The sequence below is a fragment of the Bradyrhizobium sp. NBAIM03 genome, from assembly GCF_020194055.1.
In the GTDB taxonomy this organism is placed as follows: Bacteria; Pseudomonadota; Alphaproteobacteria; order Rhizobiales; family Xanthobacteraceae; genus Bradyrhizobium; species Bradyrhizobium yuanmingense.
Window position 1 is genome coordinate 1 of sequence record NZ_JADYVS010000015.1, and the last position, 194,669, is coordinate 194,669.

At 64.8% G+C, this 194,669-nt stretch carries 194 protein-coding genes, 3 tRNA genes and 1 other RNA gene; 118 read left to right on the plus strand and 80 right to left on the minus strand.

Annotated elements, in window-relative coordinates:
• Positions 1-68: 68 nt before the first annotated feature.
• The 4 genes from I6F21_RS22070 to I6F21_RS22085 form a co-directional block, all read right to left on the minus strand.
• Positions 69-1,004 (minus strand): transporter substrate-binding domain-containing protein, encoded by a 936-nt coding sequence (locus I6F21_RS22070; RefSeq protein WP_225183416.1) that lies wholly within the window; start codon positions 1,002-1,004, stop codon positions 69-71.
• An 89-nt stretch (positions 1,005-1,093) separates the two neighbouring features.
• Positions 1,094-1,684 (minus strand): SCO family protein, encoded by a 591-nt coding sequence (locus tag I6F21_RS22075; RefSeq protein ID WP_225134023.1) that lies wholly within the window; start codon positions 1,682-1,684, stop codon positions 1,094-1,096.
• Between the two features lie 24 nt (positions 1,685-1,708).
• Complete coding sequence (locus tag I6F21_RS22080; protein WP_036014155.1) at positions 1,709-1,903, minus strand: hypothetical protein; 195 nt, start codon at positions 1,901-1,903, stop codon at positions 1,709-1,711.
• Between the two features lie 127 nt (positions 1,904-2,030).
• A complete protein-coding gene (locus tag I6F21_RS22085) occupies positions 2,031-2,552 on the minus strand; it encodes a hypothetical protein (protein WP_036014153.1) in 522 nt (173 codons plus the stop codon).
• Positions 2,553-2,833: 281 nt separating this feature from the next.
• Here I6F21_RS22085 and I6F21_RS22090 point away from each other — a divergent pair, with 281 nt between their 5' ends.
• From I6F21_RS22090 to I6F21_RS22120, 7 genes are all read left to right on the plus strand, one after another.
• Positions 2,834-4,492, plus strand: coding sequence for an FAD-binding dehydrogenase (locus tag I6F21_RS22090; protein ID WP_225183417.1), 1,659 nt, complete (start codon positions 2,834-2,836; stop codon positions 4,490-4,492).
• 3 nt (positions 4,493-4,495) lie between these two features.
• Positions 4,496-5,413, plus strand: coding sequence for a PHB depolymerase family esterase (locus I6F21_RS22095; protein ID WP_225183418.1), 918 nt, complete (start codon positions 4,496-4,498; stop codon positions 5,411-5,413).
• A 128-nt stretch (positions 5,414-5,541) separates the two neighbouring features.
• Positions 5,542-5,892, plus strand: a complete 351-nt coding sequence (locus I6F21_RS22100) for a RidA family protein (protein WP_025032572.1) — start codon at positions 5,542-5,544, stop codon at positions 5,890-5,892.
• A gap of 113 nt (positions 5,893-6,005) precedes the next feature.
• The gene (locus I6F21_RS22105; RefSeq protein WP_036014140.1) at positions 6,006-6,371 is read left to right on the plus strand and encodes a nuclear transport factor 2 family protein; all 366 of its coding nucleotides are present in this window, start codon (positions 6,006-6,008) and stop codon (positions 6,369-6,371) included.
• Between the two features lie 250 nt (positions 6,372-6,621).
• Positions 6,622-9,207, plus strand: a complete 2,586-nt coding sequence (locus I6F21_RS22110) for a ligase-associated DNA damage response DEXH box helicase (RefSeq protein ID WP_225183419.1) — start codon at positions 6,622-6,624, stop codon at positions 9,205-9,207.
• Positions 9,208-9,249: 42 nt separating this feature from the next.
• Positions 9,250-9,921 carry a ligase-associated DNA damage response endonuclease PdeM gene (pdeM, locus tag I6F21_RS22115; RefSeq protein WP_050995974.1) on the plus strand — a complete coding sequence of 224 codons (672 nt, stop codon included), beginning with the start codon at positions 9,250-9,252 and terminating at the stop codon, positions 9,919-9,921.
• Between the two features lie 270 nt (positions 9,922-10,191).
• Positions 10,192-10,623 (plus strand): hypothetical protein, encoded by a 432-nt coding sequence (locus tag I6F21_RS22120; RefSeq protein WP_036041807.1) that lies wholly within the window; start codon positions 10,192-10,194, stop codon positions 10,621-10,623.
• Between the two features lie 61 nt (positions 10,624-10,684).
• Here I6F21_RS22120 and I6F21_RS22125 read toward each other — a convergent pair whose 3' ends face one another.
• Positions 10,685-11,461, minus strand: a complete 777-nt coding sequence (locus I6F21_RS22125; protein WP_225183420.1) for a DUF2865 domain-containing protein — start codon at positions 11,459-11,461, stop codon at positions 10,685-10,687.
• A 246-nt stretch (positions 11,462-11,707) separates the two neighbouring features.
• Complete coding sequence (gene pyrE / locus I6F21_RS22130; protein WP_036014130.1) at positions 11,708-12,271, minus strand: orotate phosphoribosyltransferase; 564 nt, start codon at positions 12,269-12,271, stop codon at positions 11,708-11,710.
• Between the two features lie 184 nt (positions 12,272-12,455).
• Between pyrE and I6F21_RS22135 the strand changes: the two genes are divergently transcribed.
• Complete coding sequence (locus I6F21_RS22135) at positions 12,456-13,082, plus strand: glutathione S-transferase N-terminal domain-containing protein (RefSeq protein ID WP_225183421.1); 627 nt, start codon at positions 12,456-12,458, stop codon at positions 13,080-13,082.
• A 6-nt stretch (positions 13,083-13,088) separates the two neighbouring features.
• Here I6F21_RS22135 and I6F21_RS22140 read toward each other — a convergent pair whose 3' ends face one another.
• The 3 genes from I6F21_RS22140 to I6F21_RS22150 form a co-directional block, all read right to left on the minus strand.
• A complete protein-coding gene (locus I6F21_RS22140; RefSeq protein ID WP_225183422.1) occupies positions 13,089-13,724 on the minus strand; it encodes a LysE family translocator in 636 nt (211 codons plus the stop codon).
• A gap of 142 nt (positions 13,725-13,866) precedes the next feature.
• Positions 13,867-16,947, minus strand: a complete 3,081-nt coding sequence (polA, locus tag I6F21_RS22145; RefSeq protein WP_225183423.1) for a DNA polymerase I — start codon at positions 16,945-16,947, stop codon at positions 13,867-13,869.
• A gap of 195 nt (positions 16,948-17,142) precedes the next feature.
• A complete protein-coding gene (locus I6F21_RS22150; RefSeq protein WP_225157259.1) occupies positions 17,143-18,210 on the minus strand; it encodes an acyltransferase family protein in 1,068 nt (355 codons plus the stop codon).
• Between the two features lie 203 nt (positions 18,211-18,413).
• Here I6F21_RS22150 and I6F21_RS22155 point away from each other — a divergent pair, with 203 nt between their 5' ends.
• From I6F21_RS22155 to I6F21_RS22170, 4 genes are all read left to right on the plus strand, one after another.
• The gene (locus I6F21_RS22155; RefSeq protein ID WP_225157260.1) at positions 18,414-19,730 is read left to right on the plus strand and encodes a UDP-glucose/GDP-mannose dehydrogenase family protein; all 1,317 of its coding nucleotides are present in this window, start codon (positions 18,414-18,416) and stop codon (positions 19,728-19,730) included.
• Positions 19,731-19,848: 118 nt separating this feature from the next.
• Positions 19,849-22,323 carry an ATP-dependent helicase HrpB gene (gene hrpB / locus I6F21_RS22160; RefSeq protein WP_225183424.1) on the plus strand — a complete coding sequence of 825 codons (2,475 nt, stop codon included), beginning with the start codon at positions 19,849-19,851 and terminating at the stop codon, positions 22,321-22,323.
• 127 nt (positions 22,324-22,450) lie between these two features.
• The gene (locus I6F21_RS22165; protein ID WP_192893366.1) at positions 22,451-22,963 is read left to right on the plus strand and encodes a TIGR02281 family clan AA aspartic protease; all 513 of its coding nucleotides are present in this window, start codon (positions 22,451-22,453) and stop codon (positions 22,961-22,963) included.
• 194 nt (positions 22,964-23,157) lie between these two features.
• Positions 23,158-24,657 carry a phosphomannomutase/phosphoglucomutase gene (locus tag I6F21_RS22170; RefSeq protein ID WP_109145461.1) on the plus strand — a complete coding sequence of 500 codons (1,500 nt, stop codon included), beginning with the start codon at positions 23,158-23,160 and terminating at the stop codon, positions 24,655-24,657.
• Positions 24,658-24,819: 162 nt separating this feature from the next.
• Here the strand turns inward: I6F21_RS22170 and I6F21_RS22175 are convergent, their stop codons facing one another.
• The 4 genes from I6F21_RS22175 to I6F21_RS22190 form a co-directional block, all read right to left on the minus strand.
• Positions 24,820-25,329 (minus strand): Lrp/AsnC family transcriptional regulator, encoded by a 510-nt coding sequence (locus tag I6F21_RS22175; RefSeq protein ID WP_025032510.1) that lies wholly within the window; start codon positions 25,327-25,329, stop codon positions 24,820-24,822.
• 97 nt (positions 25,330-25,426) lie between these two features.
• The gene (locus tag I6F21_RS22180) at positions 25,427-26,344 is read right to left on the minus strand and encodes a sugar kinase (protein ID WP_225183425.1); all 918 of its coding nucleotides are present in this window, start codon (positions 26,342-26,344) and stop codon (positions 25,427-25,429) included.
• A gap of 11 nt (positions 26,345-26,355) precedes the next feature.
• Positions 26,356-27,297 carry an NAD(+) diphosphatase gene (gene nudC / locus I6F21_RS22185; protein ID WP_225150836.1) on the minus strand — a complete coding sequence of 314 codons (942 nt, stop codon included), beginning with the start codon at positions 27,295-27,297 and terminating at the stop codon, positions 26,356-26,358.
• Between the two features lie 10 nt (positions 27,298-27,307).
• Entirely contained in the window at positions 27,308-27,727 is a 420-nt protein-coding gene (locus I6F21_RS22190) for an HIT family protein (protein WP_036041788.1), read from the minus strand.
• Positions 27,728-27,927: 200 nt separating this feature from the next.
• On the opposite strand from I6F21_RS22190, the gene ffs reads away from it, so the two are divergent.
• The 5 genes from ffs to I6F21_RS22215 all read left to right on the plus strand — a co-directional run bounded on the left by ffs (position 27,928) and on the right by I6F21_RS22215 (position 31,429).
• Positions 27,928-28,024, plus strand: an RNA gene (gene ffs / locus I6F21_RS22195) — signal recognition particle sRNA small type.
• A gap of 95 nt (positions 28,025-28,119) precedes the next feature.
• Complete coding sequence (locus I6F21_RS22200; protein WP_225127007.1) at positions 28,120-29,955, plus strand: DNA polymerase III subunit gamma/tau; 1,836 nt, start codon at positions 28,120-28,122, stop codon at positions 29,953-29,955.
• Positions 29,956-29,981: 26 nt separating this feature from the next.
• Positions 29,982-30,302, plus strand: coding sequence for a YbaB/EbfC family nucleoid-associated protein (locus I6F21_RS22205; protein WP_157283374.1), 321 nt, complete (start codon positions 29,982-29,984; stop codon positions 30,300-30,302).
• A gap of 1 nt (position 30,303) precedes the next feature.
• The gene (gene recR / locus I6F21_RS22210; RefSeq protein WP_036026497.1) at positions 30,304-30,906 is read left to right on the plus strand and encodes a recombination mediator RecR; all 603 of its coding nucleotides are present in this window, start codon (positions 30,304-30,306) and stop codon (positions 30,904-30,906) included.
• Positions 30,907-30,994: 88 nt separating this feature from the next.
• The gene (locus tag I6F21_RS22215) at positions 30,995-31,429 is read left to right on the plus strand and encodes a hypothetical protein (protein ID WP_036041781.1); all 435 of its coding nucleotides are present in this window, start codon (positions 30,995-30,997) and stop codon (positions 31,427-31,429) included.
• Between the two features lie 133 nt (positions 31,430-31,562).
• Here I6F21_RS22215 and I6F21_RS22220 read toward each other — a convergent pair whose 3' ends face one another.
• Both I6F21_RS22220 and rmuC read right to left on the minus strand, forming a co-directional pair.
• The gene (locus I6F21_RS22220; protein WP_225183426.1) at positions 31,563-32,924 is read right to left on the minus strand and encodes an MFS transporter; all 1,362 of its coding nucleotides are present in this window, start codon (positions 32,922-32,924) and stop codon (positions 31,563-31,565) included.
• Between the two features lie 193 nt (positions 32,925-33,117).
• Positions 33,118-34,317, minus strand: coding sequence for a DNA recombination protein RmuC (gene rmuC, locus I6F21_RS22225; protein WP_225183427.1), 1,200 nt, complete (start codon positions 34,315-34,317; stop codon positions 33,118-33,120).
• Between the two features lie 169 nt (positions 34,318-34,486).
• Here rmuC and def point away from each other — a divergent pair, with 169 nt between their 5' ends.
• The 3 genes from def (at position 34,487) to truA (ending at position 36,950) form a co-directional block, all read left to right on the plus strand.
• Positions 34,487-35,014 (plus strand): peptide deformylase, encoded by a 528-nt coding sequence (gene def / locus I6F21_RS22230; protein ID WP_036041776.1) that lies wholly within the window; start codon positions 34,487-34,489, stop codon positions 35,012-35,014.
• 136 nt (positions 35,015-35,150) lie between these two features.
• Positions 35,151-36,074, plus strand: coding sequence for a methionyl-tRNA formyltransferase (gene fmt / locus I6F21_RS22235; RefSeq protein ID WP_225183428.1), 924 nt, complete (start codon positions 35,151-35,153; stop codon positions 36,072-36,074).
• A 138-nt stretch (positions 36,075-36,212) separates the two neighbouring features.
• Entirely contained in the window at positions 36,213-36,950 is a 738-nt protein-coding gene (truA, locus tag I6F21_RS22240; RefSeq protein WP_225183455.1) for a tRNA pseudouridine(38-40) synthase TruA, read from the plus strand.
• 173 nt (positions 36,951-37,123) lie between these two features.
• Here the strand turns inward: truA and dapE are convergent, their stop codons facing one another.
• The 11 genes from dapE to rpmH form a co-directional block, all read right to left on the minus strand.
• Positions 37,124-38,290, minus strand: a complete 1,167-nt coding sequence (gene dapE / locus I6F21_RS22245; RefSeq protein ID WP_225183429.1) for a succinyl-diaminopimelate desuccinylase — start codon at positions 38,288-38,290, stop codon at positions 37,124-37,126.
• Positions 38,287-38,880, minus strand: a complete 594-nt coding sequence (locus tag I6F21_RS22250) for a DUF805 domain-containing protein (protein WP_225114335.1) — start codon at positions 38,878-38,880, stop codon at positions 38,287-38,289. The genes dapE and I6F21_RS22250 overlap by 4 nt, the downstream gene beginning before the upstream one ends.
• 234 nt (positions 38,881-39,114) lie before the next feature.
• Positions 39,115-39,960 (minus strand): 2,3,4,5-tetrahydropyridine-2,6-dicarboxylate N-succinyltransferase, encoded by an 846-nt coding sequence (dapD, locus tag I6F21_RS22255; protein ID WP_225150856.1) that lies wholly within the window; start codon positions 39,958-39,960, stop codon positions 39,115-39,117.
• Positions 39,961-40,159: 199 nt separating this feature from the next.
• Positions 40,160-40,849, minus strand: coding sequence for a pyrimidine 5'-nucleotidase (locus tag I6F21_RS22260; protein ID WP_225183430.1), 690 nt, complete (start codon positions 40,847-40,849; stop codon positions 40,160-40,162).
• Between the two features lie 194 nt (positions 40,850-41,043).
• Positions 41,044-42,030 carry a DUF1036 domain-containing protein gene (locus I6F21_RS22265; protein WP_036026517.1) on the minus strand — a complete coding sequence of 329 codons (987 nt, stop codon included), beginning with the start codon at positions 42,028-42,030 and terminating at the stop codon, positions 41,044-41,046.
• Positions 42,031-42,191: 161 nt separating this feature from the next.
• A complete protein-coding gene (gene argB, locus I6F21_RS22270) occupies positions 42,192-43,079 on the minus strand; it encodes an acetylglutamate kinase (protein ID WP_225183431.1) in 888 nt (295 codons plus the stop codon).
• Between the two features lie 165 nt (positions 43,080-43,244).
• Positions 43,245-43,610, minus strand: coding sequence for a DUF423 domain-containing protein (locus tag I6F21_RS22275; protein WP_036014061.1), 366 nt, complete (start codon positions 43,608-43,610; stop codon positions 43,245-43,247).
• The gene (gene yihA, locus I6F21_RS22280; protein WP_225183432.1) at positions 43,610-44,263 is read right to left on the minus strand and encodes a ribosome biogenesis GTP-binding protein YihA/YsxC; all 654 of its coding nucleotides are present in this window, start codon (positions 44,261-44,263) and stop codon (positions 43,610-43,612) included. The genes I6F21_RS22275 and yihA overlap by 1 nt, the downstream gene beginning before the upstream one ends.
• Positions 44,264-44,377: 114 nt before the next feature.
• Positions 44,378-46,228, minus strand: coding sequence for a membrane protein insertase YidC (yidC, locus tag I6F21_RS22285; protein WP_036014059.1), 1,851 nt, complete (start codon positions 46,226-46,228; stop codon positions 44,378-44,380).
• A gap of 16 nt (positions 46,229-46,244) precedes the next feature.
• Complete coding sequence (gene rnpA / locus I6F21_RS22290; protein ID WP_225183433.1) at positions 46,245-46,631, minus strand: ribonuclease P protein component; 387 nt, start codon at positions 46,629-46,631, stop codon at positions 46,245-46,247.
• Positions 46,632-46,658: 27 nt separating this feature from the next.
• The gene (gene rpmH / locus I6F21_RS22295; protein ID WP_008542748.1) at positions 46,659-46,793 is read right to left on the minus strand and encodes a 50S ribosomal protein L34; all 135 of its coding nucleotides are present in this window, start codon (positions 46,791-46,793) and stop codon (positions 46,659-46,661) included.
• A 350-nt stretch (positions 46,794-47,143) separates the two neighbouring features.
• Here rpmH and I6F21_RS22300 point away from each other — a divergent pair, with 350 nt between their 5' ends.
• The 6 genes from I6F21_RS22300 (at position 47,144) to I6F21_RS22325 (ending at position 53,265) form a co-directional block, all read left to right on the plus strand.
• Positions 47,144-48,643, plus strand: a complete 1,500-nt coding sequence (locus I6F21_RS22300) for a HAMP domain-containing sensor histidine kinase (RefSeq protein ID WP_036014057.1) — start codon at positions 47,144-47,146, stop codon at positions 48,641-48,643.
• 296 nt (positions 48,644-48,939) lie between these two features.
• Positions 48,940-49,016, plus strand: a tRNA-Arg gene (locus I6F21_RS22305).
• 84 nt (positions 49,017-49,100) lie between these two features.
• Positions 49,101-49,457, plus strand: a complete 357-nt coding sequence (queD, locus tag I6F21_RS22310) for a 6-carboxytetrahydropterin synthase QueD (RefSeq protein WP_225183434.1) — start codon at positions 49,101-49,103, stop codon at positions 49,455-49,457.
• Between the two features lie 237 nt (positions 49,458-49,694).
• Complete coding sequence (locus tag I6F21_RS22315; protein ID WP_225183435.1) at positions 49,695-51,560, plus strand: tetratricopeptide repeat protein; 1,866 nt, start codon at positions 49,695-49,697, stop codon at positions 51,558-51,560.
• Positions 51,561-51,619: 59 nt separating this feature from the next.
• The gene (locus tag I6F21_RS22320; RefSeq protein WP_057027534.1) at positions 51,620-52,522 is read left to right on the plus strand and encodes a hypothetical protein; all 903 of its coding nucleotides are present in this window, start codon (positions 51,620-51,622) and stop codon (positions 52,520-52,522) included.
• Positions 52,523-52,623: 101 nt separating this feature from the next.
• Positions 52,624-53,265 carry a hypothetical protein gene (locus I6F21_RS22325; protein WP_146207778.1) on the plus strand — a complete coding sequence of 214 codons (642 nt, stop codon included), beginning with the start codon at positions 52,624-52,626 and terminating at the stop codon, positions 53,263-53,265.
• A 90-nt stretch (positions 53,266-53,355) separates the two neighbouring features.
• On the opposite strand, the gene I6F21_RS22330 is transcribed toward I6F21_RS22325, so the two are convergent.
• Together I6F21_RS22330 and I6F21_RS22335 are read right to left on the minus strand one after the other, a co-directional pair.
• Entirely contained in the window at positions 53,356-54,147 is a 792-nt protein-coding gene (locus I6F21_RS22330) for a phytanoyl-CoA dioxygenase family protein (protein WP_225140596.1), read from the minus strand.
• Between the two features lie 184 nt (positions 54,148-54,331).
• On the minus strand, positions 54,332-54,658 hold the full coding sequence (locus tag I6F21_RS22335) for a hypothetical protein (RefSeq protein WP_036014049.1): 327 nt from the start codon (positions 54,656-54,658) through the stop codon (positions 54,332-54,334).
• On the opposite strand from I6F21_RS22335, the gene I6F21_RS22340 reads away from it, so the two are divergent.
• The 3 genes from I6F21_RS22340 to I6F21_RS22350 all read left to right on the plus strand — a co-directional run bounded on the left by I6F21_RS22340 (position 54,657) and on the right by I6F21_RS22350 (position 56,657).
• Entirely contained in the window at positions 54,657-54,821 is a 165-nt protein-coding gene (locus tag I6F21_RS22340) for a hypothetical protein (protein ID WP_225174141.1), read from the plus strand. The genes I6F21_RS22335 and I6F21_RS22340 overlap by 2 nt on opposite strands.
• 112 nt (positions 54,822-54,933) lie before the next feature.
• Positions 54,934-55,599 (plus strand): class I SAM-dependent methyltransferase, encoded by a 666-nt coding sequence (locus I6F21_RS22345; RefSeq protein WP_036014038.1) that lies wholly within the window; start codon positions 54,934-54,936, stop codon positions 55,597-55,599.
• Positions 55,600-55,712: 113 nt separating this feature from the next.
• Positions 55,713-56,657: a zinc-binding dehydrogenase gene (locus I6F21_RS22350; RefSeq protein ID WP_346656827.1), complete on the plus strand. Its 945-nt coding sequence runs from the start codon at positions 55,713-55,715 to the stop codon at positions 56,655-56,657.
• 30 nt (positions 56,658-56,687) lie between these two features.
• Here the strand turns inward: I6F21_RS22350 and I6F21_RS22355 are convergent, their stop codons facing one another.
• Positions 56,688-57,551, minus strand: coding sequence for a LysR family transcriptional regulator (locus I6F21_RS22355; RefSeq protein ID WP_225183437.1), 864 nt, complete (start codon positions 57,549-57,551; stop codon positions 56,688-56,690).
• Between the two features lie 101 nt (positions 57,552-57,652).
• Between I6F21_RS22355 and I6F21_RS22360 the strand changes: the two genes are divergently transcribed.
• From I6F21_RS22360 to I6F21_RS22390, 7 genes are all read left to right on the plus strand, one after another.
• Positions 57,653-58,963, plus strand: a complete 1,311-nt coding sequence (locus tag I6F21_RS22360; protein ID WP_225126990.1) for an aspartate aminotransferase family protein — start codon at positions 57,653-57,655, stop codon at positions 58,961-58,963.
• 20 nt (positions 58,964-58,983) lie between these two features.
• Positions 58,984-60,594 carry a gamma-glutamyltransferase gene (locus I6F21_RS22365; protein ID WP_225183438.1) on the plus strand — a complete coding sequence of 537 codons (1,611 nt, stop codon included), beginning with the start codon at positions 58,984-58,986 and terminating at the stop codon, positions 60,592-60,594.
• A 201-nt stretch (positions 60,595-60,795) separates the two neighbouring features.
• Entirely contained in the window at positions 60,796-62,940 is a 2,145-nt protein-coding gene (locus tag I6F21_RS22370; protein WP_225183439.1) for a GumC family protein, read from the plus strand.
• 2 nt (positions 62,941-62,942) lie between these two features.
• Positions 62,943-64,106: a cellulase family glycosylhydrolase gene (locus I6F21_RS22375; protein ID WP_225183440.1), complete on the plus strand. Its 1,164-nt coding sequence runs from the start codon at positions 62,943-62,945 to the stop codon at positions 64,104-64,106.
• Positions 64,107-64,162: 56 nt separating this feature from the next.
• Complete coding sequence (locus tag I6F21_RS22380) at positions 64,163-65,722, plus strand: hypothetical protein (protein WP_225183441.1); 1,560 nt, start codon at positions 64,163-64,165, stop codon at positions 65,720-65,722.
• 104 nt (positions 65,723-65,826) lie between these two features.
• Positions 65,827-66,045: a hypothetical protein gene (locus I6F21_RS22385; protein ID WP_036026528.1), complete on the plus strand. Its 219-nt coding sequence runs from the start codon at positions 65,827-65,829 to the stop codon at positions 66,043-66,045.
• A 10-nt stretch (positions 66,046-66,055) separates the two neighbouring features.
• The gene (locus I6F21_RS22390) at positions 66,056-66,514 is read left to right on the plus strand and encodes a hypothetical protein (RefSeq protein WP_225114321.1); all 459 of its coding nucleotides are present in this window, start codon (positions 66,056-66,058) and stop codon (positions 66,512-66,514) included.
• An 87-nt stretch (positions 66,515-66,601) separates the two neighbouring features.
• Here I6F21_RS22390 and I6F21_RS22395 read toward each other — a convergent pair whose 3' ends face one another.
• The 5 genes from I6F21_RS22395 to I6F21_RS22415 form a co-directional block, all read right to left on the minus strand.
• Complete coding sequence (locus I6F21_RS22395) at positions 66,602-67,030, minus strand: hypothetical protein (RefSeq protein WP_036014014.1); 429 nt, start codon at positions 67,028-67,030, stop codon at positions 66,602-66,604.
• 20 nt (positions 67,031-67,050) lie between these two features.
• Positions 67,051-67,404 carry a hypothetical protein gene (locus I6F21_RS22400; protein WP_074448055.1) on the minus strand — a complete coding sequence of 118 codons (354 nt, stop codon included), beginning with the start codon at positions 67,402-67,404 and terminating at the stop codon, positions 67,051-67,053.
• A gap of 59 nt (positions 67,405-67,463) precedes the next feature.
• Positions 67,464-67,964, minus strand: coding sequence for a hypothetical protein (locus tag I6F21_RS22405; protein ID WP_036041710.1), 501 nt, complete (start codon positions 67,962-67,964; stop codon positions 67,464-67,466).
• A 239-nt stretch (positions 67,965-68,203) separates the two neighbouring features.
• Complete coding sequence (locus I6F21_RS22410) at positions 68,204-68,581, minus strand: hypothetical protein (RefSeq protein WP_225183442.1); 378 nt, start codon at positions 68,579-68,581, stop codon at positions 68,204-68,206.
• Between the two features lie 72 nt (positions 68,582-68,653).
• Positions 68,654-68,998 carry a DUF1236 domain-containing protein gene (locus I6F21_RS22415; protein WP_225183443.1) on the minus strand — a complete coding sequence of 115 codons (345 nt, stop codon included), beginning with the start codon at positions 68,996-68,998 and terminating at the stop codon, positions 68,654-68,656.
• 491 nt (positions 68,999-69,489) lie between these two features.
• On the opposite strand from I6F21_RS22415, the gene I6F21_RS22420 reads away from it, so the two are divergent.
• The gene (locus I6F21_RS22420) at positions 69,490-70,809 is read left to right on the plus strand and encodes an aminotransferase class V-fold PLP-dependent enzyme (RefSeq protein ID WP_225183444.1); all 1,320 of its coding nucleotides are present in this window, start codon (positions 69,490-69,492) and stop codon (positions 70,807-70,809) included.
• A gap of 27 nt (positions 70,810-70,836) precedes the next feature.
• Here the strand turns inward: I6F21_RS22420 and I6F21_RS22425 are convergent, their stop codons facing one another.
• From I6F21_RS22425 to I6F21_RS22455, 7 genes are all read right to left on the minus strand, one after another.
• Positions 70,837-71,235: a VOC family protein gene (locus I6F21_RS22425; protein ID WP_225183445.1), complete on the minus strand. Its 399-nt coding sequence runs from the start codon at positions 71,233-71,235 to the stop codon at positions 70,837-70,839.
• Between the two features lie 153 nt (positions 71,236-71,388).
• A complete protein-coding gene (locus I6F21_RS22430; RefSeq protein WP_225183446.1) occupies positions 71,389-72,462 on the minus strand; it encodes a M48 family metallopeptidase in 1,074 nt (357 codons plus the stop codon).
• A 28-nt stretch (positions 72,463-72,490) separates the two neighbouring features.
• Complete coding sequence (locus I6F21_RS22435) at positions 72,491-72,889, minus strand: DUF2846 domain-containing protein (protein ID WP_225114314.1); 399 nt, start codon at positions 72,887-72,889, stop codon at positions 72,491-72,493.
• Between the two features lie 159 nt (positions 72,890-73,048).
• Positions 73,049-74,071 (minus strand): LLM class flavin-dependent oxidoreductase, encoded by a 1,023-nt coding sequence (locus tag I6F21_RS22440; protein WP_225183447.1) that lies wholly within the window; start codon positions 74,069-74,071, stop codon positions 73,049-73,051.
• A 54-nt stretch (positions 74,072-74,125) separates the two neighbouring features.
• Positions 74,126-74,590 carry a hypothetical protein gene (locus I6F21_RS22445; protein ID WP_109145435.1) on the minus strand — a complete coding sequence of 155 codons (465 nt, stop codon included), beginning with the start codon at positions 74,588-74,590 and terminating at the stop codon, positions 74,126-74,128.
• 238 nt (positions 74,591-74,828) lie between these two features.
• Positions 74,829-75,692, minus strand: a complete 864-nt coding sequence (locus I6F21_RS22450) for a L,D-transpeptidase (RefSeq protein WP_225183448.1) — start codon at positions 75,690-75,692, stop codon at positions 74,829-74,831.
• Positions 75,693-75,880: 188 nt separating this feature from the next.
• A complete protein-coding gene (locus I6F21_RS22455) occupies positions 75,881-77,974 on the minus strand; it encodes a LuxR C-terminal-related transcriptional regulator (RefSeq protein ID WP_225140576.1) in 2,094 nt (697 codons plus the stop codon).
• A gap of 239 nt (positions 77,975-78,213) precedes the next feature.
• Here I6F21_RS22455 and I6F21_RS22460 point away from each other — a divergent pair, with 239 nt between their 5' ends.
• Complete coding sequence (locus tag I6F21_RS22460; RefSeq protein WP_225150875.1) at positions 78,214-78,507, plus strand: antibiotic biosynthesis monooxygenase; 294 nt, start codon at positions 78,214-78,216, stop codon at positions 78,505-78,507.
• Positions 78,508-78,678: 171 nt separating this feature from the next.
• On the opposite strand, the gene I6F21_RS22465 is transcribed toward I6F21_RS22460, so the two are convergent.
• Positions 78,679-79,554 carry an AraC family transcriptional regulator gene (locus I6F21_RS22465; protein ID WP_225140575.1) on the minus strand — a complete coding sequence of 292 codons (876 nt, stop codon included), beginning with the start codon at positions 79,552-79,554 and terminating at the stop codon, positions 78,679-78,681.
• A 194-nt stretch (positions 79,555-79,748) separates the two neighbouring features.
• Between I6F21_RS22465 and I6F21_RS22470 the strand changes: the two genes are divergently transcribed.
• Positions 79,749-80,867 (plus strand): aldo/keto reductase, encoded by a 1,119-nt coding sequence (locus I6F21_RS22470; protein ID WP_036041701.1) that lies wholly within the window; start codon positions 79,749-79,751, stop codon positions 80,865-80,867.
• 72 nt (positions 80,868-80,939) lie between these two features.
• Entirely contained in the window at positions 80,940-81,641 is a 702-nt protein-coding gene (locus I6F21_RS22475; protein WP_036014475.1) for a formylglycine-generating enzyme family protein, read from the plus strand.
• 100 nt (positions 81,642-81,741) lie between these two features.
• Here I6F21_RS22475 and I6F21_RS22480 read toward each other — a convergent pair whose 3' ends face one another.
• From I6F21_RS22480 to I6F21_RS22490, 3 genes are all read right to left on the minus strand, one after another.
• Positions 81,742-82,788, minus strand: coding sequence for a lytic transglycosylase domain-containing protein (locus I6F21_RS22480; protein WP_225140574.1), 1,047 nt, complete (start codon positions 82,786-82,788; stop codon positions 81,742-81,744).
• A gap of 353 nt (positions 82,789-83,141) precedes the next feature.
• Positions 83,142-84,140, minus strand: coding sequence for a glycosyltransferase (locus I6F21_RS22485; protein WP_225140573.1), 999 nt, complete (start codon positions 84,138-84,140; stop codon positions 83,142-83,144).
• A gap of 320 nt (positions 84,141-84,460) precedes the next feature.
• Positions 84,461-85,456, minus strand: a complete 996-nt coding sequence (locus I6F21_RS22490; protein WP_057028272.1) for a methyltransferase — start codon at positions 85,454-85,456, stop codon at positions 84,461-84,463.
• 1,532 nt (positions 85,457-86,988) lie between these two features.
• On the opposite strand from I6F21_RS22490, the gene I6F21_RS22495 reads away from it, so the two are divergent.
• Entirely contained in the window at positions 86,989-87,318 is a 330-nt protein-coding gene (locus I6F21_RS22495; RefSeq protein ID WP_162130854.1) for a hypothetical protein, read from the plus strand.
• A gap of 1,039 nt (positions 87,319-88,357) precedes the next feature.
• On the opposite strand, the gene I6F21_RS22500 is transcribed toward I6F21_RS22495, so the two are convergent.
• The 5 genes from I6F21_RS22500 to I6F21_RS22520 form a co-directional block, all read right to left on the minus strand.
• Positions 88,358-89,311, minus strand: coding sequence for a tetratricopeptide repeat protein (locus I6F21_RS22500; RefSeq protein ID WP_225140572.1), 954 nt, complete (start codon positions 89,309-89,311; stop codon positions 88,358-88,360).
• Positions 89,312-89,615: 304 nt separating this feature from the next.
• Positions 89,616-90,158, minus strand: a complete 543-nt coding sequence (locus I6F21_RS22505) for a DUF3325 family protein (RefSeq protein WP_225140571.1) — start codon at positions 90,156-90,158, stop codon at positions 89,616-89,618.
• A gap of 355 nt (positions 90,159-90,513) precedes the next feature.
• Complete coding sequence (locus I6F21_RS22510) at positions 90,514-92,535, minus strand: YgiQ family radical SAM protein (RefSeq protein WP_225140570.1); 2,022 nt, start codon at positions 92,533-92,535, stop codon at positions 90,514-90,516.
• Between the two features lie 84 nt (positions 92,536-92,619).
• Entirely contained in the window at positions 92,620-94,032 is a 1,413-nt protein-coding gene (locus I6F21_RS22515; protein WP_225140569.1) for an amidase family protein, read from the minus strand.
• 2 nt (positions 94,033-94,034) lie between these two features.
• Positions 94,035-95,069 (minus strand): LacI family DNA-binding transcriptional regulator, encoded by a 1,035-nt coding sequence (locus I6F21_RS22520; RefSeq protein WP_225140568.1) that lies wholly within the window; start codon positions 95,067-95,069, stop codon positions 94,035-94,037.
• A 202-nt stretch (positions 95,070-95,271) separates the two neighbouring features.
• Here I6F21_RS22520 and I6F21_RS22525 point away from each other — a divergent pair, with 202 nt between their 5' ends.
• The 6 genes from I6F21_RS22525 (at position 95,272) to I6F21_RS22550 (ending at position 101,021) form a co-directional block, all read left to right on the plus strand.
• Positions 95,272-96,213, plus strand: a complete 942-nt coding sequence (locus tag I6F21_RS22525) for an ABC transporter permease (protein WP_036014490.1) — start codon at positions 95,272-95,274, stop codon at positions 96,211-96,213.
• The gene (locus I6F21_RS22530; RefSeq protein WP_225183449.1) at positions 96,213-97,121 is read left to right on the plus strand and encodes an ABC transporter permease; all 909 of its coding nucleotides are present in this window, start codon (positions 96,213-96,215) and stop codon (positions 97,119-97,121) included. Before I6F21_RS22525 ends, I6F21_RS22530 begins: the two co-directional genes overlap by 1 nt.
• A complete protein-coding gene (locus I6F21_RS22535) occupies positions 97,118-98,107 on the plus strand; it encodes an ABC transporter ATP-binding protein (protein WP_225140566.1) in 990 nt (329 codons plus the stop codon). The genes I6F21_RS22530 and I6F21_RS22535 overlap by 4 nt, the downstream gene beginning before the upstream one ends.
• Positions 98,104-99,132, plus strand: a complete 1,029-nt coding sequence (locus I6F21_RS22540; protein WP_225140565.1) for an oligopeptide/dipeptide ABC transporter ATP-binding protein — start codon at positions 98,104-98,106, stop codon at positions 99,130-99,132. The genes I6F21_RS22535 and I6F21_RS22540 overlap by 4 nt, the downstream gene beginning before the upstream one ends.
• A 25-nt stretch (positions 99,133-99,157) precedes the next feature.
• Positions 99,158-100,723 carry an ABC transporter substrate-binding protein gene (locus I6F21_RS22545; RefSeq protein WP_225140564.1) on the plus strand — a complete coding sequence of 522 codons (1,566 nt, stop codon included), beginning with the start codon at positions 99,158-99,160 and terminating at the stop codon, positions 100,721-100,723.
• Between the two features lie 160 nt (positions 100,724-100,883).
• Positions 100,884-101,021, plus strand: coding sequence for a hypothetical protein (locus I6F21_RS22550; protein WP_162130853.1), 138 nt, complete (start codon positions 100,884-100,886; stop codon positions 101,019-101,021).
• A 6-nt stretch (positions 101,022-101,027) separates the two neighbouring features.
• On the opposite strand, the gene I6F21_RS22555 is transcribed toward I6F21_RS22550, so the two are convergent.
• Both I6F21_RS22555 and I6F21_RS22560 read right to left on the minus strand, forming a co-directional pair.
• The gene (locus tag I6F21_RS22555; RefSeq protein ID WP_225183450.1) at positions 101,028-101,693 is read right to left on the minus strand and encodes a GntR family transcriptional regulator; all 666 of its coding nucleotides are present in this window, start codon (positions 101,691-101,693) and stop codon (positions 101,028-101,030) included.
• A gap of 7 nt (positions 101,694-101,700) precedes the next feature.
• On the minus strand, positions 101,701-103,113 hold the full coding sequence (locus I6F21_RS22560) for an FAD-binding oxidoreductase (protein WP_225140563.1): 1,413 nt from the start codon (positions 103,111-103,113) through the stop codon (positions 101,701-101,703).
• A gap of 165 nt (positions 103,114-103,278) precedes the next feature.
• Here I6F21_RS22560 and I6F21_RS22565 point away from each other — a divergent pair, with 165 nt between their 5' ends.
• From I6F21_RS22565 to I6F21_RS22630, 14 genes are all read left to right on the plus strand, one after another.
• On the plus strand, positions 103,279-104,163 hold the full coding sequence (locus I6F21_RS22565; protein ID WP_225140562.1) for a dihydrodipicolinate synthase family protein: 885 nt from the start codon (positions 103,279-103,281) through the stop codon (positions 104,161-104,163).
• A 192-nt stretch (positions 104,164-104,355) separates the two neighbouring features.
• Positions 104,356-106,689 carry a TonB-dependent siderophore receptor gene (locus tag I6F21_RS22570; RefSeq protein WP_225140561.1) on the plus strand — a complete coding sequence of 778 codons (2,334 nt, stop codon included), beginning with the start codon at positions 104,356-104,358 and terminating at the stop codon, positions 106,687-106,689.
• A gap of 2 nt (positions 106,690-106,691) precedes the next feature.
• Positions 106,692-107,888 (plus strand): PepSY-associated TM helix domain-containing protein, encoded by a 1,197-nt coding sequence (locus tag I6F21_RS22575; protein ID WP_225140560.1) that lies wholly within the window; start codon positions 106,692-106,694, stop codon positions 107,886-107,888.
• A gap of 76 nt (positions 107,889-107,964) precedes the next feature.
• Positions 107,965-109,197, plus strand: a complete 1,233-nt coding sequence (locus I6F21_RS22580; protein WP_225140559.1) for a rhodanese-like domain-containing protein — start codon at positions 107,965-107,967, stop codon at positions 109,195-109,197.
• A gap of 125 nt (positions 109,198-109,322) precedes the next feature.
• The gene (serA, locus tag I6F21_RS22585; protein WP_036026910.1) at positions 109,323-110,567 is read left to right on the plus strand and encodes a phosphoglycerate dehydrogenase; all 1,245 of its coding nucleotides are present in this window, start codon (positions 109,323-109,325) and stop codon (positions 110,565-110,567) included.
• A gap of 108 nt (positions 110,568-110,675) precedes the next feature.
• On the plus strand, positions 110,676-111,695 hold the full coding sequence (locus tag I6F21_RS22590) for a patatin-like phospholipase family protein (protein ID WP_225140558.1): 1,020 nt from the start codon (positions 110,676-110,678) through the stop codon (positions 111,693-111,695).
• A 3-nt stretch (positions 111,696-111,698) separates the two neighbouring features.
• Positions 111,699-113,153: an SLC13 family permease gene (locus tag I6F21_RS22595; protein ID WP_225140557.1), complete on the plus strand. Its 1,455-nt coding sequence runs from the start codon at positions 111,699-111,701 to the stop codon at positions 113,151-113,153.
• A gap of 92 nt (positions 113,154-113,245) precedes the next feature.
• A complete protein-coding gene (locus I6F21_RS22600) occupies positions 113,246-114,907 on the plus strand; it encodes a tannase/feruloyl esterase family alpha/beta hydrolase (RefSeq protein ID WP_225140556.1) in 1,662 nt (553 codons plus the stop codon).
• 49 nt (positions 114,908-114,956) lie between these two features.
• The gene (locus I6F21_RS22605) at positions 114,957-115,406 is read left to right on the plus strand and encodes a MarR family winged helix-turn-helix transcriptional regulator (RefSeq protein WP_036026867.1); all 450 of its coding nucleotides are present in this window, start codon (positions 114,957-114,959) and stop codon (positions 115,404-115,406) included.
• A gap of 14 nt (positions 115,407-115,420) precedes the next feature.
• Positions 115,421-116,191, plus strand: a complete 771-nt coding sequence (locus tag I6F21_RS22610; RefSeq protein ID WP_036026870.1) for an enoyl-CoA hydratase — start codon at positions 115,421-115,423, stop codon at positions 116,189-116,191.
• Positions 116,192-116,302: 111 nt separating this feature from the next.
• Positions 116,303-118,384 carry a methyl-accepting chemotaxis protein gene (locus I6F21_RS22615; RefSeq protein WP_225140555.1) on the plus strand — a complete coding sequence of 694 codons (2,082 nt, stop codon included), beginning with the start codon at positions 116,303-116,305 and terminating at the stop codon, positions 118,382-118,384.
• 125 nt (positions 118,385-118,509) lie between these two features.
• Positions 118,510-119,448, plus strand: a complete 939-nt coding sequence (locus tag I6F21_RS22620; RefSeq protein WP_036026912.1) for a dihydrodipicolinate synthase family protein — start codon at positions 118,510-118,512, stop codon at positions 119,446-119,448.
• A gap of 356 nt (positions 119,449-119,804) precedes the next feature.
• Positions 119,805-121,205 carry a selenium-binding family protein gene (locus tag I6F21_RS22625; RefSeq protein WP_225133966.1) on the plus strand — a complete coding sequence of 467 codons (1,401 nt, stop codon included), beginning with the start codon at positions 119,805-119,807 and terminating at the stop codon, positions 121,203-121,205.
• A gap of 83 nt (positions 121,206-121,288) precedes the next feature.
• Entirely contained in the window at positions 121,289-121,882 is a 594-nt protein-coding gene (locus I6F21_RS22630; RefSeq protein WP_225140654.1) for a hypothetical protein, read from the plus strand.
• Between the two features lie 3 nt (positions 121,883-121,885).
• On the opposite strand, the gene I6F21_RS22635 is transcribed toward I6F21_RS22630, so the two are convergent.
• From I6F21_RS22635 to I6F21_RS22645, 3 genes are read right to left on the minus strand one after another with little or no spacing between them, the layout of a single operon-like run.
• Positions 121,886-122,584 (minus strand): DUF1045 domain-containing protein, encoded by a 699-nt coding sequence (locus tag I6F21_RS22635; protein WP_225140554.1) that lies wholly within the window; start codon positions 122,582-122,584, stop codon positions 121,886-121,888.
• Between the two features lie 18 nt (positions 122,585-122,602).
• Positions 122,603-123,796, minus strand: coding sequence for an alpha-D-ribose 1-methylphosphonate 5-triphosphate diphosphatase (locus I6F21_RS22640; protein ID WP_225140553.1), 1,194 nt, complete (start codon positions 123,794-123,796; stop codon positions 122,603-122,605).
• Positions 123,793-124,461: a chloramphenicol acetyltransferase gene (locus I6F21_RS22645; protein WP_036026920.1), complete on the minus strand. Its 669-nt coding sequence runs from the start codon at positions 124,459-124,461 to the stop codon at positions 123,793-123,795. The genes I6F21_RS22640 and I6F21_RS22645 overlap by 4 nt, the downstream gene beginning before the upstream one ends.
• A 174-nt stretch (positions 124,462-124,635) precedes the next feature.
• Between I6F21_RS22645 and phnC the strand changes: the two genes are divergently transcribed.
• The 4 genes from phnC (at position 124,636) to phnE (I6F21_RS22665) (ending at position 128,241) form a co-directional block, all read left to right on the plus strand.
• Complete coding sequence (gene phnC / locus I6F21_RS22650) at positions 124,636-125,451, plus strand: phosphonate ABC transporter ATP-binding protein (RefSeq protein WP_225140552.1); 816 nt, start codon at positions 124,636-124,638, stop codon at positions 125,449-125,451.
• Between the two features lie 75 nt (positions 125,452-125,526).
• Positions 125,527-126,435, plus strand: a complete 909-nt coding sequence (gene phnD, locus I6F21_RS22655) for a phosphonate ABC transporter substrate-binding protein (protein ID WP_109145405.1) — start codon at positions 125,527-125,529, stop codon at positions 126,433-126,435.
• 67 nt (positions 126,436-126,502) lie between these two features.
• The gene (gene phnE, locus I6F21_RS22660; RefSeq protein ID WP_225127160.1) at positions 126,503-127,390 is read left to right on the plus strand and encodes a phosphonate ABC transporter, permease protein PhnE; all 888 of its coding nucleotides are present in this window, start codon (positions 126,503-126,505) and stop codon (positions 127,388-127,390) included.
• Positions 127,387-128,241, plus strand: coding sequence for a phosphonate ABC transporter, permease protein PhnE (phnE, locus tag I6F21_RS22665; protein ID WP_225140551.1), 855 nt, complete (start codon positions 127,387-127,389; stop codon positions 128,239-128,241). Before phnE (I6F21_RS22660) ends, phnE (I6F21_RS22665) begins: the two co-directional genes overlap by 4 nt.
• A gap of 136 nt (positions 128,242-128,377) precedes the next feature.
• On the opposite strand, the gene phnF is transcribed toward phnE (I6F21_RS22665), so the two are convergent.
• The gene (gene phnF / locus I6F21_RS22670; RefSeq protein WP_109145402.1) at positions 128,378-129,109 is read right to left on the minus strand and encodes a phosphonate metabolism transcriptional regulator PhnF; all 732 of its coding nucleotides are present in this window, start codon (positions 129,107-129,109) and stop codon (positions 128,378-128,380) included.
• A gap of 119 nt (positions 129,110-129,228) precedes the next feature.
• On the opposite strand from phnF, the gene phnG reads away from it, so the two are divergent.
• The 9 genes from phnG to I6F21_RS22715 are packed head-to-tail and all read left to right on the plus strand — an operon-like array spanning position 129,229 to position 136,212.
• Entirely contained in the window at positions 129,229-129,693 is a 465-nt protein-coding gene (gene phnG / locus I6F21_RS22675; RefSeq protein WP_225113388.1) for a phosphonate C-P lyase system protein PhnG, read from the plus strand.
• 4 nt (positions 129,694-129,697) lie between these two features.
• Positions 129,698-130,306 carry a phosphonate C-P lyase system protein PhnH gene (gene phnH / locus I6F21_RS22680; RefSeq protein WP_225140550.1) on the plus strand — a complete coding sequence of 203 codons (609 nt, stop codon included), beginning with the start codon at positions 129,698-129,700 and terminating at the stop codon, positions 130,304-130,306.
• Between the two features lie 4 nt (positions 130,307-130,310).
• Positions 130,311-131,414: a carbon-phosphorus lyase complex subunit PhnI gene (locus I6F21_RS22685; RefSeq protein WP_225140549.1), complete on the plus strand. Its 1,104-nt coding sequence runs from the start codon at positions 130,311-130,313 to the stop codon at positions 131,412-131,414.
• Positions 131,411-132,307, plus strand: a complete 897-nt coding sequence (locus I6F21_RS22690; RefSeq protein ID WP_225140548.1) for an alpha-D-ribose 1-methylphosphonate 5-phosphate C-P-lyase PhnJ — start codon at positions 131,411-131,413, stop codon at positions 132,305-132,307. The genes I6F21_RS22685 and I6F21_RS22690 overlap by 4 nt, the downstream gene beginning before the upstream one ends.
• Positions 132,300-133,097 carry a phosphonate C-P lyase system protein PhnK gene (gene phnK, locus I6F21_RS22695; protein ID WP_036014398.1) on the plus strand — a complete coding sequence of 266 codons (798 nt, stop codon included), beginning with the start codon at positions 132,300-132,302 and terminating at the stop codon, positions 133,095-133,097. The genes I6F21_RS22690 and phnK overlap by 8 nt, the downstream gene beginning before the upstream one ends.
• A 22-nt stretch (positions 133,098-133,119) precedes the next feature.
• On the plus strand, positions 133,120-133,818 hold the full coding sequence (phnL, locus tag I6F21_RS22700) for a phosphonate C-P lyase system protein PhnL (protein WP_193760573.1): 699 nt from the start codon (positions 133,120-133,122) through the stop codon (positions 133,816-133,818).
• Between the two features lie 12 nt (positions 133,819-133,830).
• Positions 133,831-134,979, plus strand: coding sequence for an alpha-D-ribose 1-methylphosphonate 5-triphosphate diphosphatase (locus I6F21_RS22705; protein WP_057027588.1), 1,149 nt, complete (start codon positions 133,831-133,833; stop codon positions 134,977-134,979).
• Positions 134,976-135,572, plus strand: coding sequence for a phosphonate metabolism protein/1,5-bisphosphokinase (PRPP-forming) PhnN (gene phnN / locus I6F21_RS22710; RefSeq protein WP_225183451.1), 597 nt, complete (start codon positions 134,976-134,978; stop codon positions 135,570-135,572). The genes I6F21_RS22705 and phnN overlap by 4 nt, the downstream gene beginning before the upstream one ends.
• A gap of 28 nt (positions 135,573-135,600) precedes the next feature.
• Entirely contained in the window at positions 135,601-136,212 is a 612-nt protein-coding gene (locus I6F21_RS22715) for a pyridoxamine 5'-phosphate oxidase family protein (protein WP_225140545.1), read from the plus strand.
• A 184-nt stretch (positions 136,213-136,396) separates the two neighbouring features.
• Here I6F21_RS22715 and I6F21_RS22720 read toward each other — a convergent pair whose 3' ends face one another.
• The gene (locus tag I6F21_RS22720) at positions 136,397-137,128 is read right to left on the minus strand and encodes a 3-oxoacyl-ACP reductase family protein (RefSeq protein ID WP_109145989.1); all 732 of its coding nucleotides are present in this window, start codon (positions 137,126-137,128) and stop codon (positions 136,397-136,399) included.
• Between the two features lie 392 nt (positions 137,129-137,520).
• Here I6F21_RS22720 and I6F21_RS22725 point away from each other — a divergent pair, with 392 nt between their 5' ends.
• The gene (locus I6F21_RS22725; protein ID WP_109145393.1) at positions 137,521-137,742 is read left to right on the plus strand and encodes a hypothetical protein; all 222 of its coding nucleotides are present in this window, start codon (positions 137,521-137,523) and stop codon (positions 137,740-137,742) included.
• A gap of 22 nt (positions 137,743-137,764) precedes the next feature.
• Positions 137,765-138,718: an aliphatic sulfonate ABC transporter substrate-binding protein gene (locus I6F21_RS22730; protein ID WP_225140544.1), complete on the plus strand. Its 954-nt coding sequence runs from the start codon at positions 137,765-137,767 to the stop codon at positions 138,716-138,718.
• A 14-nt stretch (positions 138,719-138,732) separates the two neighbouring features.
• Here the strand turns inward: I6F21_RS22730 and I6F21_RS22735 are convergent, their stop codons facing one another.
• From I6F21_RS22735 to I6F21_RS22750, 4 genes are all read right to left on the minus strand, one after another.
• Complete coding sequence (locus tag I6F21_RS22735; RefSeq protein ID WP_225140543.1) at positions 138,733-139,236, minus strand: DUF6496 domain-containing protein; 504 nt, start codon at positions 139,234-139,236, stop codon at positions 138,733-138,735.
• A gap of 127 nt (positions 139,237-139,363) precedes the next feature.
• Positions 139,364-140,146, minus strand: a complete 783-nt coding sequence (locus I6F21_RS22740) for an alpha/beta hydrolase (protein ID WP_225140542.1) — start codon at positions 140,144-140,146, stop codon at positions 139,364-139,366.
• Between the two features lie 4 nt (positions 140,147-140,150).
• Positions 140,151-141,446 carry an O-acetylhomoserine aminocarboxypropyltransferase gene (locus I6F21_RS22745; RefSeq protein ID WP_036014390.1) on the minus strand — a complete coding sequence of 432 codons (1,296 nt, stop codon included), beginning with the start codon at positions 141,444-141,446 and terminating at the stop codon, positions 140,151-140,153.
• Between the two features lie 278 nt (positions 141,447-141,724).
• Positions 141,725-142,525 carry an IclR family transcriptional regulator gene (locus tag I6F21_RS22750; protein ID WP_036026964.1) on the minus strand — a complete coding sequence of 267 codons (801 nt, stop codon included), beginning with the start codon at positions 142,523-142,525 and terminating at the stop codon, positions 141,725-141,727.
• Positions 142,526-142,654: 129 nt separating this feature from the next.
• On the opposite strand from I6F21_RS22750, the gene I6F21_RS22755 reads away from it, so the two are divergent.
• The 6 genes from I6F21_RS22755 to I6F21_RS22780 are packed head-to-tail and all read left to right on the plus strand — an operon-like array spanning position 142,655 to position 147,270.
• Positions 142,655-143,620, plus strand: coding sequence for a tripartite tricarboxylate transporter substrate binding protein (locus tag I6F21_RS22755; RefSeq protein ID WP_225183452.1), 966 nt, complete (start codon positions 142,655-142,657; stop codon positions 143,618-143,620).
• A 3-nt stretch (positions 143,621-143,623) separates the two neighbouring features.
• Positions 143,624-144,241, plus strand: coding sequence for a flavin reductase family protein (locus tag I6F21_RS22760; RefSeq protein WP_225183453.1), 618 nt, complete (start codon positions 143,624-143,626; stop codon positions 144,239-144,241).
• Positions 144,242-144,293: 52 nt separating this feature from the next.
• Positions 144,294-145,154 (plus strand): fumarylacetoacetate hydrolase family protein, encoded by an 861-nt coding sequence (locus tag I6F21_RS22765; protein ID WP_036026966.1) that lies wholly within the window; start codon positions 144,294-144,296, stop codon positions 145,152-145,154.
• 3 nt (positions 145,155-145,157) lie between these two features.
• Positions 145,158-145,961, plus strand: coding sequence for a 2-oxo-hept-4-ene-1,7-dioate hydratase (hpaH, locus tag I6F21_RS22770; RefSeq protein WP_225140541.1), 804 nt, complete (start codon positions 145,158-145,160; stop codon positions 145,959-145,961).
• 25 nt (positions 145,962-145,986) lie between these two features.
• Positions 145,987-146,382 carry a RidA family protein gene (locus I6F21_RS22775; RefSeq protein WP_225140540.1) on the plus strand — a complete coding sequence of 132 codons (396 nt, stop codon included), beginning with the start codon at positions 145,987-145,989 and terminating at the stop codon, positions 146,380-146,382.
• Positions 146,383-146,394: 12 nt separating this feature from the next.
• Complete coding sequence (locus tag I6F21_RS22780; protein WP_225140539.1) at positions 146,395-147,270, plus strand: amidohydrolase family protein; 876 nt, start codon at positions 146,395-146,397, stop codon at positions 147,268-147,270.
• Positions 147,271-147,318: 48 nt separating this feature from the next.
• Here I6F21_RS22780 and I6F21_RS22785 read toward each other — a convergent pair whose 3' ends face one another.
• The gene (locus I6F21_RS22785) at positions 147,319-148,326 is read right to left on the minus strand and encodes an LLM class flavin-dependent oxidoreductase (RefSeq protein ID WP_225140538.1); all 1,008 of its coding nucleotides are present in this window, start codon (positions 148,324-148,326) and stop codon (positions 147,319-147,321) included.
• Between the two features lie 252 nt (positions 148,327-148,578).
• On the opposite strand from I6F21_RS22785, the gene I6F21_RS22790 reads away from it, so the two are divergent.
• The 4 genes from I6F21_RS22790 to I6F21_RS22805 all read left to right on the plus strand — a co-directional run bounded on the left by I6F21_RS22790 (position 148,579) and on the right by I6F21_RS22805 (position 151,369).
• On the plus strand, positions 148,579-149,082 hold the full coding sequence (locus tag I6F21_RS22790; RefSeq protein WP_225140537.1) for a Twin-arginine translocation pathway signal: 504 nt from the start codon (positions 148,579-148,581) through the stop codon (positions 149,080-149,082).
• 13 nt (positions 149,083-149,095) lie between these two features.
• Positions 149,096-149,734, plus strand: a complete 639-nt coding sequence (locus I6F21_RS22795; RefSeq protein WP_036026976.1) for a ferric reductase-like transmembrane domain-containing protein — start codon at positions 149,096-149,098, stop codon at positions 149,732-149,734.
• A 99-nt stretch (positions 149,735-149,833) separates the two neighbouring features.
• A complete protein-coding gene (locus I6F21_RS22800; RefSeq protein ID WP_036026978.1) occupies positions 149,834-150,622 on the plus strand; it encodes a class I SAM-dependent methyltransferase in 789 nt (262 codons plus the stop codon).
• Between the two features lie 270 nt (positions 150,623-150,892).
• The gene (locus tag I6F21_RS22805; protein ID WP_036014373.1) at positions 150,893-151,369 is read left to right on the plus strand and encodes a cyclic nucleotide-binding domain-containing protein; all 477 of its coding nucleotides are present in this window, start codon (positions 150,893-150,895) and stop codon (positions 151,367-151,369) included.
• A 125-nt stretch (positions 151,370-151,494) separates the two neighbouring features.
• On the opposite strand, the gene I6F21_RS22810 is transcribed toward I6F21_RS22805, so the two are convergent.
• The 3 genes from I6F21_RS22810 to I6F21_RS22820 form a co-directional block, all read right to left on the minus strand.
• Positions 151,495-151,698: a hypothetical protein gene (locus I6F21_RS22810; RefSeq protein WP_036026980.1), complete on the minus strand. Its 204-nt coding sequence runs from the start codon at positions 151,696-151,698 to the stop codon at positions 151,495-151,497.
• Positions 151,699-152,504: 806 nt separating this feature from the next.
• Positions 152,505-152,855 carry a RidA family protein gene (locus I6F21_RS22815; RefSeq protein WP_225140522.1) on the minus strand — a complete coding sequence of 117 codons (351 nt, stop codon included), beginning with the start codon at positions 152,853-152,855 and terminating at the stop codon, positions 152,505-152,507.
• A 63-nt stretch (positions 152,856-152,918) separates the two neighbouring features.
• Positions 152,919-152,993: transfer RNA gene (locus tag I6F21_RS22820), tRNA-Thr, on the minus strand.
• 317 nt (positions 152,994-153,310) lie between these two features.
• On the opposite strand from I6F21_RS22820, the gene I6F21_RS22825 reads away from it, so the two are divergent.
• The 13 genes from I6F21_RS22825 (at position 153,311) to I6F21_RS22885 (ending at position 162,718) form a co-directional block, all read left to right on the plus strand.
• Complete coding sequence (locus I6F21_RS22825) at positions 153,311-153,499, plus strand: hypothetical protein (RefSeq protein ID WP_225140521.1); 189 nt, start codon at positions 153,311-153,313, stop codon at positions 153,497-153,499.
• A 39-nt stretch (positions 153,500-153,538) separates the two neighbouring features.
• Positions 153,539-155,245, plus strand: a complete 1,707-nt coding sequence (locus I6F21_RS22830) for an FAD-dependent oxidoreductase (RefSeq protein WP_225140652.1) — start codon at positions 153,539-153,541, stop codon at positions 155,243-155,245.
• Between the two features lie 126 nt (positions 155,246-155,371).
• Complete coding sequence (locus I6F21_RS22835; RefSeq protein ID WP_225140520.1) at positions 155,372-155,680, plus strand: EthD family reductase; 309 nt, start codon at positions 155,372-155,374, stop codon at positions 155,678-155,680.
• Positions 155,681-155,871: 191 nt separating this feature from the next.
• Positions 155,872-156,381, plus strand: a complete 510-nt coding sequence (locus I6F21_RS22840; RefSeq protein WP_225140519.1) for a hypothetical protein — start codon at positions 155,872-155,874, stop codon at positions 156,379-156,381.
• A gap of 171 nt (positions 156,382-156,552) precedes the next feature.
• Complete coding sequence (locus I6F21_RS22845) at positions 156,553-157,377, plus strand: alpha/beta hydrolase (protein ID WP_225140518.1); 825 nt, start codon at positions 156,553-156,555, stop codon at positions 157,375-157,377.
• Positions 157,378-157,517: 140 nt separating this feature from the next.
• Positions 157,518-157,961, plus strand: a complete 444-nt coding sequence (locus I6F21_RS22850; protein WP_036014359.1) for a DUF2948 family protein — start codon at positions 157,518-157,520, stop codon at positions 157,959-157,961.
• 139 nt (positions 157,962-158,100) lie between these two features.
• Complete coding sequence (gene hisD / locus I6F21_RS22855; protein WP_225113372.1) at positions 158,101-159,396, plus strand: histidinol dehydrogenase; 1,296 nt, start codon at positions 158,101-158,103, stop codon at positions 159,394-159,396.
• Positions 159,393-159,890 (plus strand): UPF0262 family protein, encoded by a 498-nt coding sequence (locus tag I6F21_RS22860; RefSeq protein ID WP_025032375.1) that lies wholly within the window; start codon positions 159,393-159,395, stop codon positions 159,888-159,890. The genes hisD and I6F21_RS22860 overlap by 4 nt, the downstream gene beginning before the upstream one ends.
• 6 nt (positions 159,891-159,896) lie before the next feature.
• On the plus strand, positions 159,897-160,364 hold the full coding sequence (locus I6F21_RS22865; protein ID WP_225140517.1) for an arsenate reductase ArsC: 468 nt from the start codon (positions 159,897-159,899) through the stop codon (positions 160,362-160,364).
• Positions 160,365-160,518: 154 nt separating this feature from the next.
• On the plus strand, positions 160,519-161,148 hold the full coding sequence (locus I6F21_RS22870) for a Maf-like protein (protein ID WP_057027605.1): 630 nt from the start codon (positions 160,519-160,521) through the stop codon (positions 161,146-161,148).
• Between the two features lie 166 nt (positions 161,149-161,314).
• Entirely contained in the window at positions 161,315-161,497 is a 183-nt protein-coding gene (yacG, locus tag I6F21_RS22875; protein ID WP_036027000.1) for a DNA gyrase inhibitor YacG, read from the plus strand.
• A 186-nt stretch (positions 161,498-161,683) separates the two neighbouring features.
• Positions 161,684-161,759: transfer RNA gene (locus I6F21_RS22880), tRNA-Phe, on the plus strand.
• A gap of 239 nt (positions 161,760-161,998) precedes the next feature.
• The gene (locus tag I6F21_RS22885) at positions 161,999-162,718 is read left to right on the plus strand and encodes a hypothetical protein (RefSeq protein WP_036027003.1); all 720 of its coding nucleotides are present in this window, start codon (positions 161,999-162,001) and stop codon (positions 162,716-162,718) included.
• Between the two features lie 109 nt (positions 162,719-162,827).
• On the opposite strand, the gene I6F21_RS22890 is transcribed toward I6F21_RS22885, so the two are convergent.
• Positions 162,828-163,769 carry a GlxA family transcriptional regulator gene (locus I6F21_RS22890; RefSeq protein ID WP_225140516.1) on the minus strand — a complete coding sequence of 314 codons (942 nt, stop codon included), beginning with the start codon at positions 163,767-163,769 and terminating at the stop codon, positions 162,828-162,830.
• Positions 163,770-163,916: 147 nt separating this feature from the next.
• Here I6F21_RS22890 and I6F21_RS22895 point away from each other — a divergent pair, with 147 nt between their 5' ends.
• From I6F21_RS22895 to I6F21_RS38865, 5 genes are all read left to right on the plus strand, one after another.
• Entirely contained in the window at positions 163,917-164,936 is a 1,020-nt protein-coding gene (locus I6F21_RS22895) for an alcohol dehydrogenase catalytic domain-containing protein (RefSeq protein WP_225140515.1), read from the plus strand.
• A gap of 63 nt (positions 164,937-164,999) precedes the next feature.
• Positions 165,000-165,824 (plus strand): alpha/beta hydrolase, encoded by an 825-nt coding sequence (locus I6F21_RS22900; RefSeq protein WP_225113367.1) that lies wholly within the window; start codon positions 165,000-165,002, stop codon positions 165,822-165,824.
• 487 nt (positions 165,825-166,311) lie between these two features.
• A complete protein-coding gene (locus tag I6F21_RS22905) occupies positions 166,312-166,944 on the plus strand; it encodes a DUF1326 domain-containing protein (protein ID WP_057027610.1) in 633 nt (210 codons plus the stop codon).
• Between the two features lie 174 nt (positions 166,945-167,118).
• Entirely contained in the window at positions 167,119-167,784 is a 666-nt protein-coding gene (locus I6F21_RS22910) for a DUF2182 domain-containing protein (protein ID WP_346656741.1), read from the plus strand.
• A 339-nt stretch (positions 167,785-168,123) separates the two neighbouring features.
• Positions 168,124-170,691, plus strand: a complete 2,568-nt coding sequence (locus I6F21_RS38865; RefSeq protein WP_276573432.1) for an EAL domain-containing protein — start codon at positions 168,124-168,126, stop codon at positions 170,689-170,691.
• 6 nt (positions 170,692-170,697) lie between these two features.
• Here the strand turns inward: I6F21_RS38865 and I6F21_RS22930 are convergent, their stop codons facing one another.
• Genes I6F21_RS22930 through I6F21_RS22940 form a run of 3 tightly spaced genes read right to left on the minus strand, consistent with a single transcriptional unit; the run spans position 170,698 to position 174,026 of the window.
• Positions 170,698-171,915, minus strand: a complete 1,218-nt coding sequence (locus tag I6F21_RS22930) for a cyclopropane-fatty-acyl-phospholipid synthase family protein (RefSeq protein ID WP_225140513.1) — start codon at positions 171,913-171,915, stop codon at positions 170,698-170,700.
• A gap of 3 nt (positions 171,916-171,918) precedes the next feature.
• Positions 171,919-172,707 carry a DUF1365 domain-containing protein gene (locus I6F21_RS22935; RefSeq protein WP_109145372.1) on the minus strand — a complete coding sequence of 263 codons (789 nt, stop codon included), beginning with the start codon at positions 172,705-172,707 and terminating at the stop codon, positions 171,919-171,921.
• A gap of 5 nt (positions 172,708-172,712) precedes the next feature.
• Positions 172,713-174,026 (minus strand): FAD-dependent oxidoreductase, encoded by a 1,314-nt coding sequence (locus tag I6F21_RS22940; RefSeq protein ID WP_109145371.1) that lies wholly within the window; start codon positions 174,024-174,026, stop codon positions 172,713-172,715.
• A 170-nt stretch (positions 174,027-174,196) separates the two neighbouring features.
• Here I6F21_RS22940 and I6F21_RS22945 point away from each other — a divergent pair, with 170 nt between their 5' ends.
• The gene (locus I6F21_RS22945; RefSeq protein ID WP_225140648.1) at positions 174,197-175,000 is read left to right on the plus strand and encodes a DUF1295 domain-containing protein; all 804 of its coding nucleotides are present in this window, start codon (positions 174,197-174,199) and stop codon (positions 174,998-175,000) included.
• A gap of 123 nt (positions 175,001-175,123) precedes the next feature.
• Positions 175,124-175,525 carry a DUF2177 family protein gene (locus I6F21_RS22950; protein WP_036039858.1) on the plus strand — a complete coding sequence of 134 codons (402 nt, stop codon included), beginning with the start codon at positions 175,124-175,126 and terminating at the stop codon, positions 175,523-175,525.
• Between the two features lie 59 nt (positions 175,526-175,584).
• On the opposite strand, the gene I6F21_RS22955 is transcribed toward I6F21_RS22950, so the two are convergent.
• The 4 genes from I6F21_RS22955 to I6F21_RS22970 form a co-directional block, all read right to left on the minus strand.
• Positions 175,585-175,887, minus strand: a complete 303-nt coding sequence (locus I6F21_RS22955) for a hypothetical protein (protein WP_109145369.1) — start codon at positions 175,885-175,887, stop codon at positions 175,585-175,587.
• A gap of 18 nt (positions 175,888-175,905) precedes the next feature.
• Positions 175,906-176,463: a sigma-70 family RNA polymerase sigma factor gene (locus tag I6F21_RS22960; protein WP_036039874.1), complete on the minus strand. Its 558-nt coding sequence runs from the start codon at positions 176,461-176,463 to the stop codon at positions 175,906-175,908.
• Between the two features lie 106 nt (positions 176,464-176,569).
• Positions 176,570-177,211 (minus strand): ChrR family anti-sigma-E factor, encoded by a 642-nt coding sequence (locus I6F21_RS22965; protein WP_225140512.1) that lies wholly within the window; start codon positions 177,209-177,211, stop codon positions 176,570-176,572.
• A complete protein-coding gene (locus I6F21_RS22970) occupies positions 177,208-177,753 on the minus strand; it encodes a sigma-70 family RNA polymerase sigma factor (protein WP_225140646.1) in 546 nt (181 codons plus the stop codon). The genes I6F21_RS22965 and I6F21_RS22970 overlap by 4 nt, the downstream gene beginning before the upstream one ends.
• Positions 177,754-178,048: 295 nt before the next feature.
• Here I6F21_RS22970 and I6F21_RS22975 point away from each other — a divergent pair, with 295 nt between their 5' ends.
• The 4 genes from I6F21_RS22975 to I6F21_RS22990 all read left to right on the plus strand — a co-directional run bounded on the left by I6F21_RS22975 (position 178,049) and on the right by I6F21_RS22990 (position 181,159).
• Complete coding sequence (locus tag I6F21_RS22975) at positions 178,049-178,297, plus strand: hypothetical protein (RefSeq protein WP_025032359.1); 249 nt, start codon at positions 178,049-178,051, stop codon at positions 178,295-178,297.
• A gap of 188 nt (positions 178,298-178,485) precedes the next feature.
• On the plus strand, positions 178,486-179,148 hold the full coding sequence (locus I6F21_RS22980; protein ID WP_225140511.1) for a heme-binding beta-barrel domain-containing protein: 663 nt from the start codon (positions 178,486-178,488) through the stop codon (positions 179,146-179,148).
• A 19-nt stretch (positions 179,149-179,167) separates the two neighbouring features.
• Entirely contained in the window at positions 179,168-179,875 is a 708-nt protein-coding gene (locus I6F21_RS22985) for a dihydrofolate reductase family protein (protein ID WP_225140510.1), read from the plus strand.
• 9 nt (positions 179,876-179,884) lie between these two features.
• Positions 179,885-181,159, plus strand: a complete 1,275-nt coding sequence (locus I6F21_RS22990; protein ID WP_225126894.1) for an NAD(P)/FAD-dependent oxidoreductase — start codon at positions 179,885-179,887, stop codon at positions 181,157-181,159.
• A gap of 50 nt (positions 181,160-181,209) precedes the next feature.
• Here the strand turns inward: I6F21_RS22990 and I6F21_RS22995 are convergent, their stop codons facing one another.
• The 5 genes from I6F21_RS22995 to I6F21_RS23015 all read right to left on the minus strand — a co-directional run bounded on the left by I6F21_RS22995 (position 181,210) and on the right by I6F21_RS23015 (position 185,821).
• Positions 181,210-181,512, minus strand: a complete 303-nt coding sequence (locus tag I6F21_RS22995; protein WP_036027019.1) for a hypothetical protein — start codon at positions 181,510-181,512, stop codon at positions 181,210-181,212.
• Between the two features lie 414 nt (positions 181,513-181,926).
• Positions 181,927-182,532: a hypothetical protein gene (locus I6F21_RS23000; RefSeq protein ID WP_225140509.1), complete on the minus strand. Its 606-nt coding sequence runs from the start codon at positions 182,530-182,532 to the stop codon at positions 181,927-181,929.
• A 229-nt stretch (positions 182,533-182,761) separates the two neighbouring features.
• Positions 182,762-184,075, minus strand: a complete 1,314-nt coding sequence (locus I6F21_RS23005; protein ID WP_225140508.1) for a tetratricopeptide repeat protein — start codon at positions 184,073-184,075, stop codon at positions 182,762-182,764.
• Positions 184,076-184,087: 12 nt separating this feature from the next.
• Complete coding sequence (locus tag I6F21_RS23010; protein WP_225140507.1) at positions 184,088-185,098, minus strand: aldo/keto reductase; 1,011 nt, start codon at positions 185,096-185,098, stop codon at positions 184,088-184,090.
• A 297-nt stretch (positions 185,099-185,395) separates the two neighbouring features.
• Positions 185,396-185,821, minus strand: a complete 426-nt coding sequence (locus I6F21_RS23015) for a PaaI family thioesterase (protein WP_036014328.1) — start codon at positions 185,819-185,821, stop codon at positions 185,396-185,398.
• 70 nt (positions 185,822-185,891) lie between these two features.
• Between I6F21_RS23015 and I6F21_RS23020 the strand changes: the two genes are divergently transcribed.
• Together I6F21_RS23020 and I6F21_RS23025 are read left to right on the plus strand one after the other, a co-directional pair.
• Positions 185,892-186,518 carry a CoA pyrophosphatase gene (locus I6F21_RS23020; RefSeq protein WP_225113358.1) on the plus strand — a complete coding sequence of 209 codons (627 nt, stop codon included), beginning with the start codon at positions 185,892-185,894 and terminating at the stop codon, positions 186,516-186,518.
• 56 nt (positions 186,519-186,574) lie between these two features.
• Positions 186,575-187,792, plus strand: coding sequence for a hypothetical protein (locus I6F21_RS23025; protein ID WP_225140506.1), 1,218 nt, complete (start codon positions 186,575-186,577; stop codon positions 187,790-187,792).
• A 126-nt stretch (positions 187,793-187,918) separates the two neighbouring features.
• On the opposite strand, the gene I6F21_RS23030 is transcribed toward I6F21_RS23025, so the two are convergent.
• Positions 187,919-188,224, minus strand: a complete 306-nt coding sequence (locus tag I6F21_RS23030; protein ID WP_036014324.1) for a hypothetical protein — start codon at positions 188,222-188,224, stop codon at positions 187,919-187,921.
• A gap of 193 nt (positions 188,225-188,417) precedes the next feature.
• Here I6F21_RS23030 and I6F21_RS23035 point away from each other — a divergent pair, with 193 nt between their 5' ends.
• From I6F21_RS23035 to I6F21_RS23055, 5 genes are all read left to right on the plus strand, one after another.
• Positions 188,418-188,897, plus strand: a complete 480-nt coding sequence (locus tag I6F21_RS23035) for a hypothetical protein (protein WP_036014322.1) — start codon at positions 188,418-188,420, stop codon at positions 188,895-188,897.
• A gap of 344 nt (positions 188,898-189,241) precedes the next feature.
• Positions 189,242-190,189: a TAXI family TRAP transporter solute-binding subunit gene (locus tag I6F21_RS23040; protein ID WP_225140505.1), complete on the plus strand. Its 948-nt coding sequence runs from the start codon at positions 189,242-189,244 to the stop codon at positions 190,187-190,189.
• Between the two features lie 162 nt (positions 190,190-190,351).
• Positions 190,352-192,472, plus strand: a complete 2,121-nt coding sequence (locus tag I6F21_RS23045; RefSeq protein ID WP_036039900.1) for a TRAP transporter permease — start codon at positions 190,352-190,354, stop codon at positions 192,470-192,472.
• Positions 192,433-192,846 carry a DUF1850 domain-containing protein gene (locus I6F21_RS23050; protein WP_036039902.1) on the plus strand — a complete coding sequence of 138 codons (414 nt, stop codon included), beginning with the start codon at positions 192,433-192,435 and terminating at the stop codon, positions 192,844-192,846. Before I6F21_RS23045 ends, I6F21_RS23050 begins: the two co-directional genes overlap by 40 nt.
• Before the next feature lie 96 nt (positions 192,847-192,942).
• Positions 192,943-193,749: a glucose 1-dehydrogenase gene (locus I6F21_RS23055; RefSeq protein ID WP_225140504.1), complete on the plus strand. Its 807-nt coding sequence runs from the start codon at positions 192,943-192,945 to the stop codon at positions 193,747-193,749.
• A gap of 78 nt (positions 193,750-193,827) precedes the next feature.
• Here the strand turns inward: I6F21_RS23055 and I6F21_RS23060 are convergent, their stop codons facing one another.
• Entirely contained in the window at positions 193,828-194,328 is a 501-nt protein-coding gene (locus I6F21_RS23060) for an antibiotic biosynthesis monooxygenase family protein (protein WP_225140503.1), read from the minus strand.
• Here I6F21_RS23060 and I6F21_RS23065 point away from each other — a divergent pair.
• Positions 194,315-194,669, plus strand: a 355-nt coding sequence (locus tag I6F21_RS23065; protein WP_225183454.1) for an FAD-binding protein, incomplete at its 3' end; no start/stop codon positions are given. The genes I6F21_RS23060 and I6F21_RS23065 overlap by 14 nt on opposite strands.

Below are 194,669 nucleotides of genomic sequence, written 5' to 3' on the forward strand. Positions count from 1 at the left end.
GTGGTGAATGGGTATGACGCGCGCGTGATGATCTCTGCGATCGTCCGCACTCCCGCTGCAGGCGGAGGTCAGAACGGACTGACCGAGAAATACCGTAGCCAGAGATCGGTGTAGCGGCCTTTTTCCCAGATCCGGAACATCGCCCAGTTCAGGGCCTGGCGCAGCACGTCGTTGCCCTTGCGCACGGCGATGCCGATGCCCTCGCCGAAGAAACGGCTCTCGACGAACGGACCGCCGGAGAAGGCGCAGCAATCGGCCGAATCCGTGCCGTTGATCCAGAACGCCAGCGAGATGGCGTCGCCGAAGATGAAGTCGACCTCGCCCCTGCGCAGAGCTGCGCGCATCGCATCGTCATTGGGGTAGGCGTGCAGCTCGGCGTCGGTGAACATCGCCCTGAGATACGCCTCGTGCGCCGAGCCGGCGATGGCGCCGACCTTCTTGCCCTCGAGATATTCGGGGCGGATCTCCGGCATCACCGCATCCTTGCGCGAGACGAAGCGCGCCGGCACGCGGTAATAGGGATCGGTGAAGTCGACGCGGGCGCGCAGCTGCGGGCTCACCGCCATGGAGGCGATGATTGCATCGCCCCGGTTGGAGGTGAGCGCATCGACCAGCGTCTCGAAACGCCGCATCTGCACCGTGCAGGTGACCTTGATCTCCTCGCACAGGGCGCGGGCGAAATCGACGTTGAAGCCGGCCGGATTGCCGTCCGCACCGGTGTAGTTGAACGGCGGATAGTCGGTCTCGGTCAGGAAGCGGATCACGGTCAGTCGGGACAGGTCCGGCCGTTCGGGGCGCCGGCGCGGGTCCCAGAACCCGGGCACCGCCTGCGGGGCGGCCTGGGGCGCCGCCTGAGGGGTGGTCTGTGGCGCAGCCGGAGGCCGCTTGGCGGGAGCTTGCGCGTTCGCCTCGGTGAGGCCGCCGAGCAGGCAAAGGCCAGCAGCCAGCCCTGCCAGCAAGCCACGGACAGATTTGAGCGATTTCGCCTGTTGCGATGGAGCCATCGGCCGAAGGAATGAATTTCGTCGGGATCGGAGGGCCTTATAGACCATCCCGCCGGGAACGCGAGCGCCGATTGTGGCCAGCGTGAAGCTCAGAGATACCGCTTCAAATCAACCGCTGCCTCTTCCGGCGTCCGCTTCAAATTGAACGGCGAGACGAACCTGCCCTCGCGGTCCATCAGGTAGATCAGCGCGGTGTGGTCCATCGTGTAATCGCCGTCCTTGGTCGGGACCTTTTTGGCATAGACCCGGTAGGAGGAGATCACCTTGGCGGTCTCGGCGGGGTCGCCGGACAGGCCCTGGAGGTGCGGATCGAAGCTCGACAGGTAATCCTTCATCGCGGCCTGCGTGTCGCGCTCGGGATCGACCGAAATGAAGATGGCATTGACCTTGTCGGCGTCCTTGCCCAGCGCGCGCAGCACTTCCGAGATCTCGAACAGCGAGGTCGGGCAGACGTCGGGGCAATGGGTGTAGCCGAAGAAGATCAGGGTCGGCTTGCCCTTCAGGCTCTTGTCGGTGACGGCCTTGCCGTTCTGGTCGGTCAGCTGGAACGGGCCGCCGATCGCGGCCGGCTGTGCCACCTTGCCGACCCCGCCCATGGCCCAGAACATGATCAGGAGCCCGACGACGAGGCTTGTAGCGAAGGCGGTCGCGATCACCAGCGGACGGGTGGCGGAGCTCATGGGCGGAAAACTTCCTGTCGCAGGTCAGAAGCAGGCGGCAAAGCCGGTCCTGATCATTTCGAAGAACACCTGGCTGCCATAGTGGAACCAGAGCGCCAGCGCGCCGATCACGGCGAGACCGCCGATTGCAGCGCCCGCCCACAGCAGCACGGATGGCATCCGCCCGGCAGTGGGCGAATTGTCCGATAGCCGATGTGCCGGGTGCAGCGGTTGAGCCATGACAACGATCGGGACGAAGGCCCCGGTTCCCTGGCTTTCAGATAGGCTTTGCGCCGGCTGCGGGCAAGGCGCCGCCCGCAGGCAAGACGCCGCGGCGGCGCCAGAGGACGCCGCCAGCCTGTGGATGTCAGTGGAGGAGCTGGCCCCGGGCGGATTCGAGCGGCTCCGCTTGCGGGAGCGACCGGCGCGACGGCCTGGTCGTCGAGGCCTGCGCGTCCAGGTAGCACGGCTTGTACATGGCCTGGAGCTGCTTGCCCCTCAGGAAGAGCATCCGCGGGGTGAGGCCGCCCCGCTGGCCGATCCAGCGCCTGATCTGCGAGGGATACATCGCATAGAGCATCTGGGTCGCTTCGGGATTGGTGATGGCGCGGCCGTTGGCGCCGAAATCCCAGGCGGCATGGAAGCCCAGCGTCGCATGCGAGGTCACGCAGATCCGGTCGTGCGGGATAGCACCGAGAACGATGGTACAGGCCGAGGCGCAGAGGCCATCGATGATGACCGTCTCGCCCGATTGCCTGAGGTCCTGGTACTTGTCGACGTAGGTTCCGATCCGGCCGCCGCGGTCATCCGCGATTCGAACCACCGCGTGAGAAGCCCCCATGCCTGCGATCAAGAGAACCGCCGCAAGCAACCCCGTCAGAAAATTCATTTTCCCCCGCCCCAGTCGAATTCGAATCTGTGTGTCAGGTGATGATGCACGGCTAGCGTCGGTCGTAACCGAGGCTTTGTCTAGGCAGGCCTGCTGGCTCAAAACAAATTAAATCCAGTGTTGCGTCCGCGCTGCACCCGGCCGGTCTCCATCCCAAAGTGGAACAAGTTAACGAGGTCTTGCGCGCCATACCCTTGATCTCAGTTGCAACCGCTGGCTTCAATCCGGGCAACTACAGGGGGGAACCCTTGAGGAGGAGAAGAACTTGGAGGGGGAAGCGCATGGTTCAAGAAACGGATGTCATCGTCGTCGGCGCGGGACTGTCGGGCCTCGTTGCCGCCACCGAGATTGCCGATGCGGGCAAGCGCGTGATGGTAATCGACCAGGAAGGCGAGCAGTCGCTCGGCGGCCAGGCGTTCTGGTCGTTCGGCGGATTGTTCCTGGTCGATTCGCCGGAGCAGCGCCGGCTCGGCATCAAGGACTCCTACGAGCTTGCCATGCAGGACTGGCTCGGCACCGCCGGCTTCGACCGCGACGAGGATTTCTGGCCGCGCCAATGGGCCGAAGCCTATGTGGCCTTCGCGGCCGGCGAGAAGCGCGGCTGGCTGCGCGCGATGGGCCATCGCTTCTTTCCCGTGGTCGGCTGGGCCGAGCGCGGCGGATATGATGCGATGGGCCACGGCAATTCGGTGCCGCGCTTCCACGTCACCTGGGGCACCGGCCCGGGCATCGTCGAGCCGTTCGAGCGCCGCGCGCGCGAGGCGATGAAGACCGGCCGATTGATCTTCCGATTTCGCCATCGCGTCGATGCGCTCTCGGTCACCAATGGCACGGTGGATGGCGTCAGCGGCGTCGTTCTTGCGCCCGATGATGCAGAGCGCGGCAAGAGCTCCTCGCGCAACGTGGTCGGCGACTTCGCACTGAAGGCGCAGGCCGTGATCGTCGCCTCCGGCGGCATCGGCGGCAACCACGAGCTGGTGCGGCAGAACTGGCCGAAGCGGCTCGGTGAGCCCCCGAAGTTCATGATCTCCGGCGTGCCCGAGCATGTCGATGGGCGCATGATCGGCATCACGGAAAAGACCGGCGCGCGGCTGATCAACCGCGACCGCATGTGGCACTACGTCGAGGGCATCCAGAACTGGAACCCGATCTGGCCGCGCCACGGCATCCGCATCCTGCCGGGTCCTTCCTCGATGTGGTTCGACGCGACAGGCACGCGGCTGCCGGCGCCGCTATTCCCGGGCTCGGACACGCTCGGCCAGCTCAAATACATCACGTCGACCGGCTACGACTATTCCTGGTTCATCCTGACCCAGAGCATCATCAAGAAAGAGTTTGCGCTGTCGGGCTCGGAGCAGAACCCGGACCTGACCGGCAAGAGCTGGCGCATGACGCTTCGCCGCGCCACCAACAAGGGCGCGCCGGCGCCGGTGGAGGCGTTCAAGAGCCATGGTGTCGACTTCATTGTCCGCGACAAGCTCGATGAGCTCGTTGCGGCCATGAACAAGCTCGCCGGCAGCGATCTCCTCAAGCTCGAGCACATCAGGATGCAGATCGAGGCGCGCGACCGCGAGATCGCCAATCCCTACGTCAAGGATGCGCAGGTCATGAACATCCACAATGCGCGCCGCTATATCGGCGACAAGTTGATCCGCACCGCTTCTCCGCACCGCATCCTCGATCCCGCGCATGGGCCGCTGATCGCCGTGAAGCTCAACATTCTCACCCGCAAGACGCTGGGCGGCTTCGAGACCGATCTCGACTCCCGCGTGTTCGGGGAGGAGGGCCGCGTCATTCCCGGCCTTTACGCCGTCGGCGAGGCCGCCGGCTTCGGTGGCGGCGGCGTGCATGGCTATCGCTCGCTGGAAGGCACCTTTCTGGGCGGCTGCCTGTTCTCGGGCCGCAATGCGGGCCGTGCCGCCGCCAAGGCAGTGGGCTAGACCATGCGGCGGCGGATGCGCATCGCCACGCTGATCGCTGCTTTGACGGCAGCTTCGGCTGCGTCCGCCGATACGGTCGATGTCAACGGGGTGAAGCGCTCCTACACCGCGCAACTGCCGGCCAAGCGGCCCGCACCGCTCGTCATCGTGCTGCATGGCAAGACCCAGCGCGGCGCCGACATGGTCACGCGGACGGCCTGGCCGCAGGTTGCCAAGCGCGAGGGCCTCGCCGTGGTGTTTCCGGACGGGCTCAACAACGCATGGGCGGACGCGCGCACCAAGGCGGGGCCGGCCCTGCGCGGACCACCGGTCGGCACCGATGACGTCGCCTTCATCGCAAGGCTGGTCGAGAAGCTGGTGGCCGACGGCACGGCCGATGCGAAGCGCGTCTACGTCGCCGGCGTCTCCAATGGCGGTGCCATGGCGATGACCATGGCCTGCGCGCGGGCCGATCTGTTTGCGGCGGCTGCGAGTGTGATCATGAACCTCAACGATGAAGCCGCCGTCACCTGTCATCCGTCGCGGCCGCTGCCGATGCTGCTCATGAACGGGACGGAAGATCCGCTGGTCCCTTATGAGGGCGGGCGCGGATCGAGCTATTTTGCCGCAGAGGGATTCTGGTCGACGGACGAGACGCTGGCGTTCTGGCGCAGGCTCAATGGCTGCGAGACCGACGACGCCGGGATCACCGACATGCCCGACGCGACGCCGGCGGACCAGTCCACGGTGACGCGGATCAGCTCGCGCTGTCCGGCTGGGCACGACGTCGTGCTCTATCGCATCAACCACGGCGGCCACCGCATGCCAGGCTTTGCTCCGGATGCCCGATTCCCGAAGGTCGCCAGAAACCTGCTCGGAGCGCAGAACGGCGACATCGACGGCGCCGAAACGATCTGGACGTTCTTCAGTCGGTTTCCGTGAACGGCGTTGCTGGCCCACGCATGCGTGCCGGGCAACGCATGCGTGGCAGGCAACGCACGCGTGCCAAGGGGTGGCACAGTGCAAACCGCTGGGCTAGACAGGGCCGCCATTCCAGCCAGGAGATCCAGATGAGCATTCAGCGTTTTGAAACCGGCCCGCGCATGAGCCAGGTCGTCGTGCACGGCAACACCGTCTATCTCGCCGGTGTCGTCGCCAACAAGGCGGCCGGCGAAAGCGTGACGAAGCAGACCCAGGACATCCTGGCGACCATCGACGGTCACCTCGCCAAGGCCGGCACCGACAAGTCGAAGCTGCTCTCGGCCACGATCTACATCACCGACATGAAGACCTTCGCAGAGATGAACGCTGTGTGGGACGCCTGGGTCTCGCCCGGCAATACGCCTGCGCGCGCCACCGTCGAAGCCAAGCTGGCCGCCCCGCAATACACCGTCGAGATCATGGTGACGGCGGCGAAGTAATTTTTGCGAAAACCTCACGCGCGTTGATGACCTCCGAGGTAATCGATCAACGCGCGTGAACCTTCGATAGTCACAGTCAGCCGGACAACACGGCGCCATCGAAGGAGAGAACCATGACCGACCCCGTCACCATCGCCCGCCGCTACATCGAGCTCTGGAACGAGCGCAGTGCCGGCCGCCGCCGCGAGCTGCTGAGCGAAAGCTGGACAACGGATGCGAGCTACGTCGACCCCGTGATGAAGGGCGACGGCCAGGACGGCATCGAGGCGCTGATCGCAGGTGTGCAGCAGCGCTTTCCCGATTTCACATTCAAGCTGATCGGCGAGCCCAACGGCTACGGCGATCACATCCGCTTCTCGTGGGGACTTGGCCCTGACGGCGCCGACAGCCCGATCAAGGGCACCGATTTCGCCGTGCTGAAGGACGGCCGGATCAGAAGCGTGACCGGATTTCTCGATCAGGTCCCGGCCGGGGCGTGAGAGCGCTGGCCCTCGTCGCGCAGGCGAGGAGAGGACCGAAATTTGGACCTCACAAGCGGTCGTCATGCCCGGGCTTGTCCCGGGCATCCACGTTCTTCGTGCCGCGGGTAAGACGTGGATGGCCGGGACAAGCCCGGCCATGACGATGTCGAGTCTATCGTGCCTCAAATGGACAGCGCGTGTGCGATCGCCCTGTCGCAGGCCATAGCCCCCCTCGACGAAGCCATCCCTACGGCTTACCTGTCATGCCGTGCCGCCCCGTATCCTCCAAACATCGACCGAGCCGGCCGCGCTGCTGCCGGATCGCTTCCAGGCCTGGTTCGCAGCCCGCGGCTGGTCGCCGCGCGCGCATCAATTGGCGCTGCTGGAGAAGGCGCGCGAGGACCGGTCGGCGCTGCTGATTGCGCCGACCGGCGCCGGCAAGACGCTGGCCGGATTTCTGCCGACGCTGGTCGAGCTGTCGGCGCAGCCGCTGACGCGCAACGCGGGCGCGAAGAAGAACCTCGTCTCCACCGGCCGCAGCGTGCAGCGCAGCGGCGGCCTGCACACCCTCTATATCTCGCCGCTCAAGGCGCTCGCCGTCGACATCGCGCGCAATCTCGAGCGTCCGATCGCCGAGATGGACTTGCCCATCAAGGTCGAGACCCGCACCGGCGATACGCCGGTGTCGCGCCGTCAGCGGCAGCGGCGCTATCCGCCCGACGTGTTGCTGACGACGCCCGAGCAGCTCGCGCTGCTGCTCTCCTCCGACGACGCACCGTTCCTGTTTTCCTCTCTCAAGCGCATCGTGCTCGACGAGCTGCACGCGCTGGTCACGTCCAAGCGGGGCGATCTGCTCTCCCTCGGGCTGGCGCGATTGTGGCGCCTCGCGCCGCAGATGCGCGCGATCGGCTTGTCCGCGACCGTAGCCGAGCCAGAGCAGCTCGCGCGCTTCCTGGTGCCGCAGCCCGACGGCAAGGAGCGGGCAGCCGACATCGTCGTCGCCGGCGGCGCCGCGCCGCCCGTGGTCGAGATGCTCGATACGTGCGAGCGGCTGCCCTGGGCCGGTCACAGCGCGCGTCACGCGCTCCCTGAAATCTACGAGCTGATCAAGGCCAACAAGACCACGCTGGTCTTCGTCAACACCCGCAGCCAGGCCGAGATGCTGTTTCAGAATCTCTGGAGCATGAACGACGATGGCCTTGCCATCGCGCTGCATCACGGCTCGCTCGACGTCGCCCAGCGCCGCAAGGTCGAAGACGCCATGTCGGCGGGCCGGCTGCGCGGCGTGGTCTGCACCTCGTCGCTCGACCTCGGCGTCGACTGGGGTGACGTCGATCTCGTCGTCAATATCGGCGCGCCAAAAGGCTCCTCGCGTCTGATGCAGCGCATCGGCCGCGCCAATCACCGCCTCGACGAGGCTTCCCGCGCGGTGCTGGTGCCCGCCAACCGTTTTGAAGTGCTGGAGTGCCGCGTCGCCATCGACGCCATCGCCGAGAATGCGCAGGATACGCCGCCCTTGCGCACTGGCGCGCTCGACGTGCTGGCTCAGCATGTTCTGGGCTGTGCCTGTGGCGAGCCGTTCTTCAGCGACGAGCTCTATGGCGAGGTTCGCACCGCCGCGCCCTACGCAAGCCTGTCGCGGCAGGATTTCGACGACGTCGTCGATTTCGTCGCCTCCGGCGGCTATGCGCTGAAGACCTATGAGCGCTTTGCTCGCATCAAGCAGGACAAGGAGGGACGCTGGCGCGTCGCCAATCCCAAGGTGCGGCAGAGCTACCGCATGAATGTCGGCACCATCGTCGAGGACGACATGCTGAAGGTGCGGCTGGTGCGTTCGCGCGGCAGCGGTGCAGGATCCACAGGCGTGATCGCACGCGGCGGCCGACTGCTCGGCGAGATCGAGGAAGCCTTCATCGAGGGCCTCTCCCCCGGCGACACATTCGTGTTCTCGGGCGAAGTGGTGCGCTACGAGACCCTGGTCGAGGACCAGGTCTATGTCTCGCGCGCGCATGACAAGGACCCGAAGGTGCCGTCCTACATGGGCGGCAAGTTTCCGCTTTCGACCTATCTCGCCGAGCGCGTGCGCCGCCTGCTCGATGATGGCCGCGCCTGGGGCGGCTTGCCGGAGCAGGTGCGCGACTGGCTGTCGCTGCAGAAGGATGTCAGCAGAGTGCCGGCGGTCCGCGAGCTGCTGGTCGAGAGCTTTCCGCGGGCCAACAAGCATTATCTCGTTTGCTACCCCTTCGAGGGCCGTCTCGCGCATCAGACCTTGGGCATGCTGCTGACGCGCCGGCTGGAGCGCGCTCGCGCGCGTCCGCTCGGCTTCGTCGCCAATGAATATGCCGTGGCGATCTGGGGGCTCGGTGATCTCTCCTTCATGATCCGCGATGGGCGGATCGACCTCAACGCGCTGTTCGATCCTGACATGCTCGGCGATGATCTCGAAGCCTGGCTCGCCGAATCCGCGCTGATGAAGCGCACCTTCCGCAACTGCGCCATCATCTCCGGCCTGATCGCGCGCCGCCACACCGGGGAGGAGAAGAGCCGCCGTCAGGTGCTGTTCTCGACCGATCTCGTCTACGACGTGTTGCGCAAGCACCAGGCCGATCACGTCCTGCTCCGCGCTGCGCGCGCCGATGCCGCCACCGGCCTGCTCGATTTGCGCCGGCTCGGCGACATGCTGATGCGCATCCACGGCCGCATCACGCACCGGGAACTCGACCGCGTCTCCCCGCTCGCCGTGCCCGTGATGCTGGAAATCGGCCGCGAGTCAGTTTATGGCGAAGCTGCAGACGAGCTTTTGGCGGAAGCCGCCGACGAGCTCGTCAAAGAGGCGATGGATAGAAGCGGGTAAGACGTGACGGCAGGCGCGCTGATTTCGGGAGATGTCGAGGACATGCGCGTTTCCAGAGTCACGATCAGCGATGTGACCTTTGCGGCCGATCTCTCCGGCGCGCTGTTCTGGGACGAGCAGCGCCTGCTCGTCGTCTCCGACCTGCATCTCGAGAAAGGCTCGAGCTTCGCCACGCGCGGCGTCCTGCTGCCGCCTTACGATACCATTGCGACGCTCGGCCGGCTCGCTGCTGTCATCTCCCGCCATGATCCGCGAGTGGTCATCGCGCTCGGCGACAGTTTTCACGACCGCAGCGCGCATGAGCGCCTGTCCGCCGAGGACCGCGACGCCTTGGCCGCACTCCAGACCGGCCGCGACTGGATCTGGATTTCCGGCAATCACGACCCCATGCTGCCGCGCGATCTTGGCGGCACCATCGCGGACGAAGTCGCAATCGGCCCGATCACCTTCCGCCACGAGCCGACCGGCGCCCACGGCGAGATCGCCGGCCATCTGCATCCGAAGGCGCGTGTCTCGGCGCGTGGCCGCTCGATGGAGCGCCGCTGCTTCGCCAGCGACGGGATGCGGGCGGTGATGCCAGCATTCGGTGCTTACGCGGGGGGCCTCAGCGTCCGCGATCCAGCCTTCGCAAAGATCTTTCCGGCGAATGGCTTTGTCGCCCATCTCCTCGGCGACCGCCGCGTCCACGCCATTGCGGCCTCGCGCTGCCATTGAGGCGCCGGCTGCATTAGGACAGCGCTACGATCGGTATTTTTCCGGAATCGCGCAAAGCCCGCTGACGGTATTAACGTCCGCGCTTGCCGGGGCTGGATTTTCATCCCGAACAAGATTGCAACCGGCAGGGGTCGCCCCAGGGCGGCCCCTTTCGATTCCACACACGCCTAGAACAAATTAAGAACACTTTAGCAAGTCTTTGATATATCATTGTGATTCGGCGCCTCGCCGATACAATATCTAGCGTCTGTCCGACTTTGCGAGGACTACATGTCCACCATTGCCTTCGACCAGTTTGCCCTCACCCGGATCGCCGATTTCGCGCGCTCGCTGTCGCGGCTGCACCAGGCCGCGCGGCGCCAGAGGGTCGACGACGACCAGTTCGATCGCGAGTTCAACGCGGTGTGCCAGTCGATCTGGGGCTACACCATCGACGACGTCAGCGACGATCTGTTCTCGCCCGAGGACCATCTGTTTCTCGACACGCTGGACGAGGCGCATGCGCGCATCTTCGCCGCCGAGCAGGGCTATGACCTCGTCGGCGACCAAGGCATGCTGACGGATTGGTGGGGTTTCTGCTGGATGATCCTGGCCGAGAAGCGCGGCCTCCTGACGCCGGAGAACCGCGCCGCCGCGCGCGCCGCAATCGAGGAGAAATATCTGGCCGCGCCGAATGTGATCGGGGTGATCATCGGGAGGTAGTGCCGCAAATTCCGTCATTGCTTCGCTACGCTCGCAATGACGGTTTGGTTACAGGTGAGGCTTAATCCAACCCCGCCCGCTTCGCCGGCTTCGCGGCGGTCTTCGGCACCGTCACGTCCGGCAGCGGTTCACGCACGATCTCGTTTGACGCCGGCGCATCTGCCGACACTGTCTCGGCCCGCACCGGCGCCACCTTCATCTCGCCAAGCCGGGCGCGAACCTGCGCGGTGAGACCGGGATAGGACGCAACCGGGGTGAAATCCGCAGCCTGGTCGTTGCCGACGCGGACGCCGGTATAGGCGACGAGGCCGTCGGTGGTGGCGATCACGTCGCCGGCCTTCAGCGAGGAATCCAGCGCAAGGTCGACCGGGGCAAGACCGACGGGTTCACGGCCGTTGCAGGTGCAGTCGGCGCGCAGCGCCTTGCGGTAGGCGAACGCGTTCTCGCTGTCGGCGTAGCGTTCGCCAGTCTGGGAGTAGGCCCCGTCGATCGACGAGCCGAAATAGACCTTGGTCGCGCTGGCAGGGCAGAATGCCTGACACATCTGCGCGGGCGAGACGAGGCCGCGCATCAGCGGAAAGTATTTGCCGTCGCAACTGCGTACGCAGAAGGCCGGGCCCGAGCCGCCGGCCGCGGCCGAGCGAGTCGGCGGCACATATTGCGGCGTGGCGCCATTCTGCTGGCTGCTGAAGGGATCGACGTAGGAGTTCGCCGGCGGCACCTCGCGCTGCGGCCGCTGCTGCTGCATTCCGCCGAAGAGGAAATCTAACAGACCTTCTGCCGAGACCGGCGCAGGAGCTGTGAGCAGCGGAGCCGCCAGCATGGCGGCCACAAGCATCGCGCGACGCCGCCGGCGCGCATGGGACATGATTGTACGCAATGCTTACTCCACCCGACGCTACTGAACCGGCTGGGACCGAGAGATCTCAGCACACGATTCACCATAAAGCGGGATGGTAAATGAGCAGTTGAGCAGAGGCGGTTTCAAGACGAGGCGGTGGCCTCTTTAAGGCCGGGCGCAGCTTTGGACCGATGGTTGCCACCGGGACACATTGAGGCATGACGGCGGAAAATTTCCGCCACTTCACCCCTTCAAGAATTCCGACGCCTTGTACAGCGAGCGGAACGGCAGGCCGGCCGCACCGAACGTGTCGGTGGCGCCTTCCTCGCGATCGACCATCGTCAGCACCAGCACGACATTGGCGCCGGCCTCGCGCACCGATTCCACCGCCTTCATCGCCGAGCCGCCGGTGGTGGTGACGTCCTCGACGATGACGACGCGCTTGCCCGCCAGCGTCTCGCCCTTGGGCAGGCCCTCGATCGCGAGCTTGGCTCCGTGCTCCTTCGGCTTCTTGCGCACGAAGAAGGCCGCGATCGGATGCCCCTTGATCCAGGAGATCTGCGCCAGCGCGCCGGCGAGCGGCACCGCGCCCATCTCGAGCCCGCCGATGAAATCGAGCTGGTCGTCCTTGAGCGCCTCGTAAGTCAGCTCGGCGAGCAGCGTTGCGCCCTCGGGGTCGAGCATGGTCGGCTTGAGGTTGAAGTAGAAATCGCTCTTGCGGCCCGACGCGAGCGTCACCTCGCCGCGGCCGAATGAGCGCCGGCGGATGATCTCGAACAGGCGGGCGCGGGAGGCGGATTTCGACACGGCGGTCCCTCGAACAGCGTTTTTGGAGGAGGCGGAATTTATCCGCGACCGACGCGACATTCCAGAGGGGGCGTCTCCCGTCAACAGGGATCGGCCATCCCGGTCCGCCGGTTGTGAGGGCGCAACCTTCTGGAGTAGGTGAGGGGGCAGGCCTTCGGGCAAGCCTCTTGGGGAAGGACACGGAATGACCATCGAGCTCTATACCTGGAACACGCCGAACGGCCGCAAGATCTCGATCGCGCTGGAGGAGATGGGGCTGCCCTACAAGGTGATCCCGGTGAACATCACCAAGGGCGATCAGATGGCGCCCGAGTTCCTCAAGCTCTCGCCGAACAACAAGATCCCCGCGATCGTCGACCCCGAGGGGCCTGAGGGCAAGCCAGTCAGCATCTTCGAATCCGGCGCGATCCTGCTCTATCTCGGCGAAAAGACCGGCAAATTCCTGCCGAAATCGCTTATCCAGCGCATCCCGGTCTACGAATGGCTGATGTGGCAGATGGGCGGCTTCGGCCCGATGCCCGGCCAGGTGCACCATTTCATCGCACTCGAAAACGAGCAGGACCGAGCCTACGGCTTGAAGCGCTTCATGGCCGAGACGCGCCGGCTCTATGGTGTGCTCGACCGCCGCCTGGAGGGGCACGACTTCGTCGCCGGCGAGCTCTCGGTTGCCGATTTTGCCATCCTGGGCTGGGCTTGGCGCCATCCTCGCCACAAGGTTGATCTGGCCGACTTCCCCAACGTCAAGCGCTGGTACGACGCCCTGATGGCGCGCCCGGCCGTGAAGCGCGGCATGGACGCGAAGCTGGATTGAGCTTCTTCACACCCTCTTCGCTTCCACCGCCATCCGCAACGCGAGCCCGGCCAGCACGGTGCCCATCAGCCAGCGTTGCACCAGCATCCAGCTCGGCCGGTTCGCCAGGAACAGCGCGATCGATCCGGCGGCGAGCGCGATCATCGCGTTGACGCTGACGCTGATCGCGATCTGGATCGCGCCCAGCACCACAGACTGCGTCAGCACGCTGCCCGCCGCGGGATCGATGAATTGCGGCAGCAGCGCCAGATACAGCATCGCGATCTTCGGGTTGAGCAGGTTGGTGATGAAGCCCATCGCGAACAATTTGCGCGGGCTGTCGATGGCGAGCTTCCTCACCTGGAACGGCGAACGCCCGCCCGGCTTCACCGCCTGCCAGGCAAGCCAGAGCAGATAGGCGGCACCGGCAAAGCGCAGCGCGTCATAGGCGAAAGGAATGGCGAGCAAGAGCGCCGTGATGCCGAACGCCGCGCACAGCATGTAGAACACGAAGCCGAGCGCCACGCCGCCGAGCGAGACGATGCCGGCCGCGCCGCCTTGCGTGATCGAGCGCGAGATCAGGTAGATCATGTTCGGTCCCGGCGTGAGCACGAGGCCGAGGCTGACGAGGGCGAAGCCGAGCAAGGCGGAGGTGTGGGGCATGGTTGAACCGGTGCGGGAGATGGCACGGTTCTAGTATGCGCGGGATCGCGGAGCCATCGCGCAATTGCTCGGAGGACAATCGAGGTCTTGCGCCGGTGTGCTCCCTCGCCCCGCACGTGCGGGGAGAGGTGAAGAGAGAGCGCTAATGCGCCTCGTCCCAATTGTTGGCGGCGCGGGCGTCGACATGCAGCGGCACCGAGAGCAGCACGGCCGGGAACGGCGCGTCCTGCATCACCTTCTGCACGACGGGGAGCGTTGCCTCGACCTCGTCGTGCGGCACCTCGAAGATCAACTCGTCGTGCACCTGGAGCAGCATCTGCGCCGAGAGCTTCTTCGCGGTCAGCGCGTCCTCCACGCGCGTCATGGCGCGGCGGATGATGTCGGCGGCGGTGCCCTGAAGCCGCGCGTTGATCGCGGCGCGCTCGTTGAAGGCGCGCACCGAGGCATTCGAGGCCTTGATGTCGGGGTAATGGCACTTGCGGCCGAACAGAGTGGTGACGTAGCCGTGGTTGCGGCAGAAATCGCGCGTCTCGTCCATATAGGCGCGGATGCCGGGGAAGCGCTCGAAATACTTCTTGATGTAGGCGGAGGCTTCCTCGCGCGCGATGCCGAGCTGGTTGGCGAGGCCGAAGGCGGAGATGCCGTAGATGATGCCGAAATTGATCGCTTTCGCGCGGCGGCGGATCTCGCTCGGCATGCCCTTGATCGGCACACCGAACATTTCCGACGCGGTCATGGCGTGAATGTCGAGCCCATCGCGGAACGCCTGCTTCAGCACGGGAATGTCGGCGATCTCGGCCAGCAGCCGCAGCTCGATCTGCGAATAGTCGGCGGAGACGAGCTTGTGCCCGGGCGTGGCGATGAAGGCGCGGCGGATCTTGCGGCCGTCCTCGGTGCGCACCGGGATGTTCTGCAGGTTCGGCTCGTTCGACGACAAGCGCCCCGTCGTGGTCGCAGCCAGCGCGTAGGTGGTGTGCACGCGGTGGGTCTGCGGATTGACATAGGTCGGCAGCGCGTCGGTGTAGGTCGATTTCAGCTTGGAGACCTGGCGCCACTCCAGAATCTTCTTCGGGAAGTCGTGGCCCTGCTCGGCGAGCTCGTCGAGCACCTGTGCGGTGGTCGACCACGCGCCGGTCTTGGTCTTGGTGCCGCCAGGCAATCCCATCTTGCCGAACAGGATGTCGCCGATCTGCTTGGGGCTGCCGACATTGACCGGCTCGCCCGCGATCTCCTGGATCTCGGCTTCGACGCGCGCCGCGGTTTGGGCGAAGTCGCCGGACAGACGCGACAGCACCTGGCGGTCGATCGAGATGCCGCGCCGCTCCATGCGCGCGAGCACCGACACCAGCGGCCGCTCCAGCGTCTCGTAGACCGCACTCATGTGCTCGGAAACGAGGCGCGGCTTCAGCACGCGCCAGACCCGCAACGCAATGTCGACGCCTTCGGCTGACAGCGGTGCGGCCTTGTCGATCGGCACCTGGTCGAAGGTGATCTTGCCCTTGCCGCTGCCGAGCAGCTCGCTTTCCTTCAGCATGGCATGGCCGAACCAGCGCTCCGACAACGATTCCAGCGCATGCGAGCCGCGGCCGGCATCGAGCACGTAGGAGATCAGCAGCGCATCGTCGATGTTGCGCAGGGTGATGCCGTGCTGTGCCAGCATCACGGCCGTGAACTTGACGTCGAAGCCGATCTTGAGGATGCCCGCCGATTCCAGCACCGGCCGCAGCGCTTGCAGCGCGTCGTCATGCTTGACCTGGTCCGGCGCAAGGCCGGCATCGAACAGGCCGGCGCCGCCGCCGGATTGCTTGTGCGCCAGCGGCACGTAGCAGGCCTCGTTCGGCGCCAGCGCAAGCGCGATGCCGCAGAGATCGGCCTGCATCGGATCGATCGAGCTCGCTCTTGTCTCGATCGCGACATGGCCGGCGTCATGGATGCGCGCGATGAAGGCGTCGAGCTCCTTCAGCGTCTTGATGGTCTGGTATTTGCCGCGATCGACAGGAAGCTTGCGCAGCGCCTCTTCGCGTGCGGCGGCGAGCGAGATCGGGGCACCCTTCGGGCTCGCAGCCTTATCCTCCTTGCCTGCCGACTTGTTGGGCTGGTTCGGCCGGGCCGGCGCCAGAGTTCCCGTGCCTGGTGTGGGCACCACGTCCGAGGGCGGCAGCGTCGTGAACACGCTGGCGCCGCTGGCATAGCCGGGATCGGCGTCGACATTGGCGGGATCGATCTGCGCATATTCGGCGACGCGCCGCGTCAGCGTCGTGAACTCCATCGCCTTGAGAAAGGCGATCAGCTTGCGCGCGTCGGGCTCGTGGACGGCGAGGTCGTCCAGCGGCACCTCCAGCTCGACCTTGTCGTCGAGCAGCACGAGCTGCCGCGAGATGCGCGCCTTCTCCGCGTTCTCGAGCAGCGCCTCGCGCCGCTTGGGCTGCTTGATCTCGCCGGCGCGGAACAGCAATTGGTCGAGATCGCCATATTCGGTGATCAGCTGCGCCGCGGTCTTGATGCCGATGCCGGGTACGCCCGGCACGTTGTCGGTGGAATCGCCCGCGAGCGCCTGCACCTCGACCACCTTGTTCGGCGGCACGCCGAACTTCTCGATCACCTCTGATATGCCGATGCGGCGGTCCTTCATGGTGTCGTACATCGTGACGCAATCGGTGACGAGCTGCATCAGGTCCTTGTCGGACGACACGATGGTGGCGCTGGCGCCGCGCTCGCAGGCTTGGCGCACATAGGTCGCGATGAGATCGTCGGCCTCGAAGCCGATCTGTTCCAGGCAGGGCAGGTCGAAGGCGCGCACGGCTTCGCGGATCAGCGCGAATTGCGGAATGAGATCGTCGGGGGCCGGCGGCCGGTGCGCCTTGTAGTCCGGATAGATCTTGTTGCGGAAGGTGATCTCCGACTTATCGAAGATGATGGCCAGATGCGTCGGCCGATTGTCCTCGGGCATCTCGCGGAGCAGCTTCCACAGCATGTTGCAGAAGCCGAGCACGGCGTTGACCTGGAGCCCGTCGGATTTGCGGTTCAGCGGCGGCAGCGCGTGATAGGCGCGGAAGATGTAGGAGGAACCATCGACCAGGAAGACGTGGTCGCCCTTTCCGGCCGCCTTTGCCGCGACCGGTTTGGCAGCAGCCTTGGCAACAGCGGGCTTGGTCTCTGCGGCAGCTTTCGGCGCGGCCTTGGTGTCAGCTTTGGCGGTGGTCTTCGGAGATGTCTTGGGCATGGCCGCAATGTATGAATTTTTGCGGACTTTGACAGCCTTGGGAGGCGGATTTTTGGGCCGGTAGCGCGACTATCCCCCGCTGTCATTCCCCGCGAAAGCGGGGAATCCAGTACGCTGCGGCTTCTCGGTTCAATCGCTGGCGCCTCCGCGTACTGGGTCGCCCGGTCAAGCCGGGCGACGACACCGAGAGGGCAGCTACTCCGCTGCCTGTAACCGCACGCCCGCCTTCCTCGGCGCGATCCAGAACGCATCGGGCCGCTCGAACAGGAAGCGCGCATTGAGGCGGAGCGCGACCTGCCAGATCGCCAGCGCACCAAGCACGCCGGCGATAGTGACGAGCAGCGACACCGTGCCGATATCAGGAATGATGCCCGTGCGCAGCAGCAGCGTCCGCGTCGCCGCCATCGGCAAGAAGAAGGCGAGATAGATCACGATCGAATGCTCGCCGCAGAAGCGGAGGAAGTTGAGCCAGTGCGCCCGCGCGAGCAGCGTGCCCGCGGCGATGATGGCGCAGGCGCCGGCGAAGCCGAGCGCGAGCGAGACGATCGCCCACTCGCTGGCGCCCGCTGCGACGAGGCCGGCATTGATCAGCGCCCAGGCAGCGAGCGCTGCAAGCGCCAGCGCCGGATGCTTCCGCGCCCGGTCCGACAGGGCGAACACGTAGGGCGCGAACAAATAGCCCGAATAGAAATAGATGAAGCGTGCGCAGAACTCGTCGATGGCGGTCCAGCCGGTCGTGATGTGCGCGGTCTCCAGCGCGGCGGCGACGAGCCAGACCGCGAGCGATGGGACCTTGCGTGTCAGTTTCGTGACGACGAAGAAGACCGGCAACAGATAGATGAACCACAGCGTGCCGAACGGCTCGATGAAGGATTCGAGATACAGCAGGCCAACATGCTGCCAGCTGGTCTCGGCCGCAAAGGCCGGGGCCTTGAAGCCAAATTGGATTGTCACCCAGACGACATAAAAATAGGCGAAATGCACCACCTTGCGGTCGAGATAGGTTCGCCAGTCCCGATCGATCACCAGAGACAGGAACAAGCCCGAAATCAGAAAGAAATCCGGCATCCGGAACGGCTTTGCGAAGGCTACGAGCACGTGCATGAACCCGGTCTGCCCGGCGGCAAGCTCCACCCCCAGCACCGAATGCATCATCACCACCATGACGATGCAGATGCCCTTGGCGTAGTCGACCCAGTCGATACGCGCGCCCGAAGCGGCCGTGGAGGGGCTGGCCGCCGCGATTGTGCCTGATCGTGCCATGGTGTCCCTTTTCGAGGCGCGTTCCGCCCGTGCCTGTGCGGGCCTGGGGCAGTTTGGAGCCCAGTAGTTTCCGACTTCTTTACCGGTTCAAATCGCGGGCCGGTTTTTGCATGCGGACTGTTCCATGGCCTCGGGAAAATGCTAAACCGCCCCGGATTGGGCTGAGTTGGACGTCCGTTAACCAAGCTGGAACAGGATTTTTCATGCGAATTGCGATGATCGGCACGGGCTATGTGGGATTGGTGTCCGGCGCCTGCTTTGCGGATTTCGGCCACGACGTCACCTGCGTCGACAAGGACGAGAGGAAGATCGCGGCACTCCATCGCGGCGAGATCCCGATCTACGAGCCTGGCCTCGACGAGCTGGTCGCGAACAATGTGAAAGCCAAGCGGCTGGACTTCACCACCGACCTGAAGCAGCCGGTCGCCGATGCCGATGCCGTGTTCATCGCGGTCGGCACGCCCTCGCGCCGCGGCGACGGACACGCCGACCTGTCTTACGTCTACGCCGCCGCGAAAGAGATCGCGCAGTCGCTTTCCGGCTTCACCGTGGTGGTGACGAAATCGACCGTGCCGGTCGGCACCGGCGACGAGGTCGAGCGCATCATCCGCGAGGCCAATCCCAAGGCCGACGTGGTTGTCGCCTCGAACCCTGAGTTCCTGCGCGAGGGCGCGGCGATCCGCGATTTCAAATTCCCGGACCGCATCGTGGTCGGCACCTCCGACGAGCGCGGCCGCAAGGTGATGGGCGACATCTACCGTCCGCTGTCGCTGAACCAGGCGCCGCTGATGTTCACCGCGCGCCGCACCGCCGAGATGATCAAATACGCCGCCAACGCGTTCCTGGCGACCAAGATCACCTTCATCAACGAGATCGCCGATCTGTCCGAGAAGGCCGGCGCCAACGTTCAGGAGGTCGCGCGCGGCATCGGGCTCGACAACCGCATCGGCACGAAATTCCTGCATGCCGGTCCCGGCTTCGGCGGCTCGTGCTTCCCGAAGGACACGAAGGCTCTGATCAAGATCGCGCAGGACTACGACGTCTCCTTGCGCATCGTCGAATCGGTGCTGGCGGTCAACGAGAACCGCAAGCGCGCGATGGCGCGCAAGGTGAGCCAGGCGCTCGGCGGCAATCTGCGCGGCAAGACCGTTGCGGTGCTCGGCCTCACCTTCAAGCCCGACACCGACGACATGCGCGATGCGCCGTCGATCCCGCTGGTAACGGGCCTGATCGACATGGGCGCGAAGGTGAAGGCGTTCGATCCCGTCGGCATGGAGCAGGCCAAGGGCGAATTGCCCGATATCACCTATTGCGAGGACGCCTATGCCTGCGCGCAAGGCGCCGACGCTCTCGTCATCGTCACCGAATGGGTCCAGTTCCGCGCGCTCGATCTCGACCGGTTGAAGGCGACCATGGCGCAGCCGGTCGTCGTCGACCTCCGCAACATCTACCGCCCCGAAGACATGGAAGCCGCCGGCTTCGTCTACGAGAGCGTCGGTCGGCCGGCGGTGCAGGGCTGATCGTTCCCAGCTCCACATAAATTCGTCATGGCCGGGCTTGTCCCGGCCATCCACGTCTGTTTTCTGGTCGAGGACGTGGATGCCCGGGACAAGCCTGGGCATGACGAGTGGATAGATCTTGCCCCGCAGTTTCGACACGCCCCTCCCGATCGATGCCGTGCTCGACGATTTGTCGCGTACGCTGGAGGCCAGCAACGCCGCAGTGCTGGTGGCCCCTCCCGGCGCCGGCAAGACCACGCGCGTGCCGCTGGCCTTGCTCGATGCGCCCTGGGCCAAGGACAAGAAGATCGTCGTGCTGGAGCCGCGCCGCATCGCCGCGCGCGCCAGTGCCGACCGCATGGCCAAATCGCTCGGCGAGCGCGCCGGCGAAACCGTCGGCTATCGTGTCCGCTTCGGCTCGAAGATCTCGCGCGCGACGCGCATCGAGGTGGTGACCGAGGGCATCTTCACCCGCCAGATCCTCGACGATCCCGAACTCTCCGGCGTTGCCGCGATCCTGTTCGACGAATTCCACGAGCGCTCGCTCGACGCCGACATGGGCCTCGCGCTGGCGCGTGATGCGCAAACCGGCTTGCGCGAGGATTTGCGCATCCTGGTGATGTCGGCGACGCTCGACGGTGCGCGGGTGGCAAGGCTGCTCGGCGATGCCCCCGTCGTCGAGAGCGAGGGCCGTGCGTTTCCGGTCGAGACACGCTATCTCGGCCGCAAGGCGGACGCGCCGATCGAGCGGCAGATGGCGGATGCGATCGCATCTGCGCTGCGCGCCGATAGCGGCTCGGTGCTGGCCTTCCTGCCAGGCGCCGCCGAGATCCGCCGCACGCAGAATTTCCTCTCCGAGCGCGTGCAGGACGCCTCCGTCGAGATCGTGCCGCTGTTCGGCGCGCTCGATGCCGCCGTGCAGGATCGCGCCATCGCGCCGGCACCCAAGGGCACGCGCAAGGTGGTGCTGGCAACCTCGATCGCGGAGACCTCGCTCACCATCGAGGGCGTGCGTATCGTCGTCGATAGCGGTCTTGCCCGCGTGCCGCGCTATGAGCCCGATATCGGCCTGACCCGGCTCGAGACCGTGCGCGCCTCGCGCGCGGCGGTGGACCAGCGCCGCGGCCGTGCCGGCCGCACCGAGCCCGGCGTCTGCTACCGTCTCTGGGACGAGCCGCAGACCGCATCGCTCGCGCCGTACACCCAGCCGGAAATCCTCAGCGCCGATTTGTCGTCGCTGGTGCTCGATCTCGCGCAATGGGGCGTCAGCGATCCCGCGGCTCTATCGTTCCTCGATCCGCCGCCGCAGCCGGCCTGGAAGGAAGCCAAGAGCCTGCTGAGCGAGCTCAACGCGCTCGACGGCGACGGTCGCATCACCGCCGAAGGCAAGAGCCTGCGTGCGCTGGCGCTGCCGCCGCGGCTGGCGCGCATGATCGTGGATTCGCATCGCGCCGGCGAGGGCCAGGCCGCCGCCGAGATCGCGGCCATCATCACCGAGCGCGGCCTTGGCGGCGACAGCGTCGATGTCGAGCACCGCCGCGACCAGTTCCGCCGCGACCGCTCACCACGCGCGGCAAGCGCGCGCGATCTCGCGCACCGGTGGGCTTCGCAGGTCGCGGCGTCGGAGAAGGTGGCGCAGCAGGAGGATCTGTCGACCGGCCTGATGCTCGCCTATGCGTTCCCGGACCGCGTCGCGCGCAATCGCGGCAATGGCAGCTTCGTGCTGGCCAACGGTCGCGGCGCCTCTGTCGAGCAGACCTCCTCGCTGGCCCGTGCGCCCTACATCGCGATCGGTGAGATGACGGGGACGGCGGCGAGCGGTCGCATCTTGCTCGCCGCGCAAATCACCGAGGACGAGATCGAGCGGCATTTCGCCGAGCATATCGAGACCGCCGACGAGATCTCGTTCGATCGCGGCGCGATGGCGCTGCGGGCGCGGCGCAAGCGCGTGCTGCACGCGATCACGCTGTCCGAGGCGACGCTTTCAGTATCGCCCTCGGAGGACACCGCGCGCATCTTCGCAGATGGCCTGATCGCCGCGGGCCTCGACCGGCTGCCCTGGTCGAAAGCCGCCAAGCAATGGCGTGATCGCGTGAAGTTCCTGCGCAAGGCCGAGGGCGACAGCTGGCCCGATTTGTCCGACGACGGTCTGATCGCGCGGCGCGACGACTGGCTGGTGCCGGCGCTCTCCGACAAGATCGCGCTCAAGGACATCTCCGCGGGCGATCTCTCCGACGCCCTGATGGCGCTCTTGCCCTGGGAGATGCGCACGCGGCTCGACCGCGAGGCGCCGACGCATTTCGAGGCGCCGACCGGCACTATGCTCGCGATCGACTACGAGGCCGAGCAGGGACCGACCATCGCGGTGCGGCTGCAGGAATTGTTCGGCCTCAACACCCATCCCTCGATCGCCGCCGGCAAGGTGCCGCTGGTGCTGGAATTGCTGTCGCCGGCCCAGCGTCCGGTGCAGGTGACGCGCGATCTGCCCGGCTTCTGGCGCGGCAGCTACGCCGCCGTCCGCTCCGACCTGCGCGGCCGCTACCCGCGTCACCCCTGGCCCGACGATCCCGCGAGCGCCGTGCCGACAAGGCGGGCGAAGCCGCGCGGGACGTGAGAACTCGCAACCGGCATTAACCCTCCGCTCATCCTTTTCGTCAAAATGACAGGAGCCCCGGCGTGCCTTCGCTCGCCGCCGGCCTCGTCGCGTGATGAAATCGAGCTTTCGGCTCGGAAGTGGTGTGATGCGTAACATTATGATCATCGCGGCCGTCATGATCGGCCTCGGCACCTTCATGGCGCAGATGGCGGACAAGATGAGCTCGGCTTCCGCCACGTCAGTGCCGCGCACGACGGTCGCAGTCGCGGCCACAGCGCCGGCCGGCGGCCGCAGCCTGGCCATTGGCCGTGACGCCCGCGGTCATTTCCAGACCGAGGGCCGGATTGACGGCCAGCGCATCGGCTTCATGATCGATACCGGCGCCTCCGTCGTTGCGCTGAACGAGACCTCGGCCGCCCGGTTTGGTCTCCGTCCCTCGCGCGGCGAGTACAACGCCACCGTCTCCACCGCCAACGGCACCATCAAGGCCGCGCGCACCCGCATCGCCATGCTCGACGTCGGCGGTCTCATCGTGCGCGACGTCGATGCAATGGTCCTGCCGGATGAGGCGCTGTCGGAAAACCTGCTCGGCCTCTCCTTCCTGTCCCGCCTGAAGCGTTTTGAGTACGCCAACGGGCAGATGGTGCTGGAGCAGTAGAGGCGCTGCCCGCGCGACCGCGCAGTCGTCAATTTCAAGAAGTTATTCTTGCTCCGGCCGCCCTTCCGGTAACGTTTCTTCGTTACCAAACTGCCGCAATTATCGGCCATAAGCCTTCATTCCCGCCTTTCGCTGCGGTTTGGCATTCGCTAAGCCTGCAGCAACTCCCGCCCCCCTTTCACGAGACCGACTCAATGTTCCCGAAGCCGAAATCCGTATTATTGCCCAACACCTACGCCTTCGAATCCGAGCCGATGGTGAAGCCGACAGGCTTTCGCGAATACGACGCGCGCTGGTTGTTCCAGAAGGAAATCAACCTGATGGGTGTGCAGGCGCTCGGCATGGGGCTCGGCGCGCTGATCGCCGAGCTCGGCGTCAAACAGGAGATCGTCACCGGCCACGATTTCCGCGGCTACTCGGCCTCGATCAAATACGCGCTGATCTCCGGCCTGATGGCGGCGGGCTGCAAGGTGCACGACATCGGCCTTGCGGTGACGCCGATGGCCTATTTCGCACAGTTCGATCTCGACGTGCCCGCTGTTGCGATGGTCACGGCCTCGCACAACGACAATGGCTGGACCGGCGTGAAGATGGGCGCCAACCGCCCCCTGACCTTCGGCCCCGACGAGATGACGCGGCTGAAGGAAATCGTGCTCAACGCCGAGTTCAAGAACAAGGCCGGCGGCTCCTATCAGTTCCACGAGAATTATCCGGCGCGCTACATCGCCGACCTCACCTCTCGTCCGAAGCTTAAGCGCAAGCTCAAGGTGGTCGCGGCCTGCGGCAACGGCACCGCCGGTGCGTTCGCGCCGCAGGTGCTGGAAGCGATCGGCTGCGAGGTGATCCCGCTCGACACCGAGCTCGACCACACCTTCCCGAAATACAATCCGAATCCGGAAGACATGGAGATGCTGCACGCGATCCGCGACGCGGTGTTGCAGCACAAGGCTGATGTCGGCCTTGGTTTCGACGGTGACGGCGACCGCTGCGGCGTGGTCGACAACACCGGTGAGGAGATCTTTGCCGACAAGGTCGGCGTGATGCTGGCGCGCGACATGTCGGCGATCCACAAGGACGCGCAGTTCATTGTGGACGTGAAATCGACTGGCCTGTTCATCACCGATCCCGTGCTGCAGAAGCAGGGCGCAAAGACCGCCTATTGGAAGACCGGTCATTCCTACATGAAGCGCCGTACCAACGAGACCGGTGCGCTCGCGGGCTTCGAGAAGTCCGGCCACTTCTTCTTCAACAAGCCCTATGGCCGCGGCTATGACGACGGCCTGGTCTCGGCGCTCGCGATCTGCGACATGCTCGACCGCGCGCCCGGCAAGTCGATGGCCGATCTGAAGAACGCGCTGCCGAAGACCTGGTCGTCGCCGACCATGTCGCCGCATTGCGCCGACGAGACCAAATACGGCGTCATCGACAAGGTGGTGAAGCACTTCGAGGACCTGCAAGCAAAGGGTGCGAAGATCGGGGGGCAGGCGATCCGCGATCTCGTCACCGTCAACGGCGTGCGCGTCACGGTCGAGGACGGCAGCTGGGGCCTGGTGCGCGCCTCGTCCAACAAGCCCGAGCTCGTCGTCGTGGTCGAGAGCCCGGTCTCCGAGCAGCGCATGCACGACATGTTCGAGATGGTGAACAGCGTGCTGCGCACGCATCCCGAAGTCGGCGAGTACAATCAGAAGATTTGAGGAGCACCTGAGAGAGGCGCGATCCGTCCCTCTCGCTCCGCTGTCATGCCCCGGCTTGACCGGGGCATCCAGTACCCCGCGGCTTCTCGATTCTATCACCGGCGTCTGGAATACTGGATCGCCCGATTAAATCGGGCGATGACACTTTCCGCGTGGCGTGAATTAAGCCGCCACCACCGCCGGGATCGGCAGCGCCGTCACCGACTTGATCTTTTCCATCGCGAAGCGCGAGGTGACGTTCTTCAGCGGCACGGCGCTGATCAGCTTCTTGTAGAACACGTCATAGGCCTGCATGTCGGCGACCACGACGCGCAGCATGTAATCGACGTCGCCAGCCATGCGATAGAACTCCATCACCTCCGGCATGGCGCTGACGGCCTCGGCGAACCGTTTCAGCCAGGCATCCGAATGGTCGGAGCTCTCGACCGACACGAACACGGAGATGCCGAGCCCGATCTTGTTCTGGTCGACGAGCGCGACGCGCTTGATGATCACGCCGTCGGCCTCCAGGCGCTGGATGCGCTTCCAGCAGGGGGTCGAGGACAGGCCGACCCGGTCGCCGATCTCGGCGACGGAAAGGGAGGCGTCTTCCTGGAGCACCATCAGGATCTTGCGGTCGATGGCGTCGAGGCGGCGGCTGGTCTCGGGAATTTGGACGGCGACATCAGTCATTTGAAGAACTTTGTTTCATTTCAGGGGCAGATTTCCCTGATATAGAGAAAATCTTTCCACAGCAAGCCCATAATCTCAGCGCTTCCATGGAATCGCTCTACGGACGATCGCGCAAAAACCTTTCAACTTCAACGCGTTGTGGGGCGGCCAGGCCGCCGCCATGGCGGGTGCATTTCAACGCTGCGGCGGCCGTGGCGAATCGCATCGCTTCCCGCAACCCCTTACCCTCAGCGAGGCCGAGCGCGAACGCGCCATGGAAGACGTCGCCAGCGCCGAGCGTATCGACCGCCTGGACCGGGAAGGCTGGTGTTTCCTCCAGCGCGCCCGCCTGGTTCAGCCAGATCGTGCCGCGCGGGCCGCGGGTGGCCGCGAGGAAGGCGGGCGTCAGCTCCGCCAGGCGCTTCAAGGCCGCACCGTCGTCAGCGATGCCGGCCGTCTCCTGCAGCTGGGCGCTGGCGAACAGCAGATGCGAGGCGGCCGTGAGCAGGCCGTCCTGCAGCGCCATCGCGCGGTCGACGCCGACGATGACGGGAATGCCGCGCCGGCGTGCCTCGGCGCAAAGCGAGGTCGCGAACGCCGCGCAGCGGCTTTCGACGAGCACCGCCTGACAATCGGCCAGCAAGGCGTCGGCCTCGGGTAGCCTCACGGTCCACAGCGCGGGATCGCGATAGATGGTGAGCGTCCGCTCGCCGGAGGGCTCGATCATGATCGCCGAGACCGGCGTGCTCAGGCCCGGCATGCGCACGATGTGAGTGTTATCGACGCCCTCCTGCGCCATCTGCGCGAGGATGAAGGCGCTCGACGTCTCCTGCGCATCGCCCATGGGACCTGCGAACGCGACGCGGCCGCCGAGCCGCGCCATCGCGATGGCAGCGTTGAGCGCGTTGCCCCCGCACACTTCGGCGAGATGGCTGGCGTTCGCCTTGCCGCCGCATTCGGGCAAGGCCTCGACGCGCAGGATGAGGTCGCGCACCGGCATGCCGATGCAGAGGATGCGCGGCGCGGTCCCGGCCATCGTCGTTCGGCTCAGCTGCTCTTGTCGTGTACCCAGCGGCCGAGCAGATGATGGGCGATCGCGAACGGATGCGGGCCGGCGAGCCCGTCAGGATGCGTCCGCGTCAGCATCTTCGCCGCCTCCTCGCGCGTGAACCAGCGCGCGTCTTCCAGCTCCATCCGATCGACGACGATGTCCTCGTTCAACGCCCGCGCGCTGCAGCCGATCATCAGCGACGACGGATAGGGCCAGGGCTGGGTCATGTAATATTGCACGTCGGTGCAGCGGATCCCGGACTCCTCAAAGATCTCGCGGCGCACCGCGTCCTCGATGGTCTCGGCCGCCTCGACGAAGCCGGCGAGGCAGGAATACATCCCTGCCGGAAACTGCTTCTGGCGTCCGAGCAGGCACTTGTCGCCGGACGCCACCAGCATGATCACGACCGGATCGGTGCGCGGAAAATGCTCGGCCTTGCAACTCGGGCAGTCGCGCTTCCAGCCGCCTTCCTTCATGCTGGTGCGTACGCCGCAATTGGCGCAATAGCCGTGGCGCTGATGCCATCCCACCATCGACTTTGCCATCGCGACGGCCGAGAGCTCCTCGGGCGGGATCGCGCCCTGCATCGCCATGCCGCGCAGCTCGGTCACGGTATAATCCTCGCGGCCGACCAGCTTCTCGGCGGCGGCCTGCGACAGGCCCATGCCGAACACGGCCGCACCGTCGCGAAGCCCGAGGAACACCGTGCCGGGATTGGCGCCGCATTTCAGCGCCTCGTCGATTCCGAGCAGCGCCCGCACCTTGTCGCCCTCGCGCTTTACCAGCAGCGAGTCGCGATAGACCACGTAGGCGCGCGAGGACGGCTTCTGCTCCAGCGCGAACAGCTTTTCGTCGTCGCGGCGCAGATGCGCGGCGCGGTCGAGGACGTTGGTGACGAAGGCCGGCTGCCCGAGCGGAAACGCGTTGAATGCTGACATTATCGTTCTTTCAACCCAACCAGATCTTGCGGCGAAGCGCGCTGATGAAATTCTGAACCTCCGCGGCGTCATGCGCCAGCGGCGGCATCACGCCCCACACCGGCCGCGGCCAGGCCGCGTCACTGGTGCGGCGCGCGATGATGTGGACGTGCAGCTGCGGCACGAGGTTGCCGAGCGCGGCGATGTTGAGCTTGTCGCATTTGGTGATCTCCTTCAGCGCGCGCGAGACGCGGGAGATCTCCGTCATCAGCTGCGCCTGCTGCACCTCGTCGAGATCGATGATCTCGACCGTGTCGGCGCGCCGCGGCACCAGCAGCAGCCAGGGATAATGCGCGTCCTTGATGACCAGCACCTTCGACAGCGGCAGGTCGCCGATATCGATGGTGTCCTCTTTCAGGCGGGAGTGCAGCGACCAGGCGGGTTCGGGCATGAAGGCTTCTCTGGATTGATTCTTACCGTCGCAGAGACCACGCCCCCAGACAACATGCGTGTGCGCCGTGGTCCTTATGCGCCGGACCCGGTTGGACAGGCCGAATGAGGGCGAATTCGGCGCCGGAAGTCCTCAAGCGCTGTCGGATCAGCCCCAGACCCCGCTTGCTTTCCGCTCCCTTTGGCCCCAAATAGGGACCGGGAGATTGGCGGTGGACGAGCCACTCGCCAACCGGGTCAGGTCCGGAAGGAAGCAGCCCTAACGAGGTCCGGATCGGGTCGCTCGTCAGTCTCCTACCTGTTTTTCGAGCGAACCAGCGCCGGCGGCACCAGCCGCCAGCGCGCTCCTTTCCGCAAAAGCCGGCCAAGAGACATTTCATTGCGGATCGACCGATGACCGACGCTGGCGCCCCTCCCGATCCCGACAGCGCCGGCCAGGCCGGCAATGCGCCCTACCGGGTGCTGGCGCGCAAATACCGCCCATCCTCGTTCGACGACCTGATCGGCCAGGAGGCCGTGGTCCGTACCGTCTCCAATGCGTTCGAGACCGGCCGCATTCCGCAGGCCTGGATTCTCACCGGCGTCCGCGGGGTCGGTAAGACCACCACCGCGCGCATTCTCGCCCGCGCACTCAACTACGAGATGCCGGATGGATCGGTGAAGGGGCCGACCATCCACATGCCGACGTTGGGAGTTCATTGCCAGGCGATCATGGAAAGCCGGCACATGGACGTGCTGGAGATGGACGCGGCCTCGCATACCGGCGTCGACGACGTCCGCCAGATCAATGACAGCGTGCGCTATGCCCCGGCCAGCGCCCGCTATAAGGTCTACATCATCGACGAAGTCCACATGCTGTCGACGGCGGCGTTCAACGCCTTCCTGAAGACGCTGGAGGAACCGCCCGAGCACGCCAAGTTCGTGTTCGCGACGACGGAGATCCGCAAGGTTCCGGTCACTGTGCTGTCGCGTTGCCAGCGCTTCGACCTGCGCCGCGTCGAGGCCGACGTGCTGATGAAGCACCTCGCCAGCATTGCGGCGAAGGAAAACGTCGAGATCGAGCCGGAAGCGCTCGGCATCATTGCGCGCGCCGCGGAGGGCTCGGTGCGCGATTCGCTGTCGCTGCTCGACCAGGCGATCGCGCATGCGGCGGGGCAGGTGAAGGCCGATGCCGTCAGGCAGATGCTGGGCCTTGCCGACCGCACCCGGGTCATCGACCTGTTCGAGTCGCTGGCGCGCGGCGACATCGCGTCCGCCTTCAAGGAGTTCCGCGACCAATACGATGTCGGCGCCGATCCCATCGTCGTGCTCTCGGACCTCGCCGAGTTCGTCAATTTCGTCACCCGTGTGAAGGTCATCCCGGCGACCGCCGACAACGTCGCCTATGGCGAGACCGAGCGGGTGCGCGCCAAGGAGTTCGCCTCCAAGATCTCGATGCGCGTGCTGTCGCGGATGTGGCAGATGCTGCTTAAGGGCATCGCCGAGGTGCAGGCCGCAACGCGTCCCGCAGCCGCGGCCGAAATGGTTCTGGTGCGCATCGCCTATGTCGCCGACCTGCCGACACCCGACGAAGCGATCAGAATGCTCGAGCAGAACGGCGGCGGCTCGCCGGTCGTGAACGGCGGAAGTAGCGCGCGCAACGGCGCGCCGGCCGCGCCGGTTGCCTCCGCAGCGCCGATGTCAGCTGCGCCCGTGCGCATGCCGACAGCCTCGGCTCCAGCGTTTGGCGGTGGCGCCCGGCCGCAGATGGCGGCCCCCGCGCCGGATACGCAAGGGGCGGCGCCCCAGCTGCGCATCGCGAGCTTCACCCAGCTGGTTGCGCTCGCAGGGCAGAAGCGCGACATCATGACCAAGAGCGCGCTCGAAGGCGACATGCGCCTCGTCCGTTTCGAGGAGGGGCGGCTGGAAGTCGCGCTCGAGCCCAACGCTTCCAAGACCATGATCTCGGAACTTGCGAAGAAGTTCGAGCTGTGGACCGGCCGCCGCTGGACCGTGATCGTCTCCAACGAGCAGGGCCAGCCGACTTTGCGCTCGGTGAACCAGGCGGCCAAGCAGGAGCATGCCCGTACCGCGGAAGCCGATCCGCGCGTGCAGGAGGTGCTGTCGCGTTTCCCCGGCGCCAAGGTCGTCGAGGTCCGCAGGCTTGCTCCCGAGACGCCGGAAACCGATATTAACGCCGACTATGGCAGCGACGATCCGCCCGACGGTTCCGACGGCGACGATCTCTGAACCATTCTTTCCAAGGACACGCACCCATGGCTGATTTTCTCGGCATGATGAAACAGGCGGCGCAGCTGCAATCCAAGATGCAGGAGATGCAGGACCAGCTCGCCAACGTCGAGGTCGAAGGCATTTCCGGCGGCGGTCTCGTCGCCGTGCGCATGACCGCGAAGATGGACGTCAAGGGCATCAAGATCGATCCTTCGCTGATGAAGGCCGAGGAGCGCGAGGTGCTGGAAGACCTGCTCGTCACCGCCCTCGCTGATGCGCGCCGCAAGGCCGAGACCGCCATGCAGGAGAAGATGCAGGCCCTCACCGGCGGGCTCGGCCTGCCGCCGGGGCTGTTCGGCCAATAAGATGGGCGCTGTTGCAGGTCCCGAGATCGAGCGGCTGGTCCAGCTGCTCGCGCGGCTGCCGGGCCTCGGTCCGCGCTCGGCGCGGCGCGCGGCGCTGCATCTGATCAAGAAGCGCGAAGCGCTGATGATGCCGTTGTCGAGCGCCTTGCAGGTGGCGCTGGACAAGGTCCAGGTCTGCAAGACCTGCGGCAACATCGACACGCAAAACCCCTGCACCGTCTGCACCGATCCGAAGCGCGATCCTGCCATCATCGTCGTCGTCGCCGATGTCGCCGACCTCTGGGCGCTGGAGCGGGCCAATGCGACCCAGGGTCGCTATCATGTACTCGGCGCGACATTGTCGCCGCTCGACGGCGTCGGCCCGCAGGACCTCACCATCGACGCGCTGGTGGCGCGCGCGCATGATTCGCAAGTGCATGAAATCATCCTAGCGCTGAATGCGACGGTGGACGGCCAGACCACGGCGCATTACATCACCGACCTGCTTCAGGACGCCAATGTGAAGGTGACGCGGCTCGCCCACGGGGTTCCCGTCGGCGGCGAGCTTGATTATCTCGATGAAGGTACGCTATCGGCTGCGATGCGGCAGCGCACCCTGTTCTAGAGCGTTTTCGAGCGAAGTGGATACCGGTTCGCGTGAAGAAAACGCGTCAAAACAGGAATCTCCATCCAGACTTTACGGAACGGACGACATGACGAAACTTTTCGCCACGCGATGGGCTTTGGTCGCGACGATGCTGATGCTGGTGACCCCGGCCATCTCCGCGCAGCAGGGCGACGCGGCGCTGCCGCCGTCCAAGCCCGGGAAGCCGATCAACACTGGCGATGTGCTCTCCGGCGAGCTCAACGCGATGAAGGTGCGCGACGTCAAGAACGGCAAGCGCGTCGCGACCTACCAGATCACGTCGGAACCGCGCCGCCTGCCGCCGCCGAACGGGCTGTGCAATCTCGAAACCGGCCCTGAGACGTTCCAGCTCGTCACCTCCAGCGAGGCGCAGGCCGCCCAGCTGAAATCCTTCGTCGGCAAGGAGATCTCCGTGAAGGTGGACGAGGTCGCCTGCGCCAGCGATCCCGGCCAGATGAGCGAGGCCGTGATCACGAAGTGGAGCCTGATCAAGAAGCAGTAGGGGTGGAGTCGTCTCCCCGATTCCGGTGTCATCGCCCGCGAAGGCGGCGATCCAGTACGCCGCAGCTTCTCGGTCGATCACGACTGTCTCGGAGTACTGGATGCCCCGCCTTCGCGGGGCATGACAGGGGTGCCTACACCCGCACCGGCCCCAGCGCCTCGAAATGCCCGCGCTTCTGCAAGTACGCAAGCAGCATCAGGCTCGGGATGGCGACGAGGACGGAGATCGCGAAGAACATCGGCCAGCCCGTCGCTTTCGCCAGATAGCCTGCGCCCGACGACAAATAGGTCCGTCCCACCGCGGCGAGCGCCGTCAGCAGTGCATATTGGGTCGCCGTGTGCAGCGGGTTCTGGCACAGCGCCGAGAGATAGGCGACGAAGATCACGGTGCCGATGGCGTTGCAGAAATTGTCGGAGGTGATCGCGAGGGTCAGCGCCCATTCGTTGACGCCGACCAGCGCTAGCCACGAGAACGACAAATTGGACATCGCCTGCACGATGCCGCCGATCCACAGGCTGGTCGCGAGCGAATAGCGCCGGGCCACGAAGCCGCCGGCAAAGCCGCCGGCGAGGGTCGCGACGATGCCGACGCCCTTGACGATCACGGCATAATCGTTCCGCGTGAAGCCGATGTCGATGACGAACGGCACGGTCATGTTGCCGGAGAACGCGTCGGTGAACTTGAACAGCACGACGAAGGCGAGCACGACCCATGCTTCCTTGCGTCGCAGGAATTCCGAGAACGCGCCCAGCGCCGCATGGAACACCCGCGTGAGCGCGCCCTCGTCCTGCGTGGCGGCCTCGGCGCGCGCGGATTGTGCGGGCTCGGTGGCGGCGAGCGCAGTCGCCGTGCCGATCAGCACCAGAGCCGCCATCACCACATAGCCCCACATCCAGGCGGCGCCACGCGGGACGATCGCCTCGAAGCCGGTGACGATGAACAGGGCGCCTGCAGTCGAGACCAACATGCCGATGCGATAGGCCGCGACATAGGCGGCCATGCCGGCGGCCTGCTCGCTTTCGGGCAGGCTCTCGACGCGGAACGCGTCGACCACGATGTCCTGCGTCGAGGACATCGTCGCGACCAGCAGCGCGCCGAGCGCGACAAGCAGTGGCGAACGTGCCGGATCGGTCAGCGCCAACAGCAGGATCGCGCCGATCAGCAGCAGCTGCGCAAACACCAGCCACCCACGGCGACGTCCGAAGGCATGCGTGAAGAACGGCACATGCAGCGCATCGACCAGCGGCGCCCACAGGAATTTGAGCGTGTATGGCGTTCCAACCAGCGCAAACAGCCCGATCGTTCCAAGATCAACCCCGGCCTCGGCCATCCACACCAGCAGCGTCGATCCCGACAGCGCCAGCGGCAGCCCCGAGGAGAAGCCGAGAAACAGCACGATCAGCACGCGCGGCTGCAGGTAAACAGCAAGGCTGTCGCGCCAGGAGGACGAGGCGGCAGAAGCCGCGGCAGGGGAGGTCGCGTCGGGTGCGGTCATGGGGGGCGTGTTAGCAGATTCTGGGGGAAAAGACTCTCGCGGTAGCTGGTGAGACGGGAGAGCTTCCAACACGCTCGGTGTCATCGTCCGCGAAGGCGGACGATCCAGTACTCCGCGGCGTCTCGGTTCAACCACTCGGGCTGCGGAATACTGGATGCCCCGCCTTCGCGGGGCACGACAGTGTGCCCTAGTCTCACTCCCCCGCCTGGAGCTTGCGCGGAAACAGCTCTGCCGCTCCCGTCGCCATCAGGCGCGGCGCCTCCGGCGCATCGCTCTTGCTGAAATCGAGCTCCTCGATTCGCCCTGCGCGCTTTTCGATCTTGTCGGCGGAGATCAGCACCTGGCGGACGTCCTCGTTCACGTCGGCAAAATGCTTTTGCAGCTTGAGCACGCGGTCGCGCAGGCGCCCCAAATCGTCGCCGAGCTTGATCACCTCGGTGCGGATCTGGTCTGCGGCGTCGCGCATGCGCGCGTCTTTCATGATCTGCTGCATCACCTGGATCGCGAGCATCAGCAGCGACGGCGACACCAGCACGACGCGGGCGCGATAGGCCTTCTGGATCACGTCGTCGAAGCCGTCATGGATCTCGGCATAGACCGATTCCGACGGCACGAACATCAGCGCCATCTCCTGGGTCTCGCCGGTGACGAGGTATTTTTCCGCGATGTCGCTGACATGCTTCATCACGTCGCCGCGCAGCCGCTGCGTAGCAACGCGCCGCTCCTCGTCGGTGCGGGCGTCGTGCAGCGCCGTCATCGCCTCCAGCGGAAACTTCGCGTCGATGCAGAGCGGGCGCTGGTCGGGCAGGAACACGACGCAGTCCGGCCGCTTGCCGGTCGAGAGCGTGAACTGGAACTCGTAGGAGCCCTTGGGCAGACCGTCCTGGACGATCGCCTCCATCCGCGCCTGGCCGAACGCGCCGCGCGACTGCTTGTTGGCGAGCACGTCGCGCAGAGTGGTCACCTGCGTGGTGAGGTCGGTGAGGTTCTTGTGCGCGTTGTCGATGATGCCGAGCCGTTCATGCAGCGCGCGCAGGCTCTCCATGGTGTTGCGGGTCGAATGTTCCATGGACTGGCCGACCCGATGCGTCACCGAATCAAGCCGCTCGTTGACCGCGCGCGCCATCTCGGCCTGGCGTCCCGCCAGCGCCTGGGTCATGGCGTCGACCCGCCCCGAGGCCTCGCTCTGGGCGTGCAGCACCTGGGCGAGCCGCTCCTCGAGCTCGTCGGCCCGGATCGCGTTCGCCATGGCGAGTTCCGCGCCACGCCGCCCCGAGCGCGCGATCACGACCGCAATCACAACCAGCAGGATGAGGACGAGCGCACCGAAGCCGATCAGCGCATCGACGATGCGCACCGGCCAGTCGCCCAGCATGACAATGATCTCGTTCATGCCGCCTTGTAGCCGATTCGCTGCGCTCTCGCGAACGAAGAGGGAACATTCTGGGTTAACCGGCCCCTAATTTTCATGGTTAATGAAAGGTGAAGTTTTATGGTTAGCGAGGGGTTAACGGGTTCCGGGCCGCATTGACCGCATCCGGCGCGCGGCTTAAATCGCGGCCATGGCCCTCAGAGAAATCATCATCCTGCCCGACAAGCAGCTGCGCCTGGTCTCCAAGCCGATCGAGAAGGTCACGGCGGAGATCCGCAAGCTTGCCGACGACATGTTCGAGACCATGTACGACGCGCCCGGCATCGGGCTGGCGGCAATCCAGGTCGCGCAGCCGCTGCGCCTGATCACCATGGACCTCGCCAAGCGCGACGAGAACGGCGAGACTAAGCCGCTGCCGCGCGTCTTCATCAATCCAGAGATCATCGCCTCGTCCGAGGAACTGTCGGTCTACGAGGAGGGCTGCCTCTCGATCCCCGAATATTACGAGGAGGTCGAGCGTCCCGCGAAAGTGCGCGTGCGCTTCACCGATCTCGACGGTAAGGTGCACGAGGAGGATGCCGAAGGCCTCTACGCCACCTGCATCCAGCACGAGATCGACCATCTCAACGGCGTGCTGTTCGTCGACTATCTGTCGAAGCTCAAGCGCGACCGCGTCATGAAGAAGTTCGAGAAAGCCGCCAAGCGCGCGGCGGAGTGATAATTCCTCCGCCGTCATGCCCGGGCTTGTCCCGGGCATCCACGTTCTTTGCCGCCGCGAGCAGGACGAACGTGGATGGCCGGGACAAGCCCGGCCATGACGAGTACCTTGCTCGTTTCAAGGATTGTCTCGTCACATGCCCCTCCGCCTCATCTTCATGGGCACGCCCGATTTCTCCGTGCCGACGCTGCTCGAGCTGGTCGCGCATGGCCACGAGATCGCGGCCGCCTACACCCGCGCGCCGAAGCCGGGCGGCCGGCGCGGCCTGCAATTGCAGCCGACGCCGGTCGAGGAGGCCGCGCGAAAGCTGGGCATTCCCGTGCTGACGCCGAAGACGCTGAAGACCGAGCAGGCGCTGGCGGAGTTCCGCGCCTTCGATGCGGACGCGGCCGTCGTCGTCGCCTATGGCATGATCCTGCCGCAGGCGATCCTCGATGCGCCAAAACTCGGCTGCTACAATCTGCATGCCTCGCTGTTGCCGCGCTGGCGCGGCGCTGCGCCGATCAACCGCGCCATCATGGCAGGTGACGCCGAGAGCGGCGTGATGGTGATGAAGATGGATGTCGGCCTCGATACCGGCGACGTCGCCATGGCCGAGCGCATCACGATCACCGACAACATGACCGCGCTCGACCTGCACGATCGTCTGTCCCGCCTTGGCGCCGACCTGATGGTGCGCGCGATGGCCGCGCTCGAACGCGGCGGGCTCCAGCTCAAGGCGCAGAGCGAGGACGGCGCCACCTATGCCGCCAAGATCGAGAAGGCGGAGGCGCGGATCGACTGGACAAAGCCGGCGCGCGCAGTGCTGCGCCACGTCCATGGCCTCTCGCCGTTCCCCGGCGCCTGGAGCGAGCTTGACGATGCCCGCGTCAAAATCCTGCGCTGCGAATTGGCGCAAGGCGCCGGCGCGCCTGGCGACGTGCTCGACGATCAGCTTACCGTCGCCTGCGGCGACGGTGCCATCCGCATCATCGAGCTGCAGCGCGAGGGCAAGGCCCGCATGCAGGCCGCGGACTTCCTGCGCGGCGTGCCGTTAAAGGCGGGATCCAAATTCACCTGACACTGTCATACCCCGCGAAGGCGGGGTATCCAGTACGCCGAGGCTTCTCGGTCAATCGGATAAGCTGCGGAGTACTGGGTTGCCCGCCCCAGTGCGCAACAGCGCACAAGGCGGGCAATGACGACGAAACTGGACACGATGCCCCGCTACAAGCTCACCATCGAATATGACGGCGCGCCGTTCTTCGGCTGGCAGGTGCAGGACACGCTGCCGTCGGTGCAGGGCGCGCTCGAGGCGGCCGTGAAGGCGATGACCGGGGCGGATCTGCGCGTGCACGGTGCCGGCCGCACCGACGCCGGCGTGCATGCACGCGGCCAAGTCGCCCATGTCGACGTCGACAAGCAGTTTCCGCCGGGCCGTTTTCGCGACGGGCTCAACGCGCATCTGCGCCCGCATCCGATCGCGGTGCTCGAGGCCGAGATCGTGCCCGACGATTTCGAGGCGCGCTTCTCGGCGGTCAAGCGCCACTACCGCTATCGCATCGTCAACACTCGCGCCAATCTCGCGCTCGATGTCGGCCACGCCTGGCGCGTGCCGCGCAAGCTCGATGCCGACGCAATGCACGCGGCGGCGCAGCGCCTGCTCGGCAAGCACGATTTCACCACCTTTCGCGACACCGAGTGCCAGGCCAAATCGCCGGAGAAGACGCTCGACCAGCTGGACGTGATCCGCGATGGCCGCGAGATCAACGTCATCACCTCGGCGCGCTCGTTCCTGCACAGCCAGGTGCGCTCGATGGTGGGATCCCTGGTCTGGGTCGGCGAGGGCCGCTGGACCGCCGACGATCTCTCCGCCGCACTCAAAGCCCGCAACCGCGCCGCCTGCGGCATCGTCGCCCCGCCCGAGGGGCTGTATTTGATGAAGGTGGATTATTAGGCGAGCGGCGCAGAGAGCGGGCACGCTCTCGCCAAACCTCGGTGTCATGCCCCGGCTTGACCGGGGCATCCAGTACGCCGCGGCCTCTCGGCTCAATCACTGCCGTCTCTGGAATACTGGATCGCCCGGTCAAGCCGGGCGATGACGGTCGTGTTTGTGGAGGCAACACTGCCTCAAGCAAAATACCGCGCCAAAATCCCGCGATACACCTTCGTCAGCCTCTCCAGATCCGCCACCGGCACGCGCTCGTCGACCTGGTGCATGGTCTGCCCGACCAGGCCGAACTCGATCACGGGGCAATAGCTTGAAATAAACCGCGCATCCGACGTGCCGCCTGACGTCGACAGCTCGGGCTTGCGTCCCGTCACCTCCTCGATCGCGGAGACCGCGAGATCGGTGAACGGACCCGGCTTGGTCACGAACACGTTCGAGTTGGAGGGCTCCCACACGATGCGGGCCTTGATGCGGTTGCCGCAGGCTTTGGCGAGACGCGTCTCCACCAATTCACGCAAGCTCGCCTGGGTGTGGTTGTCGTTGTAGCGGATGTTGAATCTTGCGCGGGCCTCGCCGGGGATGACGTTGAAGGCCTTGTTGCCGACGTCGACCGAGACGAATTCGAGATTGGACGCCTGGAATTGCGCGCTGCCATGGTCGAGCGGCTCGTCGGAGATCGCGACGATCAGCCGCGAGATATCAGGCACCGGATTGGAGGCGCGGTGCGGATAGGCGACGTGGCCCTGCACGCCGTCGACGACGAGCGTGCCGGATTGCGAGCCGCGCCGGCCGATCTTGATGGTGTCGCCGAGCGCCTCGACGTTGGAGGGCTCGCCGAGCACGCAATGGTCGAATTTCTCGCCGCGCTCGGCGACCCATTTCAGCAGCTTGATGGTGCCGTTGATCGAGACGTCTTCCTCGTCGCCGGTGATCAGGAACGAGATCGAGCCCTTTCCGTCGCTGCGCGGCTTGCCGCCGTTGGCGGCGAGATGCTCCAGCACCGCGGCGACCGAGCAGGCGATGCCGCCTTTCATGTCGACCGCGCCGCGGCCATGCAGCACGCCGTCCTTCACCTCTCCGGAGAACGCGCCGACGCTCCAGGCGCTCTCGTCGCCGGGCGGCACCACATCGGTGTGGCCTGCGAAGGTGATGTGCGGACCGTCGGTGCCGATCCGAGCGTAGAGATTGTCGACGTCGGCGGTGCCTTCCTCGCTGAAGGTCACGCGGTGACAGGTGAAACCGGCAGCGCCCAGGATTTTTTCGAGCACCCCGAGCGCGCCGGCATCGGCCGGAGTGACTGAAGGGCAACGGATCAGGTCGCGGGCAATGGAGAGAGCATCGGTCATGCGCCCCGCTTAACATGCCATTGCGGCGGTGGGCCAGCCTTCTGCGCCGGCATTTCGAGCTCACGCTGCTGATCCCAACCCGGCCTTCCCGTGGGCGGGACGTGGAGCGGATCGGCGCCGAAACGATTGGTCCTCTTCGCGCCGCGGAAGAACAGCAGCTCGATGCCGCCCCAGGTCGCGAGGATGAACGAGATCAGCCCGAGCGTGAAGCCGATATAATCGTTGCTGATCCGGTCCAGGAACTGGTTGATGAGGCCGGGCAGGACAAAGAAGGGCAACCCCCACCAGGCGCTCTTGTCGCGGTCATGGAGCCGTTTGACGGAGGTCGCGGCGAACACCCATGTGAACAGCGGCGTGCCGATCAGCTTGACCAGGATCAGCGGGAGGTCGGCGCGCGATACATCTCGATAGGTTTCGGGATCGACGACCTTGAAGATGTCGTCGACCGAAAAGCGGAAGGGGCGGGGGTCGAACGCCGCCACGATCGCGGCCATCAAGATCATCCAGCAGAGGATGATCAGCCCGGCCAGCCAATATTTGGCGCGGTTGATACGGCCGTCGAAGCGGAAGAGAAACCGGGTCCAGTCCATGCGAGCGGCTCCGGGCGGAACGGGCCGCCCGGACATTGGTCGCGATGGAGGGAAGTTGGGTTCGACGGGTGCTGCGAGGGGCTCTTTCACCTCTCCCCGCCTGCGGGGAGAGGTCGGATCGCTCTTGCGATCCGGGTGAGGGGGTACAGGTCTCGCGGCTATCTCATCCGCGGAGAGAGGCCCCTCAGCCCAACCCTCTCCCCGTAAGAACGGGGAGAGGGGGAGGAGATAGCATCAATCCCGCAGCAGCTCGTTGATGCTGGTCTTCGACCGCGTGCGCTCGTCGACGCGCTTGACGATCACGGCGCAAGCGGTGCTCGGGCCGATCTGGCCGTTCTTCATCGGCTTGCCGGGCAGCGCGCCGGGCACCACGACGGAATATTCGGGCACTTCGCCCATGAAGACCTCGCCGGTCTCACGGTCGACAATTTTGGTCGAGGCTCCCAGGAACACGCCCATCGCCAGCACCGCGCCCTTGCGCACGATCACGCCTTCGGCGACTTCCGAGCGCGCGCCGATGAAGCAATCGTCCTCGATGATGACAGGCTCGGCCTGCAGCGGCTCGAGCACGCCGCCGATGCCGGCGCCGCCGGAAATGTGCACGCGCTTGCCGATCTGCGCGCAGGAGCCGACGGTGGCCCAGGTGTCGACCATCGTGCTCTCATCGACATAGGCGCCGAGATTGACGAAGGACGGCATCAAGACGACGTTCTTGGCGATGAAGGCCGAGCGGCGCACCACCGCACCCGGCACCGCGCGAAAACCGGCATCGCGAAAGCGGTTTGGGCCCCAGCCTTCGAACTTCGAGGGCACCTTGTCCCACCAGCTTGCCTTGCCGGGGCCGCCGCCAATGACGTCCATGTCGTTGAGGCGGAACGACAGCAGCACGGCCTTCTTCAGCCATTGATTGACCTTCCACTTGCCGTCGCTGCCGCGCTCGGCAACGCGCGCCTCGCCCTTGTCAAGGATCTCCAGCGACTGGTCGACGGCCTCGCGCACCTCGCCCTTGGTCGTGGTCGAGATGCCTTCACGCGCCTCGAAGGCGCTGTTGATGGTGGATTCGAGGGCTGCAAGGGACATCGTGATTTCCTCTGGGAAGCGCGTGGTTTCGCGAGAATTGGAGCGCTTTTTCGGGATTTGGCGGAGCGGAGTCAAGGCTGCGTTCTGGATCACCACCCGGGAAGACCCGTAGCCCGGATGGAGCGAAGCGCAATCCGGGACAGTCTCTCCGCAGCTACGCCAGCCCCGGATTACGCTGCGCTCCATCCAGGCTACGAAATCACCCCGACAACTTTGCCAAAAACCCCGCCAGATCATCCGTGACGTGGTCGACATGGGCGGCGCCGCGGCCTTCCAGCTCCCAGTCCTCGCGCACCACCTCCTTGGTGCCGTCGGGCACCACCAGCACGGTGGTCATGCCGAGCCGGTAGGGGACGGTGAGGTTGCGGGCGAGGTCCTCGAACATGGCGGCGCGGGTCGGATCGACCGCATGCTGGCCGAGGAACTTGCGGTAGGTCTGCTCCGCCGGCTTCGGTTCGAACTCGGCGGCGATGATGTCGAACACGCCGTCGAAATGGCCGGCGAAGCCGAGCCGCGCCAGCACGGCATCGACATGGTCGACCGAGCCGTTGGTGAGGATCAGCTTGCGGCCCGGCAGCTTTGCGATGGCCGCGCCAAGCGCCGGATTCGGCTCCAGCGGAGAGTGGTCGATCTTGTGGACATAGGCGAGGTAGTCGTCGGCGGAGACGCCGTGCAGGGTCATCATGCCGCGCATCGTGGTGCCGAAGCGGCGATAATAGTCTTTCTGGATCGCCCGCGCTTCCTCCGGGCCGACATTCAGCCAGTTGCAGACGAACTCCCCGATCCGCGCATCGACCTGCTGCCACAGATTGACGTGATGCGGATAGAGCGTGTTGTCGAGGTCGAACACCCAGGTGTCGACATGGTTGAAGCTGCGGGGGAAGGTCATATCGGCATTCTCAACTTGTCGTCCCGGGGCGCGCGAAGCGCGAGCCCGGGACCCATAACCCCAGGGAGGAGTTTTGCGAAGACTCGGGGTGACCAGCTTCCCTCCGCAACCACTCCCTGGGGTTATGGGTCCCCGCTTTCGCGGGGACGACGGCGGAGCTTGTGGATGCTTGCGTGCTGATCATTGCGCCAATCTCACGGCACGGCAAAGCGCAGCGTCTTGCCGCCGCTCGACATGTCTACCGCGCCGAAGCCCGTTGGCGCAAAGCCGCGCGCGCCGCAATCGGTCTGCTCGCTGGTCTCGAACTTGGTCTCGCGTGTGCAGAGCTGCCGGTCGCCGCCCCAGTTCAGCGGCTTGTCCTTCAGCTTGACGATTCGGTTGTCGGCGTCGACCGCTTCCGCGAAGCTGAAGATCTGCTTCGGCTGGCCTGATACATCGGGGTGCAGGCAGGTCTTGGGATCGATGCGATACCAGCCGCGGCTGGTCACCGCCTTGCCGTCGTCGGTCGCGATCGCCGCCATCACCTTGTGCGGCGTGTCGTTGCACCAGGTGAGGCCGGTCGCGGACGGCGTCTGCACGGCATCGACCATGGTCTTGAAGAAGTTCTGCGAGCCCACGATGTCGGACGACAAGCCCCGGCTCTTCAGGAATGCGGCCAGCGCGCTCTGCGTCTTTGGCCCGTCGACGCCATCGATCGGCGCGGCGTCGTAGCCTGCGATCACGAGGAGCCGCTGGATGCCGGCGAGGCGCGCCTGCTCGTCGTCATATTCGGAATCCTCGGCGAGATAAGCGACGAGGTTGCCGTCCGGGCTTTGCGTCGGCGTCACCTGTGTGAAGGGAACCTGCGTCTGGCCGCTGCGGCACTGCCTGGCCGCCGCGATGACGAAATTGTCCTGCGCGACGCACAGCATGTCGTTGCCGCTTTGCGGGATCGGGGACGCGCCGTAGACGCCGAGCGCGCGCGCGTTGAGCAGGATGCGGTCGGCGGTCAGCGTGCCCTGCACCACCACGCGGCAGGCGGCGGGATCGATCCTGAACCAGCCGCGCGTCGCGGTGGCTGCCTTGTCGTCGATGCCGATCGCGGCCTCGACCACATAGGACATGCGGTTGCAGATCTTGAGGTCGGCGATCGCCGGCGCCGAGGAGAAGAAGAAGGAGACAGTTGCGGCAGGCAGCGTCATCAGGAAGCGGGTGAGGGGGGAGCGGCGTGGATGACGCTCTCTCAAATCGTCATGGCCGGGCTTGACCCGGCCATCCACGTCTTTGCCGCGAGAAGAAAGGTCGTGGATGCCCGGGACAAGCCCGGGCATGACGACCTTCTTCCGCTGCTCGCGTTCCCGCATCACTTGTGGATCAGCGTGCCCGTGCCCTGGTTGGTGAAGAGCTCGAGCAGCACCGCGTGCTGCATCTTGCCGTCGATGATGACGACGCCCTCGACGCCCTGCTCCAGCGCGTAGATGCAGGTCTCGACCTTCGGGATCATGCCGCCGGAGATGGTTCCGTCGGCGATCAGTTTTCGCGCGTCCTTCACCGACAATTGCGGGATCAGCTTCTTCGACTTGTCGAGCACGCCGGGCACGTCGGTGAGCAGCAGCAGGCGCTTGGCTCTCAGCGCGCCGGCGACGGCCCCTGCAAAGGTGTCGGCGTTGATGTTCAGCGTCTGGCCCTCTTTCGAGGTTGCGAGCGGCGCCAGCACCGGGATCAGCTCGTAGCCGATCAGCTGGTTGAGCAAAGTGAGGTCGACCTTCTCGGGGTCGCCGACGAAGCCGAGATCGATCGCCTTCTCGATGTTCGAGTCGGGATCGACGATGGTGCGCGTCGTCTTGGTCGCCTTCACCATGTTGCCGTCCTTGCCCGACAGGCCCACCGCCTTGCCGCCGGCCTCGTTGATGTAGCCGACGATCTGCTTGTTGACGGAGCCGGCGAGCACCATCTCGACGATCTCGATGGTCGCGGCATCGGTGATGCGCAGGCCCGCGGCGAATTCCGAGACGATCCCAAGACGCTTGAGCATGGTCGCGATCTGCGGCCCGCCGCCATGCACCACCACCGGATTGATCGCGGTCTGCTCCAAGAGCACGATGTCGCGGGCAAAGTTCTTCGCGGTCTCCTCGTCGCCCATGGCATGGCCGCCATATTTGATGACGATGGTTTCCTCGTCATATTGCTGCATGTGCGGCAGCGCTTCGGACAGGATGCGGGCCTGGTCGAGCGGAGAGATGTCGGTCATGTCGCGGTCTCGCTGGCGGGTCGAATGGTGCGCGTTCTATCCGATTGGCGGGGACAGCGCAAAGGTGTGGCAGCTATGTAGCCCGGATGGAGCGCAGCGTAATCCGGGATTCGTCGCCGCAGACACCGGCCCCGGATTGCGCTTCGCTCCATCCGGGCTACGGATTCAGCGCTTCGCCGCCACCGCCGCCACGCTTACCGCCAGCCAGCTCGCAATCATCACCATCCCGCCCGTCGGCGCCGCCATCGGAAACAGAGCGTGCCCGGCATACTGCCGCAAGGTGAGGTCGCCTGCGAACAGCGCGGCACCGATCGCGAAGCCGAACGTCGCCACGATTCCAATTCCGCCGTGCAGAAGGCCGCGCGTGAGCAAGGCGATGGTCGCAAGTATGGCACTTGCATGAAACAGCAGCATGGCGCTGGCGGAGGCAAGACGGCTCGCGTCGGCACCATGGGCGGACGCGGCGGCCAGCGCGACGCCGGCCGCGCCCATAACGCCCGCAAGCCCGATCAGCAGACGGTGCGCTGGCATCACGAGGCCCGCTCTTCCAACAGCTTCGCCATCGCGGCGCGTAGGCCCTCCATGCCGGTCGCGCTGCGCGACGAGGTCGCGAGCACGGTCGGGAACGCGGCCGGATGCTTGGCGAGCACGGCCTCGGTCTCGGCGATGCGTGCTTGCAGCTCGGCGACTTTCACCTGGTCGGCCTTGGTCAGCACGATCTGGTAGCTGACGGCGGAGCGGTCGAGCGTCTTCAGCACCTCGAGATCGACATCCTTGATCCCGTGCCGCGCATCGATCAGCACGTAGACGCGCGCGAGACTGGCGCGTCCCAGCAGGAATTTGTGGATCAGCTCGGTCCAGGACGCGACCTGGCTCTTCGGCGCCTTGGCATAGCCGTAGCCGGGCATGTCGACGAGGCGCAGGTCGTTCTTGCCGGGGACCTCGAAGAAGATCAGCTCCTGGGTGCGGCCCGGCGTATGCGAGGTGCGCGCCAGCGCGTTGCGCCCCGTGAGCGCGTTGATCAGGCTCGACTTGCCGACATTGGAGCGCCCGGCAAAGGCGATCTCCAGCCCCGCCATCGGCGGCAGCGTTTCGATCGAAGGCGAGGCCCAGATGAACTGCCAGTCACGAGCGAACAGTTTTCGCCCGGCCTCGATCAGCTTCGCATCTTTGTCGTCGGTCATGCGAAGCCTCGCTGTTTCCTTGCGTCATTGCGAGCGAAGCGAAGCAATCCAGAAATGTATCCGCCGAGGGACTCTGGATCGCTTCGTCGCAAGGGCTCCTCGCAATGACGACGCTTACGTCGCCTTCCTCGCGAACGTTGCCTTGAGATTGTCGAGTAATTCCACCTTCACGCCGTTGCGGCGCATGATGTAGCCCTGCTGGACCACCGAGAGCAGGTTGTTCCAGGCCCAGTAGATCACGAGGCCCGCCGGGAATCCCGCCAGCATGAAGGTGAAGATCAGCGGCATCCAATTGAAGATGATCTGCTGGGTCGGATCCGGCGGCGTCGGATTCAGCTTCATCTGGATCCACATCGTGATGCCCATGATGATCGGCCAGATGCCGAGCGCGAGGTAATAGCCGAACACCGGAATCGTGGTCGGATCGAACGGGAGCAGCCCGAACAGGTTGAAGAGGTTGGTCGGGTCAGGCGCGGAGAGGTCCTTGATCCAGCCGAAGAACGGCGCGTGCCGCATCTCGATGGTGACGAACAGCACCTTGTAGAGCGCGAAGAACACCGGAATCTGGATCAGCACGGGCAGACAGCCGGCGACCGGATTGATCTTCTCCTTGCGGTAGATCTCCATCATCTCCTGCTGCTGCTTCACCTTGTCGTCGGGATAGCGCTCCTTCAGTGCCAGCAGCTGCGGCTGGATCGACTTCATCTTCGCCATCGAGGCGTAGGACTTGTTCGCCAGCGGGAAGAACAACAGCTTCACGATCACCGTGACGAGCAAGATCGAGACGCCGAAATTGCCGAAGAAGCGGAAGAAGAAGTCGAGGCCGAGGAACATCGGCTTGGTGAGGAAATAGAACCAGCCCCAGTCGATCAGCAGGTCGAACTGGTTGAGGCCGAGCGCCTTGTTGTAGCCGCCGAGGCCCGCGAGCGGGAAGTTGATGCCGACCACGCCGGCTTCCTTGGCGCCTGCGAACAGCCGCGCGTTGGCCGTCGCGGTGCCGCCGATCGCGACGGTGACGGGGTCGAGCAGATAGTCGGTCTGGTAGGTATGGACCTTGCCGACCGGGTTGGACGAGAAGCGCGCCTGGAGCTGGGCGTTGGTATCCGGCAGCAGCGCGGAGGCCCAGTATTTGTCGGTGATGCCGAGCCAGCCATTGGTGGCCTTGAAGTTCACCTGCTTGGCTTCGTCGATCTTGCTGTAGGCATATTCCTGCAGCCTGTGTTCGCCGAGATAGCCGATCAGGCCCTCATGCAGGATATAGTAGCCGGAGACATGCGGCGCGCCGTGGCGCGAGATCAGCGCGAACGGATAGAGCGTGACGGGCGCGTTGCCGACATTGCTCACCTCGTCCTTGATGGTGAAGAGATAATGGTCGTCGACGGCGATGGTGCGGCGGAAAGTCAGGCCGTCGCCATTGTCCCATTTCAGCACCACGGGCGTCGACGGCGTCAGGCTGCCGCTGCCCTCCTGCTGCCAGACGGTCTGGGCATCCGGCATCTTTGCCGTCACGCCCGTCGCTGCAACCCAGCCGAACTCGGCGTAATAGGGCTCCGCCGTGCCCGACGGCGAATAGAGGACGATCGGCGGCGATTTCGGATCGACCGTCTCGCGATATTGCACCAGCGCGATGTCGTCGATGCGGCCGCCCTTCAGCGAGATGCTGCCGGCGATCCGCGGCGTCTCGATCTTGACGCGCGGGCTCGCTGCAATGGCAGTCTCGCGCGAAACGACCGCTTGGGGCGGGCTCGCGGCCGGCGTCGACGGCTGGGCCGCGCCGGGCTGCGGCGCGCTGCCCGGCGTCGGGGACGCGCCCGGCTGCGGCGTGCTGCCCTTCTGGAGCTCGGACTGCGCCTGCTGCTGGGCGCGCTGCTTCTCCATCTGCGGCACATTGTAGAAGTACTGCCAGGCGATCAGCACCAGGCCGGACAGAATGACGGCGAGGATGGTATTGCGATTGTCGGTCATCTCGATTGTCTCGTCATCATTCCGGTTTGCGGCTGGTCGCTGCGGCGTGACCCGGCCTGTGGCCGCGCGCTTTGGCCGTATGCCCCGCGGGCTTCGTGAACGCTATGCGCAGATCGTCGAGCATGGTGGCGAAGTCGCGCGAGAGCGCGTCCTTTCGTCCGACCAGGACATAATCATAGTGGGGCTGCATCGATGTCGGATCGAGCCGCTTCACCAGTTCGCGCAACCGGCGCCGGATGCGATTGCGCTCGGGGGCGTTGCCGTTCTTCTTGGTGACGGTGAAGCCGATCCTGACAGGGCCGGAATCATCGCGGCGGCGGCTTTGCAGGACGAACGCGGGACTATTCACCCGCGCGCCATTGGCAACGGCGAGGAAATCCGCCCGCTGCCTCAGCCGATCCATGATGAAATCCCAAAAAGGGGGTCCGGCTCAGGCGCTCAGACGCTTGCGGCCGCGGGCGCGGCGGGCGGCGAGAACCTTGCGGCCGCCGGCAGTGGCGAGACGGGCGCGGAAGCCGTGACGGCGCTTGCGCACCAGTTTGCTGGGTTGATAAGTCCGCTTCACGGGTTTTTCTCCGCTGACCGGGCAATTTGCCTGTAGAATTGATGGTAAAGTCCGGAAGATACGGCCCAAAACGGGCCCTTTTTCGGCCCCAAGAGAGCCGCTCCCGGTGTCGCACCGGGTCATCGCGGACAATTCGCGCGGCTTATAAGGGAGCGCCTTGTCTTCGTCAACGCCGCACAAGCGCGCGATTGTGGTGAATATCGCTGTTTGCGCGGCGTTTTTAACCCTTGAGGTGGCGACTCGCGCTATCAGCGCTTACATCACACCTCGGCAGATTAGCGATCCGTAATTTGACCGGACATCGGTCGGGTCGCATCCTCCATCAGCCAAGGCCAACAGGGGCGAGTTTCGTGCCAGCCACAGATCGCCAGCCGATCCAGGATCTGGATCAGCCAGACCAGCCGGCGACGCGGCCCCGCGGCTCCCGCGGGCTCGGGTTGTCCGGCAAGCTGCTGCTGCTCACCATTCCCTTGGTGATGATCGCCGCGGTGCTGCTCTACGTGCCAGCCATCGCGAATTTCTGGGTCAACCGGCTGAATGATCGCGTCGCGGCGGCCAACACCGCGGCGCTGGTGCTGGATGCGGCGCCGCTCGGCATGGTCCCCGATTCGCTGTCGCGGCAGATCCTGAAGAGCATCAATGCCCGCGCCGTCGCAATCAAGATGGGCCAGCAGCGCCGGCTGCTCGCCAGCGACAACATTCCCGCCGCCATCGAGCACGACATCGACCTGCGCGACATGACGGCTTGGGAGGCGATCACCGGCTCGTTCCGGATGATGCTGGAGACCGGCAACCAGGCCATCCGCATCGTCGGCCCCGGGGTCGGCAATGCCCAGTTCATCGAGATCGTCACCGACGAGCTGCCGCTGCGGAAGCAGATGTACCGCTTCTCCCGCAACCTCGTCGTGGTCGCGCTGATCATCGCGGTACTGACCGCGGGCCTCGTCTATCTCGCGCTCCATTATCTGTTCGTGCGGCCGATGCGGCGGCTGACCGCGAGCCTGGTCGGCTTCCACGAGAATCCCGAGAGCTCGGCCGGCATCATCGTGCCGAGCCAGCGCAGCGACGAGATCGGGGTCGCCGAGCGCGAATTGTCCGACATGCAGCGCGACCTGATGTCGATGCTGAATCAGAAGAGCCGGCTCGCTGCCCTCGGCCTCGCCGTCTCCAAGATCAACCACGATCTGCGCAATCTGCTCGCCTCGGCCCAGCTGCTGTCGGATCAGCTCGCCAGCGTGCCGGATCCGCGCGTGCAGCGCTTTGCGCCCAAGCTCGTGCGCTCGCTCGAGCGCGCCATCGCCTTCTGCCAGTCGACATTGTCCTACGGCCGCGCCCAGGAGGCCGCACCCGACCGCCGCATGATCCTGATCGAGCCTGTTGTGATGGAGGTGCGGGAGACCGCGGGGCTCGCCAACGACGCCTCGATCGCCTGGGTCGCCGCGATCGAGCGCGGGCTCGCGGTCGACGCCGATCCCGACCAGCTGTTCCGGGTCTTGCTCAACCTCGTCCGCAACGCCGCCCAGGCGCTCGAAAGCCATGCGGCCGGTGAGGGGCGCGTGCAGCAGATCCGGATCACCGGAAAGCGCGAAGGCGCCGTCGCCATTCTCGAGGTCTCCGACACCGGCCCCGGCGTTCCCCCGAAGACCCGGGAGCGCCTGTTCGAGGCCTTCCAGACCTCGGGCCGCCCCGGCGGCAGCGGCCTTGGCCTCGCCATCGCCGCCGAGCTGGTCCGCGCCCATGGCGGCGAGATCCACCTGGTCGAGGGCACCATCGGCGCCACGTTCCGCATCGTCATCCCCGACCGTCCCGTGGAACTGCTCTCCATCCGCAACGAGCGCCAGAGGGCTTAAGGCTAGGCCAGCGGCCGACTGAAACGAGCTGGGCCATCGCCATTCCTTCCGTCATTCCGGGACGACCCGAAGGGTCGGGCCCGGAATCCATAACCCCGGCTGGTGGTTATGGATTCCGGGCTCGCGACTTCGTCGCGCCCCGGAATGACGAAGAGAAGTGCGGAAATGCCCCAAAATACCGGCGAGCCGGACCTTGCCAATCGCGACAAGAGCGGTTAGTCAGAGCGCTCTTTCGCACCCCCTCCGGCTCCGCCGGGGGCTGCTTGCGGGCCCTGCCCGCGCTGTTTGCGAAACACGCGCCCGTAGCTCAGCTGGATAGAGCATCAGACTACGAATCTGAGGGTCGGACGTTCGAATCGTTCCGGGCGCGCCATTCTTTGCCGAAAGGTCAGGACAGGACAGCATCTGGTCGCCAGACCGGCCCGAGACCGGATGGCCATGCCGTGTGGGGAGCTGGATGAGGATATCGCAGGCGTTCAAGTTCGAGGCGGCGCATCGGCTGCCAAACGTGCCCGAGACTCACAGGTGCAGCCGGCTGCATGGTCATTCCTATCGGGTCAAGGTCCAGCTGGATGGGCCGGTTGACCCGCACACCGGCTTCGTCGCTGATTTCTTCGATATCGAAAAAAGCTTCGCCGGCATCATGGCGACGCTGGACCACCAGTGCCTGAACGAGGTCGACGGCCTCGCGAATCCGACCGCCGAGAATATCGCGGTCTGGATCTGGGACCGCTTGAAGCCCAGCCTGCCGCAGCTGTGGGCGGTCCGCGTTTATGAAACGACGGATTGCTGGGCCGAATATCAGGGGCGGTGACGACGGCCCGCTGACCCAGCGCCGGTCTCACCGACGCCATATGGGAACCCGCAGGGAAACTCTGGATCAGCCGTATGAGCGGAGTGGTGCTGCTTGCGCGCCGCCGGACGGGTCTCATTGCTCACGAATATATGAGCTGTGTTGATAACCGCATGCGGGTTGGAAGGTTTAATTTCAAGCTGGCGTAGAATGTCCGCAATGCCAGTTGTGCTTGGCCCCTGTACAGGGAAACCGTTGATGGAACGCAAGCTCGCCGCGATCATGGCCGCCGACATCGTCAGCTACAGCCTGATGATGGCCGAAAACGAGGCCTCCACCTATAAAGAGCTGCGCACGGTCTTCGACAATCTGATCGAGCCCACAGTCGCGCAGCATGGTGGACGCATCTTCAAGAAGACCGGCGACGGGTTTCTGGCGATGTTTCCCAGCGTCAACGAAGCCGTTGATGCGGGCTCTGCCATCCAGCAAGGGTTCGACAACGCCCCGTTTGAGCTGCGCATAGGCATCAACCTCGGTGATGTCATCGAGGATAATGGCGATATGTACGGCGACGGCGTTAATGTCGCCACACGGCTCGAGACGATGGCCGATCCCGGCAGCATCTTTGTTAGCGGCGCTGTCGTCATGGCCGCAGACCGCAATCGCGGCGATGTGTTCGCGCGTGTGGGCCGCAGGCGCGCCAAAAACATTCCCGACCGTCTTAACGTCTACCGGGTCCGACGCGCGCAATCCTCGTGGTCTCGCTGGCGAAAAGTCCCGCGCGTTCTACGCGGTACCGCTGCGCGCTGGTCGTATGGCGTCGCCGCCGTAGCCCTTGTCCTCATCGGCACCCAAATCCAACCGCTTTCCCTGGCGGCGATGGTCAGCCGGCTCCCGGCCGCGCTATCTTTCGACCAGACCCGCGCCGACCCGCGCCCGTCAGTTGCGGTCATGCCCTTTGCGACCATGGGCGGCGACCAGCCGTACTTTGCAGACGGGCTGACCGAGGATGTGACCACGGCGCTCGCAAGGAATTCCGAGCTTCAGATCATCGCGCGCGACTCCACCTATGCCGTGCGCGGGCAAGACAGCGATATGCGCAAGCTCGGGGCAAAGCTGGGCGTTTCCTACGTGGTGGAAGGCAGCGCGCGCCGCGAGGGAGACCGGCTTCGCGTCTCGGCGCAGCTGATCGACGTGAAATCGGGCGCGCACCTTTGGTCGCGCAGCTTCGACAGGCAGGTTGCCGACGTCTTCACCGTACAAAGCGAGCTGACCACGGAAATCGTCGCCCAGCTCGCGCCGTATATCGGCCGAAGTGAAGCCATCGCTGCCGCGCAACGTCCGACCGACAACCTCCAGGCTTACGATCTTCTGCTGCGGGCCCGTCATCGATACCGGCATGGCGTCCAGGATGCGGAAGCACTTATGGAGGCACGCGGCCTATATCAGCGCGCGCTGGAAATGGACCCGGCCTATGCCGCCGCCCGTGCGGGCTTGGCCCTCACTTACATCGCGGATGTGGCCAAGAGGTCGAGTGGTCGGGCGACAGCGCATGAGCTGGAACTAGGTCTTAGCGAAGCGCGCCAGGCTGTGCGCCTCGATCCCAATCTCTCGCTCGGCTATCAGGTGATCAGCTTCGGGCTGGCGGTGCAGGGCGATTATGCGGGCGGCTTGCAGGCCGCCAAGCGCGCCGTCGAACTGAATCCCAATGACCCGGATAGCATGATGGCATTGGCAAAAGCACAAGTCCGTTTCGGGGACTACGCGGACGCTGTTGCCAATGCCGAGCGGGCGCGTCGCCTTCATCCCATGGCACCGGAATATTACGCCTATGTGCATGGCCAGGCTCTTTACGCCGCTGATCGTCGCGATGAGTCGGCTACCGTGATCTCCGAATGCCTTGTAAGGGCGCCGCGCGATGCCAACTGCCTGCTCATCCAGGCTGCGCTGCAAGGGCGGCGCGGTGATATAGAAGCGGCGCAGCTGACGATGGCAAGCTTGGTAGGGGCCCAACCGACATTTTCGTTGGAGGCAGAGCGCTCTTATCGCCGGTTTGGCAACAAGCCGCTCATGGAGCAGTTCCTGAAGGACCTGACGGTGGCGAAGGCACCGGGGGCTGCGTAATAGGATTTTTGTTCAGTTTCATCTCGTCGGGCGCACCGTTTCGATAGTAAGTTCGTCCGATGCGCACGATCGATCATCTATTCTCCCGCTTCGTTTTATTCCTTGCCATCGCAGCCGCCCCGGTGCTTCCCGCGCGCGCGGCCGAAACCTGCCCGTTCATCAGCGCCCAGGAGCTCGCCCGGGCGATGCCGGCGCTGAAATGGTCGCTGATTTCGAACCAGGACGGCCGCGGCTGCATCTACCAGGCCGGGCGCGGCGACACGATGATGCTCTCCGTGTTCCGCAATCCCGACAAGGACCGCGCCAGGGAATTGTACGCGACCTTCGTCAAGACGCTTGGCGAACGCATGCCGCTGAGCGCAGTGTCCGGAATCGGCGACGAGGGCCAGGGTGGAACGAGCGCGGCGGGCGCGGAACGCCAGGAGGCCTCGGTCGTCGCCCTGTCCGGCGATTACATCCTGCAGATCAGCGTCTATCCGATCGGCCGGCGCGCCGATGATGCGCTGCTCGCGCCGATCACTGAGGCCGCGCGCGTTGCCGTCGGCAATGTGAGCAGGAGCAGCGAGCGGTTCGGCAATTGCGAGTGGCTCACGGCCGCCGATGCCGACGGCTTTCTCGACAACGGCACGCTGACGGTGCAGCGGACCGGGGCAGGCAGCTGCATGATGTTCGATCGTGAGGCCAACACCATGACCGTCGCGGTGATCACGACCTCGCGCGATACCGCCATCGGCATGATGAAGCGTGCAGGGCCATGCACGCACGTGGCGATCCCCGAGCTCGGCCGCGAAGCCTTCGGCGAGCATTCCTGCACCAAGGGCAACGGCAACGCCGTCCACATCCATGTCTGGAAGAACGGCCGCCAGGCTTCGATCCTGTTCGCCCCGGTCAAGCCGCATCCGCAGTCCGGCTCGGTCGAGCGCCTGAAGGCGGTTGCCGCGCGGGTGTATGGGAAACTGTGACGACGGTGGTCGGAGTCACACTTGCGTCGCGCAATTCTGGATTGCGTTTGCCGCGGGCGCAGCTATCGTCCCACACCGCACGGTCTGCTGGAAAGCCCTTGATGTCTAAGCGTCGCACATGCTCCGCAGCCAGTGACTTGATCTGTGTCGCTGCCGCGCTGCTGCTATCAGCCCTCACCGCCGATGCCCAGGAGGCACAGTGGTCTCCGTTGTGGGATGCCTTGACGAAGCGGTCTGACGCAAAGGTGGTTGATGGCGTCAATGACAAGGGCAAGGCGACGCGACGTATAGATCTCTCCTCGGGGGTGTCCTTCTTTTTGGAGCGCGATGGCGACCGGATCATGAGTACCGGGTTCGACAATAGCGGACGCGGAGCCGTGCAATGCAGTTGGGAGATTTATGTCGGGGTTCGAGCCTACACCGAAGTTTGCCAGCCGAGCGAAGATCAAGCCTTTGAAGCCGATCTGGACGATGCGATAGCTCGCATGAACGAGTTCATCGTTGAGAACAGCATCGTTCCCGTGACCAAATCGGAGCTTCAGGATGCCATTCGGCAACGTAAGCAGCACGTCGGGGACGTCGTGCGCGGGCAATCCGACGACGATCGCCGCAAGCTGTGCGAAGCCAACCCTATTCGTCCCATGAGCATTGCATTGCGGTCCGCTTCGCACGACTTGCGAGTTTCAACTTTGAACACGCTCTTGTCCGTCAAGCGACCACCGGTGAAAAATCCGTGCCTTTGAGCGTGCCGCTGCCGGCGTGATGCGGTTTCGCAAACGACACAAGGCGACAGCAACATCCGGGACCGCCCAGCGGCCCCGGATGCCATCCGCCTACACCGTCAGCCCGCAAGCCCGCCGGATCGCGATCTGAATCGGCGAAGGTGGCAGCGCCGGATCGAATTCGCGCTTCGGCAGCAGCGGAGGCTGTGCCATGAAGCGCGGCTCTTTCCCGCGGTGGGGTTGCGCGGCATGAACCAGGAACGGGTGGCACAGATAGACGGTGCCTGGCTTGCCGGTCGCAAGTTCAACCTCGCGATCCCTTGTCGACGCCCAGTCGCCGGCAGCAAGTTGCCGGAGCGTTGCGCCCGCCTCGCCATGGGGCAGTAGCTCCCGCGCGATGGCCGCATGCGAGCCTTTCCGGATTCGCGTGGGCGCATCATCGTTTCCGACGTCCGAGAACAGGAAGAGCATCAGCAGCGCACGGCCGCTGCTCTTCACATTGGCACGCCATTCCATGAAGTCGGCATGGGCTGTGCCAAAGCTCATGTCCACATGCCAGCCATCGTCGCCTGGCGATTGCGATGACGGGAAGCGGATCGGAAAGGTTCCGAGGCCCCTGGGCGCAAGCCAGCGTCCTTCGCCGGCGAGCTGATCATAGGCCTTGTGCAGACGCGGCGTGTTCGCGGCTTCAATGAAGGGGGGCGTCGCTTTGGCGCCGACTCGGACAACGGGCTGGGTCCAATGTTCGGGCTCGTCCGGCGACAGGCCGATATCCGCCCACAGCTCGTCCCTGCATTGCTTGGCAAGGTCGGTGCTGAAGGCATTCTCGAGTTTGACGAAACCGTCGTCGATGAAGGTCTGGACCTGACGGGGCGTCAGGCCAACCTGTTCGGTCTTGGGCATTGCACATCTCTCCGTTCGGCTACCGCAGCGCGCGTAGCCGTTTGATCTGAGTGGCGCAGGAGCGCCGGAACGACGTTCTGCCGTTCAGATCAGCGGGAAGAATGTGGAGATGAACTTCATGGCGGGAACGTATAGCGCGGCGGAGCGCGGAATCAAGACACGGACAAGCGGATGAGCGAGGCCTTCACCGCAGGCCCTGCTCGTCGATCAGGATGCGGTGGATCTCGATGCGCTCCGGCAGCTCGATCAGAAACTCCGCGTCGCGCGCGAGATGATGGACCTTGGTCGGCTCGCCCTTGGTGAAAGCCGTCATGGCTGCGATGTCCGCCCAATAGGAAATGGTGGTGAACCACGTCTCCTCGTCGCGGTCCTCGCGCAGTTGCTGCACACCGAGCGCGGTCTTTCGCAGCGGCGGGATGCCCTCGGCTTGCAGATAGGCCTGGTAGGCGTCGGCGAGGTCGCGGCGGGTACGGCCGCGCCAGACGCGGGCGATGGTCGGCTTGGTCGGCATGGCAGGATTCTCCTCGCTGCCGAACGCCGTGCGGCGCATCTCGTTCCAGCGTCGCCATGTCACGGCCGCCGGCAGCCGCGGCTGGAACCTGGCGCTTGGTCGGCACTGGCGATTCATCGGCCGGATCTTGACCGGCGCCGCGGCAGCATTTCCACATCATTGATCTGAAACAATGATGGTCTTCGCGACAAATGCTAGGGCCAGTCGCAGGTCACGTGCGAGGCTCCCCAGGCCGGTCAAGACAATCTCCGCGCGTGATGAAATCCGAGGGCTCAATGGGACGACTGCTGAATATCGTAACGCCGCTGCACACTGCGACCAAGCGCGACTACATGGGCCGCATGAACGACGACAAGATCGGCTGCTCGCTGAAGGCGCGGGAGTACGAGGCCGATTACTGGGACGGCGATCGCCGTTTCGGTTATGGCGGCTACCGCTTCATCGAGGGGCGCTGGGCCCCCGTCGCCAAGGCGCTGATCGAGACCTATGGCCTGAAGGACGGGTCGAGCGTGCTCGACGTCGGCTGCGGCAAGGGTTTTCTGCTGTACGAGATGCAGAAGATCCTGCCGGGTCTGAAGGTCACCGGCTTCGACATTTCCAAGCATGGTCTTGCCAATGCACACGAGCAGGTGAAGCCGTATCTGTTCAACTATCGCGCCCAGGACGTCTATCCCTATGGCGACGACAGCTTCGACCTCGTCATCTCGCTGGGCACCCTGCACAATCTCAGGCTCTACGAGCTCGAGGCCGCGCTCAAGGAGATCGAGCGGGTCGGCAAGAACAAATACGTCATGGTCGAGGGCTACCGGAACGTCACCGAGCTGCACAACCTCGAATGCTGGGCGCTGACGGCAGAATCCATCCTGCACACCTCGGAATGGATCTGGCTCTACGGCAAGCTTGGCTACACCGGCGATTACGAATTCATCTATTTCGAGTGACCGGGCGCGCGACCCATGGACATCAAGACTGCAAAGGCCGCGATCCTCGTCGAATCCGGCAAGCCGCTGATCGTCGACGAGTTCAATCTGCCCGACAGGCTCGAGCACGTCAGGTGCTCGCCCATGTGCACACGTCGAGCATTTGCGGCGCGCAGATCAACGAGATCGACGCCGTCAAGGGCGTCGACAAGTTCCTGCCGCACCTGTTGGGGCACGAGGCGCTGGCGACCATCGTCGAAACCGGACCCGGCGTCGTCTCCTGCAAGCAGGGCGACACCGTCGTCATGCATTGGCGGCCGGGCAAGGGCATCCAGTCCAACACGCCGGTCTATTCCTGGCGCGGCAAGCGCCTCAATGCGGGCTGGGTCACCACCTTCAACGAATATGCCGTGGTGTCGGAAAATCGCGTCACGCCCGTTCCTGATACGATCGACCGCACCAGTGCGCCGCTGCTCGGCTGCGCGGTGACGACCGCGCTCGGCGTCGTCAACAACGATGCGCAGATCGCCATCGGCGAAGCGGTCGTCGTATTCGGTGTCGGCGGCGTCGGATTGAACATCGTGCAATTCGCCGCGATGGTCGGCGCCTGGCCGGTCATTGCGATCGACCGCCTCGACAACAAGCTGGCCATGGCGAAGGATTTCGGTGCCACCCACATCATCAATTCCGAGACTGTGAAGGATGTGGCCGCCGAGGTCCGGTCCATCACGGGGGCCGACGGCCCCGACAAGGTCGTCGAGACCACCGGCGTCAAGAACCTGATCGAGCTCGCCTACGAGATCACCGCCAAGAAAGGCCGCTGCATCCTCGTCGGCGTGCCCCGCGAGAAGGCCGAGATCTATACCCTGCCGTTGCACTTCGAGAAGGTGCTGAAGGGCTCGGAAGGCGGGCAATGCCAGCCCGCGCGCGATATCCCGCGCCTGGTGCGACTCAGCGACGCCGGCAAGGTGAGCTACCGCGGCATCGTCACCCACGAGTTCGCGCTCGACGACATCAACGACGCCCTGGATCTGATGCGCAGCGGCACATCGGGACGGATCCTCCTGAACATCAGCTGAGCGCTGCGCTCGCCGCGCACGCGCCGGTCACTAATCGATCTCCGCCTTGGTCTTCAGTCCGGGCAACACGGTGCGTACGTGCTCGGCCAGCGTCGTCGCCAGCAGCGAGGGCTTCGCCTCCGAGAATTCGAGCGCGATGCCGATGGTCGGAAGCAGGGGCAGTCCGGCCGAGACGACGTGAAGATCGAACGGAACGGCGGTTCGTGTCAGGACGCTGATCGCATGACCGGACCGCGCTATCGCGATCAGGCCGGCGAGGCTGTTGCTCGCGTAGGCGACCCTGTAGCGCCGATTGACCGCGTCCATCGCGGCGCAGGCGGCGCGGTAGTCCAGGCTCATCGGCGCCGCCAGCGCCAGCGGCAGCACATCCTGCGTCAGTATTTTCGGTTCGGCCTCGTTCGCGACCCAGACGAAGCGCTCCTCCCGGATCACCTCGCGCGCTCCGGCATCGGACAGCGAGACCAGCGCCATGTCGATCTGGCGCCGCGCCAGCATCGGGCGCAGCTCGGAGGTCGGTGCGCAGACCATGCGCAGCTCGACATTGGGATGCAGCGCGCAGAACCCCTTCAGCAGCGCCGGCAGGAAAGCGATCGAATAGTCCTCCGGGCAGCCCAGGCTCAGCGTCCCTTTGAGACTCTCGCCGCTCATGTCGGCGAGAATCTCGTCGTGCTGCGCCAGCAGCATCTCGGCGTGGGCGAGCAGTTTCTCGCCGGCCGCGGTCAGTCTCATGCCGGATCCGCTGCGGTGAAACAGCGGCTGCGTGATCGTCTGTTCCAGCCGTTGCATCTGCATGCTGAGCGCGGACTGTGTCCGGCCAATCTGCAAGGCCGCCAGGCTGATCGAGCCGGTGCGGGCCACGACGACGAAATTCCTCAGAAGGGTGAGATCCAGCATCGACATCAGGAAGATTGATATCCAGATTGAATTATATCAATTAGCCTGAAGTCAAATTCTTGACTAGAGGTCGGACGTCCCCCAAGCGAGAGGTGGCTGTCATGACCTTGAACGCTGATTCCGATTTCTGGGCGTCCGCCAACACGCATCTGACCCGCTATGGGCCGAGTTTCGAACCCGTCATCATCGAGCGTGCGGCCGGCAGTTTCGTCTACGACGCCGACGGACGCGCCATCCTCGACTTCACCTCGGGTCAGATGAGCGCCGTGCTGGGGCACACGCATCCCGACATCGTTGCTACGGTCGCACGGCAAATGGATGCGGTCGCTCATCTCTTCAGCGGCATGCTCTCGCGTCCGGTGGTGACGTTGGCCGAGCGTCTCGCTGCGCTTGCGCCCGGTCTCGACCGCGTGCAGCTGCTGACGACAGGCGCGGAAGCCAATGAAGCGGCGATCCGGATGGCCAAGCTCGTCACCGGCCGGCACGAAATCGTCGCCTTCGCGCAAAGCTGGCACGGCATGACCGGCGCGGCGGCGTCGGCGACCTACAGCGCGGGCCGGCGCGGTTATGGGCCGGCCGCGGTCGGATCGTTCGTCATTCCCGCGCCGAACGCCTATCGGCCGCGCTTCAGGAACGTCGACGGCAGCAACGACTGGCAGACCGAGCTCGACGATGCGTTCGCACTGATCGACAGCCAGTCGACCGGTAGTCTGGCGGCCTTCATCGCCGAGCCGATCCTCTCCAGCGGCGGCATTCTGGAACTGCCGCTCGGCTATCTCGCGGCCTTGAAGCAAAAATGCGAGCAGCGCGGCATGCTGCTGATCCTCGACGAAGCTCAGACCGGAATCGGCCGCACCGGGCACATGTTTGCCTTCGAGCGTGACGGCGTGGTGCCTGATATTCTCACGCTGTCGAAGACGCTCGGCGCCGGTCTGCCGCTCGCCGCGGTCATGACGACAAAGGCCATCGAGCAGACCGCGTTCGAGCGCGGCTTCCTGTTCTACACCACGCATGTCTCCGATCCCTTGCCCGCCGCGATCGGCGTCACGGTGCTCGACGTTGTCGCGCGCGACGGGTTGGTGGCGCAGGCAACCGCCAGGGGCAACAGGCTCCGGGATGGATTGCTGTCGCTGCAGCAAAAGTTCGAATGCGTCGGTGACGTCAGGGGCCGCGGGCTTCTGCTTGGTCTTGAAATCGTCGTCGACCGGCAGTCCAAGACGCCGGGGTTTGAACTCGGCGCGCGGATCATGGAGGAGACCATGCGTCGCGGTCTCAGCATGAACATCGTCAAGTTGCCCAGCATGGGCGGCGTATTCCGCATCGCGCCGCCGCTCACGGTGTCCGAGGCCGAAATCGATCGCGGTCTCGAGATCATGTCGGAGGCGATCCAGGCTGCTGCGACGACGCACTGATCGGGGAAGGCCTTTTCCGGATGCAACTCGCCAGGACATATGGGCGTCCGACGCTGTTCTCGCGGCACGGCATGGTCGCCGCCGCGCATCCTCTCGCGGCACAGGCCGGTGCACGAATCCTGATGCAGGGCGGCAATGCGTTCGATGCGGCCGTCGCCACGGCGGCCGCCCTCAACGTGGTCGAGCCGTTCATGTCGGGGCTTGCCGGGTTTGGACTGGCCACGATCTGGGTGGCGATCGAGCAGCGCATTCGCGTGCTCGACTTCGCGCCGCCGATGCCCGCAAGCTTCCCGGTCGGCAGATACACCAGCAGATTCGAGCTCGAGCGCGGTCCGCAGGCGGCCTCGACGCCCGGCAATCTCGCGGGCTGGTGCGAGCTGCTCTCGCGCTATGGACGCAAATCGCTTCCAGACGTCTTTGCGCCGGCGATCACGCTGGCGCAGGGCGGCTTTGCGCTCTCGGACTTCGGTGTTGATGAGATCAACGAGCAGGTGCCGCTGCTCGAACCCTGGCCGGACCTGCACGCCGCACTGGTCAGGAACTATCTCCCGGATGGAATGCCGGTGAAGCTCGGCAGCATCGTCGCGCAGCCTGATCTTGCGCAGACTCTTGCCGAGATCTCCGACTTGGGGCCCGAGCATCTGTATGGCGGCAAGCTCGGCCGGCGGATCGTGGACTATCTCGCCACGCTCGGCGGCAGCCTGACGCTGGACGATGTCATCGCCGTCAAGCCGCATTGGTTCGATCCCCTGACCGTGTCCTATCGGGGGCTCGAGCTTCACGTCCCGGCGCAGCAATGCGGCGGCTTCCAGTTCGCCCTGACCCTCAAGATCCTTGAAGGCTTTGACCTCGGGCGTCTGCCGAAGGACGGCGCCGATCATCTCGACACGGTCTATCGCGCGATCCGTCTCGCCGCCGGCGAGCGCATCGCCCATGGCAATCTGGGACCGGATCAAGCCGCTGGAGCAATGTCCGAGGCGACGATCGCGCGGCTTCGCCAGCGTGTGAGCGACGGCCGCCCGATCACGGGCCCGACAGAGCAATGGATGCCGCAGGATCGTGCCGATCCCGGCCACACCACCTCGTTCTCAATCGCCGACACCGAAGGCAATCTGGTCTGCATGACGCAAAGTCTCGGCAGCCCGTTCGGCAGCGGCGTCGTGGTGCCGGGGACTGGCGTTTGCCTCAACAATCATCTGCATTGGGCCGACGTGCAGCCGGGAAGCCCGAACCTCGCCAAGCCGGGCGATGCGTTGCCGGTGACACTGGCACCGTCGATTGCGACGCGCGGTAGCCGCCCGGTGCTCGCGCTGGGGACGCCCGGCAGCTACGGCATCCCGCAAACCCAGGCCCAGGCTTATGTGCAGCACATCGAGTTCGGCCTTCCGCTGCAGCAGGCGATCGAGGCGCCGCGTTCACGGCTGTGGGACGGCCGCTTCATTCAGGCGGAGAACCGCATCGCGCCGGAGACCATCGCCGAACTGAAGCGCCGCGGCCACGAGATCGAGATCCTGGACACCGAATGGACCATGCTCTGCGGCGGCATGCAGGCCGTCGCGCTCGATCCGGTAACCGGCGTGATGACGGGTGCCGCCGATCCGAGGCGGGACGGGTATGTCATCGCCTTGTGAGCGGTCTGCACATCGAGGCGAGCGCAGGCAGGCGCCGCCGATGTGCGCCGCGCCTGAATGGCTGGCCGCGTCGCGTTAACGAATCGTTCACCGCCCAAGACCATCCCAGCCCGGCCCAGCCGTAACCGCCGGTTAACCATGGATACTTACGGTGTAGCAAGCCTCAGAGCTATGACTGTCAGTTGATTTCGAGTCCAACCCATGGCGTTCGGTAGCCGCGCATCTCCGCGAAGCATCGCCCCGACGGAGCAAGCGGCTTCGTGGGAAGCGCCGCGCGCTGCGAAGGCGAAGCCTGACGGCGCCTCGCCGGGACTGACCAAGGGATCGCTGACCGTCTCCGGGACGCTGTCCTTTCTGCGCGAGAACGGCCGGCGCATTCTGACGCTGGCGCTGGCGCTGTTCGCCCTCGGCGTCGTCGCCCTGATGGTGCTTCCGGTCCGCTATGCCGCGACGGCCCTGGTCGTGCTCGATCCGCGCGAGCTGCGCGTGACCTCGGAGCAGGACGTGCTGCCCGGCATCGGCCAGGATGCCGCGGCGCTGCAGAGCCAGATCGAGATCGCCAAATCCGACGGCTTCCTCCGCCCCCTGATCGAGCAGCTCAAGATCGCGGACGACGAAGACATCGCGGGCGGTTATACCGACATGACGCGCCTGCTCGAAAGATTCCGCAACCGCCTCGAGATCACCCGGCGCGGGCTGACCTACGTCATCGCGATTTCCTTCACCTCCAACCGGCCGGATCGCGCCGCCTACTACGCCAATGCCATCGCCGAGGCCTTCGTCGCCAGCCAGGGCCGCGTCCGCACCGAGGCGACGGACGAGGCGGCCGGCTGGCTCCAGGACCGGCTGAAGACGCTGAGCGAGCGCCTGCGCGCGTCGGAAGACGCCGTCGCCGCCTTCCGGCTCGAGCACAACATCGTCAATGCCGGCAAGGAATCCACCACGCAGCAATTGCGGGTGACCGACCTGACCCAGCAGGTCTCCGCCGCCCGCGCCCGCACCGAGGAGGCCAAGGCGCGCTACGAGCAGGTGCAGCGCGACGTCAAGGCCAATGTCGAAGGGCCGGTGAAGCAGGATCTCCTCAGCATGCTGCGCGCGCAGCGCTCGGCGCTGAACGACCAGATCGCGCAGAAGAAGGCGGTTTATGGCGACCGCCATCCCGACCTTGCGATCTCCTACAGCCAGCTGGCGGATATCAACCGGCAGATCGAGATCGAGCGGAAGAAGAACATCGATACGGCCAAGTCCGAATATGAGGCTCAGCTGGAGCAGCAGAACGCGCTGGAAAAGCAGCTCAAGGCGGTCGAGACCAAGATGCTGCGCGACGGCCAGGCGCTGGTGAAGCTGCAGGAGCTACAGCGCGACGCCGATGCCAACCGCAACATCTACGAGCAGTTCCTGTCGCGGTTCAAGACCACCAATGAGCAGCGTCAGCTGCAGGCGTCCCAGACCAAGATCGCCTCAATTGCCATTCCGCCGTTGCGCTCGACGCGTCCGCCGCTCGCCTTGCTGCTCGCGGCGCTGGCGATCGGCTCGCTGCTGACGTCGACCGCCGCCGTTGCGGTGACGACGAGCCTGTCCGCCGACAAGCCCGAATCCGTTGAGGCGCCTGTCTCACGTGAAGCGGAGGAGACGCCCAACCGGCAAGTTTCCCCTCCTGCCGCCGCCGCGCGCCCAGCCGAGGCGATGCCCCGCCTTCCTGTCTGGGCCCGCATCCCCGAGCTGGCGCCAGGAGGCGGGATCAACACGGTCTGGCAAAGACCGGTCAGCGCGTCGGCCGAGCTCGATCTCGGCCCCCACTTACGGCCGCTGCTCGAACGCATCGACCGCGTGCCGGTGCGCGGCTGCAAGGTCGCGCTGGTCTTGTCGGTCGGTAAGAGCGCCGGCGGCAACACGGTGGCGCGCTCCCTCAATCGCGCCGCCGTCAACCGCGGCATGATGAGCGCGCTGATCCGGCTCCAGCCGGAATTTGCAGGCTCCCAGCCGCCGGTGACCGAATGGCAGGACGGCTCGACCACGGCGGGACTTCAGTCGATCGACGAGTTGCTGAGTGCCGGCCGGAAGCCCGATGCGCGGCCCGAGGACGATATCCGCTCGGAGTTCGACCTGATCGTGGTACACGCCGGCAATCTCGCCTTGCAGCCCGACGCCATTGCGCTGGCCGCGCATGCCGACCTGATCGTTCTGGTGGCGCGCGCCGGCGAGCTTGGTTCGTCGGCGATGCGCAGAGTGACCGCGGCGCTGTCGAGATACGCGGCGGTGCCGACCGGCCTCGTCGTCAATCACGTGCCCGCTGATTCAATGGTGGCTCAGCCCGACGGTGGCGCTTTGGGCCTTGCGGTGTGACGATGACAGCCTTGCGCTGCCGTCTGCTGGCTGCGGCGATGCTGTTGTCGATCTCGTTCGGCCGTCCGGTATTCGCCGAGGATTGCGTGCCACTGCCGTCGACGGTTTCGCCCGGGCGGCTGGCCGCCCTCTCGCGCGGCTTCAACGCCGACGGTTGGATCAACGGTGCGCCACCGAGCCGCGCGCTGCTGCAGCAGCTGCGCAAGGCGGGCATGAGCCATGTCCGCCTGCCGGTGCCGGCGGAACGCGTGATGCCGCGCTTTGCCGCAAAGGACGAGCGCGAGGCGACGCTGCGCGTGCTAGACGGCGCGTTGAAGCAGCTGACCTCGCTCGGCTATTCCAGCTCCGTCGACCTTCATCCGGGCGAGCGCTTCAATCGCCTGCACAAGGATGATCCGGATGCAGCGATGGGCGAGATGCAGGAGGCCTGGCGCGCGCTTGCTGGGGTCATTCGGTCATATCCAGCCGATCTAGTCTTCGCCGAGTTGCTCAACGAACCCGATATCGAAGCGGACCGATGGCAAAAGGAGGTCGAGGCGCTCGCCGCCTTCGTTCGCCGGTTGCTGCCCGCCACCACGCTCATCGTCGGCCCGGTCAACTGGCAGCGCGCGGACTCGCTGCCGCGGTTTCGCCCGCTGGCGGACCCTGACGTCGTCTACGCCATCCATTTCTACGACCCAATGGTGTTCACCCATCAAGGCCATTGGGACGCGCGCGATCCGCTGCACGACATCATGGATCTGCCTTATCCGATCAATGCCGGCGATCCCAAGGTTCAGGCGCTTCGGCAGGATTTGCAGGCTAGGGCCGCGGTCAAGGCGCTCGCCATGCTCGATACCGCGATTGCCGCCGCCAGGGACAAGCCGGGGGCCGATCGCTGGCTCGCGCCCGCGCTCGCATGGCAGCAGCAATTTTCGCGGCCGATCGTCGTCAATGAGTTCGGCGTGTTGAAAGCCGGCGCCCCCCGGCAGAGCCGGTTGCGCTGGCTGGCGGAGGTCACTGCCTATGCCCGCGCGCATTGCTGGGGCTGGGCGCATTGGGAATTGGCGCAAGGCTTTGGCCTTGTCGATGCCGCAACCGGCAAGCCCGATCCCGACGTGATGCGGGCGCTGCTCGGCGCGCCCGTCCGGCCTGAACGGGCTCGCGCCACGCGCCGTGATCGTTAACGGATCCTTACCCCTCGCGCGGCTATCGTGTCCGGCGCGATGGCAAAGGACGATTGATGAGCGCCGGGTACTCACCGCAAGGCCAGAGCGTGCAGGCCGCGCCGCCACCTCCGGCCTGGCGCGAGTTGACCGCGACCTTCTGCATCGCCATCGCGGCGATCGGCTCTGCGCCGGTTCTGCACCTCGCCAATCCCGCGCTGGCCATCACCATCGAGGTCCTGATCGGCATCGCCATCGTCGTTGCGGTCCCGACGTCGGCGCCGGCCGTCGCGATCTTCGTCCTGTTTTTCCAGAACCTGTTTGTCTCCGTGCTGTCGCCGCTGGTGCCGCTGCCCTCCGATCTCGACTTCATCAAGGGCTACAATTTCCTGCTCTGCTCCGTGATGTGGCTGGCGACGTTCGGGCTTTACGTGCTCGGCCGGAGGAGTCAGTCGAGGGAAATCAATCAGATCATGCGCTGGGGCGTCGTCACCCTCGCCGTCGTCTCGCTCTATTTCGCGATCGGCTTCGTCCAGGACGGGCAGCCGGCGGCGGTCTATTTGCGCAACATCGTTCTGCCGCTGTTTCTGTTTCAGCTGTCGCTCCTGACCGCGGCAACCTTTGAGGTGCGCATCACGCCGTTCCTGGTCGCGCTAGCGGTCATCCTCATGCTGTGCGGCTATGTCGAACTCGTCTTGCGCGATGTCTGGCTGGCCGTCACCAACGGCCATACGTTCTGGGGCTTCGACGAGCTCAAGGCGACCCATTCCGGCGTCTGGGAAACCCAGATGCGGCAGACCGGCAACGTGCCCGTCACACTCAAGGATCGTTTCAGCTTCGATTTCCTGAACACGCCCTTGCTCGAAGGCTTCGGCCTGTCGAAGATGCTGCGCATTCACGGCCCGAACATGCACCCGATCAGCTTCGCCTACGGGATCGGCTTTCTCGCCCTGTTCCTGTTCTCGGTCGGACGCCCGCTGCTCGCCCTGGCAGCCCTGCCGCTGCTGGTCTTCTGCAGCGTGAAGGGAGCGCTCATCACCGTCGTCTTCGTGGCTGCGGGCTGGATCGGGACTCGCCTCATCGGTGCCGTAGCGACATTGCTGCTGGGGTTCGCCGGCATGATCGCCTTTGCGATCCTGGCGATCCGCATCGGCCTGCAGATCGGCGACTATCACGTCATCGGCCTGATGGGCGGCCTCGACGGATTCGTGCAGAGACCTTACGGCCGGGGCCTCGGCATCGGCGGCAATTTGTCGGACAGCTATTTTTCGATCGATTGGAGCGCTGCGCAGGCGGCCGGCACGATCGACGGCGCGGTCGAAAGCGCGATCGGCGTCCTCTTGTACCAGATGGGCATTGCGGCCTTCGTGCCGCTGGCCTTCTATTTCGCGATGGCGCTCAAGGCCTGGCGCCTCTACGCGTCGTCGGGATATCTGACGCAGGGCCTCGCCGGCTTCGGCGTGCTCGTCGTTCTGCTCAACGGATTATTTCAGGAAGAGGCCCTGTTCGCGCCGCTCGCGCTGGGCCTGATGCTCTCGCTCGCCGGTCTCGTCATCGGCAGCCATGCGAGGGTGCAGAGCGTTGCAAACGAGGATGCCGAGCCCGCTCGGCTCACCGGCTACCAGCCGGCTGCGTGAGCTGCCGACCTGCCGACGGTCCAGTACTCGGGACCGTGCCCATCCAGGAACTTCCGTTTTTTCCCGGCGTTGAACACGACCCGCACAAGCGGCCGACGCACGCGATGAAGAATTTTTCCAACGCCGAATTTTCTCCCGAGGTGATCGAGATCATGACGACCGCGCTGGAAGCTGCCGTTGCGACCCTGCCGGATCCCGTGCATTCCTCGCATGTCAACGCGCTCGCCGAATCCATCCTGCGCACCGCCGGCGCTGGCGAGCGGGACGTCTCCAACCTGCAAAGGATGGCCTTGATGGAGCTGCAACTGGCGCCGCGCAAATGACGAGGCGGACATGAAGACATTGCTTGCCGCAATCATCGCGCTCTGTGCGACATCCTCGATCGCCTCGGCAAGCGGCTGGAGGACTTACCGCATACCGGAATCCGGAACGTCGGTCGACATTCCCGCCGCGATCTTCACCGAACCGGCCGGCAAGCCTGACGGATATGGGCAGCATTTCCGCAGCTCCGACGGCAATGCCGACTTCACCGTTCAGGCCGTCGAGAACCGGCAAGGTCTGTCGCCGGCCGAATTCCTCGCCAGCAAGAATCCGCCGACGGGGATCATCTACAAACGGATCAGCTCGAACTTCTTCGTGGTCTCGAGCATCAAGCGCGACAAGATCTGGTACAACCGCTGCAATTTCGCGCGCGGCTACGTGCACTGCGTTCTGATCAACTACCCGGCCGCCCAGAAGCGGCGATGGGATGCCGTCGTCACCCGGATCAGCCACAGCCTGCGTGGTGGCTGAGCCGGCTCGCAAGACGGAAGGTCGCAAACGGAAAAGCTGCCCGGGCCAAGCCGGGCAGCAGGTGGTGAGGAATAGAGCCGCGCGATGCTAGCGCGCCGTCGTCGTCGTCCTCGACATGGTCGGCTTCGAGCCCGGCACATGCGACATCGTCTTGGTGGTCGAGCCGACTTGCTCGCCGGCCTTGACCTTGGTGCGGGTGTGCGAGCGGCTGAACGTGCCGCCATCATGGGCTTGCGCGCGAGCGTTGGAGTTCATCACCGGACCGTTGCCCTTGTTCATGCTGACGCCGGTCTTGGTCTTGCCGTCGACGGTAGCGGCGCTTCCGCCGGCGGCGATCGAGGAGCCGGTGCGGCCCGTCGCCGAGGTGGACGTGCCGCCGGTGCCGACGGTGGAGGCGGAGGTGCCGCCTGCTGCAGCCGAGCCGCCGCTGCCGCCGGTGATGCTGGTCTGCGCCAGCGATGGTGAAGTGGCGGCAAGCAGAAGCGCGACCGCCGAGGTCGTAACGAGCGTTCTCATGATTCAATCCTTTCTGTACCCTAAGGCGACGAGGTCGAGATCGTGCAGCCGTTGACGGTGATGGTGCTGGCGCTGGTGGAGCCGGGCCCACCCGCCGTCGACGAGGAGCTCGAGACGTGGCCGCCGCCCGCTTGCACATTGACCGACGATCCGCCGGCAGAGCTCGAGCTCGACAGCGAGCCGCTCGATGCGGTCGAGCCCGTCGTGCCTGAACCCGATGCGCCCGCGGCCGTGATGCTGCCGTCCGCATGCTTCACCACCGTCACCTTGCACGTCTCGCCCGACGCCGTCTTGCCGGTCTTTTCCATGGTAGCCGCCTGAGCTGCGCTAAACGTCAGTGCCAACGCTGCGATCGCAATGATTGATCTGTTCATGCGAGTTCTCCTCCAACAAAGACGAAGGAGCGGCATCGCTGCCGCTCCTGGTCAAGGCACTAGTTCTTGTCCTTCTTCCACTCGTCCTTGTTATGGCCCTTGCCCTTTTCGAGGCCCATGTCGCTGGCGTGGCTACCGGACTTGCCGTCGCCCATGCCGGGCGATTTCGACGAACCGGACTGGCCAACGGTCGAGCCGCCCGCAGCCGAGCCGCCAGTGCCGACGCTGGATGAGCTCTTGCCATCGCCCGCCGATGAACCACCGGTGCCGAGCGTCGAGGCCGAGCCGCTGCCCGAGCCACTGCCGGCCGCCGATCCGCCGGTGCCGACGGTCGAAGAGCTGGTGCCGCCGCCGGCCGACGAGCCGCCGGTGCCGAGCGTCGATGCAGAGCCCGACCCGCTGCCGCCAGCTGAAGAGCCACCGGTGCCCACCGTCGAAGAGCTGGTGCCGCCGCCGGCCGATGAACCGCCGGTGCCGATCGTCGAGCTCGATTGCGCAACGGCAAGCGCCGTGCCGGCCAGCAGCGCGGCCGCAGCCGCAGAGAGCTTCAGGATCCTCATTTCCATTTTCCTCCAGGGTTTCCAAAAATCAGATCGCCAATCAGGCACGGGATAAATTGGCAATCGCGCAAACGTTCCTTGTGTCCGACACGTTGACGCGTTGATACGATCTGAGATAGTTCCGCGACGCGCGGCGCATGGTCATTCATTCATCTGGCGTTCATCTCTGCCGCGCGCCACAGCTGTAGATTCCTGTTAGCTGCGATCGCGAGGCTCCAGCTCTCAGAATGCTCCGACCGTCACCAGACGCGTGGAGAGGCGAGAGGAAGCCGCGCGGCATTCCGATTTGAATGCAGACCGGCTGCTCGCGCCGTGCCGCGTCGAGATGCCGGTGTGACGTCCGGTTTTCTGGTTGCAAGCATCGCCAACGCGTTGCTTGCACCGGGATCCGGCGACTCGGCGGCGAGCAGGGGAGTGGAGATCGTGGTGGCGATCCGAGTCGATGTGTCGAAGATGATTCTTTCAGGCAGCGCCCGTGCGGAGTGGATGCGAATGCTGGTTCGCGCGACGTCCGGGCCGGCAGCGCGCTCCGCGGCCTGCGGCAGAGAGCGATCCAACAGGAAGAGCAACGCCACGGCTAAAATGCTTGCAAACACGAAATATCGGACGATCGGCATCAGGCGCTACCGCAAACGAGCTGTCGAAAGAATGCACGGGCGGGCCGCCTCGACGACCCGCCGTGCGGCGGTTTAATCAATCTCCTGGACGACCATGCGGCTGCCGGGATCGACCAACATCACGCGGTTGCCCGAATAGACGTAGCGGTATTTGGTGAGCGAGGGACCCCAGTCACTCGGCACGGCTGCGAGCTCGACGTCGCTCGGCACGGGCGAACCGACGACGATCTTTTCGCGCGTTTCGACCGGACGGATCTTGCGCTCGGTGACGTAGGACCGGATCTTGGTGCGGGACTCCGGTTCGATCTGCACGGCCGCGCCGTGCCCGGCCCCGGTCGTCGTGGTGATGGTGGTTTGCGCCATCGCGCCCGTCGACACGAGCAGAGCGGCGGCCGAAATCAACATGAGCTTCTTCATTGCGTTCTCCCTCGCCGCTGCATGCGGCGCTGCAATGAACTCGCCATCGGCTGCGCCGTTCCGGGGAAACCCGGAACGTTTGCCGTTTTTTCCCGTTCTCTCACCGGGAGCACTCAACTGGAGGAGAGGAAAATGCCTGTGTTGATTCTTTGGGCGGTACCCGCGCTCATCGTCCTGGGCGGCGGCATCTATCTCATCGGCTACCTGCAATGAATGTGAAGGTTCCGGTTTCCGGACAAAGGAAGAAACCGGACCTCACATCCGCTCGCGCGCGTCGAGGCCGGTGCTCCGGCCGCGCCGTCGCCATCGGCTTCCGATCATCGCATTGTCACGCTCCGGTCATCTCCGCTGCATCGTCCGTTGCTCTTGTCCCGCGCGCCAGAGCCTGCTTCGTCCGGTGACGTCGGAACGGAGCTCTGGATCGTCGTTTGGCGTTTTCGCGATGCGATCCCGACGCCGCTTCGCTCGAAAACGCTTTGGGGAGAGCTGACATGCAACTGATCAGGACGTTTTCAGCGGACCGCCGCGCGATGCTCAAGGGCCTCGCGGCAGCAGCCGTGGCGCCGCTTGCGGGGCCGGCCTTTGCCGCCGAGGGACTTCCGCCGCAGCCGACCGGCTCAGTGGCTGCCATCGCCACCGACAAGTCCTATTGGGCGGCCGTGAAAGGGCTCTATGCCGTGACGCCGGACATCGTCAATTTCGAGAACGGCTATTGGGGCATCATGGCCGAGCCCGTGCGGCGCGAGTTCATCCGCCAGTCCGACATGGTCAATTATCAGAACACCTATTACGCGCGGCTGCGTGCGGGTGCGGATTTCGAGGCGGTGCGCACCAAGGTGGCGGAGGCGGTCGGCGCGCTTCCAGCTGAGATCGCGCTCACCCGCGGCGCCACCGAAGCGCTCCAGCTCCTCATCGGCGGCTACAACAGGCTGAAGCCGGGCGACAGCGTGCTCTATGCCGATCTCGATTATGATTCGATGCAATATGCGATGAACGCGCTGAAGGCGCGCCGTGGCGTCGAAGTGGTCAAGTTCGACGTGCCGGAGCCCGCCACCCGCCAGGCTGTGCTCGACGCCTATGCCCGCGCCATCGAGGCGAACCCGAAGACGAGGCTTTTGCTCCTGACCCATGTCAGCCACCGCACCGGCTTCGTCATGCCGGTCGCCGAGATCGCCCGCATGGCCAAGGCCAAAGGCATCGACACGATCGTCGATGCCGCCCATTCCTGGGGACAGCTCGACTTCCGGGTGAGCGAGCTCGAGGCCGATTTCGTCGGCTTCAATCTGCACAAATGGCTCGGCGCGCCGCTCGGCGTCGGCTTCCTCTACATCAGGAAGGATCGCCTCGCCGCCATCGACCGCAACATGTGCGACGAGGATTTTCCGGAAAGCGATATCCGCTCGCGGGTGCATACCGGCACGGTCAATTTCGCCACGATGCTGACGGTGCCCACGGCGCTGGCGCTGCATCAAGAGATCGGCGCGGCGGCGAAGCAAGCGCGCCTGCGCCACTTGCGCGATTATTGGGTGAGCCGCGTCCGCGGCTTCAAGGACATCGAGATCCTGACGCCGGATGAGGCCGGCTCATATGGCGCGATCACGTCGTTCCGCCTCGCCGGCAAGACCGGCAAGACCGACAACGAGGCCATCGTTGCGAAGCTTCGGGACAGCTACCGGATCATGACGGTGCGCCGCGCCGGCGTCGCCAAAGGCCAGTGCATCCGCGTGACTCCGGCGCTCTTCACCGACGAGGCCGATCTCGACCGCCTCGTCGAGGCGCTGGCCGTCATCACGGGGACGAAGACGGGGTGAGCGTCGCGGAAGCGGCGTCGTCGGGCGTCAACTGCGGCTGGAGGGCTGGATGAGGTCCCAACGGTTGCCGCACAGATCCTCGAAAACCGCGACGACGCCATAGGCCTCGTGCCGCGGCGGCCGGACGAAACGCACGCCGGCGGCAACCATGCGCGCATGATCGCGCTCGAAATCATCCGTTTCCAGGAAGAGGAAAACGCGCCCGCCGGTCTGGTCGCCGATGCGCGCCGTCTGCGCCGGCCCGTCTGCTCGCGCCAGGAGCAGGCCAGAACCAGGATTGCCCCGCGGCCGCACCACCACCCAGCGCTTGCCGCCGCCGAGCGGCGTGTCCTCGCAAAGCTCGAAATCCAGAGCGCGCGTGAAGAAGGCGATCGCTCCATCATAGTCGGCGACCACGAGACTGACGAGTGACAGACGCTGATTCATCGCGCGACCCGGCGAATGGCGGCAAGCTCGCTGTGGAGGAGACAGGATAGCATAACACTGTCCAGCTCGCGTGATCCTGCCGCCGGTCCCAAGAGCTAGCACGGACACACGAAGATCGTCGAGCAATTGTTCGCTCGGCCAGAGCCCGCACGTTCATCTGCCGACGCTGACCCACTCCTGGACCTTCTTCCGCCATTCCTCATCGAATCGTAAGGTGAGTTGGTTGGCAGCGTCCGGTGAGAGAAGTTGGTCAACCGCGGACATTTGTATCTCGCCAACGTCAGGTACGTCGATGTATCCGAGGCTGGCCAACCGCTGGCCAAAAGGCGGATGTGTCGAATCGGGATCGTGCTGGCGGCTCAGACTGGCGACGGCGGCGGTCATGAATCCGGGCGCTCTTATAGCTGGAATCTGATCTAAGATTCGCACGAATGGCGGCGATGGCGCCTTGATTGCGCCGAGCACCTCCTTCTGCAGGGGAGCGAAGACGAGATCGGCCAGACGTGCTCCACAAACCTCCATCATCACCAGCGCGCGTGCCATCTCCTCGCGTCCAACCTGCTCGGCCGCTTCCAGATCGGCGGCAAGCTCGTTCTCCCGTGACAATGCCTTGTATTCCTTCTCCAGCCTTTCGAGCAGGGAATGGAGTAGGATGCGAGCAATGTATCCGGTAATCGTGTGCTCCGGATCGGCGTAGAAGAAAACGTTCTCCGCAGCCGCCATGAAATCGGCGAGGTTGGTGCCTCCCGAAGTGTGCCGAAGCCGGGCGTGCGCCACTTCATGAGCGATAACGGCACGAACCGATCGCTGGTCCAGGATCATCAACAATGGCAGACCAATGGTCATCGTGACATGCTGCCCGAACACGCCCGCATACCGGCTTTCTTCCGAGATCGAAGCGTTGAAATCGGTGTCGACCAGCAGAGTGCGGTTCGATCTGACAAAACTGCGATCGAGCTCCCTCCATGCGGCCCAAAGCCCCGGGGCGGTCTGTTCGTCGGCTTCGAAACCGCCATGCTTGCGCGAAGGCAGGAACAGGAGCCCAATTGCGAGTGCTATGGTGGCCATGGAGCTTGTGAACACAATCGGTGCCGTGGCCAGCGCCGCAATCGTGTAGCGGTCCATGATCATCAGCCAGATGGCGAGAATCGTGCATGCCAGCGCGACGACGGGAAGCACCGCATAGCGACCAAGGCGCAAGACGATTTGCAGAATAAGGCGTTTCATCCGCGTTTCGGCCGCGGAGAGCCTCAGATCACGCCTTGCCACATGAGCTGTTGCTCTGATGCAAGCTGGCGACGTCGGCACGACCCTGGCTTTCAGTGACCTGAACCAACGTGATCGCACCGGGCGTGATGATTCCCACCTGTGGCTGGGCGGAGAGGTAGGTGGTGCTGCCGGCGCGCAGATCGAGGCTCACTTTCTCGCTTCCCTGCCCGAACAGGTTGGTACTCAGTGGAAGATTGTTGACCGCAACCTCGTGGCGGCCCGGAGGCAGCTCGCAGGCGACGAACCCTGCAGCCTGGCTGCCTCCAACGACGTTTCCATCGACCGCATAATTTGGCTGGATCGCAAAACCAAGGGCGGACGAGCGATAGATGACAAGCCGCGCAGTGTTGGCCTTGACGTTCTCTGTCAGCGCCGAGCTGCCCATCGGCCCTGACGCACACCCCGCTAGCAAGAATGCTGCAACGAAAATTCCTGGACGCAAGCCCATTCAACCCCCGATCAGTCCAACAATGCCCCGGGGGATCATTGGCGTCGGTGGTGCATGAAGTCAATCACGACTTGCGGTCGTGTCACGCCTTTCAGGTCACCGCCACCCCAGCGCCGGCGCGACATGCATCAGGATCGCCTCGATCGCATGCGCGCAATAATCCACGCCGAGCTGGTTCGGGATCGTCAGCAGCAGCGTATCGGCTTCGGTGATCGCCTCGTCCTGGCGCAGCTGTTCGATCAGCACGTCGGGCTCGGCCGCATAACTCCGCCCGAAGATCGCGCGCGTGCGCGGGTCGATGAAGCCGATCTGGTCTTCGTTGCCGCGCTCGCCGCCGAAATAGGCGCGGTCGCGCTCGTCCATCAGCGCGAAGATGCTGCGGCTGACGGAGACGCGGGGCTCGCGGCTGTGGCCGGCTTCCTTCCACGCCGCGCGATAGGCGCGAATTTGTGCCGCCTGCTGCACGTGAAAGGCCTCGCCGGTCTCGTCGTTCTTCAGCGTCGAGCTCTGCAGGTTCATGCCGAGCTGCGCCGCCCACACCGCGGTGGCGTTCGAGCCGGCGCCCCACCAGATCCGCTCGCGCAGGCCCGGCGCATGCGGCTCCAGGCGCAACAGCCCGGGAGGATTGGGAAACATCGGCTGCGGGTTGGGCTCGGCAAAACCTTCGCCGCGCAGGAGATCGAGGAAGACCTCCGCATGGCGCCGCCCCATGTCGGCATCGCTCTGGCCCTCGGCCGGCCGATAGCCGAAATAACGCCAGCCGTCGATCACCTGCTCTGGCGAGCCGCGGCTGATGCCGAGCTGCAGCCGTCCGCCGGCGATGAGATCGGCGCTGCCGGCGTCCTCCACCATGTAGAGCGGGTTCTCGTAGCGCATGTCGATCACGGCCGTGCCGATCTCGATTCGGCTGGTCTTGGCGCCGACGGCCGCGAGCAGCGGAAACGGCGAGGCCAGCTGCCGCGCGAAATGATGCACGCGGAAATAGGCGCCGTCGGCCCCGAGCTGTTCGGCCGCGACCGCCAGCTCGATCGATTGCAGCAGCGTATCCGCCGCCGAGCGCGTCCGGGATTGCGGCGAGGGCGTCCAGTGCCCGAAGGAGAGAAATCCGATCTTTTTCATGCGGGCAACATATGGCTGATCGGAAGAGTTTGCGAGACGTTCCTGGAGGCGGCCTCAGATTTCGCAGCCAGTCAAGTTCAAAGCCTTGAGCAGGCCGCCGAACGCCTTGAGGCGACACTGCTCGGTCTCGTTGGCGGCCTTTGCGCGCTGAACAGTGGCGGCTCGTTTGACGCCAAATGCCTTTGGCTTCGGCTTGGGAGGTTCAGCGGTCGCGATCCGTTTCGGTTTGCTTCGCGGACGGACGATCGGCGTCGGCGCGAATGAACGGACATGCACGTCCTGCGGAGCAACCGGGTTATCCACCGAAGCGGTCTGTGTCGGCATCGCGCGGCTCTCAGCGGCAACCTCGAGGCGGTCGGCCTTCGCCAGCGCGTCGTGCGAAGCGGGGATGCTTGCGTTCTGCTCGGCAGGCGGCTGGACCGTGGCGGCGATGCGACGCGGTGGAGCGCTCAGCTCCATGGCCGACAGCATTCCCACACTCAACAGGATGAGGAGGCCCAACAACGCCATTCTCAGCATAACGCGCCTCTGACCCAGGTTAGCGCCGCTGAAAATTCTGCGCGTCAATGAGGCAACTTTGCCGGCGGCCGCCGCCCAACGGCAATCATTTGTCGATAGGGTTAATTCGGTGCCGCATCTTGCCAACGCAGACCGGCTTTGGTCGCGCAAGATGGTCTGTTCGGCCGTGGCTATCGACGTGAAGTGACGACTTGAATTGCTCTTTGTCCTCGGGGCAGAGCCAGGAGGAAGGGCCGAACTACTGCACCTCGGCGATCTTCGGTCCGGGTGATGGCACCTGTGCGCTCGTTGCCGACGGCCGGTTCGACGGCGAGGCCGGGTCCGGAGATCGGGATGCGGCATCGGGCGGCGTACCCTGGGACGGTCGACGGGCCGCATTCGTCGGAAGCACGATCACCTTCGCACCGACTTTCACCCGCTCATAGAGGTCGACGACGTCCTCGTTGGTCAGGCGGATGCAGCCGGACGACACCCGCTTGCCGATCGTCTCGGGCTTGTTGGTGCCGTGAATGCGATATTCGGTCTCGCCGAGATACATCGCCCGGGCGCCGAGCGGATTGCCGGGGCCGCCCGCCATGAACCGCGGCAGATAAGGCTGACGCGAGACCATCTCCGCAGGCGGGCGCCAATCCGGCCATTCTGCCTTGCGCGCCACGGTTTGCTCCCCGGACCACGCAAAACCTTCGCGGCCCACACCGATGCCGTAGCGCATCGCCTGCGTGTCGCTCAGGACGAGATAGAGGAACGTGTTGTTGGTATCGATGATCACGGTGCCCGGCGTCTGGCGGCTGGCATAGTCGACCACCTGCCGGACCAAGGCTCCGGGAACGTCGGCGTCGGCTTTGGGCGGCTCGACCAGCGGCGCCGGAGCCGGAATCGGAGCCGGCGCGGGCGCAGCTGCGTGAACCTGCGGTGCCACGTAGACCGGCGTTGACGATGCCATGGCCTGGGGCGCGGACGGCTTCCGCACCGGTTGCACGTTTCCCGGGGTGCCCAGCAGGCCATACCCCAATGCTGCGATGGCCACGGCGCCAATTCCGACTCTCGCTGCCATCGGCAGTGCGATCGTCTCGACCTTCCGGCGTTTGGCCCGCTTGCTCATGTCTTCCCCCAGGTCGCCACGCCCAGGAGGAGTACCCAGCAAGATTTAAGAAACTTCGAAGCGATTTCGCTAGGACCGGAACCGTCGACCATGGTTAACGCCGGCTGAGCCCGCGGCGGCCGCGCGGGAGACCGTCGAGCGAAGCGGCGTCATTCGTCCTCTTGCTTTGGCAGCTTCTGCTTGGTCAGCTACACAAACCAATCATGCACTGGATGATGCTCAACGCCCCTCGCGTGATCAACGGCGCTTTGCTCCGCGTGCGAATGGCCAATCAGGTCTGCATCTGGGATCAGCGACAGTTCGGGATGTCCGGCGCGGTGCGGGCCGTGTTCTGCCGTGTCGGTGCCATAGCCACTCTCGCGATGATCCGAACCCTTGGCCGATGGCATATCGTTCCTGAAATGAAAGGAATCTCCGGCCCCGGGCGCGGCAGCCGCTTGTGCTGCACCGGCGCCGTGGTTCGCCGGGTCGTGGCCGTCAGCCTTTTGGCCCGGCTCTGCATGCGGATTTTGAGAAGCGTTTGGATGCGCCTGGTGCAAGTCACGCTGCGATTGGCCGGAATTGGCATGGCTTGCGGGTCCGTCATCGTCGGCAAGCTGCTTGGCAGCTGCGGAACCGGGTTCCGAAGCGTGATCCGATTGTCCATGATGGGGGTCGTGCCCGGTCGAGCCCTGCTTGTCCTGATGCTTTCCGGCCGCTGCACCGTTTTCCGAACCATGCAAATCACGCTGCGATTGTCCACGAGCGGAATCGCCCTCCGGCGGGCCGAGCTCGGCATGCTTGTTGCCGGCTGCTGCATCCTTCTCCGAAGCGTGCGATCTTCCCTGGCTTGATGCGTGGTCGGGTGGCCCGTGCTCGGTCTCCGGCTTGCCGGCTGCTGCGCCGTCTTCCGAAGCGTGCAAATCGCGCTGCGCTTGTCCATGATCGCGTGCGTCGATCGCCGCTGCCTGTGTCGTGCCGCGTTCGGCATTCCTCGCGCCCGTTGCGGCCGCCTGTTCCAAGCCGCCATGATCACTCAGAGCGTCGATGGCGCCGGATCCGATATGAGGGTTGCCGTTGTCGCCGAAGCCGTCCTCGCGCGCGGCCGCATCGATGATCTGAACCTCGTCGGCTCTGGCCATGGCGTCGCCTCGGGCAGCTTCCAACGCGAATGATTCATGGTGTGTGTCGGGATCGAACCAGGGCAGCTTGTCGAAGCCGTCGAGATCGGGCCTGCCGGGACTACCGAGGGCGACCAACTCGCGGGGGGCGTTCGCGTCAGCCCACGCAAAGACATCGCTCGGTCTTTCCCAAGCAGTGAACGCCTGGGCGTGACTGCTCAGGAGCGAGACTCCGACTGCCGTCATCATGAACGTGCCGGCGCTGCTCAAGCCCGGCCTTGCAGGGTTGAGTGGCGGCACTGTGATCGTGCTGCCAGCAATATCGGCTCGGGATTCGATGAGCTTGGCGGCCCGCGTCGGCATGTCCGTCGGGGAGTTCTCGATACGGACGGCTCTGGCCATCTTGCCCGGAGCAGGGGCCGTTTTTGCGGAGGTGATCTTGATCGTCACGACCGCGCCGGTGCCATCTGCGGTCATGACCGTGACGTTATCGGCACCCGCATGATCGGCCGCGGCCGCGTTCGCGGATTGAAGGTCGTCGAGCACGGCCCAGATCAGAGCTGCAAGCGCGCCGACCCCGCCGTAAAGCCGCGACAGGGCGAACCTTGCGAGCTCCGTTCGGTTTTTGATGCCAAGCTGCGCAGATATCTGTTCGATTCGCGCCTCAACTCTGGCTGGGGCGACCTTGATCTGGCGCGCAATCTCCTTGTTCGACATGCCGCTGGCGGCCAGGCGGATAATCTTGTGCTCCTGGTCCGTCAGTGCTGCCAGGCTATTTTCGCCAAAGGCGCGACTGCCGGTCTTGCGGTCCGCAGCCGGCGCCACCAGCCGCAGCGACTGCAACAGGTTTTCGGGCTCCTCGCGCATCGGTATGGCGGTGCAGGCACCCGCTGCGACGGCCGCAGCGAGATCGCCGCGTGCGATCGATGCGGTGTAGAAGACCAGCCGTGTGCGAAGGCTTTCGGCGTTGACGGCGGCCAGCATGGCTGCGGCCGTCAGATCGGGAAATCCATCCTCGACAAGCGCGACGTCCGGCGCCAACGTCCGGACGGCTTCGAGGCAATCGGCTCCATTGATGCAGGACGCAACGATCTCGAAGTCACGTTCGGTCGCAAATAGCGTGGCAAAACCCTGCAAGACGATCGGACGGCGATCTGCGATCACGAGTCGGATACGACGCATCTGGTTTGGCTCGCCCGGCTTTCCCGTCTTGATTGGCCCAGCAAAGGCGGCCCGGCTTCAGCCGCGTCACCTTCGAGAGCAGCGCGGCAACGCGCGACACCCTCGTTGGTTCCACGAGGTGTGAAGCCCGTGCGTGGGGTTGTTTTCGACTTTTTGTTGCGGGGGTGCAAAGATATCGGTCCGAACCCGATCTGGTACGGCGCTCGCATTTTCATCCAATCATTTTCCGGAGGCGCGTCATGCAGGTTTACAACGTCGTCAAGTTCAAGGTGAAGCCGGGCCAGGAAGGCGCCTTTCTCGATGCGCACCGAGACGGCAAGGCCAAATGGCCGGGACTGGAGCACGGCGTCATCATCAGGACCGGCGATCAGACCTTCTGCCTCATCGGCACGTGGTCCAGCCAGGACGCGCTGGTCGCGGCCCGCTCGGCGATGATCAAGACCCTCGACAGCTTCAGGTCCGTGCTCGAGGACCAGGGCAACGGACGCGGCGTGACGGACGCGGTGTCGGGCGAGGTCGTGCTCGCGCTGTAGCGCGGGCAGCGCCGCGACGTCATCACCCGCAGGGGTCCTTGGTCGTGAACCGCTGCGTCTTGACGCCGGGGCCACCGGCTCGTCGGAACATGACGCAGGGTTGAGGCGTGTCGTCAGCTATTTGCCGGCTGCCGTTGTCCGCCATTGGCCGTCAGGCGTTACTTTCCCCTGTCAAAGATGGAATGAGCGTCGATATTGGGATGGGCTCTGGCCGGTCATTGACCGGAAGACGCGGGCAAAATGCGCGGGACTGAGAAAACCGACGCGTAGCGCCATCTGCGCGACCGAAAGCTTGCTGCTCGCCAGCAGTTGTTTTGCCATTGCGACTCGCCGCGCATGGACGAATGCCAGCGGCGTCTGCCCCGTCGCTGCCCTGAATGCGCGATGGAAATGGCCTTCCGAGAGCTGCGCAAGATCAGCGAGATCGGCAATCCGAATTGTCGCGCTTAAATGCGCGTCGATGAATTCGGTGACGCGCCGTAACCTCCACGCCGGCAGCTTGATCGATGTATCCTTCGCTCTTGCACCACCGTATCGGCGTGCAAGGTATACAACGAGAGCAAGGCTCATCGTGTCGCAATAGATCGCGTCGAGACCTCCCTCCAGCGCGTCAACTCGTTCGAACTCCGCGAGCATGTTCCAGACAAAGCTGTCTTCCGAGCCCGACAGGGGGCCCAGTCCTTCGATCGATGCGCCGGCGATTGCTGAAATCCTGGCGGGGTCGAGGGCGATCGCTGCCCATCGCCAACCCACATTGTGAAGCCGAAGCCGTCGCTCGCAGCCAGCCGGGAGAAATGAAACGGTCGACGGCAGATCGGGCCCGTCATAGCGATGCCCGCCATCGGCCGAGATTTCATGTCGCTCGGCGCCGCCGGACAGGGTCGCCATGATGAGGTGATTTGGCGACAGGATGCGTCCTTCGACGATGGAGGTCATCGGCCGGTACGCCGTTTCGAATGCGCCGTTCGCCCATTGGGTGCGCCGCCAGCCATCCGGCCGGGAGCTCAAGCGATCGATTGTCGACGCATTCTCAATGACACGGTGCATCGCGACCTCCTGCGAAGCGATGTCGCCTGAATACACATTCAAGCTTGGAACCGCAATTCCTTGCAGGCCGGAAAGGGAGCATCGTCGCGTCAGGATCCGAGTGATTTGGTCAGAATCCCGCGCGACAAAGCGAGAGGTCGATCCTTTCTATTGGCAGGCGACAAGTGCCGCAGGCGAAATCACGGAGATTTGCAATGGATAAGACACCACAGGATTGGCCGACGGCGACCGATCGCCGCCAGTTTCTCGGCGCCGCCACCGCGATGGGCGCCATCGCGGCGACAGCTGTTCACGCAACTGCGGTCGGCGTTTCGAGCGCCAGTGCGCAAGCGCCAGCCGGCACTGCATCGCGTGCGCCTGCGGCGGGGCCGGTACTCACCCGAACGATCGGCCGCACCAACGAAAGTCTGCCCGCGCTCGGACTGGGAACGTTTCTGACTTTTGACCTGCTGCCCGGCAGCAATCGCGACGCGCTGCGAGAGGTCACCAGGAAATATATAGATGCCGGCGTCCGGGTGATCGATACATCGCCGCTCTACGGTACCGGCGAGGTCAGCGTCGGTGGATTTCTCAGCGCGATGGGCGTGACGGACCAGATGTTCATCAGCAACAAGATCTGGTCGACCGGCGACTACCTGGCCGACGAAAGCCACGCCTTGGCCAGCATGGAGCAGTCGAGGCTTCGGCTGTGGCGCGACAAGATCGACGTGCTCCACTGCCACAGCCTGGTCAATGTCGACGCGATCGTGCCACTGCTGCGCGTATGGAAGAGAGAGGGCAGGATTCGCTATGTCGGCGCCTCGGTCCACGAGAATGACTATCACAACATTCTCGCAGGCTTGATCGACAAGGATCTGGTGGACATCATCCAGGTCAACTATTCGATCTTCAATCGTCACGCCGAGGAGCGCGTCCTTCGCGCGGCGAGCGACAAGGGCGTCGGCGTGCTCACAAATATGCCGCTCGAAAAAGGCCGCTTGCACAAGATCGTCGAGGGCCGGCCGCTGCCCGATTTTGCCCGCGATATCGCTGCGGAGAATTGGTCGCAGTTCTTCATCAAATGGGTCATGGGCCATCCGGCGGTGACGACCGTTCTTGCCGCGACATCGAACCCGGATCACGCGGCCGAGAATGTCGGCGCGCTGCGCGGTCCTCAGCCGGATCAATCCATGCGGCAGCGGATGGCACGGCATATGGAAAGCATTCCCGGCTTCGCCAATCTCGCGTCGATGCAATGGTATCCTGACAAGCAGAGCATGTACCAGGGCGTCATCCGCCGTTCGCAGGCGGCATTGCGTCAGCGCATGAGTTGATCGATGAATGGCAGGCGCGCAGGGTCGACGCCTGCCCTTCTCACCTGGAAGCAATACAGGAGAAGTTCATACATGAAATGGCGCTCGATTGCTTTGCGATGTGGCTTGATGGCCGTTACCGGCGTTGCATTCGCCGATCCTGCCCAACGCGAGAATCTGGGCAAGTTTGCCATCGACCGGACCGAGGTCACGATCGGCCAGTTTCGCAATTTCGCGGCTGACAAAGCTCTGAAGACCGCGGCCGAACAGGAGGGAGGCGGACACGAATTCGCGGACGGCTGGATCCGTCGCCGCGGCTGGACATGGGCGACACCTTTCGGAGAACCGGGCAGCGACGATGAGCCGGCGGTGCATGTGTCGTGGAACGAAGCTCGTGACTACTGCTTAGCCGTGGGCGGACGCTTGCCGACCCTGGAAGAATGGGAAAGAGCCGCCTATACCGAAACGCGTGCGAATCCTACCGACGATTTCGTAAATGGACGCACCTATCCTTATCCTGTCGGCGATAGACCTGACGGCATGAACACATCCGATAGAGATCGCTGGCCGCGGCATGCAGCCGTGGGTACCACCAAGCGGGGTGTCAACGGTCTGTACGATATGGGTGGCAATGTCTGGGAATGGCTCGCGGATCGGCGGGGCGATGAGGCACTGACGGCCGGCGGATCGTGGTGGTATGGTGCGGACAAGACAAAAGCGTCAGCCGTACAGTGGAAATCGGCCGACTTTCACGCGGTCTATATCGGGTTTCGTTGCGTTTACACGGCCCAATAACCCGTTCAGGTGAGGGCCCAACACACCCTGGGTAAAGGCCGACGGCCGGCGAGTTGCGCTAAAGACAAAGCAAGCATGCGCGGCGCTGCCGACGACCGACTTATTGGTTTGCCGCCGCCGCAGCAGTCGCCACATATTTCGTGTAGAATTCGGCGACCCGGCCGCGCCACATGCCGACGAACGCTTCTGACGTCACGTTGTCGACCGATTTCCAGGTGCGCTTGAAGGCCGGAAGTGCATTGCCCCAAATCGCGCGTTTGCACCACCGCTCACCCTTCTCCTTGCCTTCGCTGGTGGCGCACATCGATTTCCACGCGGCGCGAGCGGGCCGGCTGATGTGCTCGGCGGCGCCTTCCCAGCCCTGCTGATGAATCAGGTAGAGATCGCTCATGTCCGGCTTACGGTGGGTGATCCACTCGAACAGGACGCCCTCGGTAATGATCTTGTAGGCGGCGGCGACGGCGTTATCCCGCGGACTGCGAATCTGCCCGAAGCCGAACTTCCCGAACTCATAATAGCTCAGCTGAAACAGCCCGATATAGGACCCGGTGCGTTGATTGGGGTTGAAACCGGATTCGATCTTGGCAACCGCCATCATGAAATTGAAATCGAGACCAAACGCGTCGGCAGCGCGCTTGATTTCTTCGGTCGGCGTTCCCAGCGGAATGTCCCTGAACGCACGCAAGACGATCTCCGCCGGTTTCTCGGCGGGCGGCAGTTCGGACCAGACGTAGTAGGCCAGATGACGGAAATCCCGCGTCGACGCCGCTTTCGGCGCACCGTTGGACGCATCGCGTTCCGGCGGCAGCGATTGGACGACATCCTGTCCCAACGAGGCCAATTTCGGCGCGACGGGTTGATCGACGATCTCGGCTTCGGTGCGTAGCGGTGCCGAACCTGCCGACATCACCGCGCCCGGCTCTGCTCTTTCTTCCCGAAGCGCTGCCGCAAGTCTGGCGGATGCCTCTGCGTAGGCGGCCGGCGTCACCACGTTCGTGGGAGCCGCCATGCTCGCTGCAGCCGGTATGCTCGCTGCCGCTTGCGACATGACATCGGGCACCGTCGCGGCCGGTCTGTTAGCGGCGGCCAGAAAGAGTCCCGCGGATGCGAGAACAGCCACGATGCAGCTGGTCTGCCAGGCCTTCATTGCCCGAAGTCCAATGACGGCTTCTGTAGGAAGGCTGTTCGCATGTTCCTGCGACCTGTGGGTGAGCACTCTTCGTACAATCTTAAGGTTTAAATGTGGTGAACGAGAGCAGGCATTCTGCTTCGCAACCCGATATGTCCCTCTTGGGCCACAAGCGGCTCCTGGCGGAGGACGCTCGTGGGTCGGCCATGGGCGCATATGCTGCCAATGGGATCCGATCTCAGCGGCTTCCGCGCTACACCCCGCAACCGATGCGCCGACAGCCACCGGAACCGTCGGCTACGGGCCAGAAGCGGAAATGATGCGCCAGTGGTTTTAGCGGGCAGCCTATGCGTCGCAGCGAGCTCGGCTACTCAGCGCCGCTCGTTCCGGAAGATGGATCTGAACAACTCAACTGAAGGCCGCACCAGCTGCCATCCTCGCAATCCAAGAATCTTCTTGCAGGCAAGAAACCACCAACGACGTGAATGTTGAACGCTTGGGTCAATACTCAACGCAAGTTCGGCAAGGCGTGCTGAGGTGTCTATCGCTCCTTCGTTGAAGGCAATGCTTGCGCGGACGATCGCGTCAAGTGCCAATTGGCGGGTCAACCAGTTCCTGAGATCGTTTGCCAGCATCGCGGCGCCGCCATTCAGGAAATGTTCGATAGCCGCCTTGCGTTGGAGCAGGTTTAGCTCCGGTGAAGGCTCACTCGACATGTTGACTGAGTGGTATCGATACACGGCCTGGTCCGCACCAATGAATCCGACGTTGCCATGTGCGGCGAGCCGCATCCACATTTCCATGTCGGAGGCGTAGGGCAAGTCTGCTAGATACCCGCCCAGTTTTTTCTGCAGGCTCGTGCGAACCACGACGGTCGGTGACACCACAATACATTGTGCACGACTAAGAGTGATGAACTCGAGTCCGGACAAGATGCGCGTTCGGAGATCCACTTCCGTTCCATAATAGCTTCTGTAGAATGGATGATCCCCGCGCTGGTCTAGAACAACCGCGCCTCCGAAGGTGAAAGCGACAGAAGGGTGATTGTCCATCAGATCGACCGATCTCGACAGGGCACCGGGCAGCAGGTAGTCGTCCGCAGACAGCAGAAGCATATAGTCGGCGCTCGCCCAGGCAATGCCCTCGTTGGCGGTCGCGATGAGACCTTGATTCCAGATGTGCCTGCGGTAATCGACGCGGGGATCGGAGCACCGTAACTCTTGCGCAACTTCCGCGGTATTGTCAGGTGACGCATCATCGATGATGAGCACGCGCAACTCGGGACCGGATTGCGTCAAAACGCTCTCGACGCACTCTCGCAGGAAGTGCCCATACCTGAAGCAGGGAACAACGACGTCTACGGAGCTCATTTTTTGTCGGATTCCACCGACGATCGAGCCTCGATCCATCTGTTCAAGAAAATACTATTGAAAGGGTTCCGGGCCGGCTGGCACCGGCCAGCTCATCCGGTCCAACGCTGCCGATGGCACATCCCCTCCTTGGCAACACGGAGGCCGCAATGGGTCAATCGCGGCGATCCGGCCCGGCTTAGGTTAGGCCCGGTCTACCTCTGACAGCCGACATATCCTCGGTCATGGAATGCCGCAGCGATGGGCCAAAGGCTGACATGCAGAGGCCGACGATCTAAAGGTTCGTTGCGCATGTATGACCCGATGCTTTTTCGAAGACTTCAGGCTCGGCTTGCCTCAAGAACTGAGATCGCCCGGGCGGTCGAAATGACCCGCTCAAGCCGCAGACCTGCGGCGGCAAGCAAAGCGGCAAATTCGCTCTCGGTTCGCTCGACGCCCCCCGTAACGACAAGCATGTTCGCATCGATTAGCTTGATCGTATTTCGTTCGTTTCCCGGGGGAATAATAGTCTCCGCAATTAACACTCGTCCGTGGGGTTTCATTACCTCTCGGCAATTGCGCAGGATGCGTACCGCTTGCTCGTCATTCCAATCGTGAATGACCTTTTTCATGATATAGACGTCCGCACCGGCTGGAACGGCGTTGAAGAAATTGCCGGCCACGAACGAGGTCTGCGGCGGGAAACTTGCCGCATCAGCCCGCGCTGCCTCAACCCCCGCCGGTAGGTCAAACAATATGCCGGAAAGGTGAGGGTGTCTCTTTAGGATCTCCGAAAGCAGCTGTCCATGGCCGCCGCCGACATCGACAATCTGAGAAAACGCACCAAAATCACACGCCTCTGCTACAGCTTCATTGGCGCCTTGGCTAAGCGCGATCATCGCCTGCTGGAATAGCGAAGCCGCGTCCGGATGGTCCGCCAGCCAATCGAACCTTGGCTTTCCAAATACGGTTTCGAACGTCGGCAAACCCGTTTGCACTGAATGAGTGAGCTGAGCGAAGGCGAGATAGGGCTCCCTGTTCATCATTCGGATCAGGTCGCGGGGACTTGAGGGCGCGTCGGAAAGCAAGGCTGCGCCCAATTCGGTGAGTTGGAAACGGCGGGCCGAGGTTTCGCTAAAGACCCCCTCGGCGGCGAGAAGCCGCATAATCCTATAGAGCGCATCGCAGTGACAATGCGTTTCCTCCGCCAGATCGTCGACGCTCCGCTCTCCGGCGACCAAGCGATCCGCAACGTTGAGATCTGTCGCAACGCGCAAGGCTTGGGAGACCATGAAGCCAAGGCCCAGGTGAATGAGTTGTTGAGAAGGACTATACATAGCTTTCCTTTCAAACAGCCGCCGCCTCACGGCGCCCGTGGTCTCAATATCACGACCTGAAGTGCCGGTAAGGGATGATAATTTAGCCGAGGGTGCAGTGTTTGTCGTTCGATGTAGACATCCCGCTCAGGTCGATGTCCGGTTCGGGTCAATAATCGACTCGGGTAATCCTCTATCGGGCAGAGATCACCTAGGCTGGATCGTCGTCCTGAGTGCGCGGCGGCTTCTTTTTCGCTACGGGCAATGGGCGTCTGATATGTCCAAATCTGGCGTTAGGATCAGTAAATGTCCCCGGAATCGGCTTCTGGTCGCATTCGCCCAATTTGAACCTGATGCAATTCAGTTGCTGACGAAAAGCGCAGGTGCATGTGCATGGTCAAAACTTCTTCTTACCTTTCGACATCTGGTCTCGCGCTGCGGATGTGTGACTTATGTGGTTGCGTAAGGTGGTTATCCACCTCTCGACCGAGAGCGCTTTGGGTCAAGCCTAACGAAGTCGACCACCGTCGCGGACGTTCGGTCCGCCTTTGGGAGACCAGGTGGTTCACGACCTCAGGGTCTCGGACCATCGCCTTTCAGCCTACAATGCCATCCCGACAATCCAGGCACGGGCACATGCCCGTCGCCGCAATCGGGCTGGGCTGCGAAAAGAAGAATTTCTGCGACAATCAGTGCCATCAAAGCCAAAGACCACAAGGCACGCACATCCGAATCCCGCTAAATGTTGGTTTGCACAACCTATACGCGACGCCAGATCTCGTAAAGGCTAACCGCTTCCATTCTAAATGTATCGATCGACTGACGCAGGCATTTCCAAGCGAACTGGAGGCGATGATCACGAAGAGTCCGCTTCGGGTCAATCGCACCATTTTCGGCCCGGACTTGAGATGTCCGCTTGTATCCCGACAGCGGCGGACTAGCAGACATCTTTCAACCGCCGCTTAGGGCCACAAGGAGACGTGTTGCCGACTTTGTGTCCCTCCGTGACGCGGAAGAATGGGTGAATTGGAAGCAGGGCGTTCCGAAGCTCAACCCTTATGCCATTGAATAGGCCAAGAGGGCCGACTTCCGCTCCGGGTCAAAGGCTGCCTTGACCGGTCATAACTTTGGCGGTTCAACGCCCGACAGCTGACCTCGCGGCGCCCGAGCTGTGGTCTAACACGGGCCATAAAGCGGAGCTTACGAAACCGCGCGTAAGCCACCGAACGCTTCCCCACAAGCGACGAGATGAATTGCGAACTCGATAGCCTCGCGACTGCGCGCTGATTCCGCAATCGCAAAATTCTCAGAATGCTCTTTTCGTCCCGTTAACCTACTTGGAGCCGGTTGAGGAACGGGCCGACAAATCATCGCTTCCTCCTGGACAAGAATCTTGTTGCAGGCGTCCCTTTGCGGGCGCCGGGAATTCATGGAGGCGTGTATGCGAATGAAGCTTTTCTATGCGGCCACGCTCTGCGTTGCATTGTCCGCAGCAGCACCACTCGTGCAAGCCCAGGTGGGCGCGGGTGTTGGCGCCGGTGTTGGAGGTGTCGGTGCAGGTGCTGGTGCGGGAGTGGGTAGCGGTGGCGTCGGCGCCGGTGTTGGTGCCGGGGTTGGCGGCGTTGGCGCGGGTGCCGGCGCCGGAGTGGGCGATGGTGGCGTGGGTGCCGGCGTTGGCGCCGGAGTTGGTGGTGTCGGCGCGGGTGCTGGCGTCGGAGTGGGCAGTGCTGGCGTCGGTGCTGGAGCGGGCGCCGGAGTTGGCGGAATTGGCGCTACGGGGGGCCTGGGTGTCGGCGGAGGCGCGGCGGGAGCTGGCGCAGGTGCGAGTGTTGCAGGAGTTGGTGGGGCAGGCGCGGGAGTTGGTGTCGGTTCTGGCAGCGTAGGTACTGGGGGGATCGGCACCGGCGGGCTTGGCACTGTTGGCATTGGTCCTGGTGCCGCGGGAGCCGTGGGCACTTCAAATAGTGGCGTTGCCAATGCAAACAACAGCTCTGGATTGGCAGGCCTCAATCCTGCCAACGTCGGCACAGCCTTCGCGACATTGGAGGTCGCAGAGCAGCAGCGGGTGTTGCGGCGCTGTGCAGCTGTCCTGAAACAGCCGGGTCACTACGACCGAGAAACACGGGCCGTTTGCCGTGTGATAGCCGCTAAATAGGTAAAGATCGTCTTGTCTTTTTCGAGAGCGGAATCGACGGATAGACAAATAGGAAGAAGGCTCGGCAGGAGAACGCCGAGCCTTATCTTCAGGCCGAGCTATCGGTCTCACTGCAAGCTGACTTCGCTCCCAACTCCTTGGAGAACAAGACCCAGTCTCCGCGAGCACGCCAAAGCTTGGTGATAATAAGTCATGCGTTCGCCGGCTCTCGCGCGTCCCCACGCGCGGGGATTTACCAGCGATCCGAAATCGCTCGAGGGCGAGGATCATATGTCCTACCTCAATCAAGGACTGCAGACGGCGGAAAACAGGATCCTGGCCGAGAGTTTCTTTCGGCTCAAGGCCCGGATAGAAGATTCCAGGCCGGGACCTGATGGACAGTAAGGACGACAAGTTCGGGGAATGCCACGCCATTGGCGACCGCTCGCTACCTTCCGCTTCGGGCCGAAACACGAAGAACTGAAGTTCAGCAAATCTCGTCCGCTCTGCCGCAACGAGCGGACCTCCGTGGCCGACGCGCATCTTCGCCGATGGGCCACAAGGAGACGTGTTGCCGACTTTGTGTCCCTCCGTGACGCGGAAGAATGGGTGAATTGGAAGCAGGGCGTTCCGAAGCTCAACCCTTATGCCATTGAATAGGCCAAGAGGGCCGACTTCCGCTCCGGGTCAAAAGCGGTCCTCGGAGGGCGACGCTCGGGAGGACGGCTACGGGCCAAAGCCGGACATATGTCCGACGAGAGCGAGCCAAACCGGCGCCGATATGAAGCCTAGGGCGCCGGCACGCCGAACGACTTGAGTCCGTCCATTGCATTCGCGTTCTTTGGATCAATCGCCAGCGCCGCCTTGAAGTCGGCAACCGCTTCATTGCTCTTGCCAAGGCTCTGGTAAGCTGTACCGCGCCACGCCAGCGCAGCGCTCGATCGCGGCATGACCCTCAACACCGCGTCGAAATCGGCGATCGCGTCTTGATAGTGACCGAGACGCAACGACGCGTAGCCGCGTCCAAGATTGGAGTCGGCAGCTTCGCGCTGGATATAGCCGCGAGCGAGAGCCAGAGCCTTGTCATAGTCGGTCTTGGCCTCCTTGAACTTGCCGAGACGGTTGTAGGCACTTCCGCGCTCGCGATAATAGCGCCCGGCTTGAGGGGTCCATCGTATCGCTTCGCTGTACCGTTCGGCCGATTTTTCATGCTGCCCGAGCTTTGCATAGACTTCGCCTTCGCCGAACGGGAAGGTGCCGTCGCTAGGAACAAGTTCCCCACCCTTGCGGAAATCGGCTAGCGCATCGTCGTAACGTCCGCGCCTGATAAGATAGAAGCCGCGCTTGGCATAGAAGGAGGGATCAAGCGGCTCGATCTGCAAGGACGCGTTGTAGTCGGCCTCAGCGCGGTCGTACTGTTTCAAATTCTCATAGGCGAAGGCCCGCTGGCGCAGCAGGGCGCGGCGAGCGTCGGCGCGATACGAGCTCTCCTCCAATCCTTGAGTGTAAAGGTCAACCGCACGCTGGTAGTCATGTGAGCGCTCGGCCTGACTGGCGCGCTTGTTAAGGGCCGTCAGCGAATCGTCAGTCGTCAGGACCTCGTCGCTAGGCGGAGGTCCATTCAAGAGGCTTGCGAGTTGCCACTGATGCCAAAAATGCAGGGCAGTACGCAGAATGCCCGCAGATATCACCATCATGAGAATGAACGCAGCGATGACAATGATCCAGCGGCGGGGCGTCATGGCGGAAAAGTCTAATCGCGACCGGTAAACAAGCAAGCGACACTTTCGGGTTGATTAACGATGAATCCCCAAAGCGGGGACACTCAATGAATGCGCAAGCCCCTAGGAAATTACGCTTTCGCTCGTGTGCCGGTAAAGAAGAGCATGATACAGGGCGATGCGGATGTCCGCTTCGGGTCAAAAGCTGACGCTAGGCAGGCAGCGCGGCAAGGTCAGCTTTGGACCAGAAGCAGACAAAGTCACGACCATCTATTTGCCGCATCCACGACCGTTTCTGGCCAGCTTGATCACGAAACGAATACCTTCAACGTCGAGTGACGGAGCGGACGCGAGCATCATTCTGTCGACGTCGCGCCGTGCGGGCAGCCAGTCTTCCCCACCCGATCAGCGCACAAAACACGATGGCGGCAGCCATCGTGGTGTGACCACTGAACATCACGAGGCCCACGCTCCAGCTCTTTGCGGCCACGAGGATGCCGAGCGCCAGCAGCAGCACCCCTGCACCGGCAGCCCGAAGTCCATAGGTCGTCACCCGCGGCAGCGCCTTGCCGAAAATATCGCGCTGCTGGCGGTGCGTGGCGAAAGCCAGCGCAGCAAAGCCCGCCAGACACAGCCCAAGGGCAAGCAGATGGATCATTCTGCCGCACCGCTTGAAGCAATGGTGACCGGCACCTGCGGCATGCGCTTCGATTGCACAATGGATCGGTTCCGGGCGGTGCGAACAGCCAGAACAACATGGAGCAATGCGAGTGCAGCACGTCACGTCGATGCCGGCGAACCCCCAGTCGCCTTGCGCCAGGCTGTGCCACAGCGGCCGCTGCGTCGTCAGCGCGTTGAGGACGGGCAAGAGGGCGCTTGTGGCGAACCTGCAAGCCAAGCCGGAGAAATTCGGGCGCGGCGCGGTGAGCTCAAGCTATCGATACGGAGCAGCAGGACGGGTTCGTCTCATCCACGTTCCGCGATGGTGGCATCATACGCCTGTTTTGCCCGACGATCAAGCGAATTTCGCAAAAACAGAAAATTGACCGTTTCCCCGGGCCGATCATGCCTCGATTTGCGGTCGATGTTCGCGCCGATCTCATCGCGCTCGTAAGCCGTTGATCTTGCTACCCCCGGCTACTGTGCATGGGGTTGTTTTCGAACTTCCGTTTTGACGACGCGAAGACGCCACACCAAACCGTGCCAGATCCGGCTCACGCCCGCTACTTCATCACCCGCAGGCCCTTGGTCGTGAACCGCTGCGTCCTGCCGCCGGGCCGCATTGGCCGCTTGGTGCCGGCGGCCTTGCCGGTGCCGGGCGGCTGATGTGCTGGCACGAGCTGATGCGGCTGCGAGCCGATCAGGTCGCGGCGGCCCATCTCGATCAAGGCTTCGCGCAGCAGCGGCCAATTGTCGGGGTCGTGGTAGCGCAGGAACGCCTTGTGCAGGCGGCGCTGGCGCAGGCCCTTGATCGCCTCGACCTTGTCGCTGCCGCCGTGGCGCACGCCGCGCAAGGGGTTGACGCCGGTGTGGTACATCGCAGTCGCGGTCGCCATCGGCGAGGGCAGGAAGGTCTGCACCTGGTCGGCGCGGTAGCGGTTCTTCTTCAGCCACAGCGCGAGGTTCATCATGTCCTCGTCGGTCGTGCCCGGATGCGCCGCGATGAAATAGGGGATCAGGTAATATTTCTTGCCGGCGCGTTCGGCCGCCTCGTCGAACATGCGCTTGAACTTGTTGTAGGCGCCGATGCCCGGCTTCATCATCTTGTCGAGCGGGCCGCGCTCGGTATGTTCAGGGGCGATCTTCAGGTAACCGCCGACGTGATGGGTGACGAGCTCCTTGATGTATTCGGGGCTCTCGACGGCGAGGTCGTAGCGCACGCCGGAGGCGACCATCACCTTCTTGATGCCTTTGGTCTCGCGCACCTTGCGATAAAGCCGGATCAGATCGTCATGCGAGGTGTTGAGGTTCGGGCAGATCTCGGGGAAGACGCAGGAGGGACGGCGGCATGCCGCCTCGACCTTCGGGTCCTTGCACGCCATCCGGTACATGTTGGCGGTGGGGCCGCCGATGTCGGAGATGACGCCGGTGAAGCCCGGCGTCTTGTCGCGGATACGCTCGATCTCGCGCAGGATCGAGCCTTCCGAGCGGTTCTGGATGATGCGGCCCTCATGCTCGGTGATCGAGCAGAAGGTGCAGCCGCCGAAGCAGCCGCGCATGATCGTCACCGAGAACTTGATCATCTCCCAGGCGGGGATGCGTGCATCGCCATAGGACGGGTGCGGCGCGCGCGCGTAAGGCAGGTCGTAGACCGCGTCCATCTCTTCCGTGCTGAGCGGGATCGGCGGCGGGTTGAGCCAGAGGTCGCGGTCGCCGTGGCGCTGCACCAGCGGCCGCGCATTGCCGGGATTGCTCTCCCGGTGCAGCACGCGCGAGGCGCGCGCATAGGCTTCCTTGTCCTGCTCGACCTGCTCCAGCGCCGGCAGGCGGATCACTGTAGCGCCCTTCTGGCGCGATGCGCCCTCGTCGGCGGACTCGAGATCGTCGGCGTGCAGCTCGGTGTAATCGTCCGGGACCTTGCGGAACAGCGCCACGCCCCTGATGTCGTCGAGCTCGCGCGGCGCTTCGCCGGCCGCGAGCCGGTGCGCCACTTCGACCACGGCACGCTCGGCGTTGCCGTAGAGCAGCAAGTCCGCCTTGGCATCGGCCAGCACCGAGCGGCGCACCTTGTCGGACCAGTAATCGTAATGCGCGATCCGGCGCAGCGAGGCCTCGATGCCGCCGAGCACGATCGGCACATCCTTGAACGCCTCGCGGCAGCGCTGGGCGTAGACGATCGTGCAGCGGTCCGGCCGCTTGCCGCCCTCGCCGCCCGCCGTATAGGCATCGTCGCTGCGGATGCGGCGGTCCGCGGTGTAGCGGTTCACCATGGAATCCATGTTGCCGCCGGTGACGCCGAAGAACACTCTTGGCTTGCCGAGCGCCTTGAACGGCTCCGCCGAATGCCAGTCCGGCTGCGCGATGATGCCGACCCGAAACCCTTGCGCCTCCAGCAGCCGGCCGATGATCGCCATGCCGAAGCTCGGATGGTCGACATAGGCATCCCCGGTCACCAGCACGATGTCGCAGGCGTCCCAGCCGAGCGCGTTCATCTCGGCGCGGCTCATCGGGAGGAACGGCGCCGGCTTGCGCGGGCGCGCCTGGGCCATCAGCGGCTTTTCGGCGGTGGTCATCTGGGTGTCCATGGCGCCTACGCATAGGGCTCCGAGGCCATGAATTCAACCGACGGGCGCGTGAAAGATCAGGTTCCGCGGGACATCGCCTTTCCCTCAGGATGGCGAGGAAAACGCCTGCTCGATCCGCGCCGCGAAGGAGATCAGGCGCTCCTCGCTATGCGGTGGGCCGACGACCTGCAAGGAGACCGGCATGCCGGCCCCATCGCGGCCGGCGGGCACCGCCAGCGCAGGGCAGCCGAGGATCGACCAGACATAGGTGATCATGATCCAGTCTATGTAGATCTTCGATGCGGTCCCCTCGATCTCGGTCGGCCACATGATCTCGACCGGAAAGGGCGCGACCTGCGCGGTCGGGCAGATCAGGATGTCGAACTCCCTGAAGAAGGTCTGCATGCGCCGATAGATCGCCGCCCGCTGCTCCATCGCGGCCGCGATGTCTCTCGCGGACAGGCTTTCGCCATGGGCGATGTCGCCGGCGACCTCAGGCGTGAAGCGTTCGCGCGATTGCGGCCAAAGCCTGCCCCAGGTGGCGAGATAGGCGAGACCACGCAGCGCGCGGATCACGCGCGGCAGCCCGGCGAGATCAGGGGCGGTCTCGCTCATCCTGCAGCCGGCGGGTTGAAGCCGGTCGATCGCGCCGCGGAAGGCGGAACGGATGTCGTGATCGACCGGCAGCAGGCCGAGATCCTCGGACACCGCTATTCGCTCCGCCCATCCGGGTCGTGCGGCGGCGTTGCGGAACGATGCGGGATGCTTGCGCGACAACAGATCGGGCGGATGGAAGCCGGCCATCGCATCCAGCATCAAGGCAAGATCGGGAATCGTCCGCGCCATCGGTCCCTCGACGAAAACGGTGTCGAACGGATCGGAGAGCGGCTTTCTCGGCACGAGGCCCGGTGTGGGCCTCAGCCCCGCAACACCGCAAAATGCGGCCGGCGTGCGCAGGCTGCCGCCGACATCGTTGCCATGGGCGAGATAGACCTGATGCGCGGCCAGCGCCGCTGCCGATCCGCCGGAGGAGCCGCCCGCGGTCAGCGCAGGAAAGAACGGATTGCGCGTCGCGCCGAACAGCGCGTTGGTGGTGTTGGCGCCGCCGAGCTCCGACAGATTGCTCTTGCCCACGACGATGGCGCCATTGCGCTGGAGACGATCGATCGCGGGAGTCGATATCTCGGGGGCGCCGCGGGCCGTCAGCGCGCTGCCGCCGCTGGTCGGCACGCCTGCGACATCGGTGTTGTCCTTGACCGCGAGCGGAAGTCCGCAGAGCAGGGGCCAGTCCTCACCGGCCGCCTTTTTCTCCATAAGCCGCCGTGCTTCACCCCGTGCGGCCTCGAAGCAGCGAACCGGAATCGCGTTGATTCCCGCATCCGTCGCTTCGATCCTGTCGATCGCGGCATCGACCACGTCGAGCGGCGACAGATGGCCTTTGCGAATCTCGGCAATGGCGTCGACGGCGGACAGCGCAAGAATGCCGGTGGAAGGCGCAAGGCCGGGCGCATCACTCATCTCTATGTCCGGATCGCGGCGGTGGACCCGCGCACCACCAGCGCCGGCTGAAGCTGGATCGATCTCGCCTCTCCCTCGACGCCGGAACGTCCCTCCGAAACTCGCGACAGCAGGGTCGAGACCGTGGTTTGGGCAATCGCCTCGGATGGCTGCGTCACGATGGTCATGCCCGGCCGCACCAAGCCGGCCCACGGAGGCTCGTCGACCGCGATGACGGAGAGGTCGTCGGGAATCGAGAGACCGCGCTCGGCAATGGCGCGAAGCAGTCCGAGCGACAGATGATTGTTGGTGGCGAAGATCGCGGTCGGTCGCTGCGCATGCCGCAGGAGCCGCATTGCGGCGGCATGGCCGGCGGCCTCGGAGAAATTGTCCTTCTCGATCAGCCGTTCGTCGAGGGTGGTGCCGCGCGAGGCCAGGCCGCTTCGGAGGCCATCGAGGCGGTGGCGCGCGATCTGATGCTCGGGCGATCCCATGATCACGGCGATGCGGCGATGGCCGAGATCGTCGAGATGTTCGGCCGCGAGCCGTCCCAGCGCAACGTTGTCGGTCGTGACGGAGTCGAGGTCGAGCCCCTCGATGCGTCGGTCCACCAGAATGCCCGGCATCGGCAAGTCCGCCAGCGCGGCCTGGCGTCCGCTCCAGCCGCGCCGGGTCGGGATGACGATGACGCCGTCGGCGCGCTGCGACAGCAGCATGGCAAGATGCCGCTCTTCGCGCCCGGGGTCTTCGGCACTGTTGCAGAGAATGACGGAATAGCCCGCGGCGCTCGACAGCCACTCGATGCTTTCGACGAGCTTCAGGAAGTAGGGATTGGCGAGATCCGCCACGAGCAGCCCGAGGATGCGCGTGGCGCCGCTGCGCAGGCTGCGGGCGCTGGCATGCGGTGCATAGCCGAGCTTGCGTGCTGCCGCATTGACGCGCGCCTGGAGGAGCTCGCTGACCTTGCCCGACCGGTTGAGCGTCTTCGACACGGTGGCCACGGAGACACCGGCGAGCCGGGCGACCTCGTGGATAGTGGGCAATGGCCCTGCCGGCATCAACCATTCTCCTGTTAAACGTTTTTGTATTGGTTGAATTGACTGGAGGCAAGCCAAAAGAGCATGACAAGTGTACAATACCGTTGCGATAGACCAGCTTCCGTGCTTCATTAGAAAAACGTTTAACTAAGACCAGGGAGGCAATGGTGCGTGGGCTGGATGGCGTCCGGCGATCGCCGGTCTGCATTTGCAGGCGCTCGGCATGACCGGCTATGTGGTCGGTCGGCTGTTCGCGGCCATCCCCGTGCTGCTCGCCGTCGCGGTATTCGTCTTTCTGCTGCTCAGCCTCGTGCCGGGTGATCCCGCCGTGCTGATCGCCGGTGACTTCGCCTCGCCGCCACAGGTGGAGGCGGTGCGCCAGGCGCTCGGACTCAATCTGCCGCTGCTGCCGCGTTTCCTCGCATGGGCCGGCCGCATCCTGAGCGGCGATTTCGGCCTGTCGCTGTTCAGCCGCATCCCGGTCTCGCAGCTCGTCGCCCAGCGGATCGAGCCGACGCTGCTTCTCTCTCTCATGACGATCACGATCGCGGTCGTCGTCGCCGTGCCGCTCGGCCTCGTCGCCGCCTATCGTCCGAGGGGGCTCGTCGCGCGCCTGACCATGGCGGGGGCGGTGCTCGGCTTCTCATTGCCGGTCTTCGTCGTCGCTTTCGCGCTTGTCTATACGCTCGCACTCGGCCTGCACTGGTTTCCGGTGCAGGGCTATAAGCCGCTGTCGCAGGGCGTGCTGGCCTGCCTGCATTCGCTCGTGCTGCCCGCGATCTCGCTGAGCTTCCTCTATATCGCCTTGATCGCGAGGGTGACGCGCGCTGCGGTGCTGGAGGTGCTGCGCGAAGATTATGTCCGCACCGCCCATGCCAAGGGGCTCGCGGCCCGCAAAATCATCGTACGGCACGTGCTCAGCAATGCCGCAGTCCCGATCATCACGGTCGTCGGCATCGGATTTGCCGCGCTGCTTGGCGGCGTCGTCGTTACCGAGACCGTGTTTTCCATTCCCGGCCTCGGCCGGCTGACCGCAGACTCCATTCTCCGGCGCGACTATCCGGTGGTGCAAGCCCTGATCCTGCTGTTCGCCTTCGTCTATGTCGTCGTCAATCTCGTGGTCGACATTCTCTACGCTGTCGTCGATCCGCGGATCCGGTACTGATGCAGGACGAGCCGATGGCGATGACCCACGCAGCTGAAGGGCTCGATGCGCCGGACATCGGTGTCAACCGGTTTGCGCAGATCGCGAGCCTGCCGGTTCGCCAGCCCATACTGGCTCTGAGTTGCGTTCTGCTGCTCGCCTTTGGCGTGACGGCCGTCGTGAGCCCGTGGATCACCGCGGATCCCGCTGCGCTGGACCCGCTGAACCGGCTTCAGCCGCCGTCGCCGGCGGAGCCCTTCGGCACCGATCAAGTCGGACGTTCCGTGTTTGCCCGCGCGCTGGTGGGAACGCGGGTTTCGCTGTCGGTCGGCATTGCCGTTGCGGTTCTCACCACGCTGATCGGCGTGTGCATCGGTGTCATCGCCGGTTATTTCCGCAGCGTCGACAAGATCGTAATGCGCGCGATGGATGCGGTGATGGCGATCCCCGCGATCCTGCTCGCGATCGCACTCGTGGCGCTGATTGGCGCTTCGCCCATCGTGATCGTCACGGCGATCAGCCTCCCGGAAATTCCCCGCATGGCGCGCGTGGTGCGCGCCAGCGTTCTCAGCTTGCGCGAACGCGTCTATGTCGAGGCCGCCATCACTTGTGGCGGGCGTCCCGTGACCATCCTGCATCGTCACATCCTGCCCGGCGCTGCCGGGCCGATCATGGTGCAGTCGACCTACGTCTTTGCCTCCGCGATGATCCTGGAATCGATCCTGTCGTTTCTCGGTGCAGGCACGCCGCCCGACGTGCCGAGCTGGGGCAACATGATGTCGGAGGGACGGCAGTTCGTGCAGATCGCGCCGTGGATTCTCGGCTTCCCAGCCTTGATGCTGGCGATGACGGTGCTCGCCGCCAACCTGCTCGGCGATGCGCTTCGCGACCTGCTCGATCCGAGCTTTGCGGGAGGCGAGATGCGATGAGTACGCCGCTGCTCTCCGTCGAGAACCTCTCCATTACACTCAACAGGCGAGGCACCCCGGTGCCGCTCGTCCGCAACGTCTCGTTTGCGATCGATCGGGGTGAAACGCTGTGCCTCGTCGGCGAGAGCGGCTGCGGCAAGAGCCTGACCGCGCTCTCCATCATCGGCCTGCTCAACCGAAGCGTCATGCAGGTCGCTTCCGGTCGCATCCTCTTCGAGGGGCGCGATCTCGTCACGCTCGGGGCCGAGGAACTGCGCAAGCTCCGGGGCGACCGTCTCGCGATGGTGTTTCAGGAGCCGATGACGTCGCTCAATCCGCTGCTGCGGGTCGGCGAGCAGATCGCGGAGGTGATCGTCGAGCATCGTGGCGTGTCCGAGGCGGACGCGCGGCGGCAGGCGGTCGGATTGCTCGATCTCGTCCGCATTCCGGATGCGCGGCGACGGGCCTCCGAATTTCCGCACCAGCTTTCCGGTGGCATGCGGCAGCGCGTGATGATCGCGATGGCGCTCGCCCTGCGCCCTGCATTGCTGATCGCCGACGAGCCGACCACCGCGCTCGACGTCACCATCCAGGCCCAGGTCTTGACCCTGATCGACGATCTGCGTCGCGAGTTCGGCACGTCCGTGCTCCTGATCACGCACGATCTCGGGGTGGTCGCGGAAATGGCCGACCGGGTCGTCGTGCTCTACGCCGGCAGCATCGTCGAGCAGGCCGGCGTCAACGGCATCTTCGATGCCGCGGCCCATCCCTATACGCGCGGCCTGCTTGGGGCGATCGGCCAGCTCAACAGCGGCATCCGCGATCGTCTCGTCGAGATTCCCGGCAGCGTGCCGAGCCCGGTCTCGCTCGGCACCGGCTGCGCCTTTCGCCAGCGCTGCGGCGCGGCGATGCCGGTGTGTCACTCGGAGCCGCCGTTGTTGTCGGGCGCTGACGAGCACCTGACGGCATGCTGGCTGGGCAAGGCCGGCGCGATGGTGCCGGCATGAGCGCCGTCCTCGAGGTCTCAGGTCTGACCCAGATCTTCACCTCACGGCAGGGGCCGTTCGGATTGTTCGGCCGGCGCGATCTTCGCGCCGTCGACGACGTCAGCTTCGTCGTCGCGCGCGGACGTACCTTCTGCCTCGTTGGTGAAAGCGGCTGCGGCAAGACCACGATCGGCCGCATGGTCGTGCGCCTGTTGCGGCCGACGGCCGGCTCGGTCCACATCAATGGCGAGGACTTCGGCAATCTCTCCGGCGAGACGCTGCGCAGGAAGCGCCAGCAGGTGCAGATGGTGTTCCAGGATCCCTTCGCCTGCCTCAACTCGCGCATGACCGCGGCGGAGATCGTCGAAGAGCCCTTGCAGAATTTCGGCATCGGCGATGCGGTGTCGCGACGGCGGAAGGTCGCGCGTCTGTTCGACCAGGTCGGACTGCCCCAACATTTTCGCGCACGTCTGCCGCATCATCTGTCGGGCGGACAGCGGCAGCGCCTCGGCATCGCGCGGGCGCTCGCCGCGGATCCCGCGCTGATCGTCGCGGACGAGGCGGTCGCGGCGCTGGACGTGTCGATCCGCTCCCAGATCCTGAATCTCCTAAAGGATGTCCAGCGCGAGATCGGGATCTCCTATCTGTTCATCTCGCATGATCTCGCCGTGGTGCGCTATCTCGCGGACGACGTGGCGGTGATGTATCTCGGCGCCATCGTCGAGCAGGGGCCGGCGAAAGCCGTGTTCGCTGCACCGGTGCATCCGTATACGCGGGCGTTGATCGATTCCGTCCCTGCGGTCCACCCGCGCAACCGGCGCCGCCGCGCGGCTCTCGAAGGCGAGGTGCCGAGTGCCGCTTCGCTGCCGTCCGGATGCCGCTTTCGCACGCGCTGTCCGTTCGCGACGGACATTTGCGCGCAAGCGGCGCCGGCGATGACTGAAGTCACGCCCGGCCATGCCGTCGCCTGTCATCACGCAGGATCGCTGCCACGCTTCGACGCGCCGGGTCCGGGCCGGGCCGTAGCCCCCGACGCAGTTGCCTAGAAACAGAAAACGGGAGGAGTACCAAATGAGATCGCCGAACGGAACATTTGCGGTCATGATGGCGGCAGGTTGGCTGGGTGCAATATCGCCTGCCGTTGCGGAGACGGTGCTCAAGATCCGCCCCTTTGGCGATCTCAAGCAGATCGATCCCGTGATCACGTCCGACTATATGGTTCGTAACCACGGCTATATGGTGTACGACACGCTGTTCTCGCTGGACGAGAAGCTCGTCGCGCAACCGCAAATGCTGGAGTCCTTCGCGGTCAGCGGCGATCAACTCACCTATTCCTTCACGCTGCGCGGCGGCCTGACTTTCAGCAACGCGCAGCCGGTCACCGCCGAAGACGCGGTCGTTTCGCTGAAGCGCTGGTGGCAGCGTGACGGCCTTGGGCAACAGCTTGCCTCCGTCAGCGACAGCCTGACCGTTAAGGACGAAAAAACCTTCGAGCTGAAGCTCAAACGTCCTTGGGGGCTGGTGATCGACGCGCTCTCCAAGCCGAGCTCCAATGTGCCCTTCATCATGCCGAAGGGGATCGCTGCGACGCCGGCGGACACCGCCATCACGGATGCGACCGGCTCGGGTCCCTTCATCATGAAGAAGGACGAGTGGGTTCCGGGCTCCAAGGTCGTTTACGTCAAGAGCCCGTCCTACAAGTCGCGCGCGGAGCCGGCGAGCGGGCTTGCCGGCGGCAAGCTCGCCAAGGTCGACCGGGTCGAATGGCATTACATCCCGGATGCGCAGACCGCGCTCAATGCACTCCAGGCCGGCGAGATCGACATTTTCGAGGAGGTGCCGCCGGACTTCCTGCCGACGCTTGCCGGCAATCCCGACATCAAGACGATGCCGCAGGACACGCTCGGCATGCAGATGGTGTTCCGCATGAACATTTCGGTCCCGCCGTTCAACAATCCAAAGGTCCGGCAGGCGATCAGCTACATGATCGACCAGGACAAGTTCGCGCGAGCCTATGTCAGCGACCCCAAGCTCTACAAGAGCTGCCCGAGCTTCTACATGTGCTCATCACCCTATTTCACGGCTGCCGGCTGGACCAAGCCCGATATCGAAAAGGCCAAGAAGCTGATCGCCGACAGCGGTTATGACGGCACGCCCGTCGTGGTGCTGCATGCCACCGAAAGCGGGCCGACGAATACGTTCAGCCTCGTCGCCGAGCAGATGATGCGCCAGATCGGCCTCAAGGTCGAGCCGCAGGCGATGGACTGGGGCACGCTGGTTGGACGCCGCGCGTCCAAGGAAACCGTCGACAAGGGCGGCTGGTCGCTGTTCATGTCGGGACCGACGGGCGCCGACATGTTCGAGCCGGTCGGCCACCTTGGGCTGCGCGCAAACTGCGACAAGGCCTGGTTCGGCTGGCCTTGCGACGAGCAGATCGAAAAGCTGCGCAACGAATTCGCGTTGGCGACAGATCCCGAGCAGAAAAAGAAGATCGCAGCCGACCTCCAGCTCCGCGCCGTCGACTATGTGCCGTATTGGCCTGCTGCACAGCTCTATCTGGTGCGGGCGGTACGCAGCAACGTTGACGGCCTCGTAAAGGGAGCGGTCCCGGTCTACTGGAACATCACCAAGAAGTAGTGCGATCCGGCACGGCGCCGGAGGAACCAATCGCTCCCAGCAACATTCAAATTGAGGGTTCGACGCGGGCCCGGGTTGCGCGCGCCTCCATCGTCTCGGCGTCCGTGACGTCGCCTCTGGCGATGGGGGAATCGTGGGTACGGTCATAGAGAACTTGCTGATGCGGAAGCAGAAGCTGGTGGAACAGCTCGAACAGGCGCCATCGGTGGAGGATCGCGACCGAATCGAGCACCAGCTCGAGCAAATCAACACCGCGCTCGATTTTCTCGACAGGCCGGGATCGAAGGAGGAGCGGTAGAGGCGCTCAATCCACCTTCAACGCCCTAGCATAGACCATTCCCGAATTCGTGATGTGCGTCGTCATCAGGCCTTCGAAGGCGGCGAACTCGCCGCGCGCGAACAGATCGAGCAGCTTGCGGTGCTCGTCGAAGGACGTGCGGGTGCGCACGTCGATCGGCGAGGTCAGATTGGTGCGCAGCGCGGCGACGCGGCCGGAGACGAGCTGATAGGATTCGGCGAGATAGCGGTTGCCGCAATGGGCGAACAGCGCCTCGTGAAAAGCGGTGTCGGCGCGGCCATAGGCGATGTTGTCCTTTGCCGCGACGGCCGGCTCCATCGCCGCGATCGCCGCGCTCATGGACGCAATCGCGCCGTCGCGGTCATTGCGGAAGGCGAGCTCGGCGGCCTTGGGCTCGAGCGCAATGCGGAAGGTGCAGAGCGCATGGATGTCGTCCGCACTCGGCGTGAAGACGAAGCTGCCGACCTGGGGTCGGATCACCACGAGTCCCTGCGCCTGCAGCTGGCCCATGGCCTCGCGCACCGGTGTGCGGCTGACGCCGAAGGAATTGGCCACCATCTCCTCGGAGATGGCAGCGCCTAACGCGAACTCGCCGTCGATGATGGCCTGGCGCAGCCGCAGCATCACCCGCTGCGACAGCGATTTCGGCGTATCGAGCTTGAGCGATCGCATGGTGCGTTCAGATCACCTTGCCGGGATTGAGCAGGTGATCGGGGTCGAGCGCCGCCTTGAGCGTGCGCATCAGCGCGATCTCGGCCTCGCCCCTCGCATGGCCCAGCCATTGCTTCTTCAAGGTGCCGATGCCGTGCTCGGCGGAGACGCTGCCGCCGAGCTCGCGGACCAGACCGTAGATGATCGCGTCCATCTCCTCCTTCGGCTGTTGCGCGACGGAAAGGCCGGTGACCCAGGAGACGAGATGCAGATTGCCGTCGCCGATATGGCCGTAATAGACGCTCTCGCAGCCCTCGATGCCGGTCGCGAGCGCCGTCTTGCAGCGCGTGACGAACTCGTTCATGCGTGCCACGGCAAGGCCGATATCGTAGGAGATGTGCGGCCCCAGCACCTGGCCGAACTCGGCGCAGATGTCGCGCACGCGCCAGAAGGCCTGCGTCTGCGCCAGCGATTGCGCCACCGCGGCATCCGCCAGCAGCCCGCGCTCCATCAGCTCCTCGAGCCAGCTCTCAAAGCGCGGCGCATCGATGCTCTCGTCGGTGCCCTGCGCTTCCACCAGCACGTAGAGACCGTGGCCTGGGGCGACCGGGGGCTTCACGCCGGCGCGCGCCGTGATCACCTCCCAATAATCCGGCCACATCACCTCGAAGGCGGACAGCAGCGGGCCGAGCCCTGAGCGTGCGGCATCGAGCAGCGCGATCACCGCGGCATAATCCTTCAGCGCGCAGAGCGCGGCCATGGTCGAGCGCGGCTTCGGGAACAGTTTTAGCACCACGCGGGTGATGATGCCGAGCGTGCCTTCCGAGCCGATGAACAGATGCTTCAGGTCATAGCCTGCATTGTTCTTCATCAGCTTGTTGAGGCTGGTGATGATGGTGCCGTCCGGCAGCACCACTTCGAGACCAAGCACCAGCTCGCGCGTCATGCCGTAACGGATCACGCGGTTGCCGCCGGCGTTGGTCGAGAGATTGCCGCCGATCGCGCAGGAGCCGCGCGAGCCGAGATCGAGCGGAAAGAAGAAGCCGGCTTCGTCGGCCGCCTTCTGGATCGTCTCCAGCGGCGTGCCGGCTTTCACCGTCATCGTCATCGAGGCGCGATCGATCTCCTCGATGCCGGTCATGCGCTCCAGCGAGATCGCGACCCAGCCCGCTTCGGGCGAAGCGCCGCGGCACAGTCCGGTCAGTCCGCCCTGCGGCACGAACGGCAGATGCGCCTGCCGGCAAGTCGTAATCGCGTCGGCAACGCCCTGCGCATCGACGGGGCGGATCACCGCGCGCGGCGTCTGCGGCAGGCTCGCGCTCCAGTCGTTGCAATTGCGCGCCGGCACATCTGTGCCAACAAGCACTGCCAGCGCGCCGAGCCTGTCGCGCAACGCGCCGAGCAATTGGTCGGGGCGTCCGGTGGGGGTCACCATGTTCATGCGAGACCTCCTCAAGATCTGGCCGCGCACATGGCGCGGAGGATTTGCATGAACGTTGTATGTAAGGTACAAGAGCAAAAGTAAAGTGAAAACAAGGTCTCGGCAAGCGCGAAAGATCGTTCGATATCAGCGGCTTGGCCGGGTGCGGCAGCAAAGGGTGGTGTGATGGCCGAGGCAATTTGCGGGTTCTGGGTGGCGTCGGCGACGCCGCTGGCGACGGACGGCAGTGTCGACGCCGCCAAGCTCGCCTCTCACGCCAAGCACCTCTTCGGCAAGGGCGTCGACGGCGTCGTGCTGTTCGGCACCACCGGCGAGGGGACCTCATTCAACGCCGCCGAACGGATTGCGACGATCGAAGCGATGCTCAAGGCCGGGGTCGCGGCGGAGCGCATCGGAATCGGCGGCGGCTTTCCGGCCATCACCGACAGCATTGCGCTGACGCGCGCCGTGCTCGGCCTCGGCCTGCGCCACGTGTTGCTGCTGCCGCCCTATTTCGATCGGAGTGTCACGCATGAAGGCATCGAGGACGCCTTTGCGGCCGTCATCGACGGTGTTGCCGACGATCGCCTGCGCGCCTCGCTCTACCACATTCCGCAAGTCTCGGGCGTTGCGATCCCGACGACAGTCGCCGCAAGCCTGCGCAAGCGCTACGGCCAAGTGGTTGCCGGTCTGAAGGACTCCAGCGGCGACTTCAAGCAGTTCCAGGCATTCCGTGCCGCCGCGCCCGAGCTCGCCATCACCGTCGGCAACGAACCCGACATCGCCCGCGCGATCGCTGCGGGCGGCGCCGGCACCATCTGCGGCATGGCCAACATTGCGCCGGAGCTGGTCAAGGCGATGGTTGACGGCAAGAACGTCGAAGCGCGCATGCAGGCGGCGGTCGACGTCGTGCTGAAGACGCCCTCCCTTGTCGCAACGCTGAAGGCGATCCTTGCGGCGCAGACCGGCGATGCAGGTTGGTTGCGCGTGCGTCCGCCGCTCCGCGCTTTGTCGGACGGCAGTGCGTTCAAGCGGAAGCTCGACGAGTTGATCGCTCCCGCCATCGCGTGATCGTGAAATATCGGGCCACGATTTCGCGTGCAGCGTGTCATGCGCGGTGCACCGGCAATTCATGATTGCTGTTCAGCATCCGCCTCCTCTTAGAACAATTCAACACTAGAGCGATTCAAGCTCGGCTACGGTTCTCCTCGATCTCGGCGGCTGTTACAGGCGCACACTTCAATGCTCCTGACTTGAAGTGGAATGAAAGTGCGTGCCTTCGTGGATGGCCAACGTGACAACGGCCATCGAACCGGTGCCGGCAAGAGCCGTGCAGGTCTTCTCATGGGAGCAGCGGTGCTGCTCATCGAATATCCCTTCACCACGACGAGCGCACAGGCGCAATCGGCTCTGCCGCCGGTGACGGTGGAGGCGCCGGCGCCACGACCGAAGCCGGCACGTGCATCGGAGCAGTCGTCACGCCGCGCGCAAACGGCGGCGCGCCGCCAGCCCAGCCGCAATCCCGCACCCGCGGCGCCGACGCTGTCGGAGCGCGCCGCTGCCGTAGCCGCCGCACAGCAAGCCGCAAAGCTCGGCTACCGCGCGATGCCGAGCGCGACCACGCTGCGCAGCGGCGCCTCGCCGCTCGACACCTCGCAGGCCGTCAACGTCGTGCCCGCGCAGGTGCTGAAGGACCAGCTCCCGCGCAACATCGACGACGCGCTGAGCAACGTCTCCGGCGTCACCCAGACCAACACGCTCGCCGGCAGCCAGGACGCGGTGATCCGCCGTGGCTTCGGCGACAACCGCGACGGCTCGATCATGCGCAACGGCATGCCGCTGGTGCAGGGCCGCAGTCTCAATCCTGCGGTCGAAAGCGTCGAGGTGCTGAAAGGTCCGGCTTCGCTGCTCTACGGCATCATGGATCCCGGCGGCATTGTCAACACCATCAGCAAGCGGCCCGAGCTCTATCAGCATGGCTCGGTCACGCTGCTCGGCTCGGCCTTCAGTGCCTCCAAGACCGGTGCCGACGGCCTGCTCGACGTCACCGGTCCGATCGGCGACCAGGGGCTCGCCTATCGTTTCATTGGCTACGGCGTCAGCGAGGATTATTGGCGGAATTTCGGTCGTCACCGCGAGATGCTGGTTGCGCCCTCGCTCGCGTGGTACGGCCAGGACACCACGGTGCAGCTGAACTACGAGCACCGCGAGTTCATCTATCCGTTCGACCGCGGCACCGCGTTCAATCCGGTGACGAAGGCGCCGCTGGCCGTGCCCGCTACGCGCCGGCTGGATGAGCCTTTCAACAACACCTGGGGCACGTCCGATCTGATCCAGGCTTCGGTCGAGCACCGCTTCAACCAGGATTGGAAGCTCTACGCAGGCTACAGCTACAACACCGAAACCTTCAGCGCCAACCAGCTCCGCATCACCGGCATCAATTTCACGACCGGCGTCGAGACGCGCAGCAACGACGGCACGGGAAGCTCGCTAAGCAATGTCAGCTATGGGACATCCTATGTCTCGGGCGGCTTCTGGCTCGGCGACATGCGCAACGAGGTGCTATTCGGCGGCGACGGTCAGTATCGCACGATCTATCGCGACGTCTTGATCCGGCAGACAACTCCCGCCTTCAACGTCTACGATCCTGTCTATGGGCTGATCGGGCCTGGAACCAGGGTGTCGAACCCCGACAGCGCCCAGACCGACAAGCTTGGCCAGTGGTCGCTGTTCTTCCAGGACACGCTGCATCTGACCGAGCGGTTCGCACTGGTCGGTGGTGTGCGCTATATGGACTACGATCAGATCGCCGGACGCGGAAAGCCGTTCAACACCAACACAAACGTGTCGCAAGACAAGGTGCTCCCGCTTGGCGGCGCGATTTTCAAGCTGACCGATCAGATCTCGCTTTATGCGAGCTACACCGAATCGCTGAAGCCGAATTCGACGATTGCGCCGATCGGCGTGGTGATCGACTCCAGGGTCGCGCCCGAGGAGGGTGTGTCGTACGAGACCGGCGTGAAGTTCGACATCAACCAGCGCATCTCCGGAACCGTCGCATTCTACGACCTCGACAAGAAGAATGTGCAAACGACGAAGACGAACAGCGCGGGCGTGGTGGAGCTTCACACCGTCGGCCGCGCTCATTCGCGCGGCCTCGAAATCGACGTCACCGGCAGGCTCACCGACAGTTGGGCATTGATTGGGAGCTATGGCTATACCGACGCCCGCGTGACGGCCTCCGAGGATCTGACGTTGCTCGGCAAGAAGCTGCAAAACGTCGCCTTGAACACCGCTTCGCTCTATCTGGTCCACGACTTCGGCACCGCATTGCCCGGCCAGCTCCGTCTCGGCGGCGGGGCGCGCTATGTCGGCGATCGTCCCGGCGATTCGATCAACAGCTTCTTCCTGCCGTCCTATGTCGTCGCAGACCTCTTTGCGACTTACGAGACGAAACACGAGCAGTTTCCGGTGGTGTACCAGGTGAACGTCAAGAACCTGTTCGACACGGTCTACTATCCCTCAGCCGTGAATAATTTAAACGTCGCTATCGGCGACGCGCGCCGGGTGTCTCTCTCGGCGACGGTGAAGTTCTAGCCATGGCCGCGCGGCCCGGGCACATGATCAAAACTGTCCTGCTCCAGGTCCATTCCATCGCAGGCCTGGTGCTCGCGCTGCTGCTAGCCTTGATCGCGCTGACCGGCGCGATCATGAGTTTCGAGGACGAGATCGTCGATCATCTCAACGCCGGCATCATGCACGTCGTGCCGCGCGAGATGCCGGCGCTGATGCCGGACGAGCTGGTCGCGCGGCTGGGGGCGGGGCAAAATTTCGGTCAGGTCTCGGCCGTCATGTTGTCGAGCGATCCGACTGCGGCCGTGCGGGTCCGCTTCGCGCGCGATGAGCAGGGCGAGCGGCCGAATTCGCTCTATGTCGACCCCTATGATGCGCGCGTGCTGGGTGCGCCGCGCGGCGAGGCGTTCTTCGCGACGGTTCGGAAGCTGCATCGCTGGCTGCTGATCCCTGGCGATGCCAAGGGCTGGGGCCGCCAGATCACCGGTGTGGCCGCACTCGGCCTGATCGTCATGCTGGTCTCGGGCCTCGTGCTGCGCTGGCCACGTCGCGCGCGCAGCGTGAAGATGTGGCTCAAGCCCAATCTCGGTCTCGGCGGACGCGGGCTGCATCGCTCGCTGCATGCGGTGATCGGCACCTGGGTTCTTCCGGTCTATCTGGTGATGACGCTCACGGGCCTGTGGTACTCGTTCGACTGGTACAAGGACGGCGTCGTCTGGCTGCTGTCGCGTCCAGAAGTCTCTGCCGCGAAGATGCAGCCAAGAATGTCCGCGAAGGCGCCGCGTGCGGCGGCTCGTTCCGAGCCGGCCCAGCCGATCGGGTTCGACCTGGCATGGACGACGTTCCGGCGTGAGGAGGGCGACCGCTTTGCCAGGGCTCTGCTGACGCTGCCGCCGGGGCCTGGCACGGTGATACGGATCCGGTCGTGGGGGAAGGAGTCGACGCTCGACACCAAGCGCGATGAATTCCGCATCGATGCCGTCACCGGTCAGGTCGCCTCCACGGAACGTTACGCCGACAAGACGTTCGGCGAGAAGATCATCGCCAACATGCTCGATATCCATCGCGGCGCGGTCCTGGGCTGGCCCGGCAAGCTCGCCTTCATGATTGCCGCAGCCCTGATGCCGCTGTTCTCGGTCACCGGCATTTTGCTCTATCTGTCGCGCCGCAAGCTGCGGCGCCCGGCGCAGCCGCCGCTTGGGCGGCTCGTTCCGGGCGAGTGAGTTGCAGCCGAAGAGGCTAGCCAACACCTCGACAATCGTTCAAAAGCCCGTGGCACGTCCTTGTCAGGTTTTCGCCATGAAGCTTCCGACCGTCACCCCCGCCGATATCCGCCGCGCCCTGCTCCTGCGCGAAGAGATCGCGCTGCTCGATCTCAGATACGAGGCTGCCTTTGCCACCGGCCATCCGCTGTTCGCCGCCAACATGGCCGCCGACCGGATCGCGATCGAGGCCGAGGTGCGGCTGCCGCGCAAGGACGTTGCGATCGTGCTTTATGATGACGGCGAGGGGCTGGTTGCGACCGGCGCCGAGCGTCTGGCTGCACTCGGCTATAGCAATGTCAGCGCACTCGAGGGCGGGCTGAAGGCGTGGCGCGATGCGGGCTTCGAGGTTTTCGAGGACGTCAATTCCTATTCCAAGGCCTTCGGCGAGCTGGTCGAGTCGCGTCGCCACACGCCCTCGCTGAGTGCCGATGAGGTGGCAAAGCTGATCGCCGACAAGGCCAACATCGCCATCCTCGACGTCCGCCGCTTCGACGAATACGCGACCATGAACATCCCGGGCTCGGTCAGCGTGCCCGGCGCGGAGCTGGTGCTGCGGGCAGGCCAGGCCGCGCCCGACCCTGAAACCACGATCATCGTCAATTGCGCCGGCCGCACCCGCTCCATCATCGGCACCCAGTCGCTGATCAATGCCGGCGTGCCCAACAAGGTGCGGGCGCTGCGCAACGGCACCATCGGCTGGACCCTGGCGCGGCACGGGCTCAATCACGGCGCCGACAGGCGCGGCGCGATCGGCCCGTTCGAGGGCGGCCCGGCCAATGCCCGCGACGTCGCCTATCGCGCCGGTGTCCGCCATATCGGAGCGAACGAGATGGCGGCGCTGGTCGCAGAAACCCATCGCACGCTGTATCGCTTCGACGTGCGCGGTGCCGAGGACTATGCGGCCGGGCATCTTCCCGGCTTCCGCCATTATCCCGGCGGCCAGCTCGTGCAGGAAACCGACATGGCCGCGCCCGTGCGCGGCGCGCGCATCGTCCTGACCGATGACAGATGCGTCCGCGCCGACATGACGGCGTCCTGGCTGGCGCAGATGGGTTGGGAAGTCTATGTGCTCGAGGGCGGCTATGATTGCGCGCTGGAAATCGGTCCACCGCAGGTCTTGCCGAAGCCCGACCCGGCCCACCGCTATCGCCGGCCCTATGAAGGCACCGATGTGGCCGAATCCGCGATGCAGGCCTATCTCGATTGGGAATACGGCCTCGTCGAGCAGCTCCGCCGCGACGGCACGCACGGGTTCTATGTGATTTGACCGAGCTCTGGGATGCCAAGCGCATCCTCAGCTCCGGCCGTCTTCTCCCCGTATCCGTTCCCTATTGTGCTGCGCACCGCCCGCGGTCTATGTGCGAAGGCAAAGCTGCCATCTACGGAGATGCCATGTCCGCCCCAGGCCAAAGCCCTGAGCGAAGCGCCAAGGCGCTGCTGCTCGAAGGCGTCAATGATAGCGCTGTCGACCTTTTTAGGGGCGCGGGCTTCACCAATGTCGAGCGGCTGACCAAGGCGCTGGACGGCGCGGATCTGCGGCGCGCGCTCGAAGGCGTGTCGCTGCTCGGCATCCGTTCGCGCACGCAGATCACCAATGAGGTGCTGGGGGCGGCCGGCCAGCTTCTCGCGGTCGGCTGCTTCAGCGTCGGCACCAACCAGGTCGATCTTTCGGCGGCGCGCAAGCGCGGTATTCCCGTCTTCAACGCCCCGTTCTCCAACACGCGCAGCGTCGCCGAGCTCGTCATCGGCGAGATCGTGATGCTGCTGCGGCGGATCTTTCCGCGCTCGGTGTCGGCCCATGCCGGGGGCTGGGACAAATCGGCGGCGGGCAGCCGCGAGGTGCGCGGCCGCACGCTTGGCATCGTCGGCTACGGCAATATCGGCTCGCAGCTTTCGACGTTGGCCGAAGCCATGGGCATGCGCGTGATCTATTTCGACCGCACCGACAAGCTTCGCCACGGCAACACCGAGCCGGTCGAGAAGCTGGAAGATCTGCTGGCGCAGAGCGACGTCGTCAGCCTGCACGTGCCGGAGACGCCGGAGACTGCGGGCATGATCGGCGAGAGGGAGCTGCGGGCGATGAAGCCGGGCTCGTTTCTGATCAACAACAGCCGCGGCACCGTGGTCGATCTCGATGCGCTGGCGCGTGCCTTGCGCGACGGTCATCTCGCCGGTGCGGCCGTCGACGTCTTTCCCGTCGAGCCTTCGTCGAATGCCGATCGTTTCAATAGTCCCATTCAGGGCATCGAGAACGTCATCCTCACCCCCCATATCGGTGGGTCGACTGAGGAGGCGCAGGAGCGCATCGGCGGCGAGGTCGCGCGAAAACTGGTCGACTATTTCATTACCGGCTCGACGATGGGCGCGGTCAACTTCCCGGAGGTGCAGCTGCATCTTCGTCCCTCCGGTGCACGCTTCAGCCATGTCCATCGCAACGTGCCCGGCATGTTGCGGCGGCTGAACGAGGTCTTCCTTCAGCGCGACATCAACATCGCCGCGCAATATCTGGAGACCGCCGGCGACCTCGGCTACGTCGTGCTCGACGCCGATCTCGGCGGTCAGGATTCCGGCGAGCTGCTGCGGCAGATCCGCGGCCTCGAGGGAACGGTCGGGGCGCGGCTGGTATTTGAGCACTAAACCGCCCACGTTCCGGTTGCATCTTGCGGCCGGTGCTCCCACACTGCGGTCGAATTCGACGTGTTCCAATCGCGTCGAATTTGAGCTTCAGTTGCGTGAGTGTCCGCCATGGAACGGGACGCCGTACTGATTGATCTCGCGCTGCAGGGCGGCGGTTCGCATGGCGCCTTCTCCTGGGGTGTGCTCGACCGTCTTCTGGAAGAGAAATGGCTGGAGATCACCGCGATCTCCGGAACCTCCGCAGGCGCGATGAATGCGGCGGTCCTGGCGGACGGGTGGACGGCCGGCGGCGCCGAGGGGGCGCGTGAGGCGCTTGACCGATACTGGCGTCGTATCTCGAAGGCCGCGGCCTTCAGCCCGCTACAGCGCTCTCCGCTCGACCGCTTGATGGGGCGCTGGACCCTCGATACGTCGCCGTTCTACATCCTCACCGATTTGATGTCGCGTGTGCTCTCGCCCTACGACCTCAATCCTACCGGTTACAATCCGCTGCGCGCGGTGCTGGCCGAGAGCATCGATTTCGAACGGCTCGTGCGCTCGCCGATCCAGCTATTCATCACCGCGACCCGGGTACGCACCGGGCGCGGACGTATCTTCCGCAACGCGGAGATCACGGCCGACGTGCTGCTGGCATCGGCCTGTCTTCCAACCATGTTCCGCGCGATCGAGATCGACGGCGAGCCCTATTGGGACGGCGGCTATGCCGGCAACCCGACCATCACGCCGCTGGTCCGCGAAAGCGACGCGCATGACACCATTCTCGTCCAGATCAATCCGACCGAGCGGCCGGAGCAACCGCGGACGGCTGCGGAGATCCTCAACCGTCTCAACGAAATCTCCTTCAACTCGCCGCTGATGAAGGAGCTGCGCATGATCGCGCTGCTGCGCCAGGCGGCCGATCCGGGCAGCGGCGAGGGCGCGCGCTGGGCGAAGATGCGCACGCACCGGATCAAGAGCGACATGCTGGCGAAGTTCGGGGCCTCCTCGAAGCTCAACGCGGAGTGGGAGTTCGTCTCGATGCTGCGCGCCGAGGGACGCATGGCCGCGGACAACTTCCTCGCCGAGCACGGCGCGGAGATCGGCCGCCGCTCGACCGCCGATCTCGATGTCCTGCTGTCGGAGTGCTGAGGCATGGGTCTCCTCGGCCTCCTCGTCGGACTCGGTCTGCTCGTCCTATTCGCCTTCCGCGGTTGGAGCGTCCTGCTGCTCGCGCCGTTCGCCGCACTCATTGCTGCGTTGTTCGGCGGTGAGCCGCTGCTCGCGAACCTGACCCAGGTGTTCATGGTGAACGCGGCGGGATTTCTGGCGCAGTTCTTTCCGATCTTTCTGCTTGGTGCCGTCTTCGGCAAGTTGATGGACGACAGTGGCGCGGTGACGTCGGTCGCCGGCTTCATGGCGGAGCGCCTCGGCGAACGCCGCGTGATCCTGGCGGTCGTGCTCGCCGGCGCGCTGGTCACCTATGGTGGTGTCAGCCTGTTCGTTGCGTTCTTCGTCATCGTTCCAATGGCCCGCTCGCTGTTTCGTGCCGCTTCGATTCCGCGTCGTCTGATCCCGGCCGCGATCGTGCTGGGAACGTCGACCTTCACCATGTCGGCCCTACCTGGCACGCCGTCGATCCAGAATGCGATTCCGATGCCGTTCTTCGGCACGACGCCGTTTGCCGCGCCGGGCCTCGGCATCGTCGGCTCGCTCATCATGCTCGGCGCGGGATTGTGGTGGCTGCATCGCGCCGAAGCTGCGGCGCGCCGCGCCGGTGAAGGCTATGGCGACGACGCCGAGGGCGCGATCGAGCAGGCCGCTGCTGACGAGCTCGTGCGCGAGCGCGCGACGACTGCCCGCGAGTTCGATCCGGCGGAGCTACAGCACGGTCATCGCAGCGAGCGGCCGTCGCCCGTGCTGAACGCCATGGCGCCGCTCGTCGTTGTCGTGACCGTCAACCTGGTGATGTCGCTGGTGGTGCTGCCGCGGCTCGATGTCAGCTATCTCGCCGAGCCGCGCTTTGGCGACACGACGCTTGCGGCGGTCGCAGGCGTGTGGTCGGTCGCGGTGGCGCTGGCTGCCGCCATCGTCACGACCATCGCGCTGAACTGGGCGCGCCTGCCGGTGCTGCGCCGGACCATGGACGCCGGGGCCAATGCGTCGGTCCTGCCTGCGTTCAGCGTCGCCAGCCTCGTCGGCTTCGGCGCCGTCGTGGCCTCGCTGCCGGCGTTCACGATCGTGCGCGACTGGGTGCTGGCGATCGAAGGGGGACCGCTGGTCTCGCTCGCCGTCGCGACCAACATCCTGGCCGCGCTGACCGGGTCGGCATCGGGCGGCCTGACCATCGCCCTCGATGCTCTCGGCCCGACCTATGTCGAACTTGCCGCGCGCCACGGCATCGACCTTGCGCTGATGCATCGCGTGGCGGTGATCGGCGCGGGAACGCTGGACATCCTGCCGCATAACGGTGCGGTGGTCAGCCTGCTCGCGATCTGCGGCCTGACCCATCGCGACAGCTATTTCGATATCGTCATGGTCGGTATCGTGACCTCGCTCCTGGCGCTGCTGGCGGTGATCGCCCTGGGCACTGCGCTGGGCTCGTTCTGACGGAAAGCCGGCGTCAGCGATTGACGGACGGGCGAAGGTTGCATTGAATGCGGCCAAGTGCCGAACGCAACAGGACAAGCCGGGTGGAAACGATGAAGCGCAACAGAGCGAAGCTGTGTGCATGGCTGGTGGGCACTGGGGCCGCAATGAGCGCGAGTGGTGCCTCAGCGGCAACGCTGGCCGAAGACGCCGAGACCGTCTGCAAAGGCCTCGTCGGCGGCGCTGACGCCGTCAAGATCGATTCCGCGACCTTGCAGGCGCCATCCCAATTGGCCGTCGCCGAGCGTGGGCCGACGCCATCGGCACGCATCACGCCGGCCAATCCGCGCTTCTGCAAGGTGCTCGGCCATATCGATCCCACCGATCCCACGGCGCCCCCGATCAAATTCCAGGTCAACCTTCCCGTCGAATGGAACGGTCGCTCGCTGCAATATGGCGGTGGCGGCTTCAATGGTGTGCTGATCACGGGCCTTGCGCTGCCGCCGGCCTACCCCTTCGACAAGCCCTCGCCGCTGGCGCGCGGCTTCGTCACCTACGGCACCGACTCCGGCCACGAGACCAAGCAGGGCGAGCCGCCGCAGGTCTTTGCGCTCAACGACGAAGCGTTCGAGAATTTCGCCCATCGCGCCTACAAGAAGGTGCGCGACGCTGCGGTCGGGCTGATGCAGCGTGCCTACGGCAGGAAGCCGGAGAAGCTGTACTTCATGGGCTCGTCAGAGGGCGGCCGCGAAGGCCTCGCCATGGCGCAGCGCTATCCCGATGATTTCGACGGAATCTTCGCCCGCGTGCCCGTGATCAACTGGGTCGGACTGCAGCATGCCGGTACGCGCTCGGGTCTCGTCACCATGGGCGAGGGCTGGATCAACCCGGCGCAGGTCAAGCTCGTAGGCGAGGCCGTGCGCGCGGCTTGCGACAAGCCCGACGGCTCCGACGATGCGCTGGTGCAGGATCCCGTCGGCTGCAAGGCCGCCTTCAAGGTCGAGACGCTGCGCTGCGCGGCCGGCAAGAGCGGTGACCAGTGTCTCACCGATGCACAGATCAAGGCGGTGAACACGCTGCACTCCACCTATAAATTCCCCTTCGCGCTCGCCAATGGCCTCGACGATTATCCGGGCTGGGGCGTCTCCGGCGAGGACATCCCCGCGGTCGGGCCGACCGGCGGCTGGGTCTCCTGGTGGCTCGGCACCGCGCCGCCGGCGCAGCCGCCCGCGCCGAACAACGGCATCGCCTGGATCTACGGCGCCGGCGGCATCCAATATGTCTTCGCGCGCGATCCGAAGCTCGACGTCACCACCTACAAGGTGGAAGAGCACAAGGCGCGGCTGCTCGAAGTGTCCAGCCTGATGGATTCCACCGATCCCGATCTCAGTCGGTTCCGGGCGCGGGGCGGCCGGCTGATCGTGCTCGAGCACATGGCCGACTACGCCCAGAGCCCCTATGCCGGCATCCGCTACTTCGAGAGCGTCGAGCGCAAGATGGGCAAGGCCGAGACCGCGGAGTTCGCGCGCCTCTACACCGCGCCCGGCGTCGACCATGTCGGCTCCGGCGCGCCCGCCAATGTCGATATGCTGAGCGTTCTGGTCGACTGGGTCGAGAATGGCAAAGCGCCCGGCGACTTAGAGGTCAGGGAGCAGAAGGTCGAGGCGCCGTCGTTTGCCGCGACGCGCGCGCTGCCGCTGTGCCGCTGGCCGGCCTGGCCGCACTACAAGAGCGGCCCGGTGACGGAAGCGGCGAGCTTCACCTGCGCGCCGTAACCAAGAGGGCCCGTTTGACAACGCGCCTGCGTTTCACTATCTATTTCGCATGCGAAATAACGGCGCCGGCGCGCAGCACCATCGGCTGATCTACTTGCTGAGTGTCGCCCAGCGCCGGCTGCAGCGCTGGATGGCGGCGCGGCCCGAGAGCGCGGTGACGCCGGCGCAGGCGGGGTTGCTGTTCATTCTCGGCAAGCAGGATGGCGCGCTGATGGGCGAGGCTGGGGCGGCGCTCGACATGGGACCGGCCGGCATTTCGGGTCTCGTCGACCGGACGGTGGCTGCGAAGCTGGTCGAGCGGCGGGCCGATCGCGAGGACGGCCGCGCCTTTCGCATCTGGCTGACGCCGAAGGGGCGCACCGCGCTGGCGCAGGCCAAGACTAGCGCGGCGGAGGTCAATGCGGCGCTGACGGAAGGTTTCACGGCCGCGGAAATCGACATCGTCGCACGCTGGCTGACGAGCATTCAGGACAAGTTTCCAAGACGTTCAGACGAATAACACGGAGCAGACTAATGACCGAGCACGTCCGGATCGAGAATAGCGGCGGAATCCTCACCCTCACGCTGGCACGTCCCGACAAGAAGAACGCGCTGACGGATGCGATGTACGGCAAGCTCGCCGACGCGATCGAATCCGCCGAGTTCGACCCGTCCGCCCGCGTGATTCTGATCCGCGGCGAGGGCGACATGTTCACCGCCGGCAACGACGTCGGCGAGTTTGCGGCGGTCGCGGCCGGCAAGTCCGAAGGCAGCCGCAACGTGGTGCGCTTTATCCAGTCGCTGGCGCGTTGCACCCGGCCGCTGGTCGCGGCCGTGCAGGGCCGTGCCGTCGGCGTCGGCACCACGATGCTGCTGCATTGCGACCTCGTCGTGCTCGCCGACAACGCGCAATTGTCGACGCCGTTCGTCAGCCTCGCGCTGGTGCCTGAAGCCGCCTCCAGCCTGTTGATGCCGGCGCGCATCGGCTATGCCCGCGCCTACGAGATGTTCGCGCTTGGCGAAACCGTGCCGGCCAGGTCGGCGCTGGAATGGGGACTCGCCAACCGTGTGGTGCCGCTCGATAGGCTCGATGCCGAAGCGCTTGCGCTGGCGCAGCGTCTCGCCCGCCAGCCGGCCGGGGCCCTCATCGCGACCAAGCGGCTGATGCGCAACGGCGAGGCGCTGGTCGCGCAGATGCAGGCCGAAGGCGAGCAGTTTGCGCAGCGCCTGCGCACCGCCGAAGCGCGCGAGGCGTTTACGGCGTTTGCGGAGCGCCGCCCGCCGGATTTCACCAGAATAGGATAGTATTCCGAATGCGTGCAGGTTGGATCGCTTCGATTCAACTCAAACCTTAACGAAACATTGGCACGTGGCGGTGCAAGGTGGGCCTCTCCTGAGAGTTAGATCCCTCGACCCATGTCCATTTTTAAGAAATCGGTAAGCACGCTCCTCCTGGTCCTGATGACGCTGCTGGCGGCCGGCGCGCTGACCAGCACGGCCATCCAGATGGTCGGGGCTTTCGGCCGCTATAGCGACAGTCTGGAGACCGAGCGGCTCGCGAATGCCGACAAGTCGATCTTCCATGGCGTGGTTGCCCTGCGCAGCAACCGTGGCGATGCCCAGAGCGCCCTGCTCGGCGAGGACGACCCGCGCGCCAAGCTCGGCATTGCCGAGAAGGCGGAACAGGCCGGCTTCGACGCCATCAGCGCGGCGCTCCCCACCGTCGAATTCGCCCGCCGCGACGAACTCGCCAGCACGCTGAAGCAGCGCTGGAGCGAGGCCGCGCCAAAATTCCAGTTGTTCTACGACGAGGCCAAGCTGCCGCGCGCCGAGCGCAAGCTGGAGCGGACCGCGCCCTGGTACGATGCGGTCACCAAGGTGATCGAGACCGCCAATCTCGCATCCACCGCGGTGTCGAACCGCGCCTGGATGAACGATCCTTACATCGCCCGCATGATCCAGGCCCGCCGCCTCGCCTGGCAGGTGCGCGACCGCTACGGCATCCAGTGCTCGACCCTGCGGCCGAACGTCAACGCCAGCAAGCCGCTCGACGATGCCCAGAAGCAGACCGTGGCCGGATGGAACGGCGTCGTCACCGCCGGCTGGACCGGCATGGAGGAGCTGCTGGCTGCGCCTGACGTGCCGGCCGACCTCGTCAACACGGCCAAGGAGGCGAGGGCCAAGACTGACGGCGCCCTCAAGCAGATCGGCGAGATCACCAAGGGCTTCGACGGCAGCGGCCGGCCCGCGATGCCCGCCGCGGAATGGAACGCGTTGTGCCAGGCTCCGTTCGCCTCCATCGTCGCGGTCGCGAGCAAGGCGCTCGACCTGTCGATCGCGCACGCGGAGGCGGTTCAGGCTAAGGCCCTCACCAATCTCATCGTGCAATCCTTCGGCTTCCTGCTTGCACTGGCCGTGACTGTCGCGGGCGTGTTTGTGGTGCGCAACCGGCTGATGCGCCCGGTGCGCGCCATCCTCGACGCCATCGCCCGCATCGGCGCCCGCGACTATGCGACGCCGGTGCCGCAATCGCGGCATCCCGACGAGTTCGGCACCATGGCGGCTGCGCTCGAAAGCCTGCGCGAGAGCGCGGCGACCGCGGAGCGGCTGGGTAACGAACGCGAATCGCAGCAGGCGCTTCAGCTCGCCCGCTCCGGCACCGTCGACGCCGCCTGCCGCAGCTTCGACGACACGGTGCAGGCGGTCATCCAGAGCGTTGCGGCCTCGACGCGGGAGCTCGACGCCACCGCAAGCGGCGTGCGCTCGCTGGTCACGGAATCGAGCAGCCAGACCGCGGCGGTGTCCTCGGCAGCCGAGCAGGCCACCAATAATCTCGAGACCATCGCCGCCGCGACCGAGGAGCTCTCCGCATCCGTGGGCGAGATCTCCGCGCAGGTGCAGTCGAGCGCCCGCGAGGCCCGCGAGGCCGTGGCCCAGGCCGAGCAGACCAATGCGACGGTCGAGATCCTCGATCAGACGGCGAGCCGCATCGGCGAGGTCGTGAAGATGATCAACGCGATCGCGGCCCAGACCAATCTGCTGGCATTGAACGCCACCATCGAAGCCGCGCGCGCCGGCGAGGCCGGCCGCGGCTTCGCGGTGGTTGCAGGCGAGGTCAAGAGCCTTGCGGCGCAGACCGCGACGGCGACGGAAGAGATCTCGCGCCAGGTCGAGGAGATCCAAGGCGCGACCGGCCAGGCGGTCGCCGCGATCCGGTTGATCGGCGGCGCCATCGGCGGCATCGACGAGAAGATGACGGCGATTGCCGCCGCGGTCGAACAGCAGCGCGCGGCCACGACGGAGATCTCGCGCAACTTCCAGCAGGCGGCCCAGGGCACCCGCGAGGTCACCGATACCATCGGCAGCGTCGCCAGGCTCAACCAGGAGACCGGCAATGCCGGCACGGTGCTGTCGGAGTCCGTCAAGAAGATGTCGGCGGATGCCGATCGTCTTCGCGTCGCGGTCGAGGGTTTCCTGGGCGCCGTGAAGAGCGCCTGATTTTCGTACTCTTTCCATCGGACGTCGCGCGGGCATTGCCGCAGCTCGGCACTGCGGGTACATCTGTGCCGCCTCGCTCCCGCGGGCGCGGCGGCAGACGCAAGACATCAGGGATGGAGAGTTCGATGCCGGTCACCCCACACAAGGCCCAACGCCCCTATCGCGGCGTGTTCCCGGTCGCGCCCACCATCTTCGACGAGCGCGGCGAGCTCGACCTCGAGGGTCAGCGCCGCTGCATCGATTTCATGATCGACGCCGGCTCGCACGGCATTTGCATCCTCGCCAATTTCTCCGAGCAGTTCGTGCTCACCGATGCCGAGCGCGACACGGTGATGCATGCGGTGCTGGACCATGTGGCCGGCCGGGTTCCCGTGATCGTCACCACCACCCATTTCAGCTCGGCCGTATGCGCCGCGCGCAGCAAGCAGGCCGAGGCGGCCGGCGCCGCCATGGTGATGGTGATGCCGCCCTATCACGGCGCGACCTTTCGCGTCCCCGAGAAAGGCATCGTCGAATTCTTCAAGGTGCTCTCCGGCGCGATCAACATCCCGATCATGATCCAGGACGCGCCGGTTGCCGGCACGCCGCTGTCGGTCGAGTTGCTCGCGCGGCTGTCGCGCGAGTTTTCCAACATCCGCTATTTCAAGATCGAGGTGCCGGGCGCGGCCTCGAAGCTCCGCAGCCTGATCGAGGCGGGCGGCAAGGACATCGAGGGCCCCTGGGACGGCGAGGAGGCGATCACGCTGCTCGCCGATCTCGACGCCGGCGCCACCGGCGCCATGACCGGCGGCGGCTATCCCGACGGCATCCGCCAGATCATCGATCCCTATTTCGCGGGCGATCGCGAAAAGGCGAAGGCCGCCTACGAGCGCTGGCTGCCGCTGATCAACTACGAGAACCGCCAATGCGGCCTGATCGCCTGCAAGGTGATGATGCAGGCCGGCGGCGTGATCAAGTCGGAGGCGGTGCGCCATCCGCTGCAGCCGCTGCATCCGGCGACGCGCGCCGGGCTATTGGAGCTCGCCAAGGAGCGCGACGCGTTGGCGCTCAGGTGGGGGAAGTAATTCTCTCCCCCGTCATTGCGTGAAGCTGTCGTAGGGTGGGCAAAGCGAAGCGTGCCCACCAACTTGCGCGCCCGCGGGAAGAGCGGTGGGCACGGCGGTTTGCGCCTTTGCCCACCCTACGAAGGCTGCGAGGAGCGACTTGTGCGCCCTCGCTCGAAATGAACGAGGGATGCCCATTTCGCCTGAAGGCGTCGAATTAGCGCGTGCCGGGCCGTTCCCCATAGCCCCGCGATGGCATAATGTACGCGCGCCAACCGGCGCCTTGCGGAGATTCTCAGGACATCGCGCAACAGCTCTTCTTTTGCCACTATCCCGAGCCAGGTTGGTGCAAACCGACAGAACAGGGAGGCAGTGCCATGACGATGAGGCCGGATCCTACCTTTCACGCCTCGCCCAAGCTTGCGATGGAAGCGCCTGCGGAGAACTTTGCTTACACCTTGCTGCTCAGTCCGGATTTCTCAAAGCCGGATGCTCTCGCGGTCATCGACGTCAAGCCGGGATCGCCGACCTATAGCCAGATCGTCCATACCGTAGCGATGCCCAACAAGGGTGATGAGTTTCACCATTTCGGCTGGAATGCTTGCTCCTCCGCCCTGTCGCCGCTCGCCGGACACGCCTTCATCGAGCGGCGCTATCTCATCATCCCGGGGCTGCGCTCGTCGCGGATCTACGTGATCGATACCAAGCCCGATCCGACGAAGGCCAAGATTCACAAGATCATCGAGCCAGAGGAGGTCTTCAAGAAAACCGGCTACTCGCGGCCGCACACGATCCATTGCGGGCCGGACGGCATTTACGTGAGCACGCTGGGTGGCGGCGGCAAGGACGGCACCAACGGACCTCCGGGCGTCTTCATCATGGATTGCGAGACGTTCGAAGTTCTTGGACGATGGGAGATCGACCGTGGCCCGCAAACGCTGCATTATGATTTCTGGTGGAATCTGCCGCGCGATTACATGGTGACGAGCGAATGGGCGTTACCGCCGCAGTTCGAGAACGGGATCGTCCCGGAAGATCTGCTGGCGAACAAGTATGGCCATCGTCTCCACTTCTGGGACCTTCGCGCCCGTCGCAACGTCCAGACCATCGACCTCGGCGCCAATCATCAGATGGCGCTGGAGGTGCGCCCCGCGCACGATCCGGTTCGCGAGTACGGCTTCGTCGGTGTCGTGGTCGACACCACCAACCTCGAAGCGTCGATCTGGACCTGGTGGCGCGAGGGCGGAAAATTCCATGCCGAGAAAACGGCGACGATCCCTCCCGAACCCGCGCCCAAGGAGAAGCTGCCGCCGCTGCTGCAGGGATTTGGCGCCGTGCCGCCGCTGGTGACCGACATCGACCTGTCGATGGACGACCGGTTTCTCTATGTCTCGTGCTGGGGCACGGGTGAGATGCGCCAGTACGACGTCAGCGATCCCAGAAAGCCGAAGCTTGCGGGCTCAGTCCACATCGGCGGCATCGCGCGCCGCACGCCCCATCCGAACGGCAAGCCCTTTGCGGCGGGTCCGCAGATGGTCGAGATCAGCCGCGACGGCCGGCGCGTGTACTGGACCAATTCGCTTTATTCCACTTGGGACGACCAGTTCTATCCCGACGGGGTTCCGGGCGTGGAAGTCATGGCCAATGTCGGTCGCAACGGCGGCCTCGAGCTCGACAAGGACTATTTCGTGAGCTTCCCCGACGGATATCGTGCGCACCAGATCAGGCTCGAGGGCGGCGACTGTTCGACGGACTCATTTTGCTACCCGTCGGTCTAGATGGCACGCAGGCGAGCCCGGCCCTTGGCTGGCTGTGGCTCGCGCTTGTTGCGAGCGGTCTCTACCACGGGGTCAATCCGGGAATGGGATGGCCGCTCGCCGTTTCGGCCGGGCTCATGGACAAGAGCCCCCTCGCGCTCTTCCGTGCATTGTGGGCTCTGGCGGCCGGGCACCTCCTGGCAACACTTCTCGTGCTGCTGCCGTTCGCCTTCCTGCTCGTACTGGCCGAATGGCAGCGTCCAATCCAGATCGTCGCGAGTCTTCTCGTCATCGGCTTTGGCGTCTACCGGCTGATCGACCGGCGTCATCCGCGCGCGCTGGCACGAATTCCGCCGACGCAATTGGTGCTCTGGTCATTTGCCGTCGCCATCGCTCACGGCGCTGCCCTGATGCTCGTGCCGATCTATCTCGGGCTCTGCCAGGCCTTCAAGCTCGATGCCGGCCATCAGGCGGCGGGCGCGCTGATGACGGCAAATCTCGGGATGGCGGTGCTGGTGTCGCTGGTGCACGTTGCCGCCATGGTCGGCGCCGGCGGATGTCTGGCGTGGCTGGTCTACCGCCATCTGGGACTGACGTTCGTCTCGCGAAGCTGGTTCAACCTGGATGCAGCCTGGGCGATCAGCCTCGTTCTGGTTGGCGCGGTGGCGCTCGCTTTCAATCTTGCGACCTCGCGCTGAGGTCTACCGCACCAAAGCCCACTCGCCGATGATGCGAAACCGCGCCTTGGCATCATCCTGCTTGAACAGGGCAATGCGATCGATCGCGAGCGTCTCGATCCCCAGCGCCGCAAACCGTGTTCGCAGCATCTGAAGGATCGGCCCGCGCCGCTCCGCATCCAGCCGCCCCGTCAGCGTCATGTGGAAGCGGAATTCTTCCATCACGTAAGGATAGCCCCAGCGGTCGAGATAATCGCGCTGCCGCTCGCTGAGCTTCTCCGGCTTGCGCCGAGCGCGATCTTCCGCCGTCAGCGCGGCGCGAAACGGGTCGAACTCGCGAACGCAATCAGCGGCAAGTTGCTGGAGCGTTTCCATCGGCTCGGCCGGAATAACGGCAATGAAGCCGCTGATGGCATCGACCATCGGTCGGATTGCCGGGATAGGCCGTGTCTTGCCCGCGAACGCCTCGCAGGCGGCCAGCAGCTCGGCTTCGGTCTTGCCGGGCGCCAGCGCCATCGGCGCCTTCAGCGTGGCGTGAAAGCCGTACTTGCGGGGATCGGCGCTGAGCTCGCGCCAGTCGGGCGCGGCGTGCAGCGCCTGCTCTGGAAACGAAATCTCGCCGCCGCTGTAGGCGTCATAGCCGAGCAGCTCGGCGCCGAAGCGGGAGAGGGCGCTGTCGCGGCCTGCGGCAAAATAGATCGCGTAGCGGGGGAAACCTGTCATTGCCTCAGCATAACCAATTTACGCCGCGACGACAGTCTCGCGCGGGGCCGCCACTGCGGTGAGCAGCCGCGTCGCGTCGGTGAGATGCACGAGCCTGCCGCCTGAGATCACCGCGATCAGCCGCGGCCGCAGCTTCACGTTGTCGTCGACGAGGAGAATGTCAGCGCGGCGTCCCTCCGCGAGCAGGCCGCGATCGGTGAGGCCGGTCGCGCGCGCCGGGCCGGCGGAGACCAGATCCCAGGCCTGAGCCAGAGGCACCACGCCATCGGCGGCCAGGCGGAACGCGGCGAGCAGCTGCGCGGGATAATAATAGTCAGACGCCAGCACCGAGCAGAGCCCCTTGGCGATCATGTCGGAGGCCCTGGTCCAGCCGGTGTGGCTGCCGCCGCGCACGACGTTCGGCGCGCCATAGACGATGGCATCGCCGTGGCTGGCCGCAGCCTGCGCCGTCTCCTCGTTGATCGGAAACTCCGCGATCAAGGCGCCGAGCTCGCGAAAGTCCCGGCGCATCGCCGGGCTCGAATCGTCGTGCGAGAGCATCCGCACCTCGGCCCCGCGGGCCGCGGCGGCCAGGCGTGACACCGAGGCGGGCACCTCGTCGGCGCGCGAGACCACGCGCTCGACCAGCCGGTCGAATTCTTCACTCGACAGACCGGTGCGCTCCACCATGCGGTTGCGCTTGCGTGGGTTGGAGATGTCGGCAACGACGCCGTCCATATGATCGTTGAAGGCGAACAGGTCGACGCGGCCCTCGCTGAGCCACTGTGCGATCTCCGCTTCGGCATCGAGATTGAAGGTCTCGTGCCGCAGGTGGAAGCGGGTGTCGGCAGCGAACTGCGGACGCTGCCGCTCGATCGCCTCCATCAGGCCGCGCGCATTGTCGGCGCTTCGCAGGCCCGGCTCCCACGAGCAGGTCGTGGCGTGAAACACGGTGGTGATGCCGTTGCTGATCGCCTGGCGGTCGCTGTCGGCGAGCGCGACGTCGATCGGAAAGTCGACGCCGGCGCGCGGCATCATCTGCCGCTCGAAGGCATCGCCATGCAGATCGACGATGCCGGGCAGCACCAGCAGGTCACGGGCATCCAGTGCCAGCCGCGCCCGGCCGCGAGAAGCATCGACCTCTGCAATGTCTGTTCCGGAGACGAGAAGAGAGGTTTCGACGAGCTCGGCGCCGATCAGGGCCCGGCCGCCTTCGATGAATATGTCTGTCACGCGACCGCGCTTCGTTTGCTGGCAGGAGAATTGGCGAGTGAGCTCGCTTTTGCTTCGTATGCCGAGAGGAAATCTTCAATCCCGAGCTTGCGGAAATTGGGCAGCGCCTCGCGCAACTTGTCGTGATCCCAGTCCCACCAAGCAAGCCTTGCAAGCCGTCCGGCGATCTCCTCCGAGAATCGCCGCCGCACGATGCGGGCCGGATTGCCGGCGACGATGCTGTAGGCCGGCACGTCCTTGGTGACGATCGCGCCGGCGGCGATCACCGCGCCGGTGCCGATGTTGCGGCCCGGCAGCACGATCGCGCCATGGCCGATCCAGACGTCATGGCCGATATGAACGTGATGCCGGCGGCGCCAGTCGAAGAACTCGAGATCGTCGCTCTCACCTTCGAAATAGGCGCTGGATCGGTAAGTGAAATGCGCCTGAGTGGCGCGATGCATCGGATGGTTGCCGGGATTGATGCGGGTCATCGCCGCGATCGAGCAGAACTTTCCGATGGTGGCGTAGGTGATCTGCGCATCGTTCACGACATAGGAATAATCGCCCATCGCGACTTCATGCAGGATCGTGCGCGCGCCGACTTCGGTGTAGGCGCCAAGCCTGGTCTCATGCAGCTTGGCCGAGGGATCGACGGTCGGCTGAACCGAAAGAGCTTTGGCCATGTTGCATCCGAAGTGCGAGGGCGGGAGTCTTTCTTCGAGCGGCCGGATGACGGTGTCGTGACAATGAGATGACAGGGGATGACGTGCGTAGGATGGCCGCACTGCAGCAGCCTTGTCACACAAGTGTTAACCACGGGCGTTAGCGGTTGGCTCCAGCTACTCTGGAGCCCCTCGATGCTGGTGGTTGAAGGTCTGACGTGTCGCTTCGGCGCGAAGGCCGCTGTGGACGATGCTTCGTTTCAAGTTTCCCCTGGCGGCTTCGTCGGGGTGATCGGGCGATCCGGCGCCGGCAAGTCGACATTGCTGCGGTCCATCAACCGCCTCACCGAGCCCTCCGAAGGCCGCATCCTGTTCGAAGGCGTCGACGTCACCGCGCTGCGCGGCAAGGAGCTGCGGCAGTGGCGTGCGCGGTCGGCGATGATTTTTCAGCAGTTCAACCTCGTCGGCCGGCTCGACGTCCTCACCAATGTGCTGATGGGGCGGCTGTCGACGGTGCCGACATGGCGGTCGCTGCTGCAGCTTTGGCCCGAAGAAGACAAGGCCATCGCGATGTCGGCGCTCGAGCAGTTCGACATGGCTGCCATCGCGGCCCAGCGCGCCGAGCAGCTCTCGGGCGGTCAGCAGCAGCGCGTGGCGATCGCGCGGGCGCTGGTTCAGCAGCCCGACATTATCCTTGCCGACGAGCCGATCGCCTCGCTCGATCCCCGCAACACCAAGATCGTGATGGATGCGCTTCTGCGCATCAACAAGCATTTCGGTATCACCGTGCTCTGCAACCTGCATTCGCTCGATCTCGCCCGCAGCTATTGCGACCGCCTGATCGGGATGGCCGCGGGGCGGGTGGTGTTCGACGGCGCGCCGGCGGCCTTGACCGATCATATCGCGCGCGAGCTGTACGATCTCGAGGCGAATGAAGTCATGGATGTTGCGCCCGCGGATGCATCGGTCGGCACGGCAGTTCCTGCCCTCCGCACGGTTGCCGTGGCCTGATCGCTGCTTCTTTAAATCGAGCCTGGTCGTAGAGCCGGAACTCGACAGTTTCATAACCTTGAAATGGGAGACGTCATGATAGACCGTCGTACGATCGTTGCCGCTGCGGCGGCCCTGGCATTTTCAGTTTCAGCCGCTGCGGCGCAGGACTGGAAGGCAAAATATCCTGAGTTGATCTTCGCAAAAGTCCCCGACGAGAATGCCTCCGGCACCACCAACCGCTGGACGCCTCTGACGGAGTACCTGTCCCGCGAGCTTGGAACCAAGGTCACGCTGCGCATCGCCAACGACTACGCCGCGGTGATCGAAGGTCAGCGTGCAGGAAACATTCACATTGCGATGTACGGCCCGGCGTCCTACGCGCGTGCCTACATCATTGGCGCGAAGGTCGAACCGTTCGCGATCGAGGTGAACGGCGACGGCACCAAAGGCTATTACTCGGTTCTCTATGTCAAAAGCGATTCGAGCTACAAGGACATTAAGGACCTGCAAGGCAAGAACCTCTGCCTCGTCGATCCCAATTCGACTTCCGGCAACAACGTGCCGCGTTTCGCGATGAACAAGATGGGCATCGACCCGGAAAAGTTCTTCGCCAAGGTGGTCTATTCGGGGAGCCATGAAAACGCGGTGATCGGGCTTTCCCAGGGCACCTGCGACGCGGCGTTCAACTGGTGGAACGACGAGAAGGAATCGAACCTGCTCCGGATGGAACGGAAGGGCATGGCGAAGGCCGCTGATTTCAAGATCATCATGAAGTCCGAGCAGATCGTGAACTCGCCGATGGCCTATCTCAGCAGCCTGCCTGACGACCTCAAGGCGGCGATCAAGAAAGCAGTGCTGGAAATTGCGGTGAAGGACAAGGCGGCTTTCGACAAGATTTACGAGGGGAAGCAATTGCCCTACGTCGAGGTCGACCACAAGGCGTATGACGCCGTGATCGAACTGACCAAGTTTGTCGACAGCATTCGCAAGCAGAAATCCTGAGGGAAACGAAGCGTTGGACAAGTCGGGCAGATCGCAAGATCTGCCCGTCGGCTCTCGCGAACATCCCATGCGAACAGCAGTTCCCGAATTTCCGGAAGCCAGGCTGCGTGAGCTTGGCGATCGCTATGCGGCCGCAATTGCCGCCAAGCGCCGCCGCGTATGGCTCGGTGCCGCCGTCCTGATCGCCGTTGCCATTGCCGCGGGCTGGATGGGCGAGGTCAGTCTCGGAAATTTTGTCGAGAATTTCTGGCGCTTCCCGGCCTATTTCCTCAGCATCGCACCCAAATTTTCGTTCGCGACCGCATGGAGCGATTTGGCGGAGTGGCTGTGGGGATTGCCGCGCTGGGCACGGCTTCTCGGGGATACGTTGCTGATAGCCTATATGGGCACCCTCTCGGGTGCGCTGTGCGGTTTTGCGCTTTGCTTCCTCGCCTCGGCCAATCTCGTGAAATCAGGAACGACTGTTTTCGTCACCCGGCGCGTTCTGGAGTTTTTCAGGACCGTGCCGGAGATCGTGTTTGCCCTGATCTTCGTGCTGGCCTTTGGTCTCGGGCCGCTGCCGGGCGTTCTGGCGATTGCAATCCATACCGCCGGAGCGTTGGGCAAGCAATTCGCCGAGGTTGTCGAGAACATCGACAGCAAGCCGGTCGAAGGGGTGGCGGCAAGCGGGGGCAGCTGGGTTCAGGTTGTTCGGTTCGGCGCGTTGCCTCAGGTCCTCTCGAACTTCGTGAGCTATGCCTTGCTCAGGTTCGAGATCAACGTGCGTGGCGCGGCCGTGATGGGCTTCGTCGGCGCCGGCGGGATCGGCCAGGATCTGATCGAGGCGGTTCGCAAGTTCTACTTCACCGACGTCAGCGCCATCCTGCTGCTCATCGTCCTTACCGTCATGTTGATCGACTTCCTGACGGAACGGTTGCGACACCGCCTGCTCGGGCTGGAGGGAAGCACCCGATGAGCTCCTTCAGTTTTGAAAACCGGGCCGGCATTGCCCATCGGTATCCCGACGTCTTCCGGACCGATTGGTGGCAGCGGGGAAGGATCGCAATACTCGTCGGCGGGACGGTCGGGCTGTTCCTGTTCGGGATCGTCCAGCTCGATATTCCCTTTAATCGGCTCTCCCTGGGCATGGTCAGGCTGGGCGAATTCGTCCAGCTCATGTTGCCGCCCAACCCGGGTTCTTGGGCGGAGGTTCTGAAATATCTGCATGCGCTCGGAGAGACGGTGTCGATCGCGTTTCTCGGCACCCTGGGCGGCGCGCTGCTCGCGCTGCCGGTATCCCTGCTGGCGGCGCGCAACGTGGTTGCAAACCGGATCATCCGCCTATTGACGCGTCGTGGCCTCGATACCATCCGTGGAGTCGACACTTTGATCTGGGCACTGATCTGGGTCGGCGTCGTGGGGCTGGGGCCGTTTGCCGGCATCCTGGCCGTGATCTGCAGCGATTTCGGAACGTTCGGCAAGCTGTTCTCGGAAGCGATCGAGGTCGCCGAGAAGAACCCCGCGGAAGGCGTTCGGTCATCGGGCGGCAACCATCTCCACAGCGTCCGCTTCGGATTGCTGCCGCAGGTGTTCCCGGTCTTGCTGAGCCAGGTGCTCTACTATTTCGAGTCGAATACGCGATCGGCGACGATCATCGGAATCGTTGGCGCTGGCGGCATTGGCCTTCAGCTTGCCGAACAGATCCGGGTGCTGGAATGGCAGAAGGTATCGTTTCTGATCCTGCTGATCCTGGTAACTGTATCGTCGATCGACTGGATTTCCGGCAAGCTGCGCTTCGCGATCATCGGCAAGCGGACGGTCGCCTAACGTCGTGCTGCAGTCTTATCCGTTCCGATTGGATCGGAACGGAGCTCTGATTTTTGTTCTGACGCGTTTTCTCGACGCAAATCGTTTCCACCCCGGATCAAGTCCGAGGGCAGGCTTCGCTGGAAAACGCTCTGATCTAAGCGTTCTCCACCAAAAACTCCACCCGCTCTGCCGCAAAGCGCGAGTGCTTCGTCACCAGCGGCTTGCCCGTGAGATCGTGGTCGGTGGCGTCGACCACCAGGATCGGCCGCCCCAGCGCCAGGTCGAGCCGTGCGGCGTCGCTCGCGTCGACAATCCCCGCGGTGATTCTCGTTGCGCCACGGCGATAATCGCGGACGCCGAAATGCTCCAGCAGCTTCGTCATCGAGCGCGTTGCCGCGAACACGGCGCCTGCATCCGGGAACAGGTCAGCCGAGAGCCAGGTGGTGGAAACACAGATCGGGGTGCGGTCGGCGAGGCGAATCGCCTCGATCCGCACCAGCGGCGCGCCGGTCTTCAATCCCAGCTCTCGTGCGAGCTCGCGCGTCGCAACGTCATCGGTCGCCTCGATCAGCCGGCCATGCGGTTCGCGGCCATCGGCGCCGACGATCTCGGAGAAGCGCGTGCGCGAGCGCAAGGGATAAGCGAGCTTTTGCGCCTCGACATAGGTTCCGCTGCCGCGCTCGGCGCGCACCAGGCCGCGCTCGGCGAGGGCTGCCAACGCGCGCCGCACGGTGTGGCGGTTGACGCGATAGGTTTCGGCGATCTCCATCTCGCCCGGCAATTTGTCGCCGGCCGCAAAGCGGCCGTCGGCGATGCCGCGCTCGATGCCATCGGCCACGAGGCGCCATAGCGCGACGCCCGAGGAGGCTGTGTCCTGCATGCTCATGTCGCGGGAAACCCTACTCCAGAAATCACAGCATTGTCACGAAACAGTCATGGCGCGTCCGTATGAAGTTGTCTATTATCATAGACAACTTCGGTGCGGCAAGTTCTGTAGAAGGTTCGATGGACCAAGTGACCCAGCACAACGACCAGCAAGCCCAGCGCAAGGCCGCAATGGCGGTGCTGGCGCACGCGGAGGCGGGCGAGATCGCCGCTCGCCTCCGCAACTTGGCCCTCCCGGACCATCAGGATCTGCGCACGCCCGAGAACGGCCTCGTCATGCTGCGCGGCCGGGTCGGCGGCGACGGCGCGCCGTTCAATCTCGGCGAAGCGACGGTGTCGCGCGCCGCGGTGCGGCTTGCGAGCGGCGAGGTCGGGTTCGGCTACACGCTCGGCCGCGACGGTGAGAAGGCGCGGCTGATCGCGCTGTGCGATGCGCTGGTGCAGTCCCGCGATTTCGGCGGAGCGGTGGAGCGCGACGTTATCGCGCCGTTGCGCGAGCAGCTTATGGTCAGGCGCAAGCAGGCGGCGGCAGCGGCCGCCGCGACGAAGGTTGATTTCTACACCATGGTGCGCGGTGAGGGGTGAGATCATGACCACGATTGCGGAGCTGCCGCCCGGTTTCGCCGACAAGGTGCTGTCGGCGCAATCGACCTTTCGCTCGGTCATGGACGCCATGGCGCGGCCGGGCTCGGTCCAGCGCATCGTTCCGATGGCGGGCGCGCCTGATACGATGATGCGAGGCACCGCCGCGATCGCGCTGACGCTGTTCGACCACGACACGCCGCTCTGGCTCGACGCACGGATGGCGGAAAGCGCGGACGTGACGAAGTGGCTGAAGTTCCACACCGGCGCGCCGGTCGTGCAGGATTCGTCGATCGCTTCCTTCGCGCTCATCAGTGACGGCGGCGCCTTGCCTGCGCTCGAGCGCTTCGCGTTCGGCACCAGCGAGTATCCGGACCGTTCGACCACGGTGGTCATCCAGGTCGACAGCCTCGCCGCCGGGCGCAGCTTCGAACTGCGCGGCCCCGGCATTGACGGTGTCGCCACGCTGCAGGCGTCGATCAAGCCTTTCGACCTGTTCGAGCGCCTGCATATCAACGAGGCGCTGTTTCCGCGCGGCATCGATGTGGTGCTGGTCGCCGATGACGCTGTGGTCGCGATCCCCCGCACAACGCGAATCGTGAGCAAGGGAAGCTAGAAGCATGTATGTCGCAGTCAAAGGCGGCGAACGCGCCATCGAGAACGCCCATCGCCTGCTCGCGCATAAGCGGCGCGGCGACCAGAGCGTTGCGGAAATCACGCTCGACCAGATCTCGGAGCAGCTCGGCCTGGCCGTCGATCGCGTCATGAGCGAAGGCTCGCTCTATGACCGCGAGCTCGCGTCGCTTGCGATCAAGCAGGCGCGCGGCGATTTGATCGAGGCGATCTTCCTGGTTCGCGCCTTCCGCGCCACGCTGCCGCGCTTCGGTGCCAGCGAGCCCGTCGACACCGGCACCATGCGGGTGCAGCGGCGGGTGTCGGCGACCTTCAAGGACATTCCCGGCGGCCAGATCCTGGGGCCGACCTTCGACTACACGCACCGCCTGCTCGATCCATCGCTCGCCCAAGGTTTTGTGCCGGAGAGGCCGGCTGCGGCCGAAGCCTCCACCGCGCCGACGCCGCGCGTGACAGACATTCTCGGCCGCGACGGGCTGATCGAAGCATCGCCGGAAGCCGAGGACGGCGCCAGCGTCGGCGATCTCACCCGCGAGCCGCTGAATTTCCCCGCGGACCGTGATTTGCGCCTGCAAAACCTCGCGCGTGGTGACGAAGGCTTTCTGCTCGCGATGGGCTATTCCACCCAGCGCGGCTACGGCCGCAACCATCCCTTCGTCGGCGAGATCCGTTTCGGCGAGGTCGAGGTCGAATTTGTCGCGGAAGATGTCGGCTTTGCCGTGCCGCTCGGGGCGATCGAGCTGACCGAGTGCCAGATGGTCAACCAGTTCAAGGGCTCCGCGACCGAGGCGCCGTGCTTCACCCGCGGCTATGGCCTCGCCTTCGGCCAGAGCGAGCGCAAAACCATGTCGATGGCGCTGGTCGATCGCGCGCTGCGCGCCCGTGAGCTCGGCGAGGAGGCGCTGGCCCCGGCGCAGGACGAGGAGTTCGTGATGTCGCATTCGGACAATGTCCAGGCGACCGGCTTCGTCGAGCACCTAAAGCTGCCGCACTATGTCGACTTCCAGTCCGAGCTCGGCCTGCTCCGAAAGTTGCGGCAAGAGTTTGCCGATGCCAATGCGCCCGATGCCATGAAGGAGGCCGCGGAATGAACGCGCCCGCCTACAACTTCGCCTATCTCGACGAGCAGACCAAGCGCATGATCCGCCGCGCGATCCTCAAGGCGATCGCCATCCCCGGCTATCAGGTGCCGTTCGCCAGTCGCGAAATGCCGATGCCGTATGGCTGGGGCACCGGCGGCGTGCAGGTCACCGCCGCGATCCTTGGGCCTCAGGACGTGCTGAAGGTGATCGACCAGGGCTCGGACGACACCACCAACGCGATCTCGATCCGCAAATTCTTCGCCAAGACCGCGGGCGTTGCGACCACGACGGCGACGGACGAGGCAACCGTGATCCAGACCCGTCACCGCATCCCCGAGACGGTGCTGAACGAGAACCAGGTGCTGGTCTATCAGGTGCCGATCCCCGAGCCGTTGCGCTTCCTCGAGCCGCGCGAGACCGAGACGCGGCGCATGCACGCGCTAGCCGAATACGGCCTGATGCATGTGAAGCTCTACGAGGACATCGCCCGTTTCGGCCACATCGCCACCGCCTATGCCTATCCGGTCAAGGTCAACGCGCGCTACGTGATGGACCCGTCGCCGACGCCGAAGTTCGACAATCCCAAGATGGACAATTCCCCGGCGCTGCAATTGTTCGGCGCCGGCCGCGAGAAGCGCATCTACGCCATCCCGCCCTACACCCAGGTGGTGTCGCTCGATTTCGAGGATCACCCGTTCGAGCCCTACCGCTTCAACGCGCCCTGCGCGCTCTGTGGCGCGGAGAATTCCTATCTCGACGAGATCGTGACCGACGACAAGGGCGGGCGCATGTTCGTCTGCTCGGATACCGATTATTGCGAGGGCCGCCAGGCCGCCGGCCATCACGGCAGCCTCAGTGCCGCGCCGTACAAGGATAAGGCGCAGGAGGCCGCGAATGGCTGATCAGAATCTGGTCGAGAACGACGAGCCGCTGCTGGTCGCAAAATCCCTCAGCAAGTCGTTCGGCCGCATCAATGCCTGTCGCGACGTGTCGTTCTCGCTCTATCCCGGCGAGGTGCTGGCGATCGTCGGCGAATCCGGCTCGGGCAAGTCGACGCTGCTGCAAATGCTGTCGGGCCAGCTCGCGCCGAGTGCAGGCCATGTGTCCTATCGGATGCGTGATGGCGTCACCCGCGATCTCACGACGCTCGGCGAGGCCGAGCGCCGCTTCCTGTTCCGCACCGATTGGGGCTTTGTGCATCAAGACCCCGCGCAGGGCCTGCGCATGGCGGTCTCTGCCGGCGCCAATGTCGGCGAGCGGCTGATGGCGGTGGGGTGGAATCACTACGGCCGAATCCGTGAGACCGCGTCGGATTGGCTGACGCGCGTCGAGATCGACGTCGCGCGCATCGACGATGCGCCGCGCACCTATTCCGGCGGCATGCGCCAGCGCCTCCAGATCGCCCGCAACCTCGTTACCGAGCCGCGGCTCGTGTTCATGGACGAGCCGACCGGCGGCCTTGACGTATCGGTGCAGGCGCGCCTGCTCGATCTCTTGCGCAGCCTCGTCGCCGAGCTGAACCTCGCCGTCATCATCGTCACCCACGATCTCGCGGTGGCGCGCCTCTTGTCGCACCGCGTGATGGTGATGAAAGGCGGCCGCGTCATCGAGACCGGTCTCACGGACCAGGTGCTCGACGACCCGCGCGAGCCCTATACCCAGCTCCTCGTCTCCTCGATCCTGCCGCCATGAACTTTACGATATGAGCTTTCCAATGACCGCCATGATCGACATCACTGACGCCGGCAAGACCTTTACGATGCACCTGCAGGGCGGCATCGAGCTGCCTGTCGTGCGTGGCGTGACCTTCCAGGTCAATCCAGGCGAGTGCGTCGTGCTGTCGGGGCCGTCGGGCGCCGGCAAGTCGTCCATCCTGAAGATGATCTTCGGCAATTATCGCTGCGATAGCGGCTGCATCGGCATCCGCCATCGCGGCAAAGTGGTCGATCTTGCCACCGCCGAGCCACGCCAGGTGCTCAACATCCGCCGCTCCACCATCGGCTATGTCAGCCAGTTCCTGCGCGCGGTGCCGCGCGTCGCCACCATCGACGTCGTCGCGGAGCCGCTGATCGCGAATGGCATGAGCCGGACTGAGGCACAGGCGCGCGCCGGCGAGCTGCTGCATCGTCTCAACATCCCCGAGCGGCTCTGGCAGCTTCCCCCCGCGACCTTCTCCGGCGGCGAGCAGCAGCGCGTGAACATCGCCCGTGGCTTCATCTCGGAGCTGCCGATCCTGCTGCTGGACGAGCCGACCGCCTCGCTCGATGCGGCCAATCGCGCCGTGGTGGTCGAGCTGGTCGCTGAAAAGAAACGTCAGGGCGTCGCCATGGTCGCCATTGTCCATGACGACGAAATCCGTCATTTGATTGCCGACCGCATCGTCGACGTCACCGGCTTTGCCGCCGCGGCCTGAAGGAATGGGGAAATGAAGAAGGAATCCGTGATCGCCAACGCCAGGATCGTGCTGGCTGACCGGGTGATCGAACAGGGCTGGCTCGCGCTTGCCGACGGCCGCATTGCGGAGATCGGCGAGGGGAGGGCGCCCGCGGGTGCCGAGGATGCCGGCGGCGATCTGATCATGCCCGGCCTGATCGAACTCCACACCGACCATCTCGAGGCGCATTACGTACCGCGGCCAAAAGTGTTCTGGAATCCTGTCGCCGCCGTCATCTCCTATGACGGCCAGCTCGCGACCTCGGGCATCACCACCGTGTTCGATTCGCTCCGGGTCTGGCGCGAGGACGGCGCCGAGGAGGTCGATGGCCGCGCCGGCGTGCTCGCCGCCGCGATCACCACCGCGCGCGAGGCCAACCTGCTGCGCGCCGATCACTTCCTGCATCTGCGCTGCGAGATCCCGATGCCAAGCGTGGTCGAGGAGGCCAAGGAGCTGATCGACCGTCCCGACGTCAAGCTGATGTCGCTGATGGACCACACGCCGGGCCAGCGCCAGTTTCGCGACGAGGTCAAGCTGCGCGACTATTATCGCGGCAAGGGCGGCGGCAAGACCGATGCCGAGCTCGACGAGCTGTTCGCAAAGCGGTTCGAATATCAAAGGCTCTATGCCGCGGCCAACATGCGCGAGATCGTAGCGCTGGCGCATCAGTACAACATTCCGCTAGCGAGCCACGACGACACCACCGAGGAGAACGTCGCGGACGCCGTGCGCGACCGCGTCTCCGTCGCGGAATTCCCGACCACGCTGGAGGCCGCGCGCGGCCTGCACCAGGCCGGCATCGACATCCTGATGGGCGCGCCGAACGTGGTGCGCGGCGGCTCGCACTCCGGCAACATCGCCGCGGTCGATCTCGCCCGCGAGGGCCTGCTCGACATCCTGTCGTCGGACTACATCCCGTCGAGCCTTTTGATGGCCGCGTTGCAATTGCCCGAGCATGTGCCCGCGATCAGCCTTCCGGCCGCGGTCCGCACCGTGACGAAAGCGCCCGCCGAAGCGGTCGGCCTCACCGACCGCGGCGAGGTCGCGACCGGCAAGCGCGCCGATCTGATCCGCGTCCATGTCGCAGGCCACGTTCCCGTGGTCCGCAGCGTCTGGCGCGAAGGACACCGCGTCGCATGAGCGAGATGGCGGCCACGGGCGAAGGCGAGACGGGTGCGATCGGCCCCGGCCGGCTCGTGCTCGTGGTCGGCCCCAGCGGCGCCGGCAAGGATACCTTGCTGCGGCTGGCCCAGGCGGCTTGCAGCGACGATCCCGACATCGTCTTCCCGCGCCGCATCGTGACGCGTGCGTCCTCGGCCGATGAAGACAATATCGCAGTCAGTCCCGACGAATTCCGCCGCGCGTGCGAGCACGGCGACTTTGCCGTGCACTGGGAGGCGCATGGGCATTCCTATGCACTGCCGCTCGAGATCAGCGACGACGTCCGCGCGGGCCGCACCATCGTTGTTAACGTCTCACGCACCGTGATCGCTGCCTTGCGCCGCGCCTATGCCAACGTCGTGGTGGTCGCGATCACGGCGCCGCCGGACGTATTGGCGCAGCGGCTTGCCGCGCGCGCCCGGACAAGCGATGGCAACATCGCCGAGCGGCTGTCGCGCAGCGTCGATGACGCCTCGGCACACGCCGATGTCACCATCCTCAATGCCGGAAGCGCCGACTATCACAGCCGCCAGCTCGTGCGCGTGATCAGGAATCAAGGCTGGCAAGATTAGTTGCGGGCAATAACACGGAGAGAGTGGAATGACGGTGATTGAAACGGTCGAGCAGCTGGAGGCCATCTACGGCGTCACGAACGATGCCTCGACCGTCAAAGTTGCCGACCACGTCACCCCGCTCTACCGCATCTTCATCGAGAAGGCGCCGTTCGCCGCGCTCGCCACCATCGGGCCCGAAGGCATCGACTGCTCGCCGCGCGGCGATCTGCCCGGCTTTGTCCGCATCCACGACCCCAAGACGCTGATGCTGCCCGACCGCCGCGGCAACAACCGGGTCGATTCCTTGCGCAATATCGTGCGCGACCCGCGCGTGTCGCTGATGTTCCTGATCCCCGGCTCGGGCAATGCGGTGCGGGCCAACGGCCGCGCGCATCTGTCGATCGATCCGGAGCTGCTGGCCTCGTTCAAGGTCGAGGGCAAGGCGCCGCGCAGCGTCATGGTGATGAACGTTGACGAAATCTACTTCCAGTGCGCCCGCGCCATCGTTCGCTCCGACCTCTGGAATCCCGACAAGCGCGTCAATCCGAAGACGCTGCCGACACCGGGGCAGATTCTTGCGGAGATGAGCGACAACAAAGTCGGCGGCGCGGAATACGACCGCATCTGGCCCGAGCGCGCCGCCGCGACGATGTGGTGAGTTCTTTCTTCCCCTCTCCCCTTGTGGGAGAGGGTGGATCGCCGCGTCAGCGGCGAGACGGGCGAGGGGTATCTTTCCTCACAATGAGAGTAGTGTGCGGCGAGAACCCCTCATCCGGCGCTTCGCGCCACCTTCTCCCACAAGGGGAGAAGGAAGAGGGAGCCTGCTATGAATGACAGTGCCCTCAATTAAACGCCATCCCGCCGCTCAGCGCGATGGTCTGTCCGGTCATGTAGGCATTGTCGATCAGTAGCATCACGGCCTTGGCTACTTCATCCGCCGTGCCGAAGCGGCCGAGCGGGATGCGGCCGACGAGTGCGGGCTGGCCGCTCATCATGTCGGTCTCGATCAGCGACGGCGCCACCGCGTTGACGGTGATACCCTCCTTTACGAGCCGCGCCGCATAGCCGCGCGTCAGGCCCTCCATGCCGGCCTTGGACGCATTGTAGTGCGGCCCGATCGAGCCGGCACCGCGCGCTGCACCCGAGGAGATGTTGACGATGCGGCCCCATGTCCGCGCGCGCATCGATGGCAGCACGGCCTGCGTGCACAGGAAGGCGGATTTCAGATTGACCAGGATGGTGCGATCGAAATCGTCCTCGGTGAGATCGTCGACGCCGCGCGTGATGGCGATACCGGCATTGTTGACCAGGATGTCGATCGGCCCGAGCCCGGCGGTGACGCGCTCGACCATATCGGCCACGGCCTCGCGCTGCGAGACATCGGCGGCGACCACGATGGCGCGGCCGCCCTGCTTGCCGATCTCGCCTGCGAGTTGTTCAGCCTGGCCAATTCTCTCGCGGCAATTGATCGCCACTGCCGCGCCTGAGTCGGCCAGCGCGCGACAGACGGCCGCGCCAATTCCGCGCGAGCCGCCGGTGACGAGCGCCGTGCGCCCCCTCAAAGCATCCGCCATGCCTGGAACCTCCCAAATCAAGGGCCTTGTGATGCGTCGAGCGTAGCATGCCTGCCTTTCGCGCGCGTTGAACTCATCGCGAGATGAATCCGTCTGTCAATGCTTGCGGTGGGAGAAGCGCCCGAGCGCGCGCGCCCCAAATATGGATAGCCATTTCATTGACCAATCGTGCCGATCGCTTGATATTCGAGCCATCGAAACTGCTCCTCGAGCCTGAAGCCGCACGATGAAAACCGATCACCAGCGCAATCAGAACGACATGCATGCGTGCATGACGCGGCGCTGTTTCTCGGCGGCAACGGGCGCCTGTTGTTGTTGCTGACCGTCTCCTAGCAGCACCTCACATCGAAATCCCAAGACAGGAACGCCGAATTTCCGGCGGACGAGCAGTCATGTCCCAGCCCCAGTCGAACGCTTACATCATCGAGATCCAGGATCGCGCCGCCGGCATCATCACGCGCGACGAGCGTGGCTTCCGCTTCTTCTCCTCCGAGCGCCTGTTCGACAGCCTCGAAGGCCGCCAGTTCCGTTCGGCCCGTGAGGCCGAGCGTGCCGCCCGTGCCGTCTTCTCCGCGCGGAGCGGGCGCGCAAGCTCGCAACTCTTCCCCAACTGATCCCACCGAAAGGACCCGCGTCATGATCACCCGACGACACATTCTGGCAACGACGCTCCTGCTTGCAACCGCCCTTGCTGCACCCGCTCACGCCGAGGACAAGCCGGCCGAAATCCGCATCGGCACGCAGAAGGGCGGCTTCTTCCCGGCGGTGCGCCAGCGCCAGACGCTCGAGAACGCCTTCAAGCCGCTCGGCATCGAGATCAAGTGGGTCGACTTCCAGTTCGGTCCGCCGCTGCTGGAGGCCATCAATGTCGGCAGCGTCGATTTCGGTTATGTCGGCGACTCCCCGCCGATCTTCGCGCAGGCCGGCGGCGCCAAGATCCGCTACGCCGCCGCGGTGAAATCGGAAGGCAACACCCAGGCGATCATCGTGCCGAAGGACTCGGCCATCAAGACGCTGGCCGATCTCAAGGGCAAGCGCGTCGCCTTCGGCAAGGGATCGAGCGCGCATAATCTATTGGTTGCCACGCTCGAAAAGGCCGGCCTGTCCTGGTCCGACATCACGCCGGCGCCGCTCGCGCCCGCCGATGCGACCGCCGCCTTCGTCAAGGGCTCGGTCGATGCCTGGTCGATCTGGGATCCCTATCTCGCGCTCGCCGAGCTGAAGGAAAAGGCGCGGGTCATCGCTTTCGACAAGGACGTGCACAAGCCGAATGCGTTCTACATCGCCAACACGGATTTCGTTGATAAATACCCTTCGCTGGTGGCGAAGCTCAACACCACCTTCGCCTCTGAAGGCGTCTGGGCCAACGAGCACCACGAGGACGTCGCCAAAGCCCAGGCGGACGCGACCGGCGTCGACATCGAGGCCGTCAGGCGCTTCGTGGGTCGCTCAAACTTCCGCGTGGTGCCGCTGGATGCCGAGATCATCGCAAGCCAGCAGGCGGTCGCCGACCGTTTTGCAAGGCTCGGCCTGATCCCGAAGCCCGTCAGCGTCTCCGACATCGTCTGGAAATGGAATCCAGGCTCCTGAACCGGCGCAACTGATCAACTCCGGCGGCGCGCGCGGGTGCGTGCCGCCTTCTTGCCGGCGGCGGAGCGGACCTTGGCACCCTTGGTGTGGCTTGCCTTGCGCGCGGCGGCTGAACGGGATGCTGCGGGTCGGCGGCTTGCGGCTTCTTTGGCCTGTTTCGACAGCGCACTGCGCGACGCGGTCGAGCGCGGTTCCTTCTTGAGAACACGCTCGACAGCGCGCGATACTTTCGGCCTCCGCTTCGACGTGCGCTTGCCCTGGCCGACCTCATAGGCATATTTGGCGCTGCGGCGCGTCGCCTTCTTGGTGCGCCCTTTGCGCGGCGGCGGCAGATCGACACCGGCGCGACGCGCTTCGGAGAGGCCGATCGCGATGGCCTGCTTGGTCGAGCGTGCGCCGTGCTTGCCTTTCCGGATCCTGTCGATCTCGTCCTTGACGAATTCGCCGGCCTGCGTGCTGGCCGACTTGCCGGCGCGCTTGTCTTGCCTGGCTTTGCGAATGACTTCCTGTCTCGGCATGGTCCAGTTCCCTTCTTGAGTGAGAGGGATGTCTGACCGCAACGCGCAAGACGGAAGATTGATCCGCCTAAAGCATGATCCGGAAAAGTGCGAAGCGGTTTTCCGGAAAGATCATGCGTAGACAACTTTAGTTCCTCAGCGCCGCCAGCAGCTCGTCCGGCCGCTCGGCCATGATCATGTGGCCGGCGCCGGGCACCACGACGGTCTTTGCATGCGGGATCGCCGTGGCGAGCGCCTTGCCGGCCTTCGCCGGCGTCATCATGTCCCGCTCGCCGAGGATGAGCGTCGTCGGCACCTTCACGGTCGCCGCAGCGGCAAGCGCATTCGTATAGGAGTTGCAGGCCGACAGATCCCTGAACAGCACGCCCGGCTCGCATGCCCTGAGCACCGCCTGCGCGCCGCCATGCATCCACAGGCCCGGCGCCAGGCTGCCGCCGAGCTCCGCGTTGAAGCCGAGGCCCCAGATCGAGACCATGTCGTTGGCATCCTGCGAGTTGGCTTCGGCGGCTTTCAACAGATCCGGACCCACCGTCATGGTCGCGGCGGTGCCGATCAGGCTCAGCGCTGACACCTTGTCGGGATGTCGCGCGGCGGTCTCCAGCGAGATCAGCGAGCCCATGGAGTGACCGATCAGATGCGCCTTTGCGGCGCCCGCCGCATCGAGCAGCGCCGCCGTCCAGTCGGCCATCTCGGCGATGCTGCCGAGCGAAGGCCCAGTAGAGCGGCCGTGGCCGGGCAGGTCGGGCGCCAGCACGGCAAAGCCGTGATGGGCGAACCAGCGCGTATGCAATGCCCAGGTCGAATGGTCGAAGCCGGCGCCGTGGATGAAGACGACCGCGGGCAGGGACTTGTCGAAGTCGCGGCCACCGGTTGCGACAAACACATCGGTGCCGTTGACGGAGAGCTTCATGGTGTCAGGCCTTTTGCGAGATGCGCAGCGCTTGGTTGAGGTCGTCGATGATGTCGCTTGCGGTCTCGATGCCGACCGAGAGCCGCACCAGCTCTTCGCCGATGCCGGCCGCCTTGAGCTGCTCGGCGTCCATCTGCTGATGCGTGGTCGAGGCCGGATGGATCACCAGCGTCTTGGCGTCGCCGACATTGGCGAGATGGCTGATCATGCGTAAGCTCTCGATGAACTTGCGTCCGGCAGGCCGGCCGCCCTTGATGCCGAAGGAGACGATCGAGCCGGCACCGCGCGGCAGCAGCGTCTTGGCAAGCTGGTAGTCCGTATGATCCTCGAGCGACGGGTGCAGCACCCAGTCCACGGCCTTGTTGGACTTCAGCGCCTCCAGCACCAGATGCGTGTTCTGCATATGCCGGTCCATGCGCACGCCGAGCGTCTCGACGCCCTGGAGCAGCTGGAACGCGTTGGTCGGCGACAGGCAGGCGCCGAAATCGCGCAGGCCTTCGGTGCGGGCGCGCATGATGAAGGCGGCGGTGCCGAACTGCTCGTCGAAGACGATGCCGTGATAGCCGCCATAGGGCTCGGTCAGCACGCCGAACTTGCCGGAGGAGCGCCAGTCGAAGCGGCCGCCGTCGACGATGGCGCCGCCGATCGCGATGCCGTGGCCGCCGATCCATTTGGTCGCCGAATGCATCACGATGTCGGCGCCGAGCTCGATCGGACGGCTGAGATAGGGCGTGGCGAAGGTGTTGTCGATCAGAAGCGGAATCTTGGCCTCATGCGCGATCGCCGCAACCTTCGGGATGTCGAGCACCTCGAGGCCGGGGTTGCCGATGGTCTCGCCGATCACGAGCTTCGTGTTCGGTTTGATCGCCGCGCGGAATGCGTCGAGATCGCGTGGTTTCACAAACGTCGTGGTGATGCCGAAGCGGGGCAGCGTGTGCGCCAACAAATTGATGGTGCCGCCATAGAGCGAGCTCGACGCCACGATGTGGTCGCCGGCATTGAGCAGCGTGGCGATGGCGAGGTGCAGCGCCGCCTGGCCGCTCGCCGTGCAGATCGCGCCGACTCCGCCTTCCAGCGCCGCAAGCCGCTCCTCCAGCACGCCGGTGGTCGGATTGGAGATGCGCGTATAGATGTGGCCGGCGCGCTCCAGATTGAACAGCGCGGCGGCGTGATCGGAATCCTGGAACACGTAGGACGTGGTCTGGTAGATCGGCACCGCCCGGGCGCCGGTCGTGGGATCCGGATGCTGGCCCGCATGCAGGCTCAGGGTCTCGAAGGCAGGCGGTTTCGGCGCGGGCATGCGTGGCCTCGTTGATCGGTCGGCGATGGCGGCCGTTGTGCCACAAAACGGAGCGGTACGTCAGCCCATTGACAGCGCTGGGTTTGAAGCGAGCTCCAGCCGCGCCGGCGGTGCGCTCCCTCGCCCCGTTCTTACGGGGAGAGGGTTGGGGTGAGGGGCTCTCTCCACGAAGATGGTGGCAGCTGGACTCGCGGAGGCTCCCCCTCACCCGGAATTTGCTGCGCAAATTCCGGCCTCTCCCCGCAAGCGGGGAGAGGCGAAGAGGCGCCGTCCGCGCTTCACCCCCCGATCGCCTGCTCGATCATCCGCGCCTCCCGCAGCAGGATCTCCGCGACCTCCTGCTCGCGCCTTGGCCCGAGCCTCGTGCGAACGGCGGAGACCGTCATCGCTGCAGCCGGTTGCCCGTCCGGCGTCTTGATCCAGGTCGAGATCGATTTCGTCCCCTGCACCAGTCCGATCTCTCTCATGCCATATCCCAGCCGCCTGGCGGCGGTGACCTCGCCGAGCACGGTCGCGACGTCGGTCCGGTAGGCCTCGAACCGCTTCTCGTTCGCCGCGACGATCTTTCGCGCCTCCTGCGCCGGCATTGCGGCGAGAATGGCAACGCCGGCGCTGGAGACGCCGAGCGGCCGGCGTGCGCCGACCTCGATCGACAGCACCTGGATCGGGTAGACGCCGATCCGGCGATCGACGCAGAGCGTGTCGTTGCCGGTGCGCACCGTCAGGAACAGCGTGTCGCCGATCGCGGCGGACGCGCGCTGCAGCGACGGATTTGCGGCGACCAAGAGCCGCGATGGCCGCGGACGCGCCAGCGCCAGTTCCGGTACCTGGTTGCCGATCGCGTAGCGGCCGCTCCGGCCGTGCCGCTCGACGATGCCTTCCTCGATCAGCACGTGGACGATGCGATGCACGGTGGGGCGGGTGAGCCCGGTCGTGCGGACCACCTCTGCCAATGGCACACCGTCCTCGCGCCCTGCGGCCAGGATGCGCAGCACCGCGAGCGCGCGCCGGATCGCCTGCGCGCCATGTCGCGGCTCCACGGCGCTGCGGGTGGATTTCGTTGCGCGTCGTTTGTCCATAATATGGACAAGAACGCCACAATTCGCTCGACAGGGCAAGCGCGCATCTGGAGATTGCGCTTCGATCGGGATGCCATGCACGAAAGTCTGCGCCCGATATGGAATTGGAAGCGCCGCCGGGAGGTTAACATGAGATTAATCTGGATTGCCATCGCTGCAGCAGCCGCAATGTTGGCGGGACCCGCCTCCGGCCAGCAATGGCCGGCGCGCAACGTCAAGCTGATCGTGCCCTATCCCGCCGGCGGCAATGTCGACAGCGCCGCGCGCATCGTCGCCGACAAGCTCCAGGAGAAGCTCGGCCAACCCTTCGTCATCGAGAACAAGGCCGGCGCCGGCGGCATGATCGCGGGCGAAGCCTTCGCCAAGTCGGCGCCCGACGGCTACACGCTGTTCGTCGGCGCCAACGGCCCGGTGCTGTTCGCGACCGAGATCAACAAGCGCGACGCCTATAATTGGAAGAAGGACTTTCTCCCGATCTCGACGATCTCGATGACGCCGCTGGTGCTCGAGGTTCATCCCTCGGTGCAGGCGACCACGCTCAAGGAGTTTCTCGACCTCGCCAAGCGCGAGCCCGGCAAGCTGACCATGGCCTCGCCCGGTCCCGGCACCACCAACCATCTGCTCAGCGAGCTGATGCAGTCGAATCTCGGCCTGCAATGGGTCACGGCGCATTACCGCGGCAATGCGCCGGCCATCAACGATCTCCTGGGCGGTCAGGTGCAGTTCGCCTTCGACCAGCTCACGGTCAGCCTCCAGCACATCAAGGCCGGCCTGTTCCGCGCGCTCGCCGTCACCTCACCGCATCGATTGAAGTCGCTGCCCGACGTGCCGACCTTCGCCGAGCTCGGCTACAAGGACTTCGACGGCCAGACCTTCACCGGCCTGTTCGCGCCCGCTGGCACGCCTGCGCCCATCGTCGAGAAGCTGCACGAGACGCTGGTCGCGATTCTCAAAGACCCCGCCGTGGTCGACAAGTTCGAAAAGCTCGGCGGCGAAGCCACGCCGATGACGCCGGGCGAATTCAGGGCCTATCTCGAGCGCGAGGACGCCAAGTGGATTCCGGTGGTGCGCAAGGCCAATATCAGGGCGGACTGATCGATGCGGATCGATCCGACCGAGCTCGGCGCCGAGCGCATCTACCGCCTGATGACCGGTATCGTGGTGCCGCGCCCGATCGCCTGGGTGACGAGCTTGTCAGCTACGGGCGTGCTCAATCTCGCTCCGTTCAGCGCCTTCACCTTCGTCTCGCAGAAGCCGCCGATGCTCGCCATCAGCGTGGGCCGCAAGGGCGCCGACTACAAGGACACCGCGCACAACATCCTCGATACCGAGGAATATGTGATCCACATCGCGGATACGCCGCTGATGAATGCGGTGCACGACAGCTCCGTCGAGCATCCGCCTGAAATCAGCGAGGTCGAGCATCTCGGCCTGGAGACGCTCGCGAGCGAGCGCATCAAGGTGCCGCGGCTTGCCGCCGCGCCGGTCGCGATGGAGTGCCGATTCCGGCAGTGCCTCGAATTCGGTGACGCCAAGAGCCGGCTCATCGTCGGCGAGGACGTGCTGTTCCATTTGCGCGACGGTCTCGTCAACGACGGTAAGGTCGAGACCAGGGCGCTCGACCCGATCGCGCGCATCGGCGGGCCGCGCTACGCCCGCCTCGGCGAGATCGTGACGCTGGGCAGCGTGTTCCAGACTCCCAAGTCGAAAGACTGAGCGTGCGGGCCTCATCGCCGGCCGCCGCCCCAAGATCATCGGAGGACATACAATGCGACTGCTGAGCTATCTGCTGGACGGCGAGGCGCGCTACGGCGCGGCCGTGGACGGCGGCGTGGTCGATCTGACCAGGCGCATCGGCCGCGACTATTCGGACGTCAAGGCGCTGATCGCGGCCAACGCACTCGCCGAAGCGCAGGAGGCCGTCGCGGGGCAAAAGCCGGACCATGCGCTGGACAAGCTCGTCCTGTTGCCGCCGGTGCTGGCGCCGGAGAAGCTCTGGTGCATCGGCGTCAATTACGCCGAGCGCAATGCGGAGTATAAAGACAATTCCGACCTGCCCAAATATCCCAGCCTGTTCGTGCGCAGCATGTCCTCGATGACGGGCTCCGGCCAGCCGATCGAGAAGCCGAAGGTTTCGGACCAGCTCGACTATGAAGGCGAGCTCGTCATCGTGGTCGGGCAGGGCGGCCGCCACATTCCGCGCGAAAAAGCGTGGTCGCACATCTTCGGCATGACACTGTGCAACGAGGGCACGATCCGCGATTGGCTGCGCCACGGCAAGTTCAACGTCACGCAGGGCAAGAATTTTGATCGCTCCGGCAGCATCGGCCCGTGGATCGTGACGTCTGACGAGCTCGATCCGCGCGGGCCTCACGACATCACTACGCGCGTCAACGGCGAGGTGCGGCAGCAGGACACGACGGAACGGCTGATGTTCCCGTTCGATTTCCTGATTTCCTATCTCTCGACCTTCGCGACCCTCAAGCCTGGCGACATGATCGTGACGGGCACACCGACCGGCGCGGGCGCCCGGTTCGATCCGCCACGCTGGCTCAGGGACGGCGACGTCGTCGAGGTCGAGTCCAGCCGCATCGGCGTGCTGCGCAACACCGTGGCGGCGGAGCAGTAAACGATGCTGGACATTGCCACGATCGAACGCCTCGCCGCGCGCCTCGACGAAGCCGAGCGCACCAAGACGCTGATCCCGATGTTCACGAAAGAATATCCGGAGTTCAGCATCGAGGATGCCTACGCGGTCCAGCGCGCCTGGACCAAGCTTCAGCTCGGCCGCGGCCGCATCATCAAGGGCCACAAGATCGGCCTGACCTCGAAGGCGATGCAGAACGCGGTCGGCATCAACGAGCCCGATTACGGCGTGCTGTTCGCCGACATGTTTTACCCCGATGCCACGCCTGTTCCGTTCGACCGCTTCCACGCGCCGCGCATCGAGGTCGAGCTCGCCTTCGTGCTGAAGGCGCCGCTGCGCGGGCCCGATTGCACCATTTTCGACGTGCTCAACGCCACCGACTACGTCACGCCTGCGCTGGAGATCCTGGAGACGCGCATGCACCGCGTCGACCCCGAGACGGGCAGGACCCGCAAGGTGATGGACACGATCTCGGACAACGCGGCCAATGCCGCGCTGGTGCTCGGCGGCCGGCCGATCCGCCCGATGGATGCGGACCTGCGCTGGATCGGCGCCTTGCTGTTCCGCAACGGCGAGGTCGAGGAGACCGGGCTTGCCGCTGGCGTGCTCAATCACCCCGCCAACGGCATCGCCTGGCTCGCCAACCGCCTCTCACCGCATGACGAGCATCTCAAAGCCGGCGAGGTCGTGCTGGCGGGATCGTTCACGCGGCCCGTCGACATCCGCCGCGGAGACACTTTCCATGCCGACTACGGCGCCTTCGGCTCGGTGTCGTGCCAATTCGTCTGAAGCAATAACGAGCAGGGAGCGCACCATGAGTGGTCAAACGCGGCGCAGGAGCGTCCACATCGGCGGCTTCAAGCACGTCAACCCGATTCCGAACGCCTGCCGCATCGGTAATCTCGTGATGTCGGGCGTCATCCTCGGCCGCGATCCCGCGACCAATGCGATGCCCGAAAGCCTGGATGCCCAATGCGCCAACATGTTCGCGCATATGAAGGCGACGGTGGAGGCAGCTGGCGGCTCGACCTCCGACATCATCAAGATGACGGTGTGGCTGAAGGACCGCGGCAACCGCGGCCCTCTCAATGTCGAGTGGCTGAAGATGTTTCCGGACGAGCATTCGCGCCCCGCGCGCCACGCGCTGCCGATGGACAACATGGATGGCGGCGCGCTGGTGCAGTGCGACTTCACCGCCGTGATCGACTGAAGGAGCGCTCGCATGCCGACCTATCTGCCGTTCGACCCCAACCCGCGCCGCCCAAGCAAGGCGCCGCCGCCGAAGACCATCGACAGCCAGTTTCACGTGCTGGGTCCGATCGAGAAATATCCTGAGCGTCCCGGCGCCGCCTATCGGATGCCGACCGCGACCTGGGAAGCGGCGCTGCGCATGCACAAGACGCTCGGCATCGAGCGCGGCATCATCGTGCAGACCACGACCTACGGCGCCGACCACGCCGTCGTGCTCGACGGCCTTGCCGCGATGGGCCCGAACTATCGCGGCTGCGCCAATGCGCTGGTGTTCGCGGAAGCGAACGATGCCTATCTCGCCAAGCTGCACGACGCAGGGGTGCGCGGCGCGCGCTTCAGCTTCCGCCAGGAGCTCGGCGCCGTGTTGTCGGATGCCGATTTCGCCCGTGCCATCGCCCGCATCCGCGAGCTCGGCTGGTACGTCAAGATCCAGCCGGAGAAGGACGGCATCGTCTCGAGCGTCGCCAAATACGAGAACCTCGACGTGCCCGTGCTGATCGACCACATGGCGCGGCCTGACCCCGAGGCCGGCAGGAACGATCCGAATCTGCGCAAGATGCTGGAGCTGCTCGCCAAGGGCAATTTCTGGGTCATGCTCTCGCTCGGCGAGAAAACCTCGAAGACCGGCGCGCCTTACGACGACGTGATCCCGATCGCGCGCGCCTATATCGAGGCCGCTCCCGATCGCTGCGTCTGGGCCAGCGACTGGCCGCATCCGGTCTCGGTGAAGCAGCCGCCGAACGATGCCGATCTGTTAGAGCTGATGTACCGTTACGCGCCCGACCAGGCGGAGCTGGAGAAGATCCTGGTGCACAATCCGGCCAAGCTGTTCGGCTTTGCGGATTAGGGCATGAGAGGATTGGGCTGAGCAGCTCGCTCGGGGCGCGATTGCGCCTCACCCCACCGGCTGCTTCGCGAGCCTATCCCGCACCTCCGCGGCGATCTCGAACGAGCGCAGCCGTGCCGTGTGGTCGTAGATCTGCCCCGTCGTCATCAATTCGTCCGCGCCGGTTTCAGTGATCAGCGCCTTCAGCTTCGCTTCGACCACATCGGGCGACCCGACCGCTGAGCACGACAGCGCTTGCGCAACGCCGGCCTTCTCGGCCGGCGACCACAACGCGTCCATGTCCTCCACCGGCGGCGGCAGCGGCCCCGGCGTGCCGCGGCGCAGGTTGATGAATTGCTGCTGCAGCGAGGAGAACATCCGCTGTGCCTCTTCATCGCTGTCGGCCGCGAACACGTTGACGCCGATCATCGCATAGGGCTTGTCGAGCTGCGCCGAGGGCTCGAAGCGCGCCCGATATTCGCGCAGCGCCGGCATCATCATCTGCGGCGCGAAATGCGAGGCGAACGCGAAGGGCAGGCCGAGCATTGCCGCCAGCTGCGCGCCAAAGGTGCTCGATCCCAAGATCCACTGCGGTACCTTGGTCCCCATGCCGGGCACGGCGCGGATCGCCTGGTTCGGCTGCACGTCGCCGAGCAGCGCCTGCAGCTCCAGCACGTCATGCGGAAAGTTCTCGGACGTGGTGGCGAGGTCGCGCCGCAGCGCCCGCGCGGTGAACTGGTCGGTGCCCGGCGCCCGGCCGAGCCCGAGATCGATCCGCCCGGGATAGAGCGATTCCAGCGTGCCGAACTGCTCGGCGATGACGAGCGGCGAGTGGTTCGGCAGCATGATCCCGCCGGAGCCGACGCGGATCGTTTTCGTTCCGCCCGCGATGTGGCCGATCACTACCGACGTCGCCGCGCTCGCGATGCCCGTCATGTTGTGATGCTCGGCCAGCCAGAACCGCTTGAAGCCCCACGTCTCGGCATGCCGGGCCAGATCGAGCGAATTGCGGAACGCCTGCGACGCGTCGCCGCCCTGGCAGATGGGGGCGAGGTCGAGCACGGAGAAGGGGATCATGGGAGGGCTGCCGGTGTGGAGGGGCCGCGTGACGGTGCGCGCTTGCAGGACACACATGTAGTGGCAGCGCGCAGAATAGGTAGAGCACTTGCGGGCCCCTCTTGTCAGCTCATCTGAGAGATGCACGCCGCGAAGACGGCCGTTCACAACACTGTTATTGCAGGCCCTGGCGCCCCTCGCGCCAACTGGGCGTTTTACACCTGGTATTGTAGCTTGCGGGAAGCAGCTGCGCTGCTGCCAGGAGGAACTGACATGACCACGGTCGTCTTCACCCGCCGCAACCTCCTCGCTGCCGGCGGCTCCGTCCTCGCAACGGGCCTTCTGGCAACCGGCGATTCCGGCGTCCTGCTGCCCGCCCGCGCGGCGGGCCTCGCACCGACCGAGTCGATGTCGGGCGGCGCGAACAATTACCGCAAGGGCGCGGCGATCGTGGAGCGGATCGGCAAGGGCGGTTTCTGGATGAGCGGCACCGTGCGCCGCGCCGGCGACGGGGCTCCGCTGGCCGGGCAGCGCATCCAGATCTGGGCGCACACCGTCGAAGGGCGGGAGCACGAGCCGCAGAGCCACGGCGCAACGCTCACCGACAAGGACGGCAGGTTCCGGCTGGAGATGCCGCAGATCATTCCGATCTTCGGCCAGCCGCACGGCCACCTCGCCTATGACAGCGGCGAGTTCAAGACCGTCTTCCTGCGGCCGGTGATGCGGAGCGCCAAGGAGACCAGCCTGGAGGCGCACTTCGTGCTGCAGCCGGCTTGAACCCCACTTGCAAATGACGCGATGGAGATCGGCCCGGGCGCCCCTGATCTGGGGCGCCCTTGGCTTGGCGATCGGCGTGCCGGTTGCGCTTGCTGCGGCCAGCGAGCAGCTGGCATGGCGCGATCCTGTCTACATTATCGCCGGCTTCGCCGGCATCATCGCCCTCGGTCTCGTGCTCGTGCAGCCCTTGCTGATCGGCGGCTACCTGCCACGATTGTCGGCCTATCGCGGCAGGCGCGCCCATCACTGGATCGGCGGCGCGCTTGCTGTCGCGATTCTGATCCACGTCGCCGGCCTCTGGATCACCAGCCCGCCCGACATGGTGGACGCACTGACCTTCTCATCGCCGACGCCGTTCTCTCCCTTCGGCGTGATCGCGATGTGGGCCATCTTCGCGGTTGCGTTCCTGGCTCTGCTGCGAAGGCGGTTGGGATTGCGGCCGCGAACCTGGCGCATCATCCATATTCCCCTCGCCATCGTCATCGTCGCAGGTAGCGTGGTCCATTGCCTGCTGATCGAGGGGACGATGGAGACGATCTCCAAGGTGGCACTCTGTGCGCTCGTCCTCGCGGCGGCCGTGAAAGTCATGATTGACCTGCAGGTGTGGCGGAAGCGACAGGCGCCGCGCGGGGAGAATGTCGCACGGCAATAATCCGGCGGATCTGGTCAGCTCCAGCACTTCCCCAGTCCCATCTCTTGTGCGCAGAATGGCGCGCGCCAAGCATCGTCATCGGGCCGGGAGGATCTCGAAATGGCAGAGCAGACCATTCGCTTCGACGATGGTGCCGCCTACGAGCAGATGATGGGAATCTGGAGCCGGTTCGCCGGCGAGATATTCCTTGATTGGCTGGCACCTCCTGCAGGCTTGCGTTGGATCGACATCGGCTGCGGCAACGGCGCCTTCACTGAACTCCTGGTCGAGCGCTGCAGCCCCGCCGAGGTCCAGGGCATTGACCCCTCGGCAGAGCAGCTCGCTTTTGCGCGCACACGACCTGCGGCGCGCGTGGCAAAGTTTCACCAGGGCGATGCGATGGCACTTCCTTTCGCCGACGCCAGCTTCGACGCGGCCGTGATGGCGTTGGTTCTCGTATTCGTTCCGGATCCCGCCAGGGGCGTCAGCGAAATGGTGCGGGTCGTTGTCCCCGGCGGTGCGGTCATGACGTATATGTGGGACATGTTGGGCGGCGGCTTTCCGCTCGACCCGATCTACGACGAGATGAAGGCAATGGGCATTCCGGCAACGCGCCCGCCGCGGATGGACGCCTCTCGCATGGAAGCGTTGCGGGACCTGTGGCGAGGAGCAGGTCTCGAGGACGTGCAAACGCGAGAGATTACGGTGCAACGGACGTTCTCAGGTTTCGACGACTTCTGGGCAATCAGTCTGAAGTCCCCCGCGCTCCGGCCTTCCGTTGCCGCCATGAGGCCCGCAGACGTCGAGACGCTCATAGCGCGGGTGCGTGCGGGCCTGCCGGCGCATGCGGACGGTCGCATCACCTGCACTGCGCGCGCGCACGCGATCACGGGGCGCCGGCCCAAATAGCTCGCACTGTGCGGCCCGTAGGATGGATAGAGCACTTGCGAAACCCATCATCTTCGCCACCGCACGAGTCTGATGGGTTTCGCTGCGCGCGGCAGTGGTCCAGAGTCGAGAGGTGAAATCTCTCGCCGCGTCATTGCGAGGAGCCCTTGCGACGAAGCAATCCAGACTGTTTCCGCGGACACATTCCTGGATTGCTTCGCTACGCTCGCAATGACGGAACCTGGCTGCACTTAGCTTGCCGCAGCCTTCGACCGGGCGTAACCTCGCGCAATGCTCGTCACGTCCCCCGATCTGAAAGCGTTCCTGCTGGCGACGCCGTTCTTCGGCGGGCTTTCGGAGGCAGGCCTCGACCTCTTGATCTCGATGCTAGTCGAGCGCCGCTTCGAGGCCGACGCGACCGTTGTGGCCGAGGGCGAGCCGGGACGTTCGATGTTCATCGTCAAGTCCGGCCGGCTGGCGGTGAGCAAACGCACGCATGCGGGCAGGGTCATCCCGATATCGCGTTTGGAGCCTGGCGATTTCTTCGGCGAGATGACGCTGATCGAAATGCAGAACCGCTCCGCCACTGTTATCGCGGAGGCGCCGACCGTGCTGTACGAGCTGACGGCCCAAAAGCTCTATGCCTGCTACAAGGCCGACATCCACGCCTACGTGATCGTTCTGCAGAACATCAATCGCGAGCTATGCCGGCGGTTGCGCCGTTCGGACGACCGCTTCGCAGCACTGCAAATGAATGGCGACCATTGATGGTGCGCAGTGCGTAGGATGGGTAGAGCCCTTGCGAAACCCATCATGTTTCGTGCTCGACAAGGAGCAGATGGGTTTCGCTTCGCTCTACCCATCCTACGGGCTACTGAGATCCTCGACGCGCATCACGACTTGTCGTGCGCGTACTTCTCCAGGACCAGCCGATTATACTCGTCCCTGACGGCTCTGCGGGAAACATGTCCCTTCCGGTCCTTGGCGATTTTCAAAAGATCAGGATCGGTCGGTGCTTTTGATTTCCGCCGAAATCTCGCAAGAAGAGGAATCGTCGGCTCCGACATCCTTCCAAACAGGCGGTCGAACCATCCCATCGTGTCCTCCCGGACAGGTCGCGAGCGAAAAGACTAGCACCATGAAATGAGGGGTCAACGTGCCGTGTGGCCGCAACCTTTCGAAGAGGCGCAACCGGAAGGACACCGATCGCAACGCTTCTGGCCCGTCGGGCAAAACACCGCCTCTCCCGCGCAGCCCCCGTCAATCCCTTCCCGCAAATATATTCCACTTTGCCGAAATTCGGAATTGCAGTATCCATCGCTCATCCCGGCCCAGGGAGAGGGGCGATCGTACGTCGTCACGAACGAGGGCCAGGGTGCGGTGGACGCGGCTGCGTCGGGCACGCGGGGCGGGACCAGGGCGAGATGAACCTCGTGAGGTCTCACAGCGTACGGAACGGACGGCGCCAACATCCGGCGAAGCCTCTTGGCGGAGCCGGAAGCTGCGTACGGCAAAACCGTGTGGTCCTGACCGTCGTTGCTACGGTCAAGCCTTGCGGAGATGCTTCTGGGCTCAACCGGGCCTTGAGGCATCGTCAATTCGCGAGGTGACGGAGGCCAGAAGGAACTCGGCTCCGGGGAGAGCAGGCATAAGCCGTCAAACCACTGCGCAGGGAAGGCCGTGTGTTGGGCTTCACCTGTATGCCGCTGTGCAGTTTTCTGCGTGTGCTTTCGCACAGCGGACCGTGGGTGCCAGCCGGCACCCGGCCTTCCCTGCGCCCTCTCTTCAAAGAGGGACAAGGAAACGAGCAAAACTCGGGCGTTTCGGGCCGCGAGAATGCCAAGCCATGTGTGGAAGACTGGCGAAACGACCGAGCTTGCTCTTCTCGCCCGTCGTTCGAGGATCAGCGGCGCGCGGCGATCGCCGTCAGCTCCAGCTTGACGCCCGGGCCGAGATCCGCAACGCCGATCGCGGCCCGCGCCGGCAGATGCTCCGCAGTGAAATAGCGCTTCCACACCTGGTTGAACGCGGCCTTCTCCGTGAGGTCGGCCACGAAGATCGTCACCTGCAGAACGCAGGAGAGATCGGAGCCGGCTCCCTCGAGCAGGGTTTTCATCTGGCGCAGCACATCGTCGGCCTGGCCGGCCATGTCGAGCCCGGCATCTTCAGGAACGATGCCGCCGAGATACAGCACGCCATTATGCTCGACGATCTCGTGGAGCAGTCCTTCATAGGGCAGGGAACGGGTGATCACGATCGCATCCGTGGCTGTTGCGGGCTCGCTGCCAGGAGGAGGGCTCGCGTCGGTGAGGAAAGCTGGTGCTGCCAGACAGGATTGAACTGTCGACCTCTCCATTACCAATGGAGTGCTCTACCACTGAGCTACGGCAGCATGTGCTGGGACAAGAATCGGCCGCCCGAGGGGCCTACCAAGCGGGCCGATATCTGCCACAAGCCCCCCTCCTGCGCAAGCTTGCTAGCCCCGCCAAAACGAGAAAATCGGGCCGATATCGGCGCCAAAATCCCCGTTTTCGCCCGAACTGACCGACTTCACGCCGATTCGGGTCTGATATCCCTGCCCAACTGGGCAGTTGGCCTGGGAGCCGGATTCGATCCATTTCGCGTTTCGCTTGGGGTCGTATCGCCTCACCCTCTTGAGCTGCCACACTTCGATGGCATCCTGTGGCCGGTTGCTGGGATGGAGCCGCGATGGGCGACGAGACTGACAAGAGCGCGAGGCAGGCGAGGGCGTCCCGGGACGACCGGCTGAAATCGGCGCTGCGCGAAAACCTGAAGCGGCGGAAGGTGCAGGCGCGCGAACGCGCCGCAAGCACCGACCCCTCGCAGAATGACGATGGTTCCCTAAATGAGGGGGCCGCCGGCAAGACCTCTCGTTGAACGCCGGCGGCTGGAAATTTTGGAGTGCATGCAGTGACCATGGGGCAGGACGAAACACAACGAACCGACCGTGATGCGCAGCTGTTGCGGTTCACCCGCCCCGAGCAGACCTTTCCGGCGCTGACGCCCGCCGAGATCGAACGGATCAGGCACTTCGGCGAAATCCGCACCTACGCGGACGGCGAGTTGCTGTTCGAGACCGGCAAGCCCGGGCCCGGCATGTTCGTGGTGCTGGCTGGCCACGTCGCCATCACCCAGCGCGACGGTCTCGGTCACGTCACTCCGGTGATCGATCAGGGGCCGGGGCAATTCCTGGCCGAGCTTGGCCAGCTCTCGGGCAGGCCGGCGCTGGTCGACGGCCGCGCCGAAGGCAATGTCGAGGTGCTGCTCGTCCCGCCGGACCGGCTGCGCGCGCTGCTGGTGGCCGAAGCCGAGCTTGGCGAGCGCATCATGCGCGCGTTGATCCTGCGCCGGGTCAATCTGATCCAGGGCGGCATCGGCGGCCCCGTGCTGATCGGGCCCTCGAACTCCGCCGGCGTGGTGCGCCTGCAGGGCTTTCTCACCCGCAATGGCCAGCCGCATCATCTGCTCGATCCCGAGAGCGAGCATGACGCCGCCGAACTGATCGCGCGCTATTCGCCGAAGCCGGAGGATTGGCCGCTCGTCGTCACGGCCGGCGGCACGGTGCTGCGCAATCCCAGCGAGACCGAGCTCGGCCGCGCCATCGGCATGATCGGCGGGGCCAAGGACGACCGAATCTACGATGTCGCCATCGTCGGCTGCGGGCCGGCGGGGCTCGCGACTGCGGTCTACGCTGCGTCCGAAGGTCTCTCGGTCGCGGTCGTCGACACCCGCGCCTTCGGCGGCCAAGCCGGCGCCAGCGCGCGCATCGAGAACTATCTGGGCTTCCCGACCGGCATCTCCGGCCAGGCGCTGGCGGGCCGCGCCTTCACCCAGGCGCAGAAGTTCGGCGCCGACATCATGATTCCGATGTCGGTGAGCTCGCTGGATTGCTCCCGCGCCAACGGCACCTTCGCGCTGGCGCTGGATTGCGGCGAGACCTTGCGCTCCCGTTCGGTGGTGGTCGCCAGCGGCGCGCGCTATCGCCGTCCTGACATCGCCAACCTCGACAAGTTCGAGGGCCGCGGCGTCTGGTACTGGGCATCGCCCGTGGAGGCGCGGCTCTGCGCCGGCGAGGAGGTGGCTCTGGTCGGCGCCGGCAATTCGGCCGGCCAGGCGGCCGTGTTCCTGTCGGGCCATGCGAAAAAAGTGCTGATGATCATCCGCGGCGGCGGCCTTGGCGCCAGCATGTCGCGCTATCTCATCGAGCGCATCGAAGCGACCCCGAACATCGAATTGATGTTCAACACCGAGATCACCGCGCTCGAGGGCGACGAGGCCTCGCTGCTGCGGCGCATCCGCTGGAAGAGCCGGCTGTCGGATGACGAGGATTCCGCCGATATCCGCAATCTCTTCCTGTTCGTCGGCGCCGATCCCGCCACGTCCTGGCTCGACGGTTGCGGCGTGACGCTCGATCGCGGCGGCTTCGTCGTCACCGGCGCGCAGTCCGAGCAGAATCAGGGCAAGCTGGTGGCGCCGCTGGAGACCTCAGTGCCCGGCGTCTACGCCGTCGGCGACGTCCGCTCCGGCTCGGTCAAGCGCGTCGGCGGCGCCATCGGCGAGGGCGCGCAGGTCGTTGCCTCCCTGCATGGCTATCTCGGCGACGCCGCAAAACCGGCGCTTTAGTCAAGGACAAGGCAAGGCAATGGCTAGCCGCAAGGGACTTGCCATTGCGCTGCGTCCCGCGAGACTATCGCCTCGTCGCGAGGTCAATCGCGCGTGGAAAAACAAAGATTCCCCAGGGAGGACCAAATGGCTGAAGTCGTCGTGCTCTACAAGACACCCAAGGATGCTGCCGCCTTCGACAAATACTATGCCGAGACGCACATCCCGCTCGCCAAGAAGCTTCCCGGCCTGAAGAACTACGCCGTCAGCAAAGGGCCGGTCGCATCTCCCGCAGGCCCTTCCGGAATCCATCTCGTCGCCATCCTCACCTTCGACAGCGTGGCCGACGTTCAGGCCGCCTTTGGCAGCGAGGAAGGCAAGGCAACCGGCGCCGACGTGCCGAAATTCGCCAGCGGCGGTGCCGACATCCTGATCTTCGATACCAAGAACGTGTGAGTTCGATTCAACTTTCGTCGAAAGCCTGCCGTCGTTTGTGACAGCGCTGCAAAAAGTTCAGCCATGCGTTTTTCGATTTCGCACGACGACGCATGGCTGCGCTCATGCATGTGACGACAACGCAGGTGGTAATCCGATGAGGACCGTAATACTATTCTCGTCACCTCAATGCAGAGAGTAGGAGAGATGTCATGGTGCTTGGCCTAAGCCTGCCCGCCCTTACGCTGATCCATGTCATCATCAGCCTGATTGCCATCGTCGCCGGGCTCGTCGTGATGTTCGGACTGCTCGGCTCTAAGTCGATGCCGGGCCTGACCGCGATCTTCCTGCTGTTCACCATTCTCACCAGCGCGACTGGTTTCCTGTTTCCATTCAAGGAGCTGCTGCCCTCGCACATCATCGGCATCATCTCGCTGGTGCTGCTCGCGATCGCCTGTTTCGCGCTCTACAGCATGAAGCTCGCCGGCGTCTGGCGCCCAGTTTACATCGTGACCGCGATGATCTCGCTCTATTTCAACGTCTTCGTGCTGGTGATCCAGTCGTTCCTCAAGGTGCCCGCGCTTGCCGCGCTCGCGCCCGCCGTGCCCCCGGCGCCGCCATCGGGACCGGTGTTCGCCGTGGTGCAGGGCATCGTGCTGGTATTTTTCGTCGTGCTGACCATCGGCGCCTGGCGGCGCTACAAGCCCCTGGCGTTTGCCTGAAAGATCGCGCGAGCGCGGCGCGCGTTCACCCGTCATTCTGGGGCATCGCGCAGCGATGAACTCTGGTGCGCAATCGCGCACCAGAGAATCCCGATTTATCAATCTCCAGATTCCGGGTTCGCGCTGACGCGCGTCCCGGAATGACGTCTCTCATTGAAAGGAGCCCCCACCATGCCCACCATCACCACCAAAGACGGCGTCGAGATCTTCTACAAGGACTGGGGCTCGGGCCAGCCGATCGTGTTCAGCCATGGCTGGCCGCTGTCGTCGGACGATTGGGACGCGCAGATGATGTACTTCATCACGCGCGGCTATCGCGTCATCGCCCATGACCGCCGCGGCCACGGCCGCTCGGCGCAGGTCGCCGATGGTCACGACATGGATCATTATGCCGACGATCTCGCCGCGCTCACCGCGCATCTCGACCTCAAGAACGCCCTCCATGTCGGCCATTCCACCGGCGGCGGCGAGGTCGTGCACTACATTGCCCGTCACGGCGAGAGCCGCGTCGCGAAGGCCGCGATCCTCTCGGCGGTGCCGCCGCTGATGGTGCAGACCGCGGCCAATCCCGGCGGCCTGCCGAAGAGCGTGTTCGACGATTTCCAGGCCCAGCTTGCCGCCGGCCGCTCGGCCTTCTACCGCGACATCGCCGCCGGCCCGTTCTACGGCTACAACCGCCCCGGCGCAAAACCGCTGGAAGCGGTGATCGAGAACTGGTGGCGCCAGGGCATGATGGGTGGCGCGAAAGCGCATTACGACGGCATCGTCGCGTTCTCGCAAACCGATTTCACTGAGGATCTGAAGAAGATCAACGTCCCGGTTCTGGTGATGCATGGCGACGACGACCAGATCGTGCCATACGCGGACTCGGCGCCGCTCTCGGCCAAGCTGCTCAAGAAAGGCATCCTGAAGACCTACAAGGGATTCCCCCACGGCATGCCGACCACGCATGCCGAGACGATCAACGCGGATCTCCTGGCGTTCTTCAGGGAGTGAGGTTTCACGACTCTCACCCTCCCTTGTTGTGGGAATGGGTGGCTCGCCGCGTAGCGGCGAGCCGGACGAGGGCTTAACTTGTGTGGAAATTTCGGGGCTCGCGCGCGTTGAGCCCCGTCCACTCAAGGAGAGGCGCGGCGATGTCGCCCCAGCTCAAACTGATCGCTCTCGACGCCGACGACCTCGCCGTGATCTCGACCCATGTCCAGGACGCCCGCGTTCAGGCTTCCGATATCATTTGGCGGCAGGGCGAGAAACGGCTTGTGGTCGGAATGAGCCGGCTGGACTGGGAGCAGACCTTGGAGGGCGAGACCGAGCCGCGCCGGCTGGTCGCAGCGCTCCGTTTCGACCGTGTGCTCGCCTGCAAGTCGCGCAACATTGACCTCGCCGCGCCGGACAAGATCCTGGATCTCGTCGGCATTGAATTTCACCCCCGGGACGGCCGCGCCGAGGAGCCCGGCGGCAGCGCCCTGCTTTTGTTCGCCCAGGGCGGCGCCATCCGCCTGGACGTCGAGTGTCTGGAATGCGAGCTGACCGACCTCGGGGCCGACACGCTGGGCACTGGAGTCCAGGGGGAGGGCTGAAGAGGCCGTATACCAGCCGAATGGGCCCTGGCTGGGATGGCATCTGCCGAGGGTTGACGCAGCTTCCCCGCCGCGCCATTGAGCAGGGGACCTGGTGCGCCGACCCGCCCCTCAAGACCAGCCGGAAGCCAAGCGAAACATGCCCGTTCGCCTCGACCGCAGCAGCGCTGATTTCGACCAGCGATTCGCCGCCTTCCTCGCCGCCAAGCGCGAGGCGTCGGCCGACGTCGAGGCCGCCGCGCGCGCGATCGTCGACGACGTGGCCAAGCGTGGCGACGCCGCCCTGCTCGAGGCGACGGCCAAGTTCGACCGCTTGAGGCTGGACGCATCCTCCTTGCGCGTCTCCGCCGCCGAGATCGAGGCCGCCGTCAAGGCCTGCGAGCCTGCGACGCTGGATGCACTCAAGCTCGCGCGCGACCGCATCGAGACCTATCACCGCCGCCAGCTGCCGAAGGACGAGCGCTTCACCGACCCGCTCGGCGTCGAGCTTGGTTGGCGCTACACCGCGATCGAATCCGCCGGCCTCTACGTCCCCGGCGGCACGGCGGCCTATCCGTCATCGGTGCTGATGAATGCCGTGCCGGCGAAAGTCGCCGGCGTGTCGCGCCTCGTGATGGTGGTGCCCTCGCCGGACGGCAAGCTCAATCCGCTGGTCCTGGCGGCCGCCCATCTCGGCGGCGTCACCGAGATCTACCGTGTCGGCGGTGCGCAGGCGGTGGCCGCGCTGGCGCATGGCACCGCGACCATCGCGCCGGTCGCCAAGATTGTCGGCCCGGGCAATGCCTATGTCGCTGCCGCGAAACGGCTGGTGTTCGGCAAGGTCGGCATCGACATGATCGCCGGCCCCTCGGAGGTGCTCGTCATTGCCGACGACACCGGCAACGCCGATTGGATCGCCGCTGACCTCTTGGCGCAGGCCGAGCACGATTCCAGCGCGCAGTCGATCCTGATCACGGACTCGGCGCGCCTTGCCGCCGACGTCGAAAAGGCGGTCGAGGCGCAGCTGAAGACGCTGCCGCGCGCCGCGATCGCCAGCGCGTCCTGGGCCGATTTCGGCGCCGTTATCATGGTGAAGAACCTGGGCGACGCCGTCCCGCTTGCCGACGCCATCGCGGCCGAGCATCTCGAGATCATGACCGTCGATCCCGACGCGCTCGCGGCGAAGATCCGCAATGCCGGCGCGGTGTTCCTCGGACCGCACACGCCCGAAGCGATCGGCGATTATGTCGGCGGCTCCAACCACGTTCTGCCGACGGCGCGCTCGGCGCGGTTTTCCTCCGGCCTCTCGGTGCACGACTTCATGAAGCGCACCTCGATCCTGAAATGCGGGCCCGACCAATTGCGTGCGCTGGGTCCGGCCGCGATGACGCTCGGCAAGGCGGAGGGGCTGGATGCCCATTCCCGCTCGATTGGATTGCGCCTCAATCTGTCATGACAAAGCCGCCCGCACAGGACGACTCAACTAATCGCATCGTCGGCGTCACGCTCGACGAGGAATCGATTGGCCGTTCCGGGCCCGACATCGAGCACGAGCGGGCGATCGCGATCTACGATCTGATCGAGCAGAACCTGTTTGCGCCCGAGGGCGCGGACGGCAAGGGCCCGTTCACGCTGCATATCGGCATCACCGGCAACCGGCTGATGTTCGACATCCGCCGCGAGGACGGCACGCCCGTGGTCGCGCATCTGTTGTCGCTGACGCCGTTCCGGCGGATCGTGAAAGACTATTTCATGATCTGCGACAGCTATTACCAGGCGATCCGCACCGCGACTCCCGACAAGATCGAGGCCATCGACATGGGCCGCCGCGGCATCCACGACGAGGGATCGCGCACGCTCCAGGAGCGGCTGAAAGGCAAGGTGCGGGTCGACTTCGAGACCTCGCGCCGGCTGTTCACGCTCATTACTGTTCTCCATTGGAAGGGTTGATCACGGATGGCTGCGCCCCCACGCGCACGCGATCCGCAATCGGTGCTGTTCGCCTGTGCGATGAACAGCGTGCGCTCGCCGATGGCCGAGAGCCTGTTGCAGCACATGTTTCCGCAAGGCCTCTACGTGAAGTCGGCCGGCAACAGGAAGGGCGAGCTCGATCCCTTCGCCGTCGCCGTGATGAGCGAGCTCGGCCAGGACATCTCCGGCCACAAGCCGCAGACCTTCGAGGAGCTGGAGGATTGGGAGGGACTGAATTTCGACCTCATCATCACGCTCTCGCCCGAGGCGCATCACAAGGCGCTGGAGCTGACGCGAACGCTCGCGGCCGAGGTCGAATACTGGCCGACGCAGGATCCCACCACCATCGAAGGCAGCCGCGACCAGAAGTTAGCTGCCTATCGCGAGGTCTGCGATCAGCTCCTGATGCGCATCCGGCGGCGCTTCGCCAAGGTCGGCGCGGCGAGCGGGTAGCATCAGCCCGCCGTAACACCCGCGTCACAGAGAGCAGGCACAGCCGTGGCGGATACCTCGAATCACCAAACTCCGGTTCCCGGGTTGTGAAATCAGCCCCCTTCCGATAGGTTCCGCGCGCAATTCACCCCTGCCTCATCTTCCAAATCACCTGATGCTTGGCCGCCCCAAATTCGTACTTGCCTCCGGCTCGCCGCGTCGGCTGTCGCTGCTCAACCAGGCCGGCATCGAGCCGGATGCGCTCCGGCCGGCCGACGTCGACGAGACGCCGAAGCGGGGCGAGCTGCCGCGCGCCTGCGCCAACCGGCTGGCCAGGGCCAAGGCCGACGCTGCGCTGAAATCCGTGCAGCTCGACGACGAGCTGCGCGGCGCCTTCATCCTCGCCGCCGACACGGTGGTGGCGGTCGGCCGCCGCATCCTGCCCAAGGCCAATCTGGTCGACGAGGCCGCGCAGTGCCTGCGGCTGCTGTCGGGCCGCAACCACCGCGTCTACACCGCGATCTGCCTGGTCACGCCGCGCGAGGCTTTCCGCCAGCGTCTGGTCGAGACGCGCGTGCGCTTCAAGCGCCTGTCCGAGGACGACATCCAGGCCTATATCGGCTCCGGCGAATGGCGCGGCAAAGCCGGCGGCTACGCCGTGCAGGGCATCGCCGGATCCTTCGTGGTCAAGATGGTGGGGTCCTACACCAACGTCGTCGGCCTGCCGCTGTACGAGACCACGACGCTGCTCGGCGGCGAGGGCTTTCCGATCCGCTTCGGCTGGCTCAATACCACCGCGGTGTGAGCCCAAGTGAGCCCAAGGGCCGCGCCGACAAAAACCTCGAAAACAACCCCATGCACAGTAGAATGGCCCTGCCGGGTCCGCGCCGCGGCGCATGCGCGGCTGCACCGGGAACCCGTTTCCGGGCAGGCTCTTGAACCCCGTCACCCCGTGTAAGCTGCCGACATCCATGGACGACCAGGTCAACAAGCCCACCGGCCCGCTCAAAACCTGCCCGATCTGCGGCAAGCCGCAGACGCAGGCCACCCGTCCGTTCTGCTCCTCGCGCTGTCGCGACGTCGACCTGAACCGCTGGCTGAAGGGCTCCTACGTCATCCCCGGCCGCGACGACGAAACCGACGACGTCGAATAATCGAGCTGTATCAAAGCTTTAATTACCTCGCTGAAGCGCCGAGCAGCAGCCGCAGCAACCCCGCCCGATCTTGTGCACAGAAGGGCCGCGCCCGGCGCAGCCACTTGGCGAAGCCGGGTGGACAGGCCGCTCCGAGCCCACTATAAACCGCCCGCTCGATGGGCTTTGGCCCCTCTCTTGGAGCACGCCCAGGTAGCTCAGTTGGTAGAGCATGCGACTGAAAATCGCAGTGTCGGTGGTTCGATTCCGCCCCTGGGCACCAATCTACGCTTTTCCACACTGAAGCACGATCTCGTACGATAGCGCTTGCCAGATGACCGGCGCGAAGCGCGCTCGCGTTTTTCTTTTCTCTTCCTGGAGCTTGCCAAGAGGCATCTGGAAAACCCGGCGCGCGGCGGCGTCTGGAATCAAGGCATCTAAGTCGTTCGGCAGGCTTGGCCGACCGCCTAGGCTCCCGCTAAAGGCTGCGCGATCCCGCGCGGCTTCCGCAGGAGCCCAACCATGAAGCAACTCAAGGATATAGCCATCGAAGCCCATGGAGGCCTCGATCGGTGGCGGCAGTTCGAGCAGGTGTCGGCCGATCTTGTGCAGGGCGGCGTCCTGTGGTCCTTGAAGGGACAGGCAGTCACCCTCGAGCGGACCAACGTCACCGTGGGTCTGAAGAGGCAGTGGGCGTCACACGCTCCGTTCGGCGCTGACCATCGCCGCTCGCGCTTTGAGCCGAGCCGGGTGGCTCTGGAAGCAGACAACGGAACGGTTCTCGAAGAGCTGCTTGAGCCGCGCGCGAGCTTTGCCGGCCATGAGTTGCAAACGCCGTGGACTGAACTGCAACTCGCCTACTTCGCCGGCTGCGCGATGTGGACCTATCTGAACATGCCGTTCCTGCTTGCCTGGCCGAGACTTGAGACCGAGGAACTGGAGCCCTGGCCGACCGACAGCGGAGACTGGCGCCGCCTTGCGGTGCGATTTCCGGCAGAGATCGCGACGCACAGCACCGTGCAGACGCTCTATTTCGACGGTGAGGGGCTGCTGAAGCGCCACGACTACAACGTCGAGATCTCCGGCAACACGCCCGGCGCGCATATCATCGAAGACTACACGGAAGTCTCGGGCATCAAATTCCCGACGAAACGCCGGATCTATTCCCGCCAGCCAGACGGCAGCTTCAGCACCGAGCCCCTCGTCGTTTCGATCGATCTTTCCAACATCCGGCTCAGCTAGCGATGAGCCTTTGGAATCCAAACTCGACGGCGTGAGAAGCCGGTGGCCTTATGACGATTGATCCGACATGGGCCGCCTTCTCACACGCATTGCCGCGGTCGCGCGTCGATCATAGTGCGGCCAGCGGTCCGGCATCATTGCGGATGGCTCTAGGGACCTCCCCAAGCACGCGCGCAAACGCCAGACGCATCCGCTCTCGGTTCGCGAACCCCACCTCGCGAGCGATGACCTCGATCGGCCACCGACTTTGTTCCAGCATCAACTTCGCGGCTTCGACACGCAACGCTTCGACCGCCTTTGCGGGCGTGGTGCCGGTTTCCGCCCGAAACAGCCGCGTGAACTGCCGGGGGCTGAGGCACGCGGCCTCGGCAAGCTCGTCAACGGTGAGGTTTTCGGCAAGGTTCTGACGAGCGTAGTTCAGCACGCGCTGGACCCGATCTTCATTCGCGCCGAGGTCCAGCAAAGTGGAATGCTGGGACTGTCCGCCTGAGCGGCGATGGTACATGACCATGCCCTTCGCGACCGAACGGGCAATATCGGAGCCGTGGTCGCGCTCGATCATGCCCACGACTAGGTCCGTTCCCGCGGTCATGCCGGCTGACGTCCATATCGGTCCGTCCGCGATGAAGATCTTGTCCATGTCGACCTCGCAGCTGGGGAAACGGTCCTGCAGCGCCTGCGCGTAACGCCAATGCGTGGTGGCGCGCCGGCCGTTCAGCAAGCCCGCATCTCCCAGGACGAACGAGCCCAGGCAGATGGCGGCGACGCGGCGCGCGTCGCGAGCAGCAGCGCGAAGCAGCCGGACCAATCCCGGCGACGAGGTCGGTATCTCCAGGCCCGCGGCGACGATCAGCGTGTCATAGCGAGCATCGTCGATTGGGTCCGTCATGACCTGCATGCCGGATGACGAGGCGACCAGTCCTCCTTCCTCCGAGAGGACGCGCACGTCATAGACCTTCTCGCCGGCCTGCTTGTTGGCCACGTCGAACGCTGCGACGGCTCCGAAGCAGACGGGTTGGAAACTCGGGCAAAGGACGAGGCCGATCTTCATGCTTTCTCCGCGACGGTTGCTAATCGCCTAGATGGTCGTTCCAGCGATGTTTCGCCATGCATGGCCGGAATGATGGCATCTACGTCCTGTCGGCTTGGGCAGGCCGCTGGTAGCGCTCCGACAGGTTTTTCAGACCTTGGAGCTTTCATGTCGAGCGATCCGACGACATACAGCGCTGTTCAGGCCGTCGCGCCGGGACAGCTCGAACTGACGCAAAAGCCGCTTGTCGATCCCGGCCCCGGGCAGGTCCGCCTTCGCGTCGAGGCCTGCGGTGTCTGCCACTCCGACGCCGCGACCGTCGAAGGGGCTTTTCCGATCCAATGGCCGCGCGTGCCGGGCCACGAGGCTGTAGGCGTGATCGACGCGGTCGGCAGCAACGTCGAGGGTTGGACGCTCGGGCAGCGCGTCGGCATCGGCTTCCTCGGAGGTAGTTGCGGACACTGTGCAGAGTGCCGCGGCGGCGATCTCGTCAATTGCCGGAACCAGGAGTTCACCGGCGTTCATCATGACGGGGGCTACGCGCAGTACATGCTCGCGCGCTCAAGTGGCCTCGTGTCGATTCCCGATGGGCTCGCCTCGGAATACGCCGCTCCGCTGCTCTGCGCCGGACTGACGACCTTCAGCGCGCTCCGCAACTCTCCCGCTCGCGCCGGCGATCTGGTCGCCGTGATCGGCATTGGCGGCCTCGGGCACCTCGCCGTGCAGTTCGCCCGGCGCATGGGCTTCGAGGTCGTGGCGATTGGGCGCGGACCGGACAAAGGTGGTCTCGCCGGAAAGCTTGGCGCCCACCATTATGTCGACAGCTCGAGCGTCGCGGTTGCTTCCGCGCTGCAGGATCTGGGCGGCGCGCAGCTCGTCGTCATCACCGCGTCAGGTGGTAGAGCTGTGGCAGACGCGGTGAAGGGGCTTCGGCCGCGCGGCCGGATCATCGCGCTCGGCGCATCTCCCGAACCTGCGGAGATCGCGACGTCCGACCTCCTGTTCGGCGAGCGTTCGATCGAAGGCGCCTTGACCGGCGATCCAGCGACCGCCGATGCCACCTTGCGGTTCAGCTCGCTCGCTGGCGTTGCCGCCATGATCGAGACGATGCCGCTAGAACGCGCGCCGGAAGCGTATCGCAAGATGATGGCGGGCGAAGCCCGCTTTCGCATCGTCCTCACCATGTAGATGCGCTGCCAATCATCAGGATCGACTCCGCATCAAGCAAATGCAACTCACAAAGGAGCAACCATGTCGCTCGAAACCGCTAGAACAGAATCTTTGAACGTCGGCGATGTGCGCTTCGCCTTCCGGCGGCTCGGCCCGACGGCCGGGACGCCGCTCATCCTGCTGCAGCACTTCACCGGGACGATGGATGCCTGGGATCCGGCAGTGGTGAATAGCCTTGCTGAAACGCGGCCGGTCATTGCGTTCAACAATCTCGGCATAGGCACCTCCACCGGCCGGACGCCCGACACGGTGGAGCAGATGGCCTCGGATGCCGAGACATTCATACGAGGCCTTGATCTGCCAAAGGTTGACCTCCTCGGCTTCTCCCTCGGCGGCATGCTCACCCAAGTGCTTGCCGTGCAGCACCCCGGCTTGATCCGCAAGCTCATCATCGCCGGCGCTGCACCGCGCGGGGGCGAGGAACATCTGCTCGCCGTAGTCGACGAAGCCTTCGCTCAAAGCGGGACGGATGTGCGGTTGCCCCTGTTCTTCACACCCTCCGAAGAAAGTCAGCGCGCCGGCCGCGCTTTCGTCGCCCGCGCAACCATGCGCAAGGAGGATCGTGATCCGGACAGCGGCGAGGATGTCAGCAACGCGCAGGCGAAGGCAATCATTGGCTGGTGCGCCAGGAAGCATGAAGGCGAAGCGACGCTCCGCGCCATCGCGCAGCCTACGCTCATCGTGCACGGCAGCGACGACACGATGTTTCCGAGCATCAACGCCTACAACATGTTCAAGGCTATGAAGAACGCCCAGCTCGTTCTCTATCCGGACTCCGGCCACGGCGCGCTGTTCCAGTATCCAGCGAGGTTCGTCGCCCATTGCCGAACCTTCCTGGACGAGTGAGGGAAGAGATCGATGCCAATCTTCAGCAACTGGCGATCGAAGCCCATGGCGGCCTCGATCGGTTTCGGCAGTTCTCGTTCCTCACGGCGCGGCTTCACCAATTTGGCATCCTCTGGAATCCGAAGGGAAAGCCGGACGTGCTCACTCATGCCAATACGTTCTTGTTGCTTGCTAGAAATTCTCTCGATATTTCAATTACAAGAGCGTCGGAGAGCGCATCCCGCCCCTGCGCACCACGCCCCGGACGTCGGACATCCCCCGAGCTGTAGCTGCCCCCGAGCCACGACCCTCGTCCGCTATACGCAGCCGGCCGCCGCTGATATGATCCTCCGACAGTAAACGGCAGCTCGCCACCAGACTATTTCTGCGATGCCGGCCTTCTGATCGGATCTCGATCCCGCTCGCGCCTTTTCGCATTGCTTCGACAAGAACGCTGAACAAATTCGTCAACGGCTGCCGCGTCCCCGCTCACATCAGGAGATGTGCCATGACTGCATCGGACTGGCGTCTCGAAGGCGAATGGATGAAGAACTGCACCTGTGCGTTCGGCTGCCCCTGCGATTTCAACGCACGGCCGACCCAAGGCTATTGCAAGGGATTGGTCGCCATGCGGATCGCCAAGGGACATTTCGAAGGGACCAGGCTCGATGGTCTCTGCTTTGCGATCACGGTCGATTTCCCCGGGCCGCTGCATGAGGGCAACGGGACAATCCAGCCCATCATCGACGAACGCGCCACGGCGGAGCAGCGACAGGCGTTGTTCGATATCTTCTCCGGTAAGCATTCGGCCGAAGGCACGCTGTTCCAGATCGTCAGCATGATCGTCACCAAGATCCATGATCCGGTGTTTGTGCCGTTCGAGTTCTCCTTCGACAAGGACGGACGCGTCGCACGACTCGTCGCCAAGGGCGTGCTCGAGACCGATGTCGAGCCGATCAAGAATCCGGTGACCGGTGATCCGCACCGCATCCAGGTGGTCATGCCCGAAGGGTTCGAACATCGGGCGGCCGAGGTCGCATCCGCCGACATCCGCTCGACCGGCGCGATCCGGTTCGAGACCCGCGCTACGCATAGCTCGCTCGCCAATGTCGTGCAGACGCCCAAGGGCGTTGCGGCATGATGCGGCGCTGACACCGACACGAGATCTCGGTGTCAGCTCCTCGTCGCCATGGACAAGTCGATGCAGGAGCGCTCGATACTCGAACACTTGCTCCACCGCGACCGGCTGATCGTCGCGATCGGGACCGCCGCAGTGGTCGCGCTCGCCTGGGCCTATCTCGCTGCGGGCGCCGGCATGGACACCGAGATGATGGCCGACATGCCGGACATGGCGCCGATGCCGTGGACGCCGTTCTATGCGGCGCTGCTGTTCGTGATGTGGTGGGTGATGATGGTCGCGATGATGGCGCCGAGCGCGGTGCCCACCGTTCTCCTGTATGCGACCGTCAAGCGAAGGCAGGAGGCTGCCTCCCGCGCCGCAATCGATAGCTGGATCTTTCTCGCCGGTTATCTCGTGACGTGGGCCGGGTTCAGTCTCGCTGCGGTCCTGGTGCAAGCAGCATTCGAACGCTTCGGGTTGCTGTCGATGGCGATGGCAAGCACCAGCGCGATTCTGGGCGGCGGCGTGCTGATTGCAGCAGGGCTCTATCAGTTCACGCCGCTCAAACAGGCCTGCCTGCGCTACTGCGACAGTCCGCTGTTGTTTCTCAGTCGATATTGGCGGCCCGGCACGCGCGGCGCATTCCGGATGGGACTTCGCCACGGCAGCTACTGCGTCGGCTGCTGCTGGTTTCTGATGGTATTGCTGTTCGTCGGCGGCGTGATGAACCTGGCCTGGATCATCGGCATCGCGCTCTATGTCGCCGCCGAGAAGCTGCTGCCGTTCGGCCAACGGTTGAGTTATGCGGCAGGCGCGCTCCTCATCCTGTCCGGCACGATCGTCCTTGCGCGCGCGATGTGAAAAACGGTCCAAAGACGGTTAAAATGTGCCGCTTGCGACATGGCGATGTGCCTGATTGCCCAATACCAGCCGACCTCCGTGATGATACGGAGGCTTTGAGCTGAAGAATTGAGCTTCCTCCAAACAAAAACTTAAGGCTGTTTCGGCTACCTTCGCGCTATGAACGGCACCCGCGCGGGTGTCCCTGTGCAGTCGAGGCGGAGACAAGGCGATGCCAATACTGCGGGCGAGCGCAGTTCTGCCCTGGCGGCCGAAGCGGGGGTGCGCGTCGTGATTCCCGCAGGGGCAGTTCGCAAAGCCGGAAGAGCGATCCTGCGGAATGCTCCGCTGCAGATCGCATTGTTCTTTCTGCCGCTAGTCTGGATCGGCTATTTCGCAATTACCGCCTCCGAGCGGATGGATGCGATCCAGCAAGCGCGGTCGCACGGCAACAGCGTCGCCGAATTGTTCGAGGAGAACACCGAGCGCATCTTCGAGCGCGTGGATCAGTCGTTGCTGGTGGTACGGGCACTCTACGCCCAGGATCCGCAGGCCTTCAGCCTGAAGTTCTGGTCCGACAAGGCCCGCCTCGCCACCGGCGACGTGGTCCAGTTCGCTCTGATCGGATCGGACGGATACATGATCGAGACGACGGCGGGCTATTCCGGTCCGCCGCTTTATCTCGGTGATCGCGAGCACTTCATTCATACCATGTCGCAGGTCGACGATCGCCTTTACGTGGCGAAGCCGGTGCTGGGCCGCGCGTCCAAAAAGTGGACGATACAGCTCGCGAGAAAGCTGTTCGATCTCGCCGGCAATCCCGTCGGCGTGGTTGTCGGCTCGATCAGCGTCGACGTCGTCGGCAGGTTCTACGACACCGCAAAGCTCGGCGTCGGAGGAACGCTGGTGCTCAGGAATGCGAGCCACGTGGTGCTCGCCGCCCGGGGCGTGGACCAGGGGTCAGTGCTGGGACAAAGCGCGCCGAGCCGCGTCGCGGGCGAACTGGGCGACGGCTTCTATGCGCAATATTGGAACGAGAACCGACCGGACCGCAGCGACCGACTGATCACGGCGCGCAGGTCGCGCGCGTTTCCGCTCATCTTCACCGTCGGCATTTCGGAGCAGGAGATCTATTCCCGCTCCGCCTTCAGGCAGAAGGTCTATCTCGGCGGCGCGGTGCTGCTCACGTTCATCATCCTCGCCGCGACCACATTTCATTGGCGACGGCAGCAGGCGCTGGATCGCGCCCACCGTGAGCGGCGCGATCTTGCCAGCAAGTTCGAGGATGCGCTCAGGAACCTTCCCCAGGGCTTGAGCATGTTCGATGGCCGCGACCGTCTGATCGCGTTCAACCGGCAATGGCTCGAACTTTACAACCTCGTGCCGGAAGACATCCGGATCGGCATGGACTTCCGGGAGGTGTTCGCGAAGCAGACCGCCGTGCTCGACGTCGAAGCGTACCTCGTCGATTTGAAGAACCGGCTCGCCCAGTCGGAGCAGATCTCGAACACCGTGCAGTTTCCGGACGGACGGGTCGTCTACATCTCGTACGGCCGGCGCGAGGGCGGCGGCTGGGTTGCCACGCATGAGGACATCACCGAGCGCAAGGCGTCGGCGGACCGCATCGAGCGGCTCGCGCATTACGACAGCCTGACCGGCCTTGCCAATCGCAATCTGTTCAAGGAGCGCATCGACGAGGCGCTGGCCCGCCCGCGCCGGCCGGAGCCCGCGTTCGCCGTACTCCTGCTCGATCTCGACAAGTTCAAGTCGGTCAATGATGCGCTCGGCCATCAATGCGGCGACGCGTTGCTGAAGCAGGTTGCCGACCGGATCAAGGCGCAGATCCGTGATGCCGATACGGCGGCGCGAATCGGCGGCGACGAATTTGCCGTCATCTTGGCAGCCGGCGGGGCCGCGATGCGCGACGGCGCTGAAAGCCTGGCCGCGCGGCTGGTCGAAGCCATTGCCGAACCCTTTCACATCGATGGCCACCCCGTCGTGAGCGGCTGTAGCATTGGCCTTGCGCTCGTGCCCGAGCACGGCACGCGGGTCGACGAGATCCTTCGCAACGCCGATCTTGCGCTCTACAGGTCGAAGAATGCCGGCAGAAACTGCTTCCACGTCTATTCACCGGAGCTCAAGGCGGAAGCGGATCAACGCAACGTGCTCGAGATCGAGCTGCGTGAAGCGATCTGGCGTGAGGAGATAGAGCTGTTTTATCAGCCTGTGATCGAGCTCGGCACTGGTCGGGTAAAATCGGTCGAGGCCCTGGCGCGCTGGCATCACGCCACCAGGGGCTACGTCCCTCCGGCGGAGTTCATTGCGGTTGCCGAGGCGGGGGGACTGATCGTCGAGCTCGGCCACCAGGTGCTCGCCAGGGCCTGCCGCGATGCGATGAGCATGCCGGGCGACATCAAGGTCGCTGTCAATCTCTCCGCCCTGCAATTTGCCAGCGCCAATCTCGTCGACACCGTGACCTTTGCGTTGACGCAGAGCGGGCTTCCGCAGACCCGGCTCGAGCTCGAGATCACCGAAAGCGTATTTCTCGCCGACACCGAGGAGAACCTCAGGACGCTCCAGCGCCTCAAGGCGCTCGGCGTCTCCATTGCCCTCGACGATTTCGGTGTCGGATACTCGTCGTTGTCCTATTTGACGGCCTTTCCTTTCGACAAGGTCAAGATCGACAAATCCTTCATCGACAGGATCGATCGCTGCGAGACCGTCGCCGTGCTGAAATCCATCGTGCAGCTCGCAAAGACGCTGAAGCTGTCGATCGTCGCCGAGGGGGTCGAGTCCTCCGAACAGGTCAGACGGCTCCAATCACTCGGCATCCCGCTCGGCCAGGGATTTCACTTCAGCAAGCCCGTGCCGCTCACCGAACTCTCCTGGCAAGCCCCCACGGCGCGCCGGAAGCGGCGGGTGGCGTGAGTTGCCTCACGCCCGCCGTGCAAACACCAGCTGCCTGACGTCGATCTTTCCGGCCCTGAACCCGGCCTCGCAGTAGCACAGGTAATATTCCCACAGCCGGCGGAACGGCTCGTCGAAGCCGAGAGAGGTCAGGTCGATCCATGCGCGGCTGAAATTGTCCCGCCAGAGTGAAAGTGTCTTGGCATAATCCTGTCCAAACACACGCTCGCGAATCACGGGCAGCTCGAAGCGTTCGCCGAGCCCGTGCAGGATGTTGGTCGAAGGCAGCATCCCTCCTGGAAAGATGTATCTCTGGATGAAGTCCACGCGCTGCCGATAAAGGCCGAAGAGCTCGTCGCGGACCGTAATGGCCTGGATGCCCGCCAGACCGCCCGGTTTCAGGCGCTGGTACAGCTGGCTGAAATAGGCAGGCCAGAATTGCTCGCCGACGGCCTCGATCATCTCGATGGAGGCAATGCGGTCGAATCGGCCTTCCTGATCCCGGTAATCCTGCAGCCGCACCTCGACCTTCTCGGCGAGCCCGGCTTGGTGGATTCGCCGACTGGCAAATTCGTGCTGCTCCTTGCTGATGGTGAGCGCCAATACGCTGGCGCCGTAAGTCTTTGCGGCAAATTCGGCGAACCCGCCCCAGCCGCACCCGATCTCGAGCACGGTCTGGCCGGGCTGCAATTCGATCGCCTTCGCCAGCTGTTCGTATTTGTGCCGTTGCGCGGCCGGCAGGTCGGGCGTCTCGGCCGAGAACAGAGCCGATGAGTAGGTCATGCTCGAATCGAGCCACGCAGCGAAGAACTCGTTGCCGAGATCATAATGCTTGTGGATGTTGTGCCGCGAACCGCCTTTGGTGTTGCGGCGGAGGCGATGGAGCGCCCGCCGGCACAGGCGCACCAGCATGCTTCCGGCAAAGGCATTGTCGACCAGATCGTCGTTGAGACAGAACACGTAGAGAAGCTGGGCGAGATCAGGCGTGGTCCAGTCGCCGCGGACGTAAGCCTCGGCCATGCCGATGTCGCCGCCGATGACGAGGCTGCGCGCAAACCTGTAATTCTTCAGCTCGATCGTAGCCGACGGACCCGGAAGCTGGCCGCGCAACGTGACCATTCGCTGGTCGGGAAGGCGCACATGGAGGGTGCCGCGCCGGAGCTGCGATGCGAGGCGCAAGGCCAGCCGGGCAAGGAATGGGACACCATCGAATTGAGCGGCTTGATGAGCGGCTGCCAGGTCCATGGATCAAATCCCGCGTTGTTTCAAACGAGGCAAGTACGGCACACCTTTGAGCCACAGCCGCATCGCTTCCCAATGAATGGCTGCGATCACCTTGAACGTCAGGAAGGGCAGACCGACGAGCGCCGCCAGCAGCGCGCGGCTGGTGAGCGCCCGGCGTCGTCCGCGGAACGCTGCGGCGAACATCGCGCCCTGATCGCCCGTCTGTACGATTCTGACTGCTACATTCTGCTCCGGCGGAGAAATGCTGAAACGGTAATGCGTCCCCATTTCCATGAAGGGTGATACGTAGAACTCCTTGGCCTGGCTCTGCCTGATTGCGCAGTCCGGTCGCGCGTCCTGCACGGGCAGCACGTAGGAATGCATCTCCCCGAAGGTGTTGCGGACCTCGTAGATCAGCAGCGCAAGATCGCCCGATGCCCCATAGCAGAAGTAGATCGAAAGCGGGTTGAACACGTAGCCCAGAACCCGGGGATAACACAGCAGGAGTATGCGGCCTTCCGAGAGGTCGATGCCGCGCTCCGCGGCGATTCGCCTGACGTATTGGCTGAGGCCCGCGCCCTTGCGGTCGCCATGATCGCGCTCGTGGAAGCTGAAGGCGGCTGCTCGATTGACATCAAACAGCCAGGACTGGCGAGGTGCTTCATGCAAGCGGTCGAGGTCGATCAAGAGGCTCATCACGCGATAGGTGAACCTGTGATGCACAGGCCGCCAGCGTGCGTGCATCACCTTTCCCCAGTAGAGCGCGGCGGGCATTGTCGCATCGTCCGCTTTGTCGGGGTTGGTTCGGACCATCGGGGCTACTCGGCAGCTTGGACCAGCAGCGAGTCCGAGCGTCGCCAGGGAACCTGGCCGCCCAAGGCCTCCGCAACGGAGATGCCGGACTGCAAGCCGTCCTCGTGAAAGCCATAGCCGGTCCAGGCACCGCAGAACCAGGTCCGGCGTCGGCCCTGAATTGCGGGGAGCCGTCGCTGCGCCGCGAACGCAGCCAGGTCGTATTGAGGATGAGCAAAGCTGAACTTTGCAAACGTCAGGTGGGCCGCCGGTTCGAAAGGAGGGTTGAGGCTGACGAACAATGGCTTACGGTCGTCGATGCCCTGCAGCCGGTTCATCCAATAGGTCACCGCCACGTCGTTCTGGGCCGGCGTTTGTCGCGGCCATTGCAGGAAATTCCAGGAAGCCCATGCTTGCCGGCGCCTGGGCATGAGACTGCGATCGCGATGCAGATAGATCGCGTTCGGAGCATACCTGATCGCGCCGAGAATGGACCGCTCGCGGGCATCGGCATCCGACAGCGCAGCCAAGGCCTGATCGCTGTGGCAAGCCATTACCACGGCATCGTAGGTTTCCGCCCCGCCATGACTGTCGCGGATGGTCACGCCATGCTCCGCCCGGTTGACCGACGTCACGGCACAGCCTAGCCGAATGTTGTCCTTGAACAAAGCAGTGAGCTTGTCGACATAGCGCCGGCTGCCACCCTCGACGGTCCGCCAGCGCGGCCGGTCAAGGTGCAAGAGCCGGTGATTGTCGAAAAAAGCGACGAAGTTCTCTGCCGGAAAGGACAGAATGTCGGCCGACGAGGACGACCAGATGGCCGCTCCCATCGGTCCGAGATAATCGGCGAACAGGCGGGGTCCGAATGATTGCTTGCGCAGATACTCGCCGAGCGTCAGGCCGTGCAGCTTGCCGGTGCGCAGATCGGACACGCTCTGCCGGTTGAACCGCGCGACCTCGCCGAGCATGCGGAAGTATGAGGGGGAGACGAGATTGCGCGGTTGCGCGAACAGGCCGCAGGCCGTTTGCAGGGCCGTCTCGCCGCCACCCCGCCATTCGAACCGACCATGGTCGGCCGACATGGCGAAGCTCATGCAGGTCTCGACAGTCTTCACGCCCAGATGCGCGAACAGCGCCGTCAGCTGCGGATAGTTCGTCTCGTTGTAGACGATGAAGCCGACATCGACATCGATGGCCTCTCCATCATAGTCGATGCGAACGGTATGACTGTGCCCGCCCGGCCGCAGCTCCCGCTCGTACACCGTCACCGCATAGCGCCTCGACAGGAGCCACGCGGCAGCGTTGCCGGCAATTCCCGTCCCGATCACGGCCAAACGCATACCTCTCGCCCCCAATGCTGTATCGCCAGCTACGGTCGTTGCGACAATCAGTTTCGTGAGAAACGTTCGGCGGGACGGCGCGGATCACATGGCCAGGTGCGCCCCGCCTTGCGGCGCGAAACCGGCTTCCGCTGCGGACGTATCGAGGGCAGGTCAACATGGGTGAAAGCATGGTTCTCGTGCAGGTTCAGGCGATCGGCTTAATTGCGCTGGCCTTCTGTGTCTTGATGGGACTGGCCTGGGTCGTCCAGCAGCGCACCGGCAATTCCGGATGGGTGGATGCGATATGGTCCTACGCGACCGGCCTCATCGGCGCGGCCGCTGCCTTGTGGCCGCTTGACGGCTCCCTGCCGGCTCGCCAAGCGCTTGTTGCAGGGCTGGTGCTGCTTTGGTCGTTGCGGCTCGGGACGCACATCGCGCGTCGCTCCGCGGCCGGGATCGACGATCCCAGATACGCAAACTATGCGCGCGAATGGGGGGCGGATGCCCCGCGCCGGATGTTCTTCTTCCTGCAATCGCAGGCGCTGGTCTCACTGCCGCTGCCATTCGCCGTGTTCCTCGCAGGCCACGCGCCGGCGCCGGGACTGCGGCTGCAGGATTATGTCGGGGTGGTCATCATCCTGATTGCCGTCGCTGGCGAGGCCTTGGCAGACCGGCAGCTGCGGCGCTTCAAACACGACGCGTCGAGCAAGGGGAAGGTCTGCAATGTCGGACTTTGGCGCTGGTCGCGTCATCCGAATTATTTCTTCGAATGGCTGGGATGGCTGGCTTACCCCGTCATCGCGCTCACGCCCGGATACGCCTGGGGCTGGGCCAGCCTGGCGGCGCCAGCGATCATGTATTGGATCCTTGTGCATGTGACCGGGATACCGCCGCTCGAGGAGCAGATGCTGCAATCGCGCGGCGACCTGTATCGGCAGTATCAGGCCCGGACCAACGCTTTCTTCCCATGGCCACCCAAACAGGCGCTGTGATTTGTTTTGCCGCTACGCCCATGACGGACATGCCTGCGCTCGTGTGATCCGGCTTGAATCCACGGGCGTTATCTGCTGGCCGGCTCGACAATCGGCCAGATGCAGTGCACGGGGAATGCGGACATGAATCTTCTCTTCACCTATCTTGCCGTGGCCGTGACCTTCGTTGCAGTCGACATGGTCTGGCTCAACATCATGGTTGCGCGGCTCTACCGGCCGGTGCTGGGCGATATGTTGCGTGCCGAGCCCAATCTGGCGGCCGCCGCCGTCTTCTATCTGCTGTATCCCATCGGCTTGATCTGGTTCGCCGTGCTGCCGGCGCATCATGACGGAAGCGCGCTGCGCGCTTTCACGTCCGGCCTGCTGCTCGGCTGCTTCACCTATGCGACCTATGATCTCACCAATCAGGCGACCTTGCGGAATTGGTCGACCGGACTGACACTTGCGGACGTTTGCTGGGGATCCTTGCTGGCCGGGGTCAGCTCCTTGATTGGATTTCTCGTCGCCCAGAAGCTGGCCCACTGAACATGGGCCGCCTGCCGCGCGCAAAGCCGAGTTGATTTCGGTCAATCGTGCAGGGCAAGTCAGGTCGAGCTTCGCCCTCCGAGCCGGTCGAACGTGTCCCTGGTTTCCGCAATCTTGTCGGTCAAGGATATGAGTGCATTCTGGGCCTGCGCTCTCGTCTCATCGTCGAGCAGGAGGCATGCGAGGTCGACCAGCTGATGGCCCATGCGCTCCATGGCGGCAAGGAGTCCATCGAGGCCGGCCCTGGGATCGTCGGGCGCAAACCGCTCGACCTCACTGATGATGGCTTCGAGCCGCGCGACGGAAGCGACAAGCCGGTCCTCGCGCCCACGCTCGGGAAACTCGATGATGTCCGCGGCCATGCCAGCATTTCTCCGGCTTCAGGCCGCAGCCGATGCCGCGAGGCAATCCTTGCGTACTGCCGCGATGGTCCGGTGCAGCCAGGTCTTGACGGTGCCGACCGGCACACCGAAGCGTCGCGACAAGCTCTCGCGGCTCTCGCCTTTGAGGTAAGCCAGAGCGACGAGCCTGCGGCGATCTTCCGGAAGCCGCGCCAGCACTGCGCGTGCAATCGGTTCGGCGCTGGCGTAATCGAAATCCTCGGCGGGCGAGGCAGTGGACGCCGATGCAAACAGGAGCGCCTCGTCCAGTTCGTAAGTCGGCTGTCTTCGAATCCGCAAATGGTCGATTGCGGTATTGCGGACAATCGCGGACATCCACGCAAGAGCCGGGGCCCGCCTGGAATCATACCGCGCAGCGTTGCGCCAGATCTTGAGAAAGCTTTCCTGAAGGATGTCGTCGGCGTCGTCAGGCGCGGCGCCAACGGCCAGCACGATCCTGCGCAACCTGGCGCGTGTCAGCGCATGAAGCTCCGCGAAGGCTCGCACCTCACCTGAGGAAACGCGCGCCAGCAGTTCGGGTAACCTCTCGCTCCGCACCTGACTTGCCAGGCTTGAACAGGCCATGTCCTGTCTCCCTTGCGTTTCTTTCTGAACGCTTCGGGTACAGGCCCGGATCACTCCGACGGAAAGGACGGAAGGAGAATCAAAGCCGCACGAATGGCCCGATCAGACGGCCGAGCAAGCCGTTCATACGCAGGTCGCCGGTCATCGCGACCAGGCAGAGGCATGGGCCTTCGTCGCCGACGATCGGACGGTGCTCGACCTCGTCGTCGCCGTAGTCGAAATCACCGGGACCAAACCGACCGCCCTCGTGGCTGAAGCTGCCCTCGAGCACGAGCGTGAGCTCGGTGCCGGTGTGCGTGTGCTCGAGCATGCGCGATCCCGGCGCGGACCGAAGCAGGAAGGCGCGCGCCTTGCCCGAACCGGAAAGCTCGATCGGCCGCATGCTCAGACCGGGTGCGATGCGCCGGCGCTTGCCGATGCGGTAATTTCGCAGGGCCGGCGGAACTTCATGATCCGTGACGGAGGCGGGGGGAGGTGCCGCACGAGCGGCGGGAGAATTCTCAATTCGCGACATGACGCGGTCGAACGCATCCGGCGCGGTCGGCACCGGCTCGATCTCCTCCAGCGCCGCACCCGCAAGCTGCTCTATGGCGCGCACGAAGCGGCTGCACCGGGCGCATCCTGCCACATGCACCCCGACCACCAGCTGATGGGCCTCTTCCAGCTTGCCGGCCGCGAAATCGGCCAGAAGATCTTCAGGCGGATGGTGGCTGATCGTCATGTGTCTTCGTCCAATATGTCTCTCAACCGGTTCATCGCCAGTCTGATCCGCGATTTCACCGTACCGAGGGGAATACCAAGCAGGCTCGCGATTTCAGGATGCGCCCTCTCCTCGATGAACGACAGCCTGACCACCATGATCTGCTCTGCCGAGAGTTGCTTGATGGCGGACTCGATGCGCGCGGCGTCCTGTCCGCGCGAAATGACGGCGTCAGCCGGTTCGGCCGGGTCCGGTGCATCAGGCAGCTCGGAGACGGCTTCCAGGCGGTCGGTCCGTGCTCTGCGGCGGAGCAGGTCGATCCGCAGATTGCGCGCGATCGTGAAGATCCAGGCCGCCGCTCCCGCTGTGGCGGGATCGAACAGGCCTGCTTTCCGCCACACCGCGAACATCGCGGTTTGCGCGATCTCTTCCGCTTCGTCGGGGCTGCACCCGGCCTTCTGCATCAACCCCTTGATACGGGGCGCGAAATGCTCGAATAGCCCCTTGAAGGCCTCCCGGTCGTGGTGAGAGGCGACGCGTCCGATCAAATCAGCCCAGTCCACCTTTGCCTTCGGCCCTTTGCTCGTACCAATCGACCGCCGCGCCTCAAACCGCCGGGTCAAACCAGCTTCAGCCCGGATTGGCACGTCTAAAGCCCGGATAGCAGCGATCATAGCGCCTCGACAAGCGACCTCTGAGGCTGAGAACGGGCGGGAACGGGCGTCAGATCACTGTGAGCTGCTCAATTGTCGGTTCCGAAGCCTGCGCCTGCGCGCCGCCGGTCCTGGCACTCCGCTTGCTCATCCATGACCCAAGTCCAGGCCTCGGCGGAGAGGCCGTTTCAGGTTGAGGCAAGTGATGCAGGAAGTGTCCCGTTCTGGTGCTGCTGACGAACTCCGGCTCGACGCGTTGATCGCCGATCTATGGTGGCGCGTTCGGCTGATTAATACCGACATTCTCGAGGAAGAGGCGCGCGCCGGGGTGTTCGACCCGGTTCAGCCGACCTATCCGCTTCTCGCGGCCAACCTTCGCGCCCGACGCGACAATCTGGTCGCGACGATCGGCGTGCTCGAGCAGCGTGCGAGATCGGTGTCGGAAGCGGCCTGAAGCGGTCGCGGGGCGCGCCAGCCTCGACGTCTTCGTCAACCGGCCGGCTGCAGCGCCAGAGGCGGGCGCGGGATGCAATGCGCATCCTCGCATGGCTCGAATGCCTCCGACGCTGTGCCGCTAACAGTTGAATTCAGGCCGCCGCCTGCCCGTGTTATGGCTGGTCTCTGCACCCCCGCGAGGCCGCCATGCTCCCCATTCCCGCCGATATCTTCACCGAACCCGACGACGTCTCGCCCGACGGCCTGGCCAATCTCGGCCCGCTTCGGCGTCTTGCCGGCACCTGGCAGGCGGACAAGGGCATCGACATCAATCCGAAGGCGGAAGGGCCGGAGCGGCGGACCTTCATCGAGCACATCCGCATGGATCCGATCGATCCGCAGGCCAACGGGCCGCAGCTGTTGTACGGGCTGCGGTACCACATCCACATCAACACGCCCGAGGAAGACATCACCTTCCACGACCAGGTCGGCTACTGGCTGTGGGAGCCGGCGACCGGGCTGATCATGCAGACCCTGGCGATCCCGCGCGGGCAGGTGCTGCTGGCCTCGGGCAAGGCCGGGCCCGACGACAAGACGATCTCGGTCACTGCCAAGCGCGGCGACACCGCCTACGGGATCTGCTCGACCGATTTTCTGGAGCAGGCCTTTCGCACCGATGCTTACCGCTGCGACATCACCTTCAACGACGACGGCAGCTGGACCTATCTGATCCAGACCGAGTTGTTCGTGCGCGGCGCGCCGTTCAATCACCACGACACCAACACGCTCCAGCTCATAGCGCCACCCAGGCTTAATCCGCTGGCGGCGATTGTGAACGATCGTGCCGCGCGCGGTGGACCCGCGGCCTGAGCGCTGCCCTGAGGATTGCATGAAACCGTATGTCATCTGCCTGATGCACTCCAGCCTCGACGGGCGCACGCATCCCAGCCGCTGGCGTCCGAAGGGCGCGGGCACGGACTGGTTCGAGAAGATCCATGATGAGCTCGGCGGCGATGCCTGGGTGATCGGCCGCGTCACGGGTTCGGAGTTCGCCAAGGGCAGGCCCTATCCCCCGACAGACGCGAAATTTCCGCGCGAAAACTGGTTCGCCCGGCGCGACGCGAAGACCTATGGCGTCGTGCTCGATGCAGAGGGCAAGATCGGCTGGGGGCGCGCGGAGATCGGCGGCGATCCGATCGTCGTCGTGCTGACCGAGAACGTCCCGGATTCGCATCTCGCTGGCCTCCGCGGCGAGGGCGTGTCCTACATCTTTGCCGGCCAATCCGAGATCGACCTCGCACTGACGCTGGACATTCTCAGCCGCGAGCTCGGCGTGAAGCGCCTGCTGGTCGAGGGCGGCGGCGTTGCCAACGGCGCGTTCCTGCGCGCCGGCCTCATCGACGAATTCAACCTGATCCTCAGCCCTGCGATCGACGGCGCAAAAGGCGCCCCGTTCGTGTTCGATTCCACCGAGGCGGACAGCGACCGGCGCGCGCCGATCGCCGCGATGACGCTGGAGAGCACGCGCGAGCTCGGCGGCGACGTCCTGCTGCTGCGCTATCTGATCCAGAACGATCCGCAAGCCGTGAGCCGGTAAGGCGCGGCCATGTCCGATCCGTCCGAGCACATCGTCATCGTCGGCGCCGGCGCGGCCGGCCTGATGGCGGCGCGCGAGCTGGCGCGTGCCGGCCGCAAGGTGACGATCCTGGAGGCGCGTCAGCGCTGCGGCGGCCGCATTCATCCGCTGCCGGCCTCGCAGTTCGGCTATGCCGCCGACGGCGGCGCCGAGTTCGTCCATGGCGAGGCGCCGGTCACGCGCGCATTGCTGCGCGAGGCCGGCCTGTCGCTTCAGGAGATCGAAGGCGAGCAGTGGAGCTTTGACGGGACGAAGCTCACACGCGAGGCGCGTGACGATCCCCATGAAGCGGAGCTTCAGGCCAAGCTGGCGGACTTGAAGGACGACCTCACGGTCGCCGACTTCCTGCGCCGGCATTTTGCAGGCGACAATTACGCGCCGCTGCGCCATTCGATCGAGCGGATGGTCGAAGGCTATGACGCGGCCGATCCCGAACGCGCCTCCACGCTGGCGCTGCGCGCGGAATGGATGGACGGCGGGCACGCTCCGCAGGCGCGCATCGAAGGCGGCTACGGCGCGATGATCGACGTGATGACGGCCGACTGCCGCAGGCACGGCGTCACCATCCGCCTCGGCAGCGTCGTGTCGGCGATTGCGGAGGAGGGCGGCGCGGTGATCGTTCGCTGCGCCGGCGGCGACGTGCACGCCTGCGACCGCATGATCCTCACCGTGCCGCTGCCGCTGCTGCGCGAGATCGCGCTACCGGCAGGCGCGCGTGCCAAGCTGGCTGCTGTCGACGACATCGGCTTTGGCAACGTCATCAAGATCCTGCTGCGCTTCGCGCGGCCATGGTGGCGCGAGCGCAAGGAAGACCTTGCGGACATGACCTTCCTGCTGTCGGATGAGGCGATCCCGGTCTGGTGGACGCGCTACCCGGACCAGCATCCCGTGCTGACGGGCTGGTTCGGCGGCCCGCGCACGGCGGAGCTGGAAAGCCTCGACGCGCGAGCATTGATCGATGCCGGGCTCGGCTCGCTCGCCGCAATCTTCGGCCTGCCGCGCGATCACATCGCGCGCGAGCTGGTGGCGTCCGCCGCGACCAACTGGGCGCATGATCCGTTCGCGCGCGGCGCCTATTCGTGGGCGACGCCGCGCACCCGAGCGGCACAGGCGATCCTCGCGCGTGGCGACGGCTTGGTGCTGTTTTCCGGCGAAGCGCTCTATCGCGGCCGCGACATGGGCACGGTCGAGGCGGCACTGGCGAGCGGCCTGGAGACGGCGAACATGATCCTTCGGGGACAATGAAAAGAGGCCCGCATCTGATGCGGGCCTCTCGTCGCGTCTGTCTCCAGATCTTACCAGCGGCCGCCGCCGAAGCTGAACGTCACGCCGGGGCCTCCGCCGTAATAGCCGTAGGGCCCGCCGCCGTAATAGCCGTGGTGCCGCGGGTAATAACCGTAGCTCCTGTAATACGGCCGGTAATAGCCGTGATGATGCCGCCAATGATGATGGTGGCGGTAATGCCTGCGGTGCGCGCTGATGTCGGTGGTCTGGCTTTCCTGCGCGGTCTGCTTGGCACTTGTATTGCCGGCCGCGCTCGCCGATCCACCGGCCAACGCCGCAGCACCAAGGGCGATCGCGGCAATGAGATATTTCATGTCATCACTCCAGTTGAAGGTCGTGTGACAACACATGAGTATCCCGCGCGTTCCAGCCACTGCGGGCGTCGAAACGACGCAGATTTTCAGTTCCCCGATGAACGCACGTTAACGTTTGTGAACGAGCGAAGGCCGCGCGATCTATCGTCGCATGAAGAGGCATGGCCTGCGACTCGCGCCCCGAACGCGGCGCAGCTTCTCTTCGACGATGCGGTGCGAGTCCGGGACACGAGAGTGGCGCATGTAGATTTTCGCAACTGGCACGGATGCGGATTAGGAAAGCGGTGTCGCTCGGAGAGCGCAGCGAGGATCGCATCCTGTCTGCGATGAATGTACGACCGTGATAGCTGAGCGCAGTGCCAGGGCTCCGTGGCATCAGCGCGATCGTACACGTTGACGCCAGCGGACACGGACCTACTTGAACGGGTCCTGGATCGACGGGGCCGACTGACGGATGCGGCGCACGCTGACCGGGGTGCCGTCGGAGACGAACAGCAGCTCGTATTTGCGGCCCTCGCTGTCGGTCGCCGAGCAGGTGACGTCGTTCACCTTTCTGGCGGCGAAGTTGCCGGTCTGGCGGCAGATGCCGGTCGAGGTCTGCTCGGCCGGCACCGGCAGGCCGTCGACCTTGGGGCGGTTCTTGGAGTTGAGCAGCACGCGGTCGATCCGCAGCTCGTAGGAATTGTCGTCGGCGCGCTTGCCATTCTCGCCGGAGAACGACACCACGTGGCTGTCATCGGAGGGATCGTCGACCGCGACCGCGAAATTGACCCGGCCCGTGTCGCCATGGGCATAGGCCACCGTCTTGCACGGGAAGGTGCGGCCCGCGACCCTGAACGTCTTGCAGTGGCCGGACATCAGCGCCAGGAGATCGATGAAGGCGTTCGGCTGCGCGGGCGGATTGTTGACCGGAACGGGTTTGGAAGTCTCGGCAAAACAAGGACTTGCCGCGATCACGAGCAACGCGGCGAGGACCAATCGGCGAAGGCGCGTCGTCGGGCTCATGAGCCAGGGGGCCATGGCGGAAGAGTTCCGCACCGTAACCATCGAACCGCAAGTTGGTTGCGATCCCGTTTGTGCTGCAAATCCCGTCTGGAATATCACCGCGTCAACCCCGAGGGCGATTCGTCCAAATCGCCCGATCCGTCCCGGCGGCCACATGCCATCAGGGCGGTGTTTTTTTCGTGGCGGAGCATGATCCGAAAAAGTGCGTAGCGGTTTTCCGAAAAAATCATGCTCAAACAATAACCTAACCCATTGCCGCCTGCCAGCGCCTGTCGCGGAAGGAGGGGCGGCGGTGGAGGCGGGCGTCCAGCACGGCGCGGGCGCGGGGCAGCTCACCGCTGCGCATGAGCGCGACGATATAGGTGTCCTCGATCAGCTCGCGCTGGGCGTGGCTGCCGCCGATGCGCACCACCTCGCCGAGCACCGGCGCGAGCATCTGCACGCAAGTCCGGTAATCCTCATCGGCGAAAGCCGCGAGTGCGCGGAAGATCGCCGGCACCACAGGGCCCGCCGGCAGCTTGCCGTCGGCCAGCCGCTGCTCGATCGCCGCAAGGCGGGCGGCGAGCGCTTCGCGATTCTGCGTCGCGGCTGCGAATAGCGCCATGTGGACGTCGGCAAAGGACAGGCTCGATTTCGGAAACAGTTTTTGCGCGGCGGCGTCGGCTTCCTGCCACAGCGCCTTCGGCACCGCATGACCGTACATCGACAGGCGCCACAGCAGCGAAGCGCTGTCGGTGATGACGTTGAGCGGCGGCGCCTGCGTGGCAGTGGGCCGAAGCACGTCGGCATAGATCGCGAGCGCCCGCGCCGCATCGCCATGCTCGAGCGCGCCGAGCGCCTGATGCCAGCTTATATGGCCGTGGAGGATGCCGGCGCGGTCGTAAGCCGGGAGCCATTCGTCGACGAGACGATCGGCGTCCTCAATCGATCCATCCTCGAACATCGCATGCAGCACCGCATGCGCGGCGTGGGCATTTTCCCGGCGCAGATGGAAGCCGCGCTCGGTGACGGCGCGGCCGCGCGCGACGTCGCCATTCTCCGTCATCGCCCAGCCGGACATCGTGAGGAACCACCAGTCCTTGCCGTAATGCTGCGCGACGTTCTCGCAGAGCTTGTGCCGGGCGCGGTCGTGATCGGCCATGCCGGAGAAGGCGAACAGGCCGAACGCGCCGAGCGGCAGCGACAGCACGACGGCGTCGCGGGGCCATGCGTCGATATGCTTCAGCGTCGATGCGATCGCCTCCGGCAGCCGGCCCTCGATCGCGAGCGCCAGCGTCTCGACATGCGAGCGCTCGCGCTCGCTGCCGCGCCCGGCCACGAGCTCGCGCGCGCGTGCCGCCTTTTGCCGCGCGAGATCGCCCTGCTGGTAGAAGGCATGAACGCGGCCGCGGGCGATGTGGGCCAGCGCGAAATCAGGGTCGGCCGCGATCGCGCGCTCCAGCATCTCCGCCGTGCCGGTCCAGCCCGCGAGCATGAGGTCGACGCCGTCGCGATAGGCGGATGCTGCCTCGTGCGAGGTGGTGGAGAGCGGCAGGCCGTAGCGGTCTTGAAGCGCCATCGAAGGCCCCCCTCACGCCGTCCGCGCGCGGCGGCCTTCGATCGGATAGGCCGGATCATTGTAGCCTGGCGTCGAGGGATGGCCTGGCGTCACCAGGCGGTCGATCAGCGCCTCGTCCTCCGCGGTGAAACGATAATCGAGCGCGCTGATGTAGCCGTCCCATTGCTCCTCGGTGCGGGGACCGGCGATCACCGACGAGACGAAGGCGGAGTTGAGCACCCAGCCGACCGCGAACTGGCCGGCGGTGATGCCTTTCTTCTCGGCGTGAGCCTTGATCTCCTGCGCAAGCTGGAGCGATTCCGGCCGCCATTCGGTCTGCATCATGCGGGTGTCGTTGCGCCCCGCGCGCGTCTCCTTGTCGGGCGCTGCATCCACCCTGTACTTGCCGGTGAGCACGCCGCGCGCCAACGGGCTATAGGGCACGATGCCGAGACCGTAATAGGCGCAGGCCGGAAAGTGCTCGACCTCCGGCATGCGGTTCATGGCGTTGTAATAAGGCTGGCTCACCGCGGGCCGGTCGATGCCGAGTCGGTCGCAGATGTTGCAGATCTCGGCGACGCGCCAGGCGCGGTAGTTGGAGACGCCGAAATAGCGCACCTTGCCGGCGTGGATCAGGTCGCTCATGGCGCGCACCGTCTCCTCCAACGGCGTGGCATGGTCTTCCTTGTGCAGATAGTAGATGTCGATGTGATCGGTGCCGAGCCGCATCAAGCTCTCGTCCGCCGCCTGCAACACCCAGCGCCGCGACAGCCCGCCGCGATTGGGATCGTCCCCCATGGGGTTTGCGAGCTTTGTGGCAAGCACCCAGGCACCACGATTGCGCGCGATGGCGCGGCCGACGACCTCCTCGGAGGCGCCTTTGGAATAAGCGTCCGCTGTGTCGATGAAATTGATCCCGGAATCGCGTGCCTTGTCGATGATCCGCTTCGACGTGGCCTCATCGGTCGGCCCGCCGAACATCATGGTGCCCAGGCAAATCGGCGAGACCTTGAGGCCGCTGCGGCCGAGCTGGCGGTATTGCATGGGCGAGTCCTCGATGTTGGTGGACGGCAGCATAACCAGCAAAGTCCGTCATTGCGAGCGCAGCGAAGCAATCCAGAGATGTGTCCGCGGAGGGATGCTGGATTGCTTCGCTGCGCTCGCAATGACGGTGGGGCACGTTTGCGCCTCACATTCAGTGTCATCGCCCGCGAAGGCGGGCGATCCAGTACGCCGAGACAGTCGTGATCGATCGAGGGGCCGCGACGTACTGGATTCCCCGCCTTCGCGGGGAATGACGGCTGCGGGTGTGGCGCGCAGCAGCGCCGGCCTGATCGCCCGCTACCCCGGCCCCTTCAAGATCTTGAACACGCCGTTCGCCATCACGATGCAGCGGTCGTCCACGGTCACCTCGGTGCTCATGAAGATCAGGCTGCGGGTCGAGCGCACCACGCGCGGGCGGGAGATCAGGGTGTCGCCGATCTGGCCGGCCTCGACGAAATGGGTGTCGAGCTGCACCGTCGCCAAGTACTCCTTGCCGGAGACGTAACGGGCCGTCATGCCGCAGGTGCGATCGGCGAACGTCATCATTACGCCGCCCTGGACCATGCCGCGGCGGTTGTGGTGCTTGTCCTCGGTCGCGAGCGCGAATTCGTAATGGCCGTCGACCTTGCGCTCCCACAACGGGCCGATCAGATGCAGGAAGCCCGTGGTCTCCAGGATGCTCCAGCCCTCTGATTTCAACCTTGCGGCGGCCTTGCTGGTCATGTCGTCGTTCGTCCTTGCAACGCGATGTCTCCTCGTTTCATCAGATGCAGTCCTGGTGTAGTCAAGCATCATGAGAACGTTCGACGATGCCACCAGACGGAATATCGCAGAGGTCTGCGCGGCCTTCGCGCGGCTGCCCGACACAGCCGAGCCGTCGGCGCTGAAGCGCGCCGCGGTGGTGCTGGCGCTAACCGAATCCGACGACGGTGGCGACACCGCCTTCCTGCTCACCAGGCGCGCCTCGCACCTGCGCGCCCATCGCGGCCAATGGGCGCTGCCCGGCGGACGCTGCGATGCCGGCGAGACGCCGGTCGAGGCGGCGCTGCGCGAGCTCGACGAGGAGCTCGCACTCGCGCTGTCAGCCGATGCGGTGCTCGGCCTGCTCGACGATTATCCGACGCGCTCGGGCTATCTGATCACGCCGGTCGTGGTCTGGGCGGCCGACAGTGCTGCGATCCGCCCGAACCCGGACGAGGTCGCTTCCGTCCATCGCATCGCGCTGGCCACGATCGAGCGCGACGATGCCTTCGATTTCACTGAGATCCCCGAGAGCAGCCGCCGCGTGATCCGCTTCCATCACCAGATGAGCCTGATCCATGCCCCGACCGCGGCGCTGATCTACCAGTTCCGCGAGGTGCTGGCGGGGCGGCACACCCGCGTCACCGACCTGGAACAGCCGGTATTCGCCTGGACGTGATGATGGTAAACGGCGCGTTAACGCGACGGTTACCGGATGCCTGCTAAGAAGGCAGCATGCATCATTCGATTCGAAATAAATTGGCGCTGGTTCCGCTCGCGCTCGTCCTGATCTCGCCTGCGGCGCGCGGCGCCGAGGCCGACGCGCTGTCGCCCGCCGTTCGCAATGCCAACGCCCAGCTGCTGTCGCAGTTTTTCGCGCAAGGCGCGGGGGCTTCGCCGGCCGTGCTCGAATATCGCCGCAAGCTCGCGGAATATCAGGCCGCGCGCGCCGCCTTCGATGCCGAGGCCGGCGCCTATTGGAGCCAGATCTCGGAGAAGCGGAAGGCCCGCAACGCCAAGCGGCGCAATGGGCAGCAGATCACGCTCGATGATTACGTGCTGGAGCATCCGCCGCTCTATACCGGGCCGAAGAAGCCGGTGAATCCGGAGCCGGAGGAAACGCCGGATCGCCCCGCGAGAAGACCGATCCCCGTGGTCGCCGATTTCCTGCGTGCGGCGCAGGAACTCTACCAGTTCACGCCGCAACGCCCGTCCAGCGAGCTCGAGTTCAAGCGCGCCTATGCGCGCTACGCTCTGGCCCATGGCCTGACGCGCGAGCAGGCGGTGCGGGTCTATTCGTTCGAGACCGGCGGCACCGGCAGTTACGACGTGCAGGCGGGCATCGAGCATGGCGGCAAGCGCGCGATCTCGACCGCGATGGGCTACAACCAGCTGCTCACCACCAACAGCGTCGAGCTGCTCGCCGAGCAGGGCCATGAACTGATCCGCGCGCTGTCCGAGAAGGTGACGCGCACATCTGGACCGGCGCGGCATGCGCTCGAGCACAAGCTCACTGTCCTGAAGAAGATGGTGGCGCACGCGAAGTCGGTGCCCGATACCTGGTCGGAGCACGAGAAGATGGGCGCCACCCCGCAGGGCTGGGCCATGCATGCGATGGTGCTCGACGTCGACATCGGACCGATGCTGCAGACCCACAAGCTGCTGACTTCGGTGCATTTCGCCCGCGCCAAGGGACACTCGCGCCCGCTGTCGGCGGCCGAGCTCGAGATGATGAACCTCACCGGCGACGGCACCGGCCTCGACATGGTGACGATGCCGCAAGCGATGCGCGAGCGGGTGCCGACCTCGAATTTCTTCCAGCGCGGCGGCTATGAGCGCAACCCAGTCGCGATCCGCCACAACACGGTGGCGAAGCTGCTGGCCATAACCGACGAGCGCATGGACGTGAACAGCGGCAAACCCGGCGCAAGGGAATTGGCAGGGGCGTTCTAGGACGCTGGCGTAGGGTGGGCAAAGCGAAGCGTGCCCACCATTGTTGATTTGACGATATGAGATTGTGGGCACGGCGCTAACGCGCCTTTGCCCACCCTACGCTCTGTCGCCTGCGAGCGCGGGCCCCTACTGATCCGGCCCGAACTTGAACTTGCCGTCACCCTCCAGATACGGACCGGTGCGCATGTAGAGCTGGCCGTTCTGGCCGATGAAGAACAGTGTGCCCTTGGGCACCTTCTTGGCGCCCTTCAAGAGCTCGCCGGCGTTGCTGGTGCCCATCTTGTAGGAATAGGTCTTGCCCTCCCTGTCGTAGGCGTAGCCGGTGTCGGTCTTCAGCTCCCAGGGCGTCGCTGCGGTTTGCGCCAATGCGGGCGCTACCAATGCGCCGAGCGCGGCTGCGAGTGCAAATGTCTTGATTGAAAATGCCGTCATCCCATCCTCCCAAGATCGGGACATTCCATGATTGAACAAATCACGAACGATGCGTCCCGGTCAACTTGCGATAGCGCCGCAGCGCATCACGTCTTGCCCAGCAGTTTGTGATTTTCCCTCCGTCCCCTCGCGACTATGTTCCGCTTTCCGTTTAGAACGCAACTCGACAAAAATATTGGTGGGGATGATTCGAATGAACCTAGTCGTCAAAGCCTGCTCGGCTGCCGCGCTGTTGCTCACGGCGCTGGCGCCGGCCGCCCAAGCCGATGACTACCGGCTCAGCCACAACCAGCGGATTTCGTGCAGCCGCGGCCTTGCCCCGGGCAAGCTGAACACGGCGACCTGCAAGTCCTACACCTATCTCTTCAACACCAGGACCTCGGAATATTTCCGCTGCCAGGTCTCCCTGGCGCTGACCCGCGACAACAAGGAAGTCATCAACGTCCAGACCGACGGCGGCTGCACCAAGAAACCGCGCATTTTCGAGACCGACGGCAAGTACGATTTCGACGCCACCGAGACCGAGCCGCCGAACACCAATTCGTTCTTCGGCCCCGGCGGCTATTCGGTCTGGGCCGCCGACGTCGGCGCGCAGAAGGTGCGCGGCTGCATCACCATCTCCTCCGGCCTCGGCTCCGACATCTCCAAATGCCTGGACATGACGTTCCAGTGAGCGAGCGCTCGATAGCCACTGCGTAGACGGTGCGCTCCCTGCCCCGCCTACGGGGGAGGGCTGGGGAGAGGTGTCTCCGCATCGGGACAATCTCCTAGAGGAGAAAACCCTCACCCGCGCCTTCGGCGCGACCTCTCCCGCAAGCGGGAGAGGTGACCGAGCAAGCCGCTCCGACTCGAACCTAACGCGACTCCAGTCCCGCTGCGCCACCTCGCCGCACCGTCCGGTTCCCAAAAACCCAGCGGGAACGGCCCTTTGCCGCAGTCCTGTTTTGCCTTTTGGATGGGTTGACCCGCATCCCTCATCCGGCCAATTTCGCCGCCGGTTTGGGGAGAACAACAACCATGAAACGGACGATTTTCGGCGCGGCCGCGGCTCTGGCTCTGGCGGCGTCGGCACCTTGCGCCCAGGCGCAATCCTTCATCAACGTGCTGACCGGCGGCACCTCGGGCGTCTACTATCCGCTCGGGGTCGCGATCGGAAAGATCTACGGCGAAAAGATTCCGAACGTGAAGACGCAGGTGCAGGCCACCAAGGCGTCGGTGGAGAACCTGATCCTGCTGCAGCAGGGCCGCGGCGAGCTGGCGTTCACGCTGGGCGACTCGCTGAAGGCCGCCTGGGACGGCGAGGAGGAGGCGGGCTTCAAGACCAAGCTCGACAAGCTGCGCACCATCGGCGCGATCTATCCGAACTACATCCAGATCGTCGCGACCGCGGACAGCGGCATCAAGACGCTCGCCGACCTCAAGGGCAAGAGCCTGTCGGTCGGTGCGCCGAAATCGGGCACGGAGCTGAACTCCCGCGCGATCCTGGCTGCTGATGGCATGAGCTACAAGGAGCTCGGCAAGGTCGAATATCTGCCCTTTGCCGAATCCGTCGATCTCATGAAGAACCGGCAGCTCAACGCCACGCTGCAATCGGCCGGGCTCGGCGTTGCCTCGCTGAAGGACCTCTCGACCTCGAGCCCGATCACGGTGGTGTCGGTGCCGAAGGAGACCGTCGACAAGATCGGCCCGCCCTTCGTGGCGGCGACTATTCCGGCCAACACCTATACCGGCCAGGACAAGGACGTGCCGACTGCGGCCGTGATCAATTATCTGGTCACCAGCTCCGCCGTCTCGGACGATCTCGCCTATCAGATGACCAAGCTGGTCTATGAATCGCTGCCCGAACTCGTCACTGCGCACGCGGCCGGCAAGGAGATCAAGCTCGAGACCGCCGCCACCGGCAGCCCGGTCCCGCTGCACCCCGGCGCGATCCGCTATTATAAGGAAAAGGGGCTGATCAAGTAATCAGCTCCTGTCGTCGGACGTCATGGCCGGGCTTGTCCCGGCCATCCACGTTCTGCGGCTGTGCATGGAAGTTTCGTGGATGCCCGGGACAAGCCCGGGCATGACGGCTCGGGACATACCGTGCCAATGCTACAAGCGCTCGACGATTGGGGATGGGCTGAGATGCTGGAAAAGGCAGAGGGGACTGAGATCGCGCCCGACAAGGTCAAGGTCGAGTTCGACAATTTCGAGCATGGCTTCCCAGAAGGCTTCGGCCCGGGCTGGTGGGGCCGGCTCGCCTACTGGATCGGCATCGCGTTCGCGATCTTCCAGCTCTACGTCGCCGCCTTCAACTATCTGCCGAGTCAGGTGGTGCGCGGCGTCCATGTCGGCTTCCTGCTCCTGCTCACCTTCGGCCTGATCGCCAACTTCACCGCGAAGAGCAATTTCGGCCGTGCGCTGGGCTGGGCGATCGGCGCCGCCGGCTTCTACTGCGGTCTCTACCAATGGATCTTCTATGCCGACCTGATCGCGCGCGACGGGGATCCGACCAGGCTCGATCTCGCCGTCGGCACCCTACTCGCGGTGCTGATCTTCGAGGGCACGCGGCGGCTGATGGGCGCGGCGCTGCCGCTGATGTGCGGTGCGTGTCTCGTCTATTGGTTTTTCGGTCAGTACCTGCCGTCGCCGCTCAACCATCGCGGCTATGATTTCGACCAGATCGTCACGCATTTGTCGTTCGGCACCGAAGGCTTTTACGGCGTGCCGGTCTACGTCTCCGCGACCTACATCTTCCTGTTCATCCTGTTCGGCTCGTTCCTGGAGCGCGCCGGCATGATCCAGCTGTTCACCGATGTCTCGCTCGGCCTGTTCGGCCGCACCCGCGGTGGACCTGCCAAGGTCGCGGTGTTCGCCTCGGGCATGATGGGGACCATCTCCGGCTCGGGCGTCGCCAACGTCGTCACCGTCGGCCAGTTCACGATTCCCTTGATGATCAGGTTCGGCTACCGCCGCGCCTTCGCGGCCGGCGTCGAGGCGACGGCCTCGATGGGCGGCCAGATCATGCCGCCGGTGATGGGGGCGGTCGCCTTCATCATGGCCGAGACGCTCGGCGTGCAATATTCGGAGATCGTCAAGGCCGCCGCGATCCCCGCGATCCTCTATTTCGCCTCCGCGTTCTGGATGGTGCATTTGGAAGCCGGCAAGCACGGCCTCGTCGGCATGAAGCGCTCGGAGATCCCGAGCGCCTGGAAGGCGCTGGTGACGCGCTGGTACCTCGTGCTGCCGCTCGCGGCGCTGGTCTACATGCTGTTCGAGGGTTTTACGCCGCTCTATGCCGGCAGCATGGGCCTTGCGCTGACGGTGACGCTGATCCTCGGCACCGCCATCACGACGGGCGCCTCCTCGAACGTGATCCGGACCATCTTCTGGGTCGGGCTCGCGCTCGTCGTCGCGGCACTGTCGCGCGACGGCCTCCAGATCGTGCCGGTCGCGACCGTCGTGGTCGGCCTGATCGTGATCACGGCGTTCGTGCGCGGCGGCTTTGCGGCGTTGCGGGCCTGCCGCGATGCGCTGGCCGAGAGCGCGAAATCCGCCATCACCGTCGGCATGGCCTGCGCCATCGTCGGCGTCATCATCGGCATGATGTCGCAGACCGGCGTCGGCACCATCTTCGGCGGCTGGGTGATCGGACTCGGCGAGAAGAGCCTGTTCCTGGCGCTGGTCATGACCATGCTGCTGTCGATCCTGCTCGGCACCGGCATCCCGACCATCCCGACCTACATCATCACTGCCGCGCTCGCAGCTCCCGCGCTGGCCAAGCTCGGCGTGCCCTTGATCGCGAGCCACATGTTCGCATTCTATTACGGCATCATGGCCGACCTCTCGCCGCCGGTGGCGCTCGCCGCGCTTGCGGCGGCGCCGATCGCCAAGGAGAACCCGGACAAGATCGGCTGGGAGGCGATGCGCATCGCGCTCGCCGGCTACGTCATTCCCTTCATCTTCGTCTATTCGCCGGCCTTGATGCTGCAGGCCGGCGATCCCATGGCGGCCAAGCTCGGCTTCTACGGCGCGGTGGCGCTGGCGAGCTTGAAGGCGCTGGTGGCGATCGGCCTGTTCGGCATGGCCGCGATCGGCTTCCTGTTCACGCGGCTGACGCTGATCGAGCGCCTGGTCGCGCTCGGCGCCGCGTTCTGCCTGCTCGGCGAATTCCCCTTCAGCGACACTGCGGGCTTCGTGCTCGCCGCCGCGCTGGTGCTGTGGCAATGGCGGCAGCGTCCGCCGGCGCCGGTCGAGGCGGTGTGAGCCTCTGTCTTGCGACAGCGGGCGGCGTGAAAGCGCTGACGCTGTCCGCGTTCACGCTTGTCTGGACGCATTCGATCGCGAAGGTCGAATGGCAGGAAGACTGGCGCCTCACACCCGCCGGCCTCGAGCTGGTGCAAGCCCGCGTCAAGGGCACCGGCCCCGGCATGGAGCCGCCGGCCGAGGCGCGGCTGGTCGACGGCTGGTTTCAATGGCGGCCGCAGCGTGCGCCGATGCCGGAATTGGTGCTCGGCAATTCCGGCGCGGCCGGAGAATGGCGACTGTGCCATGACGGGACGTGCCGGACATTGTCCGAGATTGTCGGGCATCCCATTGGTGCTAACGTCATGGCGATGAGCATCTGCAAAGAACCGTAGCCCGGATGGAGCGGAAGCGTAATCCGGCACCACTGCCCCGGATTGCGCTGCGCTCCATCCGGGCTACAAGAAGAACAACAACACGGGAGACACGCGATGGATCGGCTCAAGGGCAAGGTTGCGATGGTGGTGGGGGCCGGCTCGATCGGTCCCGGCTGGGGCAACGGCAAGGCGACCGCGGTGACCTTTGCGCGCGAGGGCGCGCAGGTGTTCTGCGTCGATCGCAACGGTGCCGCGGCCGAGGAGACCGCCAGGATCATCAGCGGCGAGGGCGGCAAGGCGATTGCGTTCACGGCCGACGTGGCGCGCGCCGGCGAGATCGAGGCGATGGTCGCGGCGTGCCTCAAGGCCTATGGCCGCATCGACGTGCTCGACAACAATGTCGGCATCGCCGAGATGGGCAGTGTCGTCGAGGTGAGCGAAGAAAGCTGGGACCGCGTCTTCAGCGTCAACCTCAAGAGCGCCTATCTCGCCATGAAGCACGTGATCCCTGTTATGGTGAAGCAGGGCGGCGGCTCGATCATCAACATCTCCTCGATCGCCTCGATCCGCCACATGGGCATCTCCTACGTCACCTACGGCGCCTCGAAAGCGGCGATGAACCAGATGACGCGCACCACAGCGATCGAGTTCGCGCGCCATCACGTCCGGGTCAACGCGATCCTGCCCGGCCTGATGAAGACGCCGATGGTCGAGCGCTCCGCCGGCCTCGCCGCCAGCTACGCCAAGGGCGATGTCGAGGCGATGTGGCGCGCGCGCGACGCCCAGGTGCCGATGGGCCATATGGGCGATGCATTCGACGTCGCCAACGCCGCGCTGTTCCTGGCCTCGGACGAGTCGAAATACGTGACGGGCATCGAGCTCGTTGTCGACGGCGGGATCACGTGCAAGGCCGGGGCTTGATCCAGCCCCAGCTTGCACGCAGCCCGCCGCTGCGAGTCATAGGCGATCGCCCTGGCTCGCAAGGAGGAAGCAGATCATTCACAGCAAGGTGTATTGCGCGCGTTCGCGCCTGGTCAGCAGCGGCAGCGCCTGTTCCGCGATGTAGCTCTTGAAATGCGCGCTCTCCTGGTGCGCCCTAAAGGCGTCTTCGTCGCCGAACAACTCGTAGAAGAGGAACTGGGCCGGATTGTCCTTGGCGCGCGAGATCAGGAACAGCTTGACGCCTGGCTCGCGCTGCGCCTGAGGGAGGAAGCCGCGCAGGATTTCAGCAACCCGGTCGACCTCTTCGGCCTTTGCTTCCCATTGCGCCACGACGAGAAGTCCGCCGCCGATGGCCGGGTGGCCGGTCTGTTGATTCATTGCCTGTTCGATCATGATGGAGCTCCCTGAGAATTCTCCATTCGATAGCGCGGCTCTGGGCGACAATGGTTCGATGAACATCGTAGTGCGAATGTCGCCGAACGGCCCGACGTTCCGTCGTGGGTCGAATTGATTTCCTGCGCGAATTTCGCTACCGCCTTTTCCCGTGGATACGCTCAAGGTCAGAGACGCCAAAGACGTCGAAGAGGTGGTGCGCGCGGCGATCGCGAGCGAGCAGCCGCTCGAGATCATCGGCCATGGCGGCAAGCGCGGCATCGGCCACGCCATGGCGACCAACGCCGTGCTCGACGTCTCCGCGCTCAATGCCGTCACCGCCTACGAGCCGAACGAGCTCATCATCACGCTCCAGGCCGGCGCGCCGCTGGCCGACGTGCTGGCGCTGATCGACGCCAAGAATCAGCAATTCGCCTTCGAGCCTGTAAACACCGCCCCGCTGCTCGGCACGCCGGCAACAGGCACCATCGGCGGCATGATCGCGGCCGGGCTCGCCGGGCCGCGAT

Bases quoted from the DNA above. Each gene is read 5' to 3' on its own strand.
- I6F21_RS22070 (WP_225183416.1), bottom strand. From the start codon at position 1,004: ATGGCTCCATCGCAACAGGCGAAATCGCTCAAATCTGTCCGTGGCTTG.
- I6F21_RS22075 (WP_225134023.1), bottom strand. From the start codon at position 1,684: ATGAGCTCCGCCACCCGTCCGCTGGTGATCGCGACCGCCTTCGCTACA.
- I6F21_RS22080 (WP_036014155.1), bottom strand. From the start codon at position 1,903: ATGGCTCAACCGCTGCACCCGGCACATCGGCTATCGGACAATTCGCCC.
- I6F21_RS22085 (WP_036014153.1), bottom strand. From the start codon at position 2,552: ATGAATTTTCTGACGGGGTTGCTTGCGGCGGTTCTCTTGATCGCAGGC.
- I6F21_RS22090 (WP_225183417.1), top strand. From the start codon at position 2,834: ATGGTTCAAGAAACGGATGTCATCGTCGTCGGCGCGGGACTGTCGGGC.
- I6F21_RS22095 (WP_225183418.1), top strand. From the start codon at position 4,496: ATGCGGCGGCGGATGCGCATCGCCACGCTGATCGCTGCTTTGACGGCA.
- I6F21_RS22100 (WP_025032572.1), top strand. From the start codon at position 5,542: ATGAGCATTCAGCGTTTTGAAACCGGCCCGCGCATGAGCCAGGTCGTC.
- I6F21_RS22105 (WP_036014140.1), top strand. From the start codon at position 6,006: ATGACCGACCCCGTCACCATCGCCCGCCGCTACATCGAGCTCTGGAAC.
- pdeM (WP_050995974.1), top strand. From the start codon at position 9,250: ATGCGCGTTTCCAGAGTCACGATCAGCGATGTGACCTTTGCGGCCGAT.
- I6F21_RS22120 (WP_036041807.1), top strand. From the start codon at position 10,192: ATGTCCACCATTGCCTTCGACCAGTTTGCCCTCACCCGGATCGCCGAT.
- I6F21_RS22125 (WP_225183420.1), bottom strand. From the start codon at position 11,461: ATGCTTGTGGCCGCCATGCTGGCGGCTCCGCTGCTCACAGCTCCTGCG.
- I6F21_RS22135 (WP_225183421.1), top strand. From the start codon at position 12,456: ATGACCATCGAGCTCTATACCTGGAACACGCCGAACGGCCGCAAGATC.
- I6F21_RS22140 (WP_225183422.1), bottom strand. From the start codon at position 13,724: ATGCCCCACACCTCCGCCTTGCTCGGCTTCGCCCTCGTCAGCCTCGGC.
- polA (WP_225183423.1), bottom strand. From the start codon at position 16,947: ATGCCCAAGACATCTCCGAAGACCACCGCCAAAGCTGACACCAAGGCC.
- I6F21_RS22150 (WP_225157259.1), bottom strand. From the start codon at position 18,210: ATGGCACGATCAGGCACAATCGCGGCGGCCAGCCCCTCCACGGCCGCT.
- I6F21_RS22155 (WP_225157260.1), top strand. From the start codon at position 18,414: ATGCGAATTGCGATGATCGGCACGGGCTATGTGGGATTGGTGTCCGGC.
- I6F21_RS22165 (WP_192893366.1), top strand. From the start codon at position 22,451: ATGCGTAACATTATGATCATCGCGGCCGTCATGATCGGCCTCGGCACC.
- I6F21_RS22170 (WP_109145461.1), top strand. From the start codon at position 23,158: ATGTTCCCGAAGCCGAAATCCGTATTATTGCCCAACACCTACGCCTTC.
- I6F21_RS22175 (WP_025032510.1), bottom strand. From the start codon at position 25,329: ATGACTGATGTCGCCGTCCAAATTCCCGAGACCAGCCGCCGCCTCGAC.
- I6F21_RS22180 (WP_225183425.1), bottom strand. From the start codon at position 26,344: ATGGCCGGGACCGCGCCGCGCATCCTCTGCATCGGCATGCCGGTGCGC.
- nudC (WP_225150836.1), bottom strand. From the start codon at position 27,297: ATGTCAGCATTCAACGCGTTTCCGCTCGGGCAGCCGGCCTTCGTCACC.
- I6F21_RS22190 (WP_036041788.1), bottom strand. From the start codon at position 27,727: ATGCCCGAACCCGCCTGGTCGCTGCACTCCCGCCTGAAAGAGGACACC.
- I6F21_RS22200 (WP_225127007.1), top strand. From the start codon at position 28,120: ATGACCGACGCTGGCGCCCCTCCCGATCCCGACAGCGCCGGCCAGGCC.
- I6F21_RS22205 (WP_157283374.1), top strand. From the start codon at position 29,982: ATGGCTGATTTTCTCGGCATGATGAAACAGGCGGCGCAGCTGCAATCC.
- recR (WP_036026497.1), top strand. From the start codon at position 30,304: ATGGGCGCTGTTGCAGGTCCCGAGATCGAGCGGCTGGTCCAGCTGCTC.
- I6F21_RS22215 (WP_036041781.1), top strand. From the start codon at position 30,995: ATGACGAAACTTTTCGCCACGCGATGGGCTTTGGTCGCGACGATGCTG.
- I6F21_RS22220 (WP_225183426.1), bottom strand. From the start codon at position 32,924: ATGACCGCACCCGACGCGACCTCCCCTGCCGCGGCTTCTGCCGCCTCG.
- rmuC (WP_225183427.1), bottom strand. From the start codon at position 34,317: ATGAACGAGATCATTGTCATGCTGGGCGACTGGCCGGTGCGCATCGTC.
- def (WP_036041776.1), top strand. From the start codon at position 34,487: ATGGCCCTCAGAGAAATCATCATCCTGCCCGACAAGCAGCTGCGCCTG.
- fmt (WP_225183428.1), top strand. From the start codon at position 35,151: ATGCCCCTCCGCCTCATCTTCATGGGCACGCCCGATTTCTCCGTGCCG.
- truA (WP_225183455.1), top strand. From the start codon at position 36,213: ATGCCCCGCTACAAGCTCACCATCGAATATGACGGCGCGCCGTTCTTC.
- dapE (WP_225183429.1), bottom strand. From the start codon at position 38,290: ATGACCGATGCTCTCTCCATTGCCCGCGACCTGATCCGTTGCCCTTCA.
- I6F21_RS22250 (WP_225114335.1), bottom strand. From the start codon at position 38,880: ATGGACTGGACCCGGTTTCTCTTCCGCTTCGACGGCCGTATCAACCGC.
- dapD (WP_225150856.1), bottom strand. From the start codon at position 39,960: ATGTCCCTTGCAGCCCTCGAATCCACCATCAACAGCGCCTTCGAGGCG.
- I6F21_RS22260 (WP_225183430.1), bottom strand. From the start codon at position 40,849: ATGACCTTCCCCCGCAGCTTCAACCATGTCGACACCTGGGTGTTCGAC.
- I6F21_RS22265 (WP_036026517.1), bottom strand. From the start codon at position 42,030: ATGACGCTGCCTGCCGCAACTGTCTCCTTCTTCTTCTCCTCGGCGCCG.
- argB (WP_225183431.1), bottom strand. From the start codon at position 43,079: ATGACCGACATCTCTCCGCTCGACCAGGCCCGCATCCTGTCCGAAGCG.
- I6F21_RS22275 (WP_036014061.1), bottom strand. From the start codon at position 43,610: ATGCCAGCGCACCGTCTGCTGATCGGGCTTGCGGGCGTTATGGGCGCG.
- yihA (WP_225183432.1), bottom strand. From the start codon at position 44,263: ATGACCGACGACAAAGATGCGAAGCTGATCGAGGCCGGGCGAAAACTG.
- yidC (WP_036014059.1), bottom strand. From the start codon at position 46,228: ATGACCGACAATCGCAATACCATCCTCGCCGTCATTCTGTCCGGCCTG.
- rnpA (WP_225183433.1), bottom strand. From the start codon at position 46,631: ATGGATCGGCTGAGGCAGCGGGCGGATTTCCTCGCCGTTGCCAATGGC.
- queD (WP_225183434.1), top strand. From the start codon at position 49,101: ATGAGGATATCGCAGGCGTTCAAGTTCGAGGCGGCGCATCGGCTGCCA.
- I6F21_RS22315 (WP_225183435.1), top strand. From the start codon at position 49,695: ATGGAACGCAAGCTCGCCGCGATCATGGCCGCCGACATCGTCAGCTAC.
- I6F21_RS22320 (WP_057027534.1), top strand. From the start codon at position 51,620: ATGCGCACGATCGATCATCTATTCTCCCGCTTCGTTTTATTCCTTGCC.
- I6F21_RS22325 (WP_146207778.1), top strand. From the start codon at position 52,624: ATGTCTAAGCGTCGCACATGCTCCGCAGCCAGTGACTTGATCTGTGTC.
- I6F21_RS22330 (WP_225140596.1), bottom strand. From the start codon at position 54,147: ATGCCCAAGACCGAACAGGTTGGCCTGACGCCCCGTCAGGTCCAGACC.
- I6F21_RS22340 (WP_225174141.1), top strand. From the start codon at position 54,657: ATGGCAGGATTCTCCTCGCTGCCGAACGCCGTGCGGCGCATCTCGTTC.
- I6F21_RS22335 (WP_036014049.1), bottom strand. From the start codon at position 54,658: ATGCCGACCAAGCCGACCATCGCCCGCGTCTGGCGCGGCCGTACCCGC.
- I6F21_RS22345 (WP_036014038.1), top strand. From the start codon at position 54,934: ATGGGACGACTGCTGAATATCGTAACGCCGCTGCACACTGCGACCAAG.
- I6F21_RS22355 (WP_225183437.1), bottom strand. From the start codon at position 57,551: ATGCTGGATCTCACCCTTCTGAGGAATTTCGTCGTCGTGGCCCGCACC.
- I6F21_RS22360 (WP_225126990.1), top strand. From the start codon at position 57,653: ATGACCTTGAACGCTGATTCCGATTTCTGGGCGTCCGCCAACACGCAT.
- I6F21_RS22365 (WP_225183438.1), top strand. From the start codon at position 58,984: ATGCAACTCGCCAGGACATATGGGCGTCCGACGCTGTTCTCGCGGCAC.
- I6F21_RS22370 (WP_225183439.1), top strand. From the start codon at position 60,796: ATGGCGTTCGGTAGCCGCGCATCTCCGCGAAGCATCGCCCCGACGGAG.
- I6F21_RS22375 (WP_225183440.1), top strand. From the start codon at position 62,943: ATGACAGCCTTGCGCTGCCGTCTGCTGGCTGCGGCGATGCTGTTGTCG.
- I6F21_RS22380 (WP_225183441.1), top strand. From the start codon at position 64,163: ATGAGCGCCGGGTACTCACCGCAAGGCCAGAGCGTGCAGGCCGCGCCG.
- I6F21_RS22385 (WP_036026528.1), top strand. From the start codon at position 65,827: ATGAAGAATTTTTCCAACGCCGAATTTTCTCCCGAGGTGATCGAGATC.
- I6F21_RS22390 (WP_225114321.1), top strand. From the start codon at position 66,056: ATGAAGACATTGCTTGCCGCAATCATCGCGCTCTGTGCGACATCCTCG.
- I6F21_RS22395 (WP_036014014.1), bottom strand. From the start codon at position 67,030: ATGAGAACGCTCGTTACGACCTCGGCGGTCGCGCTTCTGCTTGCCGCC.
- I6F21_RS22400 (WP_074448055.1), bottom strand. From the start codon at position 67,404: ATGAACAGATCAATCATTGCGATCGCAGCGTTGGCACTGACGTTTAGC.
- I6F21_RS22405 (WP_036041710.1), bottom strand. From the start codon at position 67,964: ATGAGGATCCTGAAGCTCTCTGCGGCTGCGGCCGCGCTGCTGGCCGGC.
- I6F21_RS22410 (WP_225183442.1), bottom strand. From the start codon at position 68,581: ATGCCGATCGTCCGATATTTCGTGTTTGCAAGCATTTTAGCCGTGGCG.
- I6F21_RS22415 (WP_225183443.1), bottom strand. From the start codon at position 68,998: ATGAAGAAGCTCATGTTGATTTCGGCCGCCGCTCTGCTCGTGTCGACG.
- I6F21_RS22420 (WP_225183444.1), top strand. From the start codon at position 69,490: ATGCAACTGATCAGGACGTTTTCAGCGGACCGCCGCGCGATGCTCAAG.
- I6F21_RS22425 (WP_225183445.1), bottom strand. From the start codon at position 71,235: ATGAATCAGCGTCTGTCACTCGTCAGTCTCGTGGTCGCCGACTATGAT.
- I6F21_RS22430 (WP_225183446.1), bottom strand. From the start codon at position 72,462: ATGAAACGCCTTATTCTGCAAATCGTCTTGCGCCTTGGTCGCTATGCG.
- I6F21_RS22435 (WP_225114314.1), bottom strand. From the start codon at position 72,889: ATGGGCAGCTCGGCGCTGACAGAGAACGTCAAGGCCAACACTGCGCGG.
- I6F21_RS22440 (WP_225183447.1), bottom strand. From the start codon at position 74,071: ATGAAAAAGATCGGATTTCTCTCCTTCGGGCACTGGACGCCCTCGCCG.
- I6F21_RS22445 (WP_109145435.1), bottom strand. From the start codon at position 74,590: ATGCTGAGAATGGCGTTGTTGGGCCTCCTCATCCTGTTGAGTGTGGGA.
- I6F21_RS22450 (WP_225183448.1), bottom strand. From the start codon at position 75,692: ATGAGCAAGCGGGCCAAACGCCGGAAGGTCGAGACGATCGCACTGCCG.
- I6F21_RS22455 (WP_225140576.1), bottom strand. From the start codon at position 77,974: ATGCGTCGTATCCGACTCGTGATCGCAGATCGCCGTCCGATCGTCTTG.
- I6F21_RS22460 (WP_225150875.1), top strand. From the start codon at position 78,214: ATGCAGGTTTACAACGTCGTCAAGTTCAAGGTGAAGCCGGGCCAGGAA.
- I6F21_RS22465 (WP_225140575.1), bottom strand. From the start codon at position 79,554: ATGCACCGTGTCATTGAGAATGCGTCGACAATCGATCGCTTGAGCTCC.
- I6F21_RS22470 (WP_036041701.1), top strand. From the start codon at position 79,749: ATGGATAAGACACCACAGGATTGGCCGACGGCGACCGATCGCCGCCAG.
- I6F21_RS22475 (WP_036014475.1), top strand. From the start codon at position 80,940: ATGAAATGGCGCTCGATTGCTTTGCGATGTGGCTTGATGGCCGTTACC.
- I6F21_RS22480 (WP_225140574.1), bottom strand. From the start codon at position 82,788: ATGAAGGCCTGGCAGACCAGCTGCATCGTGGCTGTTCTCGCATCCGCG.
- I6F21_RS22485 (WP_225140573.1), bottom strand. From the start codon at position 84,140: ATGAGCTCCGTAGACGTCGTTGTTCCCTGCTTCAGGTATGGGCACTTC.
- I6F21_RS22490 (WP_057028272.1), bottom strand. From the start codon at position 85,456: ATGTATAGTCCTTCTCAACAACTCATTCACCTGGGCCTTGGCTTCATG.
- I6F21_RS22500 (WP_225140572.1), bottom strand. From the start codon at position 89,311: ATGACGCCCCGCCGCTGGATCATTGTCATCGCTGCGTTCATTCTCATG.
- I6F21_RS22510 (WP_225140570.1), bottom strand. From the start codon at position 92,535: ATGGACACCCAGATGACCACCGCCGAAAAGCCGCTGATGGCCCAGGCG.
- I6F21_RS22515 (WP_225140569.1), bottom strand. From the start codon at position 94,032: ATGAGTGATGCGCCCGGCCTTGCGCCTTCCACCGGCATTCTTGCGCTG.
- I6F21_RS22520 (WP_225140568.1), bottom strand. From the start codon at position 95,069: ATGCCGGCAGGGCCATTGCCCACTATCCACGAGGTCGCCCGGCTCGCC.
- I6F21_RS22525 (WP_036014490.1), top strand. From the start codon at position 95,272: ATGACCGGCTATGTGGTCGGTCGGCTGTTCGCGGCCATCCCCGTGCTG.
- I6F21_RS22530 (WP_225183449.1), top strand. From the start codon at position 96,213: ATGCAGGACGAGCCGATGGCGATGACCCACGCAGCTGAAGGGCTCGAT.
- I6F21_RS22535 (WP_225140566.1), top strand. From the start codon at position 97,118: ATGAGTACGCCGCTGCTCTCCGTCGAGAACCTCTCCATTACACTCAAC.
- I6F21_RS22540 (WP_225140565.1), top strand. From the start codon at position 98,104: ATGAGCGCCGTCCTCGAGGTCTCAGGTCTGACCCAGATCTTCACCTCA.
- I6F21_RS22545 (WP_225140564.1), top strand. From the start codon at position 99,158: ATGAGATCGCCGAACGGAACATTTGCGGTCATGATGGCGGCAGGTTGG.
- I6F21_RS22550 (WP_162130853.1), top strand. From the start codon at position 100,884: ATGCGGAAGCAGAAGCTGGTGGAACAGCTCGAACAGGCGCCATCGGTG.
- I6F21_RS22555 (WP_225183450.1), bottom strand. From the start codon at position 101,693: ATGCGATCGCTCAAGCTCGATACGCCGAAATCGCTGTCGCAGCGGGTG.
- I6F21_RS22560 (WP_225140563.1), bottom strand. From the start codon at position 103,113: ATGAACATGGTGACCCCCACCGGACGCCCCGACCAATTGCTCGGCGCG.
- I6F21_RS22565 (WP_225140562.1), top strand. From the start codon at position 103,279: ATGGCCGAGGCAATTTGCGGGTTCTGGGTGGCGTCGGCGACGCCGCTG.
- I6F21_RS22570 (WP_225140561.1), top strand. From the start codon at position 104,356: ATGAAAGTGCGTGCCTTCGTGGATGGCCAACGTGACAACGGCCATCGA.
- I6F21_RS22575 (WP_225140560.1), top strand. From the start codon at position 106,692: ATGGCCGCGCGGCCCGGGCACATGATCAAAACTGTCCTGCTCCAGGTC.
- I6F21_RS22580 (WP_225140559.1), top strand. From the start codon at position 107,965: ATGAAGCTTCCGACCGTCACCCCCGCCGATATCCGCCGCGCCCTGCTC.
- serA (WP_036026910.1), top strand. From the start codon at position 109,323: ATGTCCGCCCCAGGCCAAAGCCCTGAGCGAAGCGCCAAGGCGCTGCTG.
- I6F21_RS22590 (WP_225140558.1), top strand. From the start codon at position 110,676: ATGGAACGGGACGCCGTACTGATTGATCTCGCGCTGCAGGGCGGCGGT.
- I6F21_RS22595 (WP_225140557.1), top strand. From the start codon at position 111,699: ATGGGTCTCCTCGGCCTCCTCGTCGGACTCGGTCTGCTCGTCCTATTC.
- I6F21_RS22600 (WP_225140556.1), top strand. From the start codon at position 113,246: ATGAAGCGCAACAGAGCGAAGCTGTGTGCATGGCTGGTGGGCACTGGG.
- I6F21_RS22605 (WP_036026867.1), top strand. From the start codon at position 114,957: ATGCGAAATAACGGCGCCGGCGCGCAGCACCATCGGCTGATCTACTTG.
- I6F21_RS22610 (WP_036026870.1), top strand. From the start codon at position 115,421: ATGACCGAGCACGTCCGGATCGAGAATAGCGGCGGAATCCTCACCCTC.
- I6F21_RS22615 (WP_225140555.1), top strand. From the start codon at position 116,303: ATGTCCATTTTTAAGAAATCGGTAAGCACGCTCCTCCTGGTCCTGATG.
- I6F21_RS22620 (WP_036026912.1), top strand. From the start codon at position 118,510: ATGCCGGTCACCCCACACAAGGCCCAACGCCCCTATCGCGGCGTGTTC.
- I6F21_RS22625 (WP_225133966.1), top strand. From the start codon at position 119,805: ATGACGATGAGGCCGGATCCTACCTTTCACGCCTCGCCCAAGCTTGCG.
- I6F21_RS22630 (WP_225140654.1), top strand. From the start codon at position 121,289: ATGGGATGGCCGCTCGCCGTTTCGGCCGGGCTCATGGACAAGAGCCCC.
- I6F21_RS22635 (WP_225140554.1), bottom strand. From the start codon at position 122,584: ATGACAGGTTTCCCCCGCTACGCGATCTATTTTGCCGCAGGCCGCGAC.
- I6F21_RS22645 (WP_036026920.1), bottom strand. From the start codon at position 124,461: ATGGCCAAAGCTCTTTCGGTTCAGCCGACCGTCGATCCCTCGGCCAAG.
- phnC (WP_225140552.1), top strand. From the start codon at position 124,636: ATGCTGGTGGTTGAAGGTCTGACGTGTCGCTTCGGCGCGAAGGCCGCT.
- phnD (WP_109145405.1), top strand. From the start codon at position 125,527: ATGATAGACCGTCGTACGATCGTTGCCGCTGCGGCGGCCCTGGCATTT.
- phnE (WP_225127160.1), top strand. From the start codon at position 126,503: ATGCGAACAGCAGTTCCCGAATTTCCGGAAGCCAGGCTGCGTGAGCTT.
- phnE (WP_225140551.1), top strand. From the start codon at position 127,387: ATGAGCTCCTTCAGTTTTGAAAACCGGGCCGGCATTGCCCATCGGTAT.
- phnF (WP_109145402.1), bottom strand. From the start codon at position 129,109: ATGAGCATGCAGGACACAGCCTCCTCGGGCGTCGCGCTATGGCGCCTC.
- phnG (WP_225113388.1), top strand. From the start codon at position 129,229: ATGGACCAAGTGACCCAGCACAACGACCAGCAAGCCCAGCGCAAGGCC.
- phnH (WP_225140550.1), top strand. From the start codon at position 129,698: ATGACCACGATTGCGGAGCTGCCGCCCGGTTTCGCCGACAAGGTGCTG.
- I6F21_RS22685 (WP_225140549.1), top strand. From the start codon at position 130,311: ATGTATGTCGCAGTCAAAGGCGGCGAACGCGCCATCGAGAACGCCCAT.
- I6F21_RS22690 (WP_225140548.1), top strand. From the start codon at position 131,411: ATGAACGCGCCCGCCTACAACTTCGCCTATCTCGACGAGCAGACCAAG.
- phnK (WP_036014398.1), top strand. From the start codon at position 132,300: ATGGCTGATCAGAATCTGGTCGAGAACGACGAGCCGCTGCTGGTCGCA.
- phnL (WP_193760573.1), top strand. From the start codon at position 133,120: ATGACCGCCATGATCGACATCACTGACGCCGGCAAGACCTTTACGATG.
- I6F21_RS22705 (WP_057027588.1), top strand. From the start codon at position 133,831: ATGAAGAAGGAATCCGTGATCGCCAACGCCAGGATCGTGCTGGCTGAC.
- phnN (WP_225183451.1), top strand. From the start codon at position 134,976: ATGAGCGAGATGGCGGCCACGGGCGAAGGCGAGACGGGTGCGATCGGC.
- I6F21_RS22715 (WP_225140545.1), top strand. From the start codon at position 135,601: ATGACGGTGATTGAAACGGTCGAGCAGCTGGAGGCCATCTACGGCGTC.
- I6F21_RS22720 (WP_109145989.1), bottom strand. From the start codon at position 137,128: ATGGCGGATGCTTTGAGGGGGCGCACGGCGCTCGTCACCGGCGGCTCG.
- I6F21_RS22725 (WP_109145393.1), top strand. From the start codon at position 137,521: ATGTCCCAGCCCCAGTCGAACGCTTACATCATCGAGATCCAGGATCGC.
- I6F21_RS22730 (WP_225140544.1), top strand. From the start codon at position 137,765: ATGATCACCCGACGACACATTCTGGCAACGACGCTCCTGCTTGCAACC.
- I6F21_RS22735 (WP_225140543.1), bottom strand. From the start codon at position 139,236: ATGCCGAGACAGGAAGTCATTCGCAAAGCCAGGCAAGACAAGCGCGCC.
- I6F21_RS22740 (WP_225140542.1), bottom strand. From the start codon at position 140,146: ATGAAGCTCTCCGTCAACGGCACCGATGTGTTTGTCGCAACCGGTGGC.
- I6F21_RS22745 (WP_036014390.1), bottom strand. From the start codon at position 141,446: ATGCCCGCGCCGAAACCGCCTGCCTTCGAGACCCTGAGCCTGCATGCG.
- I6F21_RS22750 (WP_036026964.1), bottom strand. From the start codon at position 142,525: ATGGACAAACGACGCGCAACGAAATCCACCCGCAGCGCCGTGGAGCCG.
- I6F21_RS22755 (WP_225183452.1), top strand. From the start codon at position 142,655: ATGAGATTAATCTGGATTGCCATCGCTGCAGCAGCCGCAATGTTGGCG.
- I6F21_RS22760 (WP_225183453.1), top strand. From the start codon at position 143,624: ATGCGGATCGATCCGACCGAGCTCGGCGCCGAGCGCATCTACCGCCTG.
- I6F21_RS22765 (WP_036026966.1), top strand. From the start codon at position 144,294: ATGCGACTGCTGAGCTATCTGCTGGACGGCGAGGCGCGCTACGGCGCG.
- hpaH (WP_225140541.1), top strand. From the start codon at position 145,158: ATGCTGGACATTGCCACGATCGAACGCCTCGCCGCGCGCCTCGACGAA.
- I6F21_RS22775 (WP_225140540.1), top strand. From the start codon at position 145,987: ATGAGTGGTCAAACGCGGCGCAGGAGCGTCCACATCGGCGGCTTCAAG.
- I6F21_RS22780 (WP_225140539.1), top strand. From the start codon at position 146,395: ATGCCGACCTATCTGCCGTTCGACCCCAACCCGCGCCGCCCAAGCAAG.
- I6F21_RS22785 (WP_225140538.1), bottom strand. From the start codon at position 148,326: ATGATCCCCTTCTCCGTGCTCGACCTCGCCCCCATCTGCCAGGGCGGC.
- I6F21_RS22790 (WP_225140537.1), top strand. From the start codon at position 148,579: ATGACCACGGTCGTCTTCACCCGCCGCAACCTCCTCGCTGCCGGCGGC.
- I6F21_RS22795 (WP_036026976.1), top strand. From the start codon at position 149,096: ATGACGCGATGGAGATCGGCCCGGGCGCCCCTGATCTGGGGCGCCCTT.
- I6F21_RS22800 (WP_036026978.1), top strand. From the start codon at position 149,834: ATGGCAGAGCAGACCATTCGCTTCGACGATGGTGCCGCCTACGAGCAG.
- I6F21_RS22805 (WP_036014373.1), top strand. From the start codon at position 150,893: ATGCTCGTCACGTCCCCCGATCTGAAAGCGTTCCTGCTGGCGACGCCG.
- I6F21_RS22810 (WP_036026980.1), bottom strand. From the start codon at position 151,698: ATGGGATGGTTCGACCGCCTGTTTGGAAGGATGTCGGAGCCGACGATT.
- I6F21_RS22825 (WP_225140521.1), top strand. From the start codon at position 153,311: ATGGGCGACGAGACTGACAAGAGCGCGAGGCAGGCGAGGGCGTCCCGG.
- I6F21_RS22830 (WP_225140652.1), top strand. From the start codon at position 153,539: ATGGGGCAGGACGAAACACAACGAACCGACCGTGATGCGCAGCTGTTG.
- I6F21_RS22835 (WP_225140520.1), top strand. From the start codon at position 155,372: ATGGCTGAAGTCGTCGTGCTCTACAAGACACCCAAGGATGCTGCCGCC.
- I6F21_RS22840 (WP_225140519.1), top strand. From the start codon at position 155,872: ATGGTGCTTGGCCTAAGCCTGCCCGCCCTTACGCTGATCCATGTCATC.
- I6F21_RS22845 (WP_225140518.1), top strand. From the start codon at position 156,553: ATGCCCACCATCACCACCAAAGACGGCGTCGAGATCTTCTACAAGGAC.
- I6F21_RS22850 (WP_036014359.1), top strand. From the start codon at position 157,518: ATGTCGCCCCAGCTCAAACTGATCGCTCTCGACGCCGACGACCTCGCC.
- hisD (WP_225113372.1), top strand. From the start codon at position 158,101: ATGCCCGTTCGCCTCGACCGCAGCAGCGCTGATTTCGACCAGCGATTC.
- I6F21_RS22860 (WP_025032375.1), top strand. From the start codon at position 159,393: ATGACAAAGCCGCCCGCACAGGACGACTCAACTAATCGCATCGTCGGC.
- I6F21_RS22865 (WP_225140517.1), top strand. From the start codon at position 159,897: ATGGCTGCGCCCCCACGCGCACGCGATCCGCAATCGGTGCTGTTCGCC.
- I6F21_RS22870 (WP_057027605.1), top strand. From the start codon at position 160,519: ATGCTTGGCCGCCCCAAATTCGTACTTGCCTCCGGCTCGCCGCGTCGG.
- yacG (WP_036027000.1), top strand. From the start codon at position 161,315: ATGGACGACCAGGTCAACAAGCCCACCGGCCCGCTCAAAACCTGCCCG.
- I6F21_RS22885 (WP_036027003.1), top strand. From the start codon at position 161,999: ATGAAGCAACTCAAGGATATAGCCATCGAAGCCCATGGAGGCCTCGAT.
- I6F21_RS22890 (WP_225140516.1), bottom strand. From the start codon at position 163,769: ATGAAGATCGGCCTCGTCCTTTGCCCGAGTTTCCAACCCGTCTGCTTC.
- I6F21_RS22895 (WP_225140515.1), top strand. From the start codon at position 163,917: ATGTCGAGCGATCCGACGACATACAGCGCTGTTCAGGCCGTCGCGCCG.
- I6F21_RS22900 (WP_225113367.1), top strand. From the start codon at position 165,000: ATGTCGCTCGAAACCGCTAGAACAGAATCTTTGAACGTCGGCGATGTG.
- I6F21_RS22905 (WP_057027610.1), top strand. From the start codon at position 166,312: ATGACTGCATCGGACTGGCGTCTCGAAGGCGAATGGATGAAGAACTGC.
- I6F21_RS22910 (WP_346656741.1), top strand. From the start codon at position 167,119: ATGGACACCGAGATGATGGCCGACATGCCGGACATGGCGCCGATGCCG.
- I6F21_RS22930 (WP_225140513.1), bottom strand. From the start codon at position 171,915: ATGGACCTGGCAGCCGCTCATCAAGCCGCTCAATTCGATGGTGTCCCA.
- I6F21_RS22935 (WP_109145372.1), bottom strand. From the start codon at position 172,707: ATGGTCCGAACCAACCCCGACAAAGCGGACGATGCGACAATGCCCGCC.
- I6F21_RS22940 (WP_109145371.1), bottom strand. From the start codon at position 174,026: ATGCGTTTGGCCGTGATCGGGACGGGAATTGCCGGCAACGCTGCCGCG.
- I6F21_RS22945 (WP_225140648.1), top strand. From the start codon at position 174,197: ATGGTTCTCGTGCAGGTTCAGGCGATCGGCTTAATTGCGCTGGCCTTC.
- I6F21_RS22950 (WP_036039858.1), top strand. From the start codon at position 175,124: ATGAATCTTCTCTTCACCTATCTTGCCGTGGCCGTGACCTTCGTTGCA.
- I6F21_RS22955 (WP_109145369.1), bottom strand. From the start codon at position 175,887: ATGGCCGCGGACATCATCGAGTTTCCCGAGCGTGGGCGCGAGGACCGG.
- I6F21_RS22965 (WP_225140512.1), bottom strand. From the start codon at position 177,211: ATGACGATCAGCCACCATCCGCCTGAAGATCTTCTGGCCGATTTCGCG.
- I6F21_RS22975 (WP_025032359.1), top strand. From the start codon at position 178,049: ATGCAGGAAGTGTCCCGTTCTGGTGCTGCTGACGAACTCCGGCTCGAC.
- I6F21_RS22980 (WP_225140511.1), top strand. From the start codon at position 178,486: ATGCTCCCCATTCCCGCCGATATCTTCACCGAACCCGACGACGTCTCG.
- I6F21_RS22985 (WP_225140510.1), top strand. From the start codon at position 179,168: ATGAAACCGTATGTCATCTGCCTGATGCACTCCAGCCTCGACGGGCGC.
- I6F21_RS22990 (WP_225126894.1), top strand. From the start codon at position 179,885: ATGTCCGATCCGTCCGAGCACATCGTCATCGTCGGCGCCGGCGCGGCC.
- I6F21_RS22995 (WP_036027019.1), bottom strand. From the start codon at position 181,512: ATGAAATATCTCATTGCCGCGATCGCCCTTGGTGCTGCGGCGTTGGCC.
- I6F21_RS23000 (WP_225140509.1), bottom strand. From the start codon at position 182,532: ATGGCCCCCTGGCTCATGAGCCCGACGACGCGCCTTCGCCGATTGGTC.
- I6F21_RS23005 (WP_225140508.1), bottom strand. From the start codon at position 184,075: ATGGCGCTTCAAGACCGCTACGGCCTGCCGCTCTCCACCACCTCGCAC.
- I6F21_RS23010 (WP_225140507.1), bottom strand. From the start codon at position 185,098: ATGCAATACCGCCAGCTCGGCCGCAGCGGCCTCAAGGTCTCGCCGATT.
- I6F21_RS23015 (WP_036014328.1), bottom strand. From the start codon at position 185,821: ATGACCAGCAAGGCCGCCGCAAGGTTGAAATCAGAGGGCTGGAGCATC.
- I6F21_RS23020 (WP_225113358.1), top strand. From the start codon at position 185,892: ATGAGAACGTTCGACGATGCCACCAGACGGAATATCGCAGAGGTCTGC.
- I6F21_RS23025 (WP_225140506.1), top strand. From the start codon at position 186,575: ATGCATCATTCGATTCGAAATAAATTGGCGCTGGTTCCGCTCGCGCTC.
- I6F21_RS23030 (WP_036014324.1), bottom strand. From the start codon at position 188,224: ATGACGGCATTTTCAATCAAGACATTTGCACTCGCAGCCGCGCTCGGC.
- I6F21_RS23035 (WP_036014322.1), top strand. From the start codon at position 188,418: ATGAACCTAGTCGTCAAAGCCTGCTCGGCTGCCGCGCTGTTGCTCACG.
- I6F21_RS23040 (WP_225140505.1), top strand. From the start codon at position 189,242: ATGAAACGGACGATTTTCGGCGCGGCCGCGGCTCTGGCTCTGGCGGCG.
- I6F21_RS23045 (WP_036039900.1), top strand. From the start codon at position 190,352: ATGCTGGAAAAGGCAGAGGGGACTGAGATCGCGCCCGACAAGGTCAAG.
- I6F21_RS23050 (WP_036039902.1), top strand. From the start codon at position 192,433: ATGGCGGCAGCGTCCGCCGGCGCCGGTCGAGGCGGTGTGAGCCTCTGT.
- I6F21_RS23055 (WP_225140504.1), top strand. From the start codon at position 192,943: ATGGATCGGCTCAAGGGCAAGGTTGCGATGGTGGTGGGGGCCGGCTCG.